The following is a 171,895-nucleotide window of genomic DNA, read 5'->3' on the forward strand; positions in this document are numbered from 1 at the left end:
CGTACCGTTGCACTGATCGAAAACGGCACCTGGGGCGTTATGGCAGCCAAAAAGATGACCGAAATCATCTCAAGCATGAAAAACATGACCATTCTGGATCAGACCATTACAGTGAAATCTTCCCTGAAAGAAGATCAGCTGTCAGAAATTGCTGCTTTGGCCAATACCATTGCAGATTCCATGTCTAAATAAAAAATAATCCCCCGGAAGAAACGGCATACTGATATGTACCGTTTTCCGGGGGTATTTTTATCCCTCTGTCACCTAGAATCCCTTTATTACAATTCCTTCCTCCATAAGTCCTTCCCGGATCTTTTTCACAAATGCCAGCGCTTTGGCTCCATCCCCGTGAACACATACGGAATCAGCCTGTATGGTAATGTCTCGTCCGTCCACAGCTTCCACCTTCCGCTCCCGGACCATACGGATCACCCGCTTTACTGCCTCTTCCTCATCCTTTATCAGTGCACCCTTCTGATTTCTGGGAACAAGGTTCCCGTCACTTTGGTATCCCCGGTCTGCAAAGACCTCGCTGGCACAGAATACGCCGGTTGCTTTCGCCGCACGGATCATCTCACTGCCACTTAGCCCAAGGAGCACCAGACTTTCATCCACCTCCTTCACAGCCAGGCAGACAGCCCTCGCCAGCTGATAATCCTCTGCTGCCATATTATAAAGGGCACCATGAGGCTTTACATGCCAGAGCCGCACTCCTGCTCCGGTACAAAATGCTTTTAACGCTCCAATCTGATATTTCACTGAGGCCTTCACCTCTTCCGGAGACAATGCCATATTCCTTCTTCCAAATCCTGCCAGATCCGGATATCCCGGATGGGCACCGATTCTTACTCCATGCTCCTTACAAAGTGCTACTGTCCGCTCCATCACCATGGGATCTCCCCCGTGGAATCCACAGGCAATGTTTGCAGAAGTAACATATGGAATTACTTCTTCGTCCATTCCGATCTTATAGGCTCCGTAACTTTCCCCCAAATCACAGTTCAAATCAATGACCGCCATAATCACGCTTCCTTTCTCTAAAACCGTTTTCAGTATTTCAGCTGCGCATTCTTCACATCTGTAATAAACATATGACCGGGAGCATGGGTAATTACAAAGGGAGGACGGCTGTTCATCACCACTGCCTGTGGCGTGACTCCGCAGGGCCAGAACACCGGGACTTCCCCTTCCTTTATGGTCACCCGGTCTCCGAAATCCGGATTTTCAATATCCCTGATCCCGATTGCCTCCGGGTATCCGATCTGCACCGGAGCTCCGTGTACCCTGGGCATGGCTGCAGTGATAGCTGTTGCAGCTGGTACCAGGCTGTGAGGAATCGGTCTCATGCTTACTACCATGTTTCCGGAAAATATTCCCGCAGGGATACAGGAAATGGTTGTCTGGTACATGGGGACATTAACGCCTTCTTCGATCTGCCTTACGGGAATTCCAGCTTCCAGAAGCTCCGCTTCAAATGAAAAACTGCAGCCTATTAAAAAACTCACCAGCTTTCCCTTACGTAACTGATACTCCTCAAAAATATCGGTCACTGCCGTGTACTCCCCGGTACAGATGCCGTCTTCATAAATCCGGTATTTTGGAAGATCCATGGTAATGTCACTGCCTGGTGCTGTAAAGGCAAATGTCCGGCTGCCTGCGTCGGAAACTTCAAGAAGCGGGCAGGATTTTGGATTTCTCTGGCAGAATAAAAGGAAATCCCATGCAAGTTCCTGGGGGAGCATTACTAAATTCCCCTGGGCATAGCCTGCACACAGTCCGGCAGTGGGAGTATCAATCAGCCCCTTTCTGATCATGGTTCTTACTTCCACAGGCGTGAAACGGCTTAAATCTGTTCCCATTATTTTCCTTCTTTCCTGTTCCTATTTTACCATTTTCCCATGGCAGTCTCAATTATTTTTTTCAGTTCCAGAAGCTTTTTATTCTCTTTTCTGGCAATCTTCACCGCTTCCATGGCAGTTACGTACTGAAAAGTCACCCACTCTCCCGGACGCAGCTGAGCCAGAGCAGGAATATCCGTGGTGATAACAGTGGCAATCTTTGCATAACCTCCCGTTGTCTGATGATCTGCAAGCATGACAATGGGAAGTCCCGAAGAGGTGATCTGAACCGATCCCTCCATGACTGCATCGGAAATAATATCCGCCCCTCTCCCCGTCTCAACGGAGGGTCCGTTAAGCCTGCATGCCATGCGGTCGCAGTCTGCAGTCAGCTGATAAGGATTTCTGACAAAGGTATTTCTACCTTCCTCTGTGAAAGCCTCTGCCTGGGGACCGGGAACAGTCCGAAGAAGCACATATTGTTTATCTGCGCTGTAACGGAATGGATTGGAGGGTTTTATGAACCAGAGTTCATTTTCCCCAGCCAGGGAGGTGAAATCCATTTCATCCACCGCAGCTGCAAACCTCTTTATCTCTTCCCCACTTTTACCTGATCGGAGGAGATCACCCGTTTTTAATGTCCTGCCATTAAGACCTCCCAAGCAGCTCTTTAAGTCAGTGGATCTGCTTTCAAGTACCGGTAAAACCGCCACTCCCCCGTATACAGCCAGATAGGTTCTAAGGCCCTTTGATGCCATTCCAAGACTCAGACAGTCCCCTCCCCTCATAACCACAGGACGATACATGGGAATGGGAGCTCCGTTTTTCAGTGGCTTCATATCAGCACCAGCCAGGGCGATCACTTCATCGGAAGTAAAATAAATCTCTCCCCCATTTAAAGTAAACTCCAAAACTGCCAGCTCCGGCTCTGATAAATTGCCCGCAAATAAATTGGCAGCAGCCATGGAATATTTATCACAGGCTCCGCTCTCTATAAAACCCTGGCTTAAATATCCCTGTCTTCCTTTATCCTGAATGGAAGTAAATGCACCCGGCAGTTTTATTTCCAGCCCCATGCGGTCACCTCTTCTCCTGTTCCAGTCTGATTTTATGGTATTCCTCTGATGTGATGGGAATGAACCGTATGGTATCCCCAGCTTCATAAAGAGGACGTTCTGCCCGTTTTACATCAAAAAGTTTCAATGGAGTCCTTCCGATTAACTGCCAGCCGCCAGGCGATTCCATGGGGTAAATTCCAGTCTGTTCTCCTCCGATTCCAACAGACCCGGCAGGTATCTTTGTCCTGGGTGTAGTAAGCCTGGGAGTATGAATTCTTTTATCCAGCCCTCCAAGGTAAGGAAAACCGGGTAGAAAACCAAGCATATAGATCCGGTAATCTCTGCTGCTGTGAATGCGGATTACCTCCTTTTCCTCCCTCCCCGCATGTTCTGCCACAAAAGAAAGATCCGGCCCTGACTCTCCGCCATAGCACACCGGAATCTCCACCAGCCTGCCACCTGACTTTTTCCCCAAAGTAACCGTTTTTGACAATTCCTTTAGTCTGCTGCTTAGTAAATCATAATCCGTGATCAGGGGATCGTAGCATACCAGAACAGAACAAAAAGCAGGAACTGTCTCCGTAATTCCTTCAATTGAGGCAGCCATTATGCTCCGGTTCAGTTCCATAACCTGGCGGTTTACCGTTTCGTCAATGGTTTCTCCCAGCTCCAGCAGCACCCCCCGGTCACCCACAGCTTTGATTTTCAACTTCCTTCCCCCCTTTTTTGGAAAAAGCCTTTACCGATAACCGGTCCAAACCATTGATCTGAATTACGGGAATACCGGACTGCATATGCCGTGCACTGACGCATCAGACTTACAATTCCCGTATTCATCCGGGTATTAAACCCATCAATACCCGGCAGCAGCGATCCGGTCATATCGATCAGCCCGCTTCTTGACGCCACGCGCATAATCTCTGCCTCCATCTCTTCCCGGTGAAGAATCTCCATATCCCGCTTTAAGTAGGCAAGTGCGGCCATAAGTCCATAGCAGCCCCAGTCGGAACAGGTGGCAGTAATAATATGATCTGCACTGCTGGCTGCCAGAGTGCCTCCTTTGCAGCCGCAGATACATTCTCCCTGCCCGGTAAAAGGGACGTACTGTCTGATATGCATTCCGATGGTTCCCATCCCGATTTCATTTCCCAGATCGCCTATGGCAATGTTTAAAACGCCTTTCTGTTTCAAAAGTTCCCACAGAACATCACTTTTTGCTTCCAATTCAGAAACATCCTTACCAACCGCATTGTGATAAACCCCCAGATGGTTGGCTCCCGGAGCTTCCACCGAAATTACTGCAGAAGGCAGGATATCTTTGATCAGCCATTCCGCTTCCATTGACGCTCTGTTGGAGTTCTTTGTAAATGCATGAACTCCCATGCTGTAGGGAAGCTCCTGTACGGTCTTTAAATCTTCGTAGATATGTAGGCCAACTACGGATGCACATTTTTTTACAGCCTTCACGCAATCCTCCGGACAGATAATGACTGGTTTTGCACCAAAAGCCAGCACCAGAGATCTGGCTAAAAGCATGGAACTTACCATGCCATCCATCTCCGGTATCCTGTGTGGCAGAAGGACAAAACCAGTGAGAATAAAGACCAGGTCCTGTTCCTTTACCGTTTCGCACAATCTCTCAGCAGCTCTCATGGCTAACGGCTCTCCCATGGCTTTCCTGCTTCCTTCATAAAGAATCCGGCAAACGCCATAGCCCCTTGGATCCAGATTCATAAGCGCATCTAAATTTTCTCCTACGTTCCATTTTTCCAGTTCTGCCCGTTCCATTTCATACTCCCTTTTTCAAACAGCTGTCCTGCATGTTCAGACTGCATCATCAAACAAGCTACTCTTTCCTGTATATCTTAAATATTCTTCGATGACTTCCTTCTGAATCCGGCTTACCCCCACCGGATCCTTTCCTCCTACAGGTATTCCATCGATCTCCTTTGCGTGAAGGCAGAAATTAGAAGAGGAGGTCACCAGCACCTCATCCGCCTCCATCAGCTCCGTAAGGGTAAACGGGCGTTCCAGCACCTGGATTCCAAGGCGGTAGCAGGCTTCAATCATATGGGTCTTGGAAATTCCCCGCAGAATGTACTGATCATTGGGATGGGATAAAAAAATACCATCTTTCAGTATGGAGATATTGCTGTGGGCACACTCCGTTACCATATCCCCTCTGTGAAACACGGTTTCTAGTGCACCCAGCTGCTCCGCCTTCTGGGATGCCATGACAGAAGGCAGAAGATTTAAGGTTTTGATATTGCAGTGAAGGAAACGGGTATCCTCTGCTGTAATCAGACTGATGGGAACTTCGGGATTGCGCAGCCGGTTGGGACGGATCATAACCCAGAGCTTACCGGTCATCTCGCTGTCATACGCGTGGTTTCTGGGAGCCGCTCCTCTTGTGACCTGCCAATAGACAAAATGAGTCTCTCCCTCCACCTTTTTAAGAAGATCCGTTAAAAGTTCTCCAAGTTCCTTCTTTTCCATGGGAATCCGGATATCCAGAGCATTTGCACTGGAATAGAAACGATCCAGATGATCTTCCAGCAGATAAACGCGGTGATTCCCACCCACTGATGCATCATAAACCCCGTCACCGAAAAAATGCACTCTGTCATTAAAAGGAATCATCAGCTCCTCTGGTGCAGCAATTGTTCCATCATAATAAGCAAGTTCTTTCATAACCTCTCCTTTTTTTCCGGGCAAATGCCAAATTTCATCCTGATATACTCTTTAATCAGTTCCGCGCAGTTATCAAGTCCCAGGCTTTCTGTATCCAGACACAGGTCATAATTTCGGGGGTTTTTCCACTGTCTACCGGTATGATACAGATAATAGGCATTGCGGTACCGGTCCAGCTGGTCAATGTAGCGCTGTGCTTCCCCTTCCCCAATTCCCTGCCGTTCCATCTCCCGTTTTACCCGAAACTCATAGGGTGCATCTAAATAGACTGACACCACACTGGGTTCCCCCTTTAATACAAAATCAGCAGCTCTTCCCACACACACATAGGATTCCTGGGTCAGCAGCTCTTTTAACACCTTTGCCTGATAATTAAATAAATTCTGGTCTGATAAGAAATTTCCGCTTTCCGGCGGGATGATCTCTCCATTATAAACCCTTTTAAATGCCCCGTACAACAACGTCTTTTTTGTATTTTCATCTGCCTGTGCAAATATGGTTTCGTTAATTCCGCTGTCCTCTGCCGCCAGCCGTAAAAGCTTTCTGTCATAATAATCTATTCCATAATCGGCAGCCAGTTTTTTTCCTATATGGCTGCCGCCTCCGCTTCCGCAGGTGCGGGTTATGGCAATTGCAAAAAATTGATTCTGTTTGTTCATGTGTCATCCTCCTACTGTCCCAGATATGCCTTTTTTACACGGTCATCCCTTAATAATTCTCCGGCATCTCCGGATATGGTGATCTTCCCCGTTTCCATTACATAGGCACGGCTTGAAATAGATAAAGCCATTTTCGCATTCTGCTCCACTAAAAGGACGGTAATTCCTTTCCTGTTCACTTCTTTTATAATTGAAAATATCTCCTTAACCAAAAGAGGGGACAGCCCCATGGAGGGTTCATCCATCAGGATCATGCTTGGTTTTGCCATAAGAGCCCTTCCCACTGCAAGCATTTGCTGCTCTCCTCCTGACAAAGTACCTGCAAGCTGTCTGCGCCGTTCCTTTAAGCGCGAAAAGCGTTCAAATACCTCTTCCATATTTGCTTCCATATCCTTTTTATCGGTAAATGCCCCCATCTCCAAATTTTCTTCCACGGTCATCTGAGGGAAGATGTGCCTGCCTTCCGGTACATGAGCCAGCTTTAGAGTAATAATTTTGCTGGGCTCCATTTTTCTTAAATCGGTTCCGTTAAAAAGGATCTCACCGTCATCCGCCTTTTTTAATCCCGATATGGTTCTTAAAATGGTGGTTTTACCAGCCCCGTTCGCCCCGATTAAGGACACCACCTCACCGTCATGAACTTCCAGGGAAACACCGTGTATGGCTTTGATGGCTCCGTAAGAAACTGCCAGATTATTCACTTTCAGCATCCGCTTCCACCTCCTCATCTTCTTTTCCTAAGTATGCCTCTATGACACTGGTGTCGTTTGCAATTACTTCCGGTGTTCCTATGGCGATTGTGGTTCCGAAATCCAGTACCAGAATCCGTTCGCAGATTTTCATAACAAGGCTCATATCATGTTCGATTAAAAGGACCGATATTTTAAATTCATTGCGTATAAAGTGAATAATTTCTAAAAGCTCCTCTGTTTCCGTTGGATTCATTCCTGCTGCCGGTTCATCTAAAAGAAGCAGCTTCATATCCGTAGCCAGAGCTCTTGCAATTTCCAGACGGCGCTGCTGTCCATAGGGAAGATTCCCCGCCTCATAATCCTCCATCCCGCTTAAATGAACAATTTTAAGAAGCTCTTCTGCTCTTTCTGTTAAAGCCTTTTCTTCCTTCCAGTAGACCGGCGTTCTGAAAACTGCGTGAAACAGCCCGTAGGACAGTTTGCTTTCCATTGCTGTTTTCACATTGTCAATGACTGACATTTTCTTAAACAGACGGATATTCTGAAAGGTTCTTGCAATTCCGGCATCTACAATCTGATGGGTTTTCTTCCCGTTCATCCGCTGTCCATTTAAGTAAAAAGAGCCTTCTGTGGGTTTATAGACACCGGTAATCAAATTAAATACCGTGGTTTTTCCTGCACCGTTTGGTCCGATCAGTCCCACAAGCTCAGATTCTCCGATCTCCATATTAAAGCTGTCAACCGCTTTTAAGCCTCCAAACTGAATTCCCAAATTCTGAACCTTTAATACCGGCTCTTTCTTTCCAGCTGCTTCCATGGCCGCACCCCTCCCTCTGCTTTCTCATGTCCCTTTTTTTCTGCCCTGTGTAATATTCTGTCAAGGGAAAATTCCCAATTGCCAAAAATTCCGCCGGGTTTAAAGATCATAACAATTATAAGAACCACAGAATAAGCCAGCATGCGGTACTGGGAGAACTGACGCATCATCTCAGGAAGGGAAGAAAGAAAAGCAGCCCCGATAATGGAACCGGTTAAGGACCCGATTCCTCCGATGATTACTTCAGAAAGAAGCTCCGCAGAGTACATGAAATTAAAATTGGTAGGGATCATGGCAGTCATGTAATGAGCATAGATACCACCGCCCACACCTGCAAAAAAAGCTGCTACGGTAAAGGTCAGCACTTTATAATAGGTTACATTAATTCCAGAGGCAGAAGCCGCAATATAATCCTCCCGTATTGCCTTTACCGTTCTCCCGAAGCGGCTGCGGATATATAAATACATGACTGCCACACAGGCTGCCATAATCCAGTAGCACCAGTAAAAGTCTGACAGCTTTAGAATGCCGCTCATGGTCTTTCCGCCTCCGGTTATGGAAAAATTACAAAAGCAGACCCGGATAATTTCTGCAAATGCCACCGTTACGATAGCCAGATAATCCCCCCTCAGACGAAGAGCCGGGATTCCCACCAATACGCCTGTAATCCCGGCAGCGATCCCGCCTGCCAGGAGGGCAATCAGAAAGAGTGCCAGATCAGGCAGGCCCTTTCCAGTCAGAGCACCGGAAACAATGGCAGATGCATAGGCACCAACCGAAACAAATCCTGCATGGCCAAGGGAAAATTCTCCCATACAGCCTACGACCAGGTTTAAGGAAGCTACCATTATAATTGTATAACAGGCAGTGGTACATATTCCTTTGATATACTGGGTGGCTGCTCCAAATATCCTTGACTCAAAAAGCAGTACAAAGAGAAGAAATACCGCTAAAACACCCAGAAAATTAATCACATATGAAATCTTAACCCGTTTTTCCATGGTCCACCCCCTAAACTTTCTCGCCCGCATTCTTACCCAGAATGCCAGACGGTTTAACCAGCAGTATAATAATGAGAATGGCGTAGGTAATGGCTTCATACCACCCTGGAGCAAACAGCTTTACAAATATTTCAATGAGACCCACTAAAATTCCTCCCAGCATGGCGCCTGGGATGACTCCGATTCCACCCAGTACAGCGGCAATAAAGGCTTTCAGCCCCATCATGGACCCCATGTCATTGGTCACACGGGGATATTTGGCGCAGTACATCAGGGCGGCAACTGCTGCCAGTCCGGAACCAATGGCAAAGGTAACGGTAATGACTTTATTTACATTAATTCCTGCAAGAATAGAGGCATCCCGGTCCTGTGGAACTGCCCGCATCGCTTTTCCCATTCTGGTTCTTTTGATAAAAAGCTGCAGCGCTGCCATCATAAATATACCAATACCAATGGTCAGCACAACGTTTAACGGGAGACTTGTTCCAAACACACTGACAGAAGGAAGATCAAAAATTTTCTGTATATTTCGAGGCTTTGCTCCAAAAAGAACCATGGCAAGATTCTCCAGAAACAGGCTCATGGCAAGTGCCGTAATAAGCGCGGACATAGCGCCTGCTTTCCGTACCGGCTTATATGCCACAACCTCCACAACCACACCTGTTCCGGCGCAGATTACAATGGCCAGAAATACGGACAGCCAAGGGGGCATTCCGGCATTGATCATAAGCGGAATGGTATAAAACAGGGTATAGGAACCGATCATGATAAAATCGCCGTGGGCAAAATTAATCATACGGATAATTCCGTATACCATCGTATAGCCCAGCGCTATCAGGGCGTAAATCGAGCCCTGGTTCAGTCCGTTTATCAGGCTTTGAATAAATAATGAGAATGTCATAGGCCGTTTCCTTTCTCCTTCAAATGGAAAATGTGCACCAAAGACATTTTCATGCTTTCATGCACATCTCCTGATTGTCTTTTAATACTATTTTTTTGTTCCTTCTGGTGACAAGGTCATCAGCCATTTTACCTTGCCGCCCTCAAAGGTATTGATGGCAACCGATTTTTCAGGATCCCCGTTTTCATCAAGAGTGAAGGTCCCCCCTACGCCGGTAAAGGTCATTTTCGTCATTCCCTTAATTAAGGAAGGGGTGTCTGCTGCCTTACCGTTTTTCGCCGCTTCGGCAATCATATAGACGGCATCATAATAAAGCGCCGCACAGGCATTTAAGCTTTCTGTCCCGTATTTTTCCTTATATTTGGACACGAAATTAGAAACAGCTGGAGCGGTATCTTCGGATGAATAGTGGTTGGTGAAATAGCAGTTGTCAAACTTGTCTTCCACGCCTTTCGTATCTGTACCGTCCCAACCGTCACCGCCCATAATAGCTCCGGTAAAGCCTGCATCTCTGGCCGCTCCCACTAACAGAGGAACCGTATCTAAGAAACAGGGATAAAACAGGAAGTCTGCGCCCTTTGCCACCACCTGGGAGGCCTGGGAGGAGAAGTCCGTATCTTTTGTGGTACATTCCCCAGTATAGACAACCTCAATTCCATTGGCCTTGGCATTCTCTATAAATGCATCTTTTAATCCATTGGAATAATCATCGTCCTTTGCATAGATAACGGCTGCTTTTTTCCAGCCCTTTTCTTTTGCAAACTGAGCTGCCATTTTTCCCTGATAGGGATCGATGAAGCAGTCACGGAAGATGCTGGGACCTTTTAATGTAACATCTTTATTGGTAGCTCCGGTTGCAAGAAGAAGCATATTATCCTTGGAAGCCTGCTCTGCAATGGGGAGGGTTACTGATGAGAAAAAGCAGCCCACTATGGCATCTGGGCTTTCCTTCATCAGACTGTTATACGCATTAATTGCCTGTTTTGCATCACTGGCATCATCAACTACTTTTCCGCCGTTTACAATCTCAATCTTGTATTCCGAATCGCTGGAATTGATTTCTTCTGCCGCCATGGTAATGGCATTCTGCGCCCCTTCTCCATAGATGGCGGAACCACCTGTCAGAGAACAGATTGCACCGATTTTAATGGTTTTCGATCCATCGCCTGGTGCTTTTGTTTCCCCCGAAACTGCTTTCGTCCCTGCCCCTGCCGCACTTTGCTGTGCAGATGATCCGCACCCGGCCAGAAGACTGCCGGCCATAACCCCAATTAGCACAGCTGATAATAACTTTTTCCTCATAATCCGATCCTCCTCATGCTTTTTTTGTTATATAAAACGATTTTTTGTCAAACAAAAAGAGGCTCTCCCGCTAAATACTGGGGAAAACCTCCTTGTTCTCCAAAAAGAAACTGGGATGCTTCGAGAGGACATCATGTCTCAAAAAGCAAAAGAAGCCGCAACTGCATGCTTACAGTTGAGACTCCATTGTTCTCTCGCTTTATATGTTGGGAGCATTATACCACCTGCAGGTTAAAAGCACAAGTGGTATCTGGATTTTTTTCCATACTAAACTATTTTTTCCCTCGATGACCATGTCCCTCTGATTTTAAAGTGTTATTGGGGTTTGTGTAGGAAACATTCAGTGCATTGGCTACTGATTCCATAATGCCATTACTGCTGAAGGTAGCACCGGAAACTGCATCTACCTCAGTGCTCTGACTGTTAATAATCTCAGCTGTCACCTTCTCCACTGCTTTACCGAAATATGGCTTATCGTCTTCATAGGACAAAACTGTTATGTCGGTAATATTACCATTTTCTACAGTAACACTTGTTTTCGTTTCTCCACGGAAACCCTGCCCCGTTCCTGCATAGGTACCGTCTATATAATTTCCGGTATTGGACTGAACTTCAATTGTTGGCGGAGTCTGGCTGCTCACCATCTGAGCCTGGGTATTCCCCGCATAAACCAGCCCGAACATGGCCGCTGCCGAAACAGCTGAGACTGCCACAGGCGCTCCGTTTGCTCTGGCGTTGTGTCTTGGGCAGACCGATGTGCACTCAAAACAGTCAATACATTCTCCTGATGTAACCGTATCGTACTGATAAAGAGGAATTCCCATGCTGCATTTATTGGTACACAGCCGGCAGCTTCCACATTTACTCCTCTCCTTTTGAATGCGAAACAGCCGGAATCTGGATAAAATAGCAAAAACAGCTCCAAGAGGACATAAATAGCGGCAAAAAAATCGTTCTATAAGGAAAGAGCCAACAATAATAAGAAGCAGAAGGAAACCTCCAATGGTAAATAAATACCGGACGGAAGGCAGGCTTCCGATTTTAGAATACATGCCAAAAACTGCCCAGGGGCCCGTCATACTGTCAAGATTTCCCAGATGAAATGTCCATATACCTAATATAATAAACACCAGAATCACGTATTTCAAATTTTTCAGCCACCCATCGGTCTTTTCACTTACCTTTAAGCCTTTTTTCCCTGTTTTCTTTGACAGGAACCACAAAAAGTCTCCCATTGCCCCGAAGCTGCATAAGAATCCACAGAAAAATCTGCCTGTAAGTATGGTGATTATCATGCTCCCTGAAAAAAGAAGCAGCTGGGGAAACATTGCAGAAAGGGTGAATGTCCCAGTAAGAATCCCACTGTAGATTTCTTTCATTGCATAAAAAATACTGGTGAACAGACCCGGCAAAGCTAAGAAGGATAGGATCTGAATAATTCTTCTCCATACTCTGACGGAACCTGTTTTCTTTTTATTATCCATAGTGATTAATCTCCTTTTTTCCCATGCTGAATTTATCTTCTAATCCCGGTGTTACGTAAGTGGCACCTGATTTCTCCATAAAAATCCCTTCTATATGATATTGGTTTAAAAGTCTCATCCCTGATTTCAGACCCATGACAAAAACAGCGGTAGACAATCCATCCAGTTCACATGCCAAATCACCAATCAAAGTTACTCCTGCTAATCCGCTGGTGGAAGGGAATCCAGTTGCAGGATCCAGAATATGATGATATCTCTGCCCGTCTTTCTCAAAATACCGTTCATAGTTTCCGGAAGTCACAACTGCCTGATTGGATATTTTAACAGTACCGGCTGGCACTCCTGTTTTAGCGAATGGATTCTGAATCCCGATCTGTTTGGGGCTTCCAAATGCTATGACCGACCCTCCAAAGTTAATAAAGCCATCTGATATTCCCTCATCAAGTAACATCTGTTTTGCCGCGTCCGCTGCATAACCTTTGGCAATTCCTCCCAGGTCCAGCTCCTGACCCATTTGCGACAATCCCACCTTTTCGTGGTCAATTACAATATTTTTGTAGTTGATTAAATTCATGGTTCGTTTCAACTCTTCCATGCATGGCAGCCTGTTCTCCCTCTTTGCCTTTCTCCAGATTCTTAAAAGACTTCCTGATGTAATATCAAAGGTACCCTGGGAATCTTTCGAGATCTCAACAGCCTTTTCAATCACAGCGATTGTCTCTTTGCTGACTGTTACCAGTTTTTTTCCTGCTGCCCGGTTAATCTCAGTAATCTCACTATCCTCTTTAAAAACGGAAAACATATGGTCAAAACGAAGGGTTTGCATTTTAATATGGTCCAGAACTCTTATGATTCGTTCCTCAGAAGGTTCCTGGTCAAAAACAGCCACAGTGTTGGCTGTACCCAGTGCAAAAAAAGTTTTCTGTATCTGTCTCATCTTTATGACTCCTTTCTTCTTCGTTTCTGCTGTTATCATAATCCGGAAAAATTAAAACCAGATTAAAAATTAGCGGAATTGTGTGAACTTCCTGTGAAATAAAAAAACTGCCCGGCAAAATTTTACCGACCGGGCAGTTTTTACTACTTCCATATTCAATTTTCAAATGGCAGATTTACGGCAAACACCGTTTCTTCACCAGGCTGGCTTTTTACCGTAATCTCTCCCTTATGAGCACTTACAATCCATTTTACCATGGCAAGTCCTAGTCCTGTGTTACTACGTCCACTGCTTCTGGACGGATCAACCTGATAAAAACGTTCCCATATACGCTTTAGATGTTCCGGCGCAATCCCGATGCCATTGTCTGCCACCGTTAGTTCCAGATGATCCTCTTTCTTTTCCAGAGAAAGCTTCACCCAGCCTTCTATTTTTCCATACTGAACCGCATTTTCAATTAAATTAATCAGCATTCTGATCATCATTGTCTCGTCTGCCATCAGAAAAACATCTGGCTGTACTTTAGTAATGACACTGATCTTCTTATCCTTCGCCATCTCATTTTGCTGTTCCCCTATAATTTCCACCAGTTCGCTGAAATTAATCCGTTCCAGATTCTCCAGTTGAAACTGGCCATTGTCCATACGTGCAAGAGTAAGAAGATTGGAGATCAGGGCAGACATCTTTACTGCCTGCTGTCTGATTTTATAGAGGGACTCTTTTGTTTCTTCCATACTGGAGGCATGTTCCAGCCCGTAATCACACTGGGCCAGTATGACAGCAGCCGGAGTTCTGAGCTCATGAGAAGCATCTGCAGTAAAACGCTTCTCATTTTCAAAATACCCCTCCAGCTTGTCAAACATACCATTAAAGGTCTTTGCCAGGGTATGGATTTCATCCGTTCCCTCTTCCATTTGAATCCGACGGGACAAATCTCCCGCCTCTCCAATGGCTTTTGCCGTTTGTATCATATCCTGAACGGGGCGAAGCCCTCTGTCAATGACCAGATACCCCACCAATGCTACTCCCAGAACCAGAAAAGGAAGTGCCAGCACAAGAAGGCGAAGGAATATATCTTCTGAGTGAACAGTATCGTGAATCGGCAGGATACCACGGATCCACAAATAAGTTCCATGTTCTTTTTTCATGGTGGTGTCATATAGAAACCATTCCTGACTGCCAGATTTCAGCTTTCTGGAAGCGTCTTTTGCAAAGGCCTCCTTATTTTCACAATCAGTTGGTACAATTCCTGCCAGCCTTGATCCATTCATGTCATACACGGAGATGTAGATATCATTTACAGGGACCGAGATCTTTTCCTCTAACTGATTCCGGTTCAGATCTTCAATTTCATCCACCGTTTCCATTAATTTTTTCTGTAAGGTAAGGCTGTTAAATTTTCTTTGTGAGAACACTAAAAAAACGGATACCACTATAACAAGAAGCATCATAAATAACGTAAACCACAGAGTAACCCGCATTTTAATGGAAAGTTTTTTCATCATTATCTCTTTCTGAAAAGTTATTTCATCGCCTCAGACCTTCTAACTGTGTAACGGGTCTTCTGTACGCAGAACGTATCCTGCACCTCTGACTGTGTGAATCAGTTTCTCCGTATAACCTTCATCTATTTTTTTTCTTAAATACCGGATATATACATCAACCAGATTGGATTCTCCTTCGTATTCATAATTCCAGATATGCTGGCTGATCTTATCCCGGGAAAGCACAATTCCCGCATTACGGATTAAATATTCTAATATGGAAAATTCCTTAGAAGATAAGGGAATGTTTTTCTGGTCCCTTGTCACTAACCTTGTATCGCAGTTCACCGTCAGATCCCCCAGTTCGAAAATATTGCTGGTATTACCAGATGACCGTCTTAACATGACACGGATTCTTGCCAGAAGTTCGGTAAAAGCAAAGGGTTTTACCAGATAATCATCCGCTCCTGCATCAAGGCCTGTCACCCGGTCCTCTATACTGTCCCTCGCTGTCAGTAAAAGCACCGGAGTCTTTTTCCCCAGTTTCCGAACCTTTTTTAATAGTTCAAGGCCACTCATCCCGGGAATCATAATATCCAGAATCACCGCATCATAATCAGTCATCTGGAAATACTCCAGACCATCCAGTCCATTAAAACAGCTGTCAACTGTATAATGTTCCAGCTGAAGCTTTTTTACAATCAGCTGGTTTAAATCCGGTTCATCTTCCACCAATAAAATTCTCATTGCCTCTGTTTTTCCCTTTCCTTCTTTCTATTTATTATATCACAAGAATAAGGAATGAAACATGAAATTGTAATCAGCAGAAACAGCACCATAGCATAGACTGAGGAAAACAGAAAAATGATAACAAGTAAAAACAGCAAAATCCCGATTCCAATCCGTATCACAATATGAGGAATGAGTTTAAAACCACTTGCCAGCCCCAGAACGGCATTCCCGATAAACATGGTATTTGCAATTCCTACAATATTCTGAAATGACAGTATTCCAGAGGCATGGAGAAAGAGAACCAAACAATTCACTGCCAGAAGCATCAGGGCTGTCAGCCATTTATGGTGAAATAGTTTCGGTAATCCAACGCTTTTAAACCGTGCCGCAGTCTGGCGCACAACTGCCCCGGTAAAAGTTGACACAGTACAGATACAAAGACCTGCAGCCAGGCCGGAAAAAACGGCTCCTGAAAATCTGCCCGCGACTGGTATTAAAAGATCGGGCATGGAATGACTGGGGCTGTTTTGAAATGCGAAAGCAGTCAGCAGATAAACCATTATAATTGCTGACAGACTAATCTGCATGGCACGCATCATGGTACGTTGGGGATTTTCCACATCCTCCACATAATTTCCCAGTATTTCCCATCCCACAATCGCCCAGAATATAAGAAGAAGCGTCCGCCCTAAGATCTCCGGTGACGGCAGGCTGTGGGGAATGGACAGATCCGGTAAACGAAACAAAGTCGCACCGCTGCCAGCAAGCAGCAGGCAGGCTGTGATACTGGATAATACCAGCATAAATTTTCCCATAAAAGAAACATCCGATATAACAATCATGGCACAGATAAAAAGTACCCCTCCGGCTGTTACCCACGGAGTTACGTGAAAGACAGAGGTAACTGCGGGCCCAATAAACTCTGCCGCAGTAATTGCCACCGCAACAGGACCAAAAAAGACTGCCACCGTAAGATAATTGGCTGCAAGTGTTCCAAATCTGCTGCCGAACATATCCCCTACAATCGTACTGATTCCCCGGTTATCCGATGCAATTATTGTCATCTTTGCAAAGACATAGGCAAATAAAATATTAAGTGCCATTATGATGAGCCATGCAAAAATCGCATGCTCACCCAGCATTTCATAAGCCAGAGATGGCAGAAAGATAATGCCGGAGCCCAGAATCGGCCCGGTCATCAGCCCGCTTACCGTAAAAACATTTAATTTTTTCTTCATACAAACAATCTCCCTTCCATCACATTTATCATAATAAAAATTCAAGCATTTGTATAATTGAAGTTTCTAAATATTGACTTCAGAATTATTGATGATAAAATAATGATAACACCATTTAAAATGGATCAGAACCGAAAGGGACGAATGAGATATGATCGAGATACGTAATTTAAGAACGTTGGTTAAAATAGCAGAGCTTGGCAGTTACACGAAGGCGGCTCAGGCACTGGGATATGCCCAGTCTACTCTGACCTTTCAGGTGAGTGCCATTGAATCTTACTATAATTGTCCTGTCTTTGACCGGACTGGTAAGACGCTGAAGCTTACTGCGTTTGGAGAGCAGCTGCTGGAATATTCCAATTCGGTATTGCGGGAGTACGATAATCTGGAACAGTTGGGAAAAAGCGATGCCATTCCCCAGGGCTGTTTACGGATCGGGGCCCCCGAATCCCTGACACTGTATCGTTTGTACCCGCTTATCATTGCCTATAAAGCGGCTTATCCACAGGTGGAGGTTCGTATGATCAACAGCCCATGTGAGCTGCTGATAAAAGATTTATCTGCCGGACAGCTGGACATCAGCTTTGTACTTCAGCCTGAGTGTATGGAAGAAAATCTGCATACAGAACTGCTTTTAGAAGAAAAAATGTGCCTTGTTGCTCCCGCCGGTCATACACAGCCAGACTTTTTGCCCGAATCCGGGGAAATGGTGTTCTACACAGAAAAGGAATGCAGCTATCGCCAGGAATTTGAACGATACTTGCAAAAGCACCACTATGTCCCTGCCAACGTACTGGAAACAGCAAATGTGGAGGCAATCAAAAAATACGTAACCAACGGCCTGGGAGTTTCCTATCTTCCCTATTACACCGTGAAATCAGAAAGTGAAAGCGGATTGCTCCGCACAAAATTCATTGAAACAGACCCTGTTTTTTTCACCCAGATTGTGTATCATAAAAAGAAATGGATTTCTCCAGCCATAAAGGCACTGATAAATCTCAGCCGCGAATATGGCCGGAAATGGTCCGTCTGACTCTCACTGATTATTGAAACTCCGATTTTAATATCCCATATTCATAAGTATCTTTCCATATGGGATTGCCGTCCTCATCGGTAAAAAAATATACATTTTGAAGCAATGTCCCCTCTCTTCTCATCCCCACGCGCTCAAGCAGTTTCCAGGAATGAGGATTCTGGGGATCACACATTGCAATCATTCTTCTTACACCAAGCTCATGAAAACCATATTTCATCAGTGCCAGAAGTCCTTCTGTGGCATACCCCTTCCCCCAGTACTTATCATTGAAAACATAACCCACTTCCCAGGTTTCAAATTCTTCTTTTGCAAAATAGAAATTACCGATGAGTTTTCCGCTTTTTAAGCATACAGCAAGAAACCGCTCATCACCAGCACGCCTTTTTGCTTCTGAATAAGATTTCTCTCTTGAATATGGCTTGTATGGTTCAAACTCCAACACGTTTGGATTAGAAAAATACTCATACAAATCTTCCCCGTCATTTTCTGTAAACTTACGTATCACCAAACGGTCTGTTATTATTTCATTCATATAAATCACCCCAGTCTTTCTGTTTATGTTACAATTAAGTATTATACAGCAACATTCATGAAATTCAAAAGACTTTGTGGCATTGCTGCATGCAATGCCACTTTTAACGGCGCATAAGATCTTTTATGTCAACATAGGGGTTCCTGTACCTCTGTTTTTCTTCCGACATGTTTCCGTATTGAACAGCCTGCCTGGGGCATAGGTTTAAGCATGAAAGACACATCTCACACTGATGATACCACCACGGTCTTCCATTCCTAATTTCAATGTTATGGACAGGGCAGACCTGGCTGCACAATCCGCAGCCAATGCACCCCTGATCTACCTTGAACTTATGGTCCATTTGCTTAATAAACGGCGAGACAGACCGATACAACATACCTGTTCTTAAAATTCTGTCGGTCATGGTGCCCATTTCCACTGCATGGTACTCACGGGATTTAACTGCCGAGACGATCTCCCAAACTTTCTTCTCCATTGAGTCAAAAAGTTTTTTCTTTTTTCCTCGTTTGTTTCATGCAACAATATCATGTTGGTAGGCATGATTACAGAATAACCTGCTGAAAGTTTAATGCCTCTTGCCCCAAGCAATCTGCGCGTAAGTACCAATGCTCCGGCTACCCTGCCGCCATTGGTAGCAACGGCAAAATAATATTTTCCTTTATTATCAGATGACAGATGTTTTATAAACTGCTTAACCACATTTGGCAGGCCAAAAGCATATACAGGAAATACAAGGCCAATATTGTCGGCTTTCAAAAGTGCTATTTTCTTACCGTCAGCCTCAATGGGAAGGATTGTCGTATCCCCAAGCAGATCCCCAATCCTTCTGGCACAATATAGAGAATTTCCTGTCCCTGTAAAATAATAAATAATTGTTGACATCTTGATTACTCTCCTTTTTCAAATCTGAAATCCGCCCGCTTATTTCCCATCAGCCTGCAGATTTTTAAACGATGCCGGTTCCGATTTTTTATACACGGTCAGGAACAGGGTAGGAATCACTGACACAATTGTAAAGCCAACAGACCACCAAAAAGCAACATTGTACGCACTTACAACATTCTGTACTCCCGATGCAGAGCGGCTGGCTAACTGTTGCTCTACAATTGTCGCAAGGACTGCAGATCCGAACGCGCCTCCAATTGTCTGCAGTATTCTTGTGGCAATACTGGCATGAGGAATCTGCTCACTTCTCAGACCCACATAGGCAGAAACCATAAGCGGAATGAATACTCCGCCCAGGCCAGCCCCTCGTATCAGAAGCGCTGCACCTAACAAAACTGCATTTGTTCCGGAATCAGCAAAAGCAAATGGCAAAGTACCCACCGCTGTGATGATAAGGCTTACCATAACAATCGGACGGGCTCCTATCCGGTCGGTCAGTTTCCCCATCTGGGTTCTTGTGAGCAGCATACCAACTCCCTGAGGAATCAGCATAAGACCGGCGTAGAGAACGCTTTCGCCACGCACCTGCTGATAAAATAACGGAAGAAGAAGCATGCCGCCATTGGTGATAATACCTGACATGAAAAGCAAAACAGACGTGGCGGAAAAATTACGTGATTGAAAAAGATGCAGATCAAGCACTGGAGATATTCTGGTATTTAAAGCGTAAAAAATAAATGCAGCCATTATAAGCAGTCCTGTTACTGTCGGGACAAAAACTGCACTGCTGTTTAATCCACCATGAGAAGCTATCTGTGCAATGCCATAAATGAGCAGGGCAAATGCCGGGGACAGCAGCAAGATACCAATCATATCCAGAGGCTGTTTCTCTTCTGTGGGGCTGGCCTCTGGTATTCCCCAGAAAGCCAGTAATAAAGCAATAATGGTCACCGGAATATTAACATAAAAGATCCAGCGCCAGCCCAGACTATTGACTATTACCCCGCCAAGAACCGGTCCCAGGATGGGTGCTAAAAGCATGGGCAGGCTGACAATTGACGCCATATGGCCAATATTCCGGCCTCCGGATATTTGAACCAGCATATTTGTCATAGTTGGCATCAGTAAACCTGCGCCAATTCCCTGAAGAAGCCGAAACCCGATCAGAGTACCGATATTCCATGACAGTGATGAAAGAACCGAACCCACCAAAAATAGAATCAGTGAAAATAGATACAGCCGTTTACCTCCAAAACGATTAATCGCCCAGCCAGAAACCGGAACCGCAATTGCCATTGCAAGCACATATCCCGTAATCACCCACTGTATAATGGAAACCGTACTATTAAATTCACCTGCAATCGTTTTAATGGCAACATTGACCATTGTAGAATCCAATAGCGGTGCAAGGGAAGCAAACACCAGGATTATTGACACCTTAAGCATCATGGGATCAAGGGTTTCTTTTTGCTGCCTGGAATCATTTGCTTTATTTTCTGCCATGTTGAAACCTCCTTAAAATTAAAGCTTTACTTTATCCAACAATCTGTTGTATTATCATATTGTAATGAAATCACGATTCTTCATCAACCGACAATCATGATTTATTTGTTGGATTTTAAAAGGGAATGGAGGGATTTTTTTGATAAAGCAGCCTGAAATTACGATGCAGACTAAAAAAAACTTAGCAGATGCGTTCTGGCAGATCTACTGTGAAAAACGAATTGAAAAAATTACGGTTAAAGACATTACAACAAAGGCAGGTTATAACAGAAGCACATTTTATGAGTATTATACGGATGTCTACGATGTGCTGGAGCAAATTGAAGCTTCCGTATTACCAGATATTGAAAAACACAAAAAAATGGTATCGAATAGGGGCATGCAATTTCCACTGAAACATCTTGTGGAAGTGTACAATAAAAACAAGCAATATTTTATTGTCCTGTTAGGAAAAAACGGGGATCCTGCCTTTCAGGAGAAAATGAAAAACACATACAAAGACCTGGTACGCCCCATGTTACAATCGTATGAACCAGATGATTATAAATTAGAATGCAGTCTGGAATATGCCATGTCCGCTATTATTGGTGTGATGACGTATTGCTTTACAAGGGAAGAACAACCTGATATTGAAAAGACAGTTTTGCTTCTCAATGGCTTTATGAACAATGGTGTAATGGGGCTGCTGAAGTGAATAAGCAAAATGGGCAGAAATCAGTCCAAAAGCTCCTGATTTCTGCCCATTTTTTATTTTCTTACAACGCCTGGAACCCTCAAAACATATCCCACTCCTCTGACCGTATGAATCAGCTTTACCGGCTGGCCTTCATCAATTTTCTTTCTCAAATACCGAATGTACACATCAATCATATTGGATTCTCCTTCATAGTCGTAGTTCCATATGTGCTGACTGATCTTTTCACGGGAAAGCACCACACCTGTATTACGGATTAAATACTCCAATATGGAGAATTCTTTGGATGACAGCGAAATGATTTTCTGATTTCTCATTACTCTCCGTGCATCACAGTTTACGATCAGATCACCAACTTCAAAAATATTGCTGATATTGCCGTAATACCGCCTTAACATTGCCCGTACTTTCGTAAGAAGTTCTTGTAAGGCAAAGGGTTTCAGCAAATATTCATCGACCTGTAATTCCGGATTGGTGCCTCGGTCTAAAACATTGTCATCCGCAGTCATCAAAAGCACAGGAGTCTTCTTTCCCTGACTTCTTACTTTTTTTAGCAGTTCCAGCCCGCTGACCCCTGGAATCATACTATCCAGAATGACAGCATCATAATATTCTGTCTCCAGATAATCCAATGCGTCAAGACCATTGAGGCAGGAATCAACGGTATAATGTTCCAGTTTTAGTTTTCTCACGATCAGCCCATTTAAATCTGGTTCATCCTCCACCAATAAGATTCTCATTGTATGTGTCATTCCTCTCATTCTTCTGTGCCTTCATTTATGCGTGTATCTTATAAATATTATATCACAATAATAATAAAAGGAATATGAAGGAAATTGCTAATAATGAAAAATGAGAATTGAAAAAGTAAATTTGCCTCCTGTCACCAAAACCAAAACTACCCATCCGGGTCAGCAAATAATAAATGGCTCTTTTGCATCAACAAAAATAACGGTTTGTGATGGAAGAATATTTTGCAGCCACCCAACCAGATGTTTCATACCGGATTCTTCGCTTCTCTCATGCCCAATGATAATCATGGACTGGTTAAACCCAAGCATGGATGCATCTCTAATATAGGCGCTGAGCGTCCATTCCGTTATATCTCCGCATATCACTGTATCTAAATTTTCTCTGCGCATAAGCTCCATGGTGTTCTTCTCGTCACCAAGACCCAGGCTTCCGCCTCCCACCATTACTCCGATGCGGCGGCACGTTCCCTCCTGGTCTCCAATCACTCTTGCACACTTCACATCCAGAGAATCCTTTATTTTCATAACCAGATCCTTAAGCTTCATCTCTGGAATCTGATAACACAATTGGGCTTTCACCAGAGGATTTTTCTCCTCTTTTAGGATTTCTTTTCTTTCTTTATAATTACTCCAGCCCATGTCCTGATCAAATCCATGATATATCATATCATCCGAAACCGCATGCATATAATCATGAAACCGCCATATTACAAGGTGATTTTCTTCGATCAGCTGTTTCTTTTTGATATAAACCGGATCATTGATCAGCCATTCTTTTTGATCCCTTCCGTTAAACCAGGTTGGTTCATGGGTTATAATGAAGTTGGCTCCCAGTCTGACCGCCTCTAAAATCACATCAACGGTCGCCATAAACGACGTTACAATTTTCGTAACCTCCGTATCCGGATCCCCAATAATAATCTGGTCCACAGTTTTTAGCGGATCCAGAATCACACCTGTCTCCGTGATAATGCTGTCAACAATTTCTCTTACTTTCATCAGCCATCCCTCCTACTCAACCTGGATTACCGGGTCTTGAAAGGAATCCGGCTCCATTATTTTCACTTCACGAAAATGATCCGTATTTGTTACGATAAGCATCACAGTCGTATCATATCCTGCCTCTTTTACTTTATCAAATTCCACGTTTCCAATCACCTGGCCAGAGGTAATTTTGTCCCCCTCCTTCACACGTATATCAAAATATTTACCTTTAAGCTCAACCGTATTAATTCCGATATGAATGATCATCTCCGCTCCATAATCCGTCCTGATTCCAATTGCATGCCGGGTAGTAAAGACCGTAACAACCGTTCCGTCTGCCGGTGCAAATATCTCATCACTGTCTGGAATCACTCCGATTCCTTTTCCCAATGTGCCTGATGAAAAGACCTCATCAGAAACCTGATCAAGCTGAACAACCGTTCCTTTCGCAGGCGCAATCATTGTCCTTTGAACCGTCAGATCTAACTTTGTTGAATCCATGTCAACAGGGGTTGGGGCTGATTTCCCCACAGATTCATAGCCAAATACATAAGTTAAAAGGAAGGTTCCGGCAAATGCCACCGCCATGGCGATTGCAAAGCTGACCGCCGGATTATAGGAAGGAATGACCATAATACCTCCTGCCAGCTGAGAAGCGGATATATGGAAAATCCCGCAAAGACCACCTGCCACAGCACTCATGGACATGGCATAAAATAACACCCGTCTGAATTTAAAGAAGATTCCATAAATCACAGGCTCTGTAATACCGGTTAGAAAAGCGGGTACAAAAGCTGAAAAAGACAGCTCTTTTAATTTAATATCTTTGGTTTTAAAGAATACACCCAGTGCCGCACCTGCCCCTGCATAAGCAGTCGCCTGAACGGTTGGAAGTAGAAAATCCTGGCCTGTCGTAGATAAATTATTAATAATAACAGGGATCAGCGCCCAGTGAAGTCCAAGCATAACCGTAGGAATTCCTATGAAACCAAATACGATGTTTGTAAGAACCGCATTTTTCCCAAGAGCAAATGTTAAAACATTGGAAATAAAAGTGCCAGTATAAATTCCAAAAGGTCCAAACACAATTAAGGTGATGGGCACCACCAGCATAAGAGACAGCATAGGTACAAACAGCACCTGAAATACCCCTGGAATAATCTTTTTTAACAGCCGGTCAATGAGAACATAGGTGCAGATTGCCAGTATAACGGGGAAAACAGTAGAGGAATAATCCATTAACACCACCGGTATATGCAAAAAATCCGTCCTTCCTCCAGCCGATGTTAAAAGCCGGGTATAGTTCGGCTCTAAAAGAGCTGCTCCTATTACACCGGATATGTAAGGATTCACATTCATACGGGTGCCAAATGTGATTCCCAGAATGATTGGAAGAAAATAAAATACTGCATTTGAGGCGGCTGTTAATATGGCATAAGTTCCTGATGTTGACTGCATTACTCCTGCTGCCACAAGAATCTGAAGCAATGCCTTTAACATACCAGAACCTAAAATGGCTGGTATAATGGGCGTAAAGCTTCCTGAAATCACATTGAAGATCTTGGCTGACAGTTTCTGTTCTTTCCCGTCTCTGTCATCTTTCCCGCCATCCACATCTCCTGTCAGTTTTATTACCTCATCATATACATCTTTTACATTGGTCCCGATGACAATCTGATACTGGCCTCCGCCCCGTACCACCTGCATAATATCTAATTTCTCCAGCGCTTCTTTATCTGCTTTCTGTTCGTTCTTTAAAACAAAGCGCAGTCTTGTCATGCAGTGTGTAAGACTCTTCACATTTTCTTTCCCACCAATATTCTGGACAATCTTTTCAGCCAAATTTTTATCGTTCATGATTACACTCCTGTCTTAACTATACTCTTAAGTTCCATTTTTGAATTGATGCTTTTACACTACCTTCTCTTGCTGTAAATACCGTCTCTTCACTTAACCTGTGTGGAAATATCCTTAATGAAAAAGAGACCTCCCCCTGATTGATAAAAATCTCTAACGAGGATTCATCCGAAAAAATCCGGACTTCTTTTAATCCGCCCTCCAGCTTCGCCTTACGCAAAAATCCGTAGTCCTCTGCAAAAACCTCTCCGGAAGCACTTCGGTCCACACAAATCATCTGGTCGTTCCTGGAATATCGGATCATTGTCTGTTCCTGTTTATTTTGTCTTACACTGATCTCAAAAACTCCTGCCGTCTGATCCATGATCTGAACCAGCAGTTCGTAATGTCTGCCATAAAATCTTACGTCCTGATAGCTTTCGTCTTCCATGAGAATGGTTTCACAAACCGCCTCTCTTCTCATTTGTTCCATTTCCTTTACTGGATTCTGCCTTAAGCGCCCGTTTACAACCGTGAGTTCTCTGGGAATCGTCAGGCAATGGGCCCAGCCATACCGGTCCGTGGGGTATAAAATCTCAGGCAGCCCCATCCAACCAAACAATATTCTTCTTCCCAATGGGTCTAAAAAGGTCTGAGGGGCATAAAAATCAAAACCGTAATCAAGTCTCTCATACCGGCTTCCGTCGAAGGTTAATGTTTCCTCATTCATGGGATTCCCTATTAGATACCCCGCTTCGTAAATATTAGAATTTCCAGACTCTTCTTTTTCCATTCCCTGGGGACACATTATTAAAATGCCATGGCCCTCTGTCTCAAAATAATCGGGACATTCCCACATATAAGCCTTTGTCTTCCACGAAACTTTCAGCTCACCCAGGTAATCCCACTGTATTAAATCTGAGCTTTGATAAATCAAAGCCGTACCGGTCTGTGAGAGCTTCTGGGCACCTGTTATCATCAGGTATCCAGTCTTTCCCTTCCACACTTTTGGATCTCTGAAATGCTCTGTGATCCCAGCCGGCGGGTCCGGTATGAGAGGGGAAGTCATCTTTACAATTCTGCCTTCCTGGTCCATAACTGCCAGACACTGGCTGCTGTGCCTTACCCAATCATCATCTCTGTGATTGCCAGTATAAAAAAGGTACAAAAGCCCATCCTTTCTCATACTGCTTCCTGAATAGACACCATGGCTGTCAAAGCTCTGGTCTGGCGCTAACCCAATTCCTAAGTCCTCCCAGTAAATAAGATCCCTGGATCGTAGATGGTACCAGTATTTGGTTCCGTGAACAGGTCCAAATGGAAACCATTGATAGAATACATGGTAGAAACCATTGTACCAGGCCAGACCATTTGGATCATTCAAAAGTCCGGTAACCGGCTGTATATGAAAGCTTTGCCGCCAGGGACTGTTCTGAACTTTTTTTTCCAGATCCAAATACTCCTCTTTCGATATGCCACCTGACTTTGTATTACCTGTTATCATAAATTACCTCAACTTCCGAATTATTGGAACCGGTTCCAATAATGGGTGAAATTATAAGGAACAGTTTCTGTTTTTTGGAACCGGTTCCTTATAATTGAATTTTACTTCTTCTATTGTGGTTTGTCAACACTAAAACGGTCTATTAATTCATATGGTGAAACGATGACTTCTTCCGTTTTTTCATGCTCTAATAACTTAAGGAGACTTTTTGCTGCAATACCTCCGGCTTCCCTGAAGAAAAACTTAACCGTTGTAATTCCAGGATATACCAGATCCGTAATCTTATCTCCACCTACTCCAACGATTGAGAGCTGCTCCGGGACTTTTACACCCAGAAGATAGCAGGCTTTTAACACTCCCACTGCAATATTATCGGTTGCGGCAATAATTGCAGTAGGCTGATTTTTTCCTGTAAGGATTTTCTTTGCCATAATCACAGCATCCTGAGAAGAAAACGAAGTTTCTTCTATATTAAGAACTGAATTTTTATATTCTTTGGAAGCTTTTATCACTCCCTGTTTCCTTTTTACACCAACCGATACATCTGTCTCAGGAATTCCAAGATAAGTGACAAACCGATGGCCTTTCTGGAAAATATAATTACCCAGACAATATCCCGCCTCAAAATCGTTATGAATCACGCTTGGGACACCCGGCACCTGCTGACCGATCACAACAATGGGAATTGAGATCTCATCAAATGCTTTTTTATGCTTATCTGTGATTACCGTGGCAGCCAGAATGATACCGGAAACCTTCTGTTTTGCAAGAGAATAAATACTTTCAATCTCTCTGGCAATATTTTGATTGGTATTGGAAATAATCATTTGAAATCCATTGAGCTGCAACACATCATCAATGCCCAGCAGTGTTTCCGACATGGCATTGGAATTAAGCCTTGGAATAATTACTCCGATAATTTTTGTCTTTTTCGCCTTTAAGCTCTGGGCAAACTGATTGGGGGAGTAACCGGTTTTTTTGATGACCTCTTCTATCCGTTCGGCAGTTTTTTCACTGACAGATCCCTGATTTAAATATCTGGATACCGTGCTTTTGGCAACACCGGACATTTCTGCTATTTCTTTAATACTTGCCATAAAAAGTTCCAACTTTCTGCTTTGTAAATTAGATTTGATGCTTTCGTTCCATGACAAAATCCTGCAGTTGCCGTATACGATCTGCTAATGTATTTCCAATCACATCTATCCTCTGTTCATCCATAATGTCTTTTCTATCACAATGCTAACACAGCAAGTGATAGAAAGCAAGAATAACCAGATGATAAGTTGTGACAAAAGAAATGTAAATCCAGCCCAACTATGATATGATAAATAAATAAATAATAACCACACTTCCTATTCCTAACACACACCCGCACAAACAAGGAGGCACTTTTATGGACACCCGCTATCTGACCTACATCCTGACAATCGCCAAAAAAGAGAACATGACGAAAGCTGCTGAAGAACTTTTTGTCTCCCAATCCACCTTAAGCCAGTACCTCTCAAAGCTGGAAAGTGAACTTGGCACCCCATTGTTTTACCGGAGCAAAGGCAGGTTAACTCTCACACCGGCAGGCTCCCTTTATATAGAAGCGGCCGAAAAAGTCATGTCCATAAAAAATGTCCTCTATCAGAATATTCAGAATATTGAAAACCGCGGTCACATAACCGTAGGAGTGACCTCACAGTTCGGCCTTACCATGCTGACTGATATTATTCCGGCTTTCAAAGTTCAATACCCGGATATTATCATTGAAATTTCAGAAACCAATCTTCCCGGACTTACGAGAATGATATCGGAAGAAAGCATCGACTGTGGAATCATGGCGATCAATGAAATCGATCCTTTTTCTCCTGATCAGGTGACCATACTCCGGGAGGAAGAAGTTTTATTTTCCATTCCTGTAAATCATCCATACCGGAAGAAAAATCCGGACAGACCTATCCCAATTGGAGAATTTGCAAAGAGCTTTGGGGAAGAAAATATTCTGCTGTCTAAAAAAGGCTCTACTCTTCGCCGCCTTACCGATATGGTACTGGAAAATGCCGGCTGGATCCCCAGTACGGTTTGTGAAACCAACAGCATATCCACAACCAGAAGTATGGTTGCCATGGGAATTGGAGTCACATTTATCAGCGATTCCTGTGCAGTAGACCGGGAACACGTGGCATATTATCATGTGGAACCAACGCTTACCAGACTAAACGCTTTGGTAACAAGAAAAAACTGGATTCAAAGCCAGGCAAGCCAATGTTTTTGTAATGCCATAAGGAACTATTTTAATTAATAACAGCCCTGGGTGCCAATTTGAAAACCGGCTCCCAGGGCTGTTAATTTCAATTTATTTAATTATTTTGCAAGATCATCAGCGATCTGTTTAATCTCATTGTAAATCTTTTCGTCATTTGCCTCAGAATCAGAAGAGCTTAAATAGTAAGGCATCATTTCAACTTTGGCAATTGCCTCTTTTACTTCCGGATCTTCGGTCATTTTCTTAACCAGCTGATCGTACCAGGCAATGACATCATCAGATGTATCTTTTGGGAAATAGAAGGAAAATTCACAGTTTGGATATACTAAATCCACTCCCTGCTCTGTTAAAGTCGGGATATCCTTGATTAATTCATAACGCTCTTTTGTGGGAGCTCCAAGACATACAAACTGTTTTGCTTCCAGATAATCCTTACAGTTAATATAAGCGCCCGGCATTAAATCTACCTGACCGGAAAGCATAGCTGCAATCTTATCGGAATTAGAGCCCACATCTACCAGATCCAGATCAATTCCTGCCACTTTTTCAAATGCAAGCAGCTCATAGTACGTATATGCGCCTACTTCGGTACATGCTTTTAACTTGCCTGGATTTGCTTTTGCTGCCTGAATGAACTCGTCAAGTGTCTTATATTTCTCCGGATTTGCATAGAACTGCTGTGCCGGATCAAGTGCAAATGTTGGTCCTAATTTAAAAGCGGTATAATTGTAATCGGTTACTCCGGCAATATTTGCCACATTTACCAGATTGTGACCATAAAGGAAGGTATGTCCGTCTGCAGCTGCAGAGCGAACCTGATTTGCTGCTACGGAACCAGCGGCTCCATTGGCATTTACCACGATGAAATCAGCACCTGTCATTCTCTTTGCATACTCGGCAAATACACGGGCGGAAAGGTCTGTGTTGCCGCCTGCGCCTGCCGGAACCACGATGGATACGGTAGTGGTCGGCTTCCAGGTGGAAGCTGCCGCCTGGGTGCCAGCTGCCTCTGATCCTTTTGTAGCTGCTGCCTCAGAGCTTGCTGCTTTTGTTGTTTCTGCTGCTGTTGTTGACTGTGTCTGGCTGGCTCCGCATGCTGTCATGCCAAGAACGACCCCCGCCGCCATTACTGTTGCCAAAAATCTTTTTTTCATAGTTTTTGCTCTCCTTTTTTATGATTGTTCAGAAGCCTTCACCGCTTTTTTGTTCATGTACATCTTGTATTCTTTATAAACCGACCAAACCACTACTCCGATTGCCACAAAAAAGAATGCGTCAAAAATCGGTCTCTGGAAGAATGCTCCAAATGATTTGTACTGCATGATTCCTCTTCGGAGATATGTCTCCAGCATTTTTCCTATGAGGAAGCACAATACAAACGGCGTAGTTGGCAGTCTGAACTTATGATATAAATATCCTACCAGTCCAAATAAAAGTATGGACTGTACATCGAAAATCCGGTTGTTGGTTGCATAAGCGCCCACACAGCATAAAACCAGGATCAGAGGCATCAGGATATGCTTCGGAATCTTTAAAAGCTGTACGAATACCTTAATTCCAAAGAACTCGATTAACAGCATCAGAGTGATACAGATCATACAGGCTGCAAAAATTCCATATACTACATCTGCATTTTTAACAAACAGAAGAGGTCCTGCCGATAAGCCGTGAATTAAAAATCCTCCAAGCATCATGGCTGTTACTCCGTCTCCTGGTATTCCAAGAACCAGCAGCGGGATCATTGCTCCTCCGATAGTGGCGTTGTTCGCTGTTTCAGTAGCTACGATTCCGTCAGGGCAGCCCTTTCCGAATTCTTCCGGATGTTTTGACATGTTTTTGGCAGTTACATAGGCAAGCATTCCTGAGGTGCTTCCTCCGATTCCTGGAAGAATACCGATTCCGGTACCGATCAGGGCGGATCGAATGGCATTTGGAATCTGATAAACAAATTCCTTCCAGGTAAAGCCGAAGCCTTTAATTGGTTTCATCTTAATGGTTTCCACTTTGCCATGCCCCATGGATTCCGCTGTTATAAGAATTTCGGATATGGCAAAGATACCGATCAGAGTTGGAAGTGTATCATAACCTGCCATCAGAGAGCTTGAACCAAAGGTGAAACGTGCTGTTCCGTCAATGGGAGCCATTCCAACCAGGGAGAAAATCAGTCCCAGCATTCCAGCCAGTACTCCCTTCAGCATGGAGCCGGAAGCCAGTACCGCGACCATGGTCAGTGCAAAGAAGGAAATGCCGAAGTTCTCAGCAGGAGTAAACTTTAACGCAATGTCCGCAAGTAAAGGAGCGCAGAACGTTAAAACAATAAAGGAAAATACCGATCCAAGGAAGGAAAATACGATTCCAAATCCCAGAGCCTTTCCTGCATCTCCCTTTTGTGCCATAGGATAGCCGTCAAAACAGGTGGCGATGGAAGACGCCGTACCAGGCATATTTAACAGAATCGCTGAAATCAAACCGCCTGAGATACCTCCGATGTAGACAGCCACCAGCATATTCATACCCATCGACGGGGACATACTGAATGTGAGCGGTAAAAACAACGCTACAGCCATGGAGGCTGATAAACCAGGTATGGAACCAAATATAATTCCAACAACCACTCCTGCTGCCATAAGCAGAAGAGAAGACGGAGTAAAAATTCTTACGTAAGCGTTACCTAATGAAATTAATGCATTCATAGCTTCCCCTCCTATAAATTAATGGTGAATATACCAGCAGGCAATATGATCTTGAATCCATACCGGAACAGGAAAAATACAACAAAGGTAAATACAACAGAAGTTACTGCCAGCTGTATGATGTCCTTTTTCGTCTTCTTCTCATCAGGGGCCAGAACATACATCTGAAATGGTAAATAAAGAATTGTTGTAACAATAAAGCCAACGGGCTGAAGTAAGTAAACATAGACCAGGATCAGCATAAAGCTGGTAAGCATTCGTTTATAATCCAGCTCTTCCTTTTCCATTTTTTCAGCTTCGGCTGTTCTCATTTTTAAATTCTTCACATTTAAGAATGCCAGAGCCGCCGCCAGAAGAAAGGTCACAATCCCGATGCACATCGGCATGAAATCCGGACCGATATCCATAATTGCTGATTTCGGCAGCATTTTTGCCATAATCATCATTCCGGCAGATAAAATCATAAAAAATCCGCCGACAATCATATCCCCATATTTTTTAATAAACATTGACCGTTCTCCTCCTTTTATCTCACCAATGCCGGTTTTTTACAGTCATACCTCCAGCCTGGTATTAAGTACTGCATCGCCAGAGCGTCATCCCTGTCATGAGAGGAAAGGCTGTTATATAATGCATTGGCCTCCATAACCCGCTCCATATTTATGGTCACTCCCAGGCCCGGTCTGTCAGGCACCTCTAAGTACCCGTTTTTAATAGACGGAGTATCCTTTAACAGATTCTGACCATCCTGCCAGATCCAGTGGGTATCAAGTGCTGTTGGATTTCCCGGCGCTGCAGCTGCCACATGGGCAAACGCTGTCAGTGTAATATCAAAATGATTGTTGGAATGGCTTCCCCATGTCAGACCCCAGTCATTTAAGATCTGAGCCATTCTCACACTCCCTTCAAATCCCCAGAAATGAGGATCTGCAAGAACAATATCCACAGCTTTCAGCGCTGCCGAGTGGTAAAACTGTCTCCAGTCAGTTGCAATCATGTTGGTCGCTACCGGCAGATTGACGGCATTTTTAAATTCTGCCATAATCTCTCTGCTGGAGAAACCGGATTCCGGACCGCAGGGATCCTCGATGTAGGATAAGATTCCCTCCATTGGCCTGCAAAGCTCAATTGCCTCCTTTAAACTCCATGCACCGTTGGGATCTATATTGATGCGGCCATCGGGAAATGCCTGCTTCAGTGCCCGCACCGCCTCCATCTCTTCGGAGCCGGAAAGCACACCGCCTTTTAACTTAAAGTTTTTAAATCCATATTTTTCATGGAGAACCCTGGCCTGTTCTACAATTCGTTCAGGTGTAAGCATCTCCATGCGGCGAAGGCGGAACCATGGATCTTCACTATCACTTTCATCCAGATAAGGAAGCTCCGGAGACGCCTTTTCCTTCTCGCTTACATAAAATAAATATCCCAGTGTTTCTACCTGATTTCTCTGTTTTCCCTCTCCTAAGAGTTCACACATGGGAAGCCCTAAGTGCTGTCCCAGAAGATCAAGCATTGCGCATTCAATCGCCCACTCCGCTTTTACAACAAATTTCAGTTTACTGATGTCAAGAGTCTGTATTCCCTCTCCGTCATCTTCTTTCGCTCTTGTTCCTGCTCTATGTATTGTGTTTAAAATTGCGCGGTATTTTCCAATCTGCTGGCCCACAACCAGAGGCGTGCAGCTTTTTAATGCTTCACAGGTATAATCTCCTCCGTGTATCTCACCAATTCCTGTCTTCCCCGCACTGTCCTTTAATATTACTAAATTTCTGGTAAACCACGGTGCATGAGCTCCGCTTAACGTCATCAGCATGCTGTCATAACCGGCAACTGGAATGACCCGCATTTCTGTTACGATTGGCGTTCCTGTGTGCTCCATATGTTTCGTTTCCTTTCTTTGGTCATATTGCATATTTTTAATTCATTCATTCTTACATTCACATGCATTATACCAACAGAAATCCCATAAATCCAATAATTAATACCGATTGCAGCAATAAGAAATGTTAATAATCCGTTAAATTAACGAACAAGGCAAGGTTTTTTTGGATTAAATTCCCAGCCTGGAATTAAATACTGCATACCCATGGCATCATCTCTTCCGCCCAGGCAGTGATCCAGATACATCTGGTGAGCCTTCTTAATCTGCTCCATATCAGCTTCAATCCCAAGCCCCGGCTTCTTCGGAACCTGAATACAGCCATTTTCGATTTTAAGAGGCTCTTTTGTGAGACGTTCTAAGCCTTCCTGCCAGATCCAGTGGGTATCAAGTGCGTTGTACTCTCCTGGAACTGCGGCTCCTACCTGGGTAAACATGGCAAGGGAAATGTCAAAATGGTTATTGGAATGAGAACCCCATGTATAGCCAAAATCATGACACATCTGTGCAACACGGACAGAACCGTTCATTGTCCAGAAATGGGGATCAGCCAGTATAATGTCAACGGCCTGGGATTCCAGGGAATGACCTACCTCTCTCCAATCGGTTGCAATCATATTGGTAGCCGTGGGGAAGCCGGTACGGCGGCGGAATTCACTGACAATCTCTCTTCCGGAATAAACACCTTCTGCTCCGCAGGGGTCTTCGCAGTACGTTAAAATTCCCTGCATTCCTTTGACATACTCCACAGCCTCTTCAAGAAGCCAGCCGCCGTTGGGATCTAAATCAATCCGTGCATCAGGAAATGCTTTCTTTAATTCCCGGATTACATCCATCTCTTCATTCCCAGGAAGCACGCCGCCTTTCAGCTTAAAGTCCTGGAATCCGTATTTTTCTCTTGTAGCTTTTGCAAATGCCACGATCTGTTGGGCAGTAAGAGCCTCCTCGTGACGGATCCGGTACCACTCACAGTCTGCATCTGGTTCGGAATCGTAGGGAAGATCTGTTTTATTTCTGTCTCCCACAAAGAACAAATAACCCAGCATACGGACACTGTCTCTCTGTTTTCCTTCGCCTAACAGTTCACATACGGGAACCCCTAAGTATTTACCCAGAAGATCCAGACAGGGGGCTTCAATGGCAGTCACCACATGGACTCCTGTACGTAAATCGAAGGTCTGGTTTCCTCTGACATCTGCTTCTCCTTTGGAATCCAGATATTCCTTCACTTTTAAAAGGGTGCTTTTGTATTCACTGATTCTGGTACCTGTTACAAGGGGAACGCATTCTAAGAGTGCATCGGTAATCTTCTTTCCTCCCGGTACTTCCCCTACTCCCGTCTCGCCGTTATCCGCATGCAAAATCACTATATTTCTAGTGAAAAAAGGGGCATGAGCTCCGCTTAAATTTAATTCCATGCAATCTTTTCCCGCTACTGGATACACTTCCATTTTAGTAATCACTGGTGTCATATTTTATCTCCTTTACCAAAAGCCATTATAAGCTTACATAATCTGATTATAACTTTCTTTTGTTTCTCATTCTATTGACAGACACAACAAGCATTTTGTCTTTTTTTGTCATCTTTCTTATTCTTTCAAATAATGAAATGGGGATTGCAATTATTTGCAATCCCCTGCTTTCATACGTCATAGCTGTTCCCAATCCCGTAACGTTTCATCTTCCTCCACAAAGTGGTGGTACTGATGTTCATTGTTTTTGCCACCTCAGTTCTTCTTCCGTTAAAACGTTCCATCAGCATCTCAATACGGAGTGCTTCCGGATTCTGGCTTTTTACGATCTGACCGCTCCCATTATCTTCTCTGATAATTGGAAATAGCTCCTGTAACAGATTCTGCACCATCCCCTCTTCCACTTTTCTTCTATGAGCAGTGAGAACCAGCCTCTCGCAGAAGCTCTCCAGCTGCAACAAATTTCCTTCCCAGAAATACTCTTCCATGACCCCCAGGGCAGCCTCACTGATTTCCACATATCTGGAATAGGCAGTATTGTATTTTTCAAGAAATATGCCGGTGAAACGGCGGATTTCTTCCGGTTCCTTCCTGATCGGGGGAAGAGAAATCTCTAAAGCAGACAGAAAGAAATATAAATCCTCCCGGAATTTACCCTGTTTTACAAGTACTGCCAGTTGTTTTCCGGCGCATGCAATAAGTCGTACTGGCAGAACACGCTTTACCATCGAATCACGGTCCCAGAAAAGCCTGTCGCGAATGGCTTTAAAAAGCAGGTACTGACACTCCAGAGACAACCGGTCCACCTCTTCTAAAAATACGGTTCCAAAAGCCGCGGCTTCCAGAGCACTGACCGGCTTTTTCCTGTTTTCCTCTCCAAAGCCGAACAGAACCTGTTTCTGTTCCTCCGGCGAAAGTGTGCTGCAGTTGATATGAATAAACGGTCCCCCTTTTTGAGGGCTGTTATTATGAATTGCTTCGGCAAAGATTTCTTTTTCCGTGCCGGTCTCTCCGTATATAAAAACCGGGTTTTTAGAAATTCCATAGGCTCTTGCCAGCTTAATGCACCGTTTTATCTCCACGGACTCTCTGAGAATATGATGATAATTATGAACTGCAAGATGACTGCCTGCCAGCTTAGCCCCTGATTCTGACCCTTCCTCCCGCACTGCCATACGAACCTTGTGGCAGGTCAATATGGCTCCGCTGTAATGTCCGTCGTACTGAATGGGGGCCCCGATTACCATCAGCAGCTGGTTTTTTATGGAAAAAGAGGTGGAATAAAGTTCTTCCCTTCCGCTTAAGATCCCATTGATACTTTCTGTATCAATTCCATCAAATACTTTGTCAATGGGAAAACCGATCACCTCGCTGGTTGGCTTCCCCAACAGCTGCTCAATCACCCGGTTTACTGCCACAATTTCCTGATAAGCATTTATCTTAATGATTCCGCTAAAGGACGTATCAAGAAGTGTATCGATCTGCGCCTTATTGTGTTTTTCCTGCTCCGCCAGTTCAAGCATGTGAACAGCCAGATGAAGTGCTTTCTTAATAGACTCTTCTCCCGTTTCCATAAACAAACTGGGAAAACCGATTTCAAATGCTATCTGATTGGTTTTTACTCCGCCTATAATTAAGTCCACACCGTCAATAATAGCCTGACTGACCAGGTTTCTCGTGTCTTCCAGTTCATTCAGGTTATAAACATGCAGATTAATACCAAACAGCTCGTCCAGTTCATCCAGACTTTCAAACATGTTATCAAATGCCACAATTCCAATGGAGGGATGATCCTTTTTCAGCATATTTTTTGCTTTTAAGATCATAAAACCAATTTCACGTACCGTTATGGGCATTTCCACAACCGGAATATTTAAACTTTCTTTAATCAACGTAGCCTGCAGTCCTCTGGCTATGATAACCCGGGCACCTGCCTCAACAGCCTCTTTCGCTTCCACAACTGCATTTGAATTATCCACTACCTTTAAAAGCTGAACCTCAGTTTTTTCTTTTTCCAGCACGTTCTGGGCATATTTTAAAATGGTCTGCCTTGGTAGAAGAATCGCTATCTGCTCCATATGTGTCCTCATTTCGTAAAATTCCAATGTTGCATATTTTAATATTGATAAATCCTATCATTTTTATTATAATTGCATCATAAAATTATTTCAATTTATTGTTTCGTAACTTTTACTAATTTTTTCTAATAGATTCAGGAGGGTATCATGGACTTACGCCAGATTGATAACATCATTGCCATTGAACAGGAAAAAAGTATATCAAAAGCAGCACAAAAATTATTCCTCACCCAGTCAGCCCTAAATCAGCAGCTACTCCGTCTTGAAAAGGAGCTTGGCACCCAGCTGTTTGAGCGGAAAAGCCACTCCATGGTCCCAACTGTTGCAGGACGAATCTATTTAAACACAGCCCGCCAGATGGTAGACTTAAAGCAGGAGACTTATAAAATCATCCATGATATCTCAGGCGAGCGGCGGGGGGAGATCTCCCTGGCCTATTCACCGGAACAGGGATCTCTTATGTTTTCCAATGTCTATCCCATCTTTCATGCTGCCTATCCGGAAATCACCTTCCGGATCGCAGAAGCACGGGTAAAAAAGATGGAACAGCTTCTTCTGCAAAAAGAGGTGACACTTGCATGCCTGGCATATTTCGGAAACCGCAAAAATCCTGTCATTGAATATAACGAGATGGAGGAAGAATTTATTGTGCTTGGGCTGCCCATCAGCCATCCTCTTGCCTGTCTTGCGGGAGAACGAAGTTATGATACCTTGCCGTCTGTTGACTTAACCCTTTTAAAAGAAGACAGCTTTGCATTAATTGCCCGCGACTCCAGAATGAGAGATCTGGTAGATGAGTTGTTTGAGCGGGCAGGCTTCATTCCCAATATCCTGTTTGAATCTGCCTCTACCCAGACAGTTTTCAACATGGTAAAGCAGCAGATCTGCCCCGCATTCTTCCCCCAGTCTTATGTGGACCCGGATGCCCCCATCGCCTACTTTACAGTACCTCCAAGGGATACCTGGATGCGTACCATTGCATATCTAAAAGGCAGTTATTTAACAAAACCGGAAAAATATTTCATGTCACTTGCAATTAATTATGTAAAAGGAACATTGGTTATTTAAGTTCTGCCTCTATGTATGATCATAAGCTTTTAAAAGCAGTTTGATAAGATCTTTCACAGGCTTTGATAGAATACTGCTTTTACGGTAAGCAATTACCAGATAAAAGGCTGCCGGATGAGTTAAGGGCAGGCAGACATAATTGCCTTCTCCCTTTCTCATGGACTCCGGTAAAAAGGCAATCCCCTTCCGGCAGCCCACCATATGTCTGGTTACTGTCAGGTCATTGGATTCGCAAAGGATGGACGGAGTAAACTGCCAGCTGGAAAATATCTCATTTTCGCAGGTGCGGAAGGTGCTTTTAGCCGGATTTAAAATAAATGAATCGTCGGAAAAGAAGGAAAAGTCTATTCCATTTTTATTAATCTGATTCAGGCAATGGTGATTGTCCGGCACTGCCAGTACCAGATTTTCTCTCCGCAGGGGTATGTATTCCAGCATACTATGAGAAAGCTCCCTCGTCACCATGACTGCTAAATCTGCCATACCGTTAATCACATAATCCTTAGCAATATATCCGTCTGCATCTATGGTATCTATAACGATATTCTCATGCAATTCAGCCAGTGAAGGAAGCACCTCCTTTGAAACTGCAGGAAGCAGATCATTGCGGTAAATGACTGTAAGTTTCTTTTTTCCCCAACAATTTAAATTTTCAATCTCTTTTAATGCGCTGCTGTAGAGACTGAGAATGTATTGTGCTCCATTTACATAGATTCTCCCTGCATCTGTAAGGAGATAATCGTTTTTATCTTTATAAAACAGCTTTGTCTGAAGCTCTTCTTCCAGCTTTTTTAACTGCTGGCTGATTGCTGGCTGGGTAACAAACAGCTTTTCTGCCGCTTTTGACAGATTCTTTTCCTCTGCAATTGCAATCACATATTCTAACTGCTGAGTATTCACGGGTTCTCCCTCTCATTCTCAAATTCATGGCAGATTCCTCTTATATACCCACTATAAGCAGGAGTATATGTTGGATTATTCATATCCTGTTTCAAGACCAGATAAATAAAATACCGTTCCGCTTCTGACAAAGCCTTCCCCTTTTTAACAATTGCTCCAAGGCCCAGATAATATCTGGGTGAAAGAGAAAAATAAACGATCTTATGATCTGACGGTGCCATGGAAGACCGGGGAATCAGCCCCACTCCTGCTCCCTGACGTATCATATTGCTTAATACCAGGTTATTATTGGTTTCAAAAACAACCGTAGGTTTCATTTTAGCAGTAAGAAAGATGCTGTCAGATATAGCCCTGATGGAAGTTCCCTGGCACATAAGGACAAAAGGTGAATCGGAAAACTGGCCGATTTCAATTTGAGTCAGTCTGTTGCCACATTTGCCTGCCAGACTGGCCAATTTATGAAAAGACGGTGCACTTAAAATGACCTCTTCCTTATACATCATAACAAAATCCACATCTTCTTCCTCGCTGTCATAACAAGAACCTAATGCAATATCCACATCTCCCGCTATCACATGCTTTCTCAAATCTTTCATATAACATTCTTTTATTTCTATTTTCACATTAGGAAACCTTTTATTGAACTGAGTAAATATTTGTGCTACCAGAACTGCTCCTCTAAGGGGTGTGGCACCTATGACAATTGTTTCATTTAATTCATGAGTCAGAGTACGAATCGCCAGGTACGTCTGGTCCTTTGCCTCAAGGATCTGGTTGGCAGTGTCTATATAGATCTTTCCTGCCGGTGTGGGAATCAGCCACTTTTTATCCCTGATAAACAGATCTGTTCCAAGGCTTCTCTCCAGTCTTGATAAATAAACACTTAACGTAGGCTGGGAGATTCCCAGTTTTCGTCCTGCTGCTGAAATGCTTTTTTCTTTCGCTAATGTCGTTATGTAAAGCAGGCTTTTTGTATTCATCCTAATCAGCTCCTTAAAACTTCTATAGCTTTTTCTTATAACTTTTATAGATATTACTGAATTGAACCTTATTAAATATTACTATATAATCCGATCTGTAGCCAACTTACAAAAGATAATATGCACAATCCAGGCGCCCATCTTCATGAAGGATACGGTACATTATACTTTTGCACAAAAGTATTGGAGGATTTTAGTAATGACGTATGAAATGATAGTCGTATTGTTAATTCTGGTATTTATGGTTGTTATGCTGCTGTCTCATGCAATTCCCTATGGCGTAACAGGAATGATCTGCTGCGTGGTTCTTGTACTGACAGGGGTCAGCGATATCCCCACTGCATTTTCCGGTTTTTCCAACAGCACTACCATTATGGTGGCAAATATGCTGGTAGTTGCCAGCGCCCTTGGAAAGACCAGCCTGATTCACAGACTGCGCCAGGCAATGAACCGTCTGCAGGGCAAAAGCGGGATTGTCCTGGTTCTGGCAATGCTTCTTATTACCATTGGCTTATCCCAGTTAATGGGACAGATGGCCTGCCTTTCCATGATGCTTCTGTTTGTTCAGACCCTTGATGATGAAAGTGACATCTCTCCAGCCCGTATGCTTTTTATTGTCGCTTGCGTAAATACGATCTGGACCGCAAAAATCCCCATTGGTATGGGTGCAACCATGCCCGGAACCATTAACTCTTTTTATCAGGGTATGGTAGAAGCAAAAGACTTACTTGGCATCACTGATTATCTGAAAGCAGGATTTTTCCCCGCTGTGGCAGGCACCATTTATTGTCTTTTTATGTATAAAATAATTCCCAACAGTAAAATTGACAGTTCTCAGGTCAGGGAAGTAAAAGAAACGGATGCTATTTCTAAAAAACACGAAGCAATTATCTTCCTGGTATTCTCCGGCGTCATCATGGGATTTATGTTTGGCAACCAGTTAGGCAGCAATATAAGCAATATTTTACCGGCAGTTGGTGTGCTGATCTTAATTGTCACCGGAGTTCTTTCTGTAAAAGAAACTGTTACAACTCTTACCGGTGACATGATATGGATGATCGCAGGTATGTCAGTCATTTCTTCAGTACTGGGAAAAACCGGTGTCGGAGAACTGATTGGACAGACTGTACTCAGCCTTCTTGGCGAAAACCCCAGCGGTATATACGTTACAATTGTTTTCTGTGTAGTCACAACCATTATGACAAACTTTCTTTCCAATCTTGGAACCATGGCTCTCATGTGCCCCATTGCAGCGGCTACCGCGTTAGCAGGAGGAATGAATGTAAAAGCAATTGTACTGGTTACGGCTGTATCCTGCTGGTTTGCAGTCGCTATGCCCACCGGCTGTTCTGCTGCCATGATGGCTTTCGGAATAGGAAATTTCAATGCATTTAAGCTGATGAAGTTCACGCTTCCCCTTGTACTTATTTTAATGGCAGCATTAATTATAGGCGTCAATCTGTTTTTCCCAATCTTTGTCTAGAAAGGAATCATATCAAATGAAAAAAGGTATTAACCCTGGAAATCAACGAAAATCATTAACTTTGATAGATAACATCGTTTATTCACACCAGAAAGACTTACAAGGGAACTCAATGGATCTTAAAATGTCCATCCTGCTTCAAAACGGCAACAGTGAGATGAAACTTGCAGCCGGTGAAGATGACCCAGAGGAGAACCATGATCCAAAACCAGCCCTTCTGTGGATACCCGGAGGGGGCTGGAGAGGGGTGGATAAAAACCTGATGCTTGGTGAGATGAGTCAGTTTGCCGATGCCGGCTACGTAGTGGCATCCATGTATTACCGAAGCAGTGATGAGGCACATTTTCCAGCGCAGATAATGGATGTAAAAACTGCGATCCGTTTTCTTCGGGCAAATGCCCCAAAATACGAAATTGATCCTGATCGGATCGGCGTACTCGGACGATCCGCAGGCGGACACCTTGCAGCTTTTGCAGCAATGAACACGGATACGTTTGAAAGTGAAGAATGGTCCGGCTGGTCATCAAAAGCAAACGCCTGCTGTAATATGTTTGGTCCTACCGACGTAGAGGCACTTATGAATGAAGAAGAAAAAAGGTTTCATGATCCCAACAGCCGCTGGCACCGGATTGAGGATACCCATGGCGGAAAACTCATAGGCGGAGATCCTTCTACCATAATGGAACGTGCCAAATCGGCAAGTCCGGTTAATTATGTAAATCCGGACATGTGCCCGATGCTGATACTTCACGGCGACAATGATCCACTGGTTCCCCTGGAATTAAGCAGCGACATTCTATACAGAAGAATTAAAGAAGCCGGTCTGGAAGAGAAGGCTGATTACTATATTCTGAAAGGAGCCGGACACGGTTCCAGAGAATTCTTTCAGGACGAGGTCAAACAGCTTATGATCTCATTCTTCGATCAGTATTTAAAATAACATGACAAAGATATGCTCCTTCTGAAACAGATAAAAAGAAGGAGCATATTTTTATTAAACAATATCCAGAAATGTCTTTCTTACCGGCCCGGGAAATGCCTGGTTTATTTCCATAAGCTCGTCCGCCGACAGCACTATTTCCCACGCCTTTGCATTGTCCAGTGCGTGATCCTTATTTCCTGTGCGGGGAATGGCCACCACATTGTTATTTCGTATCACGAAAGCCAGAAGAACATTGGAAACCGTACAATGATGGGCATCTGCAATGCGAACCAGCACGGGGTTCTCATAGAGACCCTGTTTTAGATCACCCGCCTGTGCCAGAGGACAGTATGCCATGACAGGGACTTTGTGTTCTTCCATCCACGGGATTAAATCGTACTCAATTCCTCTGGAAGCCACATGATAGAGAACCTGATTGATCTGGCAGTTACTTCCTCCTTTCACACTCCATAGTTCCTTCATATCGGCAGTATCAAAATTTGATACTCCCCAACGCCGTATTTTCCCATCTTTTTTCAGCTGCTCCATACATTCCACCGTCTCACTCAGAGGAATACTCCCCCTCCAGTGTAAAAGATACAAATCCAGATAGTCCGTATTCAGCCGCTCCAGAGTTTTATTACAGCTTTTAAATATATTCTTTCTTCCTGCATTATGGGGATATACTTTAGATACCAGAAACAGGCTGCTGCGGTCAAAACCCTGTATGGCCTCCGAAAGAAGTTCCTCTGCCTTTCCATCTCCATACATCTCAGCCGTATCTAAAAGGGTCATCCCGGCTGAAATTCCAGCCTTTAAACTATCCAGTTCTTCTGTCCGTCTGTTTTTTTGTTCTCCAAGAAACCAGGTTCCCTGGCCCAGAGAAGGTACAATTGTTCCATCGGGAAGTAATACACACTGACTCTTATTTTCCATTTTCTCCTCCTGTTCTTCTTCTCCCTCCAGGACGGTTTGTAATTAATTTTATGAAAATCCCATGGACCAGAGAGGAATTGTAAGCATGGATAAAAGTGTGGAAATCACCACACATTTCGTTGCAAATACATAATCGCAGTCATATTTTGCTGCAAGGATAGCCGATGTACTTCCAGCCGGCATCCCGGTCATCAGTACACAGATTGCCGTAAGATAGGTCTCCATCTTAAATATTCTGCACAATGCCAGGGTTAAGAAAGGCAGAACAATTAATCGCATAAGGGATATAAAAAGAGCATCCCGGTGAAAGAGACTTTTTAAGCTCACTTCTGAAAGCATCATACCGATTAAAAGCATAGTCAAAGCTGTTGTACAGCTACCTGCCGAACGGACTGCCCTGTCAATTGCCAGTCCCATTATGTCCAGTATCGTTTGGACAGCAAAAGGCAGATGAGCCATGAAACCTGCATGAAAGGCCTCCATGGGTGCCTGAAACAATAGCAGAAACAGGCCGATATAAACGGCTACAATACAGGGATGAACTGCTATTTTTTTCACAACTGACTTAAAATCAGGACTTTCCGTAAAGCATGCGATTCCGGCTGACCACATCATAATCCGCATGGGAATAATGAATATAGAAGCATACATCATCCCTTCCGCACCATAAATTCCTTCTGCAATGGGCAGACCTAAAAACCCGGAGTTTGAGACTATGGTTGCGTACTGAAGAACCCGCTTTACTGCATGGGGCCTTTTATTATACAATACCCGGCTTAAAACATAACTCACGATCTGTACAAGAACGGACAGGAAAAGGACTGCCCCGAACCGGAGCAGTATTTTACTGTCAAATTTCATACGGAAAGAATTGATGATATTGCAGGGCAGAAAAAAATACAGCACGGCGTCAGTCAGCACCGTCTTACCTGATTCCTTTAAAATACCTTTTCTCTTTAATATGGCACCTGCCCCAGCCAGCAAAAACATCATGCACTGAAGAGACCATAATCCGGTTATATCCATTTTCTCCCCTTTTTTATCCGTTCAGACTCATTCCGGCTCTCAGCATACGAAAGGTGCGCTGTGCTGCTCCCCGATATAGTTCTACCGACCGTTCCATTGCTTCCTCTATGGGCATTGCTCCCTGAATGGTTGTGGCAATACTTTCAATTCCGTATTCATAGATTTTTTCAGCCCCATCACCCATGCCGCCTACGATAGCAACCGCTGGAATTCCTTTTTCCTTACACCGCATGCCGATTCCGCTTGGAACCTTTCCAAAAGCAGACTGCCAGTCCATTCTGCCTTCCCCGGTGACGACTAAATCGACCTCTTTAAGCAGGGCATCAAACTGAATCAGATCAAGAACCGTTTCAATTCCTGACTTCATATTGGCATTTAAAAATACGTTTAAAGCAGCTCCAAGTCCTCCTGCTGCTCCTGTGCCCTTTATCTGGTCTACGTCAATACCTGTTAACTCCAAAAGCTTTTCAGCATAGGATTTCATATCCTTTTCCAACTGCTCCAGTATTTCCGGCGTCCCTCCTTTTTGTTTCCCAAAGGTATAGGTTGCACCGTTTTGTCCAGTCAGCGGATTGGTTACGTCACACATGACAGTAAACTCAGTCTCTTTTACCGCCGGATGAAGTCCGCTTACATCAATGCGGTCCACTTCTCCTAAGTCTTTTCCATAACCAGTCAGCTGGTTTCCTGCTTTATCAAGGAATTTTACCCCAAGAGCAGTCATGGCTCCCATTCCGCCGTCATTGGTTGCGCTTCCGCCGATTGCAATGGCGATTTTTCGATAACCTTCATCCAAAGCAGCTTTAATCAGTTCCCCTGTCCCATAGGTTGTGGTATGGAGAGGATTTCTCTTTTCTGCCGGAACCATGGGAAGACCGGAAGCTTTTGCCATCTCAATAACCGCATGGCTGCCATCGAACACTCCGTAATCTGCAGTTGTCTCTTCCATCAGCGGGCCGTGTACCAAAACCCTGCGGATCTGTCCATTCATGGCATCAATTACCGCCTCTATGGTTCCTTCCCCTCCGTCTGCCACAGATACTCCGCTGCACTCACAATCCGGAAAAATACGTTTTGCTTCTTCTGTCAGGATTCCTACTATCTCTACCGATGATAACGATCCTTTAAATGAATCAGATGCAAATAAAAATTTCATCGCCTGCCCCTTTCCTCTTACGCCTGAAATGGAAAACAGGCCGGCAGCCTATCAACAGCCACCAGCCTGCCCTCTTTCTTATTATTATATCAATCCAGCTGTTTCCATCTCTTTTCTGATCTGGCCAAGAACAGGACCTTCCGGAGTGGCAACATTGGGTTTATAAGGAAGTCCAACGTTTCTTCCTCTTAAATTGGCCATATCCTTTGCAGCTACCGGGAAGCTTGCCGGATCCATGGAAAGGCGGACCGGATTTAATTTAAACTGAGCTTCCAGAGATCCTTGTAAGTCACCTGCTACAAACTTATTGTAAACATCAGTAATCAGCTCCGGCATAAAGTTGGCAGCTGTACAGACTCCGCCTACTGCGCCGTGGCACATGGATGCGTATAACAGCGTATCCTTTCCGCCGAATACTTTAAAGTCTGTTCCCCGGGTTCTGCGAATGAACTCTGCGGTCTGGGTGATATCACCGCTGGTATCCTTCATTCCCACAATGTTATCGAATTCCTTTGCCAGACGTTCAACCAGACCCGCAGACATGGTATATCCCACACGTCCTGGATTGTTGTATAGCAGCATTGGAGTTTCTGGTACAGATTCTGCTATTGTTTTAAAATGGTTATAAAGTTCTGTTTCTGTTGGCTTTAAAAACATAGGCTGTAGAACAGATATGCCTGCCGCTCCGTTCTCTACTGCCATTTTAGCCAGACGGCAGCATTTTTTCGTGCTGATAGCGCCGATCCCAAAGTAAACCGGAACTCTTCCAGCTGCCTGATCTACCATAATCTTTAATCCGCGCTCCATCTCTTCCTCTTCCACTGCATAAAACTCGCCGTTGCTGCCAAATGCAAGAATTCCAAGAACGCCGCCGTTAATTACATAATCAACCTGATCTCTTAATTTTGCTTCATCGATCAGTTCATTTTCATCTATTGGCGTAAGGATTGGCACGATAACGCCTTTAATAAAATCTGTATTCATTATTATTGTCCTCTCCGCCCGGCTTATTTTAGTGGTTCTACCGTGGTATTAGCTATTTTCTCGTAATACTTCACGATGCTGGAATGATCCTCTTTATCAAAACCGTCTGCTTTCAGTCCCTGCATAATCTCCATTAACTGACCTGTTAAAGGAACGGGAGAACTTACATTATGAGCTGCATTCAGTGCATTATTTAAATCCTTGATGTGAAGTTCAATGCGGAAACCCGGCTTAAAGTTTCGATTCAGTATCATAGGCGCTTTTGCATCCATAACGGTAGAACCAGCGAGGCCGCCGCGGATTGCCTGATATACAAGCTCCGGATCTGTTCCTGCTTTTTTTGCAAAGGTAAGTGCTTCTGATACAGCTGCAATATTTACAGCAACAACAATCTGGTTTGCCAGCTTAGCCACATTTCCTGCGCCAAGTTCGCCTACATAAACAACGGAGCCAGCCATAACCATAAGCATATCGTAATACTTGTCAAACAAATCTTTCTTACCGCCTACCATTACAGATAAGGTTCCGTCAACTGCCTTTGGCTCTCCGCCAGATACGGGAGCATCAAGCATATCAATCCCAAGCTTTTCAAGCTCTGCACCGATGGCTCTGCTCTCAGTTGGATCAATGGAGCTCATATCAATGATTACAGTTCCTGGCTTTGCACCTTCTGCAACGCCGTTCCCGCCTAATACTGCGGCTCTTACATGAGGAGAGTTTGGCACCATGGTGATCACAACGTCACACTGGGAAGCTAATTCTTTTCCAGTTTCAGCAGAAGCGGCTCCGTTTGAAACCAGATCTGCAACCGCATCTTTATTAAAATCAAATACAACTAATTCATGACCTGCTTTTAACAGGTTTTTTGCCATAGGTCTTCCCATGATTCCCAAACCGATAAATCCAATTTTCATATGCTTATCCTCACTTTTTCATTCTGTTTTCTGTGACCGATGGGTTCTTCCCATCTCTGTTGTGATTATAGATAATTAATAGTGGTTTCGCTATGGGCGGAATCAACGAATGAGCAGGATACATTTATACAAACTCTCTATAATTTCATCTTCGTATCATTTTAGTATCATTTTTATTTCATTATATTTTCATTTTGATTTCATTCCAAATGGTATTTTTTCATTTTTCTCCATAATGTAGCCTTACTGATCCCCAGTTCTCTTGCAGTCTTTTCCCGGTTTCCACCCTGCATGAAAAGAGTTTCTTTTATTTTTACCGCTTCCATGGGGAATGGAATTTCTTCCTTTCCTGAGGAGATAGGTTCAGATTCCTCCTCTTTTTCACCCGGATACAGTCTGGCAAGAAGATTATCCACCGCAGCTTCGTCAAGACTCCTTTTTTCTGCTGTCAGTATCAGGCGTTCGCAGAAATTCTCTACCTGAATTAAATTGCCTTTCCAAGGGTAATGAAGCAATACCCCATAGGCTCCATTGGTCAGCACATGAAATCTGGAATAATGTTCACAACAGTCTCTGATTGTTACCCGGATCTTGAACTCTAAATCTTCTTTCCGGTCTTTTAAGGGTGGAATGGTAACTGACAGCCCCTCAAGAAGATAGCAGAGTTCTTTGCGAAACCCTCCCTCTTTTAAAAGTCCGGCTAAAGAAACCATGGAAGTTACCATCACCCGCACCTCTGCTCCGGGATACCGCTGCCCTTCTCTCCCCATCCTGTGCTTATGCCGGATGAGCTGGTAGAGTCTGTACTGGTTTGCCTTCGTTAAAGCATGGACATCTTCAATGAGGAGAGATCCGCCTTTTGCCTGGGCAACTGCACCCTTATCTCCAAATAACAGATCATACTGCGCCTCTTCCTCCAGCCCGTCACAGGAAACATTAATAAAAGGGCCATCTTTATGAAGTCCTGCATTATGGATGCATTGTGCCAGAAGCTGCTTCTCCGTTCCCGGTTCTCCTGTAATAAATACCGCCTTTTCTGAGAGGGTATACAGCTTTGCAAGGCGTACACAGTCCTGCATACTCTTTGATTCCTGCAAAAGATCTCCAAATTCACCCAGTGCCCCGGCTCCCCGTGACGAACTTATTCCTTTTAACTCCTGCCCCTTATTCTGTTTTCGTTTCATGCGGTGACAGGTAAGTATGGCTCCCTCCACCTTTTTCTCAATCACCACAGGCGCCACAATGGCAAATACAGAGGTTCGGTTGATCTCCATAAACAGAGAATAAGATTCTTTTCCGTATTCCAGCACCTGATGGAAGGACTCTCCCAAAAGCTCAGGGAATATCTCTCCTGCCGCCTTTAAAAGAATTTCCTCCTTTTTCTTTTCCAGAATATCTTCCATGGTTGCGTTAATATCCACGATATTTCCAAAAGCGTCGAGCCTTGCCACACCGTTAAAGGAATAATCCAGAAGCGTCTCGATCTGGGCAGCGTTGCGTTTTTCCACGCCCATGGCGTAATCAACGCTTTCCGCCATAGACAGGGCGTTCCTCATGGAATCCTCCGTATTGGATAAAAACAGGGAAGCCAGACCTGCCTCTCCTGCAATTCCCACTGCAGTATCCCCTCCGATGATCAAATCCATCCCGTCACGGACTGCCTGTCTCGCCATATCCTCCAGAAGATCTCCTTTTTCCGCAAAATATGTCCGCATTTCAATTCCATAAATGATATCAAAATAAGACATGTCACAAAACATGTTTTTAAATCCCACCACTCCAAGTACCGGACTGTCTTTTTTCAGAATCTGTTTTGCCCTGCTGACCAGCAGCGCCATCTCCTGGGCAGTTATAACGATTTCCACTACAGGAATGTCGGTGTACTGCTTGATGAGAGATGCCTGGAGACCTCTTGCAATAATAATAGATGCACCGTTTGCTATGGACTGGCGGGCTTCTGAAACCGTATCCTCTGTTTTAATTACCCTCATTTCCCCAATCTCATAGTTTTTCTCCTGAAGAATGTTATGTGCCTGATAAATCATCTCTTCTCTCGAAACAAGCAACGCAATCTTTCCCATATGGACCCCTTCCTTCTGTTTATCCTGTCTGGTTCATTTTACTATAAGAAAAAGACGGTGTCCAGCATGTAAAAAGTGCGGCCCCATGATCGGAGCCGCACCTTTTAAACTATTTTATTCTTAGGAAGATATCAATATTTTATGCTCCGCCTATCCGTAAATAGGATACATGATATTAGCTGCAACAGCGGAGGATATAATACCAAGTATGATATAAGGAATCGTAAACTTCATTACTTTAATCGGATTATAGCCGCCTGCCGCAAAGCATACCGCTGCTTCTCCTGATCCGGAAGGGAATCCTACTGCCAGCATGTTTGCTATACCAATAGTAAGAATCATTCCTCTTGGATCCCAGCCGCCTGCAAGAGCTACGGAAGCTGCAATCGGAATTAAGACAGTTTCTGTTGCCATATTTGACATGAATGTAGTCATAACCACTGTTGCAGTAGCAAACAGAAGCATAACAAAAATCGAGCTTGGATTAGAACCCAAAATCGCCAGAATCAGTTTTCCAATCAGGTTACCTGCGCCGGATTTGCCCAGCGCATCTGCAACGACAAGTACACCCGCTATCATCCAGACCATATCTGACGTCATATCTTTTACTGCATCTTCTGTTTTAATTATTTTCGCATAGATTAAAGCCAGAACACCAAGGCCAGGTGCCAAATACAACAGATTACCGGTCCACTGATTTAACAGCATCAAAAGCATGACAATTATGAAAACAATATACACGGTCACTTCCTGAGAATGAGACAGCATTTCATGTTTCTTTGCCTCTTTTAAGGCAGACTGATTAATGTTTTCACTTTTGGGCATCAAACGCCATCCAAAGAGGCAGTAAATAGTAAGGACCGCCATAGGAATCAAAGAATAAATAAATGGATCCAGCATCTTAAGGGCGTACTGAGGATCGGGAATAATCCCTTCATACATTCCGTTAATTGTTGCAAAAGTAGCTGCTCCCATACCAATTGGGAAACGGAACTTCCATGCGCATAAAATACCAAGCAGAGGAAGCAGCAGACGGTTTGCCGTAATATCTCCGGAATCATCCAGCGTTGATAAGAATACCACTAAAATAGTGATAGAGGCTGTATTAGGGATGAACTGTGCAAATACCGCGCCGATCAGAAAGAAAAATCCGACCAAAAGCATTCCCCTTTTTCCTTTCATTGCATTTAAGGTTTTGCTGAGTTTTGCTATCATGCTGGTTCTTGGAAGAACTGCACTCAACGCCAGCATAGGCGCAATCAAAACCACAATCTTATTTCCAAAGCCGCTGAAAGCAGTTGGAAGATCAACAACTCCTGTCACTGCCAGAATTGCGCAGCAGGTCATGGTTGTTACTCCAAAAGGAACCTTATGAAGGACGAATGATATCATCATAAATAAAGTCACACCCAAAACAATGTACATTTCCATACGTTTTCTCCTGTCTGTTCTAAATCAATTATTTCATCAGTGCCTTAACCTGCCGTACCCTTTCATGGATAAACTCGGCCCAGATGGTATCATCAAGGTATGGCTGGCTTTCGTCAGTGTATTGTCCTGCACGATCAATAATTTCAATCTGGTTCGGATGACTTGGCAGTGCAATATTCACATGGATCTCTTTCAGCTTTTCCTCATCTGAAAAGAAACGCTCTCTAAGATCCGGAGTTAAATATTTACTTATCTTATAATAATCATCATTCATGGTATTGGCCCCCACTCCACCATGCATGGCAACCTGATAGGTTTCTCCATTGACCGGATTACGTTCTTCCCAGAAAAAACTGGTACATCCAATGGTATGACCAGGTGTGAGCATCGTCCGTATGGATACATTGCCAAGAACGATTGGCTGGTCATCATCATAAAAACAATCTGCCTCAAACATCTGAGGATGGGAATCTGGATCCAGCACCATGGTCTCCTCGGGACAGGCTTTATAGAATTCGTAATCCTCTCTGGAAATATAAAGCTCTGCCTTTGTGAGCGCTTTCATCGCTGCTGCAGCGCCGCAATGGTCAAAATGAGCATGACTGATCAGTATCTTTTTAATATCCTCAGGCTTATAACCCAGGCGATAGATGGAATCCACAAGCATATACATGCTTTCCGGTATTGCAGTGTCAATCAGAATCAGTCCCTCACCCGTATCAATAAGGTAACATCCAACCCAGCTCTGACCTGCTGCGAAATAGGTCTGGGGTGATACCTGAAACGGTTTTACTTCCAATTTCCATGGCTCATATGCCAGATCCTTAACAGGATGAGGAATTGGTTTCGTACAGCGTAATGGCATAGTCGTCTCTCCTTTGTGTAAATTAAATAATTTTTTGGTTCAAAATTACCTTTTTTTGTTCTTGTTGATTATATGAGATAACTTTACCCAGTTCAACTTATTAGTTTTTATACAATAACTTAATATCTTTAAGTTCCGATTGGTCATTTTTGAAACATTTTCATTATTTTTGTGAAAAGAGCATAAAAAAAAGATGTCTTATCCGGCATATAGCTGCCAAAACTTAGACATCTTTTTTTTCTTTTAATTGCTCATGAAACCTGTTATCGGACATCCTTCCTTACAATCACCGTTTCATAACCATTTATTTTACCATCTTCAAATATTTTCCCAGCCAAAATCGTGCCTTCTTTTATACAGGATATCGTCTTTTCTCCCAGCTTTACCGCCTTTTTGCTGTAGTTCTGAATGAACAGGTATTCATATCCTTCTGATTCCCTGGAAGAAACCTCAAGTTCCTCCGGTAACCGCCCCTCAAGAAGGGGCTTTATCCCAGCTTCTATGGTCAGATTATGAAAGAAATCATCATAGAAATCCTGACCTGCGTCTGCACATACATAATAAGCCGTTCCTTTTCCATAAGAATTTTTTGTAAGTGCCGGATATCCCTTATAAAAATCCGTTTCATAAACAAGAAGGGGAGCAGCTCCGGAAAGACTGACCAGCTCGCAGAGATTTCTGCATTCAAACCGTTTTTCCTCACCAATTCCAGGCAGCGAAACCATATAGTTACAGTCTCCGTCATAGAGTCCGTCAATCTCTGTACTGCGAAGCCCCAGCACATCCATCAGCCCATGGGGAGCACCGCCCAGAAAGCACTTGTCCTCTTCATCCACAATTCCTGACCAGTAGGTAACCATCAGCTGGCCTCCGTTTTGAACAAATCTTTTTAATTTTTCATGGATATGACTTCTGTATAAGTAGATCATGGGAGCTGCTACCAGCTGGTAACCACTTAGATCACTGTCCATGGTAACTACATCCACATTCAATCCCAGTTTTTTAATGGCACTGTAGATTTTTACACAGGTTTCATGATAAAACAGCCCATTATTTCTTGGTCCCTGGGCATCTTCCATTGCCCACCTGTTTTCTACATCATAGATCACGGCTGCTTTTGACTTCACACCGGTACCAGCCAATTCCTCCAGGCAGGAAAGTTCCTTTCCAATCTGGCTGATCTCTCCAAACACCCGTGTGTCCGATCCCCCATAATGATCAATCACAGCCCCGTGAAATTTCTCTGAACAGCCCCTGCTCTGCCGTATCTGGAAATACAGAACGCTGTCCGAACCATGAGCCACTGCCTGCCAGGAAGACAGTGAAAGAATACCAGGCTTCTTCAGCTTGCTCACCCCCTGCCAGTTGGTGCTGCTGGGACAGGATTCCATCAGGAGAAACGGTTTCCGCTTTAAACTTCTCATAAAGTCATGCTGCATCCCATTGTCTCTTGCTGTCAGAAATTCTTTTTCTTTGTGCCATAACGGATAGGAATCCCATGATATCACATCCACTGTCTGGGCCAGTCTCTGGTAGTTAAGCCCCTTGAAATCATACATCAGATTTGTGGTAGTCGGCTGCAGGGCTCCTGCCTCCTTCAGAGAATTCACTTCCCACAAGGCAAAGTCAGCCGTCTGATCGGTTACAAATCGTTTCCAGTCCAGATTCAGACCATGAACCATGGTCTCACCAATGGAGGAGGGGCTTTCAATCTGGTCAAAAGACTGGTAGATATGGCTCCAGAATGCCGTGCACCATCTGCGGTTTAAATCTTCTATGGAATCATATTTCTTTTTCAGCCAGAGACGAAAGGCCTTCTGACATAAGGAGCAGTGACACTCCCCCCCGTACTCATTGGAAATATGCCACATAAGCACGCCAGGGTGAGAAGCAAATTCCTCCCCTAATTTTTTATTGATCTTCTTTACTTTCTCCCTGTATACCGGAGAAGTAAAGCAATGATTATGCCTTCCTGAAAACAGCTGCCGGCGCCCCGTATCATCCACCCGAAGCACCTCCGGATATTTATCAGACAACCACTTTGGACGGGCTCCGGAAGGAGTCCCCATAATGGTATAAATTCCATTCTGATAAAGTTCATCTACCCGTTCCTTCAGCCAGCCAAGGTCGTATCTCCCCTCTTCCGGTTCCAGAAACGACCAGGCGAACATTCCCATGGTTACTGTATTGATTCCTGCTTTTTTCATATAATCCATATCCTGCTTCAGTATGTCCGGATGATTGAGCCACTGCTCCGGATAATAATCTCCTCCATACCAGATACCAGCATGTTTCATATCCATCTGTTCCTTTCTTAAAAACAGGCGCAGCCACCGAATTTCCGTATCAGGATTCCGGTCACTTCGCCTGTATGTTTTTTATTACTTATTTTACAGCTCCCGTAATACCTTCCGCAAAGCTCTTTTGCAGGAGGAAGAAAACGATCACGGTAGGAATGGTACACAACAATACAGCCAGCATTAAGGTTCCATAATCGGTCACATAACCCGATTTTAAGTTAGCCACCATCATGGGCATGGTGATGCTGTTTGCATCAGACATGATTACCTTGGGCCATAAGTAACTATTCCATGCATTCATAAAAGTAATCGTCATGGCTGCTGCATATGTGGATCGCATGGTGGGTATGAACATCCGGCAGAAAATCTGGAATTCATTTAAACCATCAAGCCTTGCTGCCTCCATAATATCCACCGGAAAAGATCTTGCACTCTGGCGGAACATCATGATTAAAAATGGGGTGGAAATACTGGGAAGGATAAATCCAAGTGTGCTGTTTAACAGATTCGCCTTAGAAAACATCTGATACAGCGGTATCATAATAGCAGCAAACGGAACCATCATAGCCAGTAATATAATGTTCATCACCCGGTCTTTTGCTTTGTCATGAAAAATTTCAAAACCATATCCTGCAATGGAGCAGATAAACAACGAAATCAGTGTCATGACAATGGAATATTTAAACGAATTCCCAAGGGCTCCATAAACATTCTGAGAAGCAAACAGCTTTTTCGTATTGTTTAATAATTCTGTCCCAAATACCAGGGTTCCCCTTGATACAGCCACGCTTTTGTTGGTAGCCGCCACCATCATCCAGTACAGAGGAAAAACAGAAAGCAGAGAGACAACCGTTAAAAAAGCATATGCCAGAAATTTCTTTCCTTTAGTCACGCTTATCACCTACTTTCATCTGCAAAAATGCCAGAACTGCTACCAGGAACAGAATTAAGTAAGACATTGCTGCTGCATACCCAAAATTAGGCACATATTTAAAAGATACATTGTAAATATAATGTGACATGGTAATTGTGGCATTGGAAGGACCGCCGTAAGTTAAGTTTACAGATTCATCAAACAGCTGAAGTGTACCATTGGTTGACATAATTGCAGTCAGCAAAATCGTCGGCTTTAAAAGCGGTACCGTGATTCCCCAGAAAGACTGAATGGGCGAAGCTCCGTCAATCTTTGCTGATTCATAAATAGAATACTCAATATTTTGCAGACCGGACAGGTAAAAGACCATGTTATAGCCGGTCCATCTCCAGATCAGTGCCAGAATAATCACGATTCTGGCACTGTTTGGATGTCCGAGAAAATTGTATCCTGTGGACAAAAATCCAAGTTTCATGAGGATCGTATTAACCAGCCCATCCACCGCAAACAGAGAACGGAAGATTACCGCATAGGATACCAGGGAGGTAGCACAGGGCAGGAAAATTGCCGTACGGAACAATCCCTTAAACCGCAGATCTTTATTATTGAGCAAAGAGGCCAGGATCAGGGCCAGAATCAGCATAATCGGAACCTGGATGATCAGATAAATAAAATTGTTTTTTAACGCCTGCATGAAGACAGGATCCTGAAACATTCTCACGTAATTGGTTACGCCGGTCCAGCTTAAATTGGCACCCTTCCCTGATTGAAAGGAAAGGAACAATGCCTGAATCATGGGCAGGAAGCTCATGACAGCGATAAATAAAACCGCCGGAGTTAAAAATGCCCAGCCTGCCAGGCTCTGCTTCTGGCCTAATGACAACTTTTTCTTTGAATTGTCCACTGGTAATTCCTCCTTACTGACTTACTATTTACCCATTGCGAAATTAACGGTATCCTCTGCTGTCTTAATCTCAGCATCAATATCTGCTCCGGCAACTACGTTGGTAATTGCAGTTGCAACTGCATCACGGGCTTCATAATAATAAACACCAGTGTTGTTGGAAGGAATCTTTGATGCAAAGTCGGTAATGGTAGCATAAACCGGAGCATCGCCGAAAAACTTCTGCGGCTCTGCATAAACCTTACTCTGTGCAGCCGGTAAATAGGTAGAAAGTGCACCGGACTTTGGAAGGATGGTCTCATAGAAGGAAGTGCTTCCTGCAAATGTCTTTGCCATGAAATCATAAGCCAGATCCGGATTCTTACATACAGAAGTAATTGCCCAGCTGGAACCACCATTGTTGGAATAGTTGGTAGCTCCATCAACGCCCTCTAACTTAGGCATGTTAGTAATTGCCCACTTACCGGACTGATCCTCAGCGGTCTGAATGCTTGCCATGATCCAGCAGCCGTTAATGGTTCCGCCGACGGTACTGTTGGTAAGAGTTCCCACGTACTGATCCCAGTCATTCACTTCAATCAGAACACCGCTTTTTACAAGAGAAGCGTAGGTTTCCATAACCTTTTTCAGTTTATCGTTTCCAACCATGCTTGGTTTTCCATCTTTATCAAACAAACTGCCGCCTGCAGACTGGAGCATCATCATGATCAAATCTGACTCTCCTGCCTGACAGGATAAAAGAGGTTTTCCAGTTTTTGCAAGAATTTCTTCTCCCATCTGCTGATACTTGCTCCAGGTGATATCCTTAAAATCATCAGCCTTATAACCTGCCTGTTCCAAGACATCGGTGCGATAGCAGGCAACCACTGCTCCGTTATCAAAGGGTACTCCGTAATTTTTCCCGTTTACGACTGAATATGCTGTCTTTGCTTTTGCAAACTGGGTAAAGTCAATTCCGCTTGCCGTTATATCCTGAAATGCATCCGGATAAGTTAAAACATTCTTCTGAAATGCATTGTCCTGCAAAAGAATAATATCAGGCAGAGTATCCAGCTTACCAGATGTGGCAGCCGTGGTTAACTTGGTCTGAATATCGGCCCAGGGTGTTTCCACAACGTTCAATTTAAAATCGGGGTGGTCTTTCTGGTATACTTTAGCAGCCTCATTCATGGAATAAATATTAAATGCCGGGTCCCAGCACCAGACAGTCAGTTCATTCCCGCCTTTGGCTCCTCCATCTTTTCCTCCTGAAGCCTGTCCTCCTGAACCTGAATTTCCGCAAGCTGTTAAGGAAGCAACCATGGCTCCTGCAAGTAAGAGTGATACGATTTTTTTCTTCATAGCAAAACTCCTCCTCTTTCATTAAAAAATTGGCATATGAGATCAATTTCTTTTGAATATAATCCCATTATACCAATTCTTTTTTTGAAAACTTTTTATATTCAATTATAAAATGCGCAAATTCAATCATATCATCCTGTTTTACCAACCTTTTTGCGCACTAATTCTGCAATATAGCAGCTTACTCTCGTAATTTTCAGCCGATCGCTTCCATTGATAAGGAGAAATATGGAGTATTTTTTTAAAATTTCGGTTAAATGAAGAAATTGAGGAAAATCCCGAAGCAACAGCCACCTCTTCCATGGATTTTTCCGTCTTTTTCAACAGCTCGCAGGCGCACTGAATCCGGATTAAGTTGATATAATCAACCGGCTTCATATCCATGCTCTCTTCAAACACCCGGCGAAAATGGCTTTCACTCATACTGGAGGCCTCTGCCAGCTTGCATATTTTAATCTCATGGGCATAGTGATCCGCCACATAATCCAGTGCCCCCGATATCACTGCCCTGTGTGTCTTATTTCTCATGATTCGTTCTTCGTCATCAGACAGCCTTAAAAATTCCGCCAGGCAGGCCCGAAGCAGGCCGCTGATACAGTCTTTGTAATAAGGCTTTTTCTGGCGTACCTCTTCCATGACACCTAAAATCAGTCTGGTAAGTCCCGGATTTTCTTCTCCTGGCAAAAGGTATCCCACTCGCTGAATCCTTTTTAAAAGACGTTTCTGAAACATGGGATCATAGCGGTTTAGTTCTGAAACAATCTTTTCCAGATCCACATACATCCACTCCCAGTAGCTTAGAGTCCCCTTTTCACTGTTAGTGGTATGGGGAAGCCTTGGAGGTACAATCATGATCGTCCCCGGTGAATAACAGACATGCTCCTGACCGAGAATCACCTCCCCAGTCCCCCAGTGGCAGTAACCAATCTCCATCAGATTGTGAAAGTGGAGGCACTTAATTTCCTTTCCATATTCCCGGATCCAGCCCTCCCCAAGGAGTGCTAAGACCGGTTCATCTTCCCCGATTTCATAGTAACGAAACTCTACCTTTTCCCTTTGTTTTGCCACTTGCTCATTCTCCCCTTTATTTATCCGTAAAAAATGACAAAATATTACTTTTTTTGTTAAATGAAAGCTTATCTATAAACCAATTATATAAAGCAATGCAATTTTCTGCAACAGGAAAAGGCTTATTTCCTCTCGTTGAAATAAGCCCTGCATTCCAATCCGTCTGACTGTCAGTTTATTCTCCTCTTCTTATATGATTTTCCTCAAATACGGATGACAGGATCCGGTCCTTTTCCACCTTAAGGGCACCGGTGGGGCATACCTGAAAGCAATAGCCACAGCCAATGCACTGACTGGTCTTTTCTGCAGCCCTGCCATTCATGCGGATTCCCTCGTGCCAGCAGACATTCACACAGCGTCTGCAGCCAATGCATTTGTCGGAAACCTCCGCCAGATGGTAAGCATCTCCCAGACGTTCCTGCCGTTTCACAGCAACTTCATTGGACATTTGAAATAATTTAAGGGCATCTCCGCACAGACTGTCCATATCCTTATATCCGGTCTCATCCATAAAACGGTTTAATCCTTCAATTGCTTTCTTTCCTGCTTCCACGCCTCCGGAGCACGCAAGTGCTCCCAGCTGCACCGCCTGGCTCCCTGCCATAATAATTCTTGCTGCCTGCTCAAAGCTGAATACACCGCCGCCGCCGTAAAGAGGAATGGTAAGCCCGCTGGTTCTGGCCTCTGCAATGGCATAACAGACTAAAGGGGTCGCCTGGGTGCCTCCGTATCCGGAGCCAGGCCTTGCCTCTGTGGTTCTCCAGTCCAGATCAAAATAAAAGCCCTTCCATCTGGCAGTCGGTCCGGCAGCATATGCTCCGGCAGACTCCGCCACGCGTATGGAAGTGAGCACATCACAGGATTCCATGGCAAGCTTTGCCATTATGGGCATATCCGGCACTGCTTTTTTAATTACCTGAATGGAGTGGCGTAAAAGCTGATGATAATCAAAGATCCTGTCCTTTGCAACAGCGACTCCCGGAGTATTAAAATGCAGCTCAACTGCATCTGCCCCCGCCCGCTTTAATTCCTTAGCCTGATTGGCCCAGTTTTTCTCCCATTCCCCGCCTTTTATAATGTCACTGTAATGTCCTACGGAAACCCATAGCCGGATATCCTGATCCAGATTCTTCTTTATAAGGGCGACCTCTTCACAATACTGTTCAAGTGTTGAAATTTTATCGGGAATCTGCCTGCCAACTGCATGGCTGTGAATGCACATCTCACCAGAATACATAGCCTTGCTGTCCGGTCCTATATAGCTTCCCCCTCCTGCACCATGTCCAAAATTGCGCAGTACAATAGCTCCCGGGCGCATGGCTGCACTTTTTAATACATTTGCAGCTCCCTGGGTGGCCGGACTGGATGCAATTACAAATGGATTAATCATATTTAATTCTTTTACATATAAATCTGCCATACTGTTATTCCTCTCCGCTCTCTTCCTGTAATTCTTCCAAAATCTGATGAAGTGCCCTGGCATCCTCTAAAAACTGTTCTTCTGTTCCGTTTTTCACGAATTCCAGCAGACCATACCGTGAAATCGTCTGATCTGCATGTGCCAGATATTGAAGCCACTTGGTTTTCCCCTCCTTCAAAGGTCTTTTCTCGCCCTTTTTCCAATAATAAATATGAAAGTTTAATAGCCTGTCTCTTAACAAATCCAGTCCGGAAAGCCGCTCTTCCATCGTGAGAGCAACCGTAGGCTGCCAGAGACAGTAGAGATTTTCATGGTTTGCCGTTTGCAAAAGCCGTTCAGCTGACTGATTAGTATCAGTCAGTGTATCCTTATGCCATTCAAATGCCGCTTTTATTCCGTAATCAGAAGCAATCTGTGCCACAGCTGACGCTTCCCTGGCAAGCCGGCAAAACTCGTTCCTGTCTACAGCTGCCGACGGTCTGGTCCCTGCCCAGATACGGATCACAGGAGCCTTAAGCGCTGCTGCCGATTCCGCTGATTTTATAAAAACCCCTTCCGGGTCTTCATATTCTCCCAGTCTGTAATAAGATCCGTAAGCAGCAACAAAAAGTCCTGCATCCCTGGTTTTCTCATACAGCTGTTCTGCCTTTTGTGTATCTCCTGCAAACACATGAGCATTCTCAGACCACTCCACTCCTTTTAATTCAGCCTGTCTGCACAAAGCGATAATTCTCTCCGCAGACAGATCACGAAACGTGGCTGATACCATACCTGGTATAATCATGATCCATCCTCCCTTACATACCAAGAACCTGATTCCAGATTTCCTCATCCACCGGTATTCCCTGGTCCAGATTTTCCTGTCTGGTCTTCATCATGTTCTCTCCCGGATAATAGACCGGTCTTTCTTCTGACATTGGCACCGTTTCTTTTATATCCTTCAGGGTTTTTTCTATTTCAGCCAGAATTGCATCTTTATCCTGCAGCGTATCAAGGCTGATGGCGAGGAATACCTGGGACAGCTGGCTTTCCGCTGAAAGTTCTCCCACCTGTCTTGAGGTTCTCCCTCCCGCCAGCGCTGATGCAATTAAATCAAGGGCAAGGGAAAGGCCGGACCCCTTCCAGTAACCGATTGGCATACACTGTCTGGTTTTTAAAATCTCTTTTGCATCCTTTGAGGGCTTCTGATCACTGTCAAAGCCTCCGTCAACCGGCAGTTCCCTTCCTGATCTGGCATAGGACTCCAGCTTTCCATAAGAGAACATGGACATGGCCACATCAACCAGAACCGGTGTGTCTCCATTTGGAATGGCAAATACCACAGGATTATTTCCAAGCTTTGCGTCCTTCCCTCCCCACGGCGGCATATTGGGAATTGTATTCGTCCAGAGTATGCCGATACAGTTTTCTTCCGTCGCCATCAGTCCGTAATTTCCCGGTCTCATCCAGTGATTGGTACCAGATAAGCTTACGCATCCAATGGTCTGCTTTTTTGCCAGTTCAATCGCCCGCTTCATGCAAAAATGAGCGTTTAAATTACCCGGCCCGCCTTTTCCATCGTACCGTTCCAGAATACCGGGTGCCTCCTTCAAAACAGGTTCTGCATGAATATCCACGCAGCCCTTTTCCATACTTAATATAAATTTCACAAATCGGTTTAATCCATGGGTATACACCCCATCCCGGCTGGCATCGGCAAACAGTCTGGCAGATAAATCTGCCCTGTCAGCAGTAAATCCTTTTTTTATCAGAACACGATAAAATTCTCCGTACATTGTGTCATATAAAACTCTCATAGTTCTCCTTTCATCTGATCCCCGTTTTCTATCCCTTAACAGCACCAATCATGACTCCCTTAACAAAATATTTCTGAATATAGGGATAGATTGCAAGAATAGGCAAAGTTGCCACTACGATTGTCGCGAACTGAATGGTTTCACTAATCAGATAATCATCTCCCCCGCCGGCTGTCATGGCTGTGGTATCATTTTGAATCAGTATCTCGCGCAAAATCAACTGGAGAGGATAATGTTCCCTGTCCCGGATAAACAGCATGGAGTCAAACCATGCATTCCAGTGTGTAACAGCATAATATAGACAAATGACTGCTACCGTAGGTTTTACCAGGGGAAACATGATTTTCCAGAGTATGGTCCAGTGGCTGGCTCCGTCAAGCTTTGCCGATTCTTCCATACTCTCCGGAACTGCGGCCATTGAGGTACGCATAATAATCAAGTTATAGGTGCTTACAAGAGAAGGAATAATTAATGCCCATATGCTGTTATTTAATCCCACCCCTTTTACAACAAGATAAAAGGGAATCATTCCTCCGCTGAAATACATACTGAATACAAGTGCCATCATAATGACATTATTCCAGAGCACATTTTTTCTGGAAAGAACGTAAGCCGCAATGGTAGTAACAAATACATTCATCGCTGTTCCCACAACTACCACAAACATGGTGTTGGCATAACCAGTCAGAATGTTCTTATTTTTTAATACAGCCCGGTATGCATCCAGACAAAAATCAATGGGTGCCAGAAGAAGGCCCTGGTGACGGACATAAGCGGAAGGGTTGCTAAAGGATGCCGCTACCACGTGGATCAGCGGAATCATCACAGCTGCCATCAGTACAAACATTAAAACTACATTAAACAGATCAAAGAGCTGTTCGCTTCTGCTCACCCGGATTCGGGTGCCTGACTTATACTTTTTCATATTCTGTCTCCTTACCATAACCCATTGCCGCTGGCTTTTTTACTCAGCCGGTTGGTGATTGTAACTAACAGAAAGCTGACCACACAGTTAAAGAGCCCTACTGCCGCACTGTAGCTGTATTGAGCATCAATCAATCCTTTTCGGTATACAAAAGTATTGATAACATCTGCTTTTTCATAGATCATCGGGTTATATAAAAGCATTATTTTCTCATAGCCGACATTGAAAATCTTGCCCATTTTTAAAATCAGCATGATGGTGATGGTGGGAAGCAGACAGGGGAGGGTAATATATAGTACCTGCTTTAGCCGTCCTGCACCATCCACTCTTGCCGCGTCATAGAGTTCCTGGTCAATGCCGGAAAGAGCAGAAAGATAGATAATTGAATTCCAGCCTACAGTAGCCCAAAGTTCTGATGTTATGTAAATGGGCAGAAAATTATTGACACTGTTTAACATGGCTTCGTGTTTGATTCCGAATAACTGGCTTAAAATAACAGTAATTCCGCCGCCTGAGCTGGTCAGTTTTAATATCATTCCGCATATAACCACCGTAGAAATAAAATGGGGTATATAAGTGACAGTCTGAACGACCTTGGAATACCGCTTGTTTTTCAGTTCATTAATGAGTAATGCCAGGATCACCGGCGCTGGAAATGTCATCAGATCAAACAGACTGATACGAATGGTATTAATCAGCAGACGGCCGAAATAATAATCCGAAAAGAAATTTTTGAAATGTTTCAGTCCCACAAACCGGCTCCCAAAAAATCCTCTCGCCGGTTTATAATCCATAAATGCAATTGATAATCCGAACATGGGGCCGAACTTAAAGATTAAATAATATATAATCACCGGCAATATCATCAGGTACAAGGTCCAGTTGCGTTTGAAATCCTTCACCGCCCGTTCCTTAAAGGTGAGCCTTACTGCCGTCTGAAGACTTCCTGCCTGTACCGGGAGTGTTTTCGTATTCTTATTAAAATGTCCCATGTTTTTATCCCTTCCCAGTTAAAACTTCTACCGCAGTTCCTGTCTTTCCGGACTGATATACCGCTTCCAGAAGCGTTACCATCTTCATCGCCTCTTCTGCGCTTACCGGAAAAGGTCTCCCTGTCTCCACGCATTCATAGAAATCCCGGATCAAAATCCCGTGTCCGCTTCCCCAGTAATCCTTTCCCAGGACAGAACCGGAGGTATAATCCTCTCTTGTCACACTGCCGTCTGCTTCCGTGATTACCTGATTTCCCTCCAGCTTTAAGCTGCCTTCGCTGCAGATGATCTCCAGTTCCACCGGAGCGTTTTTCACATAACAGTTAGTTGCATAGAAGAGAAGGCGCTCTCCATGTTCTCCAGTCATAAGTATATCCGCTGTATCCTCTACCTCAATGACTGATTTCAATCGCTTGGTGGAGATATCTGCTTCGACTTTCTTAATGCCGCAGGTCAGCCACTGTAGTAAATCCAGAGTATGAATGGCCTGGTTAATTAATACACCGCCGCCTTCACTTTCCCACCGTCCCCGCCACGGGGAATTTTCATAGTATTCCGGCTTCCTGTTCCAGGTCACCTGGGCTCTTGCCCCTAGAAAAGTACCAAGCTTTCCCGAATCCATCATCTGCTTTAAGTAAACCGAGGCTTCATTGTACCGATTTTGAAAGCAGATGCCAAGCTGCGCGCCTGTCCGGTCTCTGGCTTCCACCATGGCTCTGGCTTCTTCCTCTGTCAGAGCCATGGGCTTTTCACATAGCACGTGCTTTCCTGCTGCCAGTGCCTCAGCGGCCATGGTACCGTGAAGATTGTGGGGCGTACAGATATGGATTACATCCACATCCGGATTTAAAATCACTTCCCTATAGTCTTCATAAATTTTATGTACGCCGTATTCTTCCCCTGCTTTGACTGCCTTTTCCTTTTCTATATCACAGACTGCGTAAATCTCAGCCTGTTCAATATTTCTAAGAGCTTTCAAATGATTATTAGAGATCATTCCGCAGCCAATCACTGCGGCTTTTTTCCGTTCTCCCATTATCCCTGTTCCTCTCTTCTCTTTTTTTCTTCCAGATCCTTAAACTGGGATGGTGTCACACCCTCATACTGCTTAAAGATACGTAAAAATGTTCTCTGACTTCCATAACCGCAAATTACCGCTACTTCCTCCAGCTTTTTATTCTGCAGAATCAGTTCCCTTGCATGAGCCAGGCGCACCCGGTTGATATACTGGGAAAGATTTTCTCCTTCCATTTCCTTAAAGATTCTTGAAAGAGCGGCAGACGGAACACAGAATTTCTCTGCAATGTCATTGACACACATGGTGCTGTCCACATAGCTGACCTCAACATACTCCTTTACCTCCTGATACAGGGTGGTTTTCCTGGTTACTTTTTCTACACAAGCCTCTGCTTTTACCTCCTCGCAGACCTTTTTCACCAATAATTTCAATTCTTTTAATACCACCTCAATATTTTTTCCTGAACACGCTTTTACCATCTGCTTCTGTAGCAGAGCCAGATCTTTATCCCGCATGGCATGGGTAACCGCCCGCAAGATGGTACTGGCAATATTGCTGGTTAAAAACTGCATGGCTTCCCATGTGAGGCAGTTCTTTTTGTTTTCATTTACCAGTTCATCAAGAATCTGAGATGCCAGCCTGTCATCGCCTACCTGAATGGACTGGTAAAGACGGTTTTCCACTTCCATGGGATATTTGAGCATGGTATCCACAGGAAGAATGTTAATATCACCATAGCTGATCAACTCTGTACCAGCAGAATTTTTCTGGAATTCTAAAACCCGTTCTGTCTGCCGGTAAGCCATGGATACCTCTTCTGCCCTTTTATGAACTTCACTGACTGCTGCTCTGTAAATAATCCCGTATCTGCTTACAATAAATTCTCTTGATACACCAACAGCCCTTTTTACACGCTCCAGAATATCCGGTTCTCCGTCGTCAGCAATTAAAAATATCAGCAGCTCCTTTTCACGGATCGAGGATACTGACAACTTCTCTAATCTCATGTTTTCCTCTGTCACATTCTGCAGAATAAACCAGGTAAGAGCTACTAAACCATTTGGAACTTCTTCCCGGTTTTCCCCGTCTTCCGGTATTCCTTCCAAACGGTATGCAAGTATGACATACAGATTTTCTGTTATCTGAAGATTATATTGTTTCAGCATAACTTCATCCGGCACGTCAAAACGGTCTTCCGCTATCAGAAGCCGCCGGAATAATTCATTGCGTATTGCCTGATACTGAGAATTGATCTGTGTCCGGTTTTCCTTATTTTTGTTTACCAGACGATTAATCGAGTCGCTTAATCGGGCATACGTATCTCCATTCTTTTCTGTCTCAGCCCCGTATACCTCAAGGCTGTCCGCAATATTTCGGATCGGACGGTAATGCTTCATAATACTTCGAAAGGCCAGTATCATACTTAGAACCAGATATATCATGCATGCTGCTGTTACCATTCTCTGAAGATCCGAAACTGTTTTTAGATAATTCTGTTCTGAGGTAACCACTACGTATTTCCAGTCTTCATAGCTGGATGGGATATAAGAAATAACAGAACGTATTCCATCCATATCCGTATAATAGCTTCCGTATTCCCCAGTCATGTCCTGCTCTAAGAGAAACTCCTGCAGTTCCATGGGAACCTCTTTTTCCGAAATCACCTTGGAATTGACAGAATCCACAATGCAGATATAATCCCGTTTGCGTCCGCTTTTTTCAAAGGTAGTAAATACCTTTCCTGTATTCATAATCATAACAGCATTCACCGGATAAGCATGGGAGGAGCTTCGGCTGTCCACAGGTCTTACAATTGCCGTTAAAAATGTTCCATTACCACAAGGAAGCAGAAAAATCTGGGGAGTCCGGTAAGTCTTGCTGATTATTTTGTACCAGTCTCCATAATCAAAACCATAACTGCTTAACACAATCTGGAAAAAATCAGAACTCTTATTGTAATAACTGTCGGAAATCATAAAATCCATCTGAGGAAAGTAGAGGAACATGGGATTATCCTTTAACTCCCCGGCTGGCATCCGGTCAATCCCTAACTCCTTCACCATTTCATATAGTTCGTATCTGGATATATCATCAAACGAAGTCCGCTGCCGCATCTTCTTAACCTTTGCATTTAAGGTTGCTCTGCTGCTGAACACCCGCAGTTCCCCTACTGCCTTATCCAGCTGCCCCCGCATGCTTTCAATTAAAATGGAATTGGAATACTCCATCTCTCCCCTTAAAGCATTGGAATACTTTCCAAAGCAAAAGGCAAAGATACCAATGGCAATAACAGATATCAGGACATAGGAAATACTCCACTTCCATAAAATATCCGGCAGCGTTTTCTTCGTTTTTTTCATGTAAATAATCCCTCCAAGACGTCAGTTTATGTTAGTCCGGGATTAAACTGGTACCTCTCCGCCGCAGCGCTCCTGCAAATGCTTTAAAAACAGCGCCCCATCTACAGGCAAATCGACCCAGGCTCCTCCCAGCCAGGAGGAAAGATGAATTCCATTTGAGATCTGAAGCCCTAAAATTCCTTCTTCTAAAGGTGCAATCCGCTTAGACCCCTTTCGGATTGCATCACAGAAATTACTGAGAATTCCAGGATGAGATGTGTACTTTCCCTTAACAGGAATTTCACATTCCCACACCTCCGGCTTGCCAATCCCTCCCTGATAGGAGGCATTAAATTCCGGTTCCGGTGTTCTTAGTCTGAAGAATTTCATCTTATCCCCTTCTATTACTATTTTACCTCGTTCCCCATCAACTTCCAACCGATTTGTACCTGGAGCGTCTCCGACTGTTGTAATATAACAGCCGGTTGCACCGTTTTCATATTCCACCAGGGCAGTTACTTCATCCTCCACCTCGATATTTCTGTGCTTTCCATAGTATACATCAGCTCTCACCCGTTTTGGCATCCCGCACATCCACTGCCATAAATCCAGATTGTGAGGATTCTGATTTAACAGTACGCCTCCGCCTTCTCCTTTCCAGGTAGCTCTCCATCCACCCTGGTCGTAGTAGCTTTGAGAACGGTACCAGTCTGTGATAACCCAGATCGTACGTTTTATCTGCCCCAGCTCCCCAGCCTCAATCAGTTCCTTTAACTTCTGATACAAAGGATTGGTTCTCTGATTAAAATCCACACAGCAGACCAGTTCTTTATGCTGTTCTGCCACACGGTTCATCTCTTCCACCTGACTGGTATAAACACCGGCCGGTTTTTCAACCAGCACATGAAGACCGGCTTCCATGGCCGCTATGGCCATGGAGGGGTGATAATAATGAGGTGTTGCAATAATCACAGCTTCGCAGCTGCCTGACCGGATCAGTTCCTCTGCACTTTCATAACCCCTGACGGTATCTTTAAACTGTTCTTTAGCCAGCTTTAACCGCCAAGGATCGGTATCTGCGACTGCAGTCAGCTCTGCCTCAGGGACCTGACCTTTCATCAGGCTTGCCGCATGCTGGCTTCCCATCTTGCCATAGCCGATAATTCCAAGCTTTACTTTATTCATCCTTCCGCCTCCAGCTGTCTTAAAAAGGCAAGTGCTGCTGCACCGTCTTTTTCCAAATCTTCTGTCTTTCCTTCTATGCTGATTCTTCCGTCATACCCTGATGCTTTTATTGCCTTTATAAATTCCCGGTACTGTTCTCCTTCTATACTTAAAGGAAATTTTCGTTCCTTTCCTGAAGCAATGTGAATATGACCGAAGCCTCCGATTATTTCTGCATCTAAGATGCTGTCATGGTTGGCCATTACATGAAAGTAGTCCGCCAGCAGTGTTACATTTTTATGATTAACCGCTGTTTGAAGCATAGCGCCTTCTGCCATTGTACAGATCAGATTTGTCTCATTCCTGCTTAATGGCTCAATCACTACATGAATTCCATATTCCTGTGCTATCTCACCGGTCATTTGGCATACACTGACAAGCTCCTGCAGCGCCTTCCTGTAGTCATACCTTTCCGGACATCTCCGGCACTTTCCGCTGCCAAAAACCACTATCTTTCCGCCTAATTCCGACATAACCGTAAACGCCTCATGGAGATAGGAATGAATCTCTTCCTTATTTGCTCCGGGACCCACCAGCTCCATTGTCTTTGGAAAAAGTATGTTAAAGGTCTCGCACTTTACTGCAGAATATTTAAGCTTCTGCGCATACTCTTTTCGCGTTTCTTTTTCAAGTCCCATCACTGCCGTTACGGATGCTTCCAGATAATCATATCCCAGTCTTTCAAGAATTTCTAAGTTCTGAAGTCCGGTACATATTCCGTATCTCATTTTTCGACCTGCCTTTTACTGATACTTATTTCTTTTCCCAAAACCACCTGATTTATAACAGTACCGCCTGTAAGATTAAGATTCGCCTGTTCCATATACACCTTACCGCTCACACTGATACCTTTCGGTGCAATGACGGTCAGGAAACGAATGGGCACCGGCCCGTCAGCCCGGATGCTTAGCTGGGGAATGGGTTTTCGCCAGCCGTAACCATATGAAATCCAGCCTCCTATGGGCTTTTCGCTTCCGCAAAGCATATGGCATTCGGTTTCGGAAGTTGAAAGGCTTGTTATGCTGTATCTTCTGCCATTTTGAGACGTATAGGCAAATCTGTCTTTTGCTTCCTCGGTAAGAGTTCCAAAAGCGAAGTTAAAATACAGTCGCAGATCATGTTTTCGTTTTCCCAATCCGGTTATTTCATCATCAATCACATAGATATCATCCGCCAGATGAATTACTTTTCTTCTGTGACAGATGGGATCATCGGTAAAAACATATCCATTGTGGGAAACATCAATAATCTGATATTCAGAAGTCTCTTCAAACCGGTGGCAATAGGTTCTCACTCCCCTGACCCTGCTGACACCAGGCACAGTTCCCATCTCATGATCATCCACATACAGGGTATTATGGGCCTTGGCGGACAAAAAGTAATGTCTCCAGTCCTTATAGCAGGAGCTGTTATAGATATAGCGCCCGCTGTCAGTTAAGATATCCTCTCCCTTGATGTGCAGCTCCACATGTCCTGTATCATTGTGGGAATGAGTGCTTTTTTCTCCCCGCTCCAGCTGAACTCCATGCACATGGAAATAACTGTCTTCTTCCTCCCAGCCGGTACGCATGACATAAATCCCTGCATCCCGGAACGCAAAATTCCGCTTCTCCGGTGCTTTTCCCTGCTCTCTCCCTGTTGCAAAGTAAAGAAAATCTTCTCTTCCCGTGATCTCATACATAGTACGGAAGTAGCCTCTCATCTCATTCAGTTCAATGGGATCGAAGGTCAGATTCATTCCCTCATACAAGGAAGTATCGCTGTATTTTGCCAGCAGGTCATCCCTGTCTGCATCTCCGATCATGGGCGTTGAAAAATCAGGTTTTACCAGCTTCATGATAAACTCTGCCGCCTTTTCCAGTGTCGGCAGTGCATAGGGAGGTGTGGGAATGTTATTTTTTACACACAGCCTCCATGCCTGAAGATAAGCAACCGCTGCAACCATATGGTAAATAGGTGTCCGTTCCATATGAATTCCGTCATTGTCAAAAGAATATTTCATTTCGTGCATGACTCTCTGATATCCCGTTATGAGCCAGTCTGACTGGATCTCCGGAAATAAGATACCGCACTGTAGAAGAGCGCTGGACTCCATAGTCAGCCAGTTACTGGACTTTTCATGATTGCTGTAATGACTCATAAGAAAATCCGCGTGATCACAGATCAGGATCAGGAATGTCACCCATTCCTCCCTTTTCCATGATGGAGAGCTTCGAAATGCCTCCATACAGGGAAGCCAGGAAGTATAAATCCGCATGGCAGTCTCTATGGTTCTCCATGCATGTCCCGGAAATTTATATTTCGCCTCAAAGGTGTCATCCTCCATAAACGGTTTTACCGGCCAGCTCTTTGCAAAGCTGTTCATCTGATTGAGGAATTCCCTTGTGTAGGTCTCATCCCCGGTCAGAGCATACGCTCTGGCCAGGGGCTGCCAATAGATGTGACGGAAAAGGGACCAGCTCCACTCATTATCTCTGGAAGTATCTTCGGTGGGATTGAAAAACCAGTCTATCTCCCCTGGAAAATGATATCCGTAGATTTCATGTTCCATCACCTTTTCTGCTTCCTTCAGGATTTCCCTATCGTTCAGCTGTTTCATCTGATCTGCTGAAAATAGATATTCCGGAAAAGTCCTTCCCCGAAAATGGGATATGATCTCATCCATACAGGCATCATAGTCTTTTTTAACAAATAACTTTCCTGCTTTTTCCAGTCCTGGTGTATCAAAGTTAAACCGGTTCAGCAGTTCTAACAATTGTTCCATTCTGTCTTCCATCCTTTAGTTTGCCATGTACTTGTCATATGCCGCCTGTTTCATTGAGATGGCATCCTCAATTCCAAAGGTTTTCATCTGTTTTACATAATTATCCCACTCATCCATTGAGGCTGTTCCTGCAATAAATTTTGCTTCCATCTCATCGGAATAGGTCTTTATATTACTCATAATATTAGAAAATTTATCACTGTCTTCATTGGATACGGTAGCCGGCGGATAGACATATTTTCCCATATCGGTTTTCATCCAAAGATCAAGTGCTTCCTTCTGGCTCTCCAGGAAATAAGTCTGCTCCAGTGCGGACTCATCCTGTACTCTGGGGCCTGCTCCGACTCTGGTATAGATACCGAGAGCACGCTCCATTGTCAGTCCGTCAGGGTTATTGGTAATCATCTCTGAAAATACCGGTGCTCCATCCTTTAAAGTGTAGGACTCTCCCTCTATTCCAAAGCTGTTGACCAACGCGCCCTCTTCACTGTACATCCAGTCTAAAAGCCATGCTGCTGCATCTACATTTTTACACTGTGTGCTGATAGCCGCACTGGAACCGGAGCCATCAAAGATCTGATTCATCTTTGAAAACTTTGCATTTTTCCCTTTTGTTGAAGTAACTGGTACTGTCGAGACAATCGACTGATCTGTAATCTCCGGATTCGCATCGTGCATGATCTGGGTATAGGTACCAAGTCCCTGTCCTCCCGGCGCATAGGTCACCGCACTCTTTCCTGTTGTAAAATAGGTCTGGCAGGAAGCTTTATCAGCAACCAGATAATCCCTGTCAATCAGACCTTCCTCATACCACTGATTCATTTTTGTTAAGTAAGTTTTTCTGCTGTCTTCAATCAGACCATTCTTAACCACGCCGTCTTCTACGTAGAAATCTCCCCAGTTATCAAATCCAGGACACCACACCTCACGCATCCATTCGGATCTGGTTGTGAAAGGAACCTCAACTCCTTCATTTTTAAATGCACGAAGCGCAGTTTCCCACTCGTCAATGGTCTCTGGCAGTGAAAGTCCCAGCTTATCAAGCATATCCTTTCTCACAACCATACCACTGGAAAATAAATTCTTGTTTGGAGTCTCAAGTCCTCTTAAGAATGGGAAGCAGTAATAGTCACCTTCCTGGGTTTTCACCATCTTGTCAACAGCCGGGTGCTCCTTTAAAATAGTGCTTAAATTAGGTGCTTTGCTCTCCATAATATCGTTGAGATTGAGAATAACACCATCCGATATTGCAGCAGAAGCACCGCCGGAATATTTGGTCCAGGTATGCTCAATAATATCCGGATATTCTCCTGATGCGACCAACACACTGAATTCCTCATCTTCAGAGCCTGCTGTCGGGTGAATAAACTCCAGCTTGATTCCGGTTTTTTCCTCAACCGTCTGCGCCCATTTTGTTTCCCCCTGATTGGCTACAGTGGAAGAGACACTGGGATATAGCCTGACCCAATACTTCAGTGTGACTCCTGCATATGGCTTCTCACTCTCTGTCTTTGCTGTCCCCTCTTTTGCCGCTTCCGTGCCGGCTGCTGTAGTGGCAGCATTTGCTGCCTCCGTTTGCGCCTCTGTCTCTTTGCCTGATTTACTGCAGCCAGACAGTGCTGTTACAGCCATAACCATTGCCAGCAGAAATGCAGTTTTTCTTTTTCTCATACCTTCTTCTCCTTTTCTCGCTTGTCTCTTCCCTTTAAATACATATTTATTTGCTCCAGCCTGCACCGGACTCTTTTGGCATCAGCTGGTTTAAATAACATTGTTCCAATACTTCCTCTGCATTTTTAATGCAGCAGTACCGGTCATCTTCGTCACCAAACCATTTTATCATTCCCTCAGACACCGGGACAATTGGTAACATGGAAAGCTCCTCCACCGCTTCCAGATGGGGGATTGCGCACGAAATGGTACAGACCGGATGGTTTCTATCTCTGGTACTTTCTATGGCATCATACAACTTCTGCATGCGTTCCCCTTTTGATATCCGGCCATAGGAAATACTGGTTCCATTATTCATTACTGCAACATATTCATTGACTGGTCCATCGCCAAAATCTTTTCCGTAATAGATAGTCCCCAGTTCAAACCGGTATTCACTGACAGGACCAAAGCTTTTTCGCTCCAGGTTATGGGTTGTATAATAGTAAATGGGAACTCCATCGGCTGTTTCTCCCTTAACCGAGGCCGTATCGTAATTTTCAATCCCCGGATTTGCACGGTAAAGCTCACCTGTTACCTTTGAAAGCATGGCTGCCTCATCCATCTTACTTCCCAGAAGAAATGTCATTACCTGAAACTGATGGGCACAGGCATTATTAAACGGACTGTCGTGAACCCCGCAGTCGTTTACCATAATTTTACCTGCCCAGGAATTCCGTTTATAGTAGGCGCTTCCTCTTTTCATGGCATGAAGAGCCTTCATCTGCACCGGTCTGCCAAATAATCCACTTAAAATATCCTTCTTCATCTGAAGCACATCTCTGGAATAATTCAGCTGATAACCCACTGCCACAAAATGTCCTGTTTCCCGTTCCAGCTCTATCAGTTCTTTTGCTCCCTTCACACTGGTGCACACCGGCTTCTCACACAGCACATTGCTGCCTTTGGACAGACATGTTTTAATCTGACTGTAATGAAGATGAATGGGAGTTGATACCACTGCCAGATCTGCCATGTGCTTCTTGTAGAATTCTTCCGGCGTTTGAAACACCGGGATATTCTTCTCTTTTAACACAGGAAACTGTTCATATACCTCAGGCATCACTTCACAGACCCCTTCAATAACAACCGCCCCCAAATCCTTTTCTGTCAATTCTTTTAAATAATTGATTCCATATCCGCCGATTCCAATCAGCAGAATTTTTACAGACTTCCTATCCTTCATTGACTTCCTATCCTTTTTTGTTCTTCGCAGCCCGGCTACATCAAACCTAGCATTCTTAACCCCGGTTGTAAATTGACAGTATCTTTTTTATGTGTCAGAATCTGACGAATAATAGGATTTTAAAAAATTATCACGTTTGAAAAATCTGACATGCCGGGGCAGGAATCCATCCGCTGGTTGTATCAGCATCTGATTTACAGACACATTACTGAAAAAAATAAGAGTACTGCCGGACAGCGATTTATAAACCGGTCCGGCAGTACTCTTATTTTTAATTGCATTTTCTATCCATTATCTTTGTTTCTTTTACATCCACAGTGCCGGCTGGCGTGCTGCGATATTGCGCCTTGCTTCTTCGTCGATTGATTCCTCCGGAAGCCGGTAATAAAGTTCCACAAGCTCTCTTCTTCCAAGTGTGCAGCCCGCCAGAAGCATGAAGCCGCTGCGAGCCGGAAAGGCATCAAAGTGCATCACATCAGGAGGATAAGGCCAGCTGGCTTTATCCAGTAAATAAGGCGTAATAAAATCCAGAGCCTTCTTTATACTTCTTCCATCGTCTGTTTCATATTCCCAGAGATTATCTTCCGGTGTCGACAGAAGATGACAAAGCGTTACCATGTTATCCACTACAAATATGGAATAATTATACGGCTTCGTCCTTCCCAGTTCTCTTGGAAAAGAACCATCCTCCTTCTGTTGCTTTAATAATTCTTCCTTATATTGCTGCCTGCAGAACTGTGCTATTTTTTCATTATCTGTAAATAATGCAAATGCCGCCGCCTGTACAAAAAAACAGACACCATGATTATTGTCCTTATTCATCTCCTGAATGCCGTTTTTATCAGAAAGCATCCAGCCGAGATACCTGGCAAACCAATTCTTCAGCCCTTCATAAACCACATTGCTCATATAACGCGAATTTTTAAGCTTTTCAACAGCAAATACTACATCAACCAAATGCAGGGTATCAATAATTCCGATCCCTCTTCCCGGACAGATCCCCAAAATTGCCTGGGCATATGACAGATGAGGTGCCATATAAGTTTCGTCACTCAGAAAAAACTCATATAAATGCTGAACGGCCTTTTCTGCAAAGGCTTCTTTTCCGGTAAGCAGATAACCGGAGGTGAGAAAGGCCACATTGGTTCTCATCTGCCTCATTATAATTCTGTGGCTGTTAAAATTCCCCGGATTGGACTGTCCGTCTCTTTGAATATAAGGCAGACCGTCAGGAGTATCAGGATTGGGCCACCAGTAATCTCCGTTGGAATAATAATCGTGAGGCCCTCCTTCGCTTTTCGGACTCTGCACATCCGTGATATGGAGCACAGGAGCCTTCATAGCTGCCTGTGCCTTTTCCATAATCCATTCCTGATTTCCCCAGCCGGGAATGATCCTGTATTTTTTCTCGTATTGTATCATCTGCCCGTTACCTGCGTATCTGATTCAGTTCTGCTGCTGCGCAGTTGAGAAGTGCCTTCATATATGCAGTGCTGTAAGCCCATGAGGAATTTTCCCCCCCGACACTTTCTCCCCAGACCGGTACATGGTCTACATGGATGGCGCCGTCGTAATCATAACGCACCAGCTGCTTCATCAGTTCATACATGTCCATATATCCGTCTTCCAGAAGGGTTTCCTCAAAATACGGCATGGTGGAACTGACATTACGGAAATGAACCAGAAATACTTTTTTATTCTCTACAAAATACCGGATGTCTTCTATTATATTGCCAAACCGGTCTCCTCCTTCCAGCCAGCAGCCAAAACACATTTTCATCCCCAGATACGGACTGTTCCCCGAAAGTTCAAAGGCATGTCTGTAATCATCGGCTGAAGTTATGAGATTAGAGATCCCTAGGAGACAGTCAACAGGAGGATCATTAGGGTGAAGGGCGATCTTTACATTTGCCTCCTCACAAACCGGAAGAACTCTGTCGAGAAAATATTTAAAATTGTCCCACATCTCTTCTTTTGTATAAAGCCTGCCGTGAGAGTATGGGCGGGTTTTTAATTCCTCTAAGTCCACAATACGGCCAATGCCGCCTCTCGTCTCTTTTCCTTCTCCGAATCTTGTAGTCAGCACCTGATTTGGCTCCCACGTCATATATACAACCGGGATCTGCGCCTTTCCTAAAATTCGGTTAAAACGGTTATATGCCTCAATCGCCTCATCCCGTCCGGGCAGACCAAGATGAATCTTATCATTCTTATATAAATGGACATTTCCCGCATCTGTTACTGTTAAATCATATTTTTTTAGACGCTCAAGAAATTTCATCACGGAATCATAATCCGTATGCTCATCTTTAAATATAACATATACATATTTTACACCCATCTGTTTAATAAATAACAGCTGCTCATCTGTATAATCAGATACAACCTTTGACTGTACTTTTATCTTGTTTCCCAGCATGTAGGAATCCTCCTTTCAATTAAATAATCGGTTATTTAGTCCAGTAAACAGCTTCCGGCGTCCACTGCTCCAGACTTACATCATAGATTCCGCTGTCTTTCAGACCTGGCACTGAAAATGCTTCATAATAAACAACAGACAGCGGAGTAATCATTACATAATCCGACACAAGAGCCTTAGCTGCCTTTTGTAAATTTTCCTTCTTCTCTTCGATTGTTTTGGCTGCTCTGGCTGCAAACAGCGGCGTTTCAAATTCATCCGGCCGAAGCATAATTCCATGATTTTTAATTCCTTCAGAGGAATACAGACGGATATAATTATTGGTGAAATCCATCTTACTTGCGCCTCTGTTTGCAATAAAACCATCGATATCGTCTTCCTTCTGCATTGCTGCCAGGGCGGATCCATCAAGAACCTCCACCTTTGCCGTAATACCGATTGTAGCCAGAATGGCCTGAAATACAGTTGCCGTATCATTATTCTGTGACGTGGTATAAATAGATGTTTCAAAACCATTTGGATAACCCGCTTCAGAAAGCATCTGCTTTGCCAGTTCCGGATTATATTCATAAAATTCCTGAGGGGAATATGCCCATGAGTCTGAAGTACAAAACAGAGGGGTCGCCTCACCCAGACCACCGGACAGCGCCTTCGCTACCTGATCCCAGTCAATGGCATGCATAATCGCCTGACGGACCTTTAAATCTCCCATGGGATGCTTATCACTCTTGCTGTTCCAGATTATGTGCTTAATATCGGCACAGTTTGCATTCTTTCTGCCAATGCTTTCAAATCCGGCCTGTTTGATGGTATTAATAATCGCGTCATTTTCCAGCTTCATTGCCACGCCCACTTCTTTATTCAGAAGAGCGGACATCATGGTATTGGTATCCATGATCATATCAATTTCCAGCTGGTCAACATAAGGCTGTCCTTCTATCCTGTAATTTTCATTTTTGGTATATGTAATTTTATTGTCATCAATAAAGGAATCCAGGATAAACGGTCCGGTTCCGACGGCATTGGTTTTGCACCATTCCTCACCGTTCTTTTCGTAGGCCTCCTTGGAAATGATAAAGATATCACCGATTAAGTTATCCCAGTTGTTAGACCACTGATCATACTGAATTTCAATTCTTCTATCATCAACAACCGTAACCTTCACAGGAGATCCAAGCTCACTGGCTTTTCCATTGTCAATATACTTCTGTATATTCCAGGCTACTGCCTCCGCGTCGCAATCCGATCCGTCATGAAACTTCACGCCTTCTCTCAGCTTAATGGTGAATATCAGATTATCCGGGTCTGAGTAGAACTCCTCTGCCAGCCATGGATAATAATTTCCTTCCTCATCGGCACGTCCAAGGGATTCAATAACCGGCTGTGCGCCAAAACGGTCACTGGTCGAGGTCGACTGGGGCAGGAAGAATGTATTATGTGATAACGGAATGGCTATTACCAGTTTCCCTCCTACTGCAATTTCTTTAGCAGTCTCACTTTCACCGGTCTTTGCTGCCGTTGTTTCTATGTTTTTTGCAGTTGTTGTCTCCGGGATACTGGTATTTTTGCTCCCTCCGCAACCGGCAGTCATTGCTGCAGCCATAACTGCCAAAGCCGTCAATGCCAACACTTTCTTTGCTATATTCATTCTGTAATCCTCCTTCAATTTCATTGTTTTAATTTTTATTGATCGTATAAGAAACAAGCCACCTGATGATTTTCTCCCGCATCAAGAAGTCTTGGTATCTCCCTGCGGCACCGTTCACCGGCCTTATCACATCTGTCATGGAACGGACAGCCTGCCGGCCTGTTTGTAAGACTTGGCACTTCTCCTCTGATGGGAACTCTCTCTCTGGTTTCCTCAACCAGAGGATCCGCGACCGGAACCGCACTGAGCAGTGTTCTGGTATAAGGATGAAGAGTATTGCTGTACAGCTCCTCACAGTCAGCGATTTCCACCACTCTTCCCAGATACATGACCAGAACCCGGCTGCTTATATGCTTGACAACCGCCAGATCGTGGGCAATAAACAAATAGGTCAGACCAAGCTTTGACTGCAGCTCCTCAAGCAGATTAATAATCTGAGCCTGTATGGAAACATCCAACGCAGATATCGGTTCATCGCAGAGAATAAGATCCGGCTGTGAGGATAAGGCCCTGGCAATTCCAAGTCTCTGTCTCTGTCCTCCTGAAAACTCATGAGGTACCCGGTATTTAAGGGCCGGATCCAGCCCGACGGTACGGAACAGCTCATCTACTCTTTTGCCGTACTCCTCTCTGTTCTTCACCAGCTTATGAAGGATGAGTGATTCACCTACAATGGACTCCGCTGTCTGTCTTGGATCAAGAGACGAAAAGGGATCCTGAAAAATCATGGATATTTTTTTTCTGAAGGGGTGCATCTGTCTGTCGCTAAAGCCTGCAATGTCTGTACCATTAAATACAATTTTCCCTTCCTCCGGTTTATACACTCGCATGATGCATCTGGCCAGAGTCGTCTTTCCGCACCCCGACTCCCCTACAATCCCCAGCGTCTCGCCCTTTCTGACATAAAAATCAATGTCCTCGATTGCTTTTACGTCGCCGATCTTCTTTCTGACCATCCCTTTGTAAATAGGAAAATACTTTCTGACATTTTTTACATCAAGACAGATTTCTTCTCCTGCCTTTGATGCCGGGGCCTTTTTTATTTCCTTAGCTGCGATCTCTCCTGCCCTCATTCTCTTTTCTTCTTCCGATAAATGGCAGGCAGCAAAATGCCCTTTTTCTATCTCCTGCAGCGCAGGTTTTGAACATTCCCTGCACCGGTCCATGCGGTATTCACAGCGTTCATAAAAAGGACAGAATTCAGGCCTTGATGCCGGATTAGGCGGAAGCCCCTCTATGGGAATCAGAATGCGCTCCTTTGGATCGTCAAGCCTTGGGATGGCTCTGAGCAGCGCTCTGGTATACGGATGCTCCGGATCTGCAAAGAGCCGTTTTGTATCCGTCATCTCCACAACACTTCCTGAATACATTACATAGATCCGCTCCGCAAACCTGGCTACAATTCCCAGATTATGAGTCACAATAATAACTGATGTATTGGTTTTCTTTGCGATATCCCTGATCATCTCCAGAAGCTGTGCCTGAGTAGTTACATCAAGAGCCGTAGTCGCTTCATCTGCAACCAGAATCTCAGGTTCTGATGACATAGCCATGGCAATCATGATACGCTGACGCATTCCACCGGAAAACTGCTGCGGATAATAGTCGAACCGATCCTGCGGATCCGGTATATTAACCAGCTTCAGCATCTCTATGGCACGCTTTTTCGCTTCCTCCCTGTCCACCTTTAAGTGTTCCATAATATTTTCCTGTATCTGGTATCCGATGGTCAGCACCGGATTTAAGGATGTCATAGGCTCCTGAAAAATCATACTTATTTTTCCGCCTCTCATATGACGCATTTCCTCACTGTTCGGTCCATACTCCAGCATATTCTTTTCATTTCCCCGGATATAAACCTCACCGCCGGTCACCTTCCCCGGTGAGCCAATCAGCTGAAGCATGCTCATCATGGTCACGGATTTCCCGCTCCCCGACTCCCCTACAATTCCGATAATCTCACCCGGATCCAGATACATGGATACGTTGTCAACAGCCTTTACAAGCTGTCCGTCTGTCTTAAAACAGGTTTCCATACTTTTCAGTTCCAACAAGTGTTCCATTTTGTCTCCTCCCATCAAACCTCACCCCGAAGCCTTGGATCCAGTGCATCCCGGACACCGTCACCAAACATATTCAGACAGATAACGAGAACCGCAACGCAGACTCCCGGTGTGAGTGCAAATACCGGATTCTGGAGAAGGAATAAGCGGCCGTCACTGACCATACCTCCCCAGGATGCAGTCGGTGCGCTGATTCCAAGACCTAAAAAGCTGAGTCCGGCTTCTGCCAGAATGGTCTGTCCCACCTGCTGGGTCATCATGACAATAATCGGTGAAATACTGTTTGGGAGAATGTGTTTAAACATCAGCCTGAAATTTTTATTCCCCTGAAGTTTTCCTGCCATAACATAATCTGCCTGTTTGATTGTCAGCACCTGCCCTCTCATCATCCGGACATATCCTGCCATAGAAGAGATTCCAAGAATAATTGCCAGATTACGGATCCCGCTTCCAAACACAGCAGTCAGGGCCATAGCGAGAATAATCTGGGGGATTGCCCGAATGGCTTCCATAATTCTTGTAATAATGTCATCTGTGATTCCGCCGAAATAACCTGCAATCATTCCGAAAAAGGTTCCCGCAACACAGGCAATCATGACTGCAAATACACCGATAATCAGACTCACTCTGGTTCCGTATATAATCCGGCTTAACACGTCTCTCCCGTAATTATCGGTTCCAAGAAGATGATCTTTTCCGGGTCCCTGAAGATAAGAGGCAAAATCTGCATAATTGGGGTCATACGGTGCAAAAACCGGTGCGAAAACTGCCAGGGCAATAAAGAGGAGAACCACCGCTGCACTGAATGCGGCAATCTTTCTGGCAAACAAAATTTTAACTGTCTTTTTCCATCTTCCGTTGTTTTTCATCATTTTGCCTCCCTATTCAAACCTGACTCTCGGATCAACCACTGCATACAGAATATCCGTCAAAAGGTTGATGATACAGGATACCAGCGCAGTGACCAGCACGCATGCCTGAACAACCGGAATATCTCTTGACTGAATCGCTTTAACAAATAAAGAGCCCATTCCTGGAATGTTAAACACGGATTCCACAAACATGGAACCTGCCAGCATGGAACCAAGGCGCATTCCAAGGATGGTGATAACGGGTATCAGGGCATTTTTAAGAGCATGCACATAGATGACCTTCCGCTGTGACAGTCCCTTGCTTTTTGCAGTTCTGACATAATCCTGCCGGATGACTTCCAGCATACTGGAACGTGTCTGCCTGGTCACTGTAGCAATTCCTCCAAGTGCCAGACAAAACAGCGGCATAACAGCCTGTCTGATCGCAGTCACCGGATCCTCATGAAACCAGGTAAAGCCGTAAGAAGGAAGCCAGCCCAGTTTCATTGCAAATACATACATGACTAATAGTGCAATCCAGAACTGGGGCAGGCATGCTGTTATGTTGGCTACAAGAGTGACTGCCGTATCTGCCGGTTTTCCCCTATATACTGCGCTGATTACACCGAACAGGATTCCCAGGGGAATGCTTATGATAAATGCACTGATTGAAAAAAATAAGGTTATGGGAATCCGTTCATTTATAATTTCCAAAGTACTTTTATGAAACTGGGTGGACTGTCCCCAATCCCCCTGGACTGCACCCGCCAGCCAGCTGAAATACCTGTGAATAATCGGCTGATCCAATTTTAATTCATGAAACACCCTCTTATATTCTTCCTGAGATACCTCCTGTCCCAGCATGGCATATACAGGATCACCAGGAATCAACGATACCAGCATGAATGTAAAGATGGATATCAGAAAAATAATCAGTATCATCTGTCCGGTACGTTTTATTATGTATGCTTTCATTTCTACTTTATAGCAGGAACTTATAGCCTGCCATATTCCTCCCTCCTCGCATGACTCGTTTTTTATTCTGTTATTTTTAGTGTTTTCATTATAGACACACTCTGTTATAATGAAAATATAGATGATTTTGAATAATAAATCGCGTCATCTCCTTTTCAATGTAAATTTTAAACCACTTTCCAGTTCTAATTATATATTTTATTATGCATTTTTTCCAATAACCCCTTCCTATTTTTACTATAGTCACTGCCTATAACTAAAACTCACAGCAAAAGAAAGCAGGCCTTCCATGGACATCAGGTATTTAGAATATATTCTCGCACTGGCTGAAACGGGAAATATGACGAAAGCAGCTAAAAAACTGTACATCTCACAACCTACGCTAAGCCAGTTCCTTACCAAGCAGGAACAGGAACTTGGTTCACCGCTTTTTGAAAGGTCCGGAGGTACCTATTTACTGACTCCGGTGGGAAACCTCTACGCAGAATACGCAAAAAAAGTAATTTCATTAACTTCAAATCTGGAAAAAGATATAAAACGTGTCTCAAATTCAAGCCGGATCCGCATTGGCACCTCCGCTTCCAGCGCCATGCAGATGCTCTCCTGTATCCTGGCTGATTTCCGTAAATATTACCCGAAGGTAGAATTGGTACTGTCAGATGACAATCTGTGGTCTACCAGCAATTTTATTTCAAAAGGGGAAATAGACCTGGCTTTTGTAACTGCCAATTCCATGGAAAAGTACAGAGGTCAGAGTATTGAACTGAAAAAAGAAGAGGTTGTATTTGCTGCCCCCAGCAGCCATCCCTATTCCCAAAAGGCAAGCGGGAACCGCCAGCGTTCTCTTACCAGCACACAGCTTCTGGAACATTTTCACGGTTCTCCTTTCATACTGCAGCACAAAGGTTCCTGTATCCGGTATCTGATCGAAGATTTTTTTGAAAAGGAGGAATTTAATCCCACCATTGCCTGCATGACCTCTCATGTTCAGTCTATTTGTGACATGGTATCCAGCAATATCGGAGTGGGTTTTATTCCTGTTGAATATCAGCTTCCTCACAAGATGATTACCTGCTTTTCACTGGAACCGAAACTGTACAGAATTCATTCAATTCTTTACCGTAAGGATTTAATTATGACACCGCCTCATAAATGTCTGATCGATTTGGCTAAAACATATGTAAATACCAATTACAATGGTGATCTAAAGTTAATGACATTGCATTAGAACATGTGACCGGCGGGCACGCAAAAAAAGAAGGATTCTTCCATCTGAAGAATCCTTCTTTTTTAAGCGTTTTACCCCTGCCTATAGGGGTTCTACCTTTATTTAATTACTGGACCCCGGCCTGAAAAATCAGATTACCAGCGTAGGCGGAGTATAGACTCTGGCTGCCAGCTCCGTATCCAGGAGATAAAGTCCCTTTGCATCACTGCCGAACAGATCATATCTCTTAATGATCTCATCCGTATTCTTCTCTTCTTCACTCTGTTCCTTTACAAACCAGTCAAGAAACTGCATGGTACGGAAATCCTTTATTTCATAAGCGGCTCCGTAAATGTCGTGAATGGAAGCTGTTACCTTAATCTCATGTTCATAGGCTTCCATGGCCGGCTGGCGGAAATCGGTGAAAGCGAAGGAAGGGGCCTTAATATCCGAAAGAACAATCTTTTCTCCATTCTGAAGAAGGTAATCCATGAACAGCATTGCATGATCCCGCTCCTCCTGAGTCTGTATTTTAAACCAGTTAGCAAACCCGTTTAAATTCTGGTCTGCATAATAGTTCGATATATCCAGATATGCATATGCGGAGTAAAGTTCAAAATTAATCTGTTTGTTTATCTTAGCAACAATCTCTTTGTTAAGCATAATCTTAATCCTCCTTTATAATAAATAATCATTTTTATAAACAAGGTTGTCCAATATTTCATATTAATTTAGTTACTATCAAATATTTTAACTTGTTTATTGCTATATTCTAACATCTTTAACGAAATTTTTCAATATGATATACATAAATTATTGAAGAGTTTTATAGCTAAATATATTAATTACACTCTACAACTCTGCCTTTCATGTGTTATATTTGAATTACAAAAGAGTAACCGCCACACAAGGTGGAAGCTCCCTTGATTGACTAACTGCTCATGTCGCCATGAGCCAGCCTATCCTGTTTGCGTCAGGGCAGGCTATTTTTTTCCTATATATGTAAGCAATGCAATCAGGAATGTTCTACCCTGTATTCGGTTACTCCTGATAGCATATTACTATACATTTCCAACTCGTACAATATTTAATTATGATACAAAATAACGCCAGAGATCTCAATTAACCAGATATGAAAAAGAACGAAACCATAGCGGTCTCGTTCTTAATTTCAAAGCTATTCTCCAAATACAGCTTTATAATCAGCAACAAATTTATCAATCCCCTGATCCGTCAGCGGATGTCGGATCATCTGTGCCAGTACACCGTAAGGAACCGTAGCAATATCTGCCCCTGCCTTTGCACAGTCAATTACATGAATGGGGTTTCGGATACTGGCTGCAATAATCTCCGTCTCAATTCCATGCTGGGTGAAAATCTCCATAATGTCCCGGATTAAATCAATACCCGGCATGGAGATATCATCGAGGCGGCCTAAAAACGGTGATACATAAGTTGCTCCTGCACGGGCGGCCAGCAAAGCCTGAGCAGCCGAAAATACAAGAGTTACATTTGTTTTGATTCCTTCTGCAGTTAAAACCTTTACTGCTTTTAATCCCTCTGCTGTCATAGGGATTTTCACTACCATGTTGGGGTGAATGGCTGCAATTTCCCTACCCTCGCTGATCATGTGAACCGCATCTGTTGTGGTTGCTTTCACTTCACCGCTTATGGGGCCATCTACAATCGAAGCAATCTCTTTAATTACTTCTGAAAAATCTCTTCCTTCTTTGGCAATCAGGGATGGGTTCGTGGTTACTCCGCAGATAATCCCCATATCATTTGCCTTTTTTACATCTTCCGTATTTGCCGTATCAACAAAAAATCTCATGACAGTTCTCCTTTACGCTCCGGTCTTCTCATCTATTCGTAAATTTTGCAAAATTCAATCTTCTCTCCATTAGGACCTTTAAAAAGGAAGAAACGGTTGGTTCTTGGAGCAAACATCTCATTGGATTCAATTCCATTTGTAATCATTTGGTGGCCCTGTGCCAGAATTTCCTCATAGGCTTCGTCCAGGTGTTCACAGGTCAGGGCAATGTGATCGATACAGCCAGCCAGTTTTTCCTCCTGACGTCTGGGATAATATTCAATCACACAGGTCTGACACTGAAGCATTCCTCTGACGCCATGGTCAACCAGTCGGATAAAGCCAAGATTTTCATAAAAGGAAACGGTTAATTCCGGATCATCTGTGGGAATTGCCACATGGGCAATTCCTGACGGTATATTCGTTATCATCACTCAGCTCCTAAGCAAGCAGACTTTTTACATATTCAAGAATTGATCCATCCTTGCAGTTTGCAAAAAACAGTTCTTTGAACTTCTCACCGCCCAGTGCACCCTTTACCAGATCCTGGTCCAGTCCTTTTAAGCAGGTAATAAGATCTTTTAAGTTGTTCTCTCTCACTCCGTCCAAAATCTTTTTATTGCGCTGTTCCGGAACTGCCCGCTCCCTTGGATAGCCCTGTCCGCTCTCTTCCGAAAACAGTTTTTCAAACGCGTATTCCAGATTCAGCTCTGCTCCCCAGCCAAAGCCCTTTGCAAAAGGCATGGCAATGGCATTTCCATCATTGATCTGGGCAAACATGTAGCCGTCACTTGGATCTGTTACCAGACCGCAGATCACTCCCGGGAAACTGTTTAATGCAAGCATGGCTCCCTGCCCGGTTCCGCAGCCGGTCACTACGTAATCCGCTGCTCTGGAATTTAACAGAATTGCTGCCAGGATTCCATTCTGCACATAGGTGAGGGAGCAGCTATCTTCGGGAGAATACATACCGTAGTTATCCACTTCATAGCCCTTTGTATCAGCCACTTTCTTTAAACTGGTGTAAATGATTCCGTTTTTGGCAGCCTGGCTGTTTTCATTAATCAATGCGATTTTCATTTGTTTAACACTCCTTTTATCTGATTATATACCTGTTTTTCACTGAGTCCGTACTCTTCCAGTAGCTCTTCCGGTTTTCCTGACTGTCCGAAGCGATCCTCCACTCCGATCTTTTTAAAGGACACATTGCACTTATTATTTAACAGAACATCTCCTACTGCATCTCCCAGTCCTCCGATGGTGCTGTGCTCTTCTACTGTTATGACATGATTACAGCCGGATGCATATTTTAAAATGCAGTCCTTATCAATTGGCTTGATGGTATGCATGTTAACTACCGTAATACTGATTCCTTCTGACTCCAGGCGTTTTGCACATTCAAGGGCAGTCGCTACCATAATTCCGCAGGCAAATACAACTGCTTCCGTTCCTTCTTTCAGCACATTTGCCTTACCGATTTCAAAAGGCATATCCTCTTCAAATACCGGACTTGGAAGTCTCGCCAGCCTTAAATATGCCGGGCCTTTCATTTCAGCAACGGCCTTTACAGCACGGTGAGTCTCATTGGCATCACAGGGAACTACTACGGTCATGCCTGGAATCACCCGCATCAGAGCCATATCTTCAATTGCCTGATGGCTTCCGCCGTCTTCTCCCAGGGTGATTCCGGAATGAGTCATACCAAGCTTTACGTTAAAATTAGGGTAAGCAACTCCGTTACGCACCTGCTCATAAGCACGTCCTGCCCCAAATATGGCAAAGGTACTGCAAAAAGGAATATATCCCATGGTAGACAGTCCTGCACTCATATCCACCATATTGGCCTCTGCAATTCCTGCATTGAAAAAACGCTCCGGGAATTTTGATCCAAAGGTTGCCGTCATGGTTGCATGAGCCAGATCCGCATCCAGTACAACCACCTTTTCATTTTCTTCTCCAAGACTGGCAAGGGCTTCGCCGTATGCCACTCTGATTGCTTTTAATTCACTCATGTCTATGCCTCCAGTTCCTTTAATGCCTGCTGTCTTTCTTCTTCATTTGGTGCTTTCCCATGCCAGCCAACCTGATTTTCCATAAAGGAGATGCCTTTTCCTTTTACCGTGTGAGCCAGAATGCATTTTGGTTTTCCTTCCATGGTACTGATGGAGTATGCTGCCAGTACCTCTTCTAAATTATTTCCATCTGGAAGCTCCAGTACCTGAAAACCAAATGCTTTGAATTTAGAAGATAAATCTCCCAAAGACATTACCTGATCATTGGTTCCGTCAATCTGAAGTCCGTTGTTATCAATAATAATGGTCAGATTGTCAAGATGATAGTTGGCAGCTGCCATACATGCCTCCCAGACCTGGCCTTCCTGCAACTCTCCGTCCCCTAAAAGGGCATAAACCTTAATATCCTTTTTCTGAGCCTTTGCGCCAAGGGCCATGCCCACTGCAATGGAAATCCCCTGTCCCAGGGAACCTGTGGAGGCGTCAATGCCAGGCACTTTTTTCGCATCTGGATGACCCTGAAGAATGCTGTGAAGCTGGCGGAAATTCTTAAACTCTGCCTTATCAAAAAATCCCATCTCTCCAAGCACTGCGTAATAGCAGGGTGCTGCATGACCCTTGCTTAACACAAACCGGTCACGGTCTTCCATATCCGGGTTCTCAGGATCCACTTTCATCTGTGTATAAAAGAGCCCTGCCATCAGTTCTACCGCAGATAAAGAGCCTCCCGGATGACCGCTGGCTGCATCGGCAGTCATATTAATAATATCCTTACGGATTTCGCTGCATATCTTCTTTAATTCATCTATGTCCATCATGTCCTTATGCCTCCGTCTTTTCTATGTAAATACTTATTTTCTCATAGAACTTTTCTTCTTTAGATAATCCACGTATACTGCACCCAGAATTACAAATCCTTTTACTACAAACTGCCAGTAACTGTTGATTTTAAGAAGATTCATTCCATTATTTAAAACACCAATGATGAGAACACCAACTACTGTTCCCCCCAAGGTACCAATTCCACCGTTAAAACTGGTTCCGCCAAGAACAGAAGCTGCAATGGCATCACGCTCAAATCCTTCCCCGACTGACGGCTGTCCGGAGTAAAGTCTTGCTGCCAGAACGACTCCGGCAAGTGCAGCCATAACCGCACTCATGACATAGACTCTTACCTGAATCCATCTGGTATCTACACCTGCATATTTGGCCGCTTCTTTGTTACCGCCTGTCGCATAGACATGACGCCCAAAGGAGGTGCGGTTCATAATAAAATACAGAATTACAAAAGCCACGCCTACAAAGATAACAGGGATCGGCACTCCCAGAAAGCTTCCAACGCCCATGTTGTTAAATGTTTCGTTATTGGACTGTGCAGGCTGTCCGCCAGTTAAAATATAGCTGACACCACGGACGATAATCTGCATGGACAGTGTGACAATAAAGGGAGGAAGTGTGGTATGGGATATGACAAATCCGTTCATAAAGCCGATAAGTGCTCCAAACAACAAAGGAATCAGAAATACTGCGATCAGGGGAAGTCCTCCATTCCCGCATCGTACGGCTATTACTCCGGCTGCTGCCACAACAGAACCGACTGACAAATCAATGCCTCCGCAGATTAAGACACAGGTAATTCCAAAAGCGATAAAGCAGTTCACACACACCTGCCGTAAAACGCTGAATAAATTATTTTTCACAAGAAAGGTATCGGTTGTGAATGATAATAAGACGCATAAGAAAACCAGGGCGATCATGGCTGCCATATTTCGTTTCAGCCAGATCAGAAAGGGATTGGTATCCCAGAGGCCCGGTGCTTTTAACTGCGCTGTCTCTGGTTGATTCTTCTTGCTTAGCATGTTGTATGTTCTCCTCCCACTGCATATGACATGATCATTTCCTGCGAGCTTTCCGTTACTGTCTGATCGATGATTCCCGCCAGACAACCTTCCCTCATAACGGCGATCCGACTGGAATTGTTAATAATTTCAGGAAGCTCGGAAGATATCATAATGATAGAAACCCCTTCCTGAGCCAGGGTATGCATCAGTTTATAAATCTCAGCCTTTGCCCCCACATCAATTCCCCTTGTAGGCTCGTCCAGAATCAGGACCTTGGGCTTTGCAGCCAGCCACTTTGATATGACGATTTTTTGCTGGTTTCCGCCGGATAATTCTCCCGCTGTCTGTTCAGTCGAAGCCATCTTAATAGAAAGCTTCTGTTTAAATTCATCAACGATACTCTTCTCTTTCTTCTTATCTACCTGTAACCGCTGTATATATTCAGAAAGTACCTGAAAAGTCAGGTTGGTTGCAATGCTGTGCCCCAGAAAAAGCCCCTGCTCCTTGCGTTCTTCCGGCACAAGAGCAATGCCTGCTGATATGGCATCCTTCGGTTTTTTGATTGTAAGCTGTTTTCCCTCCAGCCAGACTTCCCCTGACTGTATGCTGTCAATTCCGAATATTGCCAGTGCCAGTTCTGTACGCCCAGCCCCCACCAGTCCGGAAAATCCAAGTATTTCCCCTTTTTTCAATGCAAAGCTGATATCAGTAACTTTATCGGTTGTCAAATGTTTTACTTCCAGGATTACATCGCCCCCAATGACGCGCTCATTCCCGTACATATTGTTAAACTCACGTCCGACCATCATGCTGATCAGTTCGTTTTCTGTTGTTTCACTGGTCTGCCTGGTTCCAATGAATTTACCGTCTCGAAGCACAGTAACGGAATCGCATACCTTAAAGGTTTCTTCCATACGGTGTGATATGTAAATCATGGCAACTCCGGCTTTTTTCAAACGGTCAATCTGGGAAAACAGATTGTCAGTTTCACTTTTCGATAAGGAAGCAGTTGGTTCATCAAGAATTAAAATTTTTGCCCCTTCGCTGACTGCTCTCGCAATCTCAATCATCTGCTGCTGAGCTACGGACAAGCCGCGGATGAGCATTCCGGAATCCAGTTCTAGTCCCAAAGCATCGAGAGCTTTTTGGGCCTCCTTTTTCATTCTCCGGTAATCCACCATTTTTAAATGATTTTTCGGTTCCCTTCCAAGAAAAATGTTTTCTGCAATAGTCATCTCCGGAATATTAGTGATTTCCTGATGAATAAAACTGACTCCGAAGGTTCTGGCATCCTCTACATTTCTGATAGAAACCTCTTTTTGGTTCATAAAAATTGTGCCGGAATCTGCACTGATAATGCCGCCTAAAATTTTCATCAGAGTTGACTTTCCTGCACCATTCTCTCCCATAAGAGCCCGGACTTCTCCGGGCTTTATGGAAATACTGACTCCGTCAAGCACAACATTGCGGCCAAATGCTTTTGTAATATCTTTCATCTCAAAAACATATGCGTCTGACATGTTTTTCTACTCCTGTTCTGCATTCATCGCTTCGGGTCAAAGTGTTTACGGATTACTTGCCAACGTTTTCTTCCGTAATAATAGACATAGGTACTACTACCTTTTCTTCGATTGTCATACCAGAAAGCAGTCTGTATGCGCTCTCAATACAGGTGGCTCCGATACCAGCCGGATCCTGCGCGGCAGATGCTACCATCTCTCCTGAACGGATAAATCCTTTTCCTTCATCAGATCCATCAACGGAAACAACCTTGGTCTTATCCAGACGCCCTGCTTCTTTTAATGCTGCAATCGCTCCTCTGGCAGTTGGATCATTGATTGTGAATACACCGTCAATAACCGGATTGGCGTTGATAAAATCAACCATAATCGGCTGGGAATAATCGGACTTTGGCTTCTCTACGTCCTTTGTCTGAATAATTTCAATTCCCGGATAATTTTTCATTTCTTGTTCAAAACCCGACTGGCGGTTATAACAAACTTCTGTTGTACTGTATGTAATTTCAACTACTTTGCCTTTTCCATCTAATGCCTTAGCCAGTGCCTGTGCACAAAGCTTTCCTGCTTCCAGATTATCGGAAACAACGGTACACTGAACCAGTTCCGGATTCTTTACCGCGGTGTTAAATGCAATTACCGGAATTCCTGCTTCCTTACAGGCTTCCAGTGTCGCTCTTACACCTTCGGAGTTAATCGCTGAAATACAGATCACATCACACCCCTGATTGATCATATCCATAACATCATTCATCTGCTTGTTCTGATCCCCGCCTGCATCCTGTATGATGAGTTCATCTTCCGGATTCTGAAGGGATTTCTGCATTGCTTCTTTAATCTGAATGAAGAAAACGTTGGTTAAATCCGGTGCGGAAACTCCTATTTTAACTGGTTTCTGCTTTTCTTCTGTTCCTTTTGCTTCTGTTCCTTTTGCTTCTGATGTTACAGCTGCAGTCGTCTGGGCCTCACTCTGAGTCTGGGCTGTATTGTCTGCAGTCGAACTGCAGGCAGCCAAAGAGATTGCCATCATAGCTGATAATACAATTCCAATTACTTTTTTCATAATAATCCACCTCTCAACACGTTTAGTCGTTAAATTCCATACATTTTTTGTTACATTTGTTGATAACATTGTATGATATCATTCTTTTAAGCTTCCCGGGCTCGCTTTTATTGTATGCTGTCATACAATATTGTAAATTCATAATACATCTTTACTCGAATTTTGTCAACATTATTTTTAAAATTATGCAAAACAAACAAAAGGCAGTCATACATCATCAGGCAAACTTGTCTTACAATCAAAAAAAAGGCCAGGCAGTCAAATAAACTGACTACCCGGCCTTCGCCTAATATCTTATTATTTCCCTTTCTTTTTCTCCCACATTGCCCACAGGGTACCTGCCACACAGATTGATGAATAGCAACCAGTCAGGATACCGAAGAACATAGGAAGTGAAAATTCCATGATGGACTCAATATGGAAATACACAGAAGCCACCATAAGAATTAATACGCAAATTCCAGTTGTTGCGGAAGTATTAATGGATCTTCCCAGTGTCTGGGATGTACTTACGTTAACCAGAGTATCCACCGGCATTTTTGAATCATGTTTTCTGTTTTCACGAATTCTGTCGTAAATTACGATAGTATCGTTAATAGAGTAACCGATGATCGTCAGTACTACCGCGACGAACGCATCATTTAACGGAATCTGGAACAATACAAATGCAAAGAATACCACAAGAACATCATGAACCAGGGCAATCATCGCTGTTATTCCGGCAGAAAGGCCGGATATAACGGAAAAACGGATCCAGACATATACAACAATAAAGATCAGTGACAGGATAATGGCAGCAGCGGCGTTCTTCAGCGCTTTTGCTCCAATATAAGGCTCAACCACAAATGTCTCAGACAGCTTTGCATCATTTTTGCCAATGGTACTGTTAATTGTATCCGTAATGGCCTTCTGTTCCTCCGGTGACATACCTGCATTTCCGGCAAGTGTAACAGACAGCCTCTTTAATCCAGTCATATTATCTTCTTTAATCTGAACGGTTACGGGACGCTTTGTCTCTTTTTCAATGGCTTCCTGTATTTTACCGGTATCTGCCTGATCAGAAACGGAATAAGAAAGAACTGCACCGCCTGTAAACTGAGTATCCAGTTTTACTCCATAGAAGAAGCAGCCCGCGATACCGGACAGGATAACGAATCCTGAGATAATGGCAAATATATATTTCTTCTGATAGAAAGGAATGATTTTTTTATCCTTTCTGATTCGGAACCTCTTTTCATTTCTCCAGAAATCAGACTGAATCAGTGACAGTATCAGGTGTTTGGATACGGATACACCAATCAGAAGATTTACCACCATACCAACCAGCAGGGTATAACCAAAACTCAGCATGGTTCCTGATCCAAAGATCATTAAGATCACTGCCACAATAGCAGTTGTAACATTACCGTCCAGTACCGATGAAAATGCATTCTTATAACCGGAAATAACAGCTCCCTTTACCGATGATCCCTTCTTCAGTTCATCTGATATACGCTCTGAAATAATAATATTGGTATCCACAGCCATACCTAGAGTCAGGATAATACCTGCAATTCCCGGAAGGGTCAGGGTATACTGGGGAATCGAAACTGCCAGCATCTGAATTACCATCTGTAAAAGCAGTGTAACGCATGCAACGATACCTGGCATTTTGTAAAACACGATCATAAAGAGACAGATCACGAGGAATGCAGCCAGTCCGGCATAGACCATAATTGTTAAAGCATTACTTCCCAGAGAGGGGCTAATGGTAGAAAAGTTGGTTGTTTTTAAGGAGAAAGGAAGAGCACCGGCATTAATTTTCTCAGCCAGAGCCTTGGCTTCCTCGTAGTTCTTCATACCAGTGATTACCGCCTGTCCTCCTGATATCTGATTCTGCACCGTAGGATTGGAAATCAGATTATTATCCATATAAATTCCGATTCTTTTTCCGATCAGTTTTCCGGTGGCATCTTCAAACAGCTTTGATCCATTGCTGTTAAAGCTGAGAGCTACCACGTAGGTCTTGATTCCATTGGATGTATTCGTCTGAGGAGTGGCCTTCTCAACATCTTTCCCCTGAATTAAAACAGTTCCATCGGGATCCTTAAATGTCAGTTCTGCCATCTCACCTAACTCAGATATTGCATCTTCCGGGTTAAAATCTGTTTCCCCTGATTTCCATGGGAACTGTACTATGATATAACCAGCCTCTTTATCCACAGTTACTTCACGGTCAGCAATGTTCTGGCTGTCCATACGGCTTTCAATTACTTCCCTTGCCGATTCCAGTTCCTGGGCCGTAGGCTTACGGTCTAAATTCTGAGGCTCGAAAATAGCTTCGACGCCTCCCCGTATATCGATACCAAACCGCATATCGAAGATTCCTTTAACACTATCTCCTGCTCCAAATATTGCAATGCAAACAATGGCTGCAATTCCTAAGAATATTGCAGCAAGCATTTTCTTTCCTGGCTTCATAAGTTTTCCTCATTTTCTATATTAATTTTCAATCTGCCAAAACCTGCCTGCTGTTTCTTTTTCTCCGTCGGAATTATGAATATAACGTATCACAAACATCCGGCTTATATATCCCTCCCGCATAAGAACGGTGCGAAGTGACCATAACGCAAACGGTATAAATAAGAAGAATGTTTTTAAACATATATAATTAAGGATTACGCTTTTTAGATTTGAACGGCTTACAATATTAAGAAATACATCACTTACCGCTTCCTCTTCCAGCACATCCTTCGATTCAATCATTGCATCAAATCTTTTATGACGCAGGTTGTCGCCAGAAAAACTGCTTACGGAAAAAAAGCCAGGATGTCCCAGGCTCTTGACCACATCAACCGTATTCAGTTGTGTCATTAATACTGCCGTACAAAAAAAACATGCCAGTATCAGACGATGTATCCCAGATTTTTTCCTCCTGGTATCCAATGTAGTTCCTCCCGCTGCAGGTGTTTTTCCATTCCCGCATACTTCTTTATACATGTTGCATTGTATCACATATTGATGAAAATGCAACGTTAATATACTGACAAAATTCCACAATTTTGGCAGGAATTTTGCCAGTTCTATTACCGCTTTATAATCACATTCATATCTGTGTTAATCAATGAAATATGGCGTTTGGCATAAAGTTCTGCCACTTCTTCATCCCGTGCCTTTAACGCTTCCACAATGTTATGGTGTGCCCGGATCGCGTTCTGGGCATTCTGAGGAACCTGAAACGTTCTCAACCGGAAATCACGAATGCACTCATCAATTTTTTTACTCATAAAAATGAGCATCTTGTTTTTACTGGCCTCCACAATCTGCCGGTGCAGCCGTTCATCATACTTAGCCATACCAGCAAAATCATTCTCTTCCACAGCCCGGATAAACCGGAAATGGGTTCGTTCAATCTGCTCCAGCTCCCCATCCGTGGCCCGTTTGGCGATAATTCTCGCACACAGGGGTTCCACCGCACTTCTTACCTCAATGTAATCCTTTAATTCAACTTCATTTTTAAGAAACCACTCAGCCAGTTCTTCCTGACCCAATTCCTTTTTGCTGACCAGAAATGCTCCCCGACCAGGCTTAATCTCTACCAGCCCCCTGGCCTCCAGAATGCGGAACGCTTCTCTGACTGTTCCTCTGCCAACGGTCAGTTTCTCACACCACTCCTTTTCTGTAGGCAATTTCTGCCCAACCAAAATTCCATCTGCTGCAATATAATCCTTCATGCTGTTTACTACCTGCTGTACAATGGGAATTCTGGAAAGTTCTTCCATCTAATTCACTCCTTTAATTTATGTTTTTAGTCTAAATCTTTCATGTTGTCATACAATCATTGTATCACATCTGATGAAAACTGCAAACATAAACGTGTTTTTTTACATTTCTTGTGCACATGTCGGACAATTATCGGGGTAAATGGTGGAGTCAATATGAATTTTTTCTATGGTAATAATTTCCTTAATAATCGTTCCAGCTGGTCTCTTTCTTCTTTTTCCAGGCGGTTCAGCACTTCTTTGTCTCCACCCGTTATAAATTCTTCTGCCACTTTTGTTCCTTTATCCGAAAGGGTATACTGATGTAATCCCTCTTGCTGGGTTTTCTTTTTTACATATTCCTTTTTTTCCAGTTTTTCCAGACACTCCTTCAGCTTCTCGTTTCTGATCCCCGTTTCTGATTCCAGTTCTGTTGCAGTCTTTCCATCTGTCTGGAACAATGCTCCCATTACCAGTGCTCTTAATTTCTTACCGCTTAACTCTTTCTCCTTCTGACCAAACAGCCGGTGAAATCCAAATTTATAGGTAAAAAGAATTCTGTTGAAAGACGGTTCATAGTTTTCAGTTTGCTGCTGGCTGGTCTCTTCTTTCCGTTTTAATGATTTTGCATAGACCTTACCTTTGCTGCAGTGAAGATCATCAATGGAACAGTGACGTTTACAGCAGGGACAATGAAGATTATCTGATTTTTTATCACTCATGATTATTTTCCTCCTATGTCATAATATACAAAAGGGCATATACCATCGTATATACCCCTGAATTCATTATATTCCTCCACAGAATTGATGTCAACGACCCCATGGATAATATTTCTATTTTATTTTCCATCTTTCCCACAATGCATGGTTACCGGCAGATAGGCAATGCTCAACTCCCCTGTAATGGGATTGGTATAAATTTCGCACTCCACATCATAAACCTCTCCGATCAGCTGACTGGTCAATACCTCCATTGGAGTTCCATGTGAAATCACTTTTCCCTGCTTCATCACGTAAAGATAATCACAGTATTCAGCAGCAAGCTCCAGATCATGCAGAGCAGCAAGGGTACCAACATTCATTCGCTTTACAATGGATAAAATCTGCAGCTGGTATTTAATATCCAGATGATTGGTGGGCTCATCCATCACCAGAAAGGAGGGCTGCTGTGCCAGGGCACGTGCCAGTATGACACGCTGCTTTTCACCTCCCGACAAGGTAAGGTAGCTGCGATTTTCATAACCGGACAGGCTAACCTGGTTAAGTGCAGCGCTGACAATTTTATAATCCTCCTCAGAATCCCCCTCCATAAATTTTTTGTGGGGAGTCCTTCCCATAAGGACCATTTCCTGAACGGTAAAATCAAAGCTAAGATCATTAAACTGACCAACAACACCCATAATACGGGAAACCGACCTGGGATCTGATTTCACCACATCCAGATCACCCAGATAAATACTGCCCTGCCTGGGTTTTATCACCTTATAAATACTCTTGAGCAGTGTGGACTTTCCACAGCCATTAGGCCCTATTAATCCAACAAACTGTTTATCTTTTACTTTAATTGAAATATCCTTCACAATATCAGTATTGGATAACGTTACGATCATATTATTTGCCTGAAGATCCACCTATTTTCCTCCAAATCCATATCCTTTTTTCATTAGCATATACATAAACATGGGAGCGCCGATCATGGATGTAATAATGCCAATGGGCAGCTCACTCTGATGAATCAATGTACGTGAAAATACATCGGCCCAAATGAGAAAGACAGCTCCAAACAAGGCAGAAACCGGAATCAGTCTTTTATGATCTGTTCCCACCACCCCTCTGACAATATGGGGAATAATTAATCCAACAAAACCGATAGTGCCACAACTGGAAACTATAATTCCTGTAACTAATGCACAAACCATCATATAAATGCGGAGATAACGATTTAATGAAATGCCCAGCGTGACAGCCGCTTCACTCCCTAACAACATGGTGTTGAGCACCCGAAACTGGGTTAAGAAAAACACAACCGCAATTCCTATACTGATTGCTGCCAAAGGAAGCTTCCCCCATGTTGCAGATGCGATACTTCCCATGGTCCAGAAAGTTACTGTCTTAATTCCTTCCGCATTATTTGCAAAATAGATAATAAAATTAGAAAACGCACTACACAGCGCATTGATCACCATGCCTGTAAGCACCAGCTTGGCAGAAGTAATTTTCCCTCCCATGTGAGCAATAACCATCACCAGGACAGCCGCTCCAAATGAACCTGCAAATGCACAGGCTGCAACCCCCATCTGACCCAGTACTCCTGGAAAACCAAACCCAAGCAAAATAGCAAAGGTAGCGCCTAAGGCACCTCCTGAGGAAATCCCCAAAATGTAAGGGTCTGCCAGCGGATTTTGTACGGATGCCTGCATTACCGCGCCGCATAGGGAAAGCCCAATTCCAACCAGCATTGACATCAGCGCCCTGGGCAGACGGATGTGCCAGATAATATCCGCAAAAGAGGCCGTGGAAAGCCCTTCTAATGAGCCAAATCTCATTCCGGAAATCTTATAAAGCAGAATCTGAAACGTATCATTAAGAGAAATAGGAACTTGCCCAATGGACACCGAACAACCGACTGAAAATACAATAAAAACGATCAGGACGAGGACCAACGGTACAAATGCCTTCTGCTGGATGCTCTCTTTTTTTCTATTCCTTGCAGTTATGCTGCTTTGTGTCTTCATGCTGATGCTCCTTAGTAATTTACATATTTATAAAAACTGAACGCTTTATGTTTCTATAAGTTAGTCTATTCTAACCGCATTTCAATATATCATACCTCAATACAACTGTCAACACAATCGTCATTTTGTGATCAGGTGAACCCATGTAAAACAGGTTGACAAATTTGCTGTTTTTAAAGTATACTCTTTTAGTTAGCTTTCGCTAACCAATAATCTTAAAAGGAGAAACACAATTGAATATTATTTGGAAAAAGCATTTTGCAGGCATATCGCTGACTGTTCTTATGGTTGCAGGATTAGTTGGATGTGCCTCCAGCTCTGTCTCTTCCAATCCGGAAAAGACAACTCAAAAAACGGACACTGTGGATTCTCAGACTAACCAGCAGTCCAGTTCCGTCTCCTATCCCTTAACCGTGTCCAATTACAGCATTAATGATGGCAACTGGACATCCAGACAGCAGATTTTTGAAGCGGCTCCCAAACGTGTGGTTGCCAACAACCAGTCCACAGCGGAACTGCTGATTCGTCTGGGTCTGACAGACACCATGGCAGGTGTTGCCGCTATTTACGGTGAGACCTCTGAAGATATTGCCGAAGAATTCTTAAAAATCCCCGTACTGGCCAATGGTTATGTTGGAAAAGAAGTAGCTCTGGGAGCTAATCCGGATTTGATCATTGGACGTGGCGACTTGTTTGCGGATGCAGAATGGGGTGTGGGAAGCGTTGATGAATTAAATTCTTTGGGAATCAATACTTACATCTTTAACACCTGCAAACGTGGCGCAACCGTTGACGCTTTGTTTCAGGATATAGAAGAGCTTGGCAGAATATTCAGTGTACAGGATCAGGCTTCCGTATTTGCAGACAGCCTGCATTCCAGGATTAATCACTTAACCGATACACTCTCAGGAGTTGTTCCCCAGCTTACTTATGCCTATGTATCCTACAGCGATGGAGACCTTTCCGTCTATTCTGCAACCTCTGATACCTTTCAGAATGATGCGTTGAATATGATAAATCTGGACAATGCTTTTAAAAATGCAACCGGTGAGATCACACTGGAACAGCTTGTTTCAACCAATCCTGATGTTCTATTGATTTCTCGTTACTCAGGGGGCCCGGAGGCAGAAAAATCCGTTGAAGAAATCTATAAGATGCCTGCACTTCAGTCACTTTCTGCAGTTTTGAACAAGCAGATATACATTATAGATTTTAGTCAGTTCTGGGGTTATAGTTATCAGATTTTAGACGGAGTGGAACAGCTTGCATCGGATATGTACCCGGATCTTATCAACTGACGCCTCTATGGCAGTCAGTTGATAAAATCAGGAGAGATTCTATCTGACTAAAATAACAGTACCAGCACCTGATATCCCTTTAGTACCAGCTTCTTCCCAGCTTCTCTGACCGTATCGTAATTATTAAGCAGGATTTTACGGTACGGTTCTATCAGATCTATTTCCTGTTCTTCCATTTTAAAGTTTCCTATGACAAGAATCCTCTCATGTTCCCCGTTTCTATAGTAGACCATCAGCCGTTCCATTTCTAAATATGCGGGTATCAGCTGGCCGTAAATAAGGGTATCTTTATATTCCTCATTCTTTCTTAGCGCAATCAGCTTTTTGTAGAAATGAAAAACGGAATCAGGATCTGCAGACTGATGATGCAGATTAATGGAGGCATAGTCCTTACTGACTGGGAGCCAGGCTGTTCCTGTGGTGAATCCCGCATTCTCACTGTCGTCCCATTGGAAGGGTACCCTTGCATTATCCCGGCTGTAGCGCTTTACAGCCTCCAAAGCCTGATCCTTTGACAAACCATTTTCAATTGCCACCTGGTATTCTTCTAATGTGGAAATGTCGTCATACTGGTCAATGTTTTCAAAGGCGACATTCTCCATACCTATTTCCTGCCCCTGATAGATGAAGGGCATTCCTTTTAACAGAAAATACAAAGCTGCCAGCATTTTTTTTGCAGCATCAGAACACTCTCCCTCAGGAATATATCTGCTTACCCCCCTTGGTTCATCGTGGTTTTCAATAATATTAGAAAGAAAACCGATCCCCTCCGCTCTTTCCTGACTGTCAAAGCAACACTTCCGGTAATCGTCGGGCGTTACCGGACGATTGTCATACCAGCCTTTTTCACTTGCGCCGAATACAGTCTGGCTGAAATCAAAGATGCTGGAAAAACATCCGTCTTCCCCTATAAAATCACACAGTTCTTCCTTTTTCTCATTAAAAACTTCACCTACAGTAAAGGCATCATATTGGTGAAAAGTGACGTCCCGCATTTCCTTTAAAAAATCCATAACGCCCTTATTTTCTTTTAGCATCTGCCTGCAGTCCGCCAGTCCGTCTTCCCGGTCAGGCTCATAATCATGGAAAGGAAGGGCCTTTTTAATATTCATAATGGCATCAATCCGAAATCCTGCAATTCCTTTTTTCAGCCACCAGTTGATCATGTCGTAGATTTCATTTCTCACCACCGGATTTTCCCAGTTTAGATCTGGTTGCTTTTTATGGAACAGGTGCAGGTAATAAAGGCCGGTATCCCCTATTTGTTCCCATGCACTTCCTCCGAAATAGGACCGGATATTGGAAGGCTCTTTCCCATCTTTTCCTTCCCTGATGTAAAAATAATCACCATATTCGCCTTTCGGATCTTTCAGGGCCTTCTGAAACCATTCATGTTCATCGGAGCAATGGTTCACCACTAAATCAAGAAGGACGTAGAGATTCCTTTTTTTTGCTTCATCAACCAGTTCCTGCAAATCCTCCATGGTACCGAACCGGGGATCAATCTCATAGTAATTGGAAATATCATATCCCTGATCTGCAAAGGGAGACTGATAGATCGGTGATAACCAGATAATATCGATACCAAGCTCCTTTAAGTAATCCAGTTTTGAAATCACGCCTCTTAAATCTCCTATGCCATCTCCGTTGGTATCGCGAAAGCTTTTTGGATAGATCTGATAAGCAACCTTATCATGCCACCATTGTTTTTTCATTCTATTTCTCCATTCAGGTTATTTCTTTTGCAGGTAATAAGCTGCCGCTTCATAAGGTAGCAGCCGGCTATGTCTTTGTTGCAAAGAGTCATTGTAGTTATGAATCAGACACGTTGCATCCTCTCTAAAAAATTCTTCGGGTAAGGATAGGGCTGCCTCCTCATCAGAAAAATTGCAAACCACCAGCAGTCGTTGTTCTCCCAGACTTCGCAGATAGGCAAATACCCGGGTGTCCTCTTTCATAATCAGTTCATAATTTCCATAAACAATAATCTCATAATTCTTCCGAAGCTCAATCAGTTTCCTGTAATAATGAAACACAGAGTTTTCATCTGCCAGTTCTTTTTCCGCATTAATTTCAATATAATTAGGGTTCACAGAGATCCAGGGCTCTGCATTGGTAAATCCGGCCTCCGGGCCATCATCCCACTGCATGGGAGTCCTTGCATGATCCCTGCTTTTGCACCTTAAATACCTCATCATGGTTTCATGGTCTACAAGGCCTTTTCCAGTAAGCTCTTTATATGCATTCAGACTCTCAATATCCCGGAACTGGGACATTTCTGTAAATGGATAATTGGTCATCCCCAATTCCTCTCCCTGATAGATATAAGGAGTCCCTCTCATCATATGAAGGCAGGTTGCCAGCATCTTGGCGGAAACCTCTCTGTAACGGCTGCTGTCGTCGCCAAATCGGGAAACCGCTCTTGGCTGGTCATGGTTATCCCAGTATAAACTGTTCCAGGCATCGTCTCCCAGTTCCTCCTGCCATCTGGAGAGTATGCGTTTTAACCGCAGCAGATCCGGCTTTTTATCCGTCCACTTTAGCAGTTCACCGTCTCCCTCCACATGTTCAAAATGGAAAACCATATTTAATTCCTGTTCTCCGGCTCCTGCATATTTTCTGGCTTCCTCCACCGTAACCCCTGCAGTCTCACCGACTGTCATCAAATCATACTTAGATAAAACCTTTTCATTCATTTCTTTCAGATAAGTATGAACCTTTGGTCCATGGACTGCGTAGGGTGAAAAATCCCCATAAAGCCCGCCTTTCACTTCTCCGTCTGGAAGGGAGGGGGTTTTGGAAATCATGCTGATTACATCCATTCGAAAACCATCGATTCCTTTTCTGCACCACCAGTCCATCATTTGAAAAATTTCATTTCTGACAGCCTCATTCTCCCAGTTTAAATCCGGCTGCTTTGGGGAGAACAAATGCAGGTAATACATGCCTGTTTTCTCATCCTTTTCCCATGCAGAGCCTCCAAAGCAGGAACCCCAGTTATTGGGCGGATTTATCTCTCCTTTTCCCTCTCTCCAGATGTAATAATCCCGGTAAGGATTCTCCCTGCTGCTCCGGCTCTCCATAAACCACGGATGCTCATCAGAGGTATGATTCACCACCAGATCCATAATAATTCTGATTCCGTTTTCATGGGCCTCTTTTAACAAATCATCAAAATCATTCATGGTTCCGAACTCATCCATAACCTTTTTGTAATCACTGATATCATATCCATTATCATCGTTGGGGGATTGATAGACAGGTGACAGCCAGATTACATCAATTCCTAATAGCTTTAAATAGGAAAGCTTCTGCCTGATCCCGTTTAAGTCGCCAATCCCATCTCCATTGCTGTCTTTAAAACTTCTGGGATAGATCTGATATACAATTGCCTCTTTCCACCATTTTCGTTCCATCTCAGACTCCTTTCCATTATTTAATTGCCCCTTCTACCATTCCCTGTATAATCTGCCTCTGGGCACATAAAAACAGAATCACAATGGGAATCATGGCAAGAAATGCGGCTGCCAGGATTAAATCCCACTGCTTGACATAGGAACCTACAAAGCTGCTCACTGCAACAGGCAGGGTTTTGATTCTTCCATTGAGCCCCAGCATCAGGGAAGGAAGAAGGTAATCGTTCCAGATCCAGATTCCGTTTAGAATCAGCACAGTCATCTGCACAGGCTTTAACAACGGAAAAACGATCTGGAAAAATGTATTTTCCGGACTGCAGCCATCAATCCATGCTGCTTCCTCCAGTTCTTTTGGAATTCCCTTTATAAATCCATGAAGAATAAACACAGACAAGGAGCCTCCAAAGCCCAGATAGGCAGTAATGATACCGGTATAGCTGCTTAACAAAGGAATTCCTGTAAATTCAGATACCTTGCGAAACGTAGACAAAAGAGGAAGCATGACCACCTGAAACGGGATAACCATGGAGGCCACAAACATCATGAAAATCAACTGGGACCATTTTGTCTTATTCCGAACCAGTACCCACGCCGCCATGCTGGAAAATAAGGTCAGTAAAATAAGACTGACTGCAGTGATGTACAAGGAACTTCCAAAGGATTTCCAATAGCTGAAATTCTGGTTTCCAATGACATTTTTTAAGTTAATAAACAGTTGTCCCCAGTCAGACGGAGGCGCGATGGGGCTGATTACAATATCTGCACTTTTTTTCGCTGCATTAAATACCACAAGAATAAAAGGTGACAGCACAATCAGTGATAGTATGAGACCAAACAGCTCAGGAATCAGTTGTTTTGACTGCCTTGCATCCCATGTTGTTTTGTTCCTCCCGCTAATTTCTTTCATAGTTCCACCTCCCTTTTCTTACTGATGGAAACCTGAGTAAGAGATACGGCTGCCAGAATGAGAAAGAAAACCACTGCCTTTGTCTGCCCTTCCGCATATCTGTTTCTTGCAATCGCCGTATTATAAATATTAAGAGCCAGAAACTCCGTGGAAGCCACTGCCTTCGCTCCCAGAATCCGGCTGGGCGCTCCGTTTGTAATGGCATAGTTTAAATCGAACTGCTTAAAGGAATTGACCAGGGTAAGAAAGATACAAACTGTGAAGGTATTGGCAATCATAGGCAGCTTAATATGTAAGAGAGTTTTTAACGCTCCTGCCCCGTCTACAGCCGACGCTTCCAGAATATCTCTTGGAACTCCCTGAAGACCGGTAACATAAATCATCATAATATAACCGGCGTACTGCCATGTACTGACAATGAGAATTGCAAAAAATGCCAGATTGGGACTGGTCAGCATGGAAAGACTTCCTGCCACCAGGCTTGTGAATACTTTATTAAAGATAAACTGCCACACATATCCCAGAACGATTCCTCCGATTAAATTAGGGAGAAAAAAGGAAGCTCTGTAAAAATTTCTTCCCTTTACCCCTGAGGTACATAAAATTGCCAGGAAAAACGCAGCTATATTGACAGATACCATATTAAAAACCGTAAATAAGAATGTAATTAACAGCGAATATAAATAATCAGGAGCATGAAACATCTGTCCATAATTCTTAAGACCAACAAACTGGGTAAACTTAATTCCATTCCAGTCCGTAAATGAATAAAAAATGCCAAATATAAAAGGGATCAGCACGGTTATGAAAAAAGCGCCTATGAGAGGCAGCAGAAATAAACCATTTACAATCACCCTGTGCTTTTTTCCAGGAACCAGATAAAGACTAATCACAAGCAGAAGCAGCCCGCCCGCAAGTAATGGACCCCTTCCCAAAAAATTCCTGTTGTAAAAATCAAAATACAGCCCGCAGCAGACCATTGCTGCACCTATCGCTGCCGGCAGATATGTCGTTATTTTTTTTGCTTTTCCCTCCATACGACTCTCCTTTATCTATGCTTTGACGTTACCATATGGATACGGGCGGCTTTTGGCCGCCCAACCCGGTTATTTTTTCACATAGTCTGCAATGGCCGTCTGCATCATGTTTACAAATCCATCTTTGTCAACCTCTCCTTTTGCATACAGCTCAAACACTTTGCCAGTAGCATTCATGGAGATTCCTTCCGGCATCTTCGTCCATTGCCAGGAATAGGTATTTCCTGCATCCACATAGGTCTTTAAACTCATGGCCAAAGGTGTCTTTGGGCTAACTTTGCAGGTGGTATAAGGCGAGATCATACCGCAGTCGCTTACCAGACATTCCTGTCCTTCTTCTGTCAGGGCAAGTTCTTTTAAGAAAGCCTTGCATGCATCGATGTTCGTGCCTTTATTATAGACAGCCCACCAGGATGGACAGTCTGCAAGAACACCCTTCATCTCTTCCTTTGTAAATGCCAGAGGAGCGATTCCACATTCAAACTTCACACTATAATCCGGAAGAGAGGGATCAATCCAGTTCCCCTGGGTGATAAATGCAGTCTTTCCCTGTGCCCACAGAGCCAGCTGATCGTCATATGTTCCGGAAATCAGAGTATTCTTATCTGAATAATCAAACAGAAGCTTCATGAAATCTGCAAACTGCCCCAGACGCTCTGTGTCCGTCTTCCCGGATTTTAACTGATCAATATAAGTGGTGTCCCCTCTCTTTAACCCGCCTGATAAATAGTAACCAAACAGATGGTTTCCTGTTGACCAGTACATCTGTCCGGATTCAGCCGCAACTGAGCATACAGCGGACAGTCCCAGCTCCCCCTTTTTTTGATCGATGGCCTCAAAAGCCTTCTTAAACCCGTCATAATTGGTAAGAGAAGCGGGATCGATTCCTGCTGCTTTCAAAACGTCTTTATTATATGTAATACCATACCCTTCTACTGCATAAGGAAATCCTACAGTTTTTCCATCCTCTGACTTAAAACCAAACTCTGTCTGGGAAGCCCACTCCTCCCCGCTTAAGTCGGTCATATAATCCTTCCAGGTCTGATAATCTCCTTCGCCGCCAAATACAAATAAATCCGGCATATTGCCTGCTGCCAGGTATCCCTTCATGGTTCCATTGATGTCAACTCCGCCTCCAAGGGACTCAATTACAACCTCCTGACCGGTCTTCTCCTGATACTTTTTGGCAAACGCCTTTAAGGGCTCGTCGATTTCGATTTTTCCGTTTACAATCCGAATCGCCTGTCCCCCGGACTTAGCCTGGCTCTGACTTTCGCTCTTGCTGTCTGCAGACTGGCTTCCTGAAGAGGAGGCCACAGTTCCATCTGACTGTGCACTCTTTCCACAACCTGCAAGTGACAAAACCGCCGCTGCTCCCGCCATCGCCATAACCCATAAGTATTTCTTCATAATATACCCTCCATTATAAAATATGCTGTCAAAAAGTGATATTTTAATAATTATATTGTAACTTATGCGCATAAGTTCTATATATAGTATATTATCACTTTATGGAGGATATAACAAGAGTTTTTTTATTCATTTTCCAAGTTATTTTTAAAACAAAAAAAGGCTGCTTCGGGCTGTACTCTATGAAAAAAAAGGTACAAAACCAAGCACCTGAATAGAGAAAACGGCGGTTTTGAAGGCCGCCGTTCCATGGTGATACATTGTCAAGGTGATGTAAGTCAGTTTCTTTTGATGGCTATTTCATTACCGCTGACCGCAATCGCATCATGATTGCTAATGGGAGACAGGTTTAATACGGATGAATAGGTGTCCACAATTTTCTGCCCAATTTTTTTAAAAGGTGAATTGGTATAGTGGGGGACTGTATAAAAATCCACCAAACCTAACGCATCAAAATTTTCTAGGTCAGGCGCTTTTTCTGCTGAATCCATTCCTTTCGCATATTCAATGTTTGCAGATGCAACCATTGCCCCGGCAGATTCGCCAATATACAGTTTTCCGGCCTTAACTTCATCAATAATTATTTGATCTGCACCGCTTCGTTTCAATTCCTGCAGCAAAAAGAATGTATTGCCCCCTGTTACATAAATAAAATCGTTGTTTTTTATTTTAGCGTTGATTTCAGCAGTTGGAGCGGTTGATAGATCCAGCTCCTCAACCACCAGCCCCATCTTTTCAAGGGCCTTTCTTCCTTCTTTCACATAAAATACAACCTTTTCCGTTTTGCTTGCAGTGGGAATAAAGGTGACGGTTTTTCCGTTTAGGTCTTTCTCAAAGTCTTCAAATAAGTCAGCTACATCGCTAAAGGATGATACCAAAAATAGTTTTTTCATAATCCATTTAATCCTTTCTTTATGATCTTGAATCCAGTATAATCTATAATGGTGTCAATTAGTGAAACCATTTATCAGAAAAGAGGAAATGCTATGAATAAATCCCAGCGGCTTAATGATATGATGATATACCTCAATGATAAAAAGTCATTTAACTTAAAAAACATCATGGATCGATACTCCATATCCAAAAGTACAGCACTTCGGGATATTCAGTCCTTAGAAGAAATAGGTATGCCAATTTACTCCACATCCGGACGAAATGGCCACTATGGTATTCTTCCCAACCGTCTGCTGTCGCCCATTGTCTTTACCATTGATGAGGTTCATGCCTTATACTTTGCCATGCAAACCCTAAACGCTTATCAATCCACCCCGTTCCACTTAAATGTTAAAAAACTAAAGCAAAAGTTTGAAGGGTGCATATCAGAAGAACGAATACAAAAGCTGCGGAGAATGGAATTGATTTTTAGCTTGGGAAGTTACCAGAATAAAAAGGAATGCAGCTGTTTAGAGGACATTTTGAACATGGCCGTTGAGGAAAGAGTGTGCGAAGTAACCTACCAAAAGAAAGACAGTATAAATCAGTATTACGTTCAGTTTTTTGACATAACCTCTGCCTATGGACAATGGTATGCCACCGCCTACAATTTTCAGACAAAAAGACCGCAAGTATTCCGATGCGATAAAATTCATTCTGTAAATTCCTGTGATCAATATTTGCCCAAGCCGCTTTCTGAATTGCTTATTCCAGTGAAAGAGATGTTCCGAGAAAAAGATGCTGTTGACTTTGAAGTTGGGATTTCTGCAAGAGGTGCGGATATATTCTATAAGGAACATTATCCGTCTATGGAGCTGTTCCATGAAAATGGGAAAAATTATATAAGAGGCTTTTATAACAAAGGGGAAGAAACTTTTATCGCTAATTATTTTATTGCCTACGGTGAAAATATTTTATCAATAAAACCGAATCCCTTGAAGATGCTGGTTTTGGAACAATTGGAAACGATAAAAGACCACCTGCAGAAGAATTCCCCTGAATGAGGCGTCAAAGAAAGAGGGATTTGTCAATTTGATCCATCCCCCTATTAGACATCTCAACCTTTCAGTACTTATCTGTCAGATACAGAAACTCTACATTTTTCTCACGGAAGAACGCTCTACGATAAAAACCGGAAGCTGTTCAAAATTTAACCCGTAATCCTCTTCATTTATGATATGAAACAGCTTCTCCACCGTAATCCGGCTCTTTTCCGTTACATCCTGATGGACAGTGGTCAGTGCAGGCCTTACCAGACGGCTGCAGACATTGTCATCAAATCCCACGATGGAGAGTTCTTGTGGAATTTTCATTCCCCGGTCCTTTAGATCATTTAAAATATAAGCAGCATAATAATCCGATGCACAGATAAAGGCGGTAAAGTCCCCTGCCCGCTCATGTGCCTGGGATAATATTTGAGACAAATCAGCGCCGCTTGGCTTCAGCCGGATAAAGTTGTCCTCGTTCCATGGCAGTCCGGCACTGGTCAGTGCATCCCGGTATCCCATAAACCGCTGATAGTCTACTCCCATACAGTTATCTGCCAGAAATGCGATTTTCTGGTGACCGGACTGCAAAAGATATTCTGTAATCTCCCTGCCGCCTTTTCTGTCATCAATTCCAACATTGACGTATTCAAAGGTAACGTCTTCAAAATAGGCATCCACAAAAACCATGGGCTTTTTCATCTTCTTATTTAACAGTTCCCCGTCTTCCTTCTGCATTCCAAGAAGAATCAGACCATCTACATTCCAGCTGGAAACCGAGCTGATAATCTCTCCTATATCACTGGAAACATATAGCATGGTAAAATATCCCTTTGCGCGGACATACCGTTCCACAGCTCCGATCAGTTCCCCTGCAAACGGATCTTTTACAAAGTTATCGTATTTATTTTCACTGGCTTTCATCGCCAGACCGATGATTCCGGACCGGTTACTGGCCAGATTTCTGGCATTTCTGTTTGGAACATAGTCATATTCTTCAATCAGCTTCTTCACCTTTTCCACCATAACAGGCGATACTTCCCCCTCTTTTCCATGAATCACATTGGAAACGGTGGTTGTGCTGGTGCCAAGTAATTCCGCCATTTTTTTAATAGTAATCATTCCATGCTCCTTCCTCTTTCTGCAAACCCGCTAGAATTTCTCTTATCCATTCTATTACGGGATGTTGATTTATGCAAGCAGGAAGGAGCAGGAGCAGATTACCTATTTCAGTTTTATTTTCCAGGTTTTAATTTCATAAGGCTTTATGGTATAGGATGCGATGGCTTCTGAAAATGGGATTTCCTGTTCTTCCTCCTCCAGCATGCTGCATTCCCAGGCTCCAAGAATCTTAGTTCCAAAGATCATCTTTCCCGTGGTTCGCTGGTTTGCAGTCTCATAGAAACGGATGATCATATCATCGCCGTTTCGTTCCTCTTTTACCACTTCGATGATTACATTGTCTGCATCCGTTTTAACAAGAGAAAACCCACCTGGAAGACTGCCTCCATCCGTCTCCTTTATTTTTGCAGTCATGGGATTATTGAGAAGATAAGCTCTCTTTGGGGTACCAGCCTCTTTCCAGTCCCCCTTATGGGGATAAATGGAAAATACAAAGCTGTGATGTTCCTTGTCTGCATCAGGATTTGGATATACCGCTGATTTTAACATGGAAATTCCAATTTCTCCATTGTGAACGTGGCAACCATACTTACAGTCATTTAACACACTGACGCCGTAATTACCCTCGGAAACATCAAGCCATTTATGCATGCAGACCTCAAATCTGGCATAATCCCACATGGTGTTATAGTGGGTTTTCCGCTTTACATTTCCATACTGAATATCAAAGACAGCCTCGTCTGTATGAATGTCAACGGGTATGATGGATTTCATAAAGATATTTTTTTCTTTCCAGTCGATCTCGTTTTGAATCAGAATCTCAGGGCTGTCAAAGTTAAGGGAAATATACTGGCAAATGACAGAATCCAGGTAATTTCTCTTTACACAGACCGTGGCACGGACCGGGCCGTTTTCCACCAGTTCCATGGAGGCCACATTGGTAATTTCCCAGGATTTTTCCACATAATAATTATTTACATCCCAGGCATCGTAATTATGGGGACGATCTTCATAGGTCATCAGCACATTGGCGCATTTCTGATCCGGAAGGACTTCACGCTCCATAATCTTATCGTAGATGGAGGATATCTGCCCTTTCTCATTTAGAACAACACGGAGAAACTGGTTTTCCAGATGCTTCACGTCTGCCGTGAGCGTGGTTGCAGCCCCATTTCCATTGTCTTCAGTCAAAGCGAAGGTGCGATAGCCCTTTGAGGGTACCCCGGATACCCCAAAGAGCAGAGTTCCATCTTCTGTGATCTGAACCGGCAGCCTGTACTCTCCGTCTGTGACTCCAGGGTTTTTCATACCCTCCGGCAGCTTTACTTTCACCAGTCCTTCTCCTGAGACACTGTTGGGATTAAAGACAACCACAGTGTTTCTAGTCCCGGCTATCTGTTTCGTCACTTCATCCAAAGCCAGATCCACTAATTCTTTACCGGTCTTTGTAATCTTCTCATACTCGTTTCCGGAATCCTCATACACCTCTTTGATGGATGAGCCTGGGAGAATATCATGGAACTGATTTCTTAAAATAACTTCCCAGCTTTCATCTATGGTCTTTTTCGGATAGGAACTGTTTGTCAGTATCCGGTTCAGCATTCCGAAGCATTCCGCATTTTCAAAAAGGAACTCAGACTTGCGGTTGTATTTTTTATTTCTTGCCATAGAGGTATAGGTTCCCCTGTGATATTCCAGGTAAAGCTCTCCTACCCAGGAGGGCAGATACTTTTGTCCCTTTACGTCCTGTTCCAGATTTTCAAAAAATTGTCTGGAGGTTGTCATTTTGGTTTTAGGACAGCCTGGAATTCCTTTTTCAAGCCTTCTCTGGTTTTCCAGCATGTCTTTAGTCGGACCGCCGCCTCCGTCACCGTACCCAAAGGACATCAGCACTTCATTATTTAAGTATTTCTGACTATACCGCTCCCAGGCACCTTTTACATAGGTGGGATTTAAATAGGCGTTATAGGTGGTAAAATGCTCAGTCTCCGTTCCCCCTAAAACTGCAGCCTTATTATATTCCCTGCTGGGGCTGAAGTGAGTCAGGATTTTGGTTCCGTCAATTCCCTCCCAGTAGAAGGTGTCATAGGGCATTTTATTAAATTCATTCCAGCTGATTTTGGTTGTCATAAAATACCGGATTCCGCATTTTTTCATAATCTGGGGCAGCGCGGCAGAATATCCGAATACATCTGGAAGCCACAAAATCACATTGTCTGTTCCAAACTCTTCCCGGAAGAATTCCTTCCCGTGAAGAAACTGCCTGACCAGTGATTCTCCAGACGATAAATTGCAGTCCGCCTCCACAAACATGCCGCCCTCTGTTTCCCATCTTCCCTCTGCCACCCGTTTCTTAATCTCTTCATATACATCGGGAGCGTTCTTTTTCACATATTTGTAAAGCTGGGGCTGGCTGGACATGAAGAGATATTCCGGATACTGTCTCATCAGTTCCAGAACCGTAGAAAAGCTTCTCACTGCTTTATCCTCTGTAACAGCCAGAGTCCACAGCCACGCCACATCAATGTGGGTATGGCCCACACAGCATATGGTTTTACTTTCACCTCCACAGTAGCGGTCATAAAATGCTTCCTTCATATAGGTGGATGCCTTTTTTAAACACTCATAGTATTCCGGAGAATACTCCTTTCTTAAATCCAGCAGATTCAAAGATTCATTTGCTGCCGATAAGATGGTGATGCAGCTGCTGTCACCGTCAGGCAGCAGTTTTGCAGCTTCATAGGGAACGGATACATCATAAAAATACTGTTCCGTCTCCTGGTCGAGGATGCGGACTTTAGAATCCATCACCAGCTTAAAGTTCTGGTCTCCCGTAAAAGCAGATAAAATGATCCGGAAGGTTTCTCCTGCTTTTGCCTGTCTGGTTAAAAGCACTTCCCGATGATTCACATCAAGCCCCTGGCGCCTGATTCCGTTTACATAAATGGTAAACTGAGGATTTGTGGCATCCCAGAAACCTTCCCTTCCTGTCCGCAGTTCATAAACCACACACTGGTCTTCCCATTCTTCTGGTATGGTAACTTCCGTCTCAAACCAGTAATACTCCCTGTGTCCACCCCAAAGCTCTTCTTTTGACAGCACCTCCCATGACTGGGTATCCAGATCACTGACATGCTCAAACCGTTCTGCCGATTTGAGCATCCGGTACTCTGATACAGGAATATCTTCTTTATAGATCAAAGACTGTAAATCACTTAACAGCTTACCGATTCTCTCTTTTATTAAAATCACGTGAAATTCCTCCTTTTTTTATCAGCCCTTGGCTGCTCCAGCCATATTAAAGCCTTTTGACATGTAATTCTGAGACAGAACATAAAGGACAATGGAGGGAACTGCATAAACTGCAGAATACGCTGCCAACTGTCCATAAATCACCATCCCATGCTGCCCGAAAAACTGATAAAGTGTCACCGAAGCGGGAAACTTATCCAGGGTCTGCAGTAAAATATATGGCACAAAGAAATTGCCCCAGCTTCCTGAAAAGGTGAAAATAAAAACCACACAAATCCCCGGAAACATAAGAGGTGCAATAATCTTTCTTAAGCTGTCAAAGGCAGATGCCCCATCCACCCATGCAGCCTCCTCCAGCTCCACTGGCACATTATCCATAAAATTCTTCATCAGCCAGATTCCATACGGCATGGATGTTGCCGTAAGAAATAATATGAGCCCTCCAATCTTATCATACAACCCAACGGTCAGAAACATTTTATAAACGGGGACCATCACTGCTGTAATGGGAAGTGAGGTCATAAATAAAATCGTATATAAAAACATGTTCTTATAACGAAGTTCGTATCTTGACAGGGGATATGCCGCAAACCCTGCAATCAGCACCACCAGTACGGACTGTCCTAAGGAGATGAGAAGCCCATTTCCAAACGCTCTCTGATTTGCCCGATTAAGCAGTATGGTTTTATAATTCTCCATGGTCCACTGAGATGGCATTTTCACTGCCTGGGAAGCATTGGCATCAAAGGAGGCAAGTAAAATCCAGAGAAGAGGCAGGGCAAATATGAAAGCTAAAATTGTGAGTATCAGGTAAGGGATTGTTTTACGAAATTTCCAATACATGTGGTTGCCTCCTTAATCATTTCTCATAATTCTGGTATAAAATACGCTCAGAACAATTCCAATCACCAGGAGGATCATGGATATGGCAGTTCCATATCCCAGCTGCTGGGAAATAAATGCCTGTCTGTACATAAAGATGGGAAGTGTCAGGGTTTTTGTTCCCGGACCACCGCCTGTCATCATATAAATCAATCCGAACACTCCAAGAGTGGACAGAGTATTTAGCATGGTATTGGTAGCAATGGTATTTTTAATACAGGGGAGGACAATCCGGATCATGGTCTGAAAAGGCCCTGCTCCATCCACTTTTGCCGCTTCCTCAATATCTGCAGGAACCCCATCCAGTGCTGACTGGAAGTTCATCATGGAAAATGCTGTTCCGTGCCAGATATTTGCCAGTATTACCGTAAGCATGGGAATTGCAAATAAAAATTCCACTTGCGGCAGGTGGAAAAAAGAAAAGATCTGGTTTAAGGTTCCGCTGTCTCCAAAAAAAGTGCTGCAGCAAAGAGCAACTACTACCTCAGGCATAATCCAGCCTGCCAAAAAAATGGGACCTACAATTCCTCTGAAAACCCTGTTCTTATTTCTCATATTAAGAGCGATGATAAAACCTAAAACCTGCTGCCCAATCAGGCTTCCAAGCAGGAATACCAGAGTGTTACCAATGCTGATGCGGACAGTTCTGTCTTTAAACATGGTAAAATAATTACTCAGTCCGATAAATTTTAACTGCCTGGCATTCTCCCCTGACAAAGCCAGGTTTGTAAAGGAGTAATATACCGTAAGCAGAATGGGAGTGACAAAGAAAACTAGCAGAAGCAGGACTGACGGCATTAACAGTACCGATTTTTTAGCCTCTTCCAACAGGCCGCTTTGTTTTTTATTCATAGTTGCCTCCTTATGGAATGCGGGTAACGGGAAGGGCAGGTACTGAACTAACCTGCCCTCTCTGACCTCATTTTGACTTTATTTTTCCACTACATTTTCCGCGCCTACGCTGTTGGTCACATCTGACTGATACTGTGCCATTGCATCCTCCGGGCTGGTACCGGACACGACGGATTCCACCATCGTCTGAATGTGGGTGGTAACAGTCGTATACTGGCTGTTTCTCGGACGATAGAACGCGCCTGAGAGGAAGCCGGTGCAGGTTTCCATAAAAGGCTGGGAAGAATAGGAAGCATCTTTTGCAATGTCGGTTCTTGTGGCAATATTTCCCTGAGCAATAATGGTATCTAAGTAGACATCATAGCTCATGCAGTGTTTGATAAAATCCATGGCTGCATCTTTTTGATCGGACAGATTTGGTATGGATAATGCCCAGCCACCTGACATGGTAACATTGCCCGGCGCCTGTCCTTCACTGGTCGGCATTGCTGCAATTCCAAGCTTATCCTTATACTCCGGCCACGGTGCAGCTCCTGTCTCCTTGTAGTTTCCTGTCATCCAGTAACCATCTAACGTGATGGCCAGTTTGCCTTTTGGTAAATACTCTCTGGAAGCGATGTTACCTGCCTCACCATTTAATACTTTTGATAAGGAAGGACCGTAACCATCTTTATAAATTGTGCTGACAAAATTTAATGATTTTAAAATATTATCACTTTTTACAATCCATTTGTTGTTATCAAGAAGCTGCTCTCCTGTTCCGTAAAGAAGCATCTCATAGGTCTGCATGGAAGTTGCTTCGCCGGTTGCTACGCCGGAGTTGCACCAGAATGGAACTACATCCGGACATTTTTCTTTGATTACCTTGCAGGTATCAAGGACATCCTGCCAGTTTTTAGGCTGCCAGTTGGTATCAAGTCCTGCTGCTGCAAATACATCCTTGTTGTACCAAAGCCCTCTTGTATCTGTACTATAAGGAATTCCATATACACTTCCGTCATCATAGGTAACACCATCAACCAGTGCACCGTAGAAGGTTCCGTCATTCCATTCCTTATAATCCTTTAAATAGCTGGAAAGATTGGTTAAATATCCGGCAGCCACGTCTGAGGGCAGCTGGAAGGTATCTTCACATACGATATCCGGCGCCGTATCAGCAGACTGAAGAGCCAGAGCCACCTTTGCAAAATAATCTCCCTCTGATGCGGTGATGGGTGCAATATCCAGTTCAATGGAGTCTTTCTTGTCATAGGTTTCATAGGCGTGTTCAAACCATTTTTTCAGCACATCGCTTCCGTCATTTCGAAAGGTAATGCTGATCTTAGTCTTTCCTGCTGCCGCTGTTGTCTGACCAGCTGGTTTTTCCGTCTCCTTTTGTGTGGCTGCCGCTGTACTTCCTCCCTGGGTTTCTGACTTGCCTCCTGCCCCCTGACAAGCCGTTAAGGAAAGCGCCATAACTGAAGCAAGCGCTGCTGCCTGAATCCGTTTCATTTTTTTCATAATACCCTCTCCTTTTTATTTGTTAGATGAATCATAGCATAAGACATTTCCCCGGTGTATTCCAAATTTTTAGAAAAGGGGTGTAATTTTAACCTCCGCCTTACCGTTCCAGAATGGCGCTGCGGATTTCTCCCTGAAGCCTTGCCCCAACTGCCTGGGGCGTCATGGATTTGTCTCCGAAAAAGTCCGACATTGCCCCTGCAATGGAATCAGATATAATAAACCATGTGGAATAGGTGCTTTTTAAAACACTCTGGTTTCGTTCCCGTTCCACAAACGCATCAGAAAGTCCCCGCACTTTCCCCGGATTGACACACACATCAGTTCTGACAGAAAGGCTGTAGGTGTTTTTATAATAAGATTTGGCAACCTCCGGGGAAGTGATGTAATCCAGCAATTTTAATGCTTCCCCCTCATCTGCAGTCTCAGTAACCCCGATCATATCTCCCTGAAATAAAAAAGTCTGCTTTTGAATATAAGGAATTTCCGCTATCTCATAATTAATCTGGCTGGCGGAATGCTCTAAAAGTGACATGGAGCTTAGCCTGGCAACCGCAATCTTTACATATCCACTGGAAAAAGCCTGCATAAGATCCTTCTGATTCCAGTTAATCACGTCCTGGGCAATGATTCCTTCATCCCTCATTTTTCCAAGTATCTCGTACAATTTCAGGCTGTTATCCGAATCCAGACCTCGCAGATTCCCCCCTGCCGAATAGACCAGCTGAAGAAAACTGGAAGCAATATCTTCCTTGTTTTTGACAGCGATCCCAAAGCTGTAGGTCCCCAGACTTTTGGTCTCTCTGCAGAGATTATAAAAATCATCCATATTATCGGGTATCTCTTTTTTGTACCTTGCCAAATGGTCTTTATTATAAAACACCACATATGGATTGCTGGTAAAGGGAACGCCATAGCAGATTCCATTTACCACACAGCTGCCATAGGCATGCTTTAAAAACCGGCTGGTTCTCTCCCCCGTCATATAATCGGACAAATCCCGGAGAATATCCATGGACTGGAGTGCAGGCGTCATCACGCTGTCACAGATAATTAAGTCAGGAAGACTGTTCTGATCCTTATATAGACAGAGCTGCTTTTGAAATGCTGACTGAGCCACATACTCAGTAACCACCTTTGGATTACCCGGTATGGCAGAATATTCATCCAGTATTTTCTTTAAGTATTCATCACTTTCATCCTCTTTATAAACTGCCATAATCACCAGCTTTTTTTCTGCATTACCAGGACGGTGTACCACATTGGTTTCCCTGCTGAAATTAACCAGAACCCCCATCAGCAAAAGAAATACAACGGTCCAGGCTAAAATCAGTAATTTACCAATTCTTCGGTTCAAGGTCTATACCCCCTTTCTGTAATCCGACGGGCAGACACCTGCAATGGAACGAAACACCTTATTAAAATACTTGGTATCCTTAAACCCCACAAGCTCCGCTACCTCATAGATTTTATATTTACCGGAGGCAAGCAGCTTTTTTGCCGTACTGATGCGAAATTCCCCTAAAAATGCAGTAAAGTTGATTCCCATTTCCTTGGTAAACAGTTTGCTTAAGTATTCCGGCGTAATTCCTACCAGTTCCGCCGCATCAGTCAGGGATATTTCCCTGGCATAGTTCTGTCTTATAAATCCAATAACATTTAGAATCATCCCGTTGTCTGTCAGTGTCGTGCTGTCCCTTTCATCTGTCACCATACCGATAATCTTCCAGTAATTATTTAAAAACACCTCTCTGATTCCGGTTTTCATCATATCGTTTAAAAGATACTGGTACAGCCCGTCTATATCTTTTTCCTTCATCAGTTCTCTTGCTGTATCAAGAATTGCCATGACAAAACGTACCGTATGGTTCTTTATTGTTTCAGGCCGCTCTCTGCGTAATATTACCTGCTCCTCAAATAGCCCTGCCATACGTCTGATACCATCCTGATTTCCATTCTTTATTTCCCGCTTTACTCCATGCTCCAAATATTCCGGATAATCAATCCGTTCAAAAGCCAGACCCTTTATAAGCTCCTGATCAATCATACAGCTTTCAGAGAACAGGAAACTGTAAGATAAGCTGTCCTGCATCTGCCGGATTACCTCCTTTAATTCTCCAATGCCATAGATGCTTTCAAAACTAATTAAAAATTCTCCCTTCTCCTTTAGTTCTTTTAAAATTCTGGTCTGAAACAGATTTTTTAAATAGCGTACACTTTGTCCGTCTAATATCATCACCAGTATCTGCCGTTCATAAGGCAGCAAAAAGGTATAAAAGCTGGTCAGGCAGTTTGATTCCATACTAACCTTTAGCAGTTCAGCCATCTGCTTTGTGGTATCCTCCAGAATGCTTTCCGACTGTATTAAAAACAGAGAAATCTCCTGACCGTTCTGGTAGCGGATTTCACTCACAAGCTGCCTCATTGCTTCCTCTTTTAATTCTCCGGTCAGAAGGGAAAACAGCAGCTGCTGGGGTGATACCGTCTTTGCCCTGGTCTTTGACAGCCTGTTTTCCACAGTCTCTAACACACTCATAATGTCCTCTACACTCAAAGGCTTTAAAAGATATTCCACCACAGACAGCTGAATTGCCTTCTGAGCATATTCAAATTCCGAATAGCCGGTCAGTACAACTGCAGCGGCCTCACATCCCTCTTTTCTCATCCGTTCAATCATGACCAGGCCGTTCATCTGAGGCATGTTAATATCTGTGATGACCACATCAGGCTGTAACCGCAAAGCCTCCAAAAGTCCCGTCTCACCATCACTTGCCCCTCCCACCACCTGGTGCCCGGTATAGGTCTCGATAATTTTAATAATTCCGTTTCTTGTATTGGGTTCATCTTCTACAACGAGAATTCTCATGTCTGTCCTGCCTCCTGCCTGCTATTCAAATAATATCTCTGCCCTGACTGTTGTCCCGTTTTCATCTGACTCAATTTCAAAATGGCCCTCATCACCATAGTAATACTTGATTCGCATGATCACATTCCTCACACCGATGCTTCCCTCCAGAGAGCTGGCAGAATAATCGTAATGATTGAGTTCATGAATTAATTCAGAATCCATTCCTTTTCCATTGTCTTTCACCTCAAACATCAGATGCCTCTCCCCTTTTTTTCTAATGGTTATGGTGATTAAATCCTCTCCTGACTTACCTGGGAAACCATGATTGATGGAATTTTCAATGAGAGGCTGAAATAAAAGCTTATGCATCTTAAGATCCATCACTTCCTCTTCAATATCCATAATGCAGTGGAAGGAAAAGGAAAAACGCTGCTGTTGGAGAAATATGTACTGCTTCAAATACTCTGTCTCGCTTCTTACACTGACCACGCCATTGCTTTTATGGATACTGTAACGCAGAATATTAGCCAGGTTTTTTAACATCTTACTGATTAAAAACTGTTCATTTTCTATCGCAATCCAGTTAATGGCATCCAGGGTATTATAAAGAAAGTGGGGATTAATCTGTGCTTCCAGAGCCTTTAATTCCGCATTCTTCTCCCTTAAAAGAGCTTCCTTTTCCATCCTGCCTGACTGGTCTATCTTTGTGACCATGTGGTTAAAATGCCTTGCAATGGTTCCGAATTCATCCTGCCAGGAATGGCTGATCTGGACTGTATAATCCCCTTTGTAGGCCTTATCCATGGCTGATGTAATCTTCTCCACCCTGACCTGAAGAGACTCGGCAAACCGAAGCATGATCAGAACACTTGTAATTATAATCAGGATTGTTAACAGGATAATCACTTCAAAAATATATTTAAAATCCTTCAAAAGCTCTCTGTTATCCCGTATGGTAACCAGCACATACTGACCATTTAAAACAGGTTTTGTATAGATACTGGAAAAACGCGCCTTAGTCGCCGGCTCAATTCTTGTTCCGATCAGCTCTGCCCGGTTACTGGAGATAATGATTCCATTGGTATCACAAAGAAAGGAAACGGTTCTGTCCTGCTTGTCTTCCTGAGAATACGTCTCCCTGATCCGTTCTTCATCCAGGCAGATTAAAATACTTCCTACCGTCCCCTGTCTGTAATTGTTAATATCCGCAATCCTGTGACCCAGGTAAATAATATTCCGGCTGGTTCCGTTATCTTCCTTCCGGTTAATCATGTCAGAATAAACCGTCCTGGTATTTAAAAACGTCTCATCTGCCACTTCCAGCCAGCTGTTATCCCGGTTTGGAAAGCAGAAGCTGTTCATGGTGCTGTTGGTAACAGAGTCATACCCGATGCACTCTTTTTTCTGGGTTACCACCGCTATCCCCAGAATCTCCGGATGTAAGTAAGATATATTTTCCAGATCATCTTCCAGTTCCTTCTTTATGAGATAATAATTTCTGGAATCCCAGACATTTAATTTTTCAAGCTTCAGTGCATATTGGTTTTCTGTATAGATCGACATGATAATGCTGTCATACTGGGAAAAATAATCCTCAAGTCCCTTCTGTGACAGCTTCATATTACTTTCCATTAAAATGTCTGTCTGACGTTTTAACGTGCTGGCAGCAATCATGCAGGTGATTGTCTCCATTATCATTAACGGTACAATGGAGCCTGCCAGCAAAATAATAAGAGTTTTTTTTGCTATGCTATAGCTTTTATATCTGTTAAGTAGTTTTCTGATCAAGTCCGGCTCCTTTTGTTGTGTAATTCAGATAATTTAATCGGATTTTATTTTGCTATTATAGCACATATTACCAATAACAGGCAATCCACACATCCATGGTATCTTAATAACTTCTTCTGACTGCAGTGGAAAGAAGAGGCAGCGATTATAATTAAAAAAGGCAGCCCGTTAAGGCTGCCTTAAAAATCATATGATGTTCTCTTTTTTTACCCCCCCAGGGTCACATCCTGCCTGGAGTACCACTCCAGCGCATTGTAAACATGATCTGTTTTAAAATCCGGCCAGTAGTCGTCTACTATATATAAATCCGAATAAACGGACTGAACCGGGAGAAAGCCGGAAAGTCTTCTCCTTCCTCCCCAACGGATAATTAAATCCATTCTGGATACATCAGAGGTTTTAAGCTCAGGACCTATAGTTCCGTCTGACAGTCCCAAATCCCATTCCCAGCTGTAATTGATGAGAAAGTTGATTTTCATTCCCCCTGTACCGAAACATACCCGTTTGGTATATGGTTTAAGCTCGTCCGGAAACATGGCCGAAGAAGTTTTCCCAAGAACCAGAAGCTGGGCATTCTCTTTAGACAACACCTCCACAGCCTTTACGCAGGCCTTGGAAAATGCTTCTCTTTGTACAGACGGACGTTTGGTATTATCTGCGGTAAAGCCATAAAAGGTCATCTCTTCTACTCCCAGATCCCTGCAAAGGTGGTAAAGGATCATTCCAGGTGAGATACCCTTATCATACCCTTCTTCTTTTTTTATGCCATTCTCCACAGCCCAACGTCTGTTTCCATCAGGAATGATACCGATGTGTTTTGGAATTCTCATTATCTGCCCTCCATGATTGGTTTCCTTCGAGGAAGTCCTGTTAAAATTATAGCCAACTTTTTCAAAGGATATCATGTCCTGCAGAAAATAATGTAAAGATAAATGCTCTGGTGCTTATTTCTTAAATTTCTTAAGATCGGTCGGCATCTTTGGCTGGTGATAGATATACATGCATCTGCTCTCAGATGCCAGCTCCACAGATTTTCTAGCTACCTGTTCCATGAATTTAGCTGCAATATTACTTTTACGTTTCATTCTTTCTACCTCCATTATTATAAAGACATTAAGATAATGCAATTATATATAAATAACAGCTCTATAAAGACAAGTTGTAAAAATTACGGCTCTGCTCGTAACTATTCCCGATTTTGATACTCATGAATCCTCCCATTGTCACTTTTAACAAAAAACATGAACAGCACCAGAACGAGACACAGCAAAATGTTAACAAGATTTAGCAGGGATATCAAGCTTTCTCCCAAAAATGCAGCTCTCCTCTCAAACTGCATTTCACTCCACTCAATACAATTGGAAATGACAACAGCCGACATCATATTTATTACATAAATTTTTCTGTTTGTTTTTCGATTATTATTTTTTTCCAGAATCAGATGAACCAAATTTACAATTAAAAACACGGTACAGAGAAAAATAATGAAAAGCAGATAGTGTTTCAATTTTGTTACCTCCAATAATAAAATGTGATATAATTTTTAGTGCAATAAGAAAATATTATATTTCCATTGAAAAAATCACACCATGTTGAAATTTCGAGCCTGCAAGTAATTTTTAATTTATTCAATTAGACAAAATGCGACAAAAGCTCCTAATTCTCTCTTTTAATTAATGAGAGGTATCGTACGATATACAAATATAGATGTTTCATTTTTGCATAAATAAAGTAAATAGTTTTAATGGGGAAGGGTACGTATGTTAAGAATAGCAATTTGTGATGACGACATTCTGTTTACTGGAATGTTAGAAAATTTAATCAAAGAAGAAGCTTTGGCAAACGGTGTTGAAATTGAAGTTGACGTATTTTTTGATGGTTCCATGCTGACAAAATATGTACATCTTGGTAACTTATTTGACCTGATCTTTCTTGATATAGAAATGTCTCAGCAAAACGGAATCGAGGCAGCACGCCACATCAGAGAGATTGATAAGACTGCCTTGTTAATTTATATTTCCGGATACGAGCAGTATCTAAAAGAATTGTTTGAGGTGGAGCCGTTTCGTTTTCTTTCCAAACCACTTGATACGGCAAAGTTCTCCCGGTATTTCAAAGAAGCATATGATCGGATCAATGAAAATAATGTCTATTTCCAATTTAATTTTAATAAAGAAATTAAAAAGGTAGCCTTAAAGGATGTAGTTTATTTCGAAAGCCGCAACCGGGTTGTATACATTTATTTAAAAGATGGCAGAGAGGAATTTTTTTATGGAAAGCTTAACGATGTGGAAAATGAGTTAGCCGGAAACAAGCAGCGTTACCTGCGGATACACCAATCCTATCTTGTTAATTATGATTATGTCAGCACTATGAATTTTTCCAGTCTGGTAATTGAAAACGGAGGAAAGTCAACCACACTGCAAATCAGCGAAGACAGGCAGAAGAAAATCCGGAAGCAGTTATGTGATCTGGCCAGTAAGAAAGCGGGGGGAAAATAGTATGAAAATTCTTTCAACAACCGTTGTCAGTCCTTTTCTTTCACTTTTTTATATTTTAGTCATACGGAAATGCATCAATGCGTTTTTCGCGCCTTCGTGGAAAAAAACCACAACGTATTTAATCTGGATCGCATATTATTTCTTTCAGTTATTTCTGGGCATTGGAAGCGGGATTCCTCCGGCCCTGACCCTTTTACTTAACATGGTCTTTGTCTTTCTCGCAACCAGTATTTCTTATTCAGAAAGCTATAAAAAATGTGCCTTATTCTCTTTTTTGATCTGTGCAATCTGGATGCTTGTGGAAATTATCATACATATGATCTTAAATATGATGAATTTAGATGATAAAGCCGGTCTCTCAGGAGCCATTATCTCAAAAATCGTAATGATGGTTTTTGCCATTGTTACGGGACACTGTCTTCAGCATAAAAGTACAGGAGATATTTCCTTACGGTATATGGCGATTTTACTTATGGTTCCTGCCGGAAGTATTTACATTATGCATAACATTTTTCTCATCAGCAGCACGGCTGAAAATGAAGTTCTTTTCTCCTTCATATCGGGTATTTTACTGCTGTTTATTAACTATATTATTTTCGAAGTATTTGAGTCTCTGGCAGCAAGTTCAGAATATCAGAAAAAAACCCTTCTCTATGAACAGCAATTAGAACTTTGCAGCCGCCAGGCTGAAGAACGTGAGATCCAAAACACTGAAATCCGTTTATTGCGCCATGACATGAAGCAGCACTTAGTCAGCATACTGGGCATGGTTAATTCTGGAAAAAATGAAGAAGCCGCCACTTATCTCACTTCTTTTTTAGAAAAGGGAACCTCAAAAAAAATTAATGAAATATCCCACAGCGGTAATATTGTAGTGGACTCACTTGTGAATTATAAATCTTCCATTGCCCGAAAACAAAATATAGAATTCTGTACCAATATTTTTATTCCGCCGGTAATGCCTTTTCAAAACGGAAATCTGACCATTATACTGGGGAACCTGTTAGAAAATGCCCTGGAAGCCTGCCGCCAGATGAATAGCGGACATCCAAAAATTGATCTGGAAATGTCCTATCAGAAGGGAATTCTTTCTATTGTTGTCTGGAATACCTTTGAAGGGGATCGATACTCAGACGGGCAGAAACATTTTCTTACCACTAAGAAAAATCCCGCCCACCATGGTCTGGGTCTGTTTTCCATTGAGCAGGCAGTAGCTGCCTGTAATGGAGAGGCTATCACCCAGGTCGAGGGAAACATATTTAAAGCGGTTGTGATCTTATATCAGGAACCAGAAAAATAAAAAATGTGATCAGGGGGATTGTAATATGGAACGGTTATCCATTGCATTAACCAATTATATTCTTAAAAAAGATGTGATCTCTAAAGAAGATTATGAAATTTATTTATATGGTTTTCAAAGCTTTCTGGAACTGTTTTTGAATCTGGTCTGCAGTCTCTGTATTGCGTTTTTTATTCATATGGAAGTGGAATGCCTGCTCTTCTTTTTGTTGTTTATTCCCCTTCGTTCCTTTAACGGAGGACTGCATTTAAAGTCTTATTTCTCATGTCTGGTTTTCTCCTGCGCAACCATGACTGTCATACTTCTGATTGTGAAATATTACAGCCTGAACGCCCCGGTTTCGTTTCTACTGTACCTGATTTTTATGGTACTCATCAAACTGACTGGAGCAGTTGACCATCCCAACCGGCCGGTTGACACAGACGAAAACCAGACATTGACTCATAAAACTGACCGTACTCTGTTTATCAGTTTCCTTGCCGCATTGTGCTTTCTCTTTTTGAATTTAGGAAATTATATTTTTTTAGAGGCGCTGATTTATTTGTTAGTTTTTATCACACTGATATTATCCAAAATCAGCGGCAGGAATAAACAGCAAATGGAATGAGCGTTTTACTCTTTATCTATTTTCCCACGCAATTCCGTCAGCACTTTTTGTAAAAATTCCGGCATTCTGGCACCCATTCGTCCTGCATTCTCTAAAATAGAGATTAACTCATTAATGATGAGCCATACAGATACCAGTAATCCAAAAATTGTTTTATGCTCAAACTTAATTCCGATCTCGGTAGAAAATTTATAGATCACATAATCCGTGCTGACTGCTGCCAGAATGATGAATATATAACTGGCCTTTTTATAAATTCCGATCCGGCTTTTCCTGCTGTTCCAACCATACTGATTATTATCAGGGTTGTCCAGTGCTTCCTTTTTCGAAGCCAGCATCCCCGATATGTAGTCCGTGATCATAAGTATGGTTAATAGCGATATGGCAGGAAATAAAAGTCCGAATTGATCCATAATCCAGGCACTGATGATTCCCATTGCGCTTTTTTCCAAATCCATTTTTTTTTCCATGGCTGCACCTCCTGTAATGTCTTTCACTTATTTATAATAGTTTTCTTTTAAAAGATTGTAAAAATTTCTTCTGACCCGGTTCACGTATTGGCGGGACACAGAGTGGCGTTCTGCAATTACTGCATCTGACTCCTCATGAAAGACAATATCCCACAGAATAACCGCCTGTTTTCCTTCTGTCTTCAAGAGCATAGTTTTTAGATCTTCATAAAACAGCCAGTCATCATAAACAGGCTGATCCATGCTGATCTCAGTAAAAAACTCATCCTCAACAGAAGCTTCGGCATCAAAATGCTGCTTACTTTTTTTATACTGTTCTAAGAATTTGTTTTTTAGGGCTCTGCTTAAAAAATAAACACATTGCCCATCTTCCTTATAATATTGCATTGAATTGATGGCCTCCAGCAGACTGAGCACAAATTCTGAATGCATGTCCTCTTTTTCATCTTTATATAACAGGCGGACATATTTATTAATCAGTGGAGTCATTTTATCTACTATCAGTAAGAATTTTTCTTTATTACCTTTTTTTATTTCCTCAATAATTACATGAATGCTTTCTCCCATTTTCTTACCTCCTAAAAGGCAAAAAGAAAAAAAGGGTAATATTGTAAACTAAATTCTTCTGAATCTTTATTTTTTTCGCATAACATGATTGTAGATAAAAAACTCACTATTTAATGGAACACGTAAAAAATGCTGAATAATAGGGAGAAATCTCCATATTATTCAGCATTTTTCTATATAAACCTTATTTAGTTGAAATGTTTTCTACCAAACCAGCATCGCCCAGTCTGGTATTAATTCTCCTCTCTCTTTGTTTCTCTTTATGAAAGTCTTTCTACTTTCCTCTCTCAGTTCCGTTATATGAAATACATCATTGAACTCTTTAAACCCGGATTCTTCTCCGCCTAAAACCGACTGATCGGGACTGGAATCATCATATGTACCAGTAAGATATGAGCCATCCCCATAAGTAAATCCAACATATCCGCATCCATCTGATCCATTGCTCACCAGAATCAGGCAATTATTTTGAATATATAATTCATGGATCATATACCAGCCCTCCGGTTCATACAAATCGGCGACCTTCTCCAATCCATGGTTTAAGTAAGTATACACGCTTATGGAAATTCCGTCTCCCAGAATTAATTCAGGTATCCCATCTCCATCAAAATCGTGAATTCCCAGATAAAACGATGTATTTAATCCATCTTCCCCTCTTAATTGATATGGATCTGGCAGATAACCTCCCCCCTGATCGATAATCTCCATATATGCAGTCTGCCAGTTGATTTCCTCATCTGTCAAAGCAACTGATTCCTGTACCATATCACTGACCTGACTTTCGTCTGGCTGCAAAACAGTTCCCCCCGTCGTGTTGGAATCAGCACAGCCAGTTAAAGATAAAATCAGAAAACAAAATAAGAATAAATTTTTATTCATTTGTCTTTCCCCTTTAAATTTTGATACAAAATTGTGTTTGCTATTTCTGAGCATAATCATTTTATTTTACTATTAATACTGATTATAGATTTTACCTCGTAATAATTACGGGTCTGCACGTTGAAAAAGCCATAGTTATTTCACTATGGCTCATTAAAAAGCTGTATTATACGATTAAACAGGTAAATACGTAATCACCATACCTCCTATGATCAGGCTGGCCATATTGGCCGTTATTACAAATAGCGCTATCCGTCCTTTCCTGAATTCTTTTACAAAGGTAAGAAATGCAGTCAGTTCTGCTGCAAGCACCACAATCTCACCAAATAGATAACCAAATATCCAGTAATTACTTAAATCAGGTCCCGTAAGCATTGCATTCAGCCCTGCCTGGGTAATTAAATTGACTGCTATAAAGACCAGCCAGCTTCTTTTTTGCCTGAATCCAAAAAGCAGAAAAATAATTCCCTCAATAAGCAGTGTCAGGAGAACCCGCATTGCCACCAGAGCAGGAACCCGTAACGGAGCCTGACCTAATGTAAGGGTCTCCGATTCCAAATCAAGTGTCAAAATATTACTATATTTTTCAAATGTTTCATCAGGCAGAGCACATTGAAAGCTTTTTTTATTTCTTTGTACCACCAGCACGGCATCCTTTAAATCCTTAACCTGGGATGATGAGTGGTTATAATATAGCCTGTAATACTTTTCCCAGCCTTTTCTTTCCCCTTCCACCACTCTTAAATCCGTAACATCATGATTGGACATTTTTAAGGATAAAGATATCTCCTCTGGAGAGTTTAACACGATTATGGTAAAACCCGGCGGTTCCGCTGAGTTGGCAAACGCTGTTGAATAATAGCAGAAACATAGCAGGTGAACAATAAGAATGAGGAGGCAGATACTGCTTCCTCTTATTAAAAAACCAGCCCCATCTTTATACACATTCATTTCTCTTTCCCCCTTCTATTTTGTTGTAAGTATAACATACAATGCTGGTATTATTGTTCTTCTTCCTTATAAAATCCTTAAAATTAGCTGTTAACATAGCAATATCAAGTCAAAAGGAGGTCCCTTATGGAGCGGAAACGGTACAAAACGGCTGCAGATTTTGAAAAGGAGGATGTTATGATGCACGAGTATATGTTAAAAACCAGCCACATTTCAAAAAAATTCAAAAAAACATATGCAATTAATGATTTATCTATGTCTGTAAGAAAAAATTCTGTCTATGGATTATTAGGACCTAATGGTGCTGGTAAATCAACATTGCTGAAGATGATTACAGGAATCATCACCCCCACATCCGGAGAAATAATAATCGATAATCACCCCTGGAGCAGAAAAGATCTATTAAGGATTGGTTCCCTCATTGAATCACCTCCTTTGTATGAAAATTTAACAGCATTTGAAAATTTAAAAGTCCGGGCAACTCTTTTGGGAATCCCAACCGATAAATGCATGGAAGTTTTGGAAAGAATGGACTTAATGGATACGGAAAATAAGCAGATCGCTAATTTTTCATTGGGAATGAAGCAAAGACTGGGTATTGCATTAGCGCTTTTAAATGACCCTGAATTATTAGTCTTAGATGAGCCTACCAATGGGCTGGATCCGTTCGGAATGGAAGATTTAAGGAAAATGATCCGGACATTTGCGGTATCCGGGATATCAGTCATTGTATCAAGTCATATCTTAAGCGAGATACAGCAGGTTGCAGATGACATAGGCATCCTGAATAATGGGTCACTTCTGTATCAGGATAAAATTGATGCCAATGAAAATCTGGAACAATTGTTTATGGATATTATAAGAAAGGAGCGTGCTTCCTGATGTTACGAACCTATCTGGCTGCCGAAAACTTAAAATTCAAACGAACCCTGTTTCGAAAACTCATTTTATATATTCCGGCAGCCTTAATTTTAATAGCAGTTATATTTTTATCTGTGGGGATTGGTTTAGGTGGTTTTTCAGCCTCCATCGTCTGTAATTGGTGTGTCCCCATTGCATCTTTATCCATTGTGATATTATGCCACTTAGTAAATAATAAGGAACAAAAACACAATTACCGGACTATTTACAGCCTGCCCATAGATTTGAAAAATACATTTATTTCTAAAACAATTTTAATTTCACTTAATCTTTTGCTGATATCTTTATTATTATCATGTATATCTATTATTTCAGAATACATGCTGTCAGGTGTTTTAAGTGCATTTAAACATACCGGATCTTATGTTTTAGGATACTGCTTATTATGGCTGACTTTATTATGGCAGATCCCTTTCTGCCTGTTTTTGGATCAAAAGGCCGGATTCGTTGGTTCTATGATCCTTAACCTGATTTTCACTGGACTTGGTGGTTTGTTTTTTTCTCTTTCACCTATATTCTGGTTTATTCCATATAGCTGGACCGCCAGATTTATGATTACCTTATTTGGAGTTTTGCCAAACGGATTATTAGTACAGGGAGGTTCAAGACAGATTCTGAGTTTAGGTCAGAGTTCTCTGCTGGTGGTAGTCAGCATGCTCACTGCAGCCGTTCTTACATCTTTATTTGCACGCTGGTACAGAGGGCAGGTGTATCGAAATTGACAATTACAAGAGAGTTCTTCTCTAACTTTACAAAAATCAAACGAACCTCGCTTTTACTTTTGCATCTGCTGCCTCCTGTGGTAATCACAACACTATTTTTAGTTTATTACAACGCTGGTGGATACCGCCTTTTTTCTGATGTTCGGCTGTTTTTCGTTTTGCTGCAAATCTGCTATCCTATGTTTGTTAGTTTTGTTGTACCAATTTTTATTAATTTAGACCGAAATATCAGCAATGTTCAAAATGCTCTGGGAGTTGTGGGATCCAGAAGCAGCGTTTATCTGGGTAAATTATTCTTTCTGCTGTTCCTGTCTGCCACAAGTATCATACTATACGAATTATGCTTTTATGCCGGCGTAAATTTTTTTCTAAATATGTACGTCATGAACTTTGGTTCTTATTTTTTCATATTCTGCTCGTTTTTAATAAGTAACTTATTTTTATATTTTATACATGTACCCATTGCTTTTAAGTTTGGTTTCAGTGTCTCCATTTTATCAGGAATAGCAGGCACAATTTTAGCCGGTTACTTTGAAAATTTCATTGGTGATAAAATCTGGCCGGCTATCCCCTGGGAATGGGGTGTGCGGTTTTTAAAAGATTATTTTGACCTGACCCATGGATCTGTTATTCCTGGAGTGATTTCTCTGGTTATTATAACTTCGGTTGTTCTGGTTCTCACAATATTATGGTATAGTAGATGGGAAGGCAGAATTACACAAGAGTAAGATTAGGAGGATAGTCTATGCCAAAATTGTTAGTCATCGACGATGACCTGGATATGCTGGCTCTGGTACGCACTGCCCTGGAAAAAGAAGGTTACCAGGTGGACACTGAAGCAAATGCCGCTTCCTTACAGCCCGCCAGATGCCGATTATACGATCTTATGCTTCTTGACGTAATGATGCCCGGCGAGGATGGATTTTCCTTCTGCAGGCGGATCCGTACCGAGGTGGATTGCCCTATCCTGTTTTTAACCGCTAAAGCAGAAGATTCGGCTCTCGTCCAGGGCTTTGGCCTGGGAGCAGATGATTACATTAAAAAGCCTTTCAGTATTGCAGAGCTGCGCGCCCGGGTAAGCGCCCATCTCCGGAGGGAAGTGCGCCAGCCAACCCACATATTAAGACGAGGCAGCGTCCGCTTCGATATACAGGCAAAAACGGCATTTGCTGGTGAACACACACTGCCCTTTACCAAGGGCGAATATGCGATCTGTGAGCATCTGGCACTGCATGCCGGACAGGTGTTTACCAAAGAACAATTATACGAAGCCGTTTTCGGCTTTGACGCAGAGGGAGATCCGTCCGCTGTCGCAGAGCACATTAAAAATATCCGTGCCAAGCTGAAAGCCCACGGCATCAGTCCTATCGATACAATTTGGGGGGTGGGTTACAAATGGCGAAAAAACGAAGATCTGTAAGTCTTTCCTTTGTTCTTTTACGTTTTGGCATTGTTATGCTTGGCTGCATGCTATTATGCTGCTTTTTATGGTATTGGTTATTTATCCGCCTTGTAAACACGGGCTTTTTCTATAATGCCTATACTTCCAGCCAGCAGGTAGAGCAAATGCTGGCTGGTGACCCGGAAACCTTCGTTTCTCCAGGTGAGGATTTTTTGGCAGATTACGCTTTATTTGATCATAACGGGAAAGTTCTGGAAAGCAACACCAAAGGAAGGAAACTGAAAAAACTGACCAGTCTTTTACACGAAGATGCATCTAATATGCGTGTTTCCAGACACACTTATGGGGATGGAAGCACGGTAATCATACGATATTATTACAGATCAGAGTTTGCAAATCCTGTTCTGCGAGGCGCCCTGCCCCCCTTTGAATTTATGTGGCTGTCATCGCTGGGTGCAGCCTTGGTGTTTTGTCTGCTGTTTAACACCCTGTGGCTTCGTCGGCGTCTTGCTGCCAAGCTGAAGCTGTTTGGTGAGGTTAGCCGGAAGGTGGGTGCACAGGAACTGGATTTTACAATTCCACACGCAGGAATACGGGAATACGATCAGGCACTTGATGCAATGGAGCATATGAGAGATGCTTTGTACAACTCCCTGTCCTCCCAGTGGGCGGCACAGCAGGAACGGGAAGCAGAAATAGCCGCACTGGCCCATGATTTAAAAACTCCACTCACCCTGGTGGGAGGAAATGCTGAGCTGCTGCTTGATGAAGAACTTCCTGAAAGCAGCCGTAGGATGATGGAAACAATTGCAGCCAGCAATGAACGTGCCAGGCAGTATGTTACAAGTTTCCTGGAAGCCTCGGCAGGTGAGGAGGAGGCTTTTAAAAGCAACAGCCTGTACGCTCTGTTTGACCAGCTGATCAGTAACACTACGGCTATTGCAGAAGCAAGGGGAGTATGCATGAAAGTCCAGAATGACCTTAACGGTTCTGCAAACGTTCAAAAAGATCATCTGCTTCGCGCCCTTGGAAATGTAGTACAAAATGCCATAGAACATTCACCGGTTGGCGGAAGCGTATATTTGACAGGGAGTATGGCAGATGGCGGCTGTCAGGTGACTGTATGTGATGAAGGCCCTGGATTTAGTAAGGCGGCTTTACAACATGCAACGGAACGACTGTGGCGGGGAGATACGGCTCGTGGTGCAGACGGTCATAATGGTCTCGGGCTCTGGTTTGCCGCACAGGTAGTCAAAACCCACGAAGGTCAGCTTTATCTGAGTAACACCAAGTTCGGAGGGGTTGTTACAATAAAATTCTGAGAGGGTGTCGCAAAATCACTAAAATAAAGTGATGGAGTGACACCCTCTTTCTATATAAGTAAAATATCAGAATAGTGATCTGTGTTTATTGCGGTCAGGAGAGGAATTCCTTAAAATATCACCATCTGCATCATCGGGGAAATCCCTTATGTACACCGCAAAACCATCTATTCGTTAAGGTGGTTAGAATCCCGATAATTAAGTGACCAGATTTTAAAATTACCATTATCATCTTTATCAAACCAAAGAATTCCGTTTTCGACACATACCCCTTGGTAATTTGTAAATAAATATTTTGTATACATTGTTTCAATCTGCTCACGAAAATCCGTTTCAGCGAACAAAGTATCAATTTGATCTGACATTTCATCCTCATTCTGTACAGGAATAACTTTTTTATTTACTCGAATATCAAGTGGATATCGAAACAATTTTATGAATTTTTCTTTATCTGTTATAGATTCTTTTATCTGTTTGGCAAAATTTTCAACTTCTGTTGATGTCATTTGACGACTCATAATACGATCTCCACTGTAGTAATCATCAGGATCATATCCTATAGGCATAAACGTTGACAAATACAGACTAATCGTTACATCTTTTCCGGAAATAATGCCGGTGCCTTTTAAATTGCCATCATAAACAGTGCCTTTTAAATATCCGACTTCAATATTATTTAACTCGAATTCCGTTGGACTTTTCATTTCTCCACGAAGTGTTTTTTCATCATCGGTTCGAGTAATATATGATGCAGTCAAAGAATTACCTTCTCTACGGATGTTCATTTGTACCTCTGATTCTCCTATTGTACCTTTAAAAATATTGTGTGTATTATTCCGGATTGGTTCTTCCATGGTGGTTTCAGTATACGATTCCTTTTCTGTCGTTAACGCCTCAGTCGTAGTTACTGCTGTTACTTGCTCAGTGCTAGTTTGTTCTTGTTTAGTCATTTCAGTTTTTGTACAACCCATGCTGATGATACAAACAATAAAGGACACCATTAGCAGTGCTGACTGTTTAACGCTATTTGTTCTGATCATTTTCAATTGCTCCATTTCATGAAAAAACTTTATTTCTTTTTATTCATCAAGCCCATACAAAGCATTTCTGCCTTTGGCAGAGTAAGCATTCGCATAATTAATTATACCATGGATTTCGGGCTCTTCGGAGTCGGTTTTTCTATTTTAAAGTAAAAAAGTTAAGCTATTGCTCCAATATATTATTCATCTATTTTTGCAACAGCCCCCTTTTTTACAATTATGAAATTTTCTATAATAAAAATATGGAATCCCATTGTGTTTTAACGGGTTGATAGCAAGATAAAATAGTCAGGATCACTCCACTGGTTCCTGTTAAGAGTCCTATTTCATCCTTATTCACGATATGCCCTTCCTCTATTTCTGTATCTTTAAACCCAAACGGATATTGATCACTGTAGGATTCCAGTAAATGATCCAATATCTTCATATACACTTCATAAAAGAAGTCATCATCTGTGTATTCATAGAATTTTCTGGTCAGGCAGCACAAACCAGAAAGACCGTGACAAAAAGTAGGTGAGATAACCTGCCGCATTCTTTTCAAAGATAATTTCATACTATCAATTGCAAGCTTACCCATTTCCTCATTATCCAGGATCTTTGAAGCAATCAATAATGAATACGCCACACCTGGAGTACCATAACACCACGCATCTCTGGATGGTACTGCTTTCTCCTGTTCCATCCCTAATATTTTTTGAGTTTCCCAAAAAATATCATCACTGTCTTTTATACAGCTGTTAAAAATAAATTCTGACACATGTTTTATTGCTTCCAGCTGGTCTTGTACATATACTCCCGACTCATAGGACTTACATAATATTAAAAGTATGCCAGGTATCCCGTGCGCAACCCCTAAATTTATATATCGTATCTCTGGACTATTTTCCAAAGGAAACAATTGACTCTCATCTGACCGGATGGCAAACCGGGGGATATTGTTGTCCCCTGCTTTACAAATATCCGTTAAATATTGCAAAATGTGCAACAATGTCTCTTTCACATTCGGCTCTGATTTAAAATTCAACAGATAATTGGCTGTTCCGGTTAATCCATACATAATATCATAAAATAGTTCGTTTAATGGAAGTTCTCTGTACTTTAGAATATTACTGTCCGCAATATCAACAATATACTCATTTAGACTCTTTATAAACGATTGATATCGTTTCCCATGGTCTGACATACAATATGCAGCAAACCCCACTCCGCATAGTCCGTCAAACAGGGAGATATCATAGATGTTGTTTTTTCCCATATAGTCGTTTACGATCTCCAGATATTTATGGGCATACTGATCAAAATCATAATCTGGAAAATTTAATTGAAGTTCCGAAAACAAGATACATAATGCGGGATATGAAACTGCTACTGAAGTACATCGATATTCAGTGTTATTTGAAGCAAATATCTCCTGGACATAATCTGCGTCGGACAATTTTTTTGATATATTTATTATGAAATTATCCAATTCACGTTTTTTTTCATTCGGTAAATTCATAATCAGCCTCCATTTTGGGGTATATCGAATTCCAGATCGTAAATTTCTTTATATGAGGGACATGTTTTTAATAACTCCTCATGTGTACCTTCTGCCACAATCTTTCCTTCGTCCAGATAAATTATTTTATCAGCCAACATGACATGTGCAATTTTATGAGAAATAAATACACCTATCTTGTTTTTTGTAAGTTCAAAAAATGTGTTCATTATTTTTTTCTCACCCATTTTATCCAGCGCTGCATTGGGTTCATCTAAAATATACATTTGTGCTTTTTTGAAAAAGCACCTGGCCAGAGCAACTCTCTGCCACTGCCCGCCAGATAACTGTGTTCCATCTGAAAACCATTTTCCCAGCTGCTGATTTAAATCAGGAGGGAGAAAGTCTATACCAGCTTCTTCCAGTGACTCTCTTATCTGGGCTTCATTCTCGATTTCATCAATATTACCGAACCCTATATTATCCTTTACTGAAAGTTCATACTTACAGTAATCCTGGAATAATATACCTGTTAATTTATGTAAGCTGTCAATATTAACTTTATTTAATGGGATTCCATTCATCTTAATCATATCATCTTCCACTAAATAATATCCCAGTAATAATTTTATTAATGTACTTTTCCCAGATCCGTTTCTTCCGAACAATGCAACTCTTTGGTTTTTATTGATTTTTATATTGATGTTCTGAAGAACTATTTTATCTGTTTCCGGATATGCAAAGGTCAGATTATTTATCTCAATCTGATCTAAATCATTTAGTTTGTATGTTTCATTCCTATTCGCATTTCCGGGCTTGCTTAGAAAATTGATCAGTTTTGACATATACAGACTGTTTTGATTTATGCTGTAAATAATATTCATAATACTGTTAAAGCTATCAAACATCATGTTTATAATTCTTAGAAGTGCAACAGCGTTACCAATTAGGATTTCACCTGCAATAACGGATAATATGATTAAAATCATGAGCACTGCCATACAGATCTGATCAACAAAATCAAATACAACAGATATAATCAGCCGTACCTTGGTGTTGTATAAATTTTCATTAATCACGCTTTGCTTCAAATCATTATGCCTCTTTATAATATGTCTGGCTAAATTAAAAATTTTAACTTCCTTAAATGATTGATCCTTTGTAAGTAAAAATTCATAATACCATATACTTCTGGCTTTCTTTGCATTTCTTTCTTCTGTCTGAAACTCTCTTTTACTTATGGATAAATAGAAAATTGAAAAGGCAAATGCCGGAACAATAATCAAAAATATTGACAACGGCCGCCACATCAGCATGATATAAACAGATGAAAGTATGGTAGTAATGGAAGTTACAAGTGTCAATGTGGTAGTAAAGATATTATACGGTCTGAATCCCACCTGGGATAGAATATGCTGCAACTGATCCTGTATGTCAGAATTTTCAAATTCTTCCAAAGACATAATGGCGCATTTATCCAATAACCTGTTAATCAATTCATAATCCAACAGGAATTGAAATTTGGTAAACAAAAAAGTTTTTATACTTATAATCATACCTGACACAAAACTTATCCCAATATAGATCGCTAATATCTTTAGCGAGAGATTTAAATCTTTGGCTGAAATAGCATTAATCAGGCTGCCAAATATATTTACGGAAATTACAGGAACAATACCCGCAATAATATTAATAATTATGGTTAGTACAAATATCAGTTTGCTGGCCTGGAAAAATATATTAATGGATTTAGGAATCACTTTTAGGGAAGAAAGCATCTCCTTAACTTCTGAAGTACTTAGTATTTTAAATTTCTGCATATTATTTACCACCCAATATACCTATTTTTTTTCTGTTATAAACACAGTAATATGTATGACGTGCTAAAGTTCTCATCTTTTTTTCCAATTCCGTATTGGGACCAAACAACCGATTCATGTTCATATGCAGCAGACTATCCAGTATGCTTAATTTTACAGCTTTGTTATCCGGATAATTTTCTTCAATTCTATTTAAATACGCTTTCATTGATTCTTGTTTTACCGATAATATTTTCAAGATAAATTCAATCTCTGGATTTAACGTTTCATGATACAAATACTTTATTACGAAATCAACGTAGGTATCCTTATGTTCTTTAAATTCTTTCTGATAGCTCTTGGTAGGATTTTCACAATTGAGAAATACAAACATATCCTCAAAACTCAAATCAAATGTTTGCATATGAAAGAAAATAATCACTGATGCTAAAAGTTTATCTGTCACTTTTATATTATGATTACTTTTTTCATAGATTATGGTTTGAATTGCTATGCTGTCTTTATAAAACACCTCATGTGCATAGTTCATCAAATCATATCCGCCATACCTCTCCAATTCAAGCTCATAACAATTAATACTATAGTTTGAGATAAAAGATTTTTTCATAAGCTGGCTTAATATATCTAACATTTTGGGCAGTACTGCCATTAATTTAGTATTATCAGCTTTTAATCTCAATCGCAGATGTAAATCTGGATCTTTATACTGAATGAAGAAATAACTGTCTATTTCCTTATTTTCAAGTAACTTCTGCAATGGATCATACAAAGCTTCACCTAACAGATAATCTGCGTATTCCTCAATACCGTATATTTTAAAATATAGCCACTCATCTAAAGGCTCTTTATATCTGGTATTACCATAATTCTTGGTTATGTCAAAATCATTGGCCTTATGGGGGGTAGCATCCTGAGCTAAAATCAATGGGATTACCAATTCACAGCAATAAGAACTATCATTCAGTTTCACTGGATGTTCTGATTCTATATGATATCTTTCCACAACAGTTTCTGATTTTTCCAGTAATTTCTGCAACACTGATAAACATCTGTCCTCTTTCAGATTTAACAGAAGTTTTTTGTCTGCATCTACAGCATCCACCCAAAGGGGTATATTTCTTGAATTTATGTATTCGGTAAACTTATTTTTAAACTCAGCAAAATCATAATGTTTTGTTAAACCCAGATCGCCTATTTTAATAATCCATTTCTCCTGTTCCAATACGAAGTTTTTATATCGTATCGTTGGAAGATAGGCAAATTTCTCCAGTAAGTATTGCCAGGGTTTATTATAAAACCTGATTCCATCAGAAGAAATTTCGTCAATTAATCGTAATATTCTGGGTTTTAACTGCGGATTGAACATATTGGTAGATGTTGGTATGATTCTTTTATTGTTAACCGCAGACTTTAAATATAATTTGTTGTTTTTAAATTCTACTAAAATTTCACTTAGCTTAAGTTTAAATGCCTGGTCTTTGGAATTTGTAGTCCCAAAGCTTGTTTCATAAGTGGAACCATGCATATTTCGGATCACGTTTGCGGAATACAAACTATCGGGTAAGTAGGTAAATTCACAGACCTGGCATTCATCACCGTAATTTTTATTTATTTCTTCAAAAAATTGCTCTGGATTCTTCATTAAGTGCGAAAATCTTCCAAATGATTTTCCTGCATAAGTTGACCCAAAAATATTACTTAAATAGTAGACATCCCTTCCATTGTCTTTCACATAATTAAAGTAGATTTCCATGGATTTGGGCAACTGATCCATATCAATATCTTCTGTTAAAAGCAATCCCATATCTGCATCAGTGATCTCAATTTCCTGACCATATCTAATAGAATCTACATATTTTCTTTCAAAAAATCGTATCCAGGGATTGATATATTCTCCCAAATGATTCATGCCGGTCTTTCCATCATAATGGGATGGAAAACCGATTCCAGTATCAGGGTCAATTAGTTCAGTTAAAGGAACACACCTGGAAAGGCCATATTTTTCTAGAAATTTGTTCTTGTAATCATTCAAACTATTGAAAGGCTCTTTGATATTAAATTGTATAAATAAATTCAGGAGCTTATTTATTTTTTTTATCTCATTTTGATTCAAATTGCATTGGCTGTAGGAAATGGAAGAATCTATGGTCAGGTAGTTTTTGGAATTGTAGATTCTCTTCATATTTTTAAAAATCTGTGTCAGGCATTCGATGGTATTATTTATATAGCCATTGGAGTATTCCTGAATTTGATTTTTTATGTCAATTAAGGAATTTGTATTTATATTGTATTCCTGAAGTTTACAGATAACGTATTCAAATTGATCAATGATTGTTAATGGTGGACGAAGATCGGATATTAAATAACCTTCCTCTATGAGTGATTGGATATATATATGGAATGTGTTTTCTTCCACATTCGGATATTCTTTTTTAAGATTTTCTATAATATCAGAATAACTTACATAATCACCTGATATACTTAAAACTACTTCAAATGCATTGGAGTACTTTACTGATTTTTTGTTTACTTTTCCTCCATCGCTGTCTTTTGTACAGTTAAACAAAATTGCTTTGCTTCTCTGAATAGCAACACTTTCATTGATTGTGTATCGTAGGGATTTTAAGTACTTGGTTTCGTACATAAAAACCACTTGGTATAGCCACTCTGAATCAATCAGGGGTTTTCTTTTTAATTCTGCACTGCTTAATTCAAATAATGTTCTGTCAGATGTAATATTGCCAAATGCAACTGTCGAGAATAATCCAAATGGAGTACATCTGGAACAGCTTCTGCTAAAATATTTATAGATTGAATTCAACAAATAATTCGTATCCCTTGCTGTGCCATCCTCAATATAGTGTTGCATGGATTCATATAAATCCTGGCTGGCCACAAAAATAGCTTCATTAAACTGATCTTTGTATTGAGGAGAATCAAATAAAAACATAGTATGATCTATGTTGGTTTTATTTTCTATATTATCTGTCAATAAATTGATTGGCAGACTCGGTGTTCTTATCATAAAGGAACCTATATCTTTGAATAAATCTTTCATAATTTAACCGTATCCCCCTTGCTTAACTCTTGTATGCCTAACCAAAATAGAAACTTAATATGCACCAGTAAATTACTTCCACAAAATGTAAACGTACATGCATTTTGTAAATCTTCTAAATGCATGTACGTTTGCATCGGGTTTAGGTTTCCATGGAAATTAGTAGCATAACCAGGTGTTTGTGCAGTTTCTTGTCATTCCACATTCACTTGTTCCACAGGTAGATCCTGTTAAACAACCAGGTGTGCAGTAAGCAACACTAGCAATTTTTGATTCTCCTACATCTACTGAACCCTTGTCCATTTTAAGATCTAAATCAAAATCTTTATTCATGTCCTCGTCCCCCTTTCTATGTAGTTATATAATCTGAATCTGATCATATATAGTAAACGTGAAATGAATCACTTTACTACCAAGTTCATGTCTGTATTATATCAAGAAATATACTCTATTTTGACTGCATGTAATTTTTACGACTTTATATGTAATTTTCAATGAGGTGGTTTATGAAATGTGGTTTATAAGGGTTTATAATATCTATAATGCAAATGCAGGGGGAAAAAAACTGCGCACAGCTGATTAAAAAGCTGTGCGCAGAATATTGTTAAACGATACTCTGTGTTGTTTGGAGTATGAAAAGAGAATTATTATGTGAGAAAAAAAAGTATCATGGTTACATATATTAATCTGGATTTTTTTTCAGTCTATTTTTACAATATCAAATGTAAATGGAAACTTTTCTGCAGTTTTATTATCGAAGTTGACTTTGTATCCAGTTCCGTCTTTGTAAAATAGACCCTGGTCTAAATCCACTCTGATGTAACACATATTTTCATCATTTTCATTGTTATGAGCAAAATACCATGGTTCAAATATCTTAATCAGCTTTTCTCTGATTTTAAGATTTTCCTTTAATAATGGATGACCAATATTTCGGGCAATTCCGGTAAAACGATACAGATCTTTACTTAATGAAACCAACGGATTATTTTCTATCTCTTTTACTTTTTGAGACTTACCATATGTGACTATATAAAATGCTCCATTATCATAAAATGTATCAATAAACCGGACAGCTGGAATGTTATTGTTTGATGTAGCCAGTGCAAATTGATAGTCTCTTGCAAATAATGTTTCTAAAACTCCAAGTCCTTCTTCATACGCATTCATTTCTCTTCTCCCCTATTTTCTCAATATTTTTTCCATTACTCTTCCTTTGGCAAGCTCATCTATTAATTTGTCCAGATACCGGATCTGCCTCATCAGCTCATCTTCGATCTCTTCCACACGGTATCCGCATATCACTCCTTTGATCAGTGACGCATTGGGATTCATCTGAGGCGCTTGGCGAAAAAAGGCTTCCACACTTACTTCCTTTTCTATTTGCTGTTGTAATGAATTGGTATCATAGCCTGTGAGCCAGAGAATTATTTCATCTACTTCTTTTCTGGTTCTTCCTTTTTTCTCTGCTTTTTTTATATAAAGCGGATAAATGCTTGAAAAGGGCATATGAAAGATTCTTGGTGTTTCCATCAGTTGTTCTCCTTTGCGTGTTAGAATGATTGTTTTATATGAACCCTTTGGCTTCTTTCCAATCTATGAGAAGATTGTAACGGCTTGTGGTGAAACGTAAAACACAGTAATTGGGATCATCCCATCCACTAAAATGATTCTCCAGTCCACGGTACCACATTTCTTTTTTTATTTCAGGGTCTGTTATTACTTCTATTGTTCCCACTAATGTGATATTATGATCAATTGAATTAAAACAAACACTGGCTTTGTTGCTCTGATCAATTCGTTTGGTTCTATCACTTCCTAAACCGGTACAAAATGTGAGCCAGTTAATGCCGTCAGCTTTTGATACGGATATGGTTGAGGTTGTTGGAAAGTTGTCAGTGTCCATTAGTGTTAAGGCGCAGTATCCTTTGTCTTCACCTGCGGTGTTGGTGGCAATGATCTCTCCTGCTTTTGCAATGATTTCTTCGTTCATTCGATTTTCCTCCTGATTGGTTATGGATGTAGTATATAATAATAGATAGGACAACTGGGTGTCATGTTCAAAACGGGGATTAAAAGAATTGGGTCCGTAACTCCGTCGCGCCGACCTCGATTCCGCTTACGCTCCATCTCGGTCACGGGCTTCGCCCTATAAAAATAAGTGCCATAAAGCCCGGTTGAGAGCAAGCTCTCCCCCGGACTTTTTGACACTTATTTTTGCACGACTCATTGCTATCGTGTACACTATTTATTATTTAACGCCGCCTGTGCTGCTGCCAGTCTTGCGATCGGCACACGGAATGGGGAACAGGATACATAGTCAAGACCAATCTTATGGCAGTATTCTACGGAAGAGGGATCTCCGCCGTGCTCGCCACAGATACCAATGTGCATGTCAGGACGAACGCCCTTGCCTAACTTGATAGCAGTCTCCATCAACTTGCCTACACCAGTCTGATCCAGTTTTGCAAATGGATCATTCTCAAAGATCTTGGTATCGTAGTAAGAGTTTAAGAACTTGCCTGCATCATCACGGGAAAAGCCATAGGTCATCTGAGTTAAGTCATTGGTACCGAAGCAGAAGAATTCTGCATCTTTTGCGATATCATCGGCTGTCAGTGCTGCTCTTGGAATCTCAATCATGGTTCCTACCTGATAGGTTAAGCTGCTGCCTGCTGCTGCAATTTCTGCATCTGCAGTCTCAACAACAAGCTTCTTCACAAATCTTAATTCCTTCTCATCACAGATCAGAGGAATCATGATTTCAGGACATACGTTCCAGTCTGCATGTGCTTTCTGAACGTTAATAGCAGCACGAATTACTGCTTTTGTCTGCATTCTTGCGATCTCCGGATAGGTAACGGCAAGACGACAGCCTCTGTGTCCCATCATAGGGTTGAACTCGTGAAGAGAATCGATAATTGTCTTGATCTGCTCCACAGTCTTGCCCTGTGTATCAGCCAGCTTCTTAATATCATCTTCCTCTGTTGGAACAAACTCATGAAGAGGCGGATCTAAGAAACGAATGGTAACTGGATTTCCTTCCAGAGCCTCATAAAGAGCTTCGAAATCACCCTGCTGTACAGGAAGAATCTTCTCCAGAGCTGCTTCTCTCTCCTCAACAGTATCAGAACAGATCATCTCACGGAATGCATCAATTCTTTCACCTTCAAAGAACATATGCTCGGTACGGCAAAGACCAATTCCCTCTGCACCAAGTTCTCTTGCTTTTCTTGCATCAGCAGGTGTATCTGCATTGGTTCTGACTTTCAGTATTCTATACTTATCAGCCCATGCCATAATTCTTCCAAACTCACCGGCAACGGTTGCGTCTACAGTCGGAATGACTCCGTCGTAAATTTTACCGGTTGATCCATCAAGAGAGATCCAGTCTCCTTCATGGTATTCCTTACCTGCAAGAACAAACTTCTTTGCAGCTTCATTCATGGCAATTTCAGAACAGCCGGATACACAGCAGGTTCCCATTCCTCTTGCTACTACGGCTGCATGAGAAGTCATTCCTCCTCTAACAGTCAGAATACCCTGAGCTGCCTTCATTCCTTCAATATCCTCAGGGGAGGTTTCAAGACGGACTAAAACCACCTTTTCTCCTCTTTCTTTCCATGCTTTCGCATCATCAGCTGTGAACACGATCTTACCGCAGGCAGCTCCAGGAGAAGCAGCAAGTGCCTTTCCAACCGGTTCTGTCTTCTTTAATACTTCTGCATCAAACTGAGGATGAAGCAGAGTATCCAAGTTTCTCGGATCAATCATCTTAACTGCTTTTTCTTCTGTAATCATAAACTCGTCTACTAAATCACAGGCAATCTTTAAAGCAGCTTTTGCTGTTCTCTTACCGTTACGGGTCTGAAGCATGTAAAGCTTCTTGTCCTCAATGGTAAACTCCATATCCTGCATATCTTTGTAGTGATCTTCCAGGATACTGCAGATTCCCACAAATTTATGATAAACTTCAGGCATAACCTCTTTTAACTGCTCGATCTTCTGGGGAGTACGAACACCGGCAACTACGTCTTCGCCCTGGGCATTCATTAAGAATTCACCCATTAAGTGCTTTTCACCAGTTGCAGGATCACGGGTAAATGCAACGCCTGTACCGGAAGTCTCACCCATGTTTCCAAATGCCATCATCTGAACGTTGACAGCGGTTCCCCAGGAATAAGGAATATCGTTGTCACGGCGGTAAACATTGGCTCTTGGGTTGTCCCAGGAACGGAATACGGCTTTGATTGCCCCCATTAACTGCTCCTTGGGATCAGTCGGGAAATCTTCACCTATCTTTTCCTTATATTCTTCTTTAAACTGTCTTGCAAGCTCTTTCAAATCGTCGGCATTCAGATCCACATCCTCTGTAACACCCTTTTTTTCTTTCATTTCATCGATCAGCTCTTCGAAGAATTTTTTGCCTACTTCCATAACTACATCGGAGTACATCTGGATAAATCTTCTGTAGCAGTCATATGCCCAGCGTGGATTGCCTGATTTTTCAGCAAGTACTTCCACTACGTTCTCATTGAGTCCGAGATTTAAAATCGTATCCATCATACCAGGCATGGAAGCTCTGGCTCCGGAACGAACGGAAACTAAAAGAGGATTCTCGTTATCACCGAATTTCTTGCCCGTGATTTTTTCCATCTTTTCGATATGATCCATGATCTGCCCCATGATCTCGTCATTAATCGTTTCCCCATCTTCATAATACTGAGTACATGCCTCAGTCGTAATCGTAAATCCCTGAGGAACCGGCAGCCCTAAATTAGTCATCTCTGCCAGATTCGCCCCTTTACCACCTAACAGGTTTTTCATATCTGCACTACCCTCAGTGAACAAATAAACCCATTTTCTTGCCATAAGTAAAATCCTCCTCAAATGTGTAAATTATGCTGCTCCCCCGCGCTTTCCATTGCGGAAAAGCCCTGAAAGTATTATAGCACAATTAAAGGGGTAGTAAAGAGGTTTTCATAGATTATTTAAAGTAATTATCTCTTTTTTAAATACAATTGTATTGAAAGCACTTACAAAGTCTGTCTTTTTCCGATATGCGATTTGCGTTCGTATATGCGAAATTACGTTCGACAAAAGCTCTGTTTCTTTAACATAATTCGACACATAACAAGGGTAAGCACCTCGGTCACAGGCATAACCGTCCAGATACCGGTAACTCCCATAAAAATCGGAAGAATAAAGACCAGAATACTGTTTAAAATAATTCCCCGAAGCAGACAGATCTTTAATGCATTTCCAGGTTCCATCACAGACTGAAACCAGGTGGTATAAAGCACATTCAGCCCCATTGCTGCAAAAGACAGGAAATAGATTCGAATGGCTGGAACCGACATGGCCAGAATTTCCTTTTCAGGTCTGACAAATGCTTCTGTCACAAGCGCTGGAAAAAAAAGTCCTGTTACAGCAAACAACACACCGGAAAAACAGGCGGTACGCTCTGCCAGATGTCTTACTTCCTTTATACGGTCTTTTTTCCCCGCCCCGTAATTTGTTGCCAGGATGGGCTGGACTGCCTGTGAAATACCGTTATTAACAGATGATGCAATATAGGCACTGTTGGAGATAATACCGTATACCACCACACCAAGTTCCCCTGCGACAGAAAGGATCTGACGGTTAAATAAGAAGGTTACGATTCCATTGCACATATCCAGTAAAAAGCTGGAGAACCCATTTTTCACCACAGCCATAGCCTGACTGAAATGAAAGCCAGAAACTAATTTTAAAGTATTCCCTTTTGAAACCAGGTGAGTCAGCAATATTAAGAGTGTCACACAGGTTCCGATGACAGTTGCAGCGGCAGCCCCTGCCATTCCCATTTTTAAGGGAAACATCAATATATAATCCAGAATAATATTTAAAACTCCTCCGCAAACCACTGCGATCATAGCCAGGCGCGGAGCTTTGTCGTTTCGTACAAATACCTGATAAAAAGAAGCAAATAAAAAGGCGGGAGCTCCTGTTATGAGGATTCTTCCATATTCCTTCACATAAGGCGTCATGTTTTCATTTCTACCCAGAAATCCCGTGACAGGCAGGAAAAATGCATGTCCCAAAACTACGTAAATCACGCTCATTCCTGCAGCCATGATAAATGCCACTGTATAATACTGATTTGCGCCTGATTCATCTTTTTTTCCCTTACAGACGGACAGGAGTATGCCGCCGCCTGCTCCGAACAGCATACCGGTTGCAAAAAAAAGGCTGAATAATGGCAGCAGTATATTTAAAGCCGCGATTCCAATTGCTCCAACTCCTCTTCCAATCATAAGAGTGTCTGCTAATATATAAATGGAGGTAACCATTGTTGCACTAATTGATGGAAGAAGATAACCTGCAAATAATTTTTTAACAGGATCTTCTAGTAAATTTACTTTTTTCATAATTAAGTCTCCTTTTGAAAGTCTTAAAATAGTTTACCATAATTTAATTAAATAACAAGGAAAAGAACGAAAGTGTGATTTAACATTTAAAAGTTGGGGCATATATATTAAAATGACAGAATTTTTTATCTTAGTTTTTATGGAAAATATCATGAATTAAGATTGTTTCCAACGCTGAAATATGATACATTAGAGTTATCTCTGAAAATATATTAATAACAGGAGGAAAGATCGTATTATGAAAAAAAGAGCTCTCGCATTAGCCATGGCAGTTATGATGGCCGCAACACTCAGCGCATGTGGTTCCGCTGGTAAAGGAACCGCTACAACTGCTGCTCCAGCTGCAGAAACCACAACCGCTGCAGAAAAAACAGCTGAAACGACAGGTGCTACATCCGTTAAGTCTGATTCTTCAACCGGATATGAACTGGCGCTGGTTACAGACCTTGGTACCATTGATGACAAATCCTTTAACCAGGGTGCATGGGAAGGTATGAAGAAGTACGCTGAGGAGAACAAGATCTCCTATAAGTACTATCAGCCACAGGAAGGTACTACTGATTCTTATTTAGAAACAATTGGACTTGCTATTGAAGGCGGTGCAAAATTAGTAGTATGTCCTGGCTTCTTATTTGAAGAGCCTGTATTCCTTGCTCAGGAGCAGTATAAAGACGTTCACTTCATTCTTCTTGACGGAGTTCCTCATAACGCAGATTACTCTGAATATAAGACAGAATCAAATGTTATGCCAATCCTGTTCCAGGAAGATGAACCTGGATTCTTAGCAGGCTATGCAGCAGTAAAAGAAGGTTACACAAAGCTCGGTTTCTTAGGTGGTATGGCTGTTCCTGCAGTTATCCGTTATGGTTACGGATTTGCTGAAGGTGCTGATTATGCAGCTAAGGAAATGGGCATTGATGGAGTTGAAATCATGTACAACTATACAGGTGCTTTCGCTGCAACACCAGAGGCTCAGTCTATGGCTGCATCCTGGTACCAGAACGGAACTGACGTAATCTTTGGCTGCGGCGGTGCTGTTGGTAACTCTGTTATGGCTGCTGCTCAGGAAAAGGGCAAAAAGGTAATCGGTGTTGACGTTGACCAGAGCTATGAATCTGATACAGTCATTACTTCTGCCATGAAGCAGCTTTCCGTATCTGTATACGACGGCGTAAAAGACTTCTATGACAACAAGTTCCCAGGCGGCGAGACAAGCATCTTCTCCGCTAAGAATAACGGTATCGGCCTTCCTATGGAAACTTCCAAATTCACCAAATTCACAAAAGAAGATTACGAAAAAATCTTCACTGAATTAAAGGATGGCAAAGTAACCCTGGTACAGCCTTCTCAGGATAACAACGATCCGAACAAAGACTTAAAGCTTGAAAAAACAAAGATTAACTTTGTAGAATAATCCGCGGGGATAGTGCCCTCCGGGCATACCACGATGTCAGAATTCTGACATAAAAAAGGAAAGGAGATGCCGTTTGATTCACCAGTCAGTAAAGATCTGGTCTCTTACGGCATCTTCTTTTTGCTTTATAACTTTATTAATCGGGTACCGGGTCCCATAGATAGGTACCGTAGTAAGGGGGATTTTATGGACTACATTATTGAGATGCTTCATATCACAAAAGAATTTCCCGGTATTATCGCCAATGATGACATTACACTACAGTTAAAAAAAGGCGAGATACACGCCCTCCTCGGAGAAAATGGAGCTGGCAAATCAACTCTTATGAGTGTATTATTCGGATTATATCAGCCGGAAAAAGGCTCAATCCGGGTTCGTGGTAATGAAGAAAAAATCACAGGTCCGCTGGATGCCAATGCACTTGGTATCGGCATGGTGCACCAGCATTTTAAGCTGGTAGAGAATTTCACAGTCCTGCAGAATATCGTACTGGGCATGGAGACGACAAGACGGGGCTTTTTGAAGATGGATGATGCCCGCAAAAAAGTAATGGAATTAAGTGAAAAATACAAACTGTTCGTAAACCCTGATGCGCTGATATCTGATATTACCGTTGGTATGCAGCAAAGGGTTGAAATCTTAAAAATGCTGTATCGTGATAATGAAATCATGATATTTGATGAACCTACCGCAGTCCTGACTCCTCAGGAAATTGATGAACTGATGCAGATCATGCGGGATCTGGTAAAGGAAGGGAAGTCCATACTGTTCATCACACACAAGCTCAACGAAATCAAGGCGGTAGCAGACCGCTGTTCCGTCCTGCGCCGCGGTAAATATATTGGAACCGTAGATGTTGCTGATACTACGCGGGAAGAGATGTCAGAGATGATGGTTGGCCGTAAGGTAAACTTAACCATTAGTAAAAAGGCGTCCGAGCCTGGTGAAGTAGTTCTGGAAGTAAAAGATTTATCTGTAGAAGCCAAACGGGAAGGACAAACCAAAAAGCTGGTTCATGATGTGTCATTTCAGGTAAGAAGAGGTGAGATTGTCTGTATCGCCGGTATTGACGGCAATGGACAGACAGAGCTGGTTCACGCTATTACCGGTATTTCGGATCCCAGCTCCGGTACTGTCACCATTAACGGCGAGGATATGACGAAAAAAAGTATCCGCTACAAAAATACCCATGGTCTCTCCCACATCCCCGAAGACCGTCATAAACATGGTCTGGTACTGGAATACAATCTGGCATACAACCTGGTTCTCCAGCAGTATTTTGACAAAGAATTTCAGAGCGGCACATTTTTAAAGAATGACCAGATCTTTGACTATGCACAAAAACTGATTGAAAATTATGATATTCGAAGCAGTGAAGGGGCATTTACCACGACCCGCAGCATGTCCGGCGGCAATCAGCAGAAAGCTATTGTAGCGAGAGAAATCTCCAAAGGTCCCGATATTCTCCTTGCAGTTCAGCCTACCAGAGGTCTGGATGTTGGTGCCATTGAATACATTCACAACCAGCTGGTAAAGCAGCGTGATGCAGGTGCCGCAATTTTACTGGTATCTCTGGAATTAGATGAAGTTATGAATTTAAGCGACCGGATTTTAGTCATGTTTGAAGGCGGAATCGTTGCCGACTTAGATCCTGAGAAAATTACCGTTCAGGAATTAGGTCTTTATATGGCAGGCGCTAAGAAAGAAGGTGGCACACTATGAAACCGAAACAGATAAAAGATCATACAGGCATCCTCTCTTCCATATTCGCTATTATCCTGGGACTCATTGTAGGGCTGATTATCTTGTTTCTGTGTAATCCAGAACAGGCACTTCCCGGATTTGCTACGATTCTGAGCGGAGCCTTCACCCACGGAGCAAAAGGTATTGGTCAGGTATTTTATTATGCCACACCGATTATTCTTACCGGTCTTTCCGTCGGGTTTGCATTTAAAACCGGACTTTTTAACATCGGTACTCCCGGCCAGTTTATCATCGGAGGCTTCGGTGCGGTTTATGTAGGCATTCTATGGACCTCTCTTGGTCCGGTTCACTGGGTTGTGGCTCTGGCAGCAAGTGTAATCCTTGGCGCTTTATGGGGGCTGGTACCAGGAATTTTAAAAGCGTACTACAACGTGAATGAGGTTATCGCCTCTATTATGATGAACTATATTGGTATGTATCTGGTAAACTGGATTACAAAAAGCTATAAGCCACTGTTTAACAATTTAAGAAACGAATCCAAGAATGTGGCGAATACTGCTAATATCCCCAAGATGGGTCTGGATAAGATTTTCCCGGGTTCCAGTGTAAACGGGGGAATTATAATCGCGATTCTGGTGGTAATCCTGATATGGGTTATTTTAAATAAGACCACATTCGGATATGAGTTAAAAGCAGTAGGTTTCAACCGGGACGCCAGCAAATATGCAGGAATCAATGAAAAGAAAAGCATCATTCTTTCCATGGTCATCGCCGGTGCAATTGCAGGACTTGCAGGAGGTCTTTTATTCCTTGCAGGAACCGGTAAGCATATTGAGATTAAGGACGTACTTCCTTCCGAAGGATTTACAGGTATTTCGGTTGCACTCCTTGGTTTAAACAACCCCATCGGCGTTCTGTTCTCCGGTATCTTCATCGCATACCTGACAGCCGGCGGATTTTACTTACAGCTGTTTGAGTTCTCCACAGAAATCATCGATATAATCGTTGCAGTTATTATCTATTTCAGCGCATTTGCCCTGATGGTGAAAATCATCATGTCAAAGTTCGTCGGACAGAAAAATGGAAAAACTGACGAAACTGGGAAAGGAGGAACGAAATCATGAGTGTAATTTATTTTATCTTTCAGCAGACCATGTATTTCATGATTCCTCTCATGATCGTTGCACTTGGAGCCATGTTTTCCGAGCGAAGCGGCATTATTAACATCGCTTTGGAAGGTATTATGACCATGGGAGCTTTTACCGGAATCCTGTTTTTAAATTTTACAGGCAAAAGTATGAGCGGGCAGCTTCAGCTGATTATCGCCATATTAATATCCATGGGCTCCGGAATGATCTTTTCTTTGTTCCATGCTTATGCATCCATTAACATGAAATCAAACCAGGTTATCAGCGGTACTGCTCTTAATATGTTCGCTCCTGCTTTTGCAGTATTCGTAGCCCGTGTTATTCAGGGTGTTCAGCAGGTTCCATTTAACAATACCTTCCGTATCACCTCGGTTCCTGTACTTGGCAGTATCCCATTTATCGGACCTCTTTTATTCCAGAACGCCTATATTACCACCTACGTGGGAATTTTAATCTTTGTATTATCTGCCGTTGTGCTTTACCGCACACGATTTGGTTTAAGGCTCCGGGCATGCGGAGAGCACCCACAGGCAGCGGATTCTGCGGGAATTAACGTTTACCGTATGCAGTATGCGGGAGTATTAATCTCCGGTGCTCTTGGCGGTCTGGGAGGTCTGGTATTTGTAGTTCCTACTTCCACCAACTTCAATGCAGATGTGGCAGGATACGGTTTCCTTGCTTTAGCGGTATTAATCTTTGGACAGTGGAAACCAGTCAATATCATGCTGTGTTCCCTCTTCTTCGGACTGATGAAAGCGGTGGCTTCCTCTTATTCCGGAATTCCATTCTTAAGTGCTTTGGGAATTCCAAGTTACTTCTACAAAATGGTACCTTATATTATTACATTAATCGTATTGGTATTTACCTCAAGAAATTCCCAGGCTCCAAAAGCGGAAGGAATTCCATACGACAAAGGTCAGAGATAACAAATACGCCGCAGAACGGGATAAATCAACTGGATTTTCCGCCTGCGGCTTTTTTCTTTGTCTGATCCTGTGTCACTGAACAATTACAGTACCATATAATACATTACTAAAATGAAAAGAGTGATGCTTCAATGTCTGACTGTAATTCGTTTTGTAACTCCACCTGTCATGAACGCTCCTATTATTCCTGGGATGCCAACGACTACGGGCCCTCACCTCTCATTCTTAATATCAATCATGACACATTAAGAAATCCTTCCTTTCGAACCACGAGATGGACAGGTGAACATATGCAGCTTACTTTTATGAGTATTCCTGTGGGATATGATATAGGTGCGGAAAACCACCCCAGCCAGGACCAGTATATTTGTATTGTAGACGGAGATGGCGTAATCTACATGGGTGATAGTCCATATAGTCTTTTTTATTCCCACCCTCTTGATAATGGCTGCGCAGTTTTAATTCCAGCAAATACCTGGCACAATGTGATTAATACGGGTGACCGTCCTCTTAAAATCTATTGTATCTATGCACCAATTGTTCATCTGCCGGAAACGGTACACTGGACCAAACGAGATTCGGATTTGGAAAAGTAAAGGCACAAAAAATCCGGAAGAAAATCTTGAAAAGATTCTCTCCCGGATTCAGTTATTAAAACTGAAACTTATCTTCGAAGTAACTTTTAAGCTCTGTAATTGGAACTCTTACCTGATCCATGGTATCACGGTCACGAACGGTTACTGCGTGATCTTCTTCTGAGTCAAAGTCATAGGTAATGCAGAATGGAGTACCGATCTCATCCTGTCTTCTATAACGTTTACCAATGTTTCCTCTGTCGTCAAATTCACAGTTATAGTATTTACGCAGTTCATCAAATACTTTTTCTGCACCTTCATTTAATTTCTTGGATAATGGAAGAACACCAATCTTAACCGGTGCGATTGCCGGATGGAAACGAAGCACAGTACGTACATCACCTTCGGCTATCTCTTCTTCATCGTAAGCAGCACAAAGGAATGCAAGTGTTACACGGTCAGCTCCCAAAGAAGGCTCGATTACATATGGAATATAACGCTCTTTCTTCTCATCATCAAAATAGGTTAAGTCCTGTCCGGAAGTGTTCTGATGCTGGGTTAAGTCATAATCGGTTCTGTCTGCAATTCCCCATAATTCACCCCAGCCAAATGGGAATAAAAATTCGATATCAGAAGTTGCTTTGCTGTAGAAAGAAAGTTCTTCCTTCTCATGATCTCTGACACGCATCTCATCCTCTTTCATGCCTAAGTTCTTTAACCAGCTGACGCAAAATTCTTTCCAATATCCAAACCATTCTAAATCTGTATCCGGCTCACAGAAGAACTCCAGCTCCATCTGCTCAAATTCTCTGGTACGGAACGTAAAGTTACCTGGAGTAATCTCATTACGGAAGGATTTACCAATCTGTCCGATTCCGAAAGGAATCTTCTTACGGGAAGTTCTCTGTACATTCTTAAAGTTTACAAAAATACCCTGTGCAGTCTCCGGTCTTAAATAAACCGTATTCTTCGCATCTTCGGTAACTCCCTGAAAGGTCTTGAACATTAAGTTAAACTGACGAATATCGGTAAAGTCATGTTTTCCGCAGCTTGGGCAGCAGATGTTTTTATCATCAATGTACTGTTTCATCTCTTCCTGAGACCATGCGTCAACGGAACCTTCTATTGTGATTCCATGTTCGCCCATGTAATCCTCAATCAGTTTATCCGCGCGGAAACGTTCCTTACATGCCTTGCAGTCCATAAGAGGGTCGGAAAAACCACCTAAATGGCCGGAAGCGATCCAGGTCTGGGAATTCATCAGGATAGCGCAGTCCACACCTACATTATAAGGGCTTTCCTGTATGAACTTCTGCCACCAGGCTTTCTTAACATTGTTCTTTAATTCCACTCCCAGATTGCCGTAATCCCAGGTATTTGCAAGACCTCCGTATATTTCAGAACCTGGATATACGAATCCTCTTGACTTTGCCAGTCCCACTATCTTTTCCATTGTCTTTTCCATGATCTTAACCTCTCTTATTTAAAAATAATGTAGCTTTTTCCCTTTGTTGTCTGTACAGTATGACTGTCCTTTATCACCACATTGTCGGAAACAAGCAGAATCTTTCCCTGGGTCTGTATGGTTATGGGATTGGCTGATGTTACAACAACCGCCTGGCTCGTTCCTTTTTTGGATACTGCCTTTTCATCCGCTTTTTTACCGTCCGAAGCTTTTATAAAGGTTACTTTTTCTGATTCACTCTGACTATAAACTTCAGACAGCTTATTTACCTCAATGGATTCTACCAGATTGGCTTTATCTTCATACTGGGTTGTAAATCCAATCAATGCCTCAGCAGAAGCGTAATGGAACACCATCTTGGCCGTTCCCTTATCCAGTATGCAGGAGTCTAAGATGACCTGATTCTGCCCGTTGGCTCCGTTATACTGAGAAACTGCCTCTTCCAGAAATGCTTTCATTTCATCCCCATTATAATAATCCTGCTGCGTATAAGATTCCACCGTTGCAGTCTGAAGGGTTCCTTCTTCTGTTACAAAGATTCTGCTGCTCTCTGAATTTAAGGTGCTGCTGCCGCCATTCCCAAGGCAGCCTGTCAGCATGCCCGCAGTCAGCAAAACAGCCAGAACCGCTTTCCTTTTCTTCATCCAATTTCCTCCTGCATTGGCACATATGAGAGCATTATACCAAATGCTGCCTTTCATTTCAATACTTAACTCCCCATCATCGCCTGCAAAATATCCAGAGAATGAAACTCACGGTCAACGTACTGCTTTTTATTGATTTCCACACAGCGGGAGAATTCTATGAGCACCGGTTCCGTCAGGGTAAAGGTATATAAATGCTCGATTGGAGAACCAATGACATACTCCCATGCATAGTTCGCCGAATCACTGACCTGCCGTGGTGGTTTCTCCGTATATTCCCCGTTTAATACCATGGCCTTCAGCTCGAAAATCCGCAGAACCAGCTGGTTATTTAAAGCAGGCTTTAAAAGAGCCCTTACCGACTGGTATAAAAGCTTTAACAGTCCGGTCCCATCTATGTTTTCCCTGGAATAGTAATCGGTAAATTCCAGGAAATAAGAGCCATAGCAGGTACATTCCATATCAGCTGCCAGTTCATCAAAATAATTGGAAATTTCCGCAGACTGAAGTGTGTAGGAATCCCTGCCGGCATAAAGGGAAAACTGGCCAAAGGCAAAGGGCCTGCTCACCGCCATAAACGGATTGCCCGGCCTCCTTGCACCTCTGGCAAATGCGGTAATTTTCCCTCTTTCCCTGGTCAGTATCACAAGACGCTTATCCATCTCTCCTACTGGAGAAACCTTTAATACCATTCCCGTCAGTTTCTCTGTTTCCCTCAATTTCTACCACCGTTTTTAGATATCCTTCTGGCTATACCCATAATTTTTCATATACAATTCACTGTCACGCCACTCTTTGCGAACCTTGACCCACAGCTGTAAATTTACCTTCATCTCCAGCTGCGACTCGATCTCTCTTCGTGCTGCGCTTCCAATTCTTTTTAACATGACGCCGCCTTTTCCGATGATGATTCCCTTATGGGATTCCCGCTCACAGATAATATTGGCTTCAATATCCATGATTCCGTTATCCCGTTCCTTCATTTTCTCTACTGTTACTGCAATTCCGTGAGGAATCTCATCGTTTAAAAGCCGGAGCGCCTTTTCTCTGATCAGTTCTGCAGTGATCTGACGCATGGGCTGGTCAGTCACCGTGTCTTCGTCGTAATACTGGGGACCTTCCGGAAGATATTTATAAATCAGATCCAGCATCAAATCCGTATTCTTATCCTTTAAGGCGGATACCGGAACGATCTCTGCAAACTTGCAGATATCTTTATAAGCGTTTATAAACGTGAGAATCTGTTCCTGGTTCTTCACCGTATCAATCTTGTTAATTACCAAGATTACCGGTGTTTTTACCTGGTTTAACTGCTCGGCGATATGCTGCTCTCCTGCACCGATAAAGGTGGAAGGCTCCACCAGCCACAGAACTACATCCACTTCCTTTAACGTATGCTCTGCCACGTTTACCATATACTCTCCCAGCTTGTTTTTCGCCTTGTGGATTCCCGGAGTATCATGGAATATAATCTGCCCCCTGTCATCCGTATATACGGTCTGAATCTTGTTTCTTGTTGTCTGCGGCTTGTCGGAAGTAATGGCAATCTTCTGCCCGATTAAATGATTCATCAGAGTAGATTTTCCCACATTTGGGCGCCCGATTAAAGAAACGAAGCCAGATTTATAATTTTGATCCATATAGATTCTCCTTTGTGTTATGAGTGGAATAAGTTCTTTGTCTCTGCGAACATAGAGCTTTCCGCTGCGATTTTTTCTTCATTGCCGATGACACAGAGACTGCCAGTGCTTAATACCGCTTTTACGATAGGAGCCAGTCTTTTAATATCTTCCTGTGATGCATTTAACACTTCTTCCCGCTCTTTTTCCATCATTTCCCTTGTCACACCTGACAAATAGGCGGACAGACCGCGGTTTCCTTTGGTAGACGGCGGATAGGGGACATCCATATCACTGATGGTTCCGATAACGTATTTGGTCATATCCCGATCTTCCACCTGGAAGTTTTCTAAATATTCCACCACGCCTTCGTAGATCCGGTTTGTTTCTTTTAAGTTAGGATCCCGGTAAGAGGCAAAATAGCCTTCGCCGGAACGCCCGAATCCGCTCATACAGCCGTAAGCGCCTCCCTTGACTCTCAAATTGATCCAAAGGTAGTCATAGCTTAAAATAACTTTTAATATCTTTAATGCTCCGGTATATTCCATACCAGTGCCTGCAAAGGTTCCGCATCTTGCCACATAGTTGACCTGGGAAGCGGTTGTAAAGCCTTCGTTTCTGTTTCCTGACGGGTAGAGGAAGGAATACCGTTTTTCGTCTCCAGCAGGCAGCCCATCCGTCAGCTTTTTCATTGCATCGGGCAGAAGGGCATAACCTTCTTTGTCTGCTGTATAGCTGACCAGCATATTGCCGGTTGTAAAAAGCTTTTTCACCACAGACTGAAATCTGGCTATCAATGTTTTCTTATCAGCCGGATATTCTTTATCCAGCTTTTCCAAAAATTCATAATAACCGATTCCTCCGGTTATATCATTAAAGTAGGCTGCTGAGGAGAAATAGGATGTGGCCCTTGCCACTGCCGCCGAATGGCAGGCTCCTTCCAGTTTCATTCTCGCTCTGGATCTGGTTTCGCTGATTACCTCTCCCACCCGCTTTTCATCATCTAAAAGGGAACGGGTCAGTATTTCATTTAAAATAGAAAATCCGAAATCAATTTTATCATAGAGCACTCTCGCACTTGCCATGAAATAGCCTTTAAACTGACCTCTGTTTTGTAAATCAGGATAAGAGGTGACACTGAAGCTGACACCGCCGCTGTTTAAATGAATCTCACTGGCTAAATCACTGTACGTGAAATTCTCAGTATTCACATATCCAAGCAGGGATTTTAAAAACCCTACATAAGGTAAATCCTCCATCGGCAGAACCGATGTATCAAACAGTACTTTCAGGTAACCAATTCCAGAACTGGACATCTCATGATGAATCACCTTAACTCCATGGACATCCTTCTCTTCCCAGATAATCTCTTCCGGATCCCTGCTGATATCCTCTCTGGCGAGCATGGGGATCTTTTCCAATTCTTCCTGGGGAGACGGGCTTTCCTGATATTCTCTTAACGCTTTTGTCTGAATGATTAACCGGTCAATCTCTTCTTCGGAAAGAGATGCCTTATATTTAGCAAGCTTTCCTGCTATTTTTCTGTCTTCTTCCGCTGTTAAGTTCTTTTTCGGGCTGACGGTCAGCACCGCCTCAAAGGGATTATCTAACAGATACTCTCTGATCAGCTGTTCGAAATAGCCGTCATCCACTACTTTCTTTAAATAATCAAAGGTAGCCTGATACTGTAAATGCATCATGGGATCGCCATCATAAAGCCAGCTGTCCATACACTGAAGTCCATACATCAGCCCTTTTGGTGCGGAACCGTAATCTGCTTCCCGATAACGGAATTCATAGTAATTCATGCCTGCCTTTAAACTCTTTTTGTTAATCCCCTCATCTGCCAGCTTTCTTAAGGTTCCCTTGACCACTGCAAGGAACTCTCCCAGCTGCTCTTTGTTGGCATTCTTTGCAACCACCGTGAAATACGGCTGCAAAATCCCACTGTCGTATCCACCAAGAATATCCTGGCCAATTCCTGCATCAATCAGTGCCTGCTTTAAAGGAGCACCTGGCGCATCAAGAAGGGTATATTCAAGAATCTGGAATGCCACATACAGTTTGGGGTCCAAATCAGTACCCACTACGGTGTTGATGGAAAGATAGGTGGCGTTTTCTTCGGATTCCCCTTCTGTTATGGAATAGAATGTCTCTTCCTGTACTGGATGTTCAAACGGTTTCTGTCTCTCAATTCTGGAATCAACCTCTGCCTGATCATAGTGGCTTAAATACTCACGGTCCAGCCATGTAAGCTTTTCTTCCATATCCATATCACCGTAAAGGTAAATATAACTGTTAGAGGGGTGATAATACTTCCTGTGGAAATTTAAGAATTCCTCATAAGTGAGATCCGGGATAAAGGATGGATCTCCACCGGATTCCTGGCCATAGCAGTTGTCCGGGAAAATTACCTTTCTGGTAAAACGGTCAAGAACTTCTTCCGGAGAGGAAAAAGCACCTTTCATTTCGTTATAAACCACTCCATTGTAGATTAAATCCGAGTCTTTATCTTCCAGCTCATAATGCCAGCCTTCCTGCATAAAGATCTTCTCTTCTTTATAAATGTTTGGATGAAGTACTGCATCCATATAGACATTCATCAGGTTATGAAAATCCTTTTCATTGCAGCTGGCAACCGGGTATACGGTTTTATCCGGATAGGTCATGGCATTTAAGAATGTATTAAGGGAACCTTTGACCAATTCCACAAAAGGGTCTTTTACAGGGAACTGATCAGAACCGCATAAAACACTGTGTTCCAGAATATGAGCCACTCCTGTGCTGTCCCCCGGAGGAGTCCTGAATCCAATGTTAAATACCTTATTATCATCGTCGCATGGTATAATGAAAATTCTGGCTCCGCTTTTCTTATGATGGAGTACGCAACCTGTGGCGTTTAACTCCGCAATTTCTTTTTCCTCCACAACCTCATAGGCCGCAAGATTTTTTAATTGATTCATATATGATTTCTTCCTCCTGCAAATTCTGTATTATTTACATATTGCCCACTAATTTGTCTTTTAATATCGCTGCACACTCTCTCACACAAAAGTGTAAGAAAAGAATGGGGTCGGAGTCACAGGATATGGCACAGATATCCGGAATTCCCCATTTTTTTGCTATCTGCTGGGCTCGGTATACATGAAAATCATTGGTCAGCACCCCAATCTTAATAGGCTTGTCAGGTACCTCCATAAACGTTCCGGGTTTCATAATAATTGGATTATCCAGCCGGCTGACCTTCTTCCTGGCCTGATCTTCTTCTATTGCAACTCTGCTGTATGCTATATTCTCTACCGTACTGAAAGACCGGGTGTCTAAAATCAGCTTTTCCTCCCTTACCCCGTTATACACCAGATAATCCCGCATAGCAACTGCTTCACTGACTGGTTCATCCTCTCCCTGCCCGCCGGAAAGCACCAGAATGGTACCGGGATTGTCATCCAGATATTTGATTGCTTTATCCAATCGTTTTTTCAAGGATTTGCTGATTCCGGTTTCTTTCACTCTTGCCCCAAGCACAATGACATAGTCCAGATTCGAGGTGTCACGGACAGTGACTCCGGTAAATATAAGAATCTCCACCACCACAAACACCAGGATTCCTGTACAGCACATAGTGACCACCGATACCGGAATCCATAAGGGAATTTTGTCCTTATATTTTATATATGCTTCCCATCCTGCAGCCAGCAATACGCTTATGGCAGCGAACATTAACCAGATTAATGAAAATGAAGTGGTAATGCCAGAATAAATCACGATCACAGTATAATATATGATACAGGAAACAGCTATCAGCCATAAAATCCACATGGTTCATCGGCCTCCATTCTATAAGTTCTAAGCCCAGGGAAATTTTGGGCATTATACTTTAATAGCATACCACAATAAGGGGATTTCTACAACCAGGCAAAAGAAGTCGGAATAAGAGGTATCTGATAATAAAAAAAGCCGGAAGGCTAAATAATAAATTAAGAGCCATTCCGACTTGATTCTAAAACACAAAAATCCTAAATACTATATTATTTCTTAATGCGTTTGTAGTCTTTCGTATAATAGATTCCATTTCTGATATCATTGGTCATTCCCTCATATGGCGCCTCACAGATAACATCTTCATTATCTTTACCTGCATCACCCATATAAGTTATTTTTGCAAATTCCGGAACGATATATTTGGGATACGTTTCATATTTCATTCTGGATTCTTCCATTAAATCGATGTGTTCATTTTGATAGCAGACAGTGATCTCCGGGTGCTCATGAACCCATTTAGGAAAAAATATAACGCCGTGCAGCTTTCCTTCATTTGGCATAAAATCTAATGCAACATCAGTTCCGGTAGGTTCTGTCCAGGTAATTTTAAATACACCGTCTGTCAATTTTACCATATCAGCTTTTTGATCTGTTACCCACCGACCTGCGACCATTCCGCCATGAATGCGGTAATCTACCGTATTTTCATTTTTTGCATACCATTCATACTCCCACCCATTATCATAGGTGTATATAAAATGCGTTCCTATAAAATCATTTAAATCTTTGAAGTTCTTTTTGTTTTCCATCTGTCTGTCTCCTTATATTCAATTATATATGTGTAAATATCATTTGATATTTATTTAGCCAATTCCGTAATAATTTCTGCCGCTTTTTCTGCCCCATATATGTTTGCCTTTAATGATAAATCATAAGCATTCGCCATTCCCCACTCTTTTTGCATGAAATGTCTGCAATAACTTTTCCGTTCAGAATCTGCTTTTTTGATTTTCTTTTCAGCTTCTTTTTCATTAAGGCCTTCGCGGATCATTACGCGTTTCACTTTAGAAACCATATCTGCGCAGATAAAAACATGAAAAGTATTCTTTTGTTCTGTCAGGATAAAATTGGCAAGTCTTCCAATAATAACACAGGATTCCTTTGCTGCAATTTCTTTAATTGTTCTTTCTTCTGCATGAAAAAGTGCATCATATTTCCCATCTTCTCCATTAATATAAGCATAATTTTATACAAATCAAATAAAAAGCTATGTGTCAATTTCTGGTCGTTATTCAGGACAAATTCATCTGAATAACCGTTTTCTTTTGCAACACGATGAATGAGTTCATCGTCATAATAAGCAATCCCAAGTTTCCCTGCAATCAGTTTGCCAATTTCCCTGCCTCCACTGCCATACTCCCGTGCAATGGTAATAACCAGGGGGTCCTGATTTTGTTTTTCAGTACTACTGTCTGCATTTGTATTTTGGGGGAGTAACCAGTTTGTAAATGGAAACAGTATTCTTCCGAAAGACCTGGCAATGAGTCCTACAAACAAAGCTGCAAAAATGGTTCCTTCCCGAACTCCCTGAATTCTATGAAACAAAAAGATGGAAACAATACCTGCAATTACTGTCATAGATGTATCGAAACATACTTTTGTTATTCCAAATTCCACTTTAAATCTTTGTGTTATTGCCTTAACAAATGCTTCTCCCGAAAGCATCACCACATCCGCAATCACTTCCAGATAAACACCAAATCCTAAAATGAAACAGCCAATGATCAAAGAAGCTGCCTTTAAATAATATTGGTCCGGTTCAAGCCAAGACAATACTTTCATAGATAGATCAATAAAATATCCGAATGCAACTGATACTGGTACCTGGAGTAACTGTACCTTCTGAAAATTTTTTCCAAGTATTGCTACCTGCAATGCAATCAATAACAGACTAAATATAATTGTAAACTGTCCTAATGTTGGAGTGAATCCAAGGCTTAAAACATATGGAATACTTGAAATAGGTGATGTACCAAGATTTGCCTTTGTGACAAAACTTACACCGAATGAATTGATGTACAATCCGATCAGAAACACAACATAACGTTTTGTTAACTCTCTTTTGTTCAAAATAATACTTCCTTTAAATTCTTATTTACTCGCTTTAAATACTCTGTAAACTGTTCTTTTTCATCGTTTGTAAAATCTTTTAATGCAGTTTCTTTTACAGATTCAAATGCTTTTTTTACATAAACAGCTTCTTCTTTTCCTTTCTCTGTTAAATACACATACCAGAACCTGCGATTATTATTTTGCATTTTTCGCTCAATGATTCCACTCTTTTCCATTCTTGATAACAGACTGGTAACAGTTGCCGGCTCTATTCCACATGCCAGTGCAATATCCTTTTGTACGGATCCGTCATGTTCAAACAGATACTCCAAAATCTTTGGTTGTCCTGAAGAAAGTTCTCTGCCTGCCAACTGTTCATATACTTGTTTTGTAAACATTGTATGGTTTTCCAACATTAATTTATGATACATAAATCTCCCCTCTTTTATAACACATTGAATTCTAACAGTTTGAATTCTAATTGTCAAGTAGTATTCTTTTAATAACTTATTTTGTTATGGTTTCTGATTAATATAAAAGACAAGTAAGGATAAAGAGGCGACTGCTTTCCTTTTCCTTACTTGTCTTTTTTAATTCAATTCACTTCTGCGAAGAATGTCATATTGTTCCATTTCCACTGTTAGTTCTACATAAAGAATCTGCTGCGGGTGAGGAGCACTTTCCTGGCTGTTTCCGTTCTCGTCGTAAACAGCCTTAACGATAGCTTCCATATTTCTTCCATCCGGCTTCATTACCTCAATAGCCTCTCCCACCGTGAATTTATTTTTCTGTTCGATTTTTGCATATCCTCTCTCATCAACAGCCAGAACCGTTCCTAAATAGGTGTAATTTTTTACATAGGTATTGTTGTCGTAGATCTGAGTGTTTTCATCAGGCTTGCCGAAATAGAATCCGGTCGTAAATTGCCTGTAGGTACATTTTCCGATTTCAGAACGGTACCAGTCCATATTCGCTTTATAAAGTTCCGGATCTTTGTTGTAATCATCAATGGCTTTCCGATAAGTTCTTGCCACCGTTGCCACATAAAGAGCCGTTTTCATACGTCCTTCTATCTTAAAGCTGTCAATTCCCGCATCCATCATCTCCGGAATGTACTCAATCATGCATAAATCCTTGGAATTAAAAATGTAAGTGCCCCGTTCATTTTCATAAACCGGCATATACTCGCCCGGGCGCTTTTCTTCCACAATGGAGTATTTCCATCTGCATGGATGGGTACAGGCTCCCTGGTTTGCATCTCTGCCGGTCATATAGTTGCTCAGTAAACAACGGCCGGAATAGGACATGCACATGGCTCCGTGTATAAAGCTTTCGATCTCTAAATCTTCCGGAATCTTTCCCCGAATTTCCTTTATCTCGGCAAGGGACAGTTCTCTGGCAGATACCACACGCTTTGCTCCCAGCTGATGCCAGAATAAATAGGTACCGTAATTTGTATTGTTGGCCTGAGTGCTGATGTGAAGCTCCATATCCGGAATCACCCGTTTTGCAATGGCAAATACACCCGGGTCGGAAATAATCACCGCATCTGGTTTTATTTCATTTAATTCGTTAAAATATTCCTCTACTCCGGAAAGATCATCGTTGTGAGCCAGAATGTTGGCTGTGATATAAACTTTTACCCCGTGTTTGTGGGCAAAGGCAATTCCTTCCCGGATATCATCATTTGTGAAGTTTTTTGCCTTGGCGCGCAGTCCAAAGGCTTCTCCTCCGATATAAACAGCATCTGCACCGTAAATGACTGCGGTTTTTAACACTTCCAGGCTGCCTGCCGGAATCAAAAGTTCGGTCTTTCTCATGAAACTCCTCTCTCGTACTTCTCTTTTAAAATGCTGACGGTAATTCCGTCTCCAATGGGAACCACCGATGTAATAAGCTGGTCACAATGCTTTAATTCAAACAGATATTCCCGCATCCGGGTGTGAATGGTCCGGTTACGCCGCTCTACTGCATAGCGGGACTCTATAATGTCTCCATCCTGGAGAACATTGTCTGAAATCAGCATTCCACCTGGCCTTAAGAGTTCAAGAATTCTGGGAAGCCAGACTAAATACTGGCCTTTGGCGGCATCTAAAAAGACAAGGTCAAAGGGGCCGCTAAGCCCCTCTAATACCTCCTCGGCATCCCCTTCATACAGGGTAATTCGATCCGTTTCTCCGGCTTTTTCAAAGTTAGACTTCGCCAGGGGAATTCTTTTCTCGTATTTTTCTATGGTAGTGATATGACAGTTAGGGGGCATTACTTCTGCCATCAAAAGGGCAGAATATCCCACCGCTGTTCCCACCTCCAATATGGCCTGCGGCTGCATGGCGGCAGTCATTGTCTGTAAAAAAGCGGCGGTTTCTTCCCGGATCACCGGAACCCCTTCCATTCTTGCCTTTTCTCCAATCTCTGTAAGTAACCCGTTGCGGTCCGTCTCCAGAGATTTAATATATTCCGTTATCCTGTCGTTAACAATCATTGTTTATCTTTCTTTTCCTCCGCATTATCATTCATCATCTGAAGGATCTCCTTGGAGGTCATGGAAGTATTAAAGGTATAGATACCTGGATTCACCTTATAATCAAAGAACTCTGCCTGTATGATAAAGGAATATTCATTGGCAATTAAGCCGCTTCCCTTTAAAAGTCTGGCTACCCGCGCAGCTGATGTACCCTTTTCCACAGTAATGTTCTTATCCTGGCCGGGTTTTTGTTCAACTGCGGAGGCATAGAATATCTCATGACCAAAATCATAGCCTCTTGTCACGCCTTCATACAGCAGCATTACGACCAGTGCAAAAATGATAAGTCTGGAGGATATGGCTATGATCGCTCCTGTTATTTTGTTTATCTCATTCGTTGTCCGGCTCATAACGATCCATTCCTTTCGCCTTAAAGGCAGGAGTTAAAAAACTCCTAAACCTCCATAATGATCGGCAGAATCATGGGATTACGCTTCATGCGCTTCCAAAGGAAATCGCTTAAGCTGTCCCGGATAATATTCTTGATTTTACCCCAGTCGTTGATTTTGCGTTCCAGGCAGTCCTGAACTGCATCATTTACAATGGCTCTTGCCTCTTCCATCAGATCCTCTGATTCTCTGACATATACAAAACCTCTGGATACAATGTCCGGTCCTGCAAGAAGCTGATTGGAATATTTTTCCAGAGTCAGCACAACCACAATAATTCCGTTCTGTGCCAGATTCTGTCTGTCTCTTAATACGATATTTCCTACATCACCAACTCCAAGTCCGTCTACCAGAATCCCTCCGGACTGAACGTGATCTACTACCTTCCAGGATTCTGATCCCAGCTCAACCACGTCACCGGAGGACATAATAATTATATTCTCCTTTGGAATACCCATGGACTGAACCACACTCTTTTGTGCAATCAAGTGACGGTATTCTCCATGTACCGGAATGGCGTACTGAGGACGAACCAGGGCATACATCAGCTTAATTTCTTCCTGACATGCGTGTCCGGATACATGGGTATCTTCGCAGATTACCTCAGCCCCCTTCATGGAAAGCTCATTGACAACCTTTGAAACTGCTTTTTCATTGCCAGGAATCGGGTTGGAGCTTAATATAATCACATCATTTGGCTTAATGGAAACCTTCTTATGAGTACTTCCAGCCATACGGGAAAGAGCTGCCATGGATTCCCCCTGGCTTCCCGTCGTGATCAGTACGGTCTGCTCATCGGGATAATTCTTCAGCTGATCAATGTCAATTAATGTGCCTTCCGGGATATTAATGTAACCCAGTTCACTGGCCGTACCAATTACATTGACCATACTTCTTCCTTCTACTACAACTTTACGCCCGTTCTTGGCTGCGGAATTGATTACCTGCTGCACACGGTCCACGTTGGATGCAAAAGTTGCCACTATGATACGGTTATTCTTATGATCTGCAAATATATTATCAAAGGTCTTTCCAACCGTCTTTTCCGACTGGGTAAAGCCTGGTCTCATGGCATTGGTACTGTCACACATGAGGGCAAGCACGCCTTTTTTTCCAAGTTCTGCAAAACGCTCTAAATCTGCCGGTTCTCCAAATACCGGAGTGTAGTCAATCTTAAAGTCTCCTGTATGAAGAATCACACCTGCCGGCGAGAAAATAGCAAGGGCAGATGCATCGGCGATGCTGTGGTTTGTTTTGATGAATTCAATACGGAAACAGCCTAAATTAATGGACTGTCCATGTTTAATCACCTTTCTCTTGGTGTTTTTCAAAAGATTATGTTCTTTTAATTTGTTCTCGATTAATGCGATGGTCAGTTTGGTGCCATAAACAGGCACATTGATCTCTTTTAAAATATAAGGGAGCGCACCGATATGATCCTCATGACCATGAGTGATGACAAATCCCTTTACTTTGTTAATATTTTGTTTCAAATAGGAAACATCCGGGATTACCAGGTCGATTCCAAGCATATCATCTGTCGGAAATGCCAGTCCGCAGTCCACAACAATGATGCTGTCCTCGTATTCAAAAGCAGTGATATTCATACCAATCTGCTCCATTCCTCCTAAGGGAATGATTTTAACTTTCGCGTTGCTGTCTTGTTTCTTCAATCTTTTACCTCCGTTTTATTATTTCCCGTCCTGATCTTCTTCCATTTTTTCCCGGCATTCCCTGCAGTACCCGTGAAGTTTCACTTCATGATCTGTTACCATAAACCCCTCTGTATCAAGAAGTGCCTGTTCCAGAGTATCTAAAAGGTCGCCCTTAAAGGAAAATACTTTTTGGCATCGGCTGCAAATGGCATGGTGGTGGTGATGTCCGGACTCACGATTAAAGCCCCCCAGTTCGTAGCGGGCAAATCCATCATCAAAGCTGACCTTATCAATCACTGACAAATCCACCAGCACCTGTACAGTCCTGTAAATCGTGGCAAGTCCGATCTCCGGGCAACTCTGTCTGGCCAGATCATAAATCTCCTCTGCAGTCAGATGTTCTCCCGGACGCTCAGCCATGAGTTCCAGCACCAGCATACGCTGATTGGTCACCTTGAGTCCTTTTTTTCGAAGCATATCTTTAAAAACTTCCTGTTCCATACAACAGTCCCTCAATCACTTACCATCATTTTTCAATATCCACATCCGCTCCGTCAAGCAGTTCGGAAAATATTTTAAATAAATAATCTATCTCGTTATCATCCTCAACAAACTCATACAAAGCTTCTTCTTCATTCTGCTTTGACATGTCTTTTAAGATGTAACATTCTCCTTCTTCATCCTCATCTGTGGAATCTGTTACCAACAGATAATTCATACCATTAATTCTGGTTTCTTCTAACACATAAAAAATAATTTCTTCCCCTTCGTCATTGGTCAGGGTAATTTTTCTCTCTTCACTGTTCATTGCCTGTCTCCCGTTTTAAACTGTCTAAATATCCCTGCAGAATGAGTCCTGCTGCCACCTTGTCAATGACTGCTTTCCGGTTTTCCCGTCTCACACCGCTCTCCATCAAAATTCTCTCAGAAGCGGCCGTAGTCAGTCTCTCATCCCATAAAACCACAGGAATTCCTGTCCGGCGTTCCAGCATATCTTTAAATTCCTCAGTCTTCTTAGCTCTGTCTCCAGCCGTGTTATTCATATTCTTAGGATAACCCAAAACAATGGTTTCAATCTCATAATCCTGAATCAGTTCCTCAATTCGGGCACAGGTTCTTCTCAGTTTATTTTCTTCTTCTCTCGTAATTGTCTCCACACCCTGGGCAGTTATACCCAGTAAGTCGGAAACTGCAACTCCCACAGTCTTAGAACCAAAATCAAGTCCCATGATTCTCATATTTCCTCTTTCCTGTCCACGTTTTTTGGACATAAAGGTATGTTCGTAAGAACGTTCCTCTTTCCTGTCCACGTTTTTTTTGGACATAAAGGTATGTTCGCATGAACGCTCCTTTTTCCTGTCCACGTTTTCTTGGACATAAAGGTTTTCAAAGTATAAAAATGTACAACAAAACAAAGCTGGTTCGCAGCCAACTAGATAAAAACAAACTGCCAGACTCCGCCTCTTACCACTTCATCTGACAGCTGTAACGCATTGCAAAGGTCTTATAGAGTTGAAACCTACCCGACTGACACCGAAGGGCGTCATTACTTTAACTTCGTATCAATATATACCCGCATCAGTTCTTCCAGAATCTCGTCCCGTTCCACTTTCATGATCAGACTTCTGGCATTCTTATGGCTGGTGATATAGGTAGGGTCACCTGACATAATATACCCCACAATCTGGTTAACCGGATTATAGCCTTTTTCTGTGAGGGCAATATAAACCTGTTCCAGTACCTGACTTACGTCCAGCTTATTTTCCTGGACTGCTTTAAAAAATTGTGTATTATGAATATCGCCCATGTTTCTCACGTCCTTTAACTGTTCTCCTTTATTTTAAACCATAATCATGGATTCGGCAAGATAAAAATAATTTTTGTCTCTTAACATTTTAAAAATATGATTTCATCTGTCAGCATTTCCCATAAAGTTCCCTTTATCATTCTGCCTTTTAATCCATCTTCAAAAGGCACTGCTGCTTTTATATATTCCTTTGTATGACCAATCACGTAACGCTTTCCATCCACCTCATATTCTTCTTCCATCAGCACTTCGGTCTGACTTCCCAAATGAGATTCACGGTAAGAAAGTGACATCTCCCGTTCCAGAGACAGAAGCTCACCGCTTCGCTTTGTTTTTACAGATTCCGGGATCTGATCCGGCATATCTGCCGCTCTGGTTCCGTTTCTGACTGAATATTTAAACACATGCATTTCGTAAAACTGGAGTTTCTTTAAATATTCTCTGGTGGTTTCAAATTCAGCGTCGGTTTCCCCAGGAAACCCTACTATGATATCGGTTGTTATGGCAGGATTCTTAAATGCACTGCGAAGAAGCTCACAGCCTGTTAAGTATTCCTTGGTATTATATCTCCGGTTCATGCGCTTTAACGTAGCATCACAGCCGCTTTGCAAAGACAGGTGGAAATGAGGACATATCTTTTCCATCCCGGCAAGAGTTTCCGCAAACTCTTCGGTTATAATCCTTGGTTCCAGGGAACCCAGACGGATTCGTTTGATTTCCGGTATTTCATGTACTTTTATAATTAAATCCAGCAGGCCGATTCTCTCCTCTGCCGGGAAATCCATGCCGTAAGAGCTTAAATGAATTCCTGTTAAAACAGCTTCCTCATATCCCAAAGCCGCCAGCCGTGTGATCTCTTCCACCACTTCCTGGGGCTTTCTGCTTCTGACCCGTCCTCTGGTGTAAGGGATGATGCAGTAACTGCAGAACTGATTGCAGCCATCCTGCACCTTCACAAAAGCTCTGGTGTGATCACCGATCCTGCTGATGGAAAGATTCTCATATTCAGCGGTATGGCTGATGTCAATCACCGTTTCTTCCTCTGTCACTTTGTTCTGTGCAAAGTAATCCTCCAGAATGGAAACCAGCTCTGTCTTTTTATTATTTCCTATCACCAGATCGACTGCTTCGTCTTTTTTCAGTTCTTCGCCTGCTGCCTGGACATAACATCCGGCTGCAATAACGACTGCACCAGGATTCATTTTCTTGGCGCGGTGAAGCATCTGTCTGGATTTTCGGTCAGCAATGTTGGTTACAGAACAGGTGTTGATAATATAAACATCTGCTCCCTCTGCAAATGGTACGATCTCATAGCCTGCGTTTTCCAAAAGCTGCTGCATTGCTTCTGTTTCATATGAATTTACCTTGCACCCAAGGTTATGCAGGGCTGCCTTTCTCATTTTATTTTCTCCTATCTAAATATTGCTTAAATTTTCAGTATTTTCATGTAAAATTACCATTGACTTTTATACAATAAATCAGTAGTATTGAAGTGAAAAAGGGGGCGATTCCCTGATTAATAAAAGAGCTCACGCAAGGAGGTTTTTCACATGAAAACAGTTCGTATATCTTTAAATTCCATCGACAAAGTAAAATCTTTCGTAAATGACCTGACAAAATTTGATACAGACTTTGATCTTGTTTCCGGCAGATATGTGATCGATGCAAAATCCATTATGGGTATTTTCAGCCTGGATTTATCCAAGCCAATTGATTTAAATATTCATTCCGAAAGCGCTGTCGATGAAATCTTAAACATTTTATCTCCATATATTGTAGATTAACTTGATTAAGAGTTATTTGAGAAATGGGATCCGTCCTTTTAATAAGGAGCCGGACCCCATTTTTTCTTTAACACCAGACTTTTTCTACGGTACGAATGGCCGTCTCAACCAGCTCATCAATCTTCTCTTCCAGTTTTTCTTCTGAACGCTCAATCATCTTAATGCTTGGCTTTGTAACGGGGTGCTTTGCAACAAAAATGGTGCAGCAGTCCTCGAAAGGAAGTACAGAAGTTTCATAAGTTCCAATTTTTTCTGATACGTCAACAATCTCCTGCTTATCAAAACCGATTACCGGACGGAATACCGGAATTGTACAGACTGCATCAGTCGCTGCCAGTGAATGCATGGTCTGTGAAGCTACCTGTCCAATGCTTTCTCCTGTGATTAATGCCTGCGCTCCTGCTTCTCCCGCCAGATGCTCAGCAATCCGCATCATATAACGTCTCATGATGATTGTAAGTTCCTCATGAGGACATTTGTCATAAATATAAAGCTGAATGTCAGTAAAATTCACGATATGAAGGTGAACTGGCCCGGAATATCTGGAAACCAGCTTTGCAAGATCAATGACCTTTTCCTTTGCCCGTTCGCTGGTATAGGGCGGAGCGTGGAAATAGACCGCATCAATTTTAACTCCCCTTTTTGCAATCATATAACCAGCTACCGGACTGTCGATTCCACCGGATAATAAAAGCATGGCTTTTCCGTTGGTTCCTACCGGCATTCCTCCCGGTCCCGGAATAATTCTGGAATAAATATTAATTTTATTTCTGACTTCTACATAAAGCATAACTTCCGGCTTATGGACGTCAACCTTTGTGTCAGGAAATGTATGAAGAATCACTTCTCCCAGATCCCGGTTAATCTGCTCTGAGTTAACTGGATACCGTTTGTTTCCTCTTCTTGCATACACTTTAAATGTAAAATGCTTATCGTCATAATACTGGTCCACATAAGTTAAAACCTGTTGTTTTAAATCCTCATAACCATTGTCCTCCACCTGAACCATGGGACAAATGGCTGCGATTCCAAATATGCGGCTTAATGATTCCACAACTTCATCAAAGTCGAATTCAGACTGGGCAGCGGCATAGATACGTCCGGATTCCTTGGAAACGATAAAATCTCCATCCAGCCTCTTTAATGCATGGCGGATGTGTGCTACAAGAGCATCCTCGAATAAGAAACGGTTTTTTCCTTTCACACCGATTTCTGCGTATTTAATTAAAAATGATTGATATTGCATCTGTTGTCCTTTCTTTTAAAAACCCATTTAACCTCTCTGGTACCGCCTGAGTACAGGCAGCAGTTCCTTTAAGGTTTGTATGCAGTAGTCCACTTCTTCCCTTGTATTAAAAACTCCAAAACTAAATCTTAAGGTGGAATCCAAAAGTTCTGGTTTTATACCAATTCCCTTTAAGGTTCCGCTGACAGCCGGATGGTTGGAGGAACAGGCAGAACCCGAAGATACATAAATCTCTTTCTCCTCCAGTGCGTGAAGGAGTACTTCACTGCGGGTTCCGGAAAAGCTGGCACTGGCAATCTGTGGTGCCGACAATTCTCCTTTTAAGCTGTTTACGGTTACCCCGTCTATTTCTGACAGCCTGTCAATCAAATAATCCTTAAGTTCAGTAATTGCGCGGATTTTCTCTCTGTGATTGGTATACATAAAGTTTGCGGCTGCAGATAAACCTGCAACACCCGGAACATTTTCCGTACCGGAACGCATACCCCTTTGCTGGCCTCCGCCATATATCATGGGCCTTATTTTAACCCGTTTATCAATGTAAAGAAAACCGACCCCTTTCGGGCCATGGATTTTATGAGCGCTTACTGAGAGCAGGTCAATTCCCTGGCTCTTTGGCCGGATCAAAAGCTTCCCGTAAGCCTGTATGGCATCAACATGAAATAAAATGTTTGGATTTTTCTTTTTTATAATTTTAGAAATAGCTTCCACTGGTTCAATGGCACCGATTTCATTGTTTACATACATGATGGAAACCAGAATCGTGTCCGTGCAGATTGCTTCCTCCAATTCTTCCAGGTTAATATGACCCTGTCCGTCAACAGAAAGATAGGTCACCCGAAATCCCTGCTCTTCCAGATAGGCAAGAGGATTGTATACGGATGCGTGTTCAATCCCAGTACTGATAATATGGTTTCCCGCCCGTTTATTGGCCATGGCAGTCTCGATAATAGCCATATTGTTGGACTCGGAACCACCGGATGTAAATACGATTTCCTTTGCAGCCACCTTTAAAGTTCCTGCAATGGTTTCGGCAGCTTCTTTGATATACCGTTCCGCATCCAGTCCTTTTTTATGCCTGGCTGATGGATTTCCATAATCCTCCATCATTGTTTTTATTACAATCTCTTTCACCGGCTCCAGAACTTTGGTCGTTGCCGAATTATCAAAATATGCTTCCATTTATATCATCTCCCTAAACGCTTTCCAACTGAAACCCAAGTACAGAAAGAACGAAAAGTCCCGCAGTTTCCGTGCGTAAAATACGTTTTCCCAGTGTAATGGTATGTGCGCCGTATGATTCTCCAAGTTCCACTTCCCCATCCTCAAAGCCGCCTTCCGGTCCGACAAAAATCCCAACTTTCATACCCGGTTTTATGCGGGTAACAATCTCCCTTGTGTGTGCCATTCCTTCGGCATGTTCAAAAGGCAGCAAAAGAATGTCAAATTCCTTTGCATATTCAAAGGCTTCCCGAAGAGTCTTCACTCCAGTCACTTCCGGAATCAAAAGCCGTTTAGACTGCTTGGCCGCACTTTCAGAAACAGCAGCCCAGCGTTTGATTTTTGACTCCTCTTTCTTCTTATCAAGCTTCACCACAGCACGCTTCGTTTCAACTGGAATGATCTTAAACACTCCAAGTTCTACTGCCTTTTGTATGATCAGTTCCATCTTGTCGCTTTTGGGAAGTCCCTGAAATAAATAAATCTCCACAGGCAGCTCCGTGCCGCCTTCCCGGATCTCTAATATCTTTGTCATAACCTCATCAGAAGAAATGGACAGAATTTCACACAAATAATCCTTATCCACTCCATTGCTAAGCAAAATTTCTTCTCCAGGTCCCATGCGCAGAACATTTTTTATATGGTTCACATCCGTTCCGGCAATTCGGACCGTGGTCTCCCCGATCTGGTCCTGCTGCACAAAAAAATGATACATTATTTTCCTCTTTCTTGTCCATGTTCTTTGGACATAAAGGTATGTCCGCAGGACGTTCCTCTTTCTTGTCCA

152 protein-coding genes and 2 pseudogenes (1 of these 154 running past the window's edge) are annotated in these 171,895 nt (G+C 42.6%); 24 read left to right on the forward strand and 130 right to left on the reverse strand.

What is annotated here, in order from left to right; genetic code table 11:
* Positions 1–192 carry the final stretch of an FprA family A-type flavoprotein gene (locus ABS301_RS09715; RefSeq protein ID WP_349672037.1) on the forward strand. The gene continues 1,014 nt to the left of window position 1, outside the view, so 192 of the gene's 1,206 nt are visible here — the last part of the coding sequence; the start codon falls outside the window, past its left edge; its stop codon occupies positions 190–192.
* Between the two features lie 72 nt (positions 193–264).
* Here the strand turns inward: ABS301_RS09715 and ABS301_RS09720 are convergent, their stop codons facing one another.
* From ABS301_RS09720 to ABS301_RS09800, 17 genes are all read right to left on the reverse strand, one after another.
* Positions 265–1,020, reverse strand: a complete 756-nt coding sequence (locus tag ABS301_RS09720) for a LamB/YcsF family protein (RefSeq protein WP_349672038.1) — start codon at positions 1,018–1,020, stop codon at positions 265–267.
* Positions 1,021–1,049: 29 nt separating this feature from the next.
* The gene (locus ABS301_RS09725) at positions 1,050–1,859 is read right to left on the reverse strand and encodes a putative hydro-lyase (RefSeq protein ID WP_349672039.1); all 810 of its coding nucleotides are present in this window, start codon (positions 1,857–1,859) and stop codon (positions 1,050–1,052) included.
* Between the two features lie 26 nt (positions 1,860–1,885).
* On the reverse strand, positions 1,886–2,914 hold the full coding sequence (locus ABS301_RS09730; protein WP_349672040.1) for a 5-oxoprolinase subunit C family protein: 1,029 nt from the start codon (positions 2,912–2,914) through the stop codon (positions 1,886–1,888).
* A 4-nt stretch (positions 2,915–2,918) separates the two neighbouring features.
* Complete coding sequence (gene pxpB, locus ABS301_RS09735) at positions 2,919–3,605, reverse strand: 5-oxoprolinase subunit PxpB (RefSeq protein ID WP_349672041.1); 687 nt, start codon at positions 3,603–3,605, stop codon at positions 2,919–2,921.
* Entirely contained in the window at positions 3,602–4,684 is a 1,083-nt protein-coding gene (locus ABS301_RS09740) for a DUF4392 domain-containing protein (protein WP_349672042.1), read from the reverse strand. Before ABS301_RS09740 ends, pxpB begins: the two co-directional genes overlap by 4 nt.
* Positions 4,685–4,720: 36 nt before the next feature.
* Complete coding sequence (locus ABS301_RS09745) at positions 4,721–5,587, reverse strand: aminotransferase class IV (protein ID WP_349672043.1); 867 nt, start codon at positions 5,585–5,587, stop codon at positions 4,721–4,723.
* Positions 5,584–6,246, reverse strand: coding sequence for a cytidylate kinase-like family protein (locus ABS301_RS09750; RefSeq protein ID WP_349672044.1), 663 nt, complete (start codon positions 6,244–6,246; stop codon positions 5,584–5,586). Before ABS301_RS09750 ends, ABS301_RS09745 begins: the two co-directional genes overlap by 4 nt.
* A gap of 11 nt (positions 6,247–6,257) precedes the next feature.
* Positions 6,258–6,956 carry an ABC transporter ATP-binding protein gene (locus ABS301_RS09755; protein WP_349672045.1) on the reverse strand — a complete coding sequence of 233 codons (699 nt, stop codon included), beginning with the start codon at positions 6,954–6,956 and terminating at the stop codon, positions 6,258–6,260.
* Positions 6,940–7,755, reverse strand: a complete 816-nt coding sequence (locus ABS301_RS09760; RefSeq protein ID WP_349672046.1) for an ABC transporter ATP-binding protein — start codon at positions 7,753–7,755, stop codon at positions 6,940–6,942. The genes ABS301_RS09755 and ABS301_RS09760 overlap by 17 nt, the downstream gene beginning before the upstream one ends.
* On the reverse strand, positions 7,722–8,756 hold the full coding sequence (locus ABS301_RS09765; RefSeq protein WP_349672047.1) for a branched-chain amino acid ABC transporter permease: 1,035 nt from the start codon (positions 8,754–8,756) through the stop codon (positions 7,722–7,724). The genes ABS301_RS09760 and ABS301_RS09765 overlap by 34 nt, the downstream gene beginning before the upstream one ends.
* A 10-nt stretch (positions 8,757–8,766) precedes the next feature.
* Positions 8,767–9,657, reverse strand: coding sequence for a branched-chain amino acid ABC transporter permease (locus tag ABS301_RS09770; RefSeq protein ID WP_349672048.1), 891 nt, complete (start codon positions 9,655–9,657; stop codon positions 8,767–8,769).
* Between the two features lie 87 nt (positions 9,658–9,744).
* Positions 9,745–10,959, reverse strand: coding sequence for an ABC transporter substrate-binding protein (locus ABS301_RS09775; RefSeq protein ID WP_349672049.1), 1,215 nt, complete (start codon positions 10,957–10,959; stop codon positions 9,745–9,747).
* 272 nt (positions 10,960–11,231) lie between these two features.
* A complete protein-coding gene (locus ABS301_RS09780) occupies positions 11,232–12,443 on the reverse strand; it encodes a 4Fe-4S binding protein (RefSeq protein WP_349672050.1) in 1,212 nt (403 codons plus the stop codon).
* Entirely contained in the window at positions 12,436–13,380 is a 945-nt protein-coding gene (locus ABS301_RS09785; protein WP_349672051.1) for an FAD:protein FMN transferase, read from the reverse strand. Before ABS301_RS09785 ends, ABS301_RS09780 begins: the two co-directional genes overlap by 8 nt.
* Positions 13,381–13,535: 155 nt before the next feature.
* A complete protein-coding gene (locus ABS301_RS09790) occupies positions 13,536–14,885 on the reverse strand; it encodes a sensor histidine kinase (protein ID WP_349672052.1) in 1,350 nt (449 codons plus the stop codon).
* A gap of 39 nt (positions 14,886–14,924) precedes the next feature.
* Complete coding sequence (locus ABS301_RS09795; protein WP_349672053.1) at positions 14,925–15,611, reverse strand: response regulator transcription factor; 687 nt, start codon at positions 15,609–15,611, stop codon at positions 14,925–14,927.
* Positions 15,608–16,834, reverse strand: coding sequence for an APC family permease (locus ABS301_RS09800; RefSeq protein ID WP_349672054.1), 1,227 nt, complete (start codon positions 16,832–16,834; stop codon positions 15,608–15,610). The genes ABS301_RS09795 and ABS301_RS09800 overlap by 4 nt, the downstream gene beginning before the upstream one ends.
* Positions 16,835–16,985: 151 nt before the next feature.
* Between ABS301_RS09800 and ABS301_RS09805 the strand changes: the two genes are divergently transcribed.
* Complete coding sequence (locus tag ABS301_RS09805; protein WP_349672055.1) at positions 16,986–17,867, forward strand: LysR family transcriptional regulator; 882 nt, start codon at positions 16,986–16,988, stop codon at positions 17,865–17,867.
* A 10-nt stretch (positions 17,868–17,877) separates the two neighbouring features.
* Here the strand turns inward: ABS301_RS09805 and ABS301_RS09810 are convergent, their stop codons facing one another.
* The 3 genes and pseudogenes from ABS301_RS09810 to ABS301_RS09825 form a co-directional block, all read right to left on the reverse strand.
* The gene (locus ABS301_RS09810) at positions 17,878–18,402 is read right to left on the reverse strand and encodes a GNAT family N-acetyltransferase (protein WP_349672056.1); all 525 of its coding nucleotides are present in this window, start codon (positions 18,400–18,402) and stop codon (positions 17,878–17,880) included.
* Between the two features lie 126 nt (positions 18,403–18,528).
* Positions 18,529–19,287: pseudogene (locus tag ABS301_RS25795) on the reverse strand (EFR1 family ferrodoxin); the annotation flags it as partial.
* A gap of 39 nt (positions 19,288–19,326) precedes the next feature.
* On the reverse strand, positions 19,327–20,793 hold the full coding sequence (locus ABS301_RS09825) for an MDR family MFS transporter (protein WP_349672059.1): 1,467 nt from the start codon (positions 20,791–20,793) through the stop codon (positions 19,327–19,329).
* Positions 20,794–20,932: 139 nt separating this feature from the next.
* Between ABS301_RS09825 and ABS301_RS09830 the strand changes: the two genes are divergently transcribed.
* On the forward strand, positions 20,933–21,487 hold the full coding sequence (locus ABS301_RS09830) for a TetR/AcrR family transcriptional regulator (protein ID WP_349672060.1): 555 nt from the start codon (positions 20,933–20,935) through the stop codon (positions 21,485–21,487).
* Positions 21,488–21,540: 53 nt separating this feature from the next.
* On the opposite strand, the gene ABS301_RS09835 is transcribed toward ABS301_RS09830, so the two are convergent.
* From ABS301_RS09835 to ABS301_RS09855, 5 genes are all read right to left on the reverse strand, one after another.
* Positions 21,541–22,227 carry a response regulator transcription factor gene (locus tag ABS301_RS09835; RefSeq protein ID WP_349672061.1) on the reverse strand — a complete coding sequence of 229 codons (687 nt, stop codon included), beginning with the start codon at positions 22,225–22,227 and terminating at the stop codon, positions 21,541–21,543.
* Between the two features lie 171 nt (positions 22,228–22,398).
* Positions 22,399–23,238 carry a Nif3-like dinuclear metal center hexameric protein gene (locus tag ABS301_RS09840; protein WP_349672062.1) on the reverse strand — a complete coding sequence of 280 codons (840 nt, stop codon included), beginning with the start codon at positions 23,236–23,238 and terminating at the stop codon, positions 22,399–22,401.
* A 12-nt stretch (positions 23,239–23,250) separates the two neighbouring features.
* The gene (locus ABS301_RS09845; protein ID WP_349672063.1) at positions 23,251–25,080 is read right to left on the reverse strand and encodes a beta-glucoside-specific PTS transporter subunit IIABC; all 1,830 of its coding nucleotides are present in this window, start codon (positions 25,078–25,080) and stop codon (positions 23,251–23,253) included.
* A gap of 19 nt (positions 25,081–25,099) precedes the next feature.
* A complete protein-coding gene (locus ABS301_RS09850; protein ID WP_349672064.1) occupies positions 25,100–26,563 on the reverse strand; it encodes a glycoside hydrolase family 32 protein in 1,464 nt (487 codons plus the stop codon).
* 110 nt (positions 26,564–26,673) lie between these two features.
* Positions 26,674–27,660 (reverse strand): LacI family DNA-binding transcriptional regulator, encoded by a 987-nt coding sequence (locus tag ABS301_RS09855; RefSeq protein ID WP_349672065.1) that lies wholly within the window; start codon positions 27,658–27,660, stop codon positions 26,674–26,676.
* Positions 27,661–27,959: 299 nt separating this feature from the next.
* On the opposite strand from ABS301_RS09855, the gene ABS301_RS09860 reads away from it, so the two are divergent.
* Complete coding sequence (locus ABS301_RS09860; protein WP_349672066.1) at positions 27,960–28,853, forward strand: LysR family transcriptional regulator; 894 nt, start codon at positions 27,960–27,962, stop codon at positions 28,851–28,853.
* A gap of 62 nt (positions 28,854–28,915) precedes the next feature.
* Here ABS301_RS09860 and ABS301_RS09865 read toward each other — a convergent pair whose 3' ends face one another.
* From ABS301_RS09865 to ABS301_RS09890, 6 genes are all read right to left on the reverse strand, one after another.
* The gene (locus ABS301_RS09865; protein WP_349672067.1) at positions 28,916–29,971 is read right to left on the reverse strand and encodes a tripartite tricarboxylate transporter substrate binding protein; all 1,056 of its coding nucleotides are present in this window, start codon (positions 29,969–29,971) and stop codon (positions 28,916–28,918) included.
* Between the two features lie 18 nt (positions 29,972–29,989).
* Positions 29,990–31,510 (reverse strand): tripartite tricarboxylate transporter permease, encoded by a 1,521-nt coding sequence (locus ABS301_RS09870; protein ID WP_349672068.1) that lies wholly within the window; start codon positions 31,508–31,510, stop codon positions 29,990–29,992.
* 11 nt (positions 31,511–31,521) lie between these two features.
* On the reverse strand, positions 31,522–32,019 hold the full coding sequence (locus tag ABS301_RS09875; protein WP_349672069.1) for a tripartite tricarboxylate transporter TctB family protein: 498 nt from the start codon (positions 32,017–32,019) through the stop codon (positions 31,522–31,524).
* A gap of 17 nt (positions 32,020–32,036) precedes the next feature.
* A complete protein-coding gene (locus tag ABS301_RS09880) occupies positions 32,037–33,389 on the reverse strand; it encodes an enolase C-terminal domain-like protein (RefSeq protein ID WP_349672070.1) in 1,353 nt (450 codons plus the stop codon).
* 143 nt (positions 33,390–33,532) lie between these two features.
* Positions 33,533–34,861 carry an enolase C-terminal domain-like protein gene (locus tag ABS301_RS09885; protein WP_349672071.1) on the reverse strand — a complete coding sequence of 443 codons (1,329 nt, stop codon included), beginning with the start codon at positions 34,859–34,861 and terminating at the stop codon, positions 33,533–33,535.
* 170 nt (positions 34,862–35,031) lie between these two features.
* The gene (locus ABS301_RS09890; RefSeq protein WP_349672072.1) at positions 35,032–36,939 is read right to left on the reverse strand and encodes a sigma-54-dependent Fis family transcriptional regulator; all 1,908 of its coding nucleotides are present in this window, start codon (positions 36,937–36,939) and stop codon (positions 35,032–35,034) included.
* A gap of 147 nt (positions 36,940–37,086) precedes the next feature.
* Here ABS301_RS09890 and ABS301_RS09895 point away from each other — a divergent pair, with 147 nt between their 5' ends.
* Complete coding sequence (locus tag ABS301_RS09895; RefSeq protein WP_349672073.1) at positions 37,087–38,007, forward strand: LysR family transcriptional regulator; 921 nt, start codon at positions 37,087–37,089, stop codon at positions 38,005–38,007.
* 9 nt (positions 38,008–38,016) lie between these two features.
* Here the strand turns inward: ABS301_RS09895 and ABS301_RS09900 are convergent, their stop codons facing one another.
* Positions 38,017–38,907, reverse strand: coding sequence for a LysR family transcriptional regulator (locus tag ABS301_RS09900; protein WP_349672074.1), 891 nt, complete (start codon positions 38,905–38,907; stop codon positions 38,017–38,019).
* Entirely contained in the window at positions 38,904–39,887 is a 984-nt protein-coding gene (locus ABS301_RS09905; protein ID WP_349672075.1) for a LysR family transcriptional regulator, read from the reverse strand. The genes ABS301_RS09900 and ABS301_RS09905 overlap by 4 nt, the downstream gene beginning before the upstream one ends.
* A 199-nt stretch (positions 39,888–40,086) precedes the next feature.
* Here ABS301_RS09905 and ABS301_RS09910 point away from each other — a divergent pair, with 199 nt between their 5' ends.
* Positions 40,087–41,370 (forward strand): SLC13 family permease, encoded by a 1,284-nt coding sequence (locus ABS301_RS09910; RefSeq protein WP_349672076.1) that lies wholly within the window; start codon positions 40,087–40,089, stop codon positions 41,368–41,370.
* A 112-nt stretch (positions 41,371–41,482) separates the two neighbouring features.
* Positions 41,483–42,310 carry an alpha/beta hydrolase fold domain-containing protein gene (locus ABS301_RS09915; protein WP_349672077.1) on the forward strand — a complete coding sequence of 276 codons (828 nt, stop codon included), beginning with the start codon at positions 41,483–41,485 and terminating at the stop codon, positions 42,308–42,310.
* Between the two features lie 54 nt (positions 42,311–42,364).
* On the opposite strand, the gene ABS301_RS09920 is transcribed toward ABS301_RS09915, so the two are convergent.
* The 31 genes from ABS301_RS09920 to ABS301_RS10070 all read right to left on the reverse strand — a co-directional run bounded on the left by ABS301_RS09920 (position 42,365) and on the right by ABS301_RS10070 (position 81,502).
* Positions 42,365–43,228 (reverse strand): aldo/keto reductase, encoded by an 864-nt coding sequence (locus tag ABS301_RS09920; RefSeq protein WP_349672078.1) that lies wholly within the window; start codon positions 43,226–43,228, stop codon positions 42,365–42,367.
* Positions 43,229–43,276: 48 nt separating this feature from the next.
* Complete coding sequence (locus ABS301_RS09925; protein WP_349672079.1) at positions 43,277–44,254, reverse strand: AEC family transporter; 978 nt, start codon at positions 44,252–44,254, stop codon at positions 43,277–43,279.
* A gap of 13 nt (positions 44,255–44,267) precedes the next feature.
* Positions 44,268–45,410 carry a glycerate kinase family protein gene (locus tag ABS301_RS09930; protein ID WP_349672080.1) on the reverse strand — a complete coding sequence of 381 codons (1,143 nt, stop codon included), beginning with the start codon at positions 45,408–45,410 and terminating at the stop codon, positions 44,268–44,270.
* 84 nt (positions 45,411–45,494) lie between these two features.
* Positions 45,495–46,394: a dihydrodipicolinate synthase family protein gene (locus ABS301_RS09935; protein ID WP_349672081.1), complete on the reverse strand. Its 900-nt coding sequence runs from the start codon at positions 46,392–46,394 to the stop codon at positions 45,495–45,497.
* Between the two features lie 23 nt (positions 46,395–46,417).
* Positions 46,418–47,308 (reverse strand): 2-hydroxy-3-oxopropionate reductase, encoded by an 891-nt coding sequence (gene garR, locus ABS301_RS09940; protein ID WP_349672082.1) that lies wholly within the window; start codon positions 47,306–47,308, stop codon positions 46,418–46,420.
* A 200-nt stretch (positions 47,309–47,508) separates the two neighbouring features.
* A complete protein-coding gene (locus ABS301_RS09945; protein WP_349672083.1) occupies positions 47,509–49,389 on the reverse strand; it encodes a PrpR N-terminal domain-containing protein in 1,881 nt (626 codons plus the stop codon).
* A gap of 150 nt (positions 49,390–49,539) precedes the next feature.
* Positions 49,540–50,820 carry an SLC13 family permease gene (locus ABS301_RS09950; protein WP_349672084.1) on the reverse strand — a complete coding sequence of 427 codons (1,281 nt, stop codon included), beginning with the start codon at positions 50,818–50,820 and terminating at the stop codon, positions 49,540–49,542.
* A gap of 28 nt (positions 50,821–50,848) precedes the next feature.
* A complete protein-coding gene (locus tag ABS301_RS09955) occupies positions 50,849–51,685 on the reverse strand; it encodes an MBL fold metallo-hydrolase (protein WP_349672085.1) in 837 nt (278 codons plus the stop codon).
* A gap of 263 nt (positions 51,686–51,948) precedes the next feature.
* Positions 51,949–53,988, reverse strand: coding sequence for a beta-galactosidase (locus ABS301_RS09960; RefSeq protein WP_349672086.1), 2,040 nt, complete (start codon positions 53,986–53,988; stop codon positions 51,949–51,951).
* Positions 53,989–54,070: 82 nt separating this feature from the next.
* Positions 54,071–54,877, reverse strand: a complete 807-nt coding sequence (locus ABS301_RS09965) for a carbohydrate ABC transporter permease (RefSeq protein ID WP_349672087.1) — start codon at positions 54,875–54,877, stop codon at positions 54,071–54,073.
* Positions 54,870–55,763 carry a carbohydrate ABC transporter permease gene (locus ABS301_RS09970; protein WP_349672088.1) on the reverse strand — a complete coding sequence of 298 codons (894 nt, stop codon included), beginning with the start codon at positions 55,761–55,763 and terminating at the stop codon, positions 54,870–54,872. Before ABS301_RS09970 ends, ABS301_RS09965 begins: the two co-directional genes overlap by 8 nt.
* A gap of 24 nt (positions 55,764–55,787) precedes the next feature.
* A complete protein-coding gene (locus ABS301_RS09975; RefSeq protein ID WP_349672089.1) occupies positions 55,788–57,104 on the reverse strand; it encodes an ABC transporter substrate-binding protein in 1,317 nt (438 codons plus the stop codon).
* A 141-nt stretch (positions 57,105–57,245) separates the two neighbouring features.
* A complete protein-coding gene (locus ABS301_RS09980) occupies positions 57,246–58,172 on the reverse strand; it encodes a helix-turn-helix domain-containing protein (RefSeq protein ID WP_349672090.1) in 927 nt (308 codons plus the stop codon).
* Between the two features lie 175 nt (positions 58,173–58,347).
* The gene (locus ABS301_RS09985) at positions 58,348–59,592 is read right to left on the reverse strand and encodes a 4Fe-4S dicluster domain-containing protein (RefSeq protein ID WP_349672091.1); all 1,245 of its coding nucleotides are present in this window, start codon (positions 59,590–59,592) and stop codon (positions 58,348–58,350) included.
* A gap of 4 nt (positions 59,593–59,596) precedes the next feature.
* A complete protein-coding gene (locus tag ABS301_RS09990) occupies positions 59,597–60,376 on the reverse strand; it encodes a sugar phosphate isomerase/epimerase family protein (protein WP_349672092.1) in 780 nt (259 codons plus the stop codon).
* A gap of 13 nt (positions 60,377–60,389) precedes the next feature.
* Positions 60,390–61,388, reverse strand: a complete 999-nt coding sequence (gene yiaK, locus ABS301_RS09995) for a 3-dehydro-L-gulonate 2-dehydrogenase (RefSeq protein ID WP_349672093.1) — start codon at positions 61,386–61,388, stop codon at positions 60,390–60,392.
* Between the two features lie 28 nt (positions 61,389–61,416).
* The gene (locus ABS301_RS10000; protein ID WP_349672094.1) at positions 61,417–62,313 is read right to left on the reverse strand and encodes a carbohydrate ABC transporter permease; all 897 of its coding nucleotides are present in this window, start codon (positions 62,311–62,313) and stop codon (positions 61,417–61,419) included.
* 11 nt (positions 62,314–62,324) lie between these two features.
* A complete protein-coding gene (locus ABS301_RS10005) occupies positions 62,325–63,305 on the reverse strand; it encodes an ABC transporter permease (RefSeq protein ID WP_349672095.1) in 981 nt (326 codons plus the stop codon).
* 4 nt (positions 63,306–63,309) lie between these two features.
* Positions 63,310–64,341 (reverse strand): Gfo/Idh/MocA family protein, encoded by a 1,032-nt coding sequence (locus ABS301_RS10010; RefSeq protein WP_349672096.1) that lies wholly within the window; start codon positions 64,339–64,341, stop codon positions 63,310–63,312.
* Positions 64,341–66,683 carry a helix-turn-helix transcriptional regulator gene (locus tag ABS301_RS10015; protein WP_349672097.1) on the reverse strand — a complete coding sequence of 781 codons (2,343 nt, stop codon included), beginning with the start codon at positions 66,681–66,683 and terminating at the stop codon, positions 64,341–64,343. The genes ABS301_RS10010 and ABS301_RS10015 overlap by 1 nt, the downstream gene beginning before the upstream one ends.
* Before the next feature lie 42 nt (positions 66,684–66,725).
* Positions 66,726–67,847, reverse strand: a complete 1,122-nt coding sequence (locus ABS301_RS10020; RefSeq protein WP_349672098.1) for a Gfo/Idh/MocA family protein — start codon at positions 67,845–67,847, stop codon at positions 66,726–66,728.
* Positions 67,844–68,614, reverse strand: a complete 771-nt coding sequence (locus ABS301_RS10025; RefSeq protein WP_349672099.1) for a sugar phosphate isomerase/epimerase family protein — start codon at positions 68,612–68,614, stop codon at positions 67,844–67,846. Before ABS301_RS10025 ends, ABS301_RS10020 begins: the two co-directional genes overlap by 4 nt.
* Positions 68,611–70,650 carry an alginate lyase family protein gene (locus ABS301_RS10030; protein WP_349672100.1) on the reverse strand — a complete coding sequence of 680 codons (2,040 nt, stop codon included), beginning with the start codon at positions 70,648–70,650 and terminating at the stop codon, positions 68,611–68,613. Before ABS301_RS10030 ends, ABS301_RS10025 begins: the two co-directional genes overlap by 4 nt.
* A gap of 15 nt (positions 70,651–70,665) precedes the next feature.
* On the reverse strand, positions 70,666–72,321 hold the full coding sequence (locus ABS301_RS10035; RefSeq protein WP_349672101.1) for an extracellular solute-binding protein: 1,656 nt from the start codon (positions 72,319–72,321) through the stop codon (positions 70,666–70,668).
* A 46-nt stretch (positions 72,322–72,367) separates the two neighbouring features.
* Entirely contained in the window at positions 72,368–73,546 is a 1,179-nt protein-coding gene (locus tag ABS301_RS10040; RefSeq protein WP_349672102.1) for a Gfo/Idh/MocA family protein, read from the reverse strand.
* A 306-nt stretch (positions 73,547–73,852) separates the two neighbouring features.
* Positions 73,853–74,968, reverse strand: coding sequence for an alginate lyase family protein (locus tag ABS301_RS10045; protein WP_349672103.1), 1,116 nt, complete (start codon positions 74,966–74,968; stop codon positions 73,853–73,855).
* 7 nt (positions 74,969–74,975) lie between these two features.
* A complete protein-coding gene (locus tag ABS301_RS10050; RefSeq protein ID WP_349672104.1) occupies positions 74,976–75,965 on the reverse strand; it encodes a mannonate dehydratase in 990 nt (329 codons plus the stop codon).
* Positions 75,966–75,996: 31 nt separating this feature from the next.
* Positions 75,997–77,613 (reverse strand): ABC transporter substrate-binding protein, encoded by a 1,617-nt coding sequence (locus tag ABS301_RS10055; RefSeq protein ID WP_349672105.1) that lies wholly within the window; start codon positions 77,611–77,613, stop codon positions 75,997–75,999.
* A 35-nt stretch (positions 77,614–77,648) separates the two neighbouring features.
* Positions 77,649–79,676 carry a dipeptide ABC transporter ATP-binding protein gene (locus ABS301_RS10060; RefSeq protein WP_349672106.1) on the reverse strand — a complete coding sequence of 676 codons (2,028 nt, stop codon included), beginning with the start codon at positions 79,674–79,676 and terminating at the stop codon, positions 77,649–77,651.
* 14 nt (positions 79,677–79,690) lie between these two features.
* Positions 79,691–80,548: an ABC transporter permease gene (locus tag ABS301_RS10065; RefSeq protein WP_349672107.1), complete on the reverse strand. Its 858-nt coding sequence runs from the start codon at positions 80,546–80,548 to the stop codon at positions 79,691–79,693.
* A gap of 9 nt (positions 80,549–80,557) precedes the next feature.
* The gene (locus ABS301_RS10070) at positions 80,558–81,502 is read right to left on the reverse strand and encodes an ABC transporter permease (protein ID WP_349672108.1); all 945 of its coding nucleotides are present in this window, start codon (positions 81,500–81,502) and stop codon (positions 80,558–80,560) included.
* Between the two features lie 289 nt (positions 81,503–81,791).
* Between ABS301_RS10070 and ABS301_RS10075 the strand changes: the two genes are divergently transcribed.
* A complete protein-coding gene (locus ABS301_RS10075) occupies positions 81,792–82,730 on the forward strand; it encodes a LysR family transcriptional regulator (protein ID WP_349672109.1) in 939 nt (312 codons plus the stop codon).
* 129 nt (positions 82,731–82,859) lie between these two features.
* Here the strand turns inward: ABS301_RS10075 and ABS301_RS10080 are convergent, their stop codons facing one another.
* The 15 genes from ABS301_RS10080 to ABS301_RS10150 form a co-directional block, all read right to left on the reverse strand.
* Positions 82,860–83,372, reverse strand: a complete 513-nt coding sequence (locus ABS301_RS10080) for a ferritin (protein WP_349672110.1) — start codon at positions 83,370–83,372, stop codon at positions 82,860–82,862.
* Positions 83,373–83,886: 514 nt separating this feature from the next.
* Positions 83,887–84,540, reverse strand: a complete 654-nt coding sequence (gene fsa, locus ABS301_RS10085) for a fructose-6-phosphate aldolase (RefSeq protein ID WP_349672111.1) — start codon at positions 84,538–84,540, stop codon at positions 83,887–83,889.
* A gap of 32 nt (positions 84,541–84,572) precedes the next feature.
* Entirely contained in the window at positions 84,573–84,950 is a 378-nt protein-coding gene (locus tag ABS301_RS10090) for a VOC family protein (RefSeq protein WP_349672112.1), read from the reverse strand.
* A gap of 10 nt (positions 84,951–84,960) precedes the next feature.
* Entirely contained in the window at positions 84,961–85,599 is a 639-nt protein-coding gene (locus ABS301_RS10095; RefSeq protein WP_349672113.1) for an RpiB/LacA/LacB family sugar-phosphate isomerase, read from the reverse strand.
* On the reverse strand, positions 85,596–86,531 hold the full coding sequence (locus ABS301_RS10100; RefSeq protein WP_349672114.1) for a transketolase family protein: 936 nt from the start codon (positions 86,529–86,531) through the stop codon (positions 85,596–85,598). Before ABS301_RS10100 ends, ABS301_RS10095 begins: the two co-directional genes overlap by 4 nt.
* A 2-nt stretch (positions 86,532–86,533) precedes the next feature.
* Positions 86,534–87,346 carry a transketolase gene (locus ABS301_RS10105; protein ID WP_349672277.1) on the reverse strand — a complete coding sequence of 271 codons (813 nt, stop codon included), beginning with the start codon at positions 87,344–87,346 and terminating at the stop codon, positions 86,534–86,536.
* A gap of 36 nt (positions 87,347–87,382) precedes the next feature.
* Positions 87,383–88,390: an ABC transporter permease gene (locus tag ABS301_RS10110; RefSeq protein WP_349672115.1), complete on the reverse strand. Its 1,008-nt coding sequence runs from the start codon at positions 88,388–88,390 to the stop codon at positions 87,383–87,385.
* Positions 88,384–89,892, reverse strand: coding sequence for a sugar ABC transporter ATP-binding protein (locus tag ABS301_RS10115; protein ID WP_349672116.1), 1,509 nt, complete (start codon positions 89,890–89,892; stop codon positions 88,384–88,386). The genes ABS301_RS10110 and ABS301_RS10115 overlap by 7 nt, the downstream gene beginning before the upstream one ends.
* 52 nt (positions 89,893–89,944) lie before the next feature.
* Positions 89,945–90,952, reverse strand: coding sequence for a sugar ABC transporter substrate-binding protein (locus ABS301_RS10120; RefSeq protein WP_349672117.1), 1,008 nt, complete (start codon positions 90,950–90,952; stop codon positions 89,945–89,947).
* Positions 90,953–91,249: 297 nt separating this feature from the next.
* Positions 91,250–93,412 (reverse strand): protein translocase subunit SecF, encoded by a 2,163-nt coding sequence (secF, locus tag ABS301_RS10125; RefSeq protein WP_349672118.1) that lies wholly within the window; start codon positions 93,410–93,412, stop codon positions 91,250–91,252.
* A gap of 21 nt (positions 93,413–93,433) precedes the next feature.
* On the reverse strand, positions 93,434–93,931 hold the full coding sequence (locus tag ABS301_RS10130) for a hypothetical protein (protein WP_349672119.1): 498 nt from the start codon (positions 93,929–93,931) through the stop codon (positions 93,434–93,436).
* An 86-nt stretch (positions 93,932–94,017) separates the two neighbouring features.
* The gene (locus ABS301_RS10135) at positions 94,018–94,713 is read right to left on the reverse strand and encodes a FadR/GntR family transcriptional regulator (protein WP_277408856.1); all 696 of its coding nucleotides are present in this window, start codon (positions 94,711–94,713) and stop codon (positions 94,018–94,020) included.
* Between the two features lie 167 nt (positions 94,714–94,880).
* A complete protein-coding gene (locus ABS301_RS10140; protein ID WP_349672120.1) occupies positions 94,881–95,414 on the reverse strand; it encodes a winged helix DNA-binding protein in 534 nt (177 codons plus the stop codon).
* Positions 95,415–95,533: 119 nt separating this feature from the next.
* Positions 95,534–96,325 carry an ABC transporter ATP-binding protein gene (locus tag ABS301_RS10145; RefSeq protein ID WP_349672121.1) on the reverse strand — a complete coding sequence of 264 codons (792 nt, stop codon included), beginning with the start codon at positions 96,323–96,325 and terminating at the stop codon, positions 95,534–95,536.
* Positions 96,326–97,429 carry a FecCD family ABC transporter permease gene (locus tag ABS301_RS10150; protein ID WP_349672122.1) on the reverse strand — a complete coding sequence of 368 codons (1,104 nt, stop codon included), beginning with the start codon at positions 97,427–97,429 and terminating at the stop codon, positions 96,326–96,328.
* A gap of 233 nt (positions 97,430–97,662) precedes the next feature.
* Here ABS301_RS10150 and ABS301_RS10155 point away from each other — a divergent pair, with 233 nt between their 5' ends.
* Positions 97,663–98,727: an ABC transporter substrate-binding protein gene (locus tag ABS301_RS10155; RefSeq protein ID WP_349672123.1), complete on the forward strand. Its 1,065-nt coding sequence runs from the start codon at positions 97,663–97,665 to the stop codon at positions 98,725–98,727.
* A gap of 47 nt (positions 98,728–98,774) precedes the next feature.
* Here ABS301_RS10155 and ABS301_RS10160 read toward each other — a convergent pair whose 3' ends face one another.
* The 6 genes from ABS301_RS10160 to ABS301_RS10185 form a co-directional block, all read right to left on the reverse strand.
* Positions 98,775–100,442, reverse strand: coding sequence for an alpha-glucosidase (locus tag ABS301_RS10160; protein ID WP_349672124.1), 1,668 nt, complete (start codon positions 100,440–100,442; stop codon positions 98,775–98,777).
* Positions 100,443–100,460: 18 nt separating this feature from the next.
* Positions 100,461–102,143, reverse strand: coding sequence for a glycoside hydrolase family 13 protein (locus ABS301_RS10165; RefSeq protein ID WP_349672125.1), 1,683 nt, complete (start codon positions 102,141–102,143; stop codon positions 100,461–100,463).
* Between the two features lie 16 nt (positions 102,144–102,159).
* Complete coding sequence (locus ABS301_RS10170; protein WP_349672126.1) at positions 102,160–103,050, reverse strand: carbohydrate ABC transporter permease; 891 nt, start codon at positions 103,048–103,050, stop codon at positions 102,160–102,162.
* Positions 103,047–104,087: a carbohydrate ABC transporter permease gene (locus tag ABS301_RS10175; RefSeq protein ID WP_502877959.1), complete on the reverse strand. Its 1,041-nt coding sequence runs from the start codon at positions 104,085–104,087 to the stop codon at positions 103,047–103,049. Before ABS301_RS10175 ends, ABS301_RS10170 begins: the two co-directional genes overlap by 4 nt.
* A 69-nt stretch (positions 104,088–104,156) precedes the next feature.
* The gene (locus tag ABS301_RS10180) at positions 104,157–105,497 is read right to left on the reverse strand and encodes an ABC transporter substrate-binding protein (RefSeq protein WP_349672127.1); all 1,341 of its coding nucleotides are present in this window, start codon (positions 105,495–105,497) and stop codon (positions 104,157–104,159) included.
* A gap of 278 nt (positions 105,498–105,775) precedes the next feature.
* The gene (locus tag ABS301_RS10185) at positions 105,776–106,390 is read right to left on the reverse strand and encodes a peptidase E (RefSeq protein WP_349672128.1); all 615 of its coding nucleotides are present in this window, start codon (positions 106,388–106,390) and stop codon (positions 105,776–105,778) included.
* Positions 106,391–106,483: 93 nt separating this feature from the next.
* Between ABS301_RS10185 and ABS301_RS10190 the strand changes: the two genes are divergently transcribed.
* A complete protein-coding gene (locus ABS301_RS10190; protein ID WP_349672129.1) occupies positions 106,484–107,434 on the forward strand; it encodes a helix-turn-helix transcriptional regulator in 951 nt (316 codons plus the stop codon).
* A 90-nt stretch (positions 107,435–107,524) separates the two neighbouring features.
* On the opposite strand, the gene ABS301_RS10195 is transcribed toward ABS301_RS10190, so the two are convergent.
* The 10 genes from ABS301_RS10195 to ABS301_RS10240 all read right to left on the reverse strand — a co-directional run bounded on the left by ABS301_RS10195 (position 107,525) and on the right by ABS301_RS10240 (position 120,745).
* Positions 107,525–108,538 (reverse strand): LacI family DNA-binding transcriptional regulator, encoded by a 1,014-nt coding sequence (locus tag ABS301_RS10195; protein ID WP_349672130.1) that lies wholly within the window; start codon positions 108,536–108,538, stop codon positions 107,525–107,527.
* 102 nt (positions 108,539–108,640) lie between these two features.
* Positions 108,641–111,790: an alpha-mannosidase gene (locus tag ABS301_RS10200; protein WP_349672131.1), complete on the reverse strand. Its 3,150-nt coding sequence runs from the start codon at positions 111,788–111,790 to the stop codon at positions 108,641–108,643.
* Positions 111,791–111,811: 21 nt separating this feature from the next.
* The gene (locus tag ABS301_RS10205; RefSeq protein ID WP_349672132.1) at positions 111,812–112,633 is read right to left on the reverse strand and encodes a carbohydrate ABC transporter permease; all 822 of its coding nucleotides are present in this window, start codon (positions 112,631–112,633) and stop codon (positions 111,812–111,814) included.
* 12 nt (positions 112,634–112,645) lie between these two features.
* Positions 112,646–113,524 carry a carbohydrate ABC transporter permease gene (locus tag ABS301_RS10210; protein WP_349672133.1) on the reverse strand — a complete coding sequence of 293 codons (879 nt, stop codon included), beginning with the start codon at positions 113,522–113,524 and terminating at the stop codon, positions 112,646–112,648.
* 78 nt (positions 113,525–113,602) lie between these two features.
* On the reverse strand, positions 113,603–115,024 hold the full coding sequence (locus ABS301_RS10215; RefSeq protein WP_349672134.1) for an extracellular solute-binding protein: 1,422 nt from the start codon (positions 115,022–115,024) through the stop codon (positions 113,603–113,605).
* A 100-nt stretch (positions 115,025–115,124) separates the two neighbouring features.
* Entirely contained in the window at positions 115,125–116,381 is a 1,257-nt protein-coding gene (locus ABS301_RS10220; protein ID WP_349672135.1) for an ABC transporter substrate-binding protein, read from the reverse strand.
* A gap of 3 nt (positions 116,382–116,384) precedes the next feature.
* Positions 116,385–117,890 carry a response regulator transcription factor gene (locus ABS301_RS10225; RefSeq protein WP_349672136.1) on the reverse strand — a complete coding sequence of 502 codons (1,506 nt, stop codon included), beginning with the start codon at positions 117,888–117,890 and terminating at the stop codon, positions 116,385–116,387.
* A gap of 21 nt (positions 117,891–117,911) precedes the next feature.
* Positions 117,912–119,660: a sensor histidine kinase gene (locus ABS301_RS10230; RefSeq protein WP_349672137.1), complete on the reverse strand. Its 1,749-nt coding sequence runs from the start codon at positions 119,658–119,660 to the stop codon at positions 117,912–117,914.
* A gap of 206 nt (positions 119,661–119,866) precedes the next feature.
* The gene (locus tag ABS301_RS10235) at positions 119,867–120,490 is read right to left on the reverse strand and encodes an undecaprenyl diphosphate synthase family protein (RefSeq protein ID WP_349672138.1); all 624 of its coding nucleotides are present in this window, start codon (positions 120,488–120,490) and stop codon (positions 119,867–119,869) included.
* A 114-nt stretch (positions 120,491–120,604) separates the two neighbouring features.
* Positions 120,605–120,745: a cyclic lactone autoinducer peptide gene (locus ABS301_RS10240; protein ID WP_349672139.1), complete on the reverse strand. Its 141-nt coding sequence runs from the start codon at positions 120,743–120,745 to the stop codon at positions 120,605–120,607.
* A 675-nt stretch (positions 120,746–121,420) separates the two neighbouring features.
* Here ABS301_RS10240 and ABS301_RS10245 point away from each other — a divergent pair.
* From ABS301_RS10245 to ABS301_RS10255, 3 genes are read left to right on the forward strand one after another with little or no spacing between them, the layout of a single operon-like run.
* Positions 121,421–122,161 carry a LytR/AlgR family response regulator transcription factor gene (locus tag ABS301_RS10245; RefSeq protein ID WP_349672140.1) on the forward strand — a complete coding sequence of 247 codons (741 nt, stop codon included), beginning with the start codon at positions 121,421–121,423 and terminating at the stop codon, positions 122,159–122,161.
* Between the two features lies 1 nt (position 122,162).
* Complete coding sequence (locus ABS301_RS10250; RefSeq protein WP_349672141.1) at positions 122,163–123,461, forward strand: sensor histidine kinase; 1,299 nt, start codon at positions 122,163–122,165, stop codon at positions 123,459–123,461.
* A 25-nt stretch (positions 123,462–123,486) separates the two neighbouring features.
* Positions 123,487–124,068: an accessory gene regulator ArgB-like protein gene (locus tag ABS301_RS10255; RefSeq protein ID WP_349672142.1), complete on the forward strand. Its 582-nt coding sequence runs from the start codon at positions 123,487–123,489 to the stop codon at positions 124,066–124,068.
* A 5-nt stretch (positions 124,069–124,073) separates the two neighbouring features.
* Here ABS301_RS10255 and ABS301_RS10260 read toward each other — a convergent pair whose 3' ends face one another.
* The 4 genes from ABS301_RS10260 to ABS301_RS10275 form a co-directional block, all read right to left on the reverse strand.
* Positions 124,074–124,538, reverse strand: coding sequence for a phage holin family protein (locus tag ABS301_RS10260; RefSeq protein ID WP_349672143.1), 465 nt, complete (start codon positions 124,536–124,538; stop codon positions 124,074–124,076).
* Between the two features lie 27 nt (positions 124,539–124,565).
* Positions 124,566–125,105, reverse strand: a complete 540-nt coding sequence (locus ABS301_RS10265) for a sigma-70 RNA polymerase sigma factor region 4 domain-containing protein (RefSeq protein WP_349672144.1) — start codon at positions 125,103–125,105, stop codon at positions 124,566–124,568.
* 204 nt (positions 125,106–125,309) lie between these two features.
* On the reverse strand, positions 125,310–125,987 hold the full coding sequence (locus tag ABS301_RS10270; protein WP_349672145.1) for a hypothetical protein: 678 nt from the start codon (positions 125,985–125,987) through the stop codon (positions 125,310–125,312).
* A 174-nt stretch (positions 125,988–126,161) separates the two neighbouring features.
* Positions 126,162–126,938 (reverse strand): hypothetical protein, encoded by a 777-nt coding sequence (locus ABS301_RS10275; protein ID WP_349672146.1) that lies wholly within the window; start codon positions 126,936–126,938, stop codon positions 126,162–126,164.
* 180 nt (positions 126,939–127,118) lie between these two features.
* Here ABS301_RS10275 and ABS301_RS10280 point away from each other — a divergent pair, with 180 nt between their 5' ends.
* The 5 genes from ABS301_RS10280 to ABS301_RS10300 are packed head-to-tail and all read left to right on the forward strand — an operon-like array spanning position 127,119 to position 131,305.
* Positions 127,119–127,820, forward strand: a complete 702-nt coding sequence (locus tag ABS301_RS10280; RefSeq protein WP_349672279.1) for a lantibiotic protection ABC transporter ATP-binding protein — start codon at positions 127,119–127,121, stop codon at positions 127,818–127,820.
* The gene (locus tag ABS301_RS10285) at positions 127,820–128,581 is read left to right on the forward strand and encodes a lantibiotic immunity ABC transporter MutE/EpiE family permease subunit (protein ID WP_349672147.1); all 762 of its coding nucleotides are present in this window, start codon (positions 127,820–127,822) and stop codon (positions 128,579–128,581) included. Before ABS301_RS10280 ends, ABS301_RS10285 begins: the two co-directional genes overlap by 1 nt.
* A complete protein-coding gene (locus ABS301_RS10290; RefSeq protein WP_349672148.1) occupies positions 128,578–129,309 on the forward strand; it encodes a lantibiotic immunity ABC transporter MutG family permease subunit in 732 nt (243 codons plus the stop codon). The genes ABS301_RS10285 and ABS301_RS10290 overlap by 4 nt, the downstream gene beginning before the upstream one ends.
* Before the next feature lie 17 nt (positions 129,310–129,326).
* Positions 129,327–130,001 (forward strand): response regulator transcription factor, encoded by a 675-nt coding sequence (locus ABS301_RS10295; protein ID WP_349672149.1) that lies wholly within the window; start codon positions 129,327–129,329, stop codon positions 129,999–130,001.
* Positions 129,977–131,305, forward strand: a complete 1,329-nt coding sequence (locus ABS301_RS10300; protein ID WP_349672150.1) for a HAMP domain-containing sensor histidine kinase — start codon at positions 129,977–129,979, stop codon at positions 131,303–131,305. Before ABS301_RS10295 ends, ABS301_RS10300 begins: the two co-directional genes overlap by 25 nt.
* Positions 131,306–131,472: 167 nt before the next feature.
* Here ABS301_RS10300 and ABS301_RS10305 read toward each other — a convergent pair whose 3' ends face one another.
* The 10 genes from ABS301_RS10305 to ABS301_RS10350 all read right to left on the reverse strand — a co-directional run bounded on the left by ABS301_RS10305 (position 131,473) and on the right by ABS301_RS10350 (position 145,113).
* The gene (locus ABS301_RS10305; RefSeq protein ID WP_349672151.1) at positions 131,473–132,345 is read right to left on the reverse strand and encodes a hypothetical protein; all 873 of its coding nucleotides are present in this window, start codon (positions 132,343–132,345) and stop codon (positions 131,473–131,475) included.
* 229 nt (positions 132,346–132,574) lie between these two features.
* Positions 132,575–133,846, reverse strand: a complete 1,272-nt coding sequence (locus ABS301_RS10310; protein WP_349672152.1) for a lanthionine synthetase C family protein — start codon at positions 133,844–133,846, stop codon at positions 132,575–132,577.
* A gap of 2 nt (positions 133,847–133,848) precedes the next feature.
* Complete coding sequence (locus tag ABS301_RS10315) at positions 133,849–135,645, reverse strand: ABC transporter ATP-binding protein (protein ID WP_349672153.1); 1,797 nt, start codon at positions 135,643–135,645, stop codon at positions 133,849–133,851.
* Between the two features lies 1 nt (position 135,646).
* Positions 135,647–138,703, reverse strand: a complete 3,057-nt coding sequence (locus ABS301_RS10320; protein WP_349672154.1) for a lantibiotic dehydratase — start codon at positions 138,701–138,703, stop codon at positions 135,647–135,649.
* Positions 138,704–138,862: 159 nt separating this feature from the next.
* Positions 138,863–139,036, reverse strand: a complete 174-nt coding sequence (locus tag ABS301_RS10325) for a gallidermin/nisin family lantibiotic (RefSeq protein ID WP_170819691.1) — start codon at positions 139,034–139,036, stop codon at positions 138,863–138,865.
* 366 nt (positions 139,037–139,402) lie between these two features.
* The gene (locus tag ABS301_RS10330) at positions 139,403–139,873 is read right to left on the reverse strand and encodes a pyridoxamine 5'-phosphate oxidase family protein (protein WP_349672155.1); all 471 of its coding nucleotides are present in this window, start codon (positions 139,871–139,873) and stop codon (positions 139,403–139,405) included.
* A gap of 12 nt (positions 139,874–139,885) precedes the next feature.
* Complete coding sequence (locus ABS301_RS10335; RefSeq protein WP_349672156.1) at positions 139,886–140,236, reverse strand: DUF2200 domain-containing protein; 351 nt, start codon at positions 140,234–140,236, stop codon at positions 139,886–139,888.
* A 34-nt stretch (positions 140,237–140,270) separates the two neighbouring features.
* Entirely contained in the window at positions 140,271–140,696 is a 426-nt protein-coding gene (locus ABS301_RS10340; RefSeq protein WP_349672157.1) for a pyridoxamine 5'-phosphate oxidase family protein, read from the reverse strand.
* A 251-nt stretch (positions 140,697–140,947) separates the two neighbouring features.
* A complete protein-coding gene (gene ppdK, locus ABS301_RS10345) occupies positions 140,948–143,575 on the reverse strand; it encodes a pyruvate, phosphate dikinase (RefSeq protein WP_349672158.1) in 2,628 nt (875 codons plus the stop codon).
* Between the two features lie 215 nt (positions 143,576–143,790).
* Entirely contained in the window at positions 143,791–145,113 is a 1,323-nt protein-coding gene (locus ABS301_RS10350) for an MATE family efflux transporter (protein WP_349672159.1), read from the reverse strand.
* A gap of 238 nt (positions 145,114–145,351) precedes the next feature.
* Between ABS301_RS10350 and ABS301_RS10355 the strand changes: the two genes are divergently transcribed.
* The 5 genes from ABS301_RS10355 to ABS301_RS10375 all read left to right on the forward strand — a co-directional run bounded on the left by ABS301_RS10355 (position 145,352) and on the right by ABS301_RS10375 (position 150,901).
* Entirely contained in the window at positions 145,352–146,527 is a 1,176-nt protein-coding gene (locus ABS301_RS10355) for a BMP family lipoprotein (protein ID WP_349672160.1), read from the forward strand.
* Positions 146,528–146,713: 186 nt separating this feature from the next.
* Positions 146,714–148,249, forward strand: coding sequence for an ABC transporter ATP-binding protein (locus ABS301_RS10360; RefSeq protein ID WP_349672161.1), 1,536 nt, complete (start codon positions 146,714–146,716; stop codon positions 148,247–148,249).
* Positions 148,246–149,355, forward strand: a complete 1,110-nt coding sequence (locus ABS301_RS10365; RefSeq protein WP_349672162.1) for an ABC transporter permease — start codon at positions 148,246–148,248, stop codon at positions 149,353–149,355. Before ABS301_RS10360 ends, ABS301_RS10365 begins: the two co-directional genes overlap by 4 nt.
* Positions 149,352–150,305 carry an ABC transporter permease gene (locus ABS301_RS10370; protein ID WP_349672163.1) on the forward strand — a complete coding sequence of 318 codons (954 nt, stop codon included), beginning with the start codon at positions 149,352–149,354 and terminating at the stop codon, positions 150,303–150,305. The genes ABS301_RS10365 and ABS301_RS10370 overlap by 4 nt, the downstream gene beginning before the upstream one ends.
* A 131-nt stretch (positions 150,306–150,436) precedes the next feature.
* The gene (locus ABS301_RS10375) at positions 150,437–150,901 is read left to right on the forward strand and encodes a cupin domain-containing protein (RefSeq protein ID WP_349672164.1); all 465 of its coding nucleotides are present in this window, start codon (positions 150,437–150,439) and stop codon (positions 150,899–150,901) included.
* A 55-nt stretch (positions 150,902–150,956) separates the two neighbouring features.
* On the opposite strand, the gene ABS301_RS10380 is transcribed toward ABS301_RS10375, so the two are convergent.
* The 18 genes and pseudogenes from ABS301_RS10380 to mtaB form a co-directional block, all read right to left on the reverse strand.
* The gene (locus tag ABS301_RS10380; RefSeq protein WP_349672165.1) at positions 150,957–152,345 is read right to left on the reverse strand and encodes a glycine--tRNA ligase; all 1,389 of its coding nucleotides are present in this window, start codon (positions 152,343–152,345) and stop codon (positions 150,957–150,959) included.
* A gap of 14 nt (positions 152,346–152,359) precedes the next feature.
* Positions 152,360–152,989, reverse strand: a complete 630-nt coding sequence (locus ABS301_RS10385) for a hypothetical protein (RefSeq protein ID WP_349672166.1) — start codon at positions 152,987–152,989, stop codon at positions 152,360–152,362.
* A gap of 65 nt (positions 152,990–153,054) precedes the next feature.
* Entirely contained in the window at positions 153,055–153,708 is a 654-nt protein-coding gene (recO, locus tag ABS301_RS10390; protein WP_349672167.1) for a DNA repair protein RecO, read from the reverse strand.
* 15 nt (positions 153,709–153,723) lie between these two features.
* Positions 153,724–154,629: a GTPase Era gene (gene era / locus ABS301_RS10395; protein ID WP_349672168.1), complete on the reverse strand. Its 906-nt coding sequence runs from the start codon at positions 154,627–154,629 to the stop codon at positions 153,724–153,726.
* 17 nt (positions 154,630–154,646) lie between these two features.
* Positions 154,647–157,571, reverse strand: coding sequence for an insulinase family protein (locus ABS301_RS10400; RefSeq protein ID WP_349672169.1), 2,925 nt, complete (start codon positions 157,569–157,571; stop codon positions 154,647–154,649).
* Positions 157,572–157,605: 34 nt separating this feature from the next.
* A complete protein-coding gene (locus ABS301_RS10405; RefSeq protein WP_349672170.1) occupies positions 157,606–158,427 on the reverse strand; it encodes a YdcF family protein in 822 nt (273 codons plus the stop codon).
* 209 nt (positions 158,428–158,636) lie between these two features.
* Positions 158,637–159,179: a phenolic acid decarboxylase gene (locus tag ABS301_RS10410; protein ID WP_349672171.1), complete on the reverse strand. Its 543-nt coding sequence runs from the start codon at positions 159,177–159,179 to the stop codon at positions 158,637–158,639.
* Between the two features lie 50 nt (positions 159,180–159,229).
* Positions 159,230–160,467: pseudogene (locus ABS301_RS10420) on the reverse strand (DUF6198 family protein).
* A gap of 29 nt (positions 160,468–160,496) precedes the next feature.
* A complete protein-coding gene (locus tag ABS301_RS10425; protein ID WP_349672173.1) occupies positions 160,497–160,913 on the reverse strand; it encodes a MarR family winged helix-turn-helix transcriptional regulator in 417 nt (138 codons plus the stop codon).
* Positions 160,914–161,072: 159 nt separating this feature from the next.
* Complete coding sequence (locus tag ABS301_RS10430; protein WP_349672174.1) at positions 161,073–162,302, reverse strand: peptidase U32 family protein; 1,230 nt, start codon at positions 162,300–162,302, stop codon at positions 161,073–161,075.
* Positions 162,299–162,964 carry an O-methyltransferase gene (locus tag ABS301_RS10435; RefSeq protein WP_349672175.1) on the reverse strand — a complete coding sequence of 222 codons (666 nt, stop codon included), beginning with the start codon at positions 162,962–162,964 and terminating at the stop codon, positions 162,299–162,301. Before ABS301_RS10435 ends, ABS301_RS10430 begins: the two co-directional genes overlap by 4 nt.
* Entirely contained in the window at positions 162,961–163,356 is a 396-nt protein-coding gene (locus ABS301_RS10440; RefSeq protein ID WP_349672176.1) for an endolytic transglycosylase MltG, read from the reverse strand. Before ABS301_RS10440 ends, ABS301_RS10435 begins: the two co-directional genes overlap by 4 nt.
* A 44-nt stretch (positions 163,357–163,400) precedes the next feature.
* Positions 163,401–165,068 carry a ribonuclease J gene (locus ABS301_RS10445; RefSeq protein WP_349672177.1) on the reverse strand — a complete coding sequence of 556 codons (1,668 nt, stop codon included), beginning with the start codon at positions 165,066–165,068 and terminating at the stop codon, positions 163,401–163,403.
* Between the two features lie 18 nt (positions 165,069–165,086).
* Positions 165,087–165,551 (reverse strand): Fur family transcriptional regulator, encoded by a 465-nt coding sequence (locus ABS301_RS10450; protein ID WP_104436685.1) that lies wholly within the window; start codon positions 165,549–165,551, stop codon positions 165,087–165,089.
* 25 nt (positions 165,552–165,576) lie between these two features.
* A complete protein-coding gene (locus ABS301_RS10455) occupies positions 165,577–165,858 on the reverse strand; it encodes a DUF1292 domain-containing protein (RefSeq protein ID WP_277408902.1) in 282 nt (93 codons plus the stop codon).
* The gene (gene ruvX, locus ABS301_RS10460) at positions 165,848–166,288 is read right to left on the reverse strand and encodes a Holliday junction resolvase RuvX (protein WP_349672281.1); all 441 of its coding nucleotides are present in this window, start codon (positions 166,286–166,288) and stop codon (positions 165,848–165,850) included. The genes ABS301_RS10455 and ruvX overlap by 11 nt, the downstream gene beginning before the upstream one ends.
* Before the next feature lie 308 nt (positions 166,289–166,596).
* Positions 166,597–166,857 carry an IreB family regulatory phosphoprotein gene (locus tag ABS301_RS10465; RefSeq protein WP_104436687.1) on the reverse strand — a complete coding sequence of 87 codons (261 nt, stop codon included), beginning with the start codon at positions 166,855–166,857 and terminating at the stop codon, positions 166,597–166,599.
* An 80-nt stretch (positions 166,858–166,937) separates the two neighbouring features.
* Complete coding sequence (gene mtaB / locus ABS301_RS10470) at positions 166,938–168,257, reverse strand: tRNA (N(6)-L-threonylcarbamoyladenosine(37)-C(2))-methylthiotransferase MtaB (RefSeq protein ID WP_349672178.1); 1,320 nt, start codon at positions 168,255–168,257, stop codon at positions 166,938–166,940.
* Positions 168,258–168,407: 150 nt separating this feature from the next.
* On the opposite strand from mtaB, the gene ABS301_RS10475 reads away from it, so the two are divergent.
* Entirely contained in the window at positions 168,408–168,641 is a 234-nt protein-coding gene (locus ABS301_RS10475; protein ID WP_104436689.1) for an HPr family phosphocarrier protein, read from the forward strand.
* Between the two features lie 67 nt (positions 168,642–168,708).
* On the opposite strand, the gene thiI is transcribed toward ABS301_RS10475, so the two are convergent.
* Genes thiI through ABS301_RS10490 form a run of 3 tightly spaced genes read right to left on the reverse strand, consistent with a single transcriptional unit; the run spans position 168,709 to position 171,823 of the window.
* A complete protein-coding gene (gene thiI, locus ABS301_RS10480; protein WP_349672179.1) occupies positions 168,709–169,887 on the reverse strand; it encodes a tRNA uracil 4-sulfurtransferase ThiI in 1,179 nt (392 codons plus the stop codon).
* Positions 169,888–169,914: 27 nt separating this feature from the next.
* Positions 169,915–171,069, reverse strand: a complete 1,155-nt coding sequence (locus ABS301_RS10485; RefSeq protein WP_349672180.1) for a cysteine desulfurase family protein — start codon at positions 171,067–171,069, stop codon at positions 169,915–169,917.
* Positions 171,070–171,082: 13 nt separating this feature from the next.
* Positions 171,083–171,823: a 16S rRNA (uracil(1498)-N(3))-methyltransferase gene (locus tag ABS301_RS10490; protein WP_349672181.1), complete on the reverse strand. Its 741-nt coding sequence runs from the start codon at positions 171,821–171,823 to the stop codon at positions 171,083–171,085.
* Positions 171,824–171,895 lie beyond the last annotated feature (72 nt).

It is taken from the genome of Lacrimispora sp. (assembly GCF_031982545.1).
Classification (GTDB): domain Bacteria; phylum Bacillota; class Clostridia; order Lachnospirales; family Lachnospiraceae; genus Lacrimispora.

What these genes read in the sequence shown, in the direction of transcription:
- ABS301_RS09720 (WP_349672038.1), bottom strand. Translation starts at nt 1,020, where the DNA reads ATGGCGGTCATTGATTTGAACTGTGATTTGGGGGAAAGTTACGGAGCC.
- ABS301_RS09725 (WP_349672039.1), bottom strand. Translation starts at nt 1,859, where the DNA reads ATGGGAACAGATTTAAGCCGTTTCACGCCTGTGGAAGTAAGAACCATG.
- ABS301_RS09730 (WP_349672040.1), bottom strand. Translation starts at nt 2,914, where the DNA reads ATGGGGCTGGAAATAAAACTGCCGGGTGCATTTACTTCCATTCAGGAT.
- ABS301_RS09740 (WP_349672042.1), bottom strand. Translation starts at nt 4,684, where the DNA reads ATGGAACGGGCAGAACTGGAAAAATGGAACGTAGGAGAAAATTTAGAT.
- ABS301_RS09745 (WP_349672043.1), bottom strand. Translation starts at nt 5,587, where the DNA reads ATGAAAGAACTTGCTTATTATGATGGAACAATTGCTGCACCAGAGGAG.
- ABS301_RS09750 (WP_349672044.1), bottom strand. Translation starts at nt 6,246, where the DNA reads ATGAACAAACAGAATCAATTTTTTGCAATTGCCATAACCCGCACCTGC.
- ABS301_RS09755 (WP_349672045.1), bottom strand. Translation starts at nt 6,956, where the DNA reads ATGCTGAAAGTGAATAATCTGGCAGTTTCTTACGGAGCCATCAAAGCC.
- ABS301_RS09760 (WP_349672046.1), bottom strand. Translation starts at nt 7,755, where the DNA reads ATGGAAGCAGCTGGAAAGAAAGAGCCGGTATTAAAGGTTCAGAATTTG.
- ABS301_RS09765 (WP_349672047.1), bottom strand. Translation starts at nt 8,756, where the DNA reads ATGGAAAAACGGGTTAAGATTTCATATGTGATTAATTTTCTGGGTGTT.
- ABS301_RS09770 (WP_349672048.1), bottom strand. Translation starts at nt 9,657, where the DNA reads ATGACATTCTCATTATTTATTCAAAGCCTGATAAACGGACTGAACCAG.
- ABS301_RS09775 (WP_349672049.1), bottom strand. Translation starts at nt 10,959, where the DNA reads ATGAGGAAAAAGTTATTATCAGCTGTGCTAATTGGGGTTATGGCCGGC.
- ABS301_RS09780 (WP_349672050.1), bottom strand. Translation starts at nt 12,443, where the DNA reads ATGGATAATAAAAAGAAAACAGGTTCCGTCAGAGTATGGAGAAGAATT.
- ABS301_RS09785 (WP_349672051.1), bottom strand. Translation starts at nt 13,380, where the DNA reads ATGAGACAGATACAGAAAACTTTTTTTGCACTGGGTACAGCCAACACT.
- ABS301_RS09790 (WP_349672052.1), bottom strand. Translation starts at nt 14,885, where the DNA reads ATGATGAAAAAACTTTCCATTAAAATGCGGGTTACTCTGTGGTTTACG.
- ABS301_RS09795 (WP_349672053.1), bottom strand. Translation starts at nt 15,611, where the DNA reads ATGAGAATTTTATTGGTGGAAGATGAACCGGATTTAAACCAGCTGATT.
- ABS301_RS09800 (WP_349672054.1), bottom strand. Translation starts at nt 16,834, where the DNA reads ATGAAGAAAAAATTAAATGTTTTTACGGTAAGCGGGCTGATGACCGGG.
- ABS301_RS09805 (WP_349672055.1), top strand. Translation starts at nt 16,986, where the DNA reads ATGATCGAGATACGTAATTTAAGAACGTTGGTTAAAATAGCAGAGCTT.
- ABS301_RS09810 (WP_349672056.1), bottom strand. Translation starts at nt 18,402, where the DNA reads ATGAATGAAATAATAACAGACCGTTTGGTGATACGTAAGTTTACAGAA.
- ABS301_RS09825 (WP_349672059.1), bottom strand. Translation starts at nt 20,793, where the DNA reads ATGGCAGAAAATAAAGCAAATGATTCCAGGCAGCAAAAAGAAACCCTT.
- ABS301_RS09835 (WP_349672061.1), bottom strand. Translation starts at nt 22,227, where the DNA reads ATGAGAATCTTATTGGTGGAGGATGAACCAGATTTAAATGGGCTGATC.
- ABS301_RS09840 (WP_349672062.1), bottom strand. Translation starts at nt 23,238, where the DNA reads ATGAAAGTAAGAGAAATTGTTGACAGCATTATCACGGAGACAGGTGTG.
- ABS301_RS09845 (WP_349672063.1), bottom strand. Translation starts at nt 25,080, where the DNA reads ATGAACGATAAAAATTTGGCTGAAAAGATTGTCCAGAATATTGGTGGG.
- ABS301_RS09850 (WP_349672064.1), bottom strand. Translation starts at nt 26,563, where the DNA reads ATGATAACAGGTAATACAAAGTCAGGTGGCATATCGAAAGAGGAGTAT.
- ABS301_RS09855 (WP_349672065.1), bottom strand. Translation starts at nt 27,660, where the DNA reads ATGGCAAGTATTAAAGAAATAGCAGAAATGTCCGGTGTTGCCAAAAGC.
- ABS301_RS09860 (WP_349672066.1), top strand. Translation starts at nt 27,960, where the DNA reads ATGGACACCCGCTATCTGACCTACATCCTGACAATCGCCAAAAAAGAG.
- ABS301_RS09865 (WP_349672067.1), bottom strand. Translation starts at nt 29,971, where the DNA reads ATGAAAAAAAGATTTTTGGCAACAGTAATGGCGGCGGGGGTCGTTCTT.
- ABS301_RS09870 (WP_349672068.1), bottom strand. Translation starts at nt 31,510, where the DNA reads ATGAATGCATTAATTTCATTAGGTAACGCTTACGTAAGAATTTTTACT.
- ABS301_RS09875 (WP_349672069.1), bottom strand. Translation starts at nt 32,019, where the DNA reads ATGTTTATTAAAAAATATGGGGATATGATTGTCGGCGGATTTTTTATG.
- ABS301_RS09880 (WP_349672070.1), bottom strand. Translation starts at nt 33,389, where the DNA reads ATGGAGCACACAGGAACGCCAATCGTAACAGAAATGCGGGTCATTCCA.
- ABS301_RS09885 (WP_349672071.1), bottom strand. Translation starts at nt 34,861, where the DNA reads ATGACACCAGTGATTACTAAAATGGAAGTGTATCCAGTAGCGGGAAAA.
- ABS301_RS09890 (WP_349672072.1), bottom strand. Translation starts at nt 36,939, where the DNA reads ATGGAGCAGATAGCGATTCTTCTACCAAGGCAGACCATTTTAAAATAT.
- ABS301_RS09895 (WP_349672073.1), top strand. Translation starts at nt 37,087, where the DNA reads ATGGACTTACGCCAGATTGATAACATCATTGCCATTGAACAGGAAAAA.
- ABS301_RS09905 (WP_349672075.1), bottom strand. Translation starts at nt 39,887, where the DNA reads ATGAATACAAAAAGCCTGCTTTACATAACGACATTAGCGAAAGAAAAA.
- ABS301_RS09910 (WP_349672076.1), top strand. Translation starts at nt 40,087, where the DNA reads ATGACGTATGAAATGATAGTCGTATTGTTAATTCTGGTATTTATGGTT.
- ABS301_RS09915 (WP_349672077.1), top strand. Translation starts at nt 41,483, where the DNA reads ATGGATCTTAAAATGTCCATCCTGCTTCAAAACGGCAACAGTGAGATG.
- ABS301_RS09920 (WP_349672078.1), bottom strand. Translation starts at nt 43,228, where the DNA reads ATGGAAAATAAGAGTCAGTGTGTATTACTTCCCGATGGAACAATTGTA.
- ABS301_RS09925 (WP_349672079.1), bottom strand. Translation starts at nt 44,254, where the DNA reads ATGGATATAACCGGATTATGGTCTCTTCAGTGCATGATGTTTTTGCTG.
- ABS301_RS09930 (WP_349672080.1), bottom strand. Translation starts at nt 45,410, where the DNA reads ATGAAATTTTTATTTGCATCTGATTCATTTAAAGGATCGTTATCATCG.
- ABS301_RS09935 (WP_349672081.1), bottom strand. Translation starts at nt 46,394, where the DNA reads ATGAATACAGATTTTATTAAAGGCGTTATCGTGCCAATCCTTACGCCA.
- garR (WP_349672082.1), bottom strand. Translation starts at nt 47,308, where the DNA reads ATGAAAATTGGATTTATCGGTTTGGGAATCATGGGAAGACCTATGGCA.
- ABS301_RS09945 (WP_349672083.1), bottom strand. Translation starts at nt 49,389, where the DNA reads ATGGGAAAGATTGCGTTGCTTGTTTCGAGAGAAGAGATGATTTATCAG.
- ABS301_RS09950 (WP_349672084.1), bottom strand. Translation starts at nt 50,820, where the DNA reads ATGGAAATGTACATTGTTTTGGGTGTGACTTTATTTATGATGATATCA.
- ABS301_RS09955 (WP_349672085.1), bottom strand. Translation starts at nt 51,685, where the DNA reads ATGCCATTACGCTGTACGAAACCAATTCCTCATCCTGTTAAGGATCTG.
- ABS301_RS09960 (WP_349672086.1), bottom strand. Translation starts at nt 53,988, where the DNA reads ATGGATATGAAACATGCTGGTATCTGGTATGGAGGAGATTATTATCCG.
- ABS301_RS09975 (WP_349672089.1), bottom strand. Translation starts at nt 57,104, where the DNA reads ATGAAGAAAAAAATCGTATCACTCTTACTTGCAGGAGCCATGGTTGCT.
- ABS301_RS09985 (WP_349672091.1), bottom strand. Translation starts at nt 59,592, where the DNA reads ATGGCAGATTTATATGTAAAAGAATTAAATATGATTAATCCATTTGTA.
- ABS301_RS09990 (WP_349672092.1), bottom strand. Translation starts at nt 60,376, where the DNA reads ATGATTATACCAGGTATGGTATCAGCCACGTTTCGTGATCTGTCTGCG.
- yiaK (WP_349672093.1), bottom strand. Translation starts at nt 61,388, where the DNA reads ATGAGAGTTTTATATGACACAATGTACGGAGAATTTTATCGTGTTCTG.
- ABS301_RS10000 (WP_349672094.1), bottom strand. Translation starts at nt 62,313, where the DNA reads ATGAAAAAGTATAAGTCAGGCACCCGAATCCGGGTGAGCAGAAGCGAA.
- ABS301_RS10005 (WP_349672095.1), bottom strand. Translation starts at nt 63,305, where the DNA reads ATGGGACATTTTAATAAGAATACGAAAACACTCCCGGTACAGGCAGGA.
- ABS301_RS10010 (WP_349672096.1), bottom strand. Translation starts at nt 64,341, where the DNA reads ATGGGAGAACGGAAAAAAGCCGCAGTGATTGGCTGCGGAATGATCTCT.
- ABS301_RS10015 (WP_349672097.1), bottom strand. Translation starts at nt 66,683, where the DNA reads ATGAAAAAAACGAAGAAAACGCTGCCGGATATTTTATGGAAGTGGAGT.
- ABS301_RS10020 (WP_349672098.1), bottom strand. Translation starts at nt 67,847, where the DNA reads ATGAATAAAGTAAAGCTTGGAATTATCGGCTATGGCAAGATGGGAAGC.
- ABS301_RS10025 (WP_349672099.1), bottom strand. Translation starts at nt 68,614, where the DNA reads ATGAGATACGGAATATGTACCGGACTTCAGAACTTAGAAATTCTTGAA.
- ABS301_RS10030 (WP_349672100.1), bottom strand. Translation starts at nt 70,650, where the DNA reads ATGGAACAATTGTTAGAACTGCTGAACCGGTTTAACTTTGATACACCA.
- ABS301_RS10035 (WP_349672101.1), bottom strand. Translation starts at nt 72,321, where the DNA reads ATGAGAAAAAGAAAAACTGCATTTCTGCTGGCAATGGTTATGGCTGTA.
- ABS301_RS10040 (WP_349672102.1), bottom strand. Translation starts at nt 73,546, where the DNA reads ATGAAGGATAGGAAGTCTGTAAAAATTCTGCTGATTGGAATCGGCGGA.
- ABS301_RS10045 (WP_349672103.1), bottom strand. Translation starts at nt 74,968, where the DNA reads ATGATACAATACGAGAAAAAATACAGGATCATTCCCGGCTGGGGAAAT.
- ABS301_RS10050 (WP_349672104.1), bottom strand. Translation starts at nt 75,965, where the DNA reads ATGCTGGGAAACAAGATAAAAGTACAGTCAAAGGTTGTATCTGATTAT.
- ABS301_RS10055 (WP_349672105.1), bottom strand. Translation starts at nt 77,613, where the DNA reads ATGAATATAGCAAAGAAAGTGTTGGCATTGACGGCTTTGGCAGTTATG.
- ABS301_RS10060 (WP_349672106.1), bottom strand. Translation starts at nt 79,676, where the DNA reads ATGGAACACTTGTTGGAACTGAAAAGTATGGAAACCTGTTTTAAGACA.
- ABS301_RS10065 (WP_349672107.1), bottom strand. Translation starts at nt 80,548, where the DNA reads ATGATGAAAAACAACGGAAGATGGAAAAAGACAGTTAAAATTTTGTTT.
- ABS301_RS10070 (WP_349672108.1), bottom strand. Translation starts at nt 81,502, where the DNA reads ATGAAAGCATACATAATAAAACGTACCGGACAGATGATACTGATTATT.
- ABS301_RS10075 (WP_349672109.1), top strand. Translation starts at nt 81,792, where the DNA reads ATGGACATCAGGTATTTAGAATATATTCTCGCACTGGCTGAAACGGGA.
- ABS301_RS10080 (WP_349672110.1), bottom strand. Translation starts at nt 83,372, where the DNA reads ATGCTTAACAAAGAGATTGTTGCTAAGATAAACAAACAGATTAATTTT.
- fsa (WP_349672111.1), bottom strand. Translation starts at nt 84,540, where the DNA reads ATGAGATTTTTTGTTGATACGGCAAATACGGAAGATGTAAAAAAGGCA.
- ABS301_RS10090 (WP_349672112.1), bottom strand. Translation starts at nt 84,950, where the DNA reads ATGATAACGAATATACCGTCAGGAATTGCCCATGTGGCAATTCCCACA.
- ABS301_RS10095 (WP_349672113.1), bottom strand. Translation starts at nt 85,599, where the DNA reads ATGAAAATCGCATTGATTAATGAAAACAGCCAGGCTGCCAAAAACGGA.
- ABS301_RS10100 (WP_349672114.1), bottom strand. Translation starts at nt 86,531, where the DNA reads ATGAGTGAATTAAAAGCAATCAGAGTGGCATACGGCGAAGCCCTTGCC.
- ABS301_RS10105 (WP_349672277.1), bottom strand. Translation starts at nt 87,346, where the DNA reads ATGGACATAGATGAATTAAAGAAGATATGCAGCGAAATCCGTAAGGAT.
- ABS301_RS10110 (WP_349672115.1), bottom strand. Translation starts at nt 88,390, where the DNA reads ATGCTAAGCAAGAAGAATCAACCAGAGACAGCGCAGTTAAAAGCACCG.
- ABS301_RS10115 (WP_349672116.1), bottom strand. Translation starts at nt 89,892, where the DNA reads ATGTCAGACGCATATGTTTTTGAGATGAAAGATATTACAAAAGCATTT.
- ABS301_RS10120 (WP_349672117.1), bottom strand. Translation starts at nt 90,952, where the DNA reads ATGAAAAAAGTAATTGGAATTGTATTATCAGCTATGATGGCAATCTCT.
- secF (WP_349672118.1), bottom strand. Translation starts at nt 93,412, where the DNA reads ATGAAGCCAGGAAAGAAAATGCTTGCTGCAATATTCTTAGGAATTGCA.
- ABS301_RS10130 (WP_349672119.1), bottom strand. Translation starts at nt 93,931, where the DNA reads ATGTATAAAGAAGTATGCGGGAATGGAAAAACACCTGCAGCGGGAGGA.
- ABS301_RS10135 (WP_277408856.1), bottom strand. Translation starts at nt 94,713, where the DNA reads ATGGAAGAACTTTCCAGAATTCCCATTGTACAGCAGGTAGTAAACAGC.
- ABS301_RS10140 (WP_349672120.1), bottom strand. Translation starts at nt 95,414, where the DNA reads ATGAGTGATAAAAAATCAGATAATCTTCATTGTCCCTGCTGTAAACGT.
- ABS301_RS10150 (WP_349672122.1), bottom strand. Translation starts at nt 97,429, where the DNA reads ATGAAGACACAAAGCAGCATAACTGCAAGGAATAGAAAAAAAGAGAGC.
- ABS301_RS10160 (WP_349672124.1), bottom strand. Translation starts at nt 100,442, where the DNA reads ATGAAAAAACAATGGTGGCATGATAAGGTTGCTTATCAGATCTATCCA.
- ABS301_RS10165 (WP_349672125.1), bottom strand. Translation starts at nt 102,143, where the DNA reads ATGGAACGAAAATGGTGGAAAGAGGCAATTGTATATCAGATCTATCCC.
- ABS301_RS10170 (WP_349672126.1), bottom strand. Translation starts at nt 103,050, where the DNA reads ATGAAAGAAATTAGCGGGAGGAACAAAACAACATGGGATGCAAGGCAG.
- ABS301_RS10175 (WP_502877959.1), bottom strand. Translation starts at nt 104,087, where the DNA reads ATGGAGGGAAAAGCAAAAAAAATAACGACATATCTGCCGGCAGCGATA.
- ABS301_RS10180 (WP_349672127.1), bottom strand. Translation starts at nt 105,497, where the DNA reads ATGAAGAAATACTTATGGGTTATGGCGATGGCGGGAGCAGCGGCGGTT.
- ABS301_RS10185 (WP_349672128.1), bottom strand. Translation starts at nt 106,390, where the DNA reads ATGAAAAAACTATTTTTGGTATCATCCTTTAGCGATGTAGCTGACTTA.
- ABS301_RS10190 (WP_349672129.1), top strand. Translation starts at nt 106,484, where the DNA reads ATGAATAAATCCCAGCGGCTTAATGATATGATGATATACCTCAATGAT.
- ABS301_RS10195 (WP_349672130.1), bottom strand. Translation starts at nt 108,538, where the DNA reads ATGATTACTATTAAAAAAATGGCGGAATTACTTGGCACCAGCACAACC.
- ABS301_RS10205 (WP_349672132.1), bottom strand. Translation starts at nt 112,633, where the DNA reads ATGTATTGGAAATTTCGTAAAACAATCCCTTACCTGATACTCACAATT.
- ABS301_RS10210 (WP_349672133.1), bottom strand. Translation starts at nt 113,524, where the DNA reads ATGAATAAAAAACAAAGCGGCCTGTTGGAAGAGGCTAAAAAATCGGTA.
- ABS301_RS10215 (WP_349672134.1), bottom strand. Translation starts at nt 115,024, where the DNA reads ATGAAAAAAATGAAACGGATTCAGGCAGCAGCGCTTGCTTCAGTTATG.
- ABS301_RS10225 (WP_349672136.1), bottom strand. Translation starts at nt 117,890, where the DNA reads ATGAGAATTCTCGTTGTAGAAGATGAACCCAATACAAGAAACGGAATT.
- ABS301_RS10235 (WP_349672138.1), bottom strand. Translation starts at nt 120,490, where the DNA reads ATGAGAATTCCAAAACACATCGGTATCATTCCTGATGGAAACAGACGT.
- ABS301_RS10240 (WP_349672139.1), bottom strand. Translation starts at nt 120,745, where the DNA reads ATGAAACGTAAAAGTAATATTGCAGCTAAATTCATGGAACAGGTAGCT.
- ABS301_RS10245 (WP_349672140.1), top strand. Translation starts at nt 121,421, where the DNA reads ATGTTAAGAATAGCAATTTGTGATGACGACATTCTGTTTACTGGAATG.
- ABS301_RS10250 (WP_349672141.1), top strand. Translation starts at nt 122,163, where the DNA reads ATGAAAATTCTTTCAACAACCGTTGTCAGTCCTTTTCTTTCACTTTTT.
- ABS301_RS10255 (WP_349672142.1), top strand. Translation starts at nt 123,487, where the DNA reads ATGGAACGGTTATCCATTGCATTAACCAATTATATTCTTAAAAAAGAT.
- ABS301_RS10260 (WP_349672143.1), bottom strand. Translation starts at nt 124,538, where the DNA reads ATGGAAAAAAAAATGGATTTGGAAAAAAGCGCAATGGGAATCATCAGT.
- ABS301_RS10265 (WP_349672144.1), bottom strand. Translation starts at nt 125,105, where the DNA reads ATGGGAGAAAGCATTCATGTAATTATTGAGGAAATAAAAAAAGGTAAT.
- ABS301_RS10270 (WP_349672145.1), bottom strand. Translation starts at nt 125,987, where the DNA reads ATGAATAAAAATTTATTCTTATTTTGTTTTCTGATTTTATCTTTAACT.
- ABS301_RS10275 (WP_349672146.1), bottom strand. Translation starts at nt 126,938, where the DNA reads ATGAATGTGTATAAAGATGGGGCTGGTTTTTTAATAAGAGGAAGCAGT.
- ABS301_RS10280 (WP_349672279.1), top strand. Translation starts at nt 127,119, where the DNA reads ATGCACGAGTATATGTTAAAAACCAGCCACATTTCAAAAAAATTCAAA.
- ABS301_RS10285 (WP_349672147.1), top strand. Translation starts at nt 127,820, where the DNA reads ATGTTACGAACCTATCTGGCTGCCGAAAACTTAAAATTCAAACGAACC.
- ABS301_RS10295 (WP_349672149.1), top strand. Translation starts at nt 129,327, where the DNA reads ATGCCAAAATTGTTAGTCATCGACGATGACCTGGATATGCTGGCTCTG.
- ABS301_RS10300 (WP_349672150.1), top strand. Translation starts at nt 129,977, where the DNA reads ATGGCGAAAAAACGAAGATCTGTAAGTCTTTCCTTTGTTCTTTTACGT.
- ABS301_RS10305 (WP_349672151.1), bottom strand. Translation starts at nt 132,345, where the DNA reads ATGATCAGAACAAATAGCGTTAAACAGTCAGCACTGCTAATGGTGTCC.
- ABS301_RS10310 (WP_349672152.1), bottom strand. Translation starts at nt 133,846, where the DNA reads ATGAATTTACCGAATGAAAAAAAACGTGAATTGGATAATTTCATAATA.
- ABS301_RS10315 (WP_349672153.1), bottom strand. Translation starts at nt 135,645, where the DNA reads ATGCAGAAATTTAAAATACTAAGTACTTCAGAAGTTAAGGAGATGCTT.
- ABS301_RS10320 (WP_349672154.1), bottom strand. Translation starts at nt 138,703, where the DNA reads ATGAAAGATTTATTCAAAGATATAGGTTCCTTTATGATAAGAACACCG.
- ABS301_RS10325 (WP_170819691.1), bottom strand. Translation starts at nt 139,036, where the DNA reads ATGAATAAAGATTTTGATTTAGATCTTAAAATGGACAAGGGTTCAGTA.
- ABS301_RS10330 (WP_349672155.1), bottom strand. Translation starts at nt 139,873, where the DNA reads ATGAATGCGTATGAAGAAGGACTTGGAGTTTTAGAAACATTATTTGCA.
- ABS301_RS10335 (WP_349672156.1), bottom strand. Translation starts at nt 140,236, where the DNA reads ATGGAAACACCAAGAATCTTTCATATGCCCTTTTCAAGCATTTATCCG.
- ABS301_RS10340 (WP_349672157.1), bottom strand. Translation starts at nt 140,696, where the DNA reads ATGAACGAAGAAATCATTGCAAAAGCAGGAGAGATCATTGCCACCAAC.
- ppdK (WP_349672158.1), bottom strand. Translation starts at nt 143,575, where the DNA reads ATGGCAAGAAAATGGGTTTATTTGTTCACTGAGGGTAGTGCAGATATG.
- ABS301_RS10350 (WP_349672159.1), bottom strand. Translation starts at nt 145,113, where the DNA reads ATGAAAAAAGTAAATTTACTAGAAGATCCTGTTAAAAAATTATTTGCA.
- ABS301_RS10355 (WP_349672160.1), top strand. Translation starts at nt 145,352, where the DNA reads ATGAAAAAAAGAGCTCTCGCATTAGCCATGGCAGTTATGATGGCCGCA.
- ABS301_RS10360 (WP_349672161.1), top strand. Translation starts at nt 146,714, where the DNA reads ATGGACTACATTATTGAGATGCTTCATATCACAAAAGAATTTCCCGGT.
- ABS301_RS10365 (WP_349672162.1), top strand. Translation starts at nt 148,246, where the DNA reads ATGAAACCGAAACAGATAAAAGATCATACAGGCATCCTCTCTTCCATA.
- ABS301_RS10370 (WP_349672163.1), top strand. Translation starts at nt 149,352, where the DNA reads ATGAGTGTAATTTATTTTATCTTTCAGCAGACCATGTATTTCATGATT.
- ABS301_RS10375 (WP_349672164.1), top strand. Translation starts at nt 150,437, where the DNA reads ATGTCTGACTGTAATTCGTTTTGTAACTCCACCTGTCATGAACGCTCC.
- ABS301_RS10380 (WP_349672165.1), bottom strand. Translation starts at nt 152,345, where the DNA reads ATGGAAAAGACAATGGAAAAGATAGTGGGACTGGCAAAGTCAAGAGGA.
- ABS301_RS10385 (WP_349672166.1), bottom strand. Translation starts at nt 152,989, where the DNA reads ATGAAGAAAAGGAAAGCGGTTCTGGCTGTTTTGCTGACTGCGGGCATG.
- era (WP_349672168.1), bottom strand. Translation starts at nt 154,629, where the DNA reads ATGGATCAAAATTATAAATCTGGCTTCGTTTCTTTAATCGGGCGCCCA.
- ABS301_RS10400 (WP_349672169.1), bottom strand. Translation starts at nt 157,571, where the DNA reads ATGAATCAATTAAAAAATCTTGCGGCCTATGAGGTTGTGGAGGAAAAA.
- ABS301_RS10405 (WP_349672170.1), bottom strand. Translation starts at nt 158,427, where the DNA reads ATGTGGATTTTATGGCTGATAGCTGTTTCCTGTATCATATATTATACT.
- ABS301_RS10410 (WP_349672171.1), bottom strand. Translation starts at nt 159,179, where the DNA reads ATGGAAAACAAAAAGAACTTCAAAGATTTAAATGATTTTATAGGAACG.
- ABS301_RS10425 (WP_349672173.1), bottom strand. Translation starts at nt 160,913, where the DNA reads ATGTATCATAAATTAATGTTGGAAAACCATACAATGTTTACAAAACAA.
- ABS301_RS10430 (WP_349672174.1), bottom strand. Translation starts at nt 162,302, where the DNA reads ATGAGAAAGACCGAACTTTTGATTCCGGCAGGCAGCCTGGAAGTGTTA.
- ABS301_RS10435 (WP_349672175.1), bottom strand. Translation starts at nt 162,964, where the DNA reads ATGATTGTTAACGACAGGATAACGGAATATATTAAATCTCTGGAGACG.
- ABS301_RS10440 (WP_349672176.1), bottom strand. Translation starts at nt 163,356, where the DNA reads ATGAGCCGGACAACGAATGAGATAAACAAAATAACAGGAGCGATCATA.
- ABS301_RS10450 (WP_104436685.1), bottom strand. Translation starts at nt 165,551, where the DNA reads ATGGAACAGGAAGTTTTTAAAGATATGCTTCGAAAAAAAGGACTCAAG.
- ABS301_RS10455 (WP_277408902.1), bottom strand. Translation starts at nt 165,858, where the DNA reads ATGAACAGTGAAGAGAGAAAAATTACCCTGACCAATGACGAAGGGGAA.
- ruvX (WP_349672281.1), bottom strand. Translation starts at nt 166,288, where the DNA reads ATGAGAATCATGGGACTTGATTTTGGTTCTAAGACTGTGGGAGTTGCA.
- ABS301_RS10465 (WP_104436687.1), bottom strand. Translation starts at nt 166,857, where the DNA reads ATGGGCGATATTCATAATACACAATTTTTTAAAGCAGTCCAGGAAAAT.
- mtaB (WP_349672178.1), bottom strand. Translation starts at nt 168,257, where the DNA reads ATGAGAAAGGCAGCCCTGCATAACCTTGGGTGCAAGGTAAATTCATAT.
- ABS301_RS10475 (WP_104436689.1), top strand. Translation starts at nt 168,408, where the DNA reads ATGAAAACAGTTCGTATATCTTTAAATTCCATCGACAAAGTAAAATCT.
- thiI (WP_349672179.1), bottom strand. Translation starts at nt 169,887, where the DNA reads ATGCAATATCAATCATTTTTAATTAAATACGCAGAAATCGGTGTGAAA.
- ABS301_RS10485 (WP_349672180.1), bottom strand. Translation starts at nt 171,069, where the DNA reads ATGGAAGCATATTTTGATAATTCGGCAACGACCAAAGTTCTGGAGCCG.
- ABS301_RS10490 (WP_349672181.1), bottom strand. Translation starts at nt 171,823, where the DNA reads ATGTATCATTTTTTTGTGCAGCAGGACCAGATCGGGGAGACCACGGTC.